Genomic DNA, 230686 nt, shown 5'->3' on the forward strand with positions numbered 1-230686 from the left:
GGCTGGCCGGCCAGCGTGGTCCGTGCCGTGCCGATCCAGCGGTCGGACTCCGCGGTGTTACCGGAGCTGCTGGGCAGGATCGAGAGGTAGGCGGCGACGGTCGGTTGCACGAACCGCACACCGGCGTCGGCGGCGAGATGGAAGCGTGCGCGGGCCCGGTCCCAGTCACCGCGGAGCCAGTAGAGGAAGCCGGACACCGCCGTGTACAGGCCGTCGGCGATGTCGACCTGACCGTCCTCGAACCGCCGCCGCACCTCGCCGAGATCGGCGTCGGCGGCATCGAACAAGCCCATCCTGGTCCGCACGCTGCCGCGGCTGGCGAGGGCGAAAGTGCGGCCGGGCGGGGTCGCCCGCGGGTCGTCCGGCACGTCTGCGAGCAGGTCCAGCACGCCGGACAGCCCGCGGGTGCGCTGGACCGCGTAGAACCGGACGGACTCCGCATGACCGGCCAGCGCCGGATCGCCGACCCCGGTGGCATCGGCCGCCGCCATGGCGGCGACTACCTCCTCGGTCGGCCCGCCGGAGCCGACCAGTCCCCAGCCGAGCAGCACCTGCCGCCGGTACTCGTCGACCGGCTCGTCGAACGGTGCGGTCCGCAGGACCCGCACGGAATCCGACCACCGTCCCTCGACGGTCGCCAGCGCAGCGAGCACCAACGTGCGCCCCACCCGGTCGCCGGCTGCGTGCACGGCCGACATCTCCGCGCGGGCCGGTCCGGTGTCCTGACCCAGCAGGCTGTCGAAGAGCGATGTCAGCCAACGGCTTTCCTGCAGCACCGGGTCGGAGGTGAGAGTGGCCGCGGCACGGTGCAGTCGGGCGGCGGTCCGATGGTCGCAGCGGTCGTGGGCGGCTGCGGCCGTGGCCGTCAGCCGGTCGGCGAGCCCGTCGTCGTGCCGGTCTGCCGCCGCGACGAGATGATCCAGGACCAGCACCGGGTCCACCACCGAGCCCGCTGCGGCCAGGTGCAACTCCCGGCGCTGCGTCAGCGGGATCGTCTGCAGCACAGCGGCTCTCACCAACGAGTGCACCACCCGCACGGAAAGGCCGATGTCGACCGTGCGGATCTCGATCAGACCGGACCCGCGCAGGTCGTCGACCGCTCCGGCCGGGTCCGTGATGCCGGCCACGGCGGCGACATCGCTGAGCCAGCTCCATCCGTCACCGAGCACGGCGCAGGCGTGGAGCATCCGGCGTGCGGGTTCCGGGAGCCGGCCGCTCCGCCGGCCGACCAGTCCGGAGAACTCCGCCGGTGCCGGGAGATCGCGGGGGCGGGACAGCGCGACCTCGTCGAACTCGGCCAGCAAGGTGGTCAGGTACAGCGGGTTGCCACGGGTGTGCCGGGTCAGCCGATCGGTGGCCTCCCGCGACAACCCGGGCCGACGTGCGATGGCGATGGCATGGACGGCATTCTCGTCGAGACCGGAGAGTCGGATGAGCACCGTGCCCGGCCGTCCGGCCACCCACCGTTGCCACGAGGGGTGCACGTCGGGCGCCAGCGGGCGGTGCGCCACCACCACCAGCAGTGGTTCGACGGTGGACCGGCGGAGCAACCACATGACGGCCTCGACGGACTGCGGGTCGGCCCACTGCAGGTCGTCGAAACGGAGCAGGGCCGGCGTGCCGGCCGTCGGGTCGAGGGCATCCCGCAGTGCCTGCGCGGCGACCAGTGGTGCGGGCGCGCCGTTCTCGCCACCGGGCACGTCGACGCCCCACTCCATGAGGGCGGCGTACGGGGTCTCGCGGTCCGATTCCAATGCCGCCGAACGGCGCACCCGAGCCCGGTCCGCGGCGAGCGAGGTCACCAGATCGAGCAGCGACGACTTGCCCATCCCGGCGCCGGCCTCGACCACCACCAGCGTCGGTGCACCGGCCAGCGCGGTCCCGACCGCGGCGCGCAGCTGCGCGACCATCGCGTCGTCCCAGATCGCCGCCATCCCGCCTCCTTCTGCGAGTGTAGAGGGCGGCGCATCGGGTCCGCGCAGGTCAGCGCGGCTGGGCCACGGCGTTCAGCGAGTGGCACCTGGGGCATTGGAACAGCAGGTCGGACACCGGCAGCACCTGGCGCACACCTCTCATCAGCACCCGGGCGCAGTGACCGCACCGGAGGTCCTCCCCGCCCGGACCGTCGATGTAGACGAAGCCCTGATCGACGGTGCCGGGGGCGCGGAACACCCGGAAGCCGACCTCGCCGGGGCGGGGCTCGATGACGTGCAGGGTGGACACGGGCGCTCCTCGGGCCGGGGTCGGTCGGACAGATCCATCCGACCGCACCGGGGGCCGTCCGCACCTGTGCGAACCGTCCAGGTCCGACCGGGGCGATGGACGGCAACGGGACTGGTCATTGCATACAGGCAGGAAGCGCGGGTCGGCTCCTACCGTCACATGCATCCACCGATCCGTCCGAAGGTCCCAGAAGGAACCCAGCCATGACCGAACTCGCCGCACCGCCCGTCCACGATCCGCGCGAACTGCTGCGCCGGGGGGTGAAGGGTCCGGTCCTGACCGTCGGGGATGCCGACTTCGCCGATGAACTCGCAACTTTCGACCCGCTGGTGGTCCACCGGCCGGACGTCGTCGTGGGCGCGACGGATGCGATCGACGTGGTGGCAGCGCTGGACTGGGCCGCTCGTCATGATCTCCGCTGGGGTGTGCTCGGCGCAGGCCACGCGGAGGTCCCCGAGCACCGCGGTGGGTTGGTGGTGACGACCCGCCGGATGGACGGGGTCGAGGTCGACCCGGTGCGCCGGATCGCCCGGGTGCAGGCCGGTGCCCGGTGGGAGCAGGTGCTCGCGGCGGCCGACCGGCACGGCCTGATGCCGGTGTGCGGGGCAGCGCCCGGGGTGGGCGTCGTCGGTCTGCTGACCGGTGGTGGGGTGGGACCGCTGGCCCGCTCCTACGGCGTTTGCAGCGACCGGGTGCGGTCCGCGGAGCTGGTGCGCCCCGGCCACGGGGTGATGCGGATCGACCCGCAGCATCGCCCCGATCTGCTCGGGGCGGTCTTCGGCGGGCGGATCGACGTCGGGATCGTGACGAGCGTGGAGATCGAACTCGTGGTGCAGGAGGGGATCTCGGGCGGCGGGATGTACTTCGCCGAGGCCGACATCCCAGCCGTCGTCGATGCCTTCCGGCGCTGGACCAAGGACGGTGTGGCCGACGGTGTGACCACATCGCTGGCCGTGCTCAGGCTCCCGGATCTGCCCGGTGTCCCGGCGCCGCTCGCCGGACGGACGGTGGCGCACCTGCGGGTCGCGGCCACCGGCGCTGCTGCAGGGTCCGACCCGCTGCCGCCTGCGGTCCGGCGCGCTGCCGCGCCGGTCCTCGGTGGTGTCGGACCGTTGCCGGCGACCCGGATCGGTTGCATCCACGCGGATCCGGAGCATCCGGTGCCACACGTGGGCGGCGGTCTGCTGCTCGACGAGTTCACCGGCGACACCGCCGCGGCGTGGCTCGACGCCGTCGGACCGGACTCCGGTGCGGCCGTGACCATTGCCGAGATCCGGCACTGGGGAGACGCTCTCGCCATCACGCCCGAGGACCGGCCGGACTGCGTGCCCGGCCGCGACTCGTCCTTCGGTGTGTGGGTGTCCGCGCCGCCGGCCGGCCCCGACCTCGAACGGCCCCGTTCGTCCGTTCGTCGGGTGCTGGACGCTGTCCGGAGCTGGGGCCGTGGAGGCGCCACCGTGAACTTCAGTGGCTCGGCGAACACCCGTGACGAGGTCGAACACGGCTGGGATTCCCGGCAGCAGTGACCCTTTCGTTCTGACCCGAGCCGCACCTGCTGCTGCAGGTGCGGCTCGTTCGTCGTTCGAGGCGACGTCCGCAGCAGTCGCTGGGGTACACGGTCCTGTGGTCGAGCGTCGGGCGGCCGGGTGCACGGGATCAGGTGCTGACCGGACCGTCGGCCTGCCGACGGCTGGACTCAGGTGGGCCGGCCGTCGGGCTGTGCCGATGGCGGCCTTGTCCTCCGGCGGCACCGACGGGGGAGGGGTCAGGCCGGTTCCGGTGGGCAGATCGCATTGAGCGCCGCGCATCCGGGGCACTCGAAGAGCAGGTGCGGAACCGGGAGCAACTCGCGGAGCCCCCTGAGCAGCACCCGCCCGCAGCTGCCGCACGGAAGGTCGAGCGGGCCCGGCCCGTCCATGAAGACGAAACCGGGACCGGTGTCCGCCGGCGGGCGGAACACGCGGTCCCGGACCCCGCCCGGCGGCGGGACAACGATGTGCATCCGATGCCTCCTGTCCGGCAGGGGATCTGCGATCAGCTGGTGGTGCCGGGCTCGGCCGCGATCGTGGTGTGGATGTGCTCCGAGCCGGCCCAGTGGGTGTCGGTCATCGCCCAGTTGAAGTCCCACTTCCCGCTGAACGAACCCGGGGCGCTGCCGCTGAACCCGCCCGAGGTGAACACCTGCGTGTTGTAGGAATCCGACCCGCTGGCGGCGCTGAACGGCAGGTAGGTGCCGTCGGGCAGTTGGTAGGTCGCGGTGATGTAGTAGTCGGAGAGCGGGTCGTCGCTGTAGCCGGTGAGTTCCTCGCAGGCACCGGGCGCCAGGGTGGCCTGCGGGCGGGCGCCCCAGTGGCCGTCACCGCCGTCGGTGGTGTGCGCGCCGACCAGGGTGATCGTCTGACCTGTGTTGTTCTGGATGGTCAGATCGACGCTCTGCGCGCCGGCGTGGTAGTTCGACGTGCAGGCCGCCTGTTCATCAGGGCCGCTCGGCTCTGCTGCTGAAGCTGTGCCGGCGACCAGCAGCAGGGTGGCGCCGGTGGCCGCCAGGGCGGCGATGCTGCGGGTGATCACGGTGCGGGTGTTCATGTCTCGACTCCTTGGTGGGCTGTTCTTTGCTCTGCGAACAATCCTCGCCCCGGGGGGCGGCGCGAACCTGCGACGGTCGGTCGAACATGCGGTGGAGCATCCGTTCCACCGATCGAGGGAGGCAGACAGGATCCGGACGGAGAACGGCCGGTTCCGGATCTACCGTCGCGGTCATGACCACGTTGCAGCACTCCGCCGGACCGGCCACGCTGCCTGCGCTCGACTTCGACGCGTTCTTCTCGGCGGTCGACGAGCGGCGCCGGCAGGAGCGGCTCGGCTGGTTCGAGTTCGCCGACGTGCTGTGGCAGCAGTCGGAGGTGCTCAACGTGAGCCTCGGTGATCATCCGTTGTGCGGCGGCGCCGTCTCCCGGCTCGGTGGTCGGGGTGAGACCTCCTGCCAGTACGCCGCTTTCCTGCTTCGCTGGCTGGGGCGTGCTCCGGAGGAGTTCCTCGTCGGAACGGTGAGGCAGGTCGGGGACACCACGCTGCCGGAGGTCGGTCCCGGTCAACGCCTCCGCTGGGACCTGGCTGCGTTGTATGCCGAGCTCAATGGAGTCCGCAGTCAGCAGGGTCTGACCTGGGCCGCGCTGGGGACGATCCTCGACTGCACCCCGGCTCGGCTGACCAACCTCCGCACCGCTCGTCAGGCCGACTTCGCCCTCGTCATGCGGGTGACGCAGTGGCTCGCGGCGCCCGCCGCCCGCTTCCTCGTCGCCGCCGACTGGTGACCGGGGCGGCTGAACGAAACCCCCGGCAGCGTCCTGTAGCCCGCGAGCTATTGCTCACTGGCTGCAGGACGTTGTGGCGCGAAACCCGGCTTGCTTCCGTGCTTCTGGCCGCGATGGCGGTCACTTCCACGGACGCAAGCGCGCAACCTCGCGCAAGGCTCAGTGCCGGGAGGCGCGGCGACGGCCGAGGAGCAGGGTGAATGCACCGGCGCCGAGCAACACGGCACCGACACCCGCCCAGGGCGCCACGTCCACGCCGGTGGCCGAGAGCTGCGGTCCGGCGGTCGAGGTCGGCGACAGCAGGGTCGTCGAGCCGGTGGGTGCGACCGCCGAGGAGCTGCTGGTCGATGGGGTGGTGACCGGCCGCCAGGTGACCGAAGAGCTGCTGGTGGTCGGTGCCGCCGTCGACGACGACGCAGGTGCGGACGTCGTGGTCTCCGAGGTGCTCGACTGTGAGGTCGAGACAGACGTGCTCGGAGCAGATGTCGAGGTGACCGGCGCGGCAGCCACGGTCAGCGACAGCACGACGATCGTCGACTGCGCCGGGTCCTGGCTGTCGTACACCCGGACCGAGAACTCGTAGGTGCCGGGCGTGGTCAGCGTGCCGGACAGCAGGCCGTCCGCGGTCAGCGTCAGACCCTCGGGGATCTCCTTGGATTCCCAGGTGAACGGTCCGACGCCGGTGGCGACCAACTGGGTGGAGTAGCTGCCGGACGCGGACGCCTCGGGGAGCGACTGGGTGGTGACCACCGGGGCCGGCTCGACAACGACGAGCGTGCCTGTGGTTTCGGTACCCGGGTAGATGCTGTCGCCGGAATAGCTGAGCAGGATCTCGTAGGTGCCGGCAGCCAGCGACGAGGCGTCGCAGTCGGCGTGTCCGGCGGAGTCCAGGGTAACACCGGTGCAGAGCGAGGCGAGGCCGGCGTAGAAGCTCGCGGTGCCGGTGGGGACGTCGTAGTTGCCGGTGATGTCAGCCGCCAGCGACACCTGCCCGGCGGGCTGCGTCCCGGCGGTGAGACCGAGCTGCGCCGCGGGCTCGTCCCAGGAGATCTGGATCTGACCGTTGCCGAGGCGCACACCGCTGTCGCCGGAGGCGTTCTCGACGGTCGGCGACGCATAGCCGGCCCCACCCGCGCCGGACTGTCCGTAGCCGCCACCGCCGCCACCGTAGTAGCCGCCACCACCACCGCCACCGGGACTGGTGCCCTCGGTGGTCGAGGAGCTGCCGCCGAAGCCTCCGGCCAGGGTCGCGTTGGCAACGAAGAATGCGTCCGTCCCATTGCCGTCCGGCGAGATCCCACCTGTGCCGGGGGCGGTCTGGCTACCACCGGTGGCAGCGACATAGCCCAGATCCGCGGGCGCGCTACCGTCGCCGCCGGAGGTGTTCGGGCCACTGCCGGACCCTCCGCGATCCGAGATCTGCTCACCGGCCTCGATCCGGGTGCCACCAGCTCCTCCGCCACCACCCGCGACCGCAATCACCGTGCCGTCGAGAGTGATCATCGACATCCCACCCCCGTTGCCGTACCTCGAGCCCGGGTAGGTGGGGCCGCCGTTGCCGTAGGTGAACGCTGCCTGCCCCTGGGAACCGGCTTGGCCGACCAAGACCCGGACAGTGGCTCCGGGAGTGACGCCGAGGTCGCCGCGGGTCATGCCGCCGGCACCGCCCGAGACACCGAAACCCGAGGAGCCGCCGGATGCCCCGTAGAGCAGGAACGAGATCCGGTCCACGCCGGCCGGCACCACGAAGTCCTGGCTCGCGCCGGTGTAGTCGAAGGTGTGGGTGCAGACCCCGTCCTCGCACATGACCGGCGAATCGGCGACCGCCGTCCCGGACGCCATGACGGATGTGGAAACGACGAGCAGCCCCGCGGCCGCGGCCGTACGGAGGAGTCGAGCAATGCCGGACACGAGCGTGCCTTTCCCGGAAGGAGCAGTGCAGGGCTCGGCCGCACGGACTGCTTCCGAGTGTCCGGAATGTACCAGTCTGCAACTGGGCGACTACCAGGGGTGGTCTATGACACGGATGGCCGTCGACGGGCGGCGCCCACCATCGCCGATCCGGCAGCCAGCAGTCCGGCACCGATGGCGAGCAGCGCGCCGATCGGTGCGCCGGTCCAGGCGAGTCCGTGGCCCGACCCCTCCGGTGCCGGGGCCGCGCCGAACGGGGAGCGGCTGGCGCTGATCACCACGAGGCCGTCACCGCGCCGCACGCCCGTCTCGCCGCGGACCTGGGTGACCGCGGCCGCGGCGAACCCGGAACCGCCCGCGCCGGACTGCGCCTCGCCGCCACCGCCGCCGCCGTAATAGCCACCGCCACCGCCCGCGCCGGCTTCGAAGAGGTGGTCACTGCCCGCGCCGCCCGCACCGGGAGTCGTACCGGTGGCCGGACCCTGGCCGGGACTTCCGTTGTGGTACAGGCAGACTCCGGCAGCGCCCGGTCCGGTCGGGGTGCCGCCGGTGGGCGGATCATCGCCCTGGAAGTGGTTGCCGGACCCATTGATCCCGGTACTGCCGGCCCCGGCACCGTCGCCGCCGACGTCCGGGATGTCGCCCACGCCGTACTGCTTGCCGTCGCTGCCACCGCCGCCGCCACCTCCGGCGGCCAGCAGCAGGGTGCCGTCCTCGGCCCCGACGAACGAACCGCCGCCGCCCCCACCGTTGAACCCGCGGGCGGAGACGCCGCCGCCTCCGCCGAAAGCGCCTGCCTTGCGGCCGCGCTGACCGATCAGCACGGTGTACTCGTCGTAGGTCTGCACCGCCAGCACCCCGGTGGTGAGCCCGCCGGCGCCGGGGAGCACCCGCGGGAACAGGTCCGAGCGATCTCCCGCCGCGCCGTACACCTCGATCCTGATCTCGCCGACACCTTCGGGTACGACGAAGGTCTCGATCTTTCCGGTGTATTCGTACGTCCAGCTGCAGACGTCCCCGGAGCAGCGCATCGGCGGGGCGGCGGGTGCGGGAGCGGCCGAGGCGGGCGCGCCGATCAGCGCCGACGACGCCGCCGCGACGACCGCGCCGATCCGAAGGAGCCCCCTGCCCGCCATCTGCGGAAAGTATCAGTCAGCGACCGAGCAGTCACTCCCCGGAACGGACGAACGCCCGGAACAGCGTGCGCTGTTCCGGGCGTCCGTGGATCAGGGGGTGATCAGCAGGCGGGCATCTCCGGGAAGTCCGCGGCCGGGACCTCGAAGTTCTTCTCGTAGAAGGCGGCCAGCCCGCCGTCGGTCTGCTGGGTGCAGAGGAAGGTGTTCAGCACGTCCACCAGGGCGGTGTTGCCCTTCTGGACGGCCCAGGAGCCGTAGCCGATCTGCAGCGGCTCGGGCAGGTCGGCCTTCTTGACCTGGTCCGGGTTGGCCTTCTGGTACTGGGCCAGGATGTAGTCCTCGAGCACCGAGCCCTGGGCGCGGCCCGTCGAGACCTCGAGCAGCGCCGCGTTCTGGTCGGGGAAGCCGCTCACCGTCGCGTTCGGGAAGGTGTCCTTGGCCAGCTGCTCGCCGGACGAGCCCTGCAGTGCGGTGATGACCTTGCCGGACTGGTTGTAGTTCTCGATCGTCGGCGCGGTGGTGTCGTCGTTCTTGACCGCCAGGACCGAGGTGTAGGGGACGTACTCGCGGCTGAAGTCGACGACCTTCTTGCGCTCGTCGGTCGCGGTCAGGCCGACGGAGACCATGTCGAACTTCTTCGACTGCAGACCCGGGATCAGGCCGTTGAAGTCGAGGTTCTGGATGTCCAGGGTCAGGCCCAGCTCGGTGGCCAGCGCGTTCAGCAGGTCCACGTCGTAGCCGGCCGGCTGACCGGCGTCGTCCAGGTACATCTCCGGCTCGAACTGCAGGTTCATGCCGACGGTGAGCGTGCCCGGGGTGAGCAGGTTCAGCGTGGAGGTGTCGACGGTGACGGCACCGGAGGATGCACTCGCCGAGCCTTCGGACGTCGCAGCGGATGTGGCCGACGATGCCGCGGAGGAGGCGGAGGTGGCCGCGGCGGTGGTGGCCGCGGTGGAGGACGAGCCGGAGCCGGAGTCGCTGCCGCAGGCGGCGAGCACCGTGACCATGGCCAGGGCGGTCCCGGCGATGATGCCGCGCTTGACGGCGCGGACGTTCAGAACTCCCACAAGGGTTCCCTTCTCGATGCTGCGCCCGGGATCGGGACGTCAGTCAGCTGGATACGGCGGTGGTCGGTCGACCGGTGGCGGCGATCAACTGCTCGATCCGTCGACGTTGACGTCCGCGAATGGCCGTGGCGATCCGCCCCTTGGGCGGGCTGGACAGGGCCTTCTCGATGAGCCGGAACACGAAATCGATGACGAACGCGGCCACCACGTAGATGCCCGCGGCCGCCGTGTAGAGCACGAACGGCTGGAAGGTGGAGCTGACCAGGTTCTGGGTGACCCGGACGACCTCCAGCAGACCGATCACGGTGAAGGTCGAGGTGTCCTTCACCATGCCGATGAACATGCTGCCGATGTTGGGCAGCGCGATCTTGCCGGCCTGCGGCAGGATCACCGAGAAGAAGATCCGGGTGGGACGCATGCCGAGGGCCTGGCCGGCCTCGCGGTGCCCCATCGGGACGGCTTCCAGTGCGGAGCGGAAGATCTCGGCGAGGAACGCGCTGTACAGCAACGACAGGGCGATCACGCCGGCCTGGTAGACGGAGAAGCTGATCCCGAACACCAGGGAAACGCCGAAGTACACCCAGATGACGCTCACCAGCGCGGGCACACCGCGGAACACGTTGATGTACAACGCTCCCAGCCAGGACCACGGGGCGCGGGCGGTGCGCAGCATCGCCAGCGCGAGGCCGAGCACCACCGAGATCAGCAGTGCGGTCAGCGAGACCTTGAGCGCTGTGAACAACCCGTCGAGGAGGGCGTCCTTGTTGTCCCAGATCAGGCCCCAGTCGTAGGTCTGGTCACCCATCACTTCACCGCCTTGATGAACTCGATCGCCCGTGGGCTGGTGCAGTTCTCGTAGAAGCCGCGGCCGCCGCTCTCGACGACGACCCCGTCCTCCATGAACACGTTGAGATCGCCGACCTCACGGGCGAAACCGATCTCGTGGGTGACCACGACCATGGTCATCCCCGACTCGGCGACCGCCTGCATGGTGCGCAGCACCTCGCCGACGAGCTCCGGGTCCAGTGCCGAGGTGGGCTCGTCGAAGAGCATCACCTTCGGGTCCAGGGCCAGCGCCCGGGCGATGGCCACCCGCTGCTGCTGGCCGCCGGAGAGCTGGCTCGGGTAGTGCCCGGCACGGATCAGCAGACCGACCCGGCGCAACTCCTCCGCGGCACGCGCCTCGGCGTCCCTGCGGGACAGTCCGCGGACGGAACGCAGTGGCAGCGCCACGTTGTCGAGCGCGGTGAGGTGCGGGAAGAGGTTGAACTGCTGGAAGACCATGCCGACGGTGCGGCGCAACTGCAGCGAGTTGCCGCGGGGTGCTGTGCTTCCGGCTCCGTACTCGTGGCCGTCGACCACCAGGGATCCGCTGGTCGGCTTCTCCAGCAGGTTGATGGTGCGCAGCACTGTCGACTTGCCCGAGCCGGACGGCCCGATCAGCACCACGTGCTCGCCCTGGTAGATGTTCAGGTCGATGCCCTTGAGCACCTCCAGGTCACCGAACGACTTCCGGATCCCGGCCAGCTTCACCACGGGATCGCCTGTCGGGCCGTTCTTCTCGAACGCCGACGGGGTGTGGTGGGCGGGACGCTCCACCGCGATTGCGCCGCCGGCCGGGGCCGCTTCCGGTGTGACCTCCGTATCCGGGGTCTCCGGCTTGGCGAAGGCGTCCACATCGGGCTGCCCGGTGGGGTGCGGCGGGGTTCCGGTCATCACTGTCGCCCTCCGGAGGTCTCGGCGTACCAGGCCAGGATGCGGTCCATCCCGGTGGTCAGTTGCTCCACGGAGCTGGCGAGGGACAGCCGCAGGTGGCTGCGAGCGGTGTCGCCGAAGGCCGTCCCGGGTGCGGTGGCCACGCCGTGGTGCACGAGATCAATGGCTGCGACGCGGGAGTCGACCCCGTCGCCGAGCGGGAGCATCAAGTAGAAGGCGCCGGACGGCACGGTGACGTCGATGCCGGCAGCGGTGAGCCGGTCGACGACCAAGTCGCGCCGGGTGCGGTAGGTCGCGACCATCTCGCCGACGACGTCCTGCGGGCCCTGCAGCGCGGCGAGCGCGGAGGCCTGCGAGGCGGCGGAGATCGAGGAGAGCAGCGGCTCCTGCAGCCGGGCGAGGGTGGGGGTGAGCCAGTCCGGCCCGGTCAGGTAGCCGACCCGGGAGCCGGTCATCGCGTAGGTCTTGGAGAAGCTCCAGACGCTGACCACGTGTTCCGGCGCGATGGCGAAGGCGTTGGTGTGCGTGCCCTCGAACAGGATCTCGTCGTACACCTCGTCGGCCAGTACGGTGATCCCGCGGTCGGCGGCGGCCTCGACCAGAGCCGCGACCAGTTCCGGCGGGAAGACCACACCGGTCGGGTTCGACGGGGTGTTCAGCACCAGGATCCGGGTGGACGGGGTGAACAACGACTCGATCTCGGCGAGGTCCGGCAGGAAGCCGTTCTCCGCGCGCAGCGGGTAGTGCACGGCGTGGCCGCCGTTGAGGATCGTCTGCATCTCGTAGTTCGGCCAGGCCGGATCGGGGACCAGCACTTCGTCGCCCGGCGTCAGGATGGCTGCGAACACCGCGGCGATCCCCTGGACGGCGCCCTGGCTGACCACGATCTGGTCGGGCGCACGCTCGAGACCGTAGAGCCGGTGCAGTCTCTCGGTGATAGCGGCGCGCAGCACGGGGGTGCCGGCGCTGTGCGTGTAGCGGTTGGCGGCGGCGCTGGTGGCGTGGCCGGCCTCGACGATGTGGGCGGGGGTCAGGAAGTCCGGCTCACCGATCTCCAGGTGCACCACGTCGGGCAGGGCGAATGCCAGGTTCACGATCTCGCGGATACCGGAGCCCGGGACGGCGGCGGCCGCCGCGCTGACGCCGGGGGTCAACAGCGCGCTCATCGGCGCACCAGGTCTTGCTCGTTCATCACATGCAGGACGGTAGGAACCCGGTGTTTCGGGCGCAGTGAGCCAAGGTTACGAACTTGCTAACTGCTAGGTGTGACGACCGATGACCTGTCGGTTGACAGCTAGATTGCCATGTGACCTTTCAGAGAAGTGAAGTCCGTGTCGGTGCGTGGTCCAGTCTCGCAGGCGGGGGGACGGCCGAGCTGCTGGCCTCCGCCGGGCCCGACTGGCTGGCCCTCGATGCGCAGCACGGCACCTGGACCGACGCCGACATCCTCTCCACCATCAGGACTGTCACGGACCTGCCGGTGTGGGTGCGGGTAGCCGACGACAGTCATGCCGGGATCGGCCGGGTGCTCGATGCCGGTGCCGCCGGGGTGATCGTGCCGATGGTGGACACCCCCGCGCAGGCCGCCGAGGCCGCGGCCGCCTGCCGGTACCCCCCGCTGGGCGGGCGCAGCTGGGGCCCGATGCACACGCTGATCGGGCGCCCGGTGCCGACCACCACCGAGGCGAACGCGGCCGTGCGCTGTGCCGTGATGATCGAAACACCGTTGGCATTGTCGAATGTCGAGGCGATCGCCGCGGTGGACGGCGTCGACATGATCTTCGTCGGGCCGTTCGACCTGTCCATCGCGCTGGGCACCGATGTCGACTCGCTAGTGGCGGACGCTGCCGATGACGCCCCGTTGCCGCGGATCGTCGCCGCCTGCCGGGCCGCCGGGATCCGGGTCGGTGTCTTCGCCGGCACCTCCGACCGCGCCGAGCAACTCGCCGAGTTGGGTTTCCAGGACATCATCGCCTTCACCGACGCCCTGCTGCTGGGTGCCGCGGTGCGCGGTGAGGTCGCGCGCTGGAACGGCGCCGGGGCTGCCGGCTCCGGCTCCTCCTACTGACTCCGGCGGAGGTCCTGCAACCCGAGGTGACGGGTTGCAGGACGTTCGGCACGACTCAACGCTGCTGGACCCCGGGCGTACGATCCGGATCATGAGATCTCTGCAGCTCGACGTGCCCGACGAGGTTTATGACCGACTCGTCGAGATGGCACGTCTGGAGGGGATCCCGGTCGAGGAGATGGCGATCCAACTCCTCGGTGGACCGGCCGACGTCGGAACCAACGCCGAGCTGTTGGCCTCCTTGCCCGACCTCGGTCTCACTCCTGCTCAGATCCTGGACGCGCTCCACGCCGAGCGGCGGTAGTCAACGAGTCAGCGCGGCCCGTTCGCCGGCCGGGTCGGTGTCCGGGTCGACGTCGACAACCACCTCGTGCACGCCGGCGTCTTCCAGAGCGGCGAGGTGCGTGGCGACATCCGTTGCGCGGCCGCTGGATCCGACGAGGCGCAGGGTGATCCGCAGGTCGTCGGGGTTGCGGCCGGCGGCGGTCGCAGCGGCGTGGACGATGTCGATCTCGGACCGCAGGTGCGGGACGTCGAGGTCGGGCAGGGCCTGCTGGGCCAGCCAGCCGTCACCGATCCGGCCCGCTCGCTTGAGCGCGACGGGGGAGTGGCCACCGACGTACAGCGGGATCGGCTGCGCCGGTGCGGGCAGGATCAGCATGTCCTCAGGCAGGGTGTAGCGGCCCTCGGAGCGGGCCTCCGGCCGACCCGTCCAGCAGGACCGGAGCAGCGAGATCCATTCCACGAAACGGGGTCCGCGGTCGTCGAACGATGCGTCGAGGGTCTCGAACTCCTCACGCAACCATCCCGCCCCGACGCCGAGCGACAGCCGGCCGGGTGCGAGCGCGTCGATGGATGCGGCCTGCTTGGCGAGCAACACCGGGTTGCGCTGCGGGAGGACCAGCACGGCGGTGCCGAGGCGCACCCGCGAGGTCACGGTCGCGGCCGCGGTCAGCGCGATCAGTGCCTCGACGTACGGGGTGTCGGTGGGCCAGCGCGCGATGCCGTCCGGCTCGAAAGGGTAGTAGGAGCGCACGGTTCCGGGCAGCGCGACGTGATCGCTCACCCACAGCGAGTCGAACCCGGCCTGCTCCAGGCTCGCCGCGACTTCGGCCACCCGGCCCTGTGCCGCCACCGCACCGGTGTGCGGCAGCTTGGCCCCGATTGCGACACTCATCCCAGCGCCAGCCAACCGCCGTCGACCGGCAGGTACGCCCCGGTGATGTAACCGGCGTGCTCGGAGGACAGGAACGCGACCGCGTCGGCGATGTCCGATGGCTGCGCCGGGCGGCCCATCGGGATGCGCGCCATCATGGTCGCGCGCTTCTCCGGATCACCGAGAGAGCCTGCGGACATGGCGGTGTCGGTCACACCCGGTGCGACGACGTTGACCGTCACGCCGTACTTCGCCCAGTCCACGGCCAGCGCCTTGCCCAGCATCAGCACCGAGCCCTTGGACGCGGCATAGGCGGCCTGCCCGGGCAGCGCGATCATCGAGTTGACCGAACCGATCAGCACGATCCGCCCACCGTCACCCTGCTCGGCGAACTGCCGGCAGGCCGCGGCGGCGACGTCGAAGCTGCCGACCACATTGACGTCGAGCACCGTGCGCACCAGGTCGGCGGGCAGGGTCTCGGCGGGGCCGGTCTTCTCGATGCCGGCGCAGGTCACCACCACGTCCAGCCGCCCGTGCTGTGCCACCACGGCACGGACCGCGGCATCGCCCGCGCCCGGCGCGGTCACGTCCATCTCCAGCGCAGTGCCGCCGATCTCCGCGGCGACCCGCTGCGCCCCCGCCAGGTCGCGGTCCGCGCACACCACCACGTCGCCACGGGCGGCCAGCGTCGCGGCCACGGCCGCGCCGATGCCCGCACCGCCACCGGTGATCAGGGAAACCCTCATGTCAGCCATCCTCCGTCGACGACGAGCACATGTCCGGTGATGTAGGAGGCCTCGGGCGAGGACAGGAACGCCACCGCGTGCGCGACCTCCTCGGTGCTGCCCAGCCGGCCCAAAGGGATGCGGCTGTCGGCCAGGCCGTCGAGGCCGTCGTCGTTGGTCAACGCCCGCATCAATGGCGTGTCCATGGTTCCGGGGGCGACCCCGTTGACCCTGATCCCGGTCGGTCCGAGCTCGCGGGCCACCGCCTGGGTCATCATCTTCACCGCCGCCTTGGACATGTCATAGGCGATCATCGGCGAGCTGGACGCGGTGAACGACGAGGTCGAGGCGATGTTGACGACATTGCCGGCACCGCGCGGCACCATCAGCGCCGCCGCGGTCCGCAGCACCTGGTAGCTGCCGCGCACGTTGATGGCGAAGGTCAGGTCGAACGAGGACAGGTCATCATCCAGCACGGAGGTGTACCGGCCGATGCCGGCGCAATTGACCACGGTGGCGAGCGGGTGGGCGGCGTCGGCGGCGCGGACCACCCGGTCCACGGCATCGGCATCGGAGACGTCGAGCGCGACGGCCTCGGCACTCCCGCCGGCCGCGACGATCGCCGCAGCGGTGGACTCCGCACCGGCCAGATCCCGGTCCGCAACGACGACCAGGTCGCCGCGTGCGGCCAGGCGCTCGCAGATCGCCCGGCCGAGTCCGCTCGCGCCGCCCGTGACGAATGCAGCCTCAGCAGGCTGTGAAGGTGGCATGTGCACATCAAACCTCAGGATCACTGCGCGTATGTAAACAACATGACCCGTTTCGACCTACAGCTGAAACATTCGGGGTCTAGCGTCCGGGTCACCGACGTACCCCAGGAGTTGCTGATGAAGTTCGGAGTGGGGCTGTACTGCCTCCAATCCACGGCGTCGACACCACGACACCCCACCGTGCCCTACCGCGCCGTCGTCAAGGACGCGCAGTACATCGAGTCGCTCGGCTACGACGGGCTGTGGCTCTCCGAGCACCACTTCTTCTACGACGGCTACTGCCCGGCGCTGCTGCCGGTGGCGTCCGCCGCGCTGGCCGCGACGACCACGCTGCGCGTCGGCACCGGGATGATGCTGCTGCCGCTGCAGGACGCCGGCCGGGTGGCGCGCCTGTCCGCCGACATCGCCGAGAGATCAGGCGGTCGGCTGGATGTCGGCGTCGGCCTCGGCTACCGCGACGTCGAGTTCGACGGCAAGGGTGTGCCGCGCAGCGAGCGGGTGGCGCGCAACAAGCTGGGCCTGGCCGAGCTGGAGCGGGTGGCCGTGCCGGCCGGCGCGACATTGTGGAGCGGGTCGGCGACGCCCAAGGGCATCGCCCGGGCCGGCGCCCGCGGGCACGGGGTGCTGCTGTCCGGGGCGAACCCGCTGTCCCTGGTCCGCGAGCTCGCCGCCGCGCACCGCGAGGGGTGGGAGGCCGCCGGTCGTCCGGGCGGGGTGCGGCCGCGGGTCGCCGCGCTGCGCAACGTCTGGCTGACCGACGACAAGGCCGAGCAGGCAGCGGCGCTGGACTGGCAGCGGGCCAGCTACGTGCTGTACGCCGGGCTGGGATGGTCGGTGGCGCAACAGGAGTCGACCGAGGCGATGGACTTCCGGGCCGATGTCGACAAGGCGGTGGCGCAGGCGGTCGCGACGACGATCTCCGGTCCGGCGCCCGCGGTGATCGAGGGGCTGCATGAGGTGGCCGAGGCCGGTGTGGACGACGTGGTGTTCCGGGTGATCATCGAGGGCGCGCCGCAGCAGGTGGTCAACCGGATGCTGGGCCGGCTGGCCGACGAGGTGCTGCCGGAGTTCGAGAACGTGGAGGCGGCATGAGGATCGGCGCGGCACTGTCCGGGACGGAGCTGGTCGCAGCCGCCGAGGCGGCCGGGATGTTCGGCATCAACGTGCGGGCGGCGGGCGTCGAGGCGTCCCGGGCCAGCGAGGTCGCGGTGACCACCACCGATGCGCGGGTGCTGGTGCGGGTGGTGCTCGGCGACGAGAACCCGGTGACGCTGGCCGAGGAGGTCGCGGTGCTGGACCACCTCTCGGCCGGCCGCGTCGTCGCCATCGTCGACACCGGTGATCTCGACGTCGCCGGTGCCGCCGAGGATCTCGCGCTGCTGCGCAAGTCGTGGTCGGGCCGGATCTTCCGGCACGAAGGTGCCCGCTGGACGGTGCCGAGCGGTGTCATCACCTCCGGCGTGCCGACCACCGTGTCGGTCACCCCGAAGCCGGCGCAGATCGACATCCCGGTGTGGCTGGACGGTCCGGTGGCCCGGTCGATCGCGATCGGTGTGCCGGTGATCGCCCGGTCCTTCGACGAGGTCGACCCGGCGGCGCAGGTGCAGCCGGCGATCGGGCAGCTGTCCGGTGACCTGACCGACGACCGCGAGCTGGTCATCGGCTGGTCGGACGCCGGCGCGACCCACCTGCTGGTGGAACCGCCCGCCGGTGCCGACGCCGACTTCTTCGCCGGGTACGTTGCTCGCTACCTGCAGCCGGAGGTGTCGATGCCGTCGTTCCCCCGAGTCATGGCCGAGGCGGACCTGCCCTCGCGCTGGACGCCGTGAGCGCGCGCCGCGAGCCCGCGAAACGGGCCGTGCCGAAAGCCGCCGCCCGGGGATCGATGGCCGGACTGGCCGGGGCGATCGAGCGGCAGGGCCCGCCGGTCCCGCTGGACGACATCGACCGTGAACTGATCCGCCGGCTGGCCGCCGACCCGCGGTCGTCGCAGCGGCAGTTGGCCCGCGAGGTCAACATGTCCGGGCCGGCCGTCGGCGAGCGCATCGCCCGGCTGGAACGGCTCGGCGTGATCCGCGGCTACACCGTCGACGTCGACTGGGCCGCACTGGGTTTCCCGGTTCTGGTGTACATCCCGATGAGCATCGCGCCGGGTGCGGACCTGACCCAGATACTGGCCGACCTGCACGAGATCCCGGAGCTCGAGGAGCTCATCGCCGTCACCGGCACCTACGACCTGATGGCCCGCTTCCGGCTGCGCGACCACGCGCACCTGCAGACCGTCCTGCTCGAACAGCTCTGGCCCATCTACGGTCTCCAGCGCATCGAGACCTTCCTCAGCCTCGGTGAGGTGCGTGGGGCGAGCGTGCTCGACCGGCTGTTGGAGCCGGACGTGCAGGAGGAGCCGGTCGACGAGGGTTGAGCCTGTGCGTGCGATCACAGGCACAGAGAGCGGGTAGCTGCTTCCAGATGTGGTGGCAGCGGCCTATGCCTGCTGTCGCAAGCAGAAGGCGTGGAGCGGAGGGGCCGGCATGGTCGGGCTTCTCGCGGTTCTGCTCGTCCCGGGCCTATCGGCTACAGCCACGGTAGCCGGCAGGCCAGTGAGCGAAACATTCTGCCGAACAACAGCTTCAATGCCCACCCTCGTGAGCCGCGAAAGCGCGGCCCAGCCCCCTGATTCCTGATCTCCTTTGCTCTACCGACCTTCGCTCTATCGACCGGCGTCCGCAGGTGCGTGCACTCTATGCCGTGTTCACCACGCATAGATGGCTCGGAGCTGGTCAGAGATGAATTCGAGAGCTACTGTGCCTGCAAAAGCAGGCATAGGAGTGTGACGTGACCGGACCTCGCCGTACCGCACCGCGCCGGGATGATGTCGTGCCCGCGCTGGCCGGGCTGGGGAGCACCATCGCGGCGAGACGGGTCCAACTGCGCTTGACCCAGCAGGATCTTGCAGACCTGGCCGGAGTGTCGCGATCCAGCATCCAGGCGCTCGAGTACGGCTCCGGCGGGCTGCGGCTCGCTGCGCTCGTCGAGGTGGCATCGGTCCTCGGGCTGCAGGTCACGCTCGAGTCGCCGTTTGTGGCGGACCGATGATCGCCGCGGCGGATCTCCGGCAGGTCGACGACGCCGTCGTCCTCATCGATGACGAGCCGGTCGGACGGCTGACCAGGACCGCCGGAGACGATGTCGAGTTCCACTACGCGGGTGAGTGGGTGGACGAGCACCGGTCCGGCCGTCGCAACTCGGTGGCCTGGACGTTGCCGGTCGATGGCACCTACCCCGTCACGTACTCCGGGGGTGCCGTACCGCCGTTCTTCGCCGGGCTGCTGCCCGAGGGCGTCCGACTGGGCGCGGTGGTCTCGGCCACCAAGACCTCGCCCGACGATCACCTGACGCTGTTACTGGCAGTCGGCGGTGATGCGATCGGGAACGTCCGTGTGGTGCCCGCCGGCTCCGAGATCATCGATCCCACAGCGATGTTCGACCCCCGGGACCACCGTGACTTCCGTCGCCTGTTCGACCGGATGGCAACATCCTCGGACGCGGATCCGTTCGCCTTGCCCGGCGTGCAGCCGAAGGTCAGCGCAGCGATGTGGTCGGTCCCGACGTCAACGGCCTCCGGTCCGGCGATCCTGAAACTGACGCCACCGTCGGGCTTCCCGCGGTTGGTCGAGAACGAGCACTTCTTCCTCCGGATGGCCGCCGGCTGCGGACTCGCCGTGCCACGGCAGGAGTTGCTGCACGACGACGCAGGGCGGAGTGCGCTGCTGGTGCGCCGCTTCGACCGTGCCAACGGCCGGCGGATCCCGCAGGAGGACGCCTGCCAGGTGGCCGGGCTCTACCCGGCGTCGAAGTACCGGATGAAGTCCGAGACCGCGGTCGAGGTGCTGGCCGAGGCCTGCGTGCGCGGTGGTGGCTCGCGATTGGCCGCGGTCCGGGAGTTCCTGCGGATGATCATCTTCTCGTGGTTGATCGGCAACGGCGACCTGCACGGCAAGAACCTGTCGATCCATGCGCCGGATGGCGTATGGATGCCGACCCCGGCGTATGACCTGGTGACGACGCAGCCCTACACCGGCTGGCGGGACCCGATGGCGATGAACCTCTACAGTCGCGCGAACCGGCTGCGCCGCAGGGACTTCATCGACGCCGGTGGCCGGTGGGGCCTGGGCGAAGCGGTGGTGACCCGGCTGATCGACCAACTGCTCGACCGGGCGGAGCCGTGGGTCGAGCGGATCGGCGAGATCGGGTTCGGGGAACGCGACACCGAGCGCCTGGTCGAGTTGATCGGCAAGCGGATCCGGGGACTGCGGGCCTGACCTACAGCCCGTCGTACCGCTGCCAGTTGGTCCGCTGCATATCGCGGCACTCGGTCGCGTTGTCGGTCTTCACGAAGCCAGACTGCCCACCACGGGATGCCTCGGAACGAAGATCAACTCAGCGCTTGTAGGGTCACGATCAGGTGAGGCGACAGGGTTGTCGCCCGGAAGGTGGGTGCTGCGATGGGTGTGCTCGATCTGTTCCGGCTGGACGGCAAGGTGGCCGTGGTGACCGGTGCGTCCTCCGGGCTCGGGGTGGCGTTCGCCGCCGCGCTGGCCGAGGCGGGTGCCGACGTGGTGCTCGCAGCCCGACGGGTGGACAAGCTCGGTGACACCGCACGGCTGGTGGAAGCCGCAGGCCGACGAGCGCTGGCGGTGCAGACCGACGTCGCGTCGCCGGAGGACTGCCGGGGGATGGCGGACGCGGCGATGGCGGAGTTCGGCCGGATCGACGTGCTGGTCAACAACGCCGGCGTCGGGACCGCGGTGCCCGCGCTGAAGGAGACTCCCGAGCAGTTCCGGTCGGTGATCGACATCAACCTCAACGGCTCCTACTGGGCGGCCCAGGCGTGCGCGCACCACATGCAGCCGGGGTCGAGCATCGTCAACGTCTCGTCGGTGCTGGCGCTGACCACCGGCGGACTGCCGCAGGCGGCCTACTCGGCGAGCAAGGCGGCGATCATGGGACTGACCCGGGATCTGGCCCAGCAGTGGGGGAGTCGGCGCGGGATCCGGGTCAACGCGGTGGCGCCGGGGTTCTTCGTCTCCGAGATGACCGACGGATACGCGCCGGGCTACCTGGACGCGATGCAGCATCGGATGTTGCTCGGCCGGATGGGTGCGGCGGAGGAACTCGCCGCCACCGTCGTCTGGCTGGCCTCCGCCGCGGGCGGCTACACCACCGGGCAAACCGTGGTCGTCGACGGCGGGGTCACCATCACCTGAGCTGCTCGCGCCGATGACCTGAGCGTGCAGAGAGGTCCTGCAACCAGTGACCTGCACCCATGGTCACGGCCCACTGGTCACTCCGCTCCTCGCCGCTGCACTCGTTCTGCGGATGCGATGCTCGCTGCCGCGACTGCTCCGAGCTCACGGGTTGCAAGACCTTAGTGGCGAAACATGCTGGGCGCCCGGGGAAGTGGCCGCCGGTACAGCCACTTCCCCGGACTGTCAGCCCGGGAGTCGGGACCCGGGTGGTCTAGGCAGGGGCGAACTCGTTGACTCGTGCCCCACGCGTTCCATTTCGGCCTCCGAATGCCCTGCGAGGCGAGATGATCCACGCAACTTCGGGCCCAGCGGTCGGGGGGTCGGGCGCCCGTCAGTAGGACTGCTGGATGATCGCGGCCACCTTCCCGACGTCGTCGTTGGCGGCGAAGACGCCCTGGATGTCGGCGAAGACGCCGTTGGTGACGATGATGGTGAAGGCGAGCTTGCGGCCGGAGGCGGCGTCCATGTAGCCGCCGAGGGCCTTGGTCGGCAGCACGATGCGGTTGTTGTAGATGTCGAACAGCCCGAGGGTGCCGGTCTTCGCGAAGACCTTGCCGGCGGCGGGGCTCTTCGCCTGCACCATCTCCAGCGAGCCGTCGACGCCGAGGATCGGCAGCGTCGCCTTCCACTCGTCCGCGTCCGGCCGCTGCGCCATGATCCGCTGCAGGTCGGCCTCGTTGTCGGCGGTGATCATGTTGCCGGTCAGACCGGAGCCGTCGATCAGCACCGCCCCGGTCGGGTCGAGCCCCTCGCCCTTCCAGATCTTGGCGGCCTCGGTCAGGCCGTCGTCGCAGTCGGTGCTCCCGGCGGAGACGGCCAGCCGGCAGATGAAGGTCTGCGCGCCCCGGTTGTAGCTGATCTTGAGGACGTACTTCGCCTCCTCGGACAGCGGCAGCGACTCGCGCTCGGCGACGACCGGCAGCGCGGTCACCGCGTCCTTCGCGGGCAGGTCGGCGACCGGGTTCTCGGCCACCGGATCGGCGGACACGGTCACGCCCGCCCGCTCCAGCGCCTCGATGAACGCGGTCCGGGCGAACCGCGCCGGGTCGTCGAACGCCCAGGTCCGGATGATCGGGTCGCTGTCCGCGGCGATGGAGCCTGTCAGCACCACCTGACCGTGCGCCGGCGAGTCGATCGTGATGTTCGTGGTGCCGCCGGCCGCGACGGTCTCCACCTGCACGTCGACCTTCCACGGCGCGACGACCGGCCGCATGACCGCCTCGGCCTTGCTGCCGACAGCGCCGGGCGTGATGGAGAAGTCGATCAGGTTGTTGTTGATGATGATCGGGGTGATCGGCCCGTTCTCCAGCGCATCCGCGTCCCAGAGCCGGTCGTCGATCAGCACATCGCCCTTGATCTGGTTGATCCCGGCGTCCTTGACCTGCTTGGCCAGGGCGTCCAGCCCGGTCAGCGGATCTTCGGTGACCAGGGTGGCACCGGGGATGTCGTTGGCGTCGTTGTGATCCAGGTTCGTGTAGTCGATGGTGCCGTCGGGCTTGGTCTGCCCGCCCATCGTCAGGTCGCCCTGCCCGACCATGATCAGGTCCCCGGTCAGCACGCCGCCGGCCACCTCGCCGGACCGGTGCACCGGCGTGGTGACGGTGGAGTCCGGGCCGAACTTCGCCCAGACCGCGCCGGAGCTGTACGTCTTCACGACGGACCCGGGCTGCAGGAACAGGCCGGCGTTGTGCGAGATCAGCTGCTCGCCGGTCTCCAGGTCCTTGACCGAGATCGCCCACTGCCCGCCGTCGTAGGCGGCGCCGTTCATCACCTCCAGCGCCGAGTCGTCGAGGCCGGGGATCTGTTGCGCAGCGGCCGATGTCGATATGGCGGCGCTGCTCGAGCTGGACGCCGATGCAGTACTCGACGAGGCGGACGAGCCGGACGAGGGAGCCGCGGAGGTGGCGCCCGCATTCGAGGCCGAGGAGGACGGGGCGGCCGCCGGGTCGCCGGTGCAGGCGACCAGCACGCCGGCGAGGGCGACAGTGACGACGGCGAGACTGGTTCTACGCACGGGAAGACCTTCCTGATCCGGACGTTCCGGACGTTCCATTGCAGCAGGGGCGGGGGCCGGGGTCGATGGACCTAGGTCCAGTCCTGAGCACGTTCACCCGGCCAGGGTCTCGTCGAGCCAGTCGAAGACCACCTGGCCGAACAGCGAGGCGGCGCCGGCCTCGTCGTGCTCGCCCGCGCCCTCGGCGTTGGTGAACAGCACGTACGTCTTCGGCGCCGTCAGCGCCTCGTAGAGCGGCTTCGCATCGCCGCCGCGGACGTCGTTCTCGGCCTCGCAGATCAACGTCGGGCAGGTGATCCTGTCCGCCAGACCCTTGATCGTGTAGTCGACCGCGCCGCGCAGGTAGTCCAGCGGGGTGTCGAAGCCGTGGGTGAGCATGCCGCGCAGCAGGGTGAACCGGATCTCCGACGACTGCGCCATCTCCGCCTCCAGCGCGGCGTTCAGCACTGCCGGATCACCGGTGTACAGCTCGTCGCGGTACTGCTCCGGCATCATGAACGCCCCGCGCGGGCCGGGGGTGTACTGCGCGGCATCGGCGATCAGCGCGGCGATCCGGTGCTCGGCGGTGGCTGCGCGCGGCGCCAGGTACCCGCCCCAGCTGCGGCCGATCAGCGCGATCTTCTCGACGTCGACCTCCGGACGCTGCACCAGCCAGTCGATCTGCGGGGTGACCACCTTCTCCCAGTCCGGCCGGAAGTACAGCTTCTGCTCGATCAGCGCCCCGCCCTGACCGGGCCCGTCGACCAGCAGCACGGCGTACCCGCGCTCCAGCGCCGCCGTGCCGCCGGAGAAGAACATCTCCTCCTTGGTACCGTCGTACCCGTCCACCATCACCAGGGTGCGGAACGGACCGTCACCGTCTGGCAGGATGAAATATCCTTCCAGGGTGGTGTTCTCGTAGGGGATCTGCACGATCTCGGTGGTCCATCTGCCGAGCGCCGCGGCCTTCTGGAAGGCGGCCCGCTGGCTCTCGTAGGACTGCACGAACCGCGGATCCATCGGCGGGGCGTACATGAAGGTGCCGGCCGTCCGGTAGTAGGTGACGGCGCGCAGGTACGCCTGGTGCGCGCTCACATCGTGGCCGGCGGCGGCGCTCTTGTCGCCGATGGCCATGATGCGATCCGCGGTGGCGGTCCACTGCTCGTACCAGCTGTCGGTGTCACCGGGCACGATCCGCCGCGCGGTGACGAAGCACTCGCTGACGTCCGCGCCGCCGTCGAAGATGGTGTCCAGCGCCCGCAGGAACTGGCCGTCGAACTCCGGGTCGGTGAACGCCAGCTCCGTCATCCCGACCGGGGCGAGCGGTGCCGGCGTCGTGGTGGCCGTGGTTGCAGCGGTCGACGAGGAGGCCGACATCGACGTGCTGGCAGCGGAACTCGCTGATGATGTCGTGGTTGCTGAGGTGGTGGGGGCGGTGGTCACCGCCGCCGCATCGGGCGTGCCGGAGGTGCAACCGGCCAGCGCGGCGGTCGCGCCGAGGCCGAGCAGTCCGGCGCCACCGAGGGTCAGGGCGCGGCGGCGGGAGAGCGGGAGTGGGGAGGTCATCGCAGAGTCCTTGTCGATCGTGTGGTGGGTAGGTGTCGGTGGCTCATCGGGACCGGCTGGGGACGCGGCGGTGCCGGACCAGCGCGCCCTGGTGCGGAACGGGAGCCAGGCGGGACAACGGATCGTCAGATTCCATCGGGCCGAGATCGACCAGCAGGCAGGCCATCCCGGCTTCCAGCACCGGAACGGCGATGCTGCGGTAGCTGGCCTCCACGCCGCGGTCCGGGTCGACGGGAAAGACGACGGTGCGGGATCCGGGCCGGTCGACGGCCGGCCGGAAGTAGTACCCGGTGATCCCTGCGGCGCCGGAGCCGAGCTGCACCGGCTCGGCGGGGTGCGGCAGCAGCGGCACCGCCGCCTGGAACGCCACCGCGGCCAGTTCGTCGAGCACCCGGCGGTCGGCGTCCGGCGTACCCGGTTGTTCCAGCGCGAGTGCGCAGCTGTCGACCACCTGCAGGTAGACGGCGCACGCCGCGGCGAGGCGGTCTTCGCCCAGCAGGGTGTCGGCGGTGGTCATCAGCCGCTGGGCGCGGGCCGAGAAGAACCGGACCCAGTCGTCCACGCTCACCCGGCCACGGTGAACACGGGACGCCCGTCGGGGCCGGTGGTCTCGACGTGACCCTGCAGCAAACAGTGGTTGAGCAGGGTCAGCTTGAGGAAGGTGCCGAACACGGGGAACTGGAAGCGGTGCAGCACGTCGACCGACGATCCCGGGGTGGCGGTCGCGACGAGCTCGTCGTACAGCGCGTCGATGCCGATCGGCCCGATCCGCTGCAGTGTGCCGTCGACAGTCTCACGGAACTCGGCCTCCCCGGCCACCATCCCGGACAGCACCGCGCGGGCGGCGTCCCCGTCCGCCGGCAGCATCGGCCGGTGCCCGGCGCAGACGGTCCGGATGATCCCGGCGTCCATCAGTGCCAGCGCATGACCGGCCATCCGCGCCGCCGACCGCGGGTCGCTGTCCGCCCAGATCGGCGCGGTGGACGTCTCGTCCGCCAGCATCAGGAAGCCGTGCTCGGGGATCAGGAACACGCAGCCGCCGGCCGAGTGCCCGCCGGACTGCAGCACCTTCACCGCGCCGCCGCCCAGGTCCCAGCCGGTCCACCCGGTGCCCGCCAGGTTCTGGTCGACGGCCGGTCCCAGGTCCTCGAGGTCGGTCATCCCGTCGATCCGCGGGAACGTCGGCGGGTAGTTGGTCATCAGCAGCCGGATGACGGCGGCCGGCAGCAGCTGCGCGATCGCCGGACCGATACCGGCGGCGCGCCCGGCGCGCAGCAGCTCGGCGGCGGTCCCCTCGGGCAGCTCGGCGCCGAGCGCCCGCAGCACCGAGGCGGCGCTGTCGTCGTCGATGTCCAGGCCCTGCAGGTAGTCGAAGTAGGGCAGACCGCGCTGGTACATCGCGGAGAAGAACGACTCCGCCTCCAATGCCGGCCGGGCGTCCCGGGGCAGGAAGTGGCGACGCCGGGCGGCGGGGATCTCGTCCAGCACGTCGTTGTTGCCGAGGTGGTCCAGGTGCCCGTGGCTGTTCACCAGCACCACCTCCTCGACCGGGCCGAGCTCGGCGGCGCACGTCAGGATCGCCGCCCGCTGCGCCTCGCCGACCCCGCTGTCCAGCAGGTACAGGGTGTCGGCGTGCCGGTACAGGGCGATGGTGGGGATGTCGGGGTCCTCCCACAGCCGGTGCGGGTGGTGGCCCTCGATCACCCGCAGGTTCGGGGCCGGTGCGTCGATGTCGCCAAGAGTCATGGCAGCACCGTGCCGGGCCGTCCTCTCACGGTCCTCACACGGCCTCGGCCGGGTAAAGGGGCCTGTACCTGAGCCATTCAAGGTCGTCCCTAAGGTGATCAGGTGCGACTCCACGACCTCGGGCCGATCTCGATCGAGACGGCGGGTGTGTCGCGCCCCTTGGCCGGCCGCCGGGTGGAGGCCGTGCTGGCGGCGCTGCTGGTGCGGCGCGGCGAGATCGTCAGCACGGACTGGCTGATCGACGCGGTGTGGGGCGAGGACCCACCGCCCCGCGCGGCGGCAGCGCTGGACACGCTGATCTGGCGGCTGCGCCGGTTCCTGGAGCCGCAGCGACCGGCAAGATCTCCGTCGACGGTGCTGCGCACCGAGGATCCCGGCTTCCGGCTGCTGCTGCACACCGACCAGGTGGACTCGGCCGTGCTGGCCGCCTACGCGGACAGGCTGGGGACCGGCGGTGACCCCGCACAACGGGTGGCGGAGTCGGCGGCCGTGCTGGACCTCTGGCGCGGCAATCCCTACGAGACCGTCGCCGACACCGGGTGGCTCGACCCGGTCCGCACCCGCCTCGCCGAGCAGCGGCTGGCCGTCCTGCAGGACCGCATCGACGCATTGCTGGAGACGGGTCAGCCGGAGCGGGCGGTCACCGAGTTGGTGCCGGTGATCGCCGAGCACCCGTTCGTCGAGCGGCTGCGGGAGCAGCGGGTGCTCGGCCTGCAGCGGGCCGGGCGACCGGCCGATGCGGTGGCCGCCTACCGCGAGTACGCGGAGCTGTTGGACGCGGAGCTGGGTGCCGCGCCGGGCGGTGATCTGCAGGCGCTGGTCGGACGGCTCGGCCGCGCGGCTCCCGTGGCCACGACAACCACTGCGGTGTATGCGGTCCCGCACCGTCGCACCTCGATGCTGGGTCGGGCCGACGACCTCGCCGCGGTGCGGCACGGGCTGCGCCGGCAGCGCCAGGTCAGCGTCGTCGGGCCGGTCGGCTGCGGGAAAACCAGATTGTCCATCGCGGTAGCGGAGGCGCTGCGGCTGGATTACGCCGACGGGGTCGTCTTCGTCGACCTGACCGATCTGACCGGTGCCGAGCCGGCGGACGCGGTGGCCGGCCGGGTGCAGGAGGCCCTGCAGATCCCGGCCGATCCGCAGGTACCGCCCGTCGCTGCCGTCGCCGCGTTCACCGCCGACCGGCAGGTGCTGGTCGTCCTCGACAACTGCGAGCAGGTCACCGCGGCCGCGGCGGAGATCACCCGGACCGTCCTGGCCGGTGACCGCGCGGCAGTGCTGGCCACCAGCCGGCAGCCGCTCGACCTGCACGGCGAGCTGGTGCACGTACTGCGTCCACTCCCGCTGCCGCACAGCGCATCTCCGGCCGACCTCGCCGGCAGCCCGGCCGCGGCGCTGCTGGTCGAGCGGCTCGCCGAGGAACGTCCGACGGCGGATCTGGAGGAGGCCGAGCGGGCGGCGGTGCTCCGGATCTGCACGGCGACGGACGGGCTGCCATTGGGCATCGAGCTGGCCGCGGCGCTGCGGCCGGTGCTCCAGCTGCACGAGATCGCCGACGCGCTGGACGGCAACCAGATGGGCCTGCGCCGGCCCGGCCGGAACCTGCGCGACGCGTCCCGTGCGGAGGCCACGCTGCGCGACTCCATCGACTGGAGCCACGGGCTGCTCACCGGCGACGAGCGGGTGGTGCACCGCCGGTTGTCCGTGCTGCCACCGGGTTTCACCCTGGAATCGGCGGCAGCGGTGTGCAGCGACGACGAGCTGACGGCCGAGGAGGTGCCGCATGCGGTCGCCGGCCTGAGCTTCCGCTCGCTGCTGGTGGCGGTCGGCCCGTACCGCCCCGGCGGTCCGTCCGTGTTCCGGCAGCTGGTGCCGATCCGGGAGCACGCCGGCGACCAGCTGCGTACGGCAGGGGAATCAGGTGCCGTCACCGACCGCCGGGATCGCTGGGTGCGCTCGCTGCTGATGGCCGGACCGCGCCCGGGTCAGTCCGGGCAGGCGGAGCACTACCTGCACATCGACGACCACCTGCGGGCCGTCACCGCCTCGCTCGGCGACCGGCTGGCCGAAACCGTCGACGACGCCGACGTTCTCGCGCTCTGCCGACTGCTGCCGTACTGGCTGGACCGGATGATCGGCGCCGATGCGGTCCGGCTGGCCACCGCCGTCCGCAAGGCCGTCGGGCCGGCGAACAGCGCGGTGGCCCGAGCGCTCGCGGTGGCGGTGCACGGCTGTGTGCTGGCGGCAAACCAGGAGGTTGCGGAGGTGAGAGCCGAACTGGTCGAAGCTGTCTCGGACCTGACAGCGTCGGCCACGGAAGACCTGCCGCGGGAGACGCGCCGACTGATCGGTGACACGCTGACCATGGTCACCGCCTGCTGCTGGGTCGGCGACGACTACGAACTCGCCGCCATGGCCGCCGATGCCGCCGCCGGGCACGGTACGGCGCTGCAGGACGACCACATCGCTGTGGTGGCAGCGGTCTTCGCGTCCTCGCTGCAGCTCTTCAGCGATCCCGGCGCGGCCCGGTCCGAGGCGACGGTGCTGGTCGAGCGGGCCGGCGAGGTGGGCAACAACCTGGCCGCGTTGATGGCTACCGTCACCCTCTCGGTCGCCGCGCTGCTGGACGGCGACGGCCCGGCCGGCCTGGGCTGGACCGACCGGACCCTGCGCCTGCACGAGACCCTCGGCGTGTGGAACATCGCCGACACCCTGGAGACCCGGGGCAACCACTACGTCAACGCGGGCATGCCGGTGGAAGCCCTCCGCTGCTACGGCGCTTCCCACCTGCAGAACTCCCGCGTCGGCCGGACCTGGCCCCGGCATCCCGGGACCGCCGAGAAGCTCGACGGTCTCCGGGACACTCTGTCCTCCAATGACTTCCAGGATGCCTGGGCCAGCGGGGAGCGGCTGGGTGCGGACAACCTGGTGGAGGGCTGGCTGTAGGGCGTGTCTCCCAACCCCGAATCTGCTGCACAACGCCCTGAAAACAGTCGGATGCGTAAACTGGTGTTTGCCAGGTCGGAAAGCCAACCAGGATTCCCAGCTCCTCGACCCCCTTGCCGACGGCCCAACAGGACGTCGCTCGCGACGATCCGGGATTGAGAGACACGCCCTAGCAGTCGCCGATCCCCTGCGCGGCCAGTTCGGTCGGCGTGGCCGGCCGGACCGATACGGTCGAGGCGTCCGCAGTGGTGCCGGTGCCGTCGCGCAGGGTCTCGAACACGGTGCCGGTCATCCGCCAGGAGCTGTTCGCCGAGGCGATCGTGTACGTCCCGGTGTACCGCCAGACCGGCACCTCCAGCGCCGAGTGGTAGGCCCACAGCGGTGGCACGGTGAACTTGACGGAGGAGGACACCTCCTGCCGGGTGCCGGACACCTGTCCGTACCGGGCGGTGATGGCCACCGTGAATGCCTCGAGCACCTCGGCTTTCGCGGTCTCGCTCACCTCCCAGCGGGAGGAGACGTCCTCGGAGGTCAGCCGTAGCACCTCCTCGGTGAGCGGGTCGCAGCTGCCGTTGATGTCGTCGGTCAGCGGCATCTCGGAAAAGCTCGCGGTGCGTGGAGCGTCCAGGACGAACGTGCAGACGTGACCGTCCCGTGCGCACAGTGCCCCGATCAACTTCTGCTGGTCGACCGGGTCCAAGTTCGCGCTCTCGACGACGGTGCCGGGCGGGTCGAGGATCTCGACGTCGGTGCCGTTCTGATTGCCGGGTGCGATCAGTTCACCGCTGACTATCCAGGACGCCACACCGACGCTCATCTCCAGCAGCAGTTCGGCGGAGCCCACCGGATCGCCACCGGACTCCTTCAGCAGGTCCCAGGAGGTCAGGACGTCGTTGTTCCTCCCGTCGTTGTCGATCTCGATCCTGATCGACTCGCCGGGACCGAGTTCGAAGGCACTGCGGGGGATCTCGAGGTTCTGCGGAACGTCGGTGCCGGGCAGCTTCTGCTGCCAGCCCTTGTACAGCAGGGTGTAGTGGCTCAGGTTGACGATGTCGAAGCCCTTGGTGGCCGCGGCCGCCGCGCGTGGTGCGGGTGCTGCGGTTGCCGCCCCCTGCGTGAGCAGCATGGTGAGCAGTACGCCGAAAGCGGTCAGCAGTCGGCAGGTCGGAGTCAGCCGCATGATGCCCCCAGGTTCGCGAGATCGTCGGTGGCAATGGTGGTCTGCCGAGGTGCGGCGGCCTGGCTCTTCTTGCCACCGGGCCGCGGGGTGTCGATGGTCATGTGCACCAGCCAGGTGGTGTTGCCGAGCAGGATCTGGAAGGTGCCGTTCGACCGCCACACCGGGTAGGTGACCTGCCACCAGCCGATCCGGCCGGGTTCCAGGGTGGTCGCGCCGGTGGCCTTCACGGAGGTGACGTCGGTCTGGGTGCCGCCGGTCGAGACCTTCGTCGAGGTGTTGATCAGGTCGAGCAGCTTGGTGTCCATGGTGACCGACACGTCCCAGCTGGTGGAGAACGTGCGGGTGGTGTTGTTGCTCAGCGTCATGGTGACCTTGTCGCAGGTCAGGTTCCGGTACGGACCGTCGACGACCACCGGTACGGTCGTCTCCTGCGGACGCCCGGCGGAGGTGAACTGGCAGCGGGACCCGTCCTCGGCGCACAGCCGGCGGGCCAGCTCGGCCCCGTCCGCCTGGCTCATCGTCGCCCCGGCCCCCGAACCGGTGGTGACCTCGGTGGTGGTGTTCGGCGGGTCCAGCACGTAGACGTCCTGGGACTGCGTGTTCACCACGAGACCGGCCGGTACTGCGCCCACCTCGCTGTATCGCACGCTCGCCTGCACGGACAGGGTGAGGTCGAAGGTGGCGCCGGTCGGTGTGTTGTCCTTATCCAGGACGGCCCACGTGGTGAGCACGTCGTTCTCCCGCGCGACACTGTCCAGTTCGAAGTGGCCCTGCTCGCCGCCCGCCAGCTGCCAGCCGGTCGGCAGCAGCTCCAGGTTCGGCGGCGGGTTGTTGCCGACGCTCTTGGCGGCGGTCAGCTGCAACGTCTTGCTGGACCAGTTGTGGATCCAGAAGCCGCGGGTCGCTGCGCTCGTGCCGGCCGCGTTCACGCTCCCGCCGGCCGGCGCCGGTTCGGGGGCGGCCGCCCGGGCGGTCATCGGCGACAGGGCGGCCAGCACCACAAGGATGCCGGTCACCGCCGTCGCTCTCCTGCGGTGTCTCATCGGGTGCCTTCCGTGCTGGAGCTCTCGGATGTCGGGGCCGGCGCTGTCGGTGCTGCTGAAGTCGGTGCTTCTGATGTCGGTGCTGCTGATGGTGTTGATGCAGTGGGACTGCTGGCGTTCAGCGAGTCGGTGATGGCCGAGAAGATCGGCGCCACCGGCGATCCGCCGGCGGGGGTCCAGCTCAGGTTGGTGAGCACGACGACGGTCGTGCCGCGGGAGGGTGAGTGGGCGGCGAAGGAGTTGAACCCGGGCATCGCGCCGCCGTAGAGGTGGAAGTCGCCCTGGGTCGCCATCCCGAACCCGTAACGGACCGAGTCCGCCGTGGTCACGCCGTCGTCGGCGATGTCCTTGTTCCACTCCAGCCGCTGCGCCTGGTCGATCAGCGGTCCGTCGACGACAGCGGTGAAGTAGTCGGCCAGCGCTGATGCGGAGGCGTAGCCGGCGCCGGCGGTCCACGCGTAGGACGGATCCAGATCGGAGCGGTCCACCGGCAGCAGCTCGCCGGCCGCGGCCGCCTCGCGCTGTTCGGTCGGCAGCACCCGGTTGTCGGCCGGGGTCTCGAAGGCGTAGCCGTCGGGGTGCGGGGAGGGCAGGTCGTCGGTGGTGCCGGACAGTCCGATGGCGTTCTCGTCGAGCTCGAGCGGGTCGAACAGCATCGTCCGGAAGGCGGTGGCGGCGTCCTGACCGGTGACCTTCTCGATCACCAGGCCGAGCAGGATGTAGTCGGTGTTGGAGTAGAGGAATCCGGCCGGCCCGGTCTGCACCGGATGGGCGAAGGAGATGTCGAGCAGCTCCTGCGGCGTCCAGACCTTGGTCGGGTCCGCGGTGGCCGTCTTACGGAAGCCAGCGTCCTGGTCGTAGGAGAACAGCCCGCTGCGGTACTCGCCGAGCTCCTGCAGGGTCAGCTCGTCGCCGCCCGGGACGCCGTCGACGTAGTCCGAGATGGGGTCCTGCAGTGAGAGCTTCCCCTGCTCCTCGAGCTTGAGCAGGATGCTCGCGGTCATGGTGGCGGTGATGTCGGCGAGCCGGAACACGTCATCGGTGGTCACCGCTTCGCCGCCGCCGACCGTCCGGGTGCCGAACGCCTCGGTCCAGTCGCCCTGCGCCTCGTCGCGCACCAGCACCACCGCTCCGGGGACGCCGTTCTTCGCCAGCGCCTCTTCGATCTGCGGCCGAAGTGTGGCGACGTAGGCGGGCTCGGTGGTCGTTGCGCCGGAGGTCGTTGCTCCTGAGGGCGCGGCGGTGTTCGAGGTCGGGGCCGCCGACGTCGATGCGTCCGGAGCCGCTGTCCCGGTGCTGGTCTCGGACTCGGTGGTCGAGGTGCAACCGGCCAGCAGCGCGGCCGCCACCAGTAGCGACAGGGGTGCCCGGGTGCGCCGGGCCAGGTCTCTGGGGTTCATGCTGCGGACGCTACGAACGCGTCCTCTCACCACCCTCACACCGCTCGTTGGCGGCGGTGGGCTCGGACGAACGCCGTCGGTAGTCCGACTTCGGGGTGCCAGGTCGGACTAGCTTTGCCGGTAGTCCGACTTAGGGGTGCCAAGTCGGACCAACGGACGGTTGTCGACCATCCGGACCCTTTCCGGTGGGTGCCGGACCTGCGACGATCCCGACATGGTCGAGGCGATATTCGGGCTGGTAGGAGTGCTCCTGGGTGGGACGCTGACCTGGCTGCAGACGGTGTACAGCACCCGGCAACAGCGGGTTGCCGAGCTCGACAAGCGCCGGCACGACGAACGCGTGCGATGGATCGAGCACAAGCGCGACGTCTTTGTCGGTCTGCAGACCACAGCACGAGCTTGGAGCAGATGTCTCACCGAGGCTTGCCTTGAGTCTCTGAACGGACGCGCCGGCGACATATCGCTCGTCGACAGCGCGCGGGAGCTCGAGGATCGCTTCCGCGCACATCGGTACGACCTCGACATCCTGTCCGGGAGGAAAGTCAGCGAGGCAGCGTTCGAAGTCGGGAAGCGGCTCGAGATGCTGAGTGAGGCCATCGGCCTGACCACCGATCGGAACACCCTCTACCCGTCGGGCCCGCGGATCAGCTCACGGGACGACTTGGAGACCCGCGTCCGTGAGATCAAGCGGCTGCGGGTCGCGATGGTCGTGGCCATGCGAGAGGAGATCAACGCCCCGATGCTCATCGCGCCCTGAGTCGCTCCTGTTCGGTCCGGCACAAAGCCGCACCGCGGACCCTTCGTGCAGCATCCGACCTGTCCGGAACGAAGCAGCAGCGTCAAGAGGTCGGCGCGCGTCGTCAGGACAGCATCGACTGCCTGACCTGCTGCGCGAGGCCGACCAGTACCGAGGGCTCGACGTCGGGGGAGCCGGAGGTTTCCGTGGTCGGGTACGGGTAGACGAGCTTCACGGAGGCCGACGCGTGGAACCACTCGACGACAAGGACGCCGGAGCCAGCCCCCTCCGAGCCGGGGTCGTTCCACATCACGGCGGGATTGCCAATGCCGTCCACCGGAGTCTGCTCCGGCCTGGTCTTGCCGAGTTGCTCCCACTCATCGATGGTTCCGAACTGCTCGGCGGAGTAGTCCGCGCGCGAGACGCCGTCGGGGGTCGCATCGAAGGTGATGAAGAGGGTGAGCAGCCGGTCCTCGCCGAAGTAGCCGCACTCGGTCGGCTGACCGGGCGGGGTCACGCCGAAGCCGACGTTCGGGAGTGCCCTCGTGACGACGGTATCCGGGAGGTAGATGCAGGCCGATGCCGTCTCGTCCAACTCGCGCTCGACCGCCGCGGCACGAGTGGCGGATCCTTCCGTGGTGCAGCCGGCGAGCAGTGCGGTGGCGACGAGCAGCAGCGCGGGTAGGAGCCGTCTCATGGCGTCACCTCTGCGGTCGGGTCAGGACTCAGCAGAAGCTAGCCGCGGGTAACGGTCTCCGTGGGAGTTCCAGCACGAGCCACTCCCTCAGCCGTCAACAGCTCCCGGATACTCCGCACGTGGGTGAACCTCGGCGCGAGACCTGTGTAGCGTCCGTGGAAGTGGCCTAAGGAGGGACCAGTTCCACGGACGCAACGCCGAAGGTCAGGAGACGAGTTCGCCGGAGTAGTGGTCCTTGTGGAGGCGGCGGAGCTCGCGCTTGAGGACCTTGCCCTGCCCGTCCACCGGTAGGGAGTCGAGGAACAGCACGGCCTTCGGCACCTTGTAGTTGACGGCGCGCTCCTTGCAGAAGTCGGTGAGCTCGCGGTCGGTCAGCACCGACCCGGGCTTGCGGACCACGAACGCGGTCACGGCTTCGGACCAGTACTCGTGCGCCAGCCCGACGACGGCGACCTGCGCGACCTCGGGGTGCGCGTAGATCACCTTCTCCACCTCCTGGGAGGAGACGTTGTAGCCGCCGGACTTGATCATGTCCTTGCGGCGGTCGGCGAAGAACAGGTTCCCGTCGGCGTCGCGGCGCATGAGATCGCCGGTGTGCAGCCAACCCTGCTCGAAGGTCTCGCGGGTGCGCTCGGGGTCCTTGTAGTAGCCGAGCATCACCGCGGGCGTCCGGCACCAGGCCTCGCCGACCTCGCCCTCGGCCACCTCGACCCCGTCCGCATCGACCAGGATCAGCTCGAGCGCGGCGACAGGCTTGCCGATCCAGGCGATGTCGCCACCGGGGATGTCCTCCAGCTCGCGGAACCAGCCGGTGCAGCCCAGCTGCGTCAGCTCGGACTGGCCCCAGTACGTCGCCCACATGAGCGCCGGCGACTTCGAGTTCCAACCGTTGATCATCGCCCGCGGCATGGTCGCGCCGTAGGTGAGCAGCCGCTGCACCGACGACAGGTCGGCGCCGAGGAACGACGCGTGCTGCACCGCGGCGAGGAAGAACGTCGGCGTCTGCACCATCGCCGTGCAGCGCTCGCGATCGATGAGATCGATGGCCAGCGCGGCGTTCACGACGCCGGGCAGGATCACCGAGGCGCCGATGCACAGCACGATGGACAGGTTCCCCAGGCCGGCGATGGTATGCAGCGGGGTGAGGTGCAGCCAGCGGTCATGCGTCCGGACGATGCCGCCGGTCAGTGAGTCGCTGTCGCACTGCGCGCCCATGCCCCAGGCCGGCGCGGTGGCGATCGCGTAGTTGCGGTGCGGGATCAGCACCGCCTTCGGGAACGCCTCGGTGCCGGAGGTGTAGATCATGAACAGCGGATCCCGCTCCTGCACCTCCGCCACCGGCTCGTCCGATCGGACCTCGGAAGCGTAGAAGTCAGCAAAGGACTCCCAGCCATCCACAGCAGGACCGGACACCACGAACGACCGCAGCGACGGCACATCGGCGCGCACCGCGTCGATCCGAGCGACCAGGCCGGCATCGGCGAGCAGCAGCACCGGCTCGGCATGCGTGATCTGGTAGGTGATCTCGGATTCGGTGAACAGGTAGTTGATGCCGGTGGTCACCGCGCCCAGCCGGGCCGCCGCCAGGTAGAGGCAGACGTAGTCGGCGGAGTTCGGGGACATCACCGCGACCACGTCGCCGCGGCCCACGCCACGGTCGCGCAGCGACCAGGCGATCCGGTTGACCCGCGCATCCAGCTCCGCGTAGGTCAGCCGGACCGCGTTCACCCCGTCCGGGGTGTAGTAGGCCAGCGCAAGGTGGTCGGGCTGGTTGCGGGCGTGCCGGCGGATCTGGTCGCCGACGGTCGAGCGTCCGGTGACGGTGTCGTAGACGCCGACGTCGAGCTCGTCGAGGTTCACGCCTCGGCCTTCTGACCGAACTTCCCGACCGAGTAGTACTCCGAGACCGGCTTGCGGCTCAGCTTCTTCGGGAAGCCCTTCGACGGCCAGCCGACCGCGATGGTCGCCGCGGTGATGTAGCCGTCGGGGATGTCGAGCAGCTCCTTGACCTCCGCCTCGTAATGGCAGAGCAGGGTGGTCAGCGCGCCGCCCAGGCCGACGTTCCGCAGGCCGAGCAGGAAGTTCTGGATCGACGGGTACACCGACCCGCCGCCGACGATGGACAGCCGGCCGGAGTCCAGGTCGGTCGGGTGCAGACCGGCCAGCTCAGCGACAGCAACCACCAGCACCGGGATCTCGTCCAGCTCGTTGGCGAAGTCGTCGGCCTTCTTCAGGTACTCCGGCACCTCGAACCCGGCCTGCCCGCCGATCGCGATGTCGGCCTTGCGGGCGTTGTCCAGGTACTCGTTCCACGGGACGAGGTACCACTCCTTGAGCTTGGCCTTCACCGCCGGGTCGGTGACCACGATGAAGTGCACGGGCTGGCGGTTGCCGCCCTGCGGGCCGAAGCGGGCGGCGTCGAAGGCCTTCTCCAGCACGGCCAGGTCGACGGGTTCCTTCTTGTAGAAACGGTTCGTCCAGGCGGTCGAGACGACGTCGTAGAACTCCACTGTTCTGCTCCCTCGATGGGTCGGACACCCGGCGCCTTCGCCGGCTGTCTGCTACGTGATCCAGATCAAATCTGATACTTGACTCGGTCACCCGCCGTGACGGCCGGATCACCGGGATCCGGACGAAAGGTCAAGCTCGGAGCCATGAACAGTCGTGCTGAGCTGGTCGCACACGCAACGGGAAGAAGTCTAGGGCGTGCGAGCCGGTGAGCACAATCACCGATCCAGAAATAAATCTGATCCTAGTTCTTGACGAACCGCAGGTCCGGGGTCGATAGTCGTCATCACCGCCGGAGGACGCCTCACCGTGGAGCGCCCCGGCAGTACCGCTCCCGGCGGTCACGACCGAGCACGGCTCTCGGTCCGGCCGGCGGGCCATCTCCCCCTGGGCCCGGCTCGCCTCGCCATGCCCGGAACCTCACAGCGCACCCGAACCAGCGCACACCACGAAGACCCCCACCACACGAAAGATGGGACAACCCGGAATGCCCGAGACAATGGTGTCCAGCACCCGGCGACGCCGACCGTCGTTCGGTCGTCGCGCGCAGCTCGCCGCGCTCACCACCAGTGCCCTGCTCGTCCTCGCCGCCTGCGGGTCGGACTCGGGCAGCGGCACCTCCAGCACCACAGCGGCCCCGACCACCGCCGCCAGCACCGCCCCCACCAGCGCCGACACCGGCAGCAGCGAGGCACCCACCAGCGGTAGCAGCGAGGCTCCGACCAGCAGCAACGGGGGCGGCGGCGAACTGGCCCCGTTCGAGGAGGCCCTCGCAGCGGCCACCGCCGCCCCGACCTACGACGGCCCGACCGAGGGCCCGAAGCCGGAGGCCGGCAAAAAGATCGCGGTCGTCACCTGTGCCGCGGTGAACACCGGCTGCGCCGCCACCGCGGACAGCGTCAAGGAGGCCGGCGACTCGGTCGGCTGGGAGACCACCATCCTCGACGGCAAGGGCAGCCCGACCGGCGCCAGCCAGGCGATGATCTCCGCGATCAACAGCGGCGCCGAGGGCATCGTGCTGGTCGCCATCGACTCGTCGACCATCCTGCAGGGCATGAACGCGGCGAAGTCCGCGGGCGTCCCGGTGGTCAGCGCGCTGTCGGACAACCAGATGGGCGACGGCGCCGGTCAGGTCTACGCCGAGATCAGCGGGCAGAGCGAGCTGGCCGGCAGCGCCATCGCCGACTACTTCATCGTGCAGAGCGGCGGCACCGCCAAGGTCGCGTCGTTCCACATCGCCTCGCTGGCCTCCACCACCAACCGCTACAACGGCTTCATCGGTGAGATCGGCAAGTGCAGCGGCTGCGAGGTCGTCTCCGACCAGACCTACGGCCTGGTCAGCCAGGCGGAGTTCACCAACCTGATCAAGGGCACGCTGACCGCGAACCCGTCCATCGAGTACATCTTCCTGGACGTCTCGCAGTACGCCTCGATCGCCGCCACCGCGCTGCAGCAGATGGGCATGGACAACGTCGGCGTCGCCGGCGTCGACTGCCTGCCCCCGGAGGTGCAGTCCATCAAGGACGGCACCGGCAGCGTCGCCTGCTCCAACGCCGCAGTCAGCCTGGCCGGCTGGCCGACCGTCAACGAGCTGACCCGCGCCTTCGCCGGTGAGCCCGCCATGGAGGAGAAGATCCCGTTCCGGCTGCTGACCAAGGACATCGTGGACGTCGAGACCGCGCCCTACATGGACGGTTTCACCCCGGCGGACGGCTACAAGCAGCTGTGGGGCGTCACCTCCTGATCGAGGGGACACCACCGGCAGCGAGCTAGGAGACAAACGATGGCGACCGACGAGGGCGTGCTGATCGACGCACGCGGACTAAGCAAGGTCTTCGACGGTGTGGAGGTGCTGGGCGACGCCGACCTGCGGGTCGAGGCCGGCCGGATCCACGCCCTCGTCGGTGCCAACGGTTCCGGCAAGTCCACGCTGATCAAGATCCTGTCCGGCTACCACACCCCGACGAGGGGCACCGTGGACATGCCGGCCGACCCCGGGACCGGGCTGCCCGCACCCATGGCCTTCGTGCACCAGGACCTGGGTCTGGTGGAGACCATGAGCGTGCAGGAGAACATCGCGCTGGCCTGTGGTTTCGCCACCGCTGGTGGCCGCATCAAGTGGCGGACGGTGCAGGCGCAGGCCCGCGACCTGCTCACCGAGTTCGGCGTCGACGTCGACCCGGAGATGCCGATCGGCGAGCTGGGCGGCACCGAGCGGCGGCTGGTCGCCATCGCCCGGTCCTCCCACTCGCTGGGCGGCCGGCGCGGGGTGCTGGTGCTCGACGAGCCCACCGCCGCGCTGCCGCCGGACGAGGTGCACCAGGTGTTCGAGCTGATGCGGGTGATCGCCCGCCGCGGCTCCGGGGTGCTGTTCGTCTGTCACAACCTGGTCGAGACCCTGGCGGTGGCTGATGATGTCACCGTGCTGCGCAACGGCCGGGTGGTCGCGCAGACGCTGGCCAAAGACACCAGTCCGGAGCTGCTCGCCCAGGCGATGTTCGGCGGGGCGGTCGATGCTGTGGGTAAGACGCGCAAGGCCGGGCACCGCACCGACGAGGTCGGGCTGCGGCTGCAGAGCATCAGCGGCAAGCGGGTCAAGGAGCTGGATCTGGCGGTGCACGTCGGCGAGGTCGTCGGCGTCACCGGCCTTGTCGGCTGCGGGAAGTCGGAGCTGGGCCGGATCATCGCCGGCGCGCAGAAGTCCACCGCCGGCACCATCGCCGTCCGCAGCAGCACCCCGCAGTCCTGGCGGTCCCCGGACCACGCCATGACCCACGGTGTCGCCTACGTGCCGCCGGACCGGCGCCGCTCCGGCGGCGTGCTGACCATGCAGGCCCGGGAGAACGTCACCCTCTCCACCGTCGACACCTTCTTCACGAAGGGCCGGATCGACAAGAAGGCGGAGACGAAATCCGTTGCGGCGCAGATGGTCGAGGTCGGCGCCGTGCCCGCCCGCCCGCAGCAGCCGTTTGCGGCGTTCAGCGGCGGCAACCAGCAGAAGCTGGTGTTCGCCCGGGTGCTGCGGCTGGCGCCGAAGGTGGTCGTGCTCGACGACCCCACCCAGGGGGTGGACGCCGAGACCATCCCCGAGTTGTACCGCTTCATCCGCTCCATGGCCGCGCAGGGCTGCGCGGTCGTGGTGATCACCGCAGACATCGACGAACTGGTCGAGGTCTGTGATCGGGTGGTCGTCCTGGAGGACGGCCGGCTCGTCGACGACATCGAAGGGAACGACGTGACGATCGAACGGATCGGCAGCGCGGTGGCCCGCGGCAGCAGCGCGGCGGTGACGGCATGACCGCCGGGCCGGAGACCCCCGCGAAAACAGCCAAGGCCGAGACCCCGGCACCCCGGAAGGTGGTGCGCCGCCGGATCGGCGTGGCCGAGAGCCTGGAGCGGCTCGGCGTCCCGGTGCTGCTGGTGGTGCTGATCATCGTGTTCGCGATCGCGCTGCCCGCCACCTTCCCGACGATGCGCAACGCCTCCGGCATCCTGTCCACCGAGGCGGTCGGCCTGATGCTGGCCTTCGGCGCGCTGGTGCCGCTGGTGTGCGGGGAGTTCGACCTGTCGATCGGGTTCGTGCTGTCGTTCAGCTCGATGCTGGTCGCGGTGCTGACGATCAACCAGGGCTGGAACGTCTGGGTCGCCTCGCTGGTGACGATCGTGGTGGCGGCGCTGCTCGGCGCGTTCAACGCGTTGCTGGTGCAGTTCTTCCGGATCTCCTCGTTCATCGCGACGCTGGCCTCCGGCACCGTGCTGAGCGGGATCACGTTGCTCATCTCGGATTCCACCATCGTCACCGGCTCGCTGCCGGACTCCTACACCGGCATCGGCTCCGGCGGCCCGGGCGGGATCGCACCCGCGGTGTTCATGGCGCTGGCCGTGGGCCTGATCCTCTACTACGTGCTCGAGCACACCCCGACCGGCCGCCGGATGGAGGCGATCGGCCAGGGCCGGGACGCCGCACGGCTGGCCGGCGTGAAGGTGAACCGTTTGGTGGTCACCAGTCTCATCGTGTCCGGCGGTGTCGCCGGGCTGTGCGGGGTGGTCAACACCGCGACGCAGGGCTCCGCCGATCCCAGCGTCGGGCCCGGGTTCCTGCTGCCGGCTCTGGCCGCCGCGTTCCTCGGTGCCACCACCATCCGGCCGGGCCGTTTCAACATCATCGGCACCCTGCTGTCGGTGTTGCTGCTGGCGGTCGGCGTCAACGGCCTGTCGCAGCTGGGCACCCCGCAGTGGGTCGGCCCGGTGTTCAACGGCGGCGTGCTGCTGCTCGCGGTCGGCGCCGCCCAACTCCGCCGCCGGTCGCTGTGACCGGGTCCACCCCAGCCGGACCGGCAACCGCGGCCCGGCCGGGAGAGGCTGTCCCGCAGCCGCTCTGGGACTTCCAGTCAACGCTCACAGCGCCGGACGGGATGACCGCGGCGCAGCTGCTCGGCGGGTACGACGACTACATCAACGGTGATGCACCGGCGGTGGCGCACGTCGATCTGCAGGTCCCGATCCGCGAGGTCAACGGCTGGCGGGTCACCGCCGACATCCACCGGCCGGTCGGCGACGGTCCGTTCCCGGTGCTGGTCTACCTGCACGGCGGCGCCTGGATCATGGGCGCCCCGGCCACCCACCGCCGGCTGGCCGCCGAGCTGGCCCAGAACGGGCTGCTGGTCGTCGTTGTCGACTACCGGCGGGCACCGAAGCACCGCTTCCCGGGCGGCGTCGAGGACACCATCGATGCGGTGGGTTGGGTGCGCGAGCACATCGCCGACTTCGGCGGCGACCCGGCGACGGTGCTGATCGGCGGCGACTCGGCCGGGGCGAACCTGGCGGCCGCGGCCATCGCCTCCGGGGTGAAAGTCCAAGCGGCGCTGCTGTTCTACGGCATCTACGACGTGCACCGCGCACTGCCGACCATCGCCGCGCTGGTCGGCGAAGGCGAGAACCAGCTGTACCTGACATCCGAGGACTACCGGTCGATCACCGACGATCCCCGGCTGCATCCCGAGCGCTACCCCGACACCTTCCCGCCCACCCTGGTGCTCACCGGCGACGGTGACCCGGCCGCGGACGAGAGCTACTCACTGGCAGCGCGTCTCGGCCATGCCGGTATCGACCATCAGCTGGTGGTGCTGGCCGACTCGCCGCACGGGATCCTGCAGCTGCCCGGCGCCCCCGGCCACGGCCAGGGCCTGGCAGCGATCCACGACTTCCTGCAGCGCCGCGGACTGACCCGCGCTGCCCCCACCGAAGACACGACTGGAGGTTCGCCGTGACGGTCCAACCCGATCCGCGCGAAGCGACCGAGGACGAGCTGCGGCTCGCCCTCGAGTCCGCCAACATCCCCACCCTGCTGATGACGGTGGCGCACCTGACCGGCGACCACTCGTGGCTCGAGGAGCCGTACCGGCCGACCCGCACCGTGGCGCTGGACGACCACGACACCGGCGGCCTCTCGCCGGAGCGGCAGGCGGAGGTGCGCGCGGCGACGCTGGAGGTGCTGCGCCGGGAGCGGGACGGCAGCCTGCCGACGCCGGAGCCGCCGACCGACCAGCAGATCGTCGAGATGCTGTCGGTGGCGATGGGCGAGACCGTGCCGGCCGAGTACGGGCCGATGCTGGCGGAGGAGTCGCGGTTCCGGCTGCGGGACGTCACCTGGACCGCTGAACCCCCGACCGCAAGGCTCGCCGACTTCAAGGTGCTGGTGGTCGGGGCGGGGGTGTCCGGGATCTGCACGGCCATCAAGCTGAAGGCGCTGGGCATCCCGTTCACCGTGGTGGAGAAGAACGACGACATCGGCGGCACGTGGCTGGAGAACGACTACCCGGGATCGGGCGTGGACACGCCGAGCCACCTGTACTCGTTCTCGTTCGAGCCGAGCCCGACGTGGTCGCGGTACTACGCGAAGCAGCCGGAGATCCTGGCCTACCTGCTGCGGATCGTGGACAAGTACGACCTGCGCAGCTCCATCGAGTTCGGGGTGGAGGTGGAGTCGGCGGAGTACGACCCGGCGTCCTCGTCCTGGCGGGTGGGGCTGAAGCGGGCGGGCGGTGCGGTGTCGGTGGAGAACCCGAACGTGCTGATCACCTCGGTGGGGCAGCTGAATCGGGCGCAGTTCCCGTCGACGCCGGGGCTGGCCGACTTCGCCGGGCCGATGTTCCACTCGGCGCAGTGGCAGCACGACGTGGACCTGGCCGGTAAGCGGGTGGCGGTGCTGGGCACCGGGGCGAGCGCGATGCAGATCGTGCCGACGCTCGCCGGGACGCCGGCGGAGCTGACCGTGTTCCAGCGCTCGCCGCAGTGGGCGGCGCCGGTGAAGAACTACCGGCGGGACATCAGCGCGGGCAAGCAGGTGCTGCTGGAGCACGTGCCGTACTACGCGACCTGGTACCGGATCCGGCTGCTGTGGATGTTCAACGACAAGCTGCACGAGTCGCTGCAGGTGGACCCGGCGTGGGAGTTCCCGGAGCGGTCGATCAACGCGGCGAACGACAAGCACCGGGCGTTCTTCACCGAGCACATCCGGCGTGAGATCGCCGGCCGCGAGGACCTGTGGGACAAGGTGCTGCCGACCTACCCGCCGTACGGCAAGCGGATCCTGATGGACAACGGCTGGTACGAGGCCATCCAGCGGGACGACGTGGAGCTGGTGACCACGGCCGTCGATCACGTGGAACCCGATGCGGTGGTGACGGCGGACGGGCAGCGGCACGAGGCGGACGTGCTGGTGCTGGCGACCGGGTTCCAGAGCAAGCGGGTGCTGTACCCGATGGACATCCGCGGGGCGAGCGGTACGTCGATCCGCGAGCTGTGGGGCGACGAGGACGCCCGGGCCTACCTGGGCATGACGGTGCCGGACTTCCCGAACCTGTTCGTGGTGTACGGGCCGAACACCAACCTCGGCCACGGCGGCAGCGTCATCTTCCACACGGAATGCCAGGTCAACTACATCACCCGGCTCCTGGTGCAGATGCTGGAGCAGGGGATCGCGTCGATCGATGTGCGGCAGGAGGTGTTCGACCGGTACAACGCCGACGTCGATGCCGCGCACGAGAAGATGATCTGGAATCACCCCGGGGTGGACACCTGGTACCGGAACTCCTCGGGCCGGGTCGTGACGAACACCCCCTGGCGGCTGGTGGACTACTGGGCGATGACCCGGCGGCCGGACCTGTCGGACTACCAGGTGACGCGGCTCGGCACGACCGTCCCCGCTGGTACCGGCGGCGGCGCGAGAGGTCCTGTTCCGGGCGCGGGCAGGCCGTAGGGTCAGGGTTTGCTATCGGTGGATCGGGGGTGAGTGGTGGCCGGCAGGGTGGAGCGGGCGCCGTCCCGCGGTGAGCTGTCCGCGCACACTGCCCGGCGCATCCTGCGGGACGTCACCGAGCGCGGGTTGCGGGTGGGGGAGTCGCTGGGCGACGAGTCCTGGCTGATCGAGCACTACGACGTGTCCCGCGGGACGCTGCGCGAGGCGCTGAAGCTGCTGTCCTTCCTCGGCGCGATCACGGTGAAATCCGGGCCGCGGGGCGGTCCGCAGCTCACCACGCCCGGGTCGGCGGTGGTGGGGTCGGCGCTGGGGATGGTGGTGCAATTCCGCGGGGCCACCCTGCACACGGTGTTCCAGGCCCGGGCCGCGATCGAGCCGGCCGTCGCCGCGCTGGCCGCGTCCTGCCGGAACGAGACCGACCTGCGGGTGCTGGACCGCCAGGTCGACCTGCTCCGCGCCGCCCAGTCCACCCACGGCCCGGTGTATGCCGGCCACTCCGAGCGCTTCAACTTGTTGCTTGCCGAGGCCTCCCACAACGAGGTCCTGGCCACCACCGTGCCGGCCATGGCGGCCATGACCGCTGCTGTGACATGGCGTTATGGTCCTGGGATGCGTCCGGAGCTGACCGAGCGGATCGGGCGGGTGGTGGCAGCGGTGCGGGACTCTGATCCTGCGGCGGCGACCGCTGAACATGCGGCGATGTTCGGCTGGCTCATCGACGAGCTCCTCGAGTCCCAGCCGGCGCGGATGCAGGCGAGGATCCTCTGGCCGGATGTGGATGAGATCCTGGCGGATCAGCGGTACGGGTGACCGCCTCGAATACCACGAACCGAGCGCGAAAGCCTAGGTACCACGTAGCATAGACGGCAGAACTGTCGACACCTTGAACGGGGGAGCCTAAGCCGTGTCCGAAAACCAGACGGTAGACATCCAACCCACTCCGAATGTGCTGCTAGCACTCACACGGACCCCGATCACGCCAATCGACGCACTGTGCGAACTTATCGACAACTCGCTTGACTCCTTCCGCAGCGCCGATGTCTCGGGTGGCGCCGCAAAGCCGCGCCATGTCATCGTGGACCTACCGGGCATTACTGAAGTAGCCCGAGGGGAGGGCCTGGTGCGAATCAGGGATACAGGACCCGGCCTGACCCTCCAGCAAGTGACTAACGCACTGAAGGCCGGCTTCTCGTCGAAGAACGCCTTCGACACACTTGGACTCTTCGGTATGGGTTTCAACATCGCGACTGGCAAGTTGGGCCGACAGACAACAATTGTCACCGCCGCGGAAGACGACGACATGGCGCTACAAGTCGAGCTGGACCTTCCTTCACTAATAGAGAATGAATCGTTCGAAGTACCGACCTCCCGGATCCATAAGCCCCATGGAATGCGTCATGGAACCATTGTCGAGATCCGAGGTTGGTGGCCCGACAAGGATCCAAACAATGCCTTTATACGTAGACTCGCCGCTACACCGCGTAAGACGATTCGAGAACAGCTTGCAAGGCGATACGCAACCCTGCTCAGAAGAACGTCGGAGAATCCCATAAGGATCACAGTTAACGATGACACGCATCCAGCATTCGAACATTGCGTGTGGGGCGAACACCGATTTGTGGAGCGAGCTGGCCGCGGCCGAATCAATGCTCGAATAGTATTCGACGAAGTTCTGGCGAGCTCGGTCAGGTGCATACAGGACGGATCTGACATGGGCGGAAACGAGGTCTGTCTGCGATGCGGCGGTCGAGACAGCCGCATGGTTGAAGAGCGCGTCAAAGGGTGGGTCGGAGTTCAGCGATTCGACGACCAGAACGAATACGGCATCGACCTGATACGAAATGGCCGGGCGATTCGAGTGCAGGAGAAGAGCGCCTTCTTCGAGAATATCGACGAGGACACGAAGAAGTCAGAACGCGAATATCCTGTAGATCAACAGTACGGCCGAATAGTGGGCGAAGTGCACTTAGATCACGTGCCAGTCGATTTCACCAAGCAAGATTTTCAGCGCACCAGTGATGAATGGCACGCTGCGATGGAGTTTCTGCGAGGCAAATCGCTACTTCCAAGCAGATGGCCCGAAGGATACGACAACACTTCCCCGGTCTCGCAGATATTCCAGGGATACCGCAAGGTCCGAAACTTTGGCACGCCAGATATGTACATGGGCGAGTACAATCCCGCTAAAGGTAAGGCCGACAGGGTCGCGAGGTCAGTGGAGCGCGAATATCTTGAATTGTTCAAAGCGAAAGTACCTGGCTACTATGATGACGAAAAATGGTGGGAACTGGTCGTCCGGGCTGGCGACAAACCAATAGACACTCTGCCCGAATGTCCCGAATGTCAATACCAGAACGCGCCGAACGCAGAGATGTGCGAGATGTGCGGGCACGTGCTCGACGGCAAGGCATGTCTAAACGCCAATTGTACAGAGACTATTCCGCGGTCGGCAATTGCATGCCCGACGTGCGGCGCATCACAGGTTCCAGAGGTTCGTGACCCTTGGAAGTGCAATATCTGTGACAGTGTGAACCCTTCTGAATCGGAAAAGTGCGAGCGGTGCGATGAGCTTCGCGGAGCACCGAACCCATCCGATCCGGAAACGCTCGCACTAACGGCGGAACGTTGGGATGACCTATCAATTGATGGTCTGAAACTACAACTAGCCGACGGAAGTACGAGCTCGCCTATCGATCTGGTGAGCTACCTGGTCCCTAGACCTATCGTTCCCAAATTTGGGCGGCCCAGGGTTCCTGTTGCTACCAGGCGACACGCGGTCAGGATAGAAATCTACTTCGATCGTACACACCCGGCGTTCGCTGATTACGGGATGCGACCGGAGGACGCCGCGGCTACGGAGCTTGCTCATTATATGTATGAACGCCACCCGGGGCTTATCGGACGCGTCGAACATTCTCCGGCCACTCTGATGGCGCAGATCCTCCAGGTCGCCTGGGGCGATGATCTTGCCGAGTCTCCAGAGACCGTGAAAGCAGAGGTCAATGCCCTATTTGCCTTGATATCGGAGAAGGCAGCAAAGTTGGGATCAGCGCCCGACTTTTATGGCGAGCTCGATGAAGGACAGCAGGGGAATCTTGCGAGTGCAATCATCGCCTCAGGAGCCGACTTGACTCAGTTCAGTTCTCTCAAGCAGTCTGGGGAATATCTTACCTACGCCGATCTCTCCACTCTTGTCGGCTTCTTCCGGTTCAGCCCGGCCGAGTGGTTCACGGAAAACGTCTGGTCCGAGGATTGGCCAGGCGAAGAACTAGGAACAGTGGTAGCTCAACGACTCAGGTCTGAGCTCACTACCAAGTATCAAAGGTGCTTGGAGGATTGCGCATCATATGTTGAGTACAGGAATCCTGAACGACTTCTGGTGACTCGAGCGAAGGCAGCAGTCGACTTCCTATCTGCCAAACTGCAGTAGCGTCTGTCCGCCGAAAGCCAGGAAACTAGTCTTGTTTTTGAACGAACTGACACTCAGTGGCGCGTCATGGCAAGCATTCGAGCGCCTGGTCGTTCGCCTGCTGCTGTCGCGCGGCTACACGCAAGTACGGCTGGCGGGATCCAGCGGCGACGGAGGCGCCGATGTGACCGCCAACTTGAATGGCAAGAGATGGCTGTTCCAGTGCAAGCGGTGGCGGAACGCCGTAGGAATCGCGACCGTCGACGAGACACTGCAGGCCATGCATACCTATGGCGCTGACGTGCCAGTAGTAGTGAGCCGAAATGGGTTCACTACTGATGTACGAGAACTGCAGCGGCGACTGGCTTTGGCCGGCACCCCGTTGCAACTGTGGGATTCAAGCAGCTTACTGAAGCTCATCAAGAGGTGCCGACCGGAGCCGATCACACAACAAGACCCCGAACGTTATGAACTGCGCGACTACCAGCGGAGGGCTGTCGAAGCGGTAATGAACGATCGGTTCCGGGGCGCGAGGAGCGCCCTGCTGGTGCTTGCGACTGGCCTCGGAAAGACGCACATTGCGGCGGAAACCCTCCGAGAGATTACCAAGGCGAATGGGCCGGTAAGAACACTTGTGCTCGCTCACCGTAACGAACTGGTCTATCAGCTGGAGAAGGCCTTCTGGCCGTCCTTGACAGCCGAACAGGCGACCGCTATCTGGAATGGAGTAGAACGTCCAGACGTCGATGTGCTCAGGGAGATAGATGTGGTTTTCGCTTGCGTGGATTCTGTAGCCGCGGCGGCGAGCCAGTCTCCTGAGATGCTTGAGGGCTTTGATCTAGTTATCGTAGACGAGTGTCACCATCTCGGTTCGGCGACTTACGATGCCGTACTCTCGGCGCTGTCGGCCGGCGACGGCGGTACATTCCTCATAGGGCTAACGGCGACTCCCTGGCGCCCAGACGGCGCGGATCTGTCCCGGTGGTTCGATTTGCCGGCAGCGAGTATCGACCTCGTCCAGGGTCTCCGACAGGGATTCTTGGCTAACGTCGACTACCGAATGTTCACGGACAACATCAGATGGGAGAGTATTGCCGCTATAGATGGAGTCTCTCTGACTCCTAAGGGTATCAACCGTACGCTCTTCATCGAGGAATGGGACGATGCTGTCATTGACCGACTCCGGGAGGCCTGGACCGAGGTAGAGAATCCGAAAGCGATTGTGTTCTGTGGAACAATTGATCACGCTATCGAGGTTGCCGCCAAGGTGAACTCTCTTGGGTTCAGCAAAGCTGTAGCGCTTCACTCAAGGATGACAGCTGGCAGGGACAGCGTAGTCCAACGGAACAGGGTTCTTTGGGACTTTGCAGAGGGGACGGTAGGAATACTGACCGCTGTAGATATCCTCAACGAAGGCGTTGATGTACCTGACGTCAACATCGTGGTCTTTCAGCGTGTAACTCATAGCCGTAGGATATTCATACAGCAGCTTGGAAGAGGGCTGAGGATCACTCCAGGGAAGGAGAAGGTGATCGTCCTTGACTTTGTTTCGGATGTTCGAAGGATTGCGGCAGGGCTAGATCTGCAATCATCACTTAACAGACCACTTGGGGGTGACCGGATCAGGTTGGGAAGTTCAGTCAGTTTCATGCGCCACGGCCAAGTAGACCAGAGTGGTAATGACTTTCTCAGAGAGTGGCTTGGTGACATCGAGGGCCTAGAGAGTGCGGGAGACGACAACCATATCTTGAGATTTCCCCCGACTAACCCACCTGTGGGTTAGATAGGGCAACTTTCTGCTATTGAGAAGATGAAAGGATGAGGCACGTGGAGCCCAAGTGGACTTCCTATATCGATGACTTGGATTCAATGCTCGAATCGCTGAGACTTGGAATTCAGCAGGACTCCGCGCCAGAGGATCTTGTGCAGGACTACCTTCGATTGAAGCGGAAGTCGGCACAGGCCTTCAAGGCACTGGTCGTTGAGAATCTACGTGACTATAGGACTGAGTGGCACACAGCTCGCTCGACGTTGGAGTACGAGATGTATCGGCTCTACGAAGGTGTGGTGCCTGACTGGGCGCTCAAGGTCCCGTACGGTTCCGAGACCCACTATCAACTATTCTGTGTGCTTGTCGAGCGGATAGGTCGTCCTGTTGCGGCAGACCATCTTCGTGTAGTGACAGCCGATGCGGTGCATGCTGAGCGGCGTGTTCGGGAGTTGCGAGAGATCGGTCTCGACATCGACACATCGAAGGTCTCTGGCCGAGACAGCTACGTACTGAAGAGTCTAAACGTAGATGTCGCATTGGCGCCACATGTCGTCGCGAATCTCGTAAAGAACAGTCCAAAGCTAGGGGCGGATAAGCTACCGCTCCTTCGAAGGGTCGAAGAGGTTGGAGGAACCACCTGACGGACGGACGAGGTCCAATCCTAGTTAAAGACGGAAGGGCTCATCTTTCGCGAGGTGGGGCCGGCTGAGGGGACTCGCTGCTTGAGCGAGGGACCCTTGCCGGCACCAATCGCAGACCGGATGCTCCTACCGATAGCACGTGCAACGGGCGGCGGAAAGGCATTTCCGACCTGTCGATATGAGGCTGTCTTACGGCCGCTGAACACCCAGTCGCTGGGGAAACCCTGGACTAGAGCCGCCATCTGCACCGTCAACCTTGGCAAGTAGTCTGCAGGATAGGAATCGTCAGGCACCTCGTTTGCAAGACCGCGACCGTCCACACCGAGGCCGAGCCAGGCAGAGCGAGCACGCGTTGGTCCCAGGTCGGGGCCCCCGTGTTTTCGAGAGCCACCAACGAGAGTAGGTCCGATGCCGTTGGCGCGGGCGGCCCAGGCATCGGCACCCGGCCACCCACGACTCGCCATCATTGGCAGGAGCACCTGGCCGACAGTGGGAGGAGTTCCGACTGGCTCCGGCCATCGGAACGTGCCCGAGAAGCGCTTCTGGAGTGCAACTAGAATGAACCGAGGGCGCAGTTGAGGAACTCCATGTTCAGATGAATTGATGACCTGCCAGTCGCATTCGTAACCCAATTCATCCAATTGCGACAGAATCTGTTGACGATACGTTGAGAAGCGGGCTGTGCTTAAGCCTCGCACGTTCTCCAACATCACAGCCTTAGGTTTGGTTTCCTGGACAAGGCGCAAGGCCTCTGGAAAGAGGTCGCGCTCATCTGCGGCCCCCAGCTGCTTGCCCGCGACTGAGAACGGAGGGCACGGTACGCCGCCGGCGAGAAGATCGATTCCTCGATAGGGCCGACCATCGAAAAGGTGAACGTCCTGTTCGATGACCTCCCAGGCCGGTCGGTTCAAGCGGAGCGTCGCACAGGCATCGGGATCGAACTCTACAGCGGCAGCATGGGCGAAGCCCGCCTGCTCAAGGCCCAGTGACTGTCCTCCGGCTCCCGCGCAGATCTCGACGACAGTCAAAGGCGGTGTGGCTATCATGATGCTGGTACTCCTCGTTCGCGAAGCAAGCGGCGGCCGCAACAGCCGGTGTGACAGGACGCGGGAGCCTCCTGAGCTACACCTACGCACACTAGACAGGTTCCGAGTCGATGACCAGCGAGACACTCGCCGCGACCGAGAAAGTTGCTGGTCCGGCCACCAACGCCCCCGACGACTCCGCCGAGGCGAAGGGGTACGTGACGTCTGCGGCACGGTCGCGCAACATGGCCGCGATCCGCCGGTCAGATACCAAGCCAGAAGTCTTAGTCCGCTCGGAACTCCACCGTAGAGGATTTCGCTACCGTAAGGACTTCCTCCTGGAGATGGGCAGTGTGCGTCCCAGACCCGACATTGTCTTCACGCGCTTGAAGGTCGCGGTCTTTATTGACGGCTGTTTCTGGCATCTTTGCCCGGATCATTCGAAGATTCCGCGGAACAACACGGACTACTGGGAGCAGAAGCTCCTGGGAAACGTCGCGCGTGACCTCAAGTACGATCACGCACTCTCGGGTGCAGGTTGGTTGGTCGTGCGCTGCTGGGAGCACGAAGCAGTGGATTCCGTCGTCGGAAAGATTGAATCCGTCCTGTTCGCAGCGGTCGGCGGAAGACGTTAAGCGGCTCTTCGCAGTTGAGGGTGTAGGTCGGGTCGCGTAGTCGCTGCCGGGGTGGCGGGACCTTGACCCACTTCCGTGGATACCTGTGGTCAGGCGATGATCGTCTCGGAGAGGAAGTCCTGGTGCCTGCTGACAAGCCTGCTGAGTTCCGTCGGACCTTGACCGACTTCCGTGGACACCTGTGCTGAGGCGATGATCGTCTCGGAGAGGAAGTCCTGATGCCTGCTGCCAAGCCTGCTGAGTTCCGTCGTCGTGCTGTGGAGTTGGCGCGCGCCCGGGAGAAGCCGATCGCGCAGATCGCGATGGATCTGGGCATCGCGGAGGCGTGTCTGCGCCGCTGGATGGCCAAGGCCGACCGCGAGGTCGGCGCCGGCCCGGCCGAGCCCGGGACCGGGCCGTTGACCGGTGACGAGCGCGCCGAGCTGGTCCGGTTGCGTCGCGAGAACCGTGTCCAGGCAACAGAAATCGAGATACTCAAGCGGGCGTCGGCGTACTTCGCCCGGGAGAACATCCTCCCAAAATGATGTTCCCGCTGGTCCAGGAACTGGACGCGGCGGGGTTCGGCGTCGCAGCGATCTGCCGGACCCTGGCAGTGTCCCGGTCGGGCTACTACCGGTGGGCCGGCGCCGGCCCTTCGGCCCGGGACCGGGACGATGCCCAGCTGGAGGACCGGGTCCGTGCCGTGTTCGCCGCCTCCCGCGGCACCTACGGCGCCCCACGGATCCACGCCGAGGTACGGATGGGCACCGACCCGGTACGGTGCGGCCGCAAACGGATCGCACGGCTGATGCGGCTGGCCGGACTGCAGGGCGTGTTCTACCCGCCACGCCGCGGCAAGAACCGGCCACTACCGGCCACCCAACAGGACCGGGTCCAACGCAAGTTCGTCGCCGACGCCCCGAACCGGCTCTGGTGCACCGGCATCACCGAACACCCCACCGATGAGGGCAAGGTGTACTGCGCGGCGGTACTGGACGTCTACTCCCGCAAGATCGTCGGCTGGGCCATCGCCGATCACATCCGCGCCGAACTCGTCGTCGACGCCCTGGACATGGCCCGTTGGAACCGGAAACCGTTGCAGGGCACCATCGTCCACTCCGACCGAGGAGCCCAGTACACCAGTTGGATCTTCGGGCACCGGCTCCGGGAAGCCGGCCTGCTCGGCTCCATGGGCCGCGTCGCTTCCTCCGTGGACAACACGATGATGGAATCGTTCTGGTCCTCCATGCAACGCGAACTCCTGGACCGACAGCACTGGCACACGCGCCAGGAACTCGGCACCGCGATCTTCGAATGGATCGAAGCCTGGTACAACCCCCGCCGCCGCCACTCCGGCATCGGCTACCACGCACCACACAGCTACGAAGCACTACACAACACCGCCGCACCCGCGACATGATCACCCCACCCGATCTGTCCACAGAACCGGGTCAAGGTCCCTTCGCTCGTAGAGTCACCCCGGGGTACCGCCACGTTCGGACGCGACGAGGCGCTCACCAGGCTGTACACCAGTGGGCTGGAGTCAACCTGATCGATCAACTGCCCCGACCGAGCATCTACGTGCCAGGTGCTCTAGCCTGGGGGAGAGACGGGGGAGGACCCTATGATCGGCTCATCCAAGCGTTCCACGCAGCGAATCTGGACGTACCCGGAAAGGCTATTGCCCAGTCTGCACCTCTGTGCCGCCGCGAACTCTTCGCTCGCGGGCCCGACATCGGCAGCGAAGGGCAGCACCAACTCGGCACCGGCGGCGCCGATTAATGGCAACGGCTACGTCCCCATGTCTGTCAAGAAGACCGATTCTACCGGAGCACATAAATGCGATCGGCGGCAATCTGCAATCTTGCGCCGAAGAGCCAATATCCGTACGAAGCATGAGAGAAACTCACGGCCCGAGAGTTGGAGGCAGATCAAGACAACATTAGTCTCGCGCGAGGATAGTTCGCCCTTCAACGCGCAGCCCCACTGCTAAACAGAATCACCAGTCGAGATATCAACCAAGGATTTTGAGAGGACCAGCTCGGTGCATATTCTAACCAGAAAGCGTGTCCAGAAGTTCTCCCGAGACTTCGGATTCGAGGGAACTGAATCAGATCAATTTGAACGATACGTAGCGGCCAACTACTTGTACCAGTACGTTGGTGATAGTGTCGACAAGATAGAGAGAACAATTCTCGGTGGTGGGGAGGATGAGGTCGTAGATATTGCCGCCGTAATTGTCAATGGCCAGATTGTTTTCGAGCCGGAGGAAGTTGACGACCTAATCTCCGACCAAGCGTCCAACTCGGCGCGAGCAATATTCATACAGGCAAAGACCAGCGAATCATACGACTCCAAGCTTATCGCCAAGTTCCTTCACGGCGTCGAGTCAATAACAAAGTATGCCATGAGGCCCGGCAGCATCGAACTGCCACCTCGACTTGTGGATGTCGCAACACTGATTGATAGGATCGCTGAAAGCGGAGACAAGTTTCAGGAGGCACGGATTCCTTGTGACTTGTACTATGTCACCACAAGCTCAAATGATGGTCAGGCGGCTCAATCAGAGTTGCAGGTCAAGCAGGCACTGAGCCGGATACGCGACATCGCAGCCTATTCGGAACAGCTTAGTCTCCGAACGCATGGGCATGACGAACTTTCTATCAAGCAGAAGGAGCGATATGGACCTCAGAACGTCCAGTTCAGCTTCGAGAAGCGGCAGACCATTCCAGCTGTTGGCTCTGTCGCGGAAGCGTACATCGGGCTGGTGGCCGCGAAGGAGCTATTGAAACTGCTTGTTGACGAGGCCGGCGAGATTCGGGCCGGGATATTCGAGGATAATGTGCGCTTGGATCTGGGACCACATAATGCAGTCAATCAGCGCGTGGCATCGACCCTGCATTCTGATGATCGCGGTCTCTTTCCGTTCTTGAATAACGGACTCACGCTGATAGCAACCGAACTACGCGGGTCTGGAGACAGGTTCTTTATCTCCGGGTATCAAGTCGTCAATGGCGGCCAGACCAGTCATCAATTGGTGAGGTGGTCTAAGTCCGATCAAGTTCAGGTGGACCCTACACTCCTATCCGAACTCTGGATCCCAATCAAGCTTGTTAGCTCGGGTGACTCCGATATCAAGACTCGGATTGCAATCGCTACAAATCTTCAAACAGCTATTGACCCAACCGACATCCAAAGTAGCTCACAGACCGCAAAGAACGTTGAAGAGTTCTTCGAGCGTTCCGGAATCGAAGGACTTCGCTACGAACGTCAGGGTCGCGGTACAGGTATTGAGTTCACACGCACGCGTGTCGTCACCACCTCTGAACTAGATCGAGCGGTCGCTGCGACCTTATTTGGAGAGTCTGCTCGAGCCATCGGATCCCCGAAGGAACTCGAATCCGAAGGCGCCTTCATCTGGGGTGAGTTCTCAGAGGAAGCTTACTACTATGCTGCCTGGATTCTGTATCGCATCGACCGCTATTTCGCTCGAACGCCAGAGTCGGCGACATTGAAGGCTGCGAAATACCATATTGCCATGATGGTGTCGGCAATTGTCAACCCAAGACTCGGGTCTGCGTTCAAGGTGGCCGACACGAAGGCTACAACCGAAATACTAATGCGAAAGAGAGGCCTAGAATTCCAGATTGCGGTCGGAGCCAACTCTGAAACTGTTGAAGCTGCGATTCTCCGAGCTGTCAAGATTGCTCTGGCATTCTACTCGGCGGCACTTGCTGAACGGCGGAGCCTACGAAAGGACGATGTCCGTAGTAGGCGGAACCAGGAGGAACTTCTGAAACTCGCAACAAGCACGTAATCATCCGCCTTTCGGAAGCTGCTCGGTGGTGCAGGAGGCCAGCTCCTCGAGCTGGCCTCCTGCTCGAGGAGCCTTCTGCTGTCGAGGCGGGCTAGGGTCTCTAGGAGCACCCCGCTGCGACGCCGGACTAAACAGGCTCGCGATAGGCGGAGATGCTGCTGTTGTCCGCCAAGGATATGAGCCGCGGGTGTGAACGGAGCGACATGCACGCTCCGTGAGGAGCGGTACCGGTTGGTCTGTTCGGTCGTCGAGGCGGGCGAGGGAGTCTTCGGCTGGGCGTGTTTGAAGACGTTGGCGAAGCACCCACTTGATCGAAGAGCCTGTGCGGTGCTGGCCGGGACGTTCGCGTACCGCCAGTACAGCCTCCCACCCAGGATCGGGCCTTCGACGCCGACCAGGTCGAGGATGCCCAGGCAGGATCTGCCTGCGGTTGCCCTGTGAGATGGGCGGTAGCTCCCGCGGCACCCACTCCACGTGGGTCGCCATCTGAGTGCAACGCGCATCCGTCAGCGGGTCCGGCTTAGCCAGTCACCGTGTGCCCTCTCATCTACCCTCGGCCGCAGAGTCGGGTCTGTCGGAAGGGGGTGAACAAGACGGCCGAGACCCCACGCCAGGACCTCTTCCGCTACCTCACCGCGAGCGAGTCCGCGGAGTACGTCGCGATCATGGAGCTGTTCAGCGCAACCCTGCTGGTGGACCTCTCACCAGCTGAGGTCGCCCAGGCAGTCTCCGACACCGGTACCGATCTGACGGTCCAGATCGCCGAGGCCCGGTGCCGGCAGCTGGTGGAGTGGGGCAATCTGACGCCGGCGCCGAGGGACGCGCGGGTGAACACGGTCGCGGACTTCTGGCGGGCCCGGTCGCGGTTCCAGATCTCCAAGCTGGGCGGTCGCACGCATCGCGCGGTGATGGAGGTCCTGCAGGCGGCGGAGGGTGCGCGGGAGGTCGCGCGTGAGCTGCTCGGGCAGATCGTCAATTCCCTCGACCGCATCGCCCAGGCCCTGGACCAGCCGGAACAGGCGCATCCGGACGCTGTCGCGGGCATGGTCACGTCCGTCTTCAACGATCATCAACTGTTCTCCGACAGCGCCCGCGACTTCTACGCCTACCTCTCCGGCGTGCTCAGCCGCTTCGACCTGGTCGATGAGGAGTACACGCAGTTCAAGCGGCTGCTGCTGGACTACGTCGACCTGATCAACGCCGACGTGAACCGGCACGCGCCGGCCATCGCCGCCCGCCTCACCGACCTGCAAGCACGGCTCGACGACCTCCTCAACATCCTCAACAAGGTCCGTGGTCTCGACATCGAAGCCGTCGACCGAGGACGCGGGCGCAGCCGCAGCGACTGGGAGGAGCTGGCGATCTGGTACGGCGCGGACGGGTCGGGCTCGGGCGCCGACCAGCTGCGCGCTGCGGCCGGCGTCGCGCTCGGCCAGCTGATCAGCAACGCCAAGCGGATGCTCGACACCTCCGGCGTCGGCTACTCCCGCCGCGCCGACCTGCTCCGCCTCGCCCGCTGGTTCGACACCGCGGAGACCGACGACGCGCACCGGCTGTTCGCCGCCGCCTTCATCGCCTACCCGGCCCGCCACCTCGCCCTCGGCCCCGAGGAGCCGGATCCGCGCATCGGGCCGACCACCTCCTTCTGGACCGCCCCGGCCGTCGACGTCCCCGTCTCCCTGCGCGAACGCGCTGACCGGGCCATCCGCGGGCGCTCCTCCCGCGTCCCCGACCCGGCCGCCGACCGCCGCGCCCTGGCCCAACAGGCAGAACGGGAAGCCGAGGAGCGCCGGTCCGCCGCCGTCGAGCTGTCCGCCGCCGGGCGGCTGCACGGATCACGGCTGTCACCGGCCGCCCGCGACCTGCTGCTCGACCGTCTCTCCTGGATGTGGAGCCAACACCTCGACGAGGCGGTCGACGACGAACTCGGCCTGGTCATCCGGGCCCGCGAAGGCGCCGACACCGTCGTGCACAGCGAGGACGGCGACGTCACCGTCGAAGGATTCGCCCTCACCGCCGCCGCGCTCGCCCCCACCCAGGAGAATCCCGCCGCCACCCGGGAGAATGCTGTCTCGTGATCGCCCCCGCCGTCAGCACCCTGACCCAGGATGCGGTCGGCCGGCGCCAGGCCGCCCGGTACCTGCTGGCGGAACCGATCCTCACCGCCACCCGCCGCCCGGACCAGCTCGCCCTCGTCCGCCGGCACGCCACCGCCCTGCGCTCCATGTTCTCCCAGCAACTCGGCTACACCCTCGTCGTCGAATCCGGCTTCGCCCGGCTGGTCAAGGCACCGCCCGGCAGCGAAGCGCCGCTGCGCCCAGGCACCCGGGAGAGCGACGGCACGGCGTTCGGCCCGGCCGGCTACGCGATCCTCGCGCTGGTCTGCGCCGGATTGCTCGCCCCCGGCATCGGCGACCAGATCCTCATCTCGGGGCTCGTCGCCCAGGTCCGCGCCGACGCCGCCGAACAGGGCATCACCGTCTCCGACAACCTCGCCGACCGCCGCCAGCTGGTGATGGCCATCGGCCTGCTGATCAGCTGGGGCGTGCTCACCGAGACCGACGGCAGCGTCACCGGCTGGGGCGAGCGCCGCGAGGAGGAGGCGCTGCTATCCATCCACCGGCCGCTGCTCGCCCTCGTCGTCCCGCACGCCCTGCCCCGCACCGACGACCCGGCCGACATCTGGAATCAGCCCGCCGATGACCAGCCGCGCCGCCGGCTACGCCGCCGCCTCGTCGAGAACCCGGCCGTCTTCCGCAGCGAGCTGCCGGAGGACGAACGCGACGTGCTGTCCCGCGAACGCACCGAGCTCGCCCGGCAGCTCGCGGAGAACTTCGGCCTCACCCTCGAGGTGCGCGCCGAGGGGGCGCTGGCCTACGACCCGGCCGGCGAGCTCAGCGACATCGACTTCCCGGGCACCGGCAGCGCCAAGCAGGCAGCGCTGCTGCTGCTCGACGAGCTGATCATCCGGCTCGAGCCAGGCCCGGACTCGATGGTCAACGATCGACCGGGGCTGCTCGCACCCTGGTCGACCGTCGATGCCGTGCTGTCCGAGCTCGCCGTCCGGCATGCAAAGACCTGGCGCTTCGCGTATGCCGGCGATCCGGAGCTGCTGCGCCGCGACGTCGTCGGGGTACTGGTGTCGTTGCGGTTGGCGTCGTCGGAGGAGACCGGGCTGGTGGTCTTCCCGTTCGCCGCCCGGTTCCGGCCCCGGGTCATCCGCCGATGACCGACCGCCGGCACTTCCCCGACCGCTGGCGCCTGCACCGCGCCGGCATGGTCAACGTCTGGCACTACCTGGACAACGAGTTCGACATCAGCGGCGGCCGGATGGTGCTGCGCGGCACCAACGGCTCCGGCAAGTCCCGGGCGCTGGAACTGCTGCTGCCGTTCCTGCTCGACGGCGACCGGCGGCGGATGGACGCGACCGGCGCCGCCAAGGTCAACCTCGACGAGCTGATGCGCACCGGCGCCGGCGAGCAGGCCAACCGCATCGGCTACCTCTGGCTCGAACTTGCCCGCCCCGGCGGGTATCTCACCATCGGCGCGCTGCTGCGCCGCGGTCAGTCCGCGCAGCGCACGCAGGTCTGGTACTTCACCACCCCGAAGCGGGTCGGTCACGAGCTGACCCTGCTCGCCGACGACCGGTCCGTGCTCAGCCGTGACCAGCTCGGCGAGCTGATCGGCGTCGAACGGATCACCGACGTCGCCGAGGCGCACCGCGACCGCATCCGCTCCGAGGTGTTCGGGCTGCGCGGGGATGCCGGCCGCGACCGCTTCGCCGGGCTGCTGCAGCTGCTCTATACGCTGCGCGCGCCGGACGTCGGTAACAGGATCGACGAAGGTCGTCTGCCGCAACTGATCTCGGACTCGCTGCCGCCGCTGCGTGAGCAGGCGTTGGCCGCCGCCGGCGAGCAGCTCGACGGGTTGACCTCCACCCGGGAGGCGCAGCTGCGCACCGAGGAGACCTCCCGGCACGTCGACCGGATGCTCTCCGTTTACCGCCGGTACGCCGCCGGGGTGCTGCTGGACTCGGCCGATACTGCTGCTGCCGCGGTTGATGCCGTGGTCGCTGCGCAGCGGGAGGCGGAGGGGCTGGCGATCCGGTTCGAGGCGCTGCAGGAGGAGCACGTAGGCCGGCAGACCGAGCGGCAGGACCTGCACGACCAGCAGACCGAGCTGGAGAGCGCGATCGACGGGATGCGCCAACGGGAGATCTTCAAGCAGGCCGACGACCTCGCAGCGCGGGACAGAGCCGTTGCTGCGCAACGGGACAGCACAGCGACCCGGCTTTCGGCTGCGGCGTCCGCGCGCAAGCACCATTCTGGTCAGGTGGCCTTTGCGGACAGCCGCGCGCGGGAGCTGGAGCAGGTGGCCGGGGAGCTGTCCGGCGCGATCATCGCTGCCCGCGGCGCGCTGGGCGATGCCGGACTGCCGGCCGGTGGGCTGCCGCAGTCGCAGCAGTGCCTGCTGACTGCCGTTGCCACCACCCGGATCCCGATGCGTACCGAGGTGGACGGCGACCCGCAGCAGGTGGACCGGCCGCTGCCGCTGCAGGTGCGGCTGCAGCCCGACGACCGGGCCGAGCTGGTCGCCGCGGCTCGTACCGCTGGATCCGCGGCGGAGGAGCGCCGCGAGCATGCCGACCGACGCCGGCTGGAGGCCACCAAGCTGGAACGTGAGCTGCGCCAGGTGCAGCGGCTCGAGCAGGACGCCGAACAGGAAGCGGTGCACCGGGACCGGGACCTGGCCGACGCCGAGACCGCCGCCGAAACGCGGGACAACGCGGCCGTCGCACTGGCCGGTGACTGGCGGCGGTGGGTGGCCGATCCGGTGACTCTCGATCTGCTGGGTCCGGTCGACTGGCCCGGTTCTGCGGTCGGTCCGTTGCTGCTGGATGCAGAGGCACTGCTCGACCCGTCGGTTGTGGTAGAGCCGTTGGATCGGGAGGCTGCCGAGCAGGCCCAGCCTGCCCGGGATGCTCTGGTCGCCCGGCGTCGGGAGCTCGACGATGCCGATACTGCCGATGACCTGGCTCGCGAGGCTCTGCTGGCCGAGGCTGCGGATCTGCGTGCGGCGCGGGACCCGGCGCCGCCGCGGCCGCCATGGCGGTCGGGGGAGCCGGTCGGGGTGCCGCTGTGGCGGGCGGTCGACTTCGCTTCCTCGCTCGGTGCTTCGGAGCGGGCCGGGTTGGAGGCGGCGCTGCTGGACTCCGGTCTGCTGACCGCGGTGCTGGACGCCGACCGGCTGTTGGCCGCGAGTGGTGAGGTGTTGCTCGTCGCTTCGGGTGCTGTTGTGGCGCAGCCGGTGTCGTCGGTGCTGGTCGCCGATCCGGACTCCGGTGTTGCATCTTCGGTGGTGGAGGCGGTGCTGGCCCGGATCGGGCTGGACGATGCGGACGCTGCGGCATCGGTCGGTGTGGACGGCGGGTGGCGACTTGGTCCTCTGCACGGCCGGCACCAAGTGCCGGAGGCGCGGCACATCGGTGCGCAGGCGCGGGCGCGGCGTCGGGAGGCGCGGCTGGCGGAGATCGCTGCCGAGATCGAGGTGTTGGACGTTGCTCTCGCCGAACGGTCGCAGGAGCGGGTGGGGATCGACGAGCGGGTGGTGGCCCTGGCCGCGCATGTCCGCGCCGCGCCGACCAGTGCCGCGCTGAGTGCCGCCCGGACGGCGGCGCAGCTGGCCGCGGAGCGGGCGGAGTCCAGCCGCCGGCGTGCTGCGGAGGCGGCTGACCGGGCTGTGGACCGGCGCCGGCAGTGGGCCACCGCATCCACTGTGCACGTCGAAGCGTGCGCGCACTTTGGGCTGCCGGTCGGCATCGACGAGCTGGCCGTGGTGATCTCGTCGAGTCGCGTTGCTGCGGAACGCTGCTCGCAGCTGATCGCCGCGGCTGCGCGGCTGGACCGCGCGGTGGCGCATCACACCGAGGCCGTCGCCGCCGAGCTCGCCGCCCGGACCGAGCGCGACACCCTGGAGGAGGACGCCACCCGCGCCTGGAACGAGTGGATGCGCGAGGCCAGCCAGGTCGCCGCGCAGCACGAGGCGCTGGACTTCACCGTCGAGCAGGCGCGGATCGAGCTGGAGCGCAGCCGGCGCAGCCTGTCGGACGTGGTGCAGCAGATCCAGCGGGCGGACAAGCTGCTCGCCGCGCTCGGCCCGGACGTCGGTCGGGCCGAGTCCGCCCGAGACCAGGCGATCGCCTCCGTCTCGGTGCAGCAGGCGGCGATGATCGTTGCTGCGGAACAGCTGTCGAGTCGTTTGGAGATCCCCGGTTTGCTGCGAGCCGTGACCTCGGACCCGGTTGTGCCGGTGGCGCGGCCGGAGCTGACCGATGCGGTACTGACCGGTGTGCAGGGCCTGCGCGCCGCGGTCCGGCGGCCGGCGCAGGCGGCGGGGGAGAACGCGATCAATGCCGCCTTCCAGGTCTTCGACCGGGAACTGGCAGGACGGCTCGACGTGTCACTGCGGATCGACAACGGCGTGCACGTCGTGGAAGTCGGTGGCGCTGGCGACGACCGGTCACTCGCGGCGGCATCGGCGTACCTGGTGCGCCGGGTCGAGGACGGCCGCACCGCGCTCGACGAGCACGAGCGGACCGTGTTCACCACGTTCATCCTGGGCGGGATGGGCGAGGAGCTGCGCCGGCAGCTGAACCAGGCGCGGTCGCTGATCACGGCGATGAACACGTCGCTGAAAGGGATCCGGACCAGCAACGGCATCGGTGTGAAGATCAACTGGCGGCTGGAGGACGACGGCACCGGCCTCGACCGGGTGCTGGCGTTGATCGCCACCGCTGACGCCGTCCGCACGCCCGCGCAGAATGCCGAGCTGATCGACCTGCTGCGGCGCCGGGTGGAGGAGTTCTACGCCGCCGACCCGAGTTCCGGGTACGCCGAGCACCTGGCAGCGGCGCTGGACTACCGGCGCTGGCATGAGGTGGAGCTGATCATCCGCGGGCCGGCCGAAGGCCAGGAGCGGCGGATCTCCCGGCGCGCCAAGCTGTCCGAGGGCGAGACCCGGTTCGTCAGCTACATCGCGCTGTTCGCCGCCGCCGACTCCTACCTCGCCGGGCTCGGCGGGACGGAGATGTCGCTGCGGCTGGTGCTGCTCGACGACGCGTTCGCGAAGGTCGACCAGCGCACCATCGCCGAGTTCTTCGGCCTGCTGGTCGATCTCGACCTCGACTTCGTGATGTCCGGCCACGACCTCTGGGGCTGCTTCCCGCAGGTGCCCTCCCTCGACGTGTACGAGGTGCGGCGGCGCGACGGCAGCTCCGCCGTCACGACGCGGGTGCACTGGGACGGCCGCAACCGCACCTATCTGCACAGCGCCTGATGACGCTGCCATCCTCGCTGCGGGAGCACCTGCTCGGGATCGCGCCGCTGTGGGTGCGGCTGCGGGAGCGGTTGGAGCGCAACGGTCTTGCCATCGCCGGTTACGTCGTGGTGCCGCTCGATGCTGCTGCTGCGGACCGACTGTCCGGCGTGCTCGGACGTCTGGTTGTCGCCGGACGGGTGCGGGTGTCGCTGGTCGAGCTCGATGCGGCGCTGCGGGGGAGTAGTGCCGGTCGCGGGCTGGCCGCTGTGGTCGCCGAGCTGACCGGCGGCCCGCTACGCGACCGGGTGGCCGAGCGCGCCGATCGGCTGGCGGATGCCCGTGATCTGTGGGCCGCGGTCGATGACGAGCTGGTCGCGGCAGGTCTGGCGTCTGACTCGTGGGCGGGGGAGTGGGTGCAGTGGCTGCGGTCCAGCGGGGTGCTAGCGCGGCGGGGCGTCGACGGTGCTGTCACGGTGAGGGTGGCGGTGAAGGTTCTGTCGGAGCTGCTGAATGTTCCGGGGCCACGCTCGCTGCCCGAGCTGGCGGTGGCAGCGACCGGGACCGCACACGGGCTCGACGACGGCCGGCCGGTGTCGCTGCTGGTGCTGCGCGCTGCGGCGCTGTTCTTGGGTGTGCCGGCGCCGGGGTCCGCCTACGACCGGCGGGTGCTGTGGCACCGGCTCGGCGTCTCCACCGATGCCGTGTCCGGGACGGTGCTGTGCTGGGGCCTGCGCCCGCCCGGCGCCGACCGCTGGTCCGCGATGATGCGCGATCGCTCCGACCTCGGCCTGGTCACCCACCTCATCTCGCTGGAACTGGCGGCACATGATGTTCCGTTGGCCGCGGACGGTGAGGTGGTGTTCGCGTGCGAGAACCCGCAGGTGCTGCAGGCCGCCGCCGTTGCCCGGGTCGCGCGACCGCTGATCTGCACCTCCGGCAACCCCTCCGCCGCCGGCCTCACCCTGCTCCAGCGGGTGTCCGTCCGCTACCACGGCGACTTCGACTGGCCCGGCGTCGCCATCGCCCGCCGCATCCTCGCCGCCGGCGCCACCCCCTGGCGCTTCGGCGCTGCCGACTACCTCGCCGCGGTGGCCGCCGTGCCGGTGGGCGTGCGGCTGCCGCTTGAGGGGGTCGCGCAGCCGACGCCGTGGGATGAGGAGCTGGGCGTGCAGATGGCGGCGACGGATGTCGCGGTGCACGAGGAAGCGTTGCTGCCGGTGTTGCTGGAGGATCTAATGTGAGTCGCGCAGAGTCGATGGCTGGTCGAGATCCACGTCGTAAGGGCACCCCGATGTCGCCGGTACTGAGGTGCGATGTGGTGATAGGTTCGCCAGGTTGCGGGCCCGAGCGGAGCCGCGGCGACGCTGGGGACGGCCGTTGGTCGCTACAGTGCGGCCGCCACTCCGCTAGGTCGTCGAAATAGGCAAGACTGTCGAAGTAGGCAAGACTTCGGATCGGGCGGGCGGCCAGCAGCGCCGCATTCGGCCCCAGGATCTGACGGGTTGTGAAACCAGCCCGTCCGCCTCGCAAGCAAAGCTCGCAGCACACGGTTCGGCCGAAAGATGCATCGAACCAACCCCCGACCACCCGCCGCGACCTTCGCGGCGACATGCGCTCGTCCCCATGACTCTTGACTCCGACGAAGCGCAAATCGTGCATACTTCTCGGATGGCGATGGCAAGGAGCCCTTTTCCCGGGCATGTCAAGGTGATTCTCTTGGTCTCTGTACTCCTCACCCTTGGGGCATGCACAACCTCAACATCGATAGAGTCCGATCAGGCGAACAACTCGACGATGTCGTCCCAGGTGGGCGCCAGCGTGCTTACTGAGACCCAGCGATCCGTCGAAGCTCCGTCAACGACACGGTCAGCGAATCCGGCAACGACCCTGCCACCAACGCCTGTGCGGCAGAGTTCCTGCCCAGGTGGACTCGATCTGGCGGCATTCGTCGCGTCCATCGGCGCCACCAACATCCTCAGAGTGCCGGTTGGCGCCGACCGATGCCTCATCAAAGCGACCACTGCCGATCTGGGTTCTGTCACAATCACGACCCACGAGTCCGAGCTCGGAACCGCCGAAAGCGCGTGCAAATCTGAAAGTATGGGGGCATCCATCGAGTGTCAACTAGATCCACAACTGCCACTCCCGAGCTATGTATCCTTCAGTACCTTTGGCGTCTTTAGGGCTGAATCCTTCATTCAAAATGGATTCACGTGGTATCAGGTCACGGTCATAAGGGATGACCCAACCTCCGCGCCACTACCCGGAAGTCCTGCGACGACCGTGCCGACGGTCTCAGGTACTACTGACCCTACCGTCGTCTACGGGTTCCTGATGTTCGATCTAGTGCGACAGATCTCGACAGCTATGAGTGACATGAATGCAGATGTTGCTTATCCTGGATCTCCGACATCTTCTTCTTCGGAAGTTCCAACTCCTGCAACGTCATCGCAATCAGAAACCTCCGCAGCGCTAGCATCTGGTACATCAACAATCGCCAGTGCGCAGGATTCTGGCCAGGTCACGGACGACCTACGAGATCGTTCGATCTCATCGGGTTCCTTGATCGAAGGGAGCCTATACCTGATTGATTCGAAGCATGTGTTGTTTCGCGTAGGGTCAGACATTATCTGCGGAGATACCATGGGAGACAATCAAGACGACACCGTTTACGGCAGCACTGGTATACAATGTCAAGTGGGCAGTCCACTGTACCCGGTACGCAAGATACCCTGCGAGAACGGTGATTCCGGCCAACGGATTGCGGTGTATACAGTTGGTTTTCCCCAGCTCGTCTGCTACGGCGACCCCTTCTACTCTCTGCAGCAGACGATTCTCGAACTACCAGCCGGCCGCGTACTTTCCTACAACGGGGTAAGCTGTATGGCTACTGTAACTGGCGTGAAATGCGAGTCCTACTTAGGTCCGGGATTTTTCCTGTCAAACTACGAAATGACAATCTATGGAACTTCCGGCTCGGACGAACCCGGTCCGACGGCCAGTCGAACGACAATGGCAGCGGCACCAGACGTCGACGTCGACCGCGATCCCCAGATTGATGAACCTGCAAGCTCGGCCAACCTCGCAGACTCGCAAGCCTATCCGGATGGAAAATTCCAAAGCCCTTCCGGGAACATTGGCTGCTTCATCGGCAACATTGGCGACAGTACATCTGACATTGCCGGGGCATACTGTGTGATCCTCGACAAAGAGTATGGCAGTCCCGACCCTGAATTGGTGGATGATTGTCCAGACACATGGACTTATCGCGATGACAGTCTCCATCTCTCGTCGAAGAGCTCTTCTTCCGAAGAAGGCTTGGCACAAGTTGCGTGCCATTCGAAGCCGCCGACTTTCGATGAGCGACCGGCTCTCCCTTACGGGGAGGCGATAGCCTATGGTGACGTGACTTGCGTATCGACTCAGTCAGGAGTTCGATGTGAGCTGGACGACGGAAGTCATGGATTTATCCTGTCTCGGCGTGAGTTCACCATCTGGAATTGATACGCATGGCGGCCCCATTTCAACCTGTCGAACTGCGGCTCGCGAGCCTCGCCACGTGGGCGGCTGCGTGAGGCAGGAGCGGTCGCACGCTTCGTGGGACCACCTGAGGGTCCGGCAGGACTCCTCGCCAAAGCTGCTGGCAGAGTTGAGAGGCGTGGCGCAGTCGACGCCGTGGGATGAGGAGCTCGCCGTCGAGATGGTGGCGACGGATGTCGCGGTGCACGAGGAGGCGTTGTTGCCGGTGTTGCTGGGAGATCTCAGAGCGCCTTAGTGCGCAGATTTAGTGCGCAAGCGCTTCAGGATTTCCGCAGGTCTGAGCGCCGCGAGCGTCGATCCGGTGTCGGGATGACACAAGTCCATCTAACGGCGTGTTAGTGACGGATCTCGGGGGCCAGGAGTTGGTCACGACGCGTCGGGAACGGCCGCCGTCCGCCGCGGGAGGATGCCGACAGACCAGGATGTCCGGCCATCTCTCTCCGCGGCCGTGGTTGATAGCCTCCGCCGATGGACGACGACTTCGTCATCGATGCCTGCACGATCTGCGACCGGGTCGAGCAGCTGGTCGAGGTGGCGGTGTTCCCGGACTGGATGATCGACGTAATGATCGACGTCCTGGACCATCGCGGAGTCGAGATCATCAACCCCTACGACGAGCGTTACGTCGAACTCTGCTTGGGCTGCGCGAACGGGCTCGAGGAGCATCTGGAAAAGCCGTTCGCGGAGATCGCCGGCCCGCTGATCGAAGGGCACTCGACGTCGCTCGATCCGGCGGCGCAGGAGCTCACCGCCCGCTGGATCCTCAAGGCGGAGATGATGAAGATCCTGGCCGACGAGTGGGAGTCCCCTGATCGGATGCTGGAGACCGCAGAGTCGGTGCTGCGCAGGCTGAAGGCGGGAAAGGCGCCGGTGCAGGACTTCTCGGTGCGGATCGGCGGATTTGACGTGACATCACCGGTCGAGGGAACCGCTGCTGTCGATCACCTTCTTCCGAAGGGCGTTCGGACGCCGCCGGAGCGTTCGGTGGCCTGCGACCTGTCGGCCGGACTGCTCTGGGAATTGGTGATCCTGCCGCTGCGGATGCGCGGTCTGGACGGCTTCCGCGCGGCGGTCGCCGACAACCGGGACTTGATCTCGATCTGGCCGGCGCAGTCCACTGCCGTGTCCTGGCCCGGCGCTTTGATCTCCGGAGCCGAGGTGCTGGCGCTGCACGAGGCGTGGACCAGGGAGCGGACCGGCGGCGCCTGATTTCGCGCGGGTGAAGTCTTCGCCTCTGGCTCGCGAGGTCAGAGGTCCTTCCCGAGCGGTCACGAGCGACTCCCCTCGTGGCCAGGAAGCTCGTTGAAGTGCGAAATGTGGTTCATCATCCACATGGGATGATGTGCATGTTCGTCCACATCCGCTAATGTGGATGAACGTCCACAGGGAGGTTTGCAATGAGGGTGGCCACCGCGGCGGATCTCGCTGTCCTGGTGCGCGAGGCCCGAACGGCCGCGGGCTGGACCCAGGCCGAGCTCGCGCAGCGGTGCCGGGTCTCCCGGGAATGGGTGATCCGGCTCGAGAAAGGGGTCAGGCGGATCGAGCTGGGACTCGTCCTCGACGTGCTGGCGGTGCTCGGGATCAAACTGAACGCCGAGAAGGATGATCGGAGCGACAGCGACGGCCTGCTCGACCAGGTCCTTCGCAGCCACACGTCAGAGCTCGCCGGGAAGCGGGACGTGACATGACGGACCTGCACGTCCACATGGACGGGGTCCCGGTCGGGGTGCTGACCCAGTCGGACCGGGGAGCGCTGTCGTTCACGTACCTCCCGGAGTACCCCGAAGATGCCACGCCCCTGTCACTGTCGATGCCGATCCGGGCCCGACACCATCGCGGCCGCGTTGTGCACGCCTACTTCAGTGGTCTGCTGCCGGACCGGCAGGAGACGCTGGAACGGTGGGGGCGCGAGTACGGAGTGTCCCCGAACAATCCGTTCGCGCTGCTCGCGCACACCGGGCGGGATGTCGCGGGGGCACTCCAGATCCTCCCGGTCGGCGAGGTGCCCGACGACGGTAGGAGCGGACCAAAGGACTTCGCCGTGATCTCCGATGCCGAGGTCGGTGCCATGGTGCACAGTCTCGCGACCCACCCGACCTCATGGGATGCCGGGCGGGCGAGCGGGCGATGGAGCCTCGCCGGCGCGCAGGCGAAGCTGGCGCTCTTCCGGACGGCCGACGGTGCCTGGGCCATCCCCTCCGGTCCGACCCCGACGACCCACATCCTCAAGCCGGCCATCAGTGGACTCGACGACCACGAACTGAACGAGGCGTTGAGTCTGCGGGCGGCGGCTGCCTGCGGGCTTCCAGTCGCACATGCGTCGGTCGAGGAGATGCCCACGGCCGGATCAGTTTTCGTCACGCAACGGTACGACCGCCTCTTCGACGGCAGGTCGTGGGTCAGGCTGCACCAGGAGGACTTCTGCCAGGCCCTCGGAGTGGAGCCGTCGAAGAAGTACCAGGACGACGGCGGTCCGGGAGTCGGGGACATCGCCCGCATCTTCGACCTGATCACCCAGCCGGCGCGCTCCGCGGAGACGTCCAGGACCATGTTCCGGGCACTGGTCTTCAACGTGACCATCGGGAACACCGATGCCCACGCCAAGAACTACTCGATCCTGCTGCGCGACAAAGACATCCGGCTCGCGCCCCTCTACGACCTGGCGAGCATCTGGGCCTATCGGTCCCGGGAGGAGCCGGGCACGCGCTCGGCGATGAAGATCGGCGAACACACCTTGCTGAGCCAGATCACGGGTAAGGACTGGGTCGTGGTCGGGCGGCGACTGCGGATCCCGGAATCCGAAAGTCTGCAGATCATCGACGAGGTCCGCAGTCGAGTGGCGCAGGGGTACGTCGACGCCCTGGCCGGCATGCCGCCCTCCCTCCGGGAGCGCGCCGGGAACCTCGTCGATCGCATCGTTGCCGGCATCGAACACTGACCGGTTCGCTGTGTCCCTCGGCCCCGAACGACGGCCCTGTTCCCATGACTGGCTACCGGTCCCATCACTGGCAACGGTGGTCCCATGGTGCTGGCACAAGCGCGACTGATCGGGTCCACCAAGGTGGCGGACGGCGGCTGAGCATCCAGTCCTCCTTGTCGTTCTGAGAGCTGCCAGCTCGGGTCAGCACCAAGGGGTACGAGCACGGTCGGTCCGGCGGTTGAGGATGTGGTTCTCGCGCTCGTCCCCAGGGGCCAACAATGCTCGTTGTGGCCACCAGAACTCGAAGGGGAGGTGCTCTTGTCGTGACCTGCAGATAGGTTCAAGAGATCGTGGGGCTACGGAATGATCAGCGAGGAGACCGAAATGATGACTGTCGCGGGCCAGGATCTATCGATTGAGGAATGTGTGGCGCGCCTCCACAAGTACGCCATCGAGAACCATCGCGCTGTCGAGGAGTATGACGATCTTGTCGGCGGCCCCCTTCGTTCGATCTCCCCAGAGCAGGTGCGCGCAACCCGGCGGATGAGCTCCAGAATCAGTCAAGCAGAGGTCGACTGGTTCGTAGACAGAGCTGCCGAGACCGGTACCCCATGGATTGAGGGTGCTGACTCCGACCTGGTTGACGCGGATCCGGCAGTGCACGGTGGTCTCTACGATCACGCCTTGGATCTCTTCGACTGGTTCGCAGGTACGGGCAAGATGAAGATCGGGACCGCCAAGGTGAGCAAGGTTCTGTACTTGAAGTACCCGGCATTGTTCCCGATCCTGGACTCTCGACTGTCGCGGCTCTACCGTGCCGAAGCTGAACGAAGCGCCGATCGATACCGTGATCAGGGGAGGGACTATCGACGGATGTATTGGTCCGCGATCCGAGACGATGTCATCGCAAACCGAGCAACAGGAGCGCTCGACGATGCCCGTCAGCGGCTCAGGACGGCGGCGGACTCGGGAGATGCCCACAGCGACAGGATTCTCAGGTTGACACGCCTCAGCGACCTTCGACTGCTCGATGTCCTCGCCTGGACCGAAGGACACTGACGCACAGGGTGCCGCAAGTCGCGTGAGCATCGAGCATGATGTTGTCTCCAACCCCATGGCGCGCTGGGCGCAGGCGGACGACGAAGCGAGGCCGGTCGCCAAACTCGATCGTCGCCGCGTTGTCGGGGATGCATGCGAGTCTCCGTCGATGATGCAGACCGAGAATGTGAACGGAGCCGGTGCGCGCCGAGCTCGCATCAGCAGCGGGATCGTCGAGTTGGACAGCCTGACCGGCGGTGGGCTACGGCCTGGCTCCGTCTGGATGGTTGTCGGTCCGCACGGCTGCGAAAGGTCCATGTTCGCCGCGCAGCTCGCCATCGATGCCGCGCGCCAACACGTCGCCCACGGAACTGGTGATGCTTCGCGGCCGCGTCGACGACACCGCTGGTCGGATCGCGCAGATGAAGGGCACCAATTACAGTTGCAAGTGCAGATCGAACACTCTGCATCTGGAAGGGGTTGACGATGGCTGCAACGTTGCAACGTGAGGCACTGACCACGACGAGAGCGGAGCGGGATCAGGCCGCGACTCTCGTCGCCGATCCGAGATCAGCCGGTCATCAGCCGTTCGGACTTCCGGATGGTCAACCCATGCCGTCCGAGTTGAGCGATCTGCTCCGGAAGATCCTGGTAGCAATCGCCGCCGGTCGGACGATCTCCGTCGGTCCGTTGCAGGACGAACTGACGACCAGCGCGGCGGCCCAGATGCTCGGCATCTCCAGACCGACCCTGATGAAGTTGATCAGGTCGAACACGATCCCGGCCCACAAAGTCGGCACGCACACCCGTATCCGTATGGCCGATGCTCTCGCGTATCGACGGGATCAGCTCCAGGCACAGGAGTACGCCTTCGCGGAGCTTCGCGCGATGGAGGACGAGCTCGGCCTGACCTGACCTCCCGTTTGATCGGCCTCCGTCGACCGTGTGGGCCGAGCGGACGCACCGAGCTGGTCAATCGGCCAGTGTGCCGTGCACGATCCGCCAGCTCTGGACCATGACGAAGCGTGTTCCGTTGTCGAGCAGATGACCGATGACCTGCACCTCGTCCCCGACTCCTGCCAGGAACGGCAGCCGGGCGAAAGAGTGTGGGAACGTGTTGATGTCGATGGTGCGGGAGTGATCACGGATGACCGCCGCGCACCACCGCTCTCCTCGCGAATTCTGTCGCATCTGAACGCGATCGACCTGTCCCCTCACGACGACGTACAGGTTGTGGGCCAGATCAGGTTCGTCGAGCAGTTGGGGAACGGACATGGGCAGTGGCGGTGCTGCCATCGGACCTCCTGTGATCGTCGGGACCCCATCAGGAAACATCGGGGGACCGACAGTGCTCGGTACGTGCACGCCCACACCGGCCACCGCACGTACGACACCACCCCGCACCGGCGCGAACCGGAGCGGGGTGGCAGGCAGGACCCCGAGGTCAGACGTGGGCCCGTGGTCGCAGTGGATCAGGCGATCAGGGGGTGTAGTTGTCGCAGCTGTAGGTCGTGTAGGACTTGAAGATCGTGTCCACGAAGGCGTTCTGGGCGTCGGAGTAGTAATCCTGGGCCGGCGACCCGAACTTGTTCTGCACGTTCCAGGGGAACTCCTCCACATGGTCCGGCGTGTTCCAGCTGTCGGCGTAGACCTGCTTGAGTTGGGCCTCGAGGCCGTAGCGGTACATGATCGCGTGGGTGAACTCGTGGATCACCTGATCGAAGGTGCGGACGGAGTCATCACCCTCGGAGCGCAGGCCGGCGGCGAAGGCGTCGTTGCGGGTCTTGATGCCGGTCTTGCAGATCATCTGCTCGTCGATCCAGAGGTAGTCCATGCTGGTCCCGCCGCGCAGGTCGTCGCCCTTCGGGATGCCGTTCTCGACCGTGCCCGGCCACATGGTGCCGATCGGGGACAGGCCACTGAGGTCGGCCCACGGCTCACCGTTGGTCATGTAGACCGTGTAGCCGTCCATCTTGTTCGCCGGGAAGGCGTCGGTGAAGCGGCTGGTCATGTCGGCGTAGATCACCGAGACGTTGTCCATCGCGGACTGACTGACGCCCTCGGAGGCGACGATGGTGATCTTCGGCGCGTCCAGCACCATGCACTTCGACCAGCCCTGCGGCAGGCAGCTCTCGGCCGGCGCCGGCGGGGTGGTCTCCGGGGTACCGGTGAAGTCGAAGGAGAAGCTGTCGGTCAGGAACGGTGCGTTGTGCACCGATGAGTCGCCGTACACCCGCCAGCGCTTGATCTCCTTGCCGTCGGCCAGCAGGCTCGCATCGAACGAGCCGGAGCCGGCGCCGTTGATCGCGCTCACCGACACGGTGTTCGTGCCCTTGACCAGCTTGTCGGTCAGGTCCAGCTCGACCGGCGGCTGGTTGTTCCGCAGGATGCCCTGCTTGCCCACCTCGGTGCCGTTGACGTTGACGGTGACCTCGTCGTCGACGATCACCATCTTCAGCGTCAAGGTGTCGGCAATCGGTGTGGCTGCGGGGATCTCGGGCACCTCGGACGGTGACTGCGCCTCGGCGACCTCGGCCGGCTCGGTGGTCGCACCGGCCCCGCCGCCGGATTGCGTCGCCGAGGCGGTCGGGCTGTCGGACGTGGGCGCGGTGGTGGCCGCCGAGGTCGAGGACGTCGCCCCGGAGGCCGACGTCGCTGCGGAGGCCGACGTCGCTGCGGAAGCGGACGTGCCCGCGGAGGCGGACGCGGTCGACGCCGCGGCGGAGGTCGAAGCGGTAGCGGCAGGCGCGGCGGACTCGGCGGAACACGCGGTGACGGCGAGCATCGCGACCATGACGGCCGCGGCAGGTACGAGCTTTCGTCTCATGTGGTTGTCCTCGGTGAGGGACCCGGAGTGGATCCGACTGGGCAGTGACAATAGGGCCGGAAATGCAACGAAATGCAACTGCTGGACGTCTCGGAATGGCAACGATCTGGCGGATCTTGGAATTCTTCCGAGCGGCACGAAAAGGCAGCGAAAAGGCGGCCGTCATCCACTCCTCGGCGCAGGTGCGCAGGAGCTGATCACAAGGTGCAATTGGATGCGGATGGTCGCGACCCCGACGCGAGCCTCCGTTGCCGGATATCGATCCGGCGCGAGCGGTTTCCCCCTATGCCGCGCGACCACCTCGCTGGTGATGGGGTCCGGGCCGACCTGCGACGTGCGCCGGCGGGAGGGTGATGGCCGCGCCGTTGGCTGGACGCGGAGTAGTCGACCGGGCGCAGTCCCTGCAAGGCGTACGGGTGGCACCACAGCTGTCCGATACCACTCGCCTGCCCTCCTTCAGGTGAACTCAGCACGTTCTGAGCAGCAGGAACCTAACACGAGGTCAGCGCCTGCGGGTGTCCGATCTGTGCGTCATCCGTAGAGGAAATCTGGTCCGGACGAAGGATTTTGATGCCGATGTGGGCCGTTCGAGTGGGCACTGTGACACGACGGAGCGGTGACCAGCAGGACCACGGCAAAGTCCCGCTTGGAAACAGTGTTGTAGCTTCTGCAAATCCCCCGACCGGGCGCCGAGAATGAACCGCTTCAATGCGAGCGACACTACTTCATGATCGGCAAGAACCTCCACGGAAAGTGTTCGCTCGGGCGCACGACGTCATTCCCCGCGAAGGCTGCTCGACCGATCATGATCATTTCCGACGGCCGCCCCACGGTGGGGCGCGGCGCTCCGATCCAGGTACGCCCGCGCCTTCCCGGTCAGCCGGGTGATCCCGTACTCCCCGAGCACGGCTCGCCGCCCGTCCTCGTCGAGCTCGGCGCCGAGCTCCAGCAGGTCCATCAGCGCCCGGACCTCGGAGCGCGGGATGTCGGTGAGGTCGCGGGGGCCGCGGTCGCGGACGAGGACAGGTTCGGTCTCGGGGAGATAGAGGGTGATCTCCTCGGGGGTGGAGCGGTCGTCGATGCGGGCGAGGGTGCCGTCGCGCAGGGCGTGCTTCACGACGTCGGCGAGCACTCGCTTGATCGCGGCGCCGGTCCGGTTCTGGCCGGCAGCCTTCGCATACAGCCGGTACAGCCGCCCCGCCAGGATCGGGCCCTCGACGCCGACGATGTCCAGGATCCCGGGCAGGATCTGCTTGCGGTTGCCCTGGGACACCGGCGGCAGCTCCCGCGGCACCCACTCCACGTACGTCCCCAGCGGGGTGTGCACGGCATCGGCCGGCACCTCCACCACCTCGTCCTCGTCATCCTCGACGGCACCCGGTAGATCGAGATCCGTTGTGGGGGCGAGGGAATCGACGATCACCGTGCGCAGCGTGGTGCGCGGCGGCGGCTCGACGCCGGCATCGGGATGGATGCCGAGCAGCGCCAGGCGGTCGAAGATCGGCTCCATGGTGGCGTCGGGATCGCGGTAGTACGACGAGGCCCGCACCCGCTCGAACGACCACCCGGACCGCTCCAGCACCTGCACCCGGCTCTGCTCCTGCCGCCACGCCTCCGCGCCGCGCCAGCGGTCCGCGTCCGACTCGATCGCCAGCCGGCCGTCCGGGCCGTTCACCACCAGGTCGATCTTGTGCCGCCCCACCTGCCGCTGCACGTCGACGTCCACGAACCCGGCGCTGCGCACGTGCTCCAGCACCTTGCGCTCCAGCTCCGACTCGCACCGCTCCCGCAGCCCCTCACCGATCGCCCGCGGCGCGGCCGGCTCGGAGCAGTAGGCGATCAACTGCGCCCGGAAGTCGCCGCGCGGCAGGTCCTCCGGCGTCACCGAGGTGACCACCCACAGCTGGCTGCGCGCCCGCGACGCGGCGACGTTGATCCGGCGCAGGTCCCGTGCGCTGGTCATCGCGCCGATCCGGCCGGACGGGTCCACCACGGTGGACAGCACCATCACGTCCCGCTCGTCGCCCTGGAAGTTCGCCGGCTCCCCGCAGCGGATCCGACGTGCCTGCAGCGTCTCGAGATCCAGTCGGTCGTAGAGCATGTCGTTGATCAGCTTCGACTGCGCCGTGCCCAGCAGCGACACCACACCGAAGGTCATGCCCTCGTAGGCCGGGTCCGCGCACAGCTCGGCGATCAGGTCAGCCACCACCGTCGCCTCGTCCGCATTCACGTCGCCGACCCGGCGGCCGCCGTCGACGGTGATCACGCCCAGCGGCGTCCAGCCCGGGTGCGGCGCCTTGTCGCGCAGCGGAATGACCCGGCCGTCGTAGGCGACAGTGTTGGAGTAGCCGATGATCTCGGGCAGGCAGCGGAAGTGCTCGGTCAGCATCACCACGTCCGGGAACTTCTGCGCCGCCAGGTCGTAGAGGCTGTTGTCCGGGTCGAAGAGCGTGCGGTACTTCGGGATCCCGGTCAGGTAGTCGTCCATCAGGTCGAACACCCGCTGCCGGTCCAGGCCGACGTTCTCCGGGCTGGTCTGCTTGTCGTCGCCGACCACGATCGCCGCCTTCGCCAGCGACAGCAGCGGCAGCGCGGAGAAGTTGATCTGCGAGGCCTCGTCGATCACGATCACGTCGAACGGCGGCTCTACCGTCGGCCGGAAGCTGGTCAGCGCCCGCGCCGTCGGCATGATCCACACCGGCACCGCGGTCTTCGACTCGTCCAGCGCCTGCCGCATCTCCTCCAGCCAGCGCGCGGCGAACCGGCCACCGGTCTTGCCGAACCGGTTCACCGCCTTCAGGTACGCCGAGAGTGCCTGCCGCTCCGGCGTTCCGATCGCATCGACCAGCCGCCGCCAGGCCCGTTCACCGACCAACTCGACCACCGTGCGGCCGCGCTCACCGGTCAGGTCGTCGATCCGGTGCTGCAGCGCGCCGGGGGAGGGCAGCGCAGTGACCGAGGCGACCCAGCAGTCCAGTCGGCGCCAGCGCCAGGTGTCCTCGAACTCCTCCGCCTTCCCGCCGCGTGCCGGATCCTGCAGGATCTCCGACGTCCACAGCGGCGCTGCCGCCTTCAACCGCTCCCGCAGCAGCCGCAGTTGCAGCGCTGCGGGGGCGATGTCGACGAGAGTGTCGACGGCCTGGACGTTCTCGCTCCAGGCGACACGGTCGCGGTCGGTCAGTGCGTCGGCGAGGTGCCGCCACAGCGGGGAGGCGTCGGCGACATCGGAGCGCAGGTACTCACCGACAGCGTCCAGTCGGGCATCGATCGAATCGAGATCCAGGACACCCGCGGCGGTCTCGGCCGTGACGGCTACGTCGGTCAGTGAAGCCGCAGTCGGTGCCGGCAGCCCGGCGGCGACGGCCCTTTCGGCCAGGGCCGCGAGCCGGGGCGATGCGCCGAGCACCCCGCCCAGCTCGTCCAGCGCGAATCGGACGTCCTCCTCCGGCGTCTGCGACAGCGCCGCAGCGCCGAGCGGTTGGGCCTGGTTCGCCCACCGCGTGTACAGGTCGCGGCGGTGGTCCTGCAGCTGCAGCTGCGCGATGCACAGCGCCACCTCGTCGGCGGTGGCCGGTTGATGACCGTCGACATCGCACTGCGCGACAGCACGTTTCGCGTCGCGGGCGAACATGCCGAGCTTGCCGCCGCCGGCCATCTTCTGCCGCGCATCCTCCAGATCGGCGACGGTCACCCCGGCCGCGACCGACACCCGGTGGGTGATCAGCCCGGACCGCAGCGCCATCGCCTCGGTGCGCAGCCGGCCCAGGTCGTGGTGCAGCCGCTCCCACTCCTGCCGCTGCAGCGGGTCATCCAGCCGCCGGTGCACCTGGTCGATCCACTGGCCGTTCAGCGCGGTGCGCCACTCGGCCTCGCTGCGCAGGTCCGCCGCCAGTGCGATCAGCGTGCCGGTGCCGGCCTGGCGTACCCGGTCCACATCAGCCAGCGACGCGCCCTCGACCGCGGCTGCCACCGTCGCGCGGCGATCCAGCAGTTCGGCGAACTCGGCGGCGTCCGGCAACTGGTCCAGGGCCGGCAGGGTGTAGCCGGCCTGGTCGGCGCGGGCGGACCCGACCTCGGCCGCCAACGTGCAGAACTCGCCGAACTCCGCTGCTGTCAACGGAAGTGGGGCATCGACGGCGAGCACGTCGGGGATGTGCACCAGCCGGGTCTCGTGGTCGGCGACCCACGCCGCCGCCGCGCCGGGCGTCAACGTGCCGTCGAGGGTCTTCACCTCGGCGGCCCGGGCATCCAGCAATTGGGTGTCCAACGCGGTGAGTTCTCGCTCCAGTTCGTCGAGACGTGTGTCCAGCTGCAGGATCCGCTGGTCGGCGTCCACCCGGTCGACCCGGCCGACACCGGCCTGGATCTGCTGGATGGAGGTCTCCAGCCGGCGGCGGCCCACCTCGTCGGCGCCGAGCACGGAGACGGTGAGGTCGCGGATGTCTTCCGGCACCTTCTCGGCCAGGACCTGCAGCGCCTGCTCCTTCTCGGCCACCACCAGTACCCGCCGGCCGTAGGCGACGTAGTGGGAGATGAGATTGGCGATCGTGTGCGACTTCCCGGTGCCGGGCGGGCCCTGCACGGTGACGCCGGGGTGCCGCTGCACCAGCCGGATGATGCGCCGCTGCTCCTCGTTGGTGGCCAGCGGCAGCAGCAGCCGCTCGTCCGCCTCGTGGGTGGTGACCGTCTCGATCTCGGAGGTCATCACAGCCCGCAGCGGGGCCGGGATGGCGTCCGGGTGCGCGGTGTACAGGTCGCGCATCGCGTCGAGGAAGGCCTGCGCGTTCGGCGGCCGGCGGCGGGCGTGCAGCACCCAGCTGGTGTCGGCGACGGCGCTGGCCGACCGGCGCGGGGCGGTGGCGGCGACCACGCCCTCGTCGTCGACGGCGCGCACCAGGTCCTGCACCAGCTCGGCGAGAGTCGTTGCGTCCCAGGGATCCGGGTTCTCCGCAGTGACCGAGTGCCGGACCGCGTTGTAGCCGGTGGCGTCGTGCTGCGGCAGCCCGTGCAGGTACCGGCTCTCCACCGACGGTGCGCCGGTCGGCCGGACCACGATCTGCTGGTCGTCGGTCTGCAGGTCGATCTCCACCGGCACGGTGATCAGCGGGTGGTCGACGATCCCGCCCGCCACCGACCAGCGCAGCCGGCCGAAACCCCAGACCAGCTCGACGGATTCGCGATCGGTGGTGAGCCGGTCCCGCTGCTCGAACAGGTCGCGGTGCAGCTTCTTCACCTTGCGCACCGACCGGTAGTCGGCCGCCCACGGCTGCCACACCGTCTCGATCCACTGCCGCGCCGGCTCGAGGTCGCGCTCCCAGGCCGCCGCGTTCTCCGCGCGGGCGGTGGCCTGCTCCTCCGGTGTCAGCGCATCCGGCGGGACGAAGGTCGGCGGGCTGACCAGCTCCGGTGGCTCGTCCGCCTCCAGCCGGCCGCCCTCCACCAGCAGATCGATCAGGTCGGCCGGAACGATCGGCTCGGCGGGCAGGTCCAGGAAGTCGACCCGCAGCCACACGTCCTCGCTGGGCCGGACCCTGACCGCCGGGTGCTTCGGCACATTCGCCGACAGCAGTCGGTACATGCCGGTCTCCGCGATGTCCCGGACGGCCGGGTTGCGCTGCGCGTCGTACGCGGCCAGGAACTCGATCAGGTTCAGGACCTGCGCGTTCACCGTGGGGGTGGCCGGCTCAGGGGGTACCGACACGCCTGCGCCACCTCCCTGCTCGCTCCCGGAGTCCCCGATCATGCCAGGTCCGGGTGTCACGCTTCAGGGCGCGTCGATGGTGGCGATCGGGGTGCCGGTGGCGGTTGCGGTGGGTTCGAAGAAGAACATCTTGCTGTTGTGGACCAGCCACACCCCGTGGTCGGTCATGGTTGGGACGGAGGCCGGAAGCATTCGGAGTCCGGCCGAGTTCGTGGACAGGTCGAAGACGGTGAACGCCCGGTCACCGTCCTGCCACAGCCCGAGCCTGAACTGGTCCGTCACGAAGGCTGCCGAACCGTCAGCGGTGCCCGATCTGCCGAGCTCGCCCAGCCAGGCCGCGGGGATGTCAGCCACCACGTCGAAGTTCTCGTCCAGCACCTCGAACCCGTCCTCGGCCAGAGCGAAGACGGTGCCGTCGGGAAAGAGGGCCTCGGTGCTCCGCGGTGGGTCCGCCGGGTCGATCCGCTCGGTGGTGCCGGTGTCGACGTCGACGAGCAGTCGGAGCGGTGGGGCGCTGCGGCAGAGGATGCTCAACTGCTCGACGTACGGTGAGCTGGAGCAGTTGTTGTTGCAGTTGAAGATGTCCTCACAGATCAGACCGACCTCGGATGTGGTCAGGTCGGGGTTGATGCGGCGAAGTGTGACGCCCTTGTCCTCGGCGGATCTCTCGACCAATGCTGCATACACACCCGTCCCGGAGGCCACCAGATAGTCCCCGCTCGCGAACATGGATTCGCCGTCGATCGATTCCGGACCGATCAGTTCGGCGCCGGACGGGTCGAGGCCGAACACCTGCGAGCCGTCCGGGGTGTCCACCAGGTACCCCCAGACCCGGCCGTCGGCCGTCCGCACCAGGGACTCGACGCGGCCCTGTGGAGCCAGGATGTGGGTCTGCAGCAATTCCCCGGTTCGTGCATCCAGGACCAGGACGCCGGGCGGCACGCTGCACTGGTCGGCCGGATCGCAGAAGTCGCGGTCGATCTCCACCGGCACGAACATCCGGTCGCCGACCACCACCGGTGGACCGTCGTCGTTGATGTGGATGGCCTGCTCCAGGGTCGGAAACCCGGGCAGATCGTCGTCGTCGTGCACGGCGATCACCGCCGTGATCGCCAGGCCGCTGCCGATATGCGCCATCCAGTCCGCGGTCCGGACCGGTCCGGACGTCGCTCCTGGCGGCTCCGTCGTCCGCGTTGGTTCCGAGGCCTGTCCGGATGCCGACGCGGTGGTGGTGACCCGGTCGGTTGCTGTGGGCGAGGTAGTGGTGGAGGCGGTGCTGGTCGGGACCGGCACCGCGAAGCTGGTCACCGCCCGGACTCCGCTGCCGGCGACGGCACCCGCGCAACCACTCAAGACCAGCGCCGCCACAGCGGCAGTCACCATCGATCGAGTCCGTGCCACCGCGCACCCCCGGTCCGGAAAGTCCGTTTCGCCGGAGTCTAGGGATGCTTGCTCGCCCTGGAAAGGGCAGGTCAGGACGCGTCGATGGTCGCGATCGTCCGGCGGCCCGCGGACGCCCGCGGCTCCACCAGCAGGATCCCGGTCGGCGACACCCACCACACCCCGGTCGTGCCCAGCACCGGGACGGCGCCGGCGGGCGCCGGCAGTCCGGCGGAGTTCCTGCTCACGGTGACGGCCATCGTGGCGTCGCTCCGGCCGTCCCAGTTCCCGAGCTCACCGGAGTCGGTGGCGAAGGCGACCGCGTGCATGGCCGTGTCCCATCCGGTGATCTGCCCCCGGTGCGGCGCCGCCACCGTCCGGCCCGGCTGGAATTCACGCGACCAGAGCTGGAAACCGGTGGCACCGGCCACGACATGGTCGCCGTCGATCGTCGTGATGGCGACCTTCGCCGGTCCGGCCGGCGGCTCGACGATCTTGGTGGTCAGCGCGCGCGTGGCCGGATCGACGGTCATCCATCGCACCCGGTTGATCTGGCAGAGGATCTGGACCTTGTCGAAGCTCCAGGTGCTGGTGCAGTCCTGACCGCAGTAGACCCGTTGGTCGCAGAGTTCGATCACCGGCGTCGTCGTGCCGCGGCCGTCGTGCCTCAGGAGCGTGACGTAGTCGTCGTGCGGGGCGCGGTAGACGTCGACGACGAAGACGTCGTTGTACGCCGTCGCGAGGTAGTTCGTCACCACCATCGACCGGTTGCGCGTCTCGACGGTCCGCGCCGACATGGCGACGCCGCCCCAATCGGTGAGCCCGAACAGCTGGGTGCTGCCGTCGGTGCCCTGCAACAGGCCCCAGACGGTGCCGTTGTAGGTGCGGACGAGATCGACGATCCGGCCGGACTCGGCGAGCACGAATCGATCCACCGGCTGCCCGGTGAAGGAGTCGAGGAGGAAGACCGCGGGGCGCTCCGGGCATCCCCCGCACTCGGGTGTCAACGACGCCGGTACGAAGAGGAAGTGACCGCTCGTCAGTGCCAGCTTCGGGTTGATCGAGACGGCGCCCCACAACTGTGGCCCGCGCCCGAATCCGGGGTCGCCCTCGTGCACCGCGATCGCTCCGGTGATCGCCATGCCGCCGGGGATCTGGTCGATCCACCTCGTCGGGTCCGGCAGGCCGTCAGCGGGTGCGGCACCCGCGGCGGGGTCCGGGGATGCGGACGCCGCCGATGATGATCCGCCGGCGGTCGTGATGGAGGACGCGGGAGCTGGACCGACAGAGGTGCTCTCGGCTGCCACGGCCCTGTCCTCGGCGACCGTCGGTGCGCAACCGGTCAGCGCCAGCAAGGTGGCGACAACTGCGCAGACCCGGCGGAATCTCTTGCGGGAGTGTGGCCCGGCCGAGGTCCGGGCGCGAGGCGACCCTGGTGCGTGGAAGTGCGAAGGCAATGGGTCCCCCGGCGACATGGTCCCGCCGATCGGGATCCCGGCCGGAGGGTATGTCTCTTGATCGACACGGCGGGCGGGGCCGACTAGATGTGACACGGCCGTGGCCGGCGGTTCCCCCGGACGTTGGTCAGGACCCGGGTGCCCTTGTCACGCAGTGTCGATGGTCGCGATCGGGGTGCGGGTGGTGGTCGCCGTCGGCTCCAGCAAGAACATGCCCCATCGGGAGACCCACCAGACGCCGGTGGAGGTGAGGACAGGCTCGGCCCACTGCCGGAGGTTCAGCCCCGCGGAGTTGTTCTTCACGATCATGGTGGTGAACTCCGGGGCCGTGCGGTCCCACAGCCCGAGCTGGGAGCCGTCGGTGGTGTAGGCCGCAGCTCCGGCCACCGCGTCGAACCCGTCGGTGTCGCCGACCCGCACCGCCGCCACGTCACCGATGACGGTGAAGTCACGGTCGAGCAGGTCGTAGGCATCCTTCTTCGGGCTCATCATCGTGCCGTCAGGGAAGGACCCTCTGATGATGCCGGGGGTCGTGTCCTCGGGGTAGGTGGTGCTGACATCCTTGGTCTCGACGTCGACGGTCCACAGCCCCATTCCGGTGTACTGGCAGAGGATCTCGACCGCGACCTGATCGTCGATCGGCATGTTGGTGCAGTTGGTGGCGCACCTCGACAGATCGTCGCAGAGCTCGACGACCGGAGTGGTCGCCAGGTCCTGGTCGAACGCCAGGAGGTCGACGTGCCCGGTGAAGGAGTCCCCGACGGCGTGCGCCAGGAACACGTCCGCGCCGCGTGAGGCGAGGTAGTTGTACGAATACGAATCCGACGTCGCCTCGACCCCGTCGATCGGGACGGTGTCCACCAGCTCGCCGGTCGGCTCCAGCACCGCGATGCTCATGCCGTCGGCCGTCCCCCAGAGCAGGGCCCACACCCGGCCGTCCTCGGCCCTGATCACGTCGATGATCCCGCCGGAGTCCGCCAGCACGTGGGTCTCCACCAGTTCGCCGGTGCCCGCGTCCAGCACGAACATCCCCGGCGGGGAATCGCATCCCGAGCAGGCGTCGGAGGAGAGGTCGGCCGGGACGAACAGCCGGTTCCCGCTGACGACGGTGTCTGTCGGCTTGATCTCGAAGGTGTCGGGCAGCATCGGGAATGCCTCGAGCCCGTCGTCGTCCTCGTGCACCGCGACCACCGCGGTGATCGCCATCCCACCCTCGACGCTCCCGATCCAGCCGGAGACGTCGGGTGCGATCGGGGTCGCGGGCTCGCCCGCCGTGCTGCCGCTCCCGCTCACGTTCGACCGGGCCGGCGAGCCGGCCACCGACGAGGAACATCCGGCGAGGGTCAGCAAGGCCGCGCACACTGCGACCGTCATGCGGAACTTCTTCACGCCCACACCCCTGGTCCGATCTGTCCGGTTCAGTCCAGGGTAAGGGCATCGCAGAGGTCTGTTCAGCCGACAGTGGTGAAGAGACTCCCGTCCGTGCGATTCACGACGCCGCAATGGCCGCCTGCGGAACACGAGACCCGGAAATAGTTCGCGTAGTCGCTGAGCGTGCCCATGTCGACCGGCGCCGGACTCCACGTAGCGCCGTTGAAGGTGAGCACACGGCCGCGGATGTCCGTGGACACACAGAAGTTCGCGGATGCGCAGGAGAGATCTGCGGAAGAGCCACGTTCCGGTATGAGTCGCACAGGATCGGTCCACACTCCGTCCTCGAGGTAGGCCACGAAGCTATGGCCGTTCCAGTCGCTGTAATCCAGTCCGGTGGCCACGCAGGTGTCTCCGGCGACGCATGCGACCCGAGTCAGCCCGCTGCCGACCGACACGGTCGTGGGATCGGACCATGCAGTCCCGTCCCAGGTCAGAGCAGTCCCCGAGCGTGGTCGGCCGTCAGGAATGGTGATGTCAACAACTGCGACGCAGAAGTCCGGGCGTGAGCAGGACACATCGGTCACTTCGTAGTCGGAGGTCGGACCGCCGGCCGGGAACTCCCCATGGCTGGTCCAACTCGTCCCGTCGTAGGTCGACCAGCGGTTGCCGGTGCCGATCGACATGCAGAAGGTCGTATTCGCACAGGTCAAGAGATGGGGGCGGTCCGCGGGGTTCATGCTGGATGTCTCTGTCCAGTCGCTACCGTCGAATATCCATGTGTGGATGCCGACCGCAATGCAATCCGACATCGTTGAACAGCTGATCAGACCTGGACCGGGCGCAGGCACTTGATCGTCATCGACGATCGGAAATACATCCCCGTTCTCGTTGACGCTGCCCCCGGACACCAGGACCATGCAGCCGTCGTCGGCGCAAGAGAACGCGCCCGGCTCCGGGTGGCGGGCCTCGACCCGCTCGCCCAGAACGCCATCGGTCCACAACGCAGTGTTATCGCCGAACGACATCATGCATTGCGCAGGTCCGAAACACGAGGCAGCGCCAAAGTAGTTCAGGGCGGGAATCGGCGCCCATTCCGAACCGTCGAACCGGAAGTCGAAGTTGAGCGATCCTCCGACCAGGCAGCCCGTGGATGACCAGCAGGAAAGGCCACTGATCGAATACCGACTCTGGCTGTCGACGATGGCCACTTCCGACCACGTCGCCCCGTCGAAGGTGCTGTACCCATCGCCATAGTCAACCCCGGTCAACATGCAGAACGTCGGCGACGTGCATACCAGGTCTGCATTGGAGAAATCGGCAAATCCGGTGGCGATCGGCGCCGACCAGACCACGCCGTTCCAGAGCTGCATTCCGCTCTCGGTGCCGAGCATGGCCATGCACCAGGTGGTCGTCGGGCATTCGAGGTCGACGAGGCCGTCGGAAAGTATTGATCCTGCAGATGACCAAGTGAGGCCGTCGTACTTGTAGTACGTCCCATCCGCGGCGGCCATGCACATGGTGGAACTCGCGCAGTCGAGTTCGCGGACAAAGCGGCCGGCACTGACCAACTGGGTCGGGGACGACCACGACGCTCCGTTCCACACGGCTACGGATGATCCGCCGGTGATGGCAGCGCAGAAGCTCGACGATACGCAGGTGATGTCGGATCGTTCGACAACCGGAAGTTGGGCCTTCCATGTGGTGCCGTCGAACTGCTGCACACGGGTTCGGTCAGAGCCGAGGCAGAAGTTTTCGGAGGGACACGACAAGGTCCACAGCGAGTCGGACGTTCCGCCGGCGGTGATCGGGGTGTTCCAGTTCGGTGCAGGGGCGAGATCGGTGTCCAACACGAATCCGGTGCCATCCGCGACGAGGTCGATCGGCCCGGTGCTGTTGTTCGTCAGTGTGATCCGTCGTCCCTCGCCCGTCGGCAGGAGCACCGAATTGGTGATGCCCTGTCCCGCAGTGAAGTTGACGACCGTGGCCCGCTTCGCCGGGGAGCCGGCCGGTGCGACCGCCAGACTGCCGGAGCGGCTGGGGGCGACAACGGTCAGCGCCGCGAGCACCGTCGACACGCCGGTCGCAGGGACACCGAACCGACCGGTCAGTGACACCGTGATGGCGCCGCCCGCCCTCACGCGCGCCTTGCTGGCACCCTGCCCGGTCCGGGTGTCCAGCAGCCGTGCAGGATCGATGGATGCGTAGCCGCCGGCGACCTCCGGCGCTCCTGATCGGAACCAGCCCGTCGTGTCGGCAACAAGGTCGATGGGTCCTCCACTTCGGTTGGTCAGCACGACCCGGCCGCCCTCACCCATCGGCATCAGGGCGGTGGCGGTGATGCTCTGGCGTGCGGCGAAGTTGATGACGACGGCGGTTCTCCCGGGCGCGCCCTTCGGCGCGACGGCCAAGGTTCCGCTGGCGCCCGGTCCGACAACGGTGAGCGCCGAGACGACGGTTCCGACGCCGTTCGACGGAATCCCCGATCTGCGGGTGAAGGCCACTTCGATGGAGGCTCCCGCAGCCAGCCGGGCCTTCGGGGCGCCGTTCCCGGTGCGGGTGTCCAACTGACGGACCGGATCGACGGCGACGTAGGCCCCGGGGACCAGGAACTGGTTGCCGGCGTGGTACCAGCCGGTCACGTCGGCAACCAGGTCGATGTAGCCGGCGCTGACGTTGGTCAGGACGACCTGTCCCTCGAAACCGATCGGGAGCAGGGTCGTCCCGGTGATGCTCTTCCCGGCGGCGAAGTTGATGACCACGGCCTTCTTGTCGATGTCGCCATCTGGCGCGACTGACAGGGTGCCGGTGTTCCCCGGGCCGACGACGGTCAGCGCCGCTGCCACCGCCCGCACATCGGTGCCGGGGATCCCACCGCGCCCGGTGAAGGCGACGGTGATCGAGGCGCCAGGGCGGATCCTCGCCTTCGGTGCACCGTTGCCGGTACGGGTGTCGAGAAGGCGCACAGGGTCCACGGGCGAGAAGGTGCCTGTGACTGGATCGGCAGCCGCACTGCCCGCTTGCTCTGCGGCTGTCGTCGGCGGCGCGGCGACCAGCGGAACTGCGGCGGCGGCGGCGGCGGCGACCGGAGTCAGCCCTGCTGCCAGCAGCAGTGCTGCCAACAGGACACGTCCGGCACGGAAGGACGGGATGCGACGGTGCGAATTCATGGAGCCCCCAGCTACGCGGTCACGGCGACCCCGGGACCCGGCCGGAGCGTATGACACCAAGCTCGGGTAAAGAAACGGGCGAACCGAACATCACACGGGAGTGGTCAGCGCCCGACCGTCATTGTGATCAGCGAGCCGTCGAGCTCGTTGATCACACCGCATCGCCCGGATGACGAGCAGGACACAGGGAAGTAGTTGCCGTCCGGGTCCGTGGTGCCGATGGGCAAAGGAGCACTCCACGCGGCGCCGTTGAAGATGCGCAGCCGCCCGCCAGCATCCGAGGAGATGCAGAACTGTGAAGAAGCACATCCGAGATCACCCGCGGGCAATGCGTTCGGGGCGATGCGCACGGGCGTGGTCCACGCGCCATTCCGCAGGTAGGCGGCGATGCCGGGGCCGGGTCCGGCATCCGATGCCTCGGACCCAGTGGCTATGCAGGTGCCGTCGGGCACGCATGCAACGCTGTGCAGGGCTCCGTTGGTCGACACGAGGACGGGTTCTGACCACGACGTGCCGTCCCACACGGTCGCGGCGCCGAGACCGGCAGTCGGACCGGCGTCGGTGTCGACGGTGATGGAGATGACGGCGACGCAGAATTGCGGTGAGGTACAGGAGACATCGCTGACGTAGCGCCGGATCCCGGCATCCCCTGTCGGCAGCGTCCCCTGAGCCGTCCAGTCGGTGCCGTCGTAGGTGATCCAGGAGTGGGAGCTGCTCACGCCGACACAGAACTCGGTGCCGACGCAGGAGAGCGCGTCCGGCTTACCCGAAGGGATTCGATCGGCTGACTGAGTCCAGCTCGTTCCGTCGAAGTTCCACCATCGGTAGCCGGTGGCGATGCAGTCAGCAGTGTCGGCGCAAGCGAGAAGGGTGGCGCCACCGGAGGTGTCTTGTGGATCCATCAGGAGTGGGAATAGTTCACCGTCCTCGTTCACGGACGTGTCGTATTCGAGCAGGGCCATGCAACCGTCGTCTGCGCAGGACACCGATTCCAACCGGGGTCCGGTGACCGGGAGATCCGGGCCGAGGACCTCGCCGTCCCAGAGCCGTGAGTAACGGCCATAAGTGACCATGCACTCGAAGGGGCCGAAGCACGAGATCGCACGGGCTGCGCTTCGGCCGAGGTTGGGGATACGGTCCCAGGTCGTTCCGTCGAAGACGTAGTCGTAGTTGGGCGCTCCGTCCAATAGGCAACCTGTGGTCGACCAACAGTTGAGGCTGCCGTAGAACGGATAGATGTCATCGGTCTCCACCGGGGCGGGAACCGACCAGCGTGCACCGTCGAAAGTGCTGTAGTAACCGGGATATTCGGCGCCGGTGATCACACAGAACTGTGGGGAGAGGCATTGCAGCTCGGAGGTCAGGTAGCGGCCGAACCCGGGTGACGACGCTGCTGACCAGCTCGAGCCGTTCCAGGTGCGCATTTTCCCGTCCCGTTGGACCAGCAGACACCACGTGGAGGTCGGGCATTCCAGGTCGGCACCCTCGGCCGCGACGCTCGGCGTGGACAACGGGCCGGCGGGTGACCAGGTCAGCCCGTTGTAGCGGAACGACCGGCCGCTCGCGGCTGCCATGCAGAACGACGCCGAGGCGCAGGCCAGCTGCTCCACGATTGCGGATCCGGTGACGAGCCGGGTCGGCAGCGACCAGGTGGTGCCGGTCCATACGGCGACCGAGGAGGTTCCGGTGATGGCGGCACAGAAGGTCTTCGCCAGGCAGGTGATCTCCGAGCGCTGCACAGCCGGAAGCTGTGCGCGCCAGCGCGTGCCGTCGAACTGCTGGACCCGGACGCGATCCGATCCGAGACAGAAGTCCGCGGAGGGGCAGGACAGGAAGTCCAACCAGTCCCTGGTGCCGCCGAGCTGGACAGGTGCGTCGATCGTCGGCGCAGGGCTCAGGTCGACGTCCAGCAGGTAGCCGGAGACGTCGGCGACCAGGTCGATCGGGCCGGGGCTGTTGTTGGTCAGGACGATGCGGCGGCCCGCGCCGGTCGGCAGCAGCACGGTGGAGGAGATGCTCCGGCCGAGCGCGAAGTTGATCACCGTGGCCTTGCCCGCCCGGTCACCGTCGGGGGCGACGGCAAGGCTCCCGGACCGGGCCGGGTTCACCACGGTCAGCGCGGCGGTCACCGTCGACACCCCGGTGGCCGGAACCTTGCCCCGGCCGGTCAGGGTCGCGGTGACCGTACCGCCGGCCGGAACTCGCGCGGCGGCGGCGCCGTTGCCGGTCCGGGTGTCCAGCAGCCGTACCGGATCGACGGTGGTCCAGCTGCCCGTGGTGGTCGGGGTGCCGGAGCGGAACCATCCGCTGCTGTCGGCAACAAGGTGCACGGTGCCGGTGCTGCGGTTGGTCAGCACCACCTTGCCACCGGTGCCCACCGGGAGCATCGCTGTTCCCGAAATGTTCAGTCCCGCCGCGAAATTGACCACCACAGCAGCGGATCCGGGCGCACCTTTCGGGGCGATGGCCACAGTACCGGGCCTGGTCGCGCCGATGACCGTGACGGAGGAGACGACGGTGGCCACCCCGGTGGCCGGGATGCCGTTGCGGCCGGCGACGGTCACCTCCACCGAAGCGCCCGGCGCGAGTCGTTTCGCCGGTGCGCCGATCGCCAACCGGGTGTCGAGCTGACGTGCAGGGGCGATCGGCTGGTAGCTGCCGGCCGTGCCAGCACCGGTGGACCAGTACCCGGTGGCGTCGGCGACCAGATGGATCGTGCCGGCGCTGTGGTTGGTCAGCACCACCCGGCCGTCGGTACCGATCGGCAGCAGACTCGTCCCGGAGATGCTGCGGCCCGGACTGAAGTTGATCACGACCGCGCGGGCCGCTGCCGCCCCGGCCGGCGCGACCGACAGGGTGCCGCCGCCGGTCGGGTCGACCACGGTCAGGGCCGCGGCCACCGCAGCCACACCGGCCGCCGGGATGTCACCGCGACCGGCGATCATCACGGTGATCGATGCGCCGGGCTCCAGCCGGGCCCTGGCCGCGCCGTTCCCTGTGCGGGTGTCCAGCAGCCGGGTAGGCGTGATCGGGGTGAATGTACCGGCGCCCTGCGGCGCCGCTGCCGACATGCTTGCCGGTGCCGCTACGTCCTGGGTCGTCGACGCGACGGCTACGGTCGCTGCGACCGGGGACAGACCCGCGACACCGAGGACGGCCACCAGCACCACACGGAAAGCATTGCGGCGGAACGACATGGTGCGACGCTGCGATGTCATGGAGCCCCCAGCTCGGTGCCCCGGTTCGTCCGGAACATGATCGGAGACTACGACACAAAGCATGGGTAAAGAACCCTGCGGTCAGAACATCACGCTGAGGTGGCAGGGTATCGACAATCAGTAGGGCCATACCGATGTGGTGATGGTGTCGTCGTTGCCGTTGATCACCGCGCAGGCCTGGCCGGAGGTCGAGCAGTGGACCGCGTGTGCACCGGGTCCGTTCTGGACGCCGAGAAAGGTCGGCGTGCCCCAGTCACTGCCGTCGAAGATCGTCACTCCTGCCCGCTCGTCGACTGCGGTGCAGAAGTTGGTCGCAGCGCAGGAGATGTCCCGGATCCGGCCGATCCGGCTGTCGAGGACCGTTGGCAATGTCCACACCCCGTCGACGAGATACGTGGCGAAGCTCCGGTTGGTCGGCGCTCCGGTGGTCGCACTCACGACAGTGCCGGTGGCGACGCAGAACTCACCGCGCGGTCGGGCGCTCACGCAGGACACCGCTTCGAGTCCACCCAGATCGCTCACGACCAGTGCCGGGGACACCGCCGTTCCCTTCGAGATCAAAGTGACCGTGCCAACGGTCCCGGCCGCGGATCGTCTTGTGCCGGCCGCGAGGCAGTTGTCGTCGTAGAGCCCGCACGACATGTCCGTGATCACGCCCGCGCTGCGGGCCTGGAAGGTGTCCGGTCCCCGCCACAGATCGAACCAGCCGGTGTCGTAGTTGGCGTACTTCGCTGCCGACACAGCGAGACAGTGTGCGGAGTTCCAGCAGTCGATCTGGTCGTAGGTGAGACCGCCCGGGAGCTCTTCGGGATCGGTCCAGCGTTCACCGTCGAACTGGGACCAGACACCGTCGCCGATGGCGATGCAGGAGGGGCCGCACCCCACCGATCTCGCCGGGATGTTGTCGAACCGGGTCGCGACGCCGTTGTCGTACTCGACCGCGCCGCCGCCCTGCGCGACGACGGTGCACACGTGATGGATCCGCTGGTCGGGTCCGACGGGAAGATCGCAGGACACGTCGGTGAGGCCGGTGATCATGTCGCCCAACGGGTCCGGTGCGTTCCAGCCGTAAGGGAGGCCGCCACGACCATTGAGCAGGGTGTAGCCGTAGGCGTCGACGACCAGGTCGATGGGGCCTGCACTGCGGTTGGTCAGCACCACACCGCTGCCCGCGCCGATCGGGAGCAGCGCGGAACCGGAAAAGCTCTGTCCGGCGGTGAACTGGAGGATCGTCACCGGATCGAGCGGGCCGTCCCGCGGGTCCCGGTCCGGGGCGAGGTGTGGAGTGACGACCAGGGTGCCGCCGGCGGCCGGCGCGACCACCGACACCCCCGCGGTCACGGTGGCGACGCCGGCGGGCGGGATGCCGCCGCGGCCCGGCAGGTATGCCAGCACCGACGCCCGCGCCGGGATGCGCAGCTTCGGGATGCCGTTGCCCGTCCTGGTGTCGAGCAGGCGCGCCGGGTCGATCGGCTCGTAGGTGCCGCGCCCTCCCGCCCGGCCGGCCAGGAACCAGCCCGTGGCGTCGGCGACCAGGTCGAGGGTGCCGTTGCTGGTGTTCGTGAGCAGCACCCGGCCCCCGGGACTGAGAGGCAGATTCGCCGTGGTGGTGATGCTCCGGCCGGCGGTGAAGTTGAGGACCACCGCCCTCCTGCCGGGTGCGTCGGCCGCCGCCAGCGACAGGGTGCCGGTACCGGTGGGGGCGACGACGCTGACCGCTGCGGTGACGGCAGCGACGCCGGTCCGGGGAATCGTCCCGCGGCCGGCCAGGGTCACCGCGACGGTCCCGCCCGGTGCGACCCGGGTGCGCGGGGCGCCGTTGCCGGCCCGGGTGTCCAGCAGGCGGACCGGCTCGATCCTGCCGAACGCGCCGGCCACCTCCTGGGGATTGTTCCCCAGGTAGTAGCCGGTGACGTCGAGGACCAGGTCGATGGTGCCCGGACTGTTGTTCGTGAGGACCGTCTGCCCGTTGCTGACCGGCAGCACCGTGCTGCTGGAACTACTACGACCGGCGGCGAAATTAACGATGACGGCACGCTTCGTCGGCGCGGTGGGCATGGCCACGGCGAGGGTGCCGGAGGTCGTCGGGTTGACCACGCTGACCGCTGCCGTGACCGCTTTGACGTACCGCCCCGGGATGTCGTAGTACCCGGAGAACGGCACGGTGACCGAGGCTCCGGGCCGGAGCCGTGCTTTCGGCAGGACAGCGCCGGTGCGGGTGTCCGCGAATCGCATCGGGCCGAAGGGCACAAAGGCACTGTGGGCCCCGGACTCCGCCGCTGAGGCACTGGCCGGTAGCGGCACCGGCTCGGCGACGGCCGGAGTGATCGGCGCGAGCCCGGCAGCAACCATGAGAGATGTTGCGAACAGCCGGAAACCCTTGGTACGGAACGACGGAGCGCGACGGTGCGATGTCATGGAGCCCCCCGCTCAGGAGTCCCGGCACCCGGGACCTGACTGGAGCGTACAACCCAAAGGCCAGGTCAAGAGCCGGACGAACAGAACATCACACGGGCGGGTTCACCGCACCTGGACCGTCGTGGTGATGGTGCCGTCGTTGCCGTTGATCGTGGCGCAGTTGCCGACTCCGGCGCAGGAGATCGCCTTCGCGCCGGGGTCGCCGGCCAGGCCGGTCTTCACCGGTGCGCTCCACGCCGCGCCGTTGAAGGTCAGCACCTGGCCCTGGTTGTCGGTCGCCGCGCAGAAGGCCTGTGTGACACACGAGATGTCACGCATCGCCTTCACGCTGCTGCCGAGGGCGGCCGGTGCGGTCCACTGCCCGCCCTCCAGGTAGCTGGCGAATCCCGGTTCGTTGGACGTCGACGCACCGAAAGTGCCGACCGCGGCGCAGAAGTCGGCGCCGGGGCAGGAGATCGACGCCAGCCCGCCCTGGTCGGTGACCAGCGTCGGGGACGACCATGCCGAGCCGTTCCACACGATCGCGTCGCCGCGGACGACCCCGCCGCCCGAGGTGCGCTCGGTCACCGCGACGCAGCGGCTGTCGGAGGTGCAGGACAGCCCGGTGACGACACCGGACGGGATCTGGAAGGTCTGCGACGGCGTCCAGCCGGTCCCGTTGAACACGGCATAGCCGTTGTCGGAGACCGCGAGGCAGAAGGTGGCGGTCGGGCAGGACATCGCGTTGAAGAAGGTGGCGCCGCCGATGTTCTTCGGCGCGGCCCAGCTGGTGCCGTTGAACTTCGACCAGACCCCGTACCCGACTGCGATGCAGTTGGTCGTGGTGACACAGCTGACCGCGGTGGTCGGGAAGTTCGGCACCTGGGTGGCGGTGGTGCCGACGTACTTCACCGCGCCGTCGTCGCGCGAGACCGCCAGGCACATGGTGCCGACGCACGAGATGTCGCTCAGGCCTTCGAGTCCGCGCTCGACGCGCAGCGGATCCGCGACGGTGCCGCCGGCCAGGAACGCCACCTCGCCGATCGATCCGAGCGCGCAGGAGGTCGGGCCGAAGCACTCGACGGTGGTGCCTCCGTCCTCCAGCCGGTTCGCGAACGTCGACCAGGCGGTGCCGTTCCAGCCGTAGTAGTTGGTGGTGCCGTTGGCGACGCAGAAGTTGGTGGCGGAGCAGGAGATGTCGGGCGCGAGGTAGTTGCCGCCAACCGATCCGACACTGACCGGCGACGACCACGTGGTCCCGTCGAAGAAACTTGCCTTGCTGCGCTGGTTGTAGCCGATCAACGCGCAGAACTCGTCGGTGACACAGGAGATCGCGTCGGTCCGCAGCCCGGTGCCGGCCGCGGTGGGTGCACTCCAGGTACCGCTGTCGTAGGTGACGTAGCGGTCACCGGCGTCGATCGCCACGCAGAAGTTGACGGTGGCGCAGGAGATGTCGGACATCGGGGTCGCGGCGTTCGCCTGGTTGTCGATGCGCACGCCGCTGCCCCAACTCGTGCCGGTGTACTTGTACGCATAACCGGCCGGGTCGACGGCGGTGCAGAAAGTCGACGACACGCAGGAGATGGCGGAGGTGCCGGCCAGCGTTGGCGCCGGGCTGAGCGTGGTGCGGGTCCAGCTGGTGCCGTTCCAGATCGCCGCACGGCCGGAGCCGACGGCGGCGCAGAAGTTGGTGGCAGTGCAGTCGATGTCGTCGTATCCGACGCCAGCAGCTGGGTGTGCCAGGTGCCGTCGTAGCGCAGGGTGCGGACGCCGTCGGTGGCCATGCAGAACGCGGTGGAGGTGCACGAGACCGAGCGCAGGTCGCCGAGCGGGTGGTAGACCGGGTCCGGCGTGTCCCAGGTGGGCGTGGCGGTGAGGTCGATGTCCAGGTCGTAGCCGGTGACGTCGGCGACCAGGTCGATCGGGCCGGTGCTGTTGTTGGTCAGCACCACGCCGCCGCCGGCGCCAACCGGCAGCAGCGCTGTGCTGGAGATGCCCTGCGCCGCAGCGAAGTTGATGACCACGGCGCGCTTGGTCGGGTTGCCGTTCGGGGCGACGGACAGGGTGCCGCCGGCCGCGGGCGACACGACGGTCAGCGCCGCGGCGACGGTCGAGACCCCGGTCGCAGGGATACCGCCGCGACCGGTGAAGGTGACGTTGATCGAGGCGCGGGCGGGGAGCCGGACCTGGGCGGTGCCGTTGCCGGTACGGGTGTCGAGCAGGCGCACCGGGTCGATCGGGCCGTAGGTGCCGTTGCCGGTCGGGGCACCGGCACGGTAGTACCCGGTGGTATCGGCCACGACGTCGATGGTGCCGCCACTGTTGTTGGTGAACAGCACCTTTCCGTCGGTACCGACCGGCAGCAGGGCGGTGCTGGAGATGCTCCTGCCGGCGGTGAAGTTGATGACGACCGCCCGCTTGCCGGGCGCCCCGTTGGGTGCGACGGACAGTGTGCCGGGCTTGACCGGGCCGACCACGGTCAGCGCCGCGGCCACGGTGGAGACGTTCGACGCCGGGATGTTGCCGCGGCCGGTGAGCGTGACGGCGATGGTGGCGCCGGGCGCGAGCTTGGTCTTCGGGGTGCCGTTGCCCGTGCGGGTGTCGATCAGCCGGACCGGGTCGATCGGGCCGAAAGCGCCTGCGGTGGTGGGGGTGCCGGAGCGGTAGTAGCCGGTGGTGTCGGCGACTAGGTCGATGGTGCCCCCGCTGTTGTTGGTGAAGACGACCTTGCCGCCGGTGCCGATCGGCAGGAACGCCGTACTGGAGATGCCCTGCTTCGGGCCGAAGTTGATGATCACCGCGCGCTTCGTCGGCTTGCCGTTCGGTGCGATCGACAGGGTGCCGCTGCCGGACGGCGTCACCACGGTGACCGCGGCGACCACGGTCGAGACGTTGGTGGTCGGGATGCCTCCGCGGCCGGTGAAGGTGACGGTGATGGACGCGCCGGGGGCGAGCCGGGCCTTCGGCGCGCCGTTGCCGGTGCGGGTGTCGAGCAGCCGGACCGGGTCGATCGGCCCGAACGCGCCCGCCTGGGTGGGCGCTGCCTGGACGGTCGGTGTCTGCGTGGCAGGGGCCTGCGGTGCGGGAGCCGCGCTCGCGACCGCGCCGATGAGCGACCCCAACCCGATGGCCAACACCGCCGAGGTGAGCAGCGAGCCCCACCGGACGGATCGTGCGCGACGGTGCACAGACATGCGGTCCCCTGATCGACAGAACCCGGTGACGCCGGGTCGACGTCGCGGGAGCCTATACCGGACAAACGGGACGGAGCGGGCCTCGATCGGGTGCTTCCGGTCCTCGCTGCGTGGTCAGTTGGTGGTGGTGAGGGAGCCGTCGCTGCCGTTGGTCGCGGCGCAGGACCCGATGGCCCAGCAGGAGATCGCGTTCGTCGTGGCGTCGGCGCTGCCGACCTTCACCGGCGTGCTCCAGGTGGCACCGTTGAACGTACTGACCTGGCCGAGGTCGTCGGTGACGCCGCAGAAGGTCCGGGAGGCGCAGGAGACGCCGGCGACGCCCAGCGTCGAACTGGGCAGGGCGATGGCCGCACTCCACACCGTGTCCTCGAAATAGGCCGCGTAGCCTGTGTTGTCGTCATCCTCTTGGCCGACCGCGACGCAGAATCCGGCGTCCGGGCAAGAGATGGCGATGACCCCGCCTGCCGCGCTCAGCTCGACCGGTGCCGACCAGGAGGTGCCGTTCCAGGTGACGACCCCGCCGCCGTCCGGGAAGGCGTCGATGGTGGCGTAGCAGCGGGTTGCAGACACGCACTCCACGGACGTGATGTCTCCGGCTGTCGCACCGATGGTGCCCGCGTCGGTCCAGCCGGTGCCGCGGTCGACCGCCGTGTTGCCCTGCCGGTTGATCGCCATGCAGAAGCTGGTCGACGTGCAGGAGACATCCGTCGGGTAGTGCACCATCGGCAGGATCTGGTCGTCGGTCCAGTTGAGGCCGTCGAACACCCGCGACCCAGAGGTCAGGTTGCCGCCGACGCCCACGCAGTAGGTGGCGGTCAGGCAGTCGACACCGACCACCGAACCGTCCTGCAGCTGCGTGACCGTTCCGCCGGAGTACTTCACCGCGCCGCCGTCTTCGGCGACGACCAAGCAGTCCGCGGCGGCGCAGGAGACGTCGACGATGCCGTCGCTGGTCACCAGCTGGTGCCCGTCGCCCACCTGACCGTCGGACCAGAAGGTGACCTGGAGTGCGGCCTGCACGATGCAGCCGGGGTGGCTGAAGCAGTCCACCGAGAAGCCGGCCAAGCTGGTCCCCGCATCGGAGGCAGTCCAGCTCTCGCCGTCCCAGATTTGCGGGGTGGCGTACCCGACCGCCATGCAGCGGACGCTGTCGAAGCACGACACGTCCTGCACCACGAGATCCTCGTCGGCAGTGCCCAGTCGTGTCGGGGTCGACCAGGTGGTGCCGTTGAACTCGGTGGCCTGGCTGCCGTCGAGGCCGGCGATGCCGACCACGACGCAGAAGTCCACGGAGGTGCAGTCGACGGCGCGGGTGATGCTCGCGGTCCACACCTGGGCGGGTGCGCTCCAGCCGGTGCTGGTGCGTTTCATGTAGCGGCCGTTGGTGTCAACGGCCATGCAGTAGACGGCGCTCGCGCACGAGATGTCCTGCAGCGTCGTGGTGGTCGCTCCGATGGTCGAAGCCGTCCAGGTGCCGCCGCTGTACCGATAGGCGGTGCGGCCGGTGCTGATCGCGACGCAGGTCGACGCGGCGCAGGAGACTTGATCGACCGTCGTCTCCCCGGCCTTGATGGCGGCGGGAGTGGTCCACGTGGTGCCGTTCCAGCGGGAGAACCGACCGTCCTTGACGCCGATGCAGAAGGTCGTCGACGAGCAGCTGATCTCGCTGAAGCCCCTGCCGAGCTGGGTGGTCCAGACGTCGCCGTTGAAGCGGAAGCTGCGTGCACCGTCGGAGGCCATACAGAAAGACACGTTGACGCAGGAGACGGTGGTCAGCTCGCCCACCGGCTTGTAGACCGGGGTCGGGGTGCCCCAGGTCGGGGTCGCCGTGGTGTCGATGTCGAGGGTGGAGCCGGTGACGTCGGCGACGATGTCGATGGTGCCGCCGCTGACGTTGGTGAAGACGGTCCGGCCGCCGGCACCGATGGGCAGCAGCGAAGTGGTCGAGATGCCTTGCTTCGCCGCGAAGTTGATGATCACGGCCCGCTTGCCGGTGGCGCCGCCGGGAGCGACCGCCAGGGTGCCGCCGGCGGTCGGCGAGACGACGGTGACCGCGGCGGTGACGGCGGTGATGCCGGTGCCGGGCAGGTTGCCCCGACCCGGCAGGGAGACGGTGATCGACTGCCCGGCGGCGAGCCGCGCTTTCGGTGCGCCGTTGCCGGTGCGGGTGTCGAGCAGCCGGATCGGGTCGACCGGCCCGAAGGTGCCGGATCGGGCCGCGGTGCCGGCGCGGTAGTAGCCGGTGGTGTCGGCGACCAGGTCGATGGTGCCCGCGCTGTTGTTGGTGAACACCACCTGACCGCCGGAGCCGATCGGCAGCATCGCGGTGCTCGAGATGCCATGTTTGGCAGCGAAGTTGATGACGACGGCGCGCTTGGTCGTGTTGCCGGCCGGAGCCACGGACAGCGTTCCGCCCGCCGATGGGTTGACCACGGTGAGCGCCGCGACGGCCGTGGAGACGCCGCTGGTCGGGATGCCGCCGCGGCCGGTGAACTTCACGGTGATCGATGTGCCGGGGGCGATGCGCGCCTTGGGTGCGCCGTTGCCGGTGCGGGTGTCGATCAGCCGGACCGGCGCGATGAGGCCGTAGGTGCCGGCCAGGGTCGGGGTGCCCGAGCGGTAGTAGCCGGTGACGTCGGCGACCAGGTCGATGGTGCCGCCGGAGACGTTGGTGAACACGACCTGCCCTGCTGAGCTCAGCGGGAGGAAGGCGGTGTTCGAGATGCCTTGTTTGGCAGCGAAATTGATGACCACGGCGCGCTGGGTGGGCGCGTTTGCCGGGGCGATCGCCAGCGTCCCGCCGGTCGAGGGGGAGACGACGGTGAGGCTCGCGACGACCGTGGAGACCCCGGTGGTCGGGAGTCCGCCGCGGTTCAGGAACCCGACGGTGATGGATGCTCCTGGCTGCAGCCGTGCCTTCGGTGCGCCGTTGCCGGTGCGCGTGTCCAGCAGCCGGACCGGGTCCACCGATCCGAACGCCCCCGCGACACCCGGTGCAGCCTGCACCTGCGGCGTGGCAGCGGCAGTCACCGGGATCGCGAGGAGTCCGACGGCGGCGAGGACCGCTGTCAGGTAGACAAGGACAGCGTTGCGACGGTGCAGCGACATGGAGCCCCCAGCTCGGCGCCGCCCGGCCGACCCCGGCAGCATCGGCGGAGCCTACATCGGGCCATCCGAGGAAAAACAGGACTCGTGGTGTCGCACCCCTACCGGCCGCCGCGTCGGGTGGGCGTGATGGACCCGTCGCCCATGTTGATCATCGAGCACCGCTGATCGGAGCTGCATGACACGTCACTGTTCCCCGTTCCGGCCACGGCAGACAACCGCCAGAGGGCACCATCGAAGGAATACACCCCTCCATTGCCGTCGGTACCGGCACAGAACGTCGCACTCGTGCACGAGACGCGTTCGAGGCCGGCTCCGTCGGGTGTCACCATCGCGGGCGTCGTCCAGTCCGTGCCATCGAAGTAAGCCACGAATCCCGAAAGCGTTCGTGGGGTATCCCGAAGACTTCCCACAGCAGCGCAGAATGTCTGGGTCGCGCAGGAGACTTCCCAGATGCCTCCGGACGGTGAGATCGTCGTGGCGGTGCTCCACACCTGCCCGTCGAAGACGAGAACCTCCCCGACACTGTTGAGTTGGTCAATCGCTCGAGAAGTCGTTGCCATGCACCAGTGTTCGGAGACGCACGAGACCGACGTGATCCCGCCCGCCGGGTCGATGACCTCCGGCGCGCTCCAGGTCTCGCCGTCGAACATGGTGAATCCGGTGTCGGTGATCGCCACGCAGAAGGTAGGGCCGGTACAGGACACGGAGAAGGCAGTTCCGAGGCCCGAGATCCGCACCTTCTCGGACCACTCCGCACCGTCGAAGATCCAGGCGCCCGAATTCCCCACGGCAACGCAGCGGTCCACCTCGAAGCAGTCGACGGCTGCAGCAGGCCCGGCCTCAACGGGGATCTCTGTGCTCCGGCCACCCACGACGCGGATGGTCGCCGAATCAGTCGTACTCACCATGCACAGTGCGTCGGTGCAGGACACGGTGCGCAGGCCGTTGTCGAAGTCGGCCTCGAACACTGCCGGCTCCTGGAAGACCCAGTCCTCCCACATGGTCACCCCGCGGAGTGTCCCGATGGCGCATCGGTCGGGCCGCCGACAGTCGACTGCATACCCCTGACCAGTTCCTGTGCCCCTCCACGTATCGCCGTCAAAGAGATACCCGTCGGGATATCCCGATGCCATGCAGCGACCCGCGGTCGGGCACGAGAGGTCGGTGATCTGCTGCCCGTTCGGATCCCCGAGTTGGTCGGAGAATCGCCAGGTCGCCCCGTCGTACCGGATCACCCGTCCTCGCGAGCTGATCGCGGTGCAGAGCGATGCAGAGGAACACGAGATGACATTCAGGTTGGCGGCAACGCGGGTGGCGACCGGTGCGGACCAACTCCTTCCGTCCCAGATGAGGTACTTGCCCGTACTGGTGACGGCGGCACACCGGTTGACGGAGGAGCAGGACACATCGGTCACTTGATCGGAATAGTCAGAGCTCACGTACATCTCGGCGCCCGCGGACCACCTGTCGGTGGAGTAGCGGTAAGCGTTGCCGGTGTCGGAGATGGCCATGCAGAAGGAGACGCCGACGCAGTCCACCGCACCGATGATCTCGGCGGGTCTCGATGGGGGCACGATCTGCTGGAGATCCGCCCAACTCGTGCCGGTCCAGGACATGGAGGTCCGGTTGCCGAAAGCGAGACACGCACTGCGGGACTCGCATGTCACTGCAATCTGCTCGCGACCCGGGAGCACCGGCGTCCAGGAACCGCCTGCAAAGGTGAAAGTGCGTCCGCCATCGGCGACCATGCAGAATTCGTCGTCGACGCAGGAGATGCTGTGTGGGGTACCCATGGGCTGGTAGATCGATTGTGGTGTCTGCCAGGTCGGCGTGGCAGACAGGTTCCTGTCGAGGTGGAAGCCGATGTCGTCGATGACCAGATGAATCGATGAGTTGCTGTTGTTGGTCAGTGTCAGCCGTCCACCGGAACCGACCGGAAGCAATGCAACTCCGGAGATGCTCTGGTCGGCCGCGAAGTTCAGCACCGTGGCCGACTCGGCCGGGCGCCCTGCCGGGGCGATGGAGAGAGTGCCCGAGGCGAGTGGAACGACGACGCTGACCGCAGCGATGATCCGTGACACGCCGATACCCGGTACTCCAGCGGGACCGGCCAATCCGACAGTGATCGAGCCGCCAGGGGCAATCCGGCCCTGCGAACCGCCGATGGCGGTACGGGTGTCCAGGACCCTGGAAGGGTCCACCGAGCCGTATGCGCCGGACCGGGACGGTGGTCCCGAGGTGAAATAGCCGGTCACGTCGGTCACCAGGTCGATCGTCCCTGCGCTGACGTTCGTGAACACCACCCTTCCCCCCACGCCCAGCGGAAGGAAGATTCCCGTGGAGATGCTCTCGCCGGTCCGGAAGTTCAGCACCACTGCTCCATGGTGGGCGCTTCCGGCAGGCGCTACGGCGAGGGTTCCGGATGTGCCCGGCGAGACGACGGTGACTGCTCCGGCGATCGCTGACACGCCGCTTCGCGGGACACCCCCGCGGCCGGTCATGGTGACTGTGATCGAGCGGCCGGGAGCGAGTCGAGCCCGGGGAGTTCCGACCGCCACCCTGGAGTCGAGGAGGCGGACCGGTTCGACGACCCCGAACGCGCCGTTGGTAGCAGGGGTTCCGGAGCGGTAGAACCCCGTCGCGTCCACCACCAGGTGGACGGATCCGCGACTGTTGTTCGTCAGGACGAATGTGTCGTGAATGCCGATCGGCAGGACTGCCGTACTGGAGATGCTGTGCGGCGGCCGGAAGTTGGCGATGACTGCTCCGCGCCTGCTCGCACCTAACGGAGAGACAGCGAGAGTTCCGGCCGAGGTCGGTCCGACCACCGTCACCGAAGCCGCGATGGCCGCCGTGTTCCCTGGAGGGAATCCTTCGTTCTCCGGCAACTCGACTTCGACGGAGGCACCGGCGGCCACCTCGGCGACCGGAGCGCCGACACCGGTCCGCGTGTCCAGGATCCGGACCTGATCGATAGCTCCGAACAGTCCGCCATCCGTCGGCTGACCTGCGGCGGCCATCTCCTTGGTGACAGATGCTGCCTTGACCGGAGTGGTGGCCGCGGACCTCGGCGCGGAAGTGAGCGTTGGAATGACCACAGCGACGAGGAGGATGCCGAGGCCGGAACCGACCGCTCTGCGGGTGGAGAACACAACGCCCCCGATCCACTCGCTCCGTGGCAGAGGAGCGACGTTGGCGGAGCCTACTGCTGGAGATCTCGGGACCTACAGGTCGAATCGGGTGGTCTCGTTGGGCCTCAAGTGTTCAGAGCGCCTCGCCGACCACCCTGCCGACCACCCGGGTCTTGCCCTCGGACTTGATCTCCACGTCGACCATGGCGAGAGTGCGGGTGCGGGTCCGCAGCTCGGACCGGACGGTGGCGAGGCTGCCGCCGGGGACCGGGCGCGGGTAGAAGGCGTGGATCGAAGTGGCGGCGAACCGCGGGTCCAAGCCCTGCAGCAGGTGGCCGGCGCTCATCGCGATCGCGCAGAAGCCGACGCCTCCGTGCAGGTTGAACATCGGGTTCTGGATGGCCGGGACCACCTCGAACCGCAGCTCGGCCGACTGCTCGTCGCGAACGGTGTCCTGGAGGATCAGCTGGCCTGGTAGATCGACGCCCTCAGGTGCGCGGGCAGGCAGTGGTTGGGCAGTGCGGTCGAAGTGCATGGAGCGTCCGCGCATGTGACAGGCCGCGACCTGGGTGCCCTCGGCGTCCTTGATCGTGCAGCTGGCCAGGTAGCCGTGCGAGCTCTTGTCGGCGACGCGGGCCTCGGCGACAAGGTCCGACGTGCTGTGCCGGAACGCGTCGAACACCTCCATGGTGATCTCGGTGCTGGTGGTCCACCCGCCGGGCGGTTGGGAGGCGACCATCGCGTAGCCGAGGGTGTCGTCGATCAGCACGCCGAGGGATCCGGGGCTGCGGATGCCGTCCGGACCGAGCATCCAGTCGCCGGCGGACATGTGCCCGACCACGCCGACCCTCCCCGGCTGCACGTCGTGCACCCTGAACAGCCGCTCGGCGCCCAGCTCGCGGTACGGGAACTCCTGGCCGCCGCTCTGCTTGTCACTCATCCCTGCAGGTAATCACGGAGCGATCTTGTGGCGGTCGCGGGGGCCCGTTTCGCTCACTGCCGGCGTTCGGTCGCTGACCAGCTGTGATTGTCGGCCGCGAGAGCGGTTGGGGTCTTTGGATTCTGAACATCCAGTGGCTCTGAGGGGCAGTGGATGTTCAGAATCCGAAGGCTGGACACCTCGCTGACCTGGCTGTACAACTGTCGCAGGGGAGCAGTACCGGGGTGATTTCACGTACTGGGGGAATCTGATGGCGCGATGGCGCTTGTCCGTGGTGTCCACATGTCTGTCGGTGTGCGTGGTCGCGGGGGTGGTGGTCGGGTGCTCGCCCTCGGGCGATGTGCTGGAGACCACCGAGGCTCCGCTGACGCCGCGGGGGACGGTGTTTGCGCCGTCATCCGAGTCCGGTCCCGGCTCGGTCCCGGCATCTTCTGTGTCGTCATGGGTCTCTGAGACGTCCAGCTCTGCTGTGTCGTCGGAGACGAAGCCGTCCGGAGTGACTCTCGCCCCGACTTCAGCTGCGCCGACCAGCACCTCGACCGCGACGACCGGCTCGCGCGCTGCAGCGCCGCCGAGTCCGGCCGCTTCTGTGCCGCTGCCGGAGGTGGCCAGTACCAAGGCTGATGCGGGCCCGGGGAGCACTGCCGCGACCATCCCGACCGAAGGGCTCGATCCACAAGAGGCCGCGGATCGGCAAGCGGTGGCCGAGGCGTGGATCCGGTTCTGGGACGTCATCGAGGTCGTGCAAAATCGCCCTGCAGCGGAGCGGGAATCTCTGCTGAGGTCCGTGACTGGCGAGCCTCTCTACAGCAAGCTGTCGGCCTCAGTTGCAGAGAAGGAGGCTGCTGGCGAGGCGTCGTACGGAACAGTCGCGCACCGCATCTATTGGGGTCCTCCAATCGAGGGTAGGGATGTGGCGAACATCGGCGATTGCACAGACACGAGCAAGTATGGCGCCCGAAGCATTGAGGATGACAAGATTCTCACCCGCGGTCTTGAGAGGGACGACGCTCGCGGGGTTCTCCGCCGCCAGGCCTCGGGACAGTGGATCGTGACCGAGATCCGTTTCATGCCGGAAAACACATGCTGAAGCACCTACTCGTCGGCGTTCTGATGCTCACAGTCGGCGTCATGGTCTCCCCAGACGGCGATATCGGAGTCGAGGCGTCTGGGGGCGGAGCGTCTCTCGACTTCTCGGTGTCGGTCCCTGGCAGGGATGCGAGCGACTCCCAAGGATCCGGATCGAGCACTGGTGGGAGTGGCGGCAGCGGAGGCGGTGGTGATGACGACCCGTGCCATTACGTCGACATCTCTCCGCCCGCTGGTGACTCCCGCTGGGGCGGGCACTCCGCAGCCGAAGGATCCGTCGTCGAGATCCGCTGCCCCTTCTCGACTGCGGGCGGTGCGTTCACACCCGACGGGCTGGACTGGTCGAGCCAGTTCGTCTTCGTCCCAGCCGGCGCGGCCCCGGCCCCACCACCACCACCGTCCGCTACCGAGTTGGCGTCGCGGGCGATCGGGCAGATGGTCGCGCCGACCCCGCAACTGCACCTCGGGCCGGACCCGGACACCATCGCCGTGCAGATCCCGGTCTGGCTGTGGATCACCGACCCCGGCGAGCTGCAGGTCACCGTCGCCGCCGGCGGGCTGTCTGTCACAGCGACCGGACGTATCACCTCGACCACTTGGGACACCCACGAGCCCGTCGATCCGGCCGACCCCGCCACGTTGATGCCACCGGTCACCTGCGACGGCCTCGGCGCCCCGCCGCCGGACCCACTGCCGGAGCTGGATGTCCAGCCCGCCTGTGGTTACACCTACGCCTGGAAGTCCACCGAAGAGCGCACCGACGGCACCGGCCGCTGGCCGCTCACGGTGACGGCGAACTGGACCGTCAACTGGGTCGCGACCAACGGCGAGACGGGCACCGAGGTCCTCAGTTCCTCCACGACGGAACAGATCCTGGTCCGCGAGTACCGCACCCTCCTGGTGCCACCGGGCTGAGACGAGACCCGTTCGGATTCTGAACATCCAGTGGCTCTGAGGGGCAGCGGATGTTCAGAATCCGAATGGGTCAACCGATCTCGAGACGGCAAGGTCCTGCAACCCTTGAGCTATACCTCACTGGGTGCAGGACGTCCGGCGCGAACCGCTTGCTCGACCTCGCCCCGCCACCGCCGCAACTCGCGCGGGGGAGTGTTGACGCAGAGGACGCCGAGCAGGCGGTCGGCGAGGTAGTAGCCGGCGACGAAGGGACCACTCCCGACAGCACCGTCCAACACGCGCATCTCGTCGTGGCCGCGGAGGTAGCCGAACACCTGCAGCCGCAGGTCGTACTGATCGGACCAGACGTAGGGGACGGTCGAGAAGGGCGTCGGGTCGCGCTCGTCGAGCACGGCCAGCAGGTTGCGGGCGGCGGCGGTGGCCTGGAGGCCGGCGTGGGTGCGGTGTTCGATCCGCATCTCCACTCCGTAGGCCGGGTTGAACCAGCGGGCGACGTCGCCCGCGGCAAACACGAATTCGCCGGCACGGCAGAACTCATCGCACAGGACTCCGTCCCCGACCGGAACACCGGAACCGGAGAGCCAGTCGGTGTTGGGGATCGAGCCGATGCACACCAGCACGTCGTCGCACGGCAGTTCCCGGCCCCCAACCACCACGGACGACTCGTCGAACCGATCGACCGGCACACCGCAGAGCACCTCGACGCCGGCCGCCGCATGCACCGATCCGAGCCAGACTCCGACCTCCGAACCGAGTGCCGCGCACATCGGCGAGGGGAGTGGGTCTATCAGCGTCACGGAGCAGCCAAGACCGACAGCTACCGCGGCGACCTCGGCGCCGAGGAACCCGGCGCCGACGACGACCAGTCGGCATCCCGGCGTCAGCCGCGACCGTAGCCGCCGGGCATCGTCCACTCCCCGGAGCACGTGACCGCCCCACGGCAGCGTCCGCGGGCGGACGCCGGTGCAGACGATCAGGCCGTCGTAACCCAGGACCGATCCGTCGACGAGCTCGACGCCCGCAGATCCCAGCCCGACCGCACCCACGCCCAGTCGCAGATCCAGATCAAGGGCCGCGAGATCAGCCGACGGTCGCAGGGTTACCCGCGACGGATCCCACGCCCCGGAGAGGACCTGCTTGGACAACGGCGGGCGGTCGTAGGGCGCATGCGGTTCGTCGCCGACCAGCACGACCTCGCCGGAGAACCCCTCCCGGCGCAGGGTCTCGACCGCGGCCAGACCGGCGGCCGACGCGCCGACCACGACGATCCGCTGCACCGGGCGCTCACCCGCCGACCAGCCGCAGCGCGGCCGCCGGGCAGAGCGAGACCGCCTCGCGGACCTCGTCCAGCAGCTCGTCGGGCGGATGTTCGTCGAGCACGATCGCGATGCCGTCGTCGTCGCGTTGATCGAAGACGTCCGGCGCCGCCATCACGCACAATCCCGATGCGACGCAACGCGGCTCGTCGAGTTCGACCCGCGCGGTCACATCGACCCCATCGACGTGACGGCAGAGAGGAACAGTGATCGCCGCCCGGGTGGGACGGGAGACGCAAGGATCTGAGCGGGCGGCTCCTCCGACTGCACGGAGCCCGACCGCGTGGTCAGACGGAGCCCGTCGCGAAAATGGTGGGCACAAGAATGGTCGCACTCCGTCCAACCCGCCCTGAACCGATGACTTGAGACTCGGAGTGCGGCAGTTCGCCAGGCCGGAGGAACGCCGGCGCGCGGACGCATCGGGGCATCGTCCGAGCTCGGCAGAGAAGAATAGAATCCGGCCGGTCCCCACGATGGACGGCAACGACCACTGCACGTCATGGAGCAACCAGTGAGTCGAAACCCTGCACCAAGGGCGGGTTGTCCGTCAGATCCAACGGCCCGGGAGTCCGCACCCCGGCCCCCAGCACCGCCAACACCTCGGCCGCCGGCCGGTCCAGGGAGTAGACGGCGAGGAAGCGCGGAGGCCCGTCGCCGACCAGCCGGTACCGCTGGACCCCGAGGATCCCGGACACCGAGGCCAGGATCTCCGGCAGGTGCACGTCGTCGTACCAGGCGTTGAAGTCGTCGACGGAGGTGCCGGCGGCGGGGGAGGTCTGGACCAGCAGGACGGACATGGTCAGGCGTGGGTCGGGAAGGCGAGTTCGAGCCCGCGGGACGGCGCAACTGACGGATCCGGCCAGCGGCTGGTGACCACCTTGAGCCGGGTGAAGAACCGGACACCCTCGGCGCCGTGGGCGTGGGTGTCGCCGAACAGGGAGGACTTCCAGCCGCCGAACGAGTAGGCGGCGATCGGCACCGGGACCGGCACGTTGATGCCGATCATCCCGACCTGCACCTCCTCCTCGAACCGGCGAGCAGCCCCGCCGTCGGTGGTGAACAGTGCGACGCCGTTGCCATAAGGGCTGCTGTTCACCAGATCGACGGCCTGCTCGTAGGTCTCGACCCGCACCACCGACAGCACCGGCCCGAAGATCTCGTCGGTGTAGATGCTCATCTCCGGCGTCACCTGGTCGAACACGGTCGGCCCGAGGAAGAAGCCGTCACCCGGCACCGACACGTCCCGGCCGTCGACCACCAGCTTCGCACCGGCCTCGACCCCGGCCGTGATGTAGGAGGCGACCTTGTCGCGGTGCTCCCGGGTGATCAGCGGGCCCATGTCGCAGCCGGACCGGCCGTCGCCGACCCTCAGCCCGGCCAGCCGGTCCTGCAGCTTGCCGATCACCGTGTCGACGATCGGCCCCACCGCGACCAGAACGCTGACCGCCATGCATCTCTCGCCGGCGGAGCCGAAGGCGGCGTTCACCGCGGAGTCGGCGACCAGGTCGAGGTCGGCGTCCGGCAGCACCACCATGTGGTTCTTCGCACCGCCCAACGCTTGCACCCGCTTGCCGGCGGCAGAGGCCCGCTCGTACACGTAGCGGGCGATCGGGGTGGAGCCGACGAAGCTGATCGAGGCGACGTCCGGAGAGTCGAGAAGTGCATCCACGGCGACCTTGTCGCCCTGCAGCACATTGAAGACACCGTCCGGCAGCCCGGCCTCGCGCCACTGCTGCGCCATCCAGAGCGAGGCGCCCGGATCCTTCTCGCTCGGCTTGAGCACCACCGCATTGCCGGTGGCGATCGCGATCGGGAAGAACCACATCGGGACCATCGCCGGGAAGTTGAACGGGCTGATGATGCCCACCACGCCCAGCGGCTGTCGCTTCGAGTGCACGTCGATACCCGTCGACGCCTGCTCGGAGAACTCGCCCTTCTGCAGATGACCGATGCCGCAGGCGAACTCGACCACCTCCAGTCCGCGACTGACCTCGCCGAGCGCGTCGTCGAGGGTCTTGCCGTGTTCGGCAGTGATGATCGCGGCCAGCTCCTCCTTGCGCGCGTCCACCAGCTCGCGGAACCGGAAGAGCACCTTCGACCGGGTGGCCAGTGACGCCCGACGCCACCCGGCGGCCGCACGAACGGCGGCCGCGATCACCACCTCCGCGTCCGACCGGCCGGCGAGCAGGACACGGCCGCTCACCTCGCCGGTCGCCGGGTCGGTGACCGCGGCGGATCGCGCCGAGGTCCCGCTCCAGGCGGCGCCGTCGCACCAGTGACCGATGGTCCGCACGTCCATGCCGGGGATGCTCGCAGCCGTGTCCGGACGGCGGCAATGTGCAAGGTGTCAGGATCCGGACCCCGCTCACTACAACCTGTCAGGCCGCTCACGAAGCAAACATCAGCTCACACCGCCGTATACGCTGGTCACGACACCGATCAGCAACTGAGCAGGCAGGAGAGCGTCGGGTGGTGAATGCGCGCTCACGCACGGCCGGGTCGGCACCTGCCCGCGCGGAGTCCGCGAGCACCCGTCGCGACGAGATCCTCGAGGCTGCTTCGGCTCTCTTCGCCGGCTCCGGCTTCTCGGCCACCTCGCTCAAGGATGTGGCCGATGCCTGCGGGATCCTGCCGGGCAGCCTGTACCACCACTTCGAGTCCAAGGAAGCGATCGTCGTCGAGCTGCTCGACCGGTTCCACGACGACCAGGAGCGGATCGGGACCACTGCCCTCGGCCGCCTCGCGAAGGGCGAGGACCGTTCGACGCAGGACCAGCTGCGGCTCTTGGCGGTCGAGGCCGCGGCGAACTCGGTGCGGCACCGGGCGGCGATGACCCTGCTCTTCCACGACCCGCCGCAGCGGTCCGGCGAGCGCCTGCAGCAGACGCTGCGGCGGCCGGACGGCGCCCTGGAGGACGCCTACCGCGCGGTGTTGGAGCAGGCCCGCGCGGACGGGCTGCTCCGCCCGGAGATCGAACCGGAACTGCTCGCCGACCAGCTGCGCGAGGCCATGCTGCACACCAGCCTGACCGTGTTCTACGGCGACACCCCGCCCTCCGCTGTGGCCGACACGGTCATCCACGTCCTGCTGCACGGCATCGCCCGGGGCCCCGTCGCCGACGCCGACCTGGACGGGTCCGCGGCGATGGAGGTGGCCGTCGCAGCGGTCCGGTCCTGGGACGAGGCCGACGCCGAACCTGTTGCGGACGACCGGGTCTCGGCGCTGCTCCGGGTGGCGCGGACCGAGTTCGCGCGCCGCGGGTACGAGGGGACGACCGTCCGGCACATCGCCGCCGCGGCCGGGATCGGCACCGGCACGGTCTTCCGGCTGACCGGCTCGAAGGAGGCCATGCTCGACTGGATCATGGCGGCCTTCCAGACGCGGATCACCGAGGGGTACGAGAAGGTGCTGGCCACCGACGCGCCGGCCGCCGCCAAGCTGGACGCGCTCGCCTGGTTCAACCTGCACGTGCGGAACCGGTTCGACGAGGAGTTCAGCATCCAGCGGTCCTGGCTGCGGCTGCGGCCGCCGCACCACACCGAGCACGGCAAATCGCTGCGGGAACGAGCCGACGCGGTGGGCCGGATGATCGGCGCCGCGGTGGCCTCCGGCGAGCTGCGCGGGCACGGCCCGGTGGAGGTGTTCGCGCGCTGCGTCTGGGACCTGCTGTGGCTCCCGCCGGACATGTACGACCGCTACGGACCGGACCGTAGTCAACGCCACTACCGCGGCACGGTGCTCCGCGGAGCCCTCGTCCACCCGGCCTGACCAGCGGTTCCACCGCAACGGACACGGCGGGACGAACTTCTTGCGTGCTCCGGATCACACTGCTACTGTGAGCAAAGATTTGGTTCAGAAGGTGCCCGGCCACGCCGCTGACGGACACGGATCGGCCAGATCCAGCCAGATCCACCAGTACTCCGAGTGCCCCGATCCCTTCCCCGTCCGCCCGTGGTGGACCCCACCGAGCACGCCAGGGACCGGGCCGGCAACACAGGTGCCGTCGCGATCCGACGGCAGCACGACCCGTCCTGTCCCCGCGACAGCGCCGGGAATCCCGCAGGTCCCGCAACGCGGCGGGCCGGATCGTCCGCCGCCTCTTCGTCGAAGGACTTTCGAGTGGACTCACATCTCCCGGCGCCGAGCGTCGGCACATCCGAGAAGCAGGGCTGGACAGCGCGGATGGTCCTCACGACCATCTTCCTGGCCATGGTGCTCGAGGCGGTCGCCCTCGGCGCGGCCACCGTCGCGATCGCCCTGCCCAGCATCCTCAAGGTCTTCCCGACCACCCAGGGCGGCTGGCTGCTGTCCGCCTACTTCCTGGCCGGCGCGGTCGCCGCGCCACTGCTCGGCAAGTGCGCCGACCTGTACGGCAAGAAGAAGGTTCTCGTCATCACCATGGCGATCTCGGGAGCCGGCGCCGTCCTCTGCGCGATCGCGCCGACCTTCCTGGTGCTGCTGATCGGCCGCGCCCTGCAGGGCGTCGTGCTGGCCACGCTCGCCCTCACCTACTCGCTGCTGCGGGACATCTTCCCGCCCAAGCCCGCCGCCTTCGCGGCCAGCGCCACGGTCACCGGCATGGGCATCTTCGGCCTGGCCACCCCGCTTGCCGTCGGCTGGCTGCTGGCGAGTTTCGGCTTCCGGGGCCTGTTCTGGTTCGACGCGATCTGGACGATCGGCCTGTGCGTGCTGATCGCCTTCGTCTCGCCGGAGTCGGCGCTGCGCCGCAAGTCCCGGCCGGACGTGCTGGGCGCCGTGCTGCTGAGTATCGGGGTACTGGCCGTCCTGCTCTACGTCAGCCTCGGCCGCACCGTCGGATGGGCGTCGGGCACCGGACTCGCCCTGCTGCTCGGCGGGCTCGTCGTGCTCGCGGTGTTCTTCACCCACGCCCGGCGGGCGGCCGACCCGATCGTCAACCTGTCGCTGTTCACCCGGCGTCCGGTGGTGCTGGTGACCGTGTTCGGCGCGGTCGGCTATGCGCTCTCCGCGACCATCGGCCAGGTCATCCCGCTGCTGGCGATGACACCCCGGGAAGCCGGCGTCACCTACGGCCTCGGGCTGACCACGGTGGAGTACGCCGCGATCGAGACACCCAGGGCCCTGGCCTCTGTCGTCGTCGGCCTGCTGCTCGGCATGCTGGTCGCCCGCGGCCGCTCACCCCGGGTGTTCATGGTGCTGGGCATGGCCTGCTGGCCGCTCGCCGCGCTGTCGTTGACCTTCTTCAACACCACCGAGGTCGCGCTGATCGGCGGCGCCATCCTGGCCGGTCTCGGCGGCGGCATGGTCAACGCCTCGCTGCCGAACGTCGTCATGCAGGCGACACCGGCCGCGGACCAGGGCTCGGTGGCCGGTACGGTGCAGCTGTGCCAGACCGGGCTCGGCGCGGTCGCGCCGATCCTGATGTTCACCGTCATGGCGCCGTACGCGAATGTCACCGCGACCGGCGGCGTCATCTACGGCGAGACCGGCTTCCAGGTCTACCTTCTCGGGACCGTGGTGGTCGCCGCGATCCTGCTGGTGCTGGTCGCGACGGTGCTCCGGCCGAAGCCGACCGACATCGTGCACAACAAGGTCGCCCCGGAGCCGGTCGGGGCGATGGCCTCCGCGGTGCCCGCCGAAGCGGTGCTGCCGGTGCAGGCCGCTCCGGTGATCGACCGGCCGTTGGCCGGCGAGGCCTCCGGACGCTGACGGTTCGCGCGGTGGCGGGACCCCTGACCGGGTCCCCCCACCGCTGTGTGGGAAAGGATGCGGCAGTGCCAACAGCGGTGGTACGGATCAGGGTGGGCGAGGTCGACCGGGAGCTGTGGTCGGCCGGCCTCGCGCAGCTGCGGGAGATCGGTCTCGACGTCCTCCCACCGCCCGACGACGGCCGGACTCCCGACGAGATCGCCTTTCTCGAAGAAGATCTCGGAACTGATCGGACCGCCGGTGACTACCAGGAGTGGTGCCGGGCGGTGTTCGACCGGCCGGTGGAGATCGGGATCGTGACCTATGTCAGCCGCGGGACCGATGACGATGCGCTTGCGGTGCTGGACAGATTCGGTGTGCAGGGCCAGGTCCTGCGGGAACACAACGGCGAGGACGAGATCGTCCTCGTCACGCTGCACCGGCACGACGGTCGGCGGGTGCCGGAGAGCCGGCTGCACACCGCCCTGGAAGCCGCGCTGAACGCCGAGGTCCGGATCCGCACGGCGTGAGCGCGGGCACGACCGGCACATCGCCGACATGCCCGGCAGGCACAGCGATCCGGCGGAGCACCGGATTGATCACCTCAGACCAGGAACCCACGCAGCAGCGAGTTGCGCAGGAACTGGTGCGTTCGGGTCACCCCTGCCCGGGCGTAGTCCTGGTACGGGGTCCACAGGATGTAGCGGATCTGCGCGGCGTAGGACCCGGGGTCGCCGAGCGACCGCAGCTCGCCGGCCCGCACGCCTCCGGCGATCAGGTCTTCGAGAAGAACCAAACGACTGCGGGTCTCGGCGTGGTAGTCGGCGAGTGGCATGATCACCGGCTCGCGGTCGAAGGAGCCGAACTTCACGATGTCGGACTCCAGCCGGAAGCGGCGCTTGGCCTTGACGAAGATCAACGCCAACGCGTCCAGCTTGGCGGCGACCGAGTCGTCGGTGCCGAGCACGCTGCGCACCGCCCGGTCGAGCTGCCCGCCGTAGTCCAGCAGGATCTCGGCCAGCACCTCCTCCTTGGAGCTGATCCGCCGGTACAGCGTGCCCATCCGGACACCCGCGGCCTCGGCGATGTCCCGCACCGTCGTGGCCTGGTACCCACGCCGGGCGAACTCGCCGCGGGCGGCGATGACGATGTCGTCCCGTCCGGAGGTGCCACCGGACACCGGCGGCGACTGCCAACCGGCCGTCCCCTCCTGCGCCGCCCGCATCGCCACGGAGGCGTTCAGCGAGCGGTCATCGGGGGCTTCGATCGCCACCCCCTGCAGCAGCATCGAGCAGAGCCGGTCCGCCGCCTCGTCGGCGTCGTGCGGGGTGTCGAAGACGTTGAGGGCGGCGTTGAGCGTCAGCTGCTGCAGTGCGAACCGCAGCAGACCCACGTCCTGCCGCGGCGTGTCCGGCGTCGGCACCAGGTCGTCGACCGCTCGCTTCCACAGCTTCTGCAGTGCCGGCGCGTTGAGATGCACTGCGGAGCGGAACTTCTCGGTGGCGACGGTGGGGGCCGCGTAGGAGTACAGCCGGAGCGCGGCGCCACTGCGCAGGGACAGTGCGGTGATCTGCCGGGCCACCTCCCGCAGCTGGTCCTCCGGGGTGTCGGTGCCGAGCCGACCGCTGACCTCGCCGATCAGTCGGGTGAGGTCCTGGTCGAGTCCGGCGAGGATCCCGACTGCGATCTCTTCCTTGGACTCGAAGTGGTGGTAGAGGCTGCCGGGCAGCAGACCGACCGCGCTCGCGATGTCGCTCATGGTGGTGGCCGAGTAGCCGGACTGCTCGAACAGCTGCGCGGCGACCTGCCGGATCTCCTCGGTCCGGCTGTTCGCCGCGGGCGCGTCCACGCCCCCGTTCGCTGCCCTCATCGGAGCAGTATCCACGCCCGTTCTGTCGATCGAAGTGATCGCGGAGCGGAGACCCCGGCCCGAAACCAGGAGTGAGAGCAATTATTTGGTTCGCAGCGCTTCCTTTCTGCCCGTTGACCGGGCAATACTGGAGATCGAGGACAACGGCGTCGAGTGGAAGGAGCAGTGATGGCGACACCGGCACGCACTGCGACCCCGCCCGCGGCGCCCCGTCCACGGACCGTGCCGGGCCGGTTGACCGTCGCCGGCGTGCTGGCGCTGCCGGCCGCGGCCGCGGGTCGGCCGATGGTGCTCGCCGGGCGGGCGGGTCTCTCTGCGCCCGTCCGCTGGCTGCACGTCAGCGAGCTCACCGACGTCGAGGGCTTGTTCCACGGCGGGGAGCTGGTGCTGACCACCGGGCTGGCGCTGCCGGACGATCCGGGGCAGTGCCGGGCGTACGTGGATGCGCTCGCGAAGCAGCGGGTGGTCGGGCTCGTGCTCGAACTCGGCCGCCGGCTCTCCCGGGCACCGGACGCACTCGTCGCCGCGTGCGCGCGGGCGGTGCTGCCGCTGATCGTCATCCGGCGCGAGGTGCCGTTCGTCGATCTGGTGGAGGCGGCCCAGCGGGTGCTGCTGGACGAGCGCACGGCCGTCGAGCAGGCTGTCGCCGACGCCCGGGAACGGTTCACCGCACTCTGCCTGGCCGAGGCGTCCGTCGACGAGATCGTCTCCGCTGCTGCGGCTCTCACCGGCGGACAGGTGGTGTTCGCCGATCCGCGCCGCCGGGTGCTGGCGCTGGATGCGGACAACGGGCCGGTGGAGCTGCTGCTCGCCCGGTGGCGCCGGCGATCGGGTTCCGCCCCGGTGGACGATCGGACGACGGTCGACCCGCACACCGGCACCGTGGCGACCCCGGTGGTGGTGCGCGGCCGGATACGCGGACAACTGCTGCTGTTCGCGGCGAGCCCGGGGCCGGCCGATGAGGAGATCCTGGAGCAGGCCGCCGCGGCGCTGACCCTCCGACTGCTCGCCGGCCGCGACGACGGTCCGGTGACCACCGCCCGGACCGCGGTGCTGGCGGACCTGCTGTCCGGTGATGTGCGTGCCACCTCGGTCGCCGTGGCCCGGGCCGCCGCCCTCGGGGTGGAACTGCGGGACCGCCGGTTCGTGCCGGTGCTGGTCGACGGGATCGGTGCCGACCCCACCGACCGCATCCACCAAGCGGCGCAGCGCTCCGGGCTCGACGTGCTGGTCGGGCCGCAGTCGGCGGCCCGGTGGGTGGTGCTGGTACTGCTCCGGCGGGACCAGGACGAGTCCGGGATCGATGTCCTGGCCGCAACTCTCCACGGGAGACGCAATGCCCGGGAGCTGGTGATCGCGGCGGGTACGGCCACCGCCGACCTCGGTGACCTGCCCGCCGCCCTCGCCGAGGCCACCGACGTCGCGGACGCGGTCCGGCTCGGTCCACCGGGCCCGCCGCGGTGCCACCGGGTCGATGACCTCCGACTGCGCGGGGTGCTGACGCTGCTGCGTGACGAGCCACGGCTGCGCGCCTTCGCCGCCCGCAGCCTCGGCCCGCTGCTGCAACGGGACGCCCGGGACGGCGGTGACCTGGTCGCCACCCTCGCCGGCTACCTGGACGTCCGTGGCAACAAGGCGAGAGCGGCTCGCCTGCTGGGTATCTCGCGGCCGACGCTGTACGAGCGGCTGGCCCGGATCACCCGACTGCTCCGCGTCGACGTCGAGGATCCGGAGACCATGACCTCGTTGCACGCCGCGATCATGCTCGCCGGTCGCTGACCGGCTCCCTGACACGGCCGTCCCCGCCGGGACGGCGCCCCACCCTACGAGAGGCAGCACAGCATGTCCCAGATCGAGATCAACGGCGGCATCGTCGAGTACGAACTGCTCGGACCGCCGGACGGCGGTCGGACGTTGACCATCACCCCCGGCGGCCGGTTCAGCAAGGACTACCGCGGCGTCCGGCCGTTCGCGCAGGCGCTCGCCGAGGCCGGCCACCGGGTGCTGATCTGGGACCGGCCGAACACCGGCGCCTCCGACATCCAGCTGTACGGCGAGTCCGAGTCCCACATGCGCGCAGCCACTCTCGCCGGCATGGTCCGCGCCCTCGACCTCGGGCCGGTGGTGGTGATGGGTGGATCCGGCGGCGCGCGCGACTCCATCGTCTTCACCATCACCTACCCCGAGCTGGTGGAGCAGCTGATCGTCTGGTCGATCGTCGGCGGCGCGTTCAGCTCGATGAGCCTGGCCGGCGTTTATGTGATGAACGAGATCCGCACCGTCCGCCGCAAGGGCATCGACGGCATCCTGGCGCAGACCGGACCGGCCGGAAGTTGGTCCGACCTGGTCGCCGCCAACCCGCGGAACAAGCAGCGGCTGGTGGACCTGGGCGCCGAGGAGTTCGAGAAGGTGATGTGGCGCTGGTTCGAGGCCTATGTCCCCAAGGCCAACGAGGCCATCCCCGGCGTGCCGGACCACCTCATGCGATCCATCACCGTGCCCACGCTGATCGTGCGCGGAGGCGAGAACGACATCGACCACCCCAAGCGGACGTCGTTCGAGGTGCACGCGCTGATCCGCCGATCGAGGCTGATCGACCCGCCGTGGCCGGAGGACGCCTGGGAGCGGGGACAGGCCGCCCGGGACGCCGGCACCGGCGGCATCTTCGACCCGTGGATGGACGCGGTGCCGACCTTCCTCGACTTCATCGCCGAGTACTCCGTGCGGGTGCCGGCTTGACCTCGACCGCCGCCCACCCGGTCGCCGAGGCGATCGGGACCGACCGGCCGGCCCGGGGTATCCTGGCCGTGCTGGTGGTCATCTCGGTGGTGTCGGCGCTGCAGAGTTCCGTGGTGGTGCCGCTGATCTCGCACATCCCCGAGGTGTTCTCGGTCAGTGCGGCGACGGCCTCGTGGATCGTCACCGCGACCACCCTGGGCGCCTCGGTGGCAGCGCCGATCATCTCGCGGATGGCCGACCTCTACGGCAAGCGACTGATCGTCGTCTGCACCCTGCTGGTCACCGCGCTGGGCTCGCTGCTGGTCGCGGTGAGCGACGTCTTCGCGATCGCGGTGACCGGCCGCGCGCTGCAGGGCACCGCGATGGCGCTGATACCGGTGTCCATGTCCATCGTGAAGGAGGTGCTGCCCGGCCCGAAGATCGGCAGCGGGATCGCTTTACTGGGTGGCACTCTCGGTCTCGGCACCGCGCTCGGACTGCCGGTGGCCGGCCTGCTGTACCGGTGGTGGGGCTGGCACGCGCTGTTCTGGGTGACGGTGGTGATCGCACCGCTGCTGGCCCTGGCCGCCCAGCTGGTCCTGCCCGGCCGGAGCGTGCAGCAGCGCACCGGGTTCGACGTGCTGGGCAGTGTGCTGTTCACCGTCGCCCTGGTGCCGTTCCTGCTCGCCTTGTCCCAGGGCAACGACTGGGGCTGGGCCGGTCCGGCGGTCCTCGGGCTGTTCGGTGCCGCCGTGGTCGCCGGCGGATTGTGGCTGTGGTGGGAGCGCCGGGCACCGGATCCGTTGGTGGACATCGACATCGCTGCCGGCCGAACCGTGATGCTGACGAACCTCTCGTCCCTACTGCTGGCCGGCGGCATGTTCGCCAACATGTACCTGGCCTCCCAGCAGCTGGCGAACCCGGCCTCGGTGCCGGGCGGTCTCGGACTGCCATCGGAGACCGTCGGACTGCTGATGATCGCGCCGGCCATGATGATCATCGTGCTGTCACCGGTGATCGGGCCGGCGTTGCACCGGTTCGGCGGCCGGACCGTGCTGGTGGCGGCCGCGCTGGCGATGGCGGCGGCCTACCTGGCGCGGATCTGGCTGTCCGGATCACCCACCGCGGTGGTCGTCGGTGCGGTCCTGGTCGGCATCGGCATCTCCTTCGGTCTGTCGGCCCAGCCGATGATCGTCATGGCGGCCGTGCCGGCCGACCGGACGGCGTCGGCGAACGGGCTGAACCAGCTGTTCCGCACTGTCGGCACCTCCGCCTCGGTGGCCGCGGTCGCCGTGCTGACCTCGGCGACCTCGCTGACCACGACCACCGGCGAGTACGCCACCGGCTCCACTTTCCGGCTCGCCTTCATCGGGCTGGCCGCATTGATGGCGCTGGGCGCGTTGCTGGCCTTCCTGGTTCCCGGAACCGCTGGTCGGACTGGTGTTGCGGAATCGTCAGCGGAGCAATAGTTTGGTCCGTAGCAGCTCGCCGCCGTCCCTCCCGGACCCGCCGTCCGTCACGAATCGAGCCCAGTCATGAGCACAACAGTCCCCGCGTCGCCCCGGGTGGACGCCAGTGTCCACATCTTCTTCCGGTCCGACGCCGAACTCCGGCAGTACCTCGGCGAGCCGTGGGCCAGCCGCGGATTCCCGACGCCGGACACCTCCTTCACCGCGCCGCTGGGCGGCCGGTACACCCCGGGATCACGGCCGGACCCGGCGTCGCACCCCGGGTCCGATCCGGAGCAGGTCGGCGGGATCGTCTTCGAACAGCAGGGTTTCGACCTCGCCGTGCTCCACCCGATGACCGTCGGGGTGCTGCCGGACTGGCACCTGGAGTCGGCGATCCTGGAGGCGACGAACCGGATGCTGGTGGAGCGCTGGCTGGACTCCGGCAGCTACGCCGATCGCTTCTTCGGCACCATCCGGGTCAACCCGAACGACATCGACGCCGCGGTGAAGGAGATCCGGCGCTGGACCGGCCACCCGCGGATCGTGCAGATCGGCCTGCCGATGCAGACGCAGGCCCCCTACGGCCGGCCGCACTACCGGCCGCTGTGGCGGGCGGCGGTCGATGCCGGGCTGCCGGTGGCGATCCACTGGGAGATGGGCCAGGGCATCACCCACCCGCCGACGCCGAACGGCACCGCCCGCACCTATCAGCAGCTCGTCGGGTTCCAGCCGCTCACCTTCGTGTTCCACCTGATGAACATGATCGCGGAGGGCGTGTTCGAGGAGTTCCCGGACCTGAAGGTGGTCTTCGCCGACGGCGCCGCCGACATGCTCACCCCGATGATCTGGCGGATGGACACCTTCGGCCGGCCGCACCTCGAGCAGACGCCGTGGTCACCGCGGATGCCGAGCGACTACCTCGCCGGTCACGTGTACTTCGTCAACGGGATGCTCGACGGGCCCGGCGATGTCGACTACGCCTCCGAGTGGCTCCGGATGACCGGCAAGGAGGACATGCTGATGTTCGGATCCAGTTACCCGGACTGGCAGTTCGCCACCACCGAGGCGCTGCCGTCCGGCTGGACCGGCGAGCAGCGCGCGAAGGTGCTGGGCGCCAACGCCGCTGATCTCTACCGCCTGCCCGTGCCCTCGCCCGTCGGCTGAGCCGCCGCCCGCCGCAGCCGCCCCCAGAATCCAGGAGCCTGACATGACCCAGACCGACACCCGCGACGTCACCGCCGGGGCGATGACCCCGGTGCGTGTCGTCGACTGCGACGTGCACCCCTATGCCCGCAAGGGAGTGCTGCACCAGTACCTCGACCCGAAGTTCGTCCGCGAGCAGCGACTGCGCGCCGACGGCGCGAACAACGGGATCTTCTACGATGCACCCGATTTCAACTTCGCGCAGGCGATGCGGGTGGATGCGTTCCCCGGCGACGGCGAGTTCGCCTGCTCCGACCCGGACATGGCGTTCCGCCAGCTGGTGCTGGACTCCGGGTCGGACGTGGTGATCCTCGGGCCGACCTCGGGCGGTGCCGGCGACACCGACGAAGAGGTGACCGCGATGGCAGCGGCCACCAACCTGTGGCAGGACGAGCACTGGCTGGACCGCGAGAACAACTGGCACGGCCGGTTCTTCGGTTCGATCTGCGCCAACATCACCGAGCCGGCGCAGGCCGCCCGGGAGATCGAGAAGTGGGCCGGGCACCCGAAGTTCAAGCAGATCCTGATCCACGCCGAGCCGCGGCCGGCCTGGGGCCACCCGATGTACGACCCGGTGTGGGCGGCGGCGGTGAAACACGACATCCCGGTGTCCTGCCACCTCGGCCGCGGCAAGCACAACCTGCTGCCGATGAGCCCGGTCGGTTTCCTGTCCTACAACCACGACTTCATGGTCACGTACTCGATGCTTGCCGCGAACCAGATCATGAGCCTGATCTTCGACGGGGTGTTCGAGCGGTTCCCGACGCTGAAGATCGTGCTGATCGAGCACGCCTTCAGCTGGATCCTGCCGCTGATGTGGCGGATGGACGCGATCCACGCGGCCCGCGGCAACGAGACCGGGCTGTCCAAGGAGCCCTCGCAGTACGTCAAGGACAACATCTGGCTGACCACCCAGCCGCTGGACTACCCGGAGGACAAGCTCGAGCTGACCCACGCGTTGGAGTGGATGGAGGCGGACAAGATCCTGCTCTTCTCCTCCGACTACCCGCACTGGACATTCGACGAACCCCGTTGGCTGGCCAAACATCTCCCCGAGCCGATGCGGGACGCCGTGATGTTCCGCAACGGCATCGACCTGTTCAAGCTGCCGTCCGAACTGCCGGCGCTGGCCGGGCAGGTCCGGGCCTACTGATGGCGCCCGAGACCGGCGCGGCGCCGGGTCCGCCCACCCTGGCCCGCGGCCGCGAGCACGTCGTCGCGCGGGTGGAGGACATCCCGCCGGGGGAGCACAAGGTGGTGCCGATCGGCCGGTACGGCGTGGGCGTCTACAACGTCCGCGGCACCTTCTACGCCATCGCCAACTACTGCCCGCACGAGGGTGGCCCGCTCTGCGTCGGCCGGACCAAGGGGCAGACCGTCGCCGACCCGGAGAAGCCGGGCGGTGCGCGCGAGGTGCGGCCCGGCGAGTTCGTCTACTGTCCCTGGCACCAATGGGGTTTCGAGCTGGCCACCGGCACCACCACGGTCAAGCCGGAGTGGAGCATCCGCACCTACCCGGTGCGCGTCCACGACGGCCAGGTCCTGGTGACGGCATGAGCACCCTGGCCTCCCGCGCGCTGCCGGTGCGCACCGGGGCGGTCGGGGTCGAGCCCCGGCTGCTGACCGTCGACGAGCGGGAGTCGGTCGACGACTACCTCGCCGGCGGTGGCTACCGGCCGCTGCGCAACCCGGAACGCCTGCTGGAGCAGGTGGCCGCCGCCGGGGTGCGCGGACGCGGCGGTGCCGCCTTCCCGATCGCCCGCAAGATGGTCACGGTGCGCAGCGGCTCCAGCGCCCCGGTGCTGGTCGCGAACGGCGAGGAGGGCGAGCCGGCGTCGGTGAAGGACAAGTGGCTGCTGCGGTTCCGGCCACACCTGGTGTTGGACGGGCTCCGGCTGGCCGCCGCGATGACGGGTGCGCAGCAGGCCTACATGTACGTCTCCGACCCGGTCTCCGCGGACAGTGTCGAACAGGCGCTGACCGAGTTCCCGGCCGAGGGCTGGAACGAGATCGACATCGCCGTGCACCGCGTCGCCCCGACCTACGTCGCCGGCGAGGAGACGGCCGCGGTGCGGTCGATCGGCGGCGGACCGGCGCTGCCCCAGGACAAGCCGCCGCGGCCGTTCGAGGTCGGCGTGCACGGCCGGCCGACCCAGATCAGCAATGTCGAAACCCTGGCGCATCTGCCGGTGGTCCAACGGCTCGGTGCCGACGGCTACCGGGCGGCCGGGACCGCCGACTCGTCCGGGACCTTCCTGATGACCCTCACCGGGGTGGAGCACCCACAGCTGCTGGAGGTGCCGTTCGGTATCAGCTTGCGCGAGATCCTCGTCGCTGTCGGTCATTCCGGCGATCTCCGGGGTGCCCTGATGGGTGGCTACTTCGCCGGGCTGCTGTCCGGCCGGGTGCTCGACCTGCCGCTGGATCACGGCACGATCGCCGGGGCCGGCAGCGGCCTGGGCTGCGGGGCGGTCGCGGTGCTCGACGCCGGCACCTGCCCGGTCGGCGTGGCCGCCGGGGTACTGAGCTACTTCGCCCGGGAGAACGCCGGCCAGTGCGGGTCGTGCTTCAACGGCACCGCCGCGATGGCGGCTGTGCTCGACGCGCTGTGCACGGGCGAGGCCACCGGCGCGGATGTGCAGCGGCTGCAGCGCTGGTCGACGGTGCTGCGCGGCCGCGGTGCCTGCGGCACCCTCGACGGCGCCACGAACATCGCCGCCACCGTGCTGCGCGAGTTCCCGGCCGAGATCGAGGAGCACTTGGAGAGTCGTTGCAGCAGTTGCCCTCCGCCAGCCGTGCGTCGCCGGCCCCCTTACGCCGTGCTCACCGAAGGAGGTGCCTGATGCGGATCAAACTGGACCGGACGGTGTGTGACGGGTTCGGGACGTGCGTCGTGCACGCGCCGGACGTGTTCAGCCTCGACGACTGGGGCTACCCGTCGCTGGCCGCCGGCAACGACATCGCCGCGGCCGACGAGGCCGGCGTGCGCCGCGCCCTGCTCGACTGTCCGGCCCATGCCATCGTCGACCTCGGTGACCCGGTGCCGATGCCGGCCGGCGGTGAGCCGGGTATGGCGCGCAATCTCGGACCGGATGCGCCCTGGACCAAAGCGGCGAACGGTGCCGCTGCGTTGCCCCGGCTGGGGTCGGTGCTGGTCAGGGACCCGACGGCGGATACCGACGATGACTCGTGAAGTCTTGCAGGGTGGGGTGACCGGGGCTACAGTGTGAGCAAATCTTAGGTTTGCAGAAGCACAACTCCCCGCCGCAGCAACCCCGCCGCAGTACCCGGTCCGGTCCCGCCGACAGGACCGGGACCGGGATCATCCGCCCACCGCCAGGAAAGAGGATCAACGATGACCTTGACCGAGAACCTGCCCGCCGCCGCGATCGAGGCGGCACTGGCCCACGGGCCGAACGGGACCGAGGTGAACTCCCGGGTCCCGTTCCACATGACCGACTGGCTGCACGTGCCGACGGAGCGGTACTACTCGCGGGAGTTCTTCGAGCTGGAGAAGCAGAAGCTGTGGACCCACGTGTGGCAGATGGCCGCCCGCGAGGAGGAGATCCCGCAGGCCGGCGACTTCGTCGAGTACGAGATCGTCGGGCAGTCGCTGCTGATCGTCCGGCAGACCGACGGCAGCGTGAAGGCACTGCACAACGCGTGCCGGCACCGCGCCACCGAGCTCGGCAAGGGTTGCGGGCGGTTCCCCGGCAACCAGATCGTCTGCCCGTTCCACGGCTGGCGGTGGCGGACCGACGGCTCGATCAGCCACGTGTTCGGCCGGGAGGGCTTCGACGCGGCGACCGTCAACCCGGACGACATCCGGCTGCGTGAGGCGAAGTGCGAGACCTGGGGCGGTCACGTCTGGGTCAACCTGGACCTGTCTGCGCCGCCGCTGCGCGAGGCGCTGTTCCCCGCGGCCGACATCCTGGAGCGCAACGGTGTGCAGCGGATGAAGGCGAAGTGGTGGAAGGAAGCCATCATCAACTGCAACTGGAAGCTGGCCCAGGAGGCCTTCTTCGAGGGCTGGCACGTCAAGCAGACGCACCCGCAGCTGTACACCTACGTGGACGAGCCGGACAGCGAGACCAACCTGCAGAACACCGAGTACACGCCGTTCGTCAACGGCCACGGGCGTTTCCAGAGCGGCGACGCCCGCGAGGGCTACGGTGGCAAGCCGGACTTCCTGCAGGCTGCCCGGCTGAACTGGCAGGGCCAGGACGCGATGACGCTGGAGCGGGACATCACCGTCTTCGAGTCGGTGGCCGGCGGCATGGACACCCGGGACCCGGCCTACACGAAGAAGGCGATCGACGCCCTGTTCGACTTCTGGAAGGGCGCCGGCGTCCCGGCCCCGGACCGCACGCCCGAGGTGTTGCGGATGTGGGGCGGTGACATCCACCTGTTCCCGAACTACCTGATGCTGCCGATGTACGCGAACTCGCTGGCCTACCGGGTGCGGCCGTACAACGACGACCCGGACTGGTGCCGCTTCGAGGTGTGGTCGCTGACCACCTATCCCGAGGGTCACGACAACGGCCGGCTGGAGATCGCCGGCACCTTCGACAAGGACGACGCCGATCACTGGGGCCTCATCCCCCGGCAGGACTTCGCCAACCTGGAGCGGATGCAGCGCGGGATCAAGAACCAGAGCCTGACCCACACCACGCTGTCCGAGCTGTGGGAGGTCACCATCTCCAACATGCACCAGGAGCTGGACCGCCGGCTGGCCGTCGAGTACTGAGCCGTGTTCACCGAGAACAACATCCAGGACGTCGAGATCACCGACGGCGCACCGTATGTGCGTGCGTTGGTGGACAAGCTGATCGACCTGGACCGGAACCGGATCAACAAGTCGGACGAACTGGTGATGCGCAAGGCGGTCTTCGGGCTGCTGGAGATCGTCGCCGAGCTCGAACGCCGGCTGGTCGCACTGGAGGACCCGATCGCCCGGTCGGAGTGGCAGGGTCGGCTCGAGACCGTCTCCACGGCACCGACTCCCGACCAGGTACGGCTCGGCGAGTGAGCCGTACGCGCGGAAGGGGAGCGTCATGCCGAAGGTGAGGGTGCTGCCGGCCGGGGTCGACCTGGAAGTGCGCGAGGGCGAAGCGGTCGCCGAGGCCGCCTGGCGGCAGGGGTACGTCTGGCCGACGCAGTGCTGGGGCCAGGCGGACTGCATGAGCTGCTTCACCCGGATCGTCGACGGGGAGCTGTGCGCCGTGCCCGCGGAGGAGCTGGAGCTGGACGCGGTGCGGCTGAAGATGGCCGGCCGGATGCGGAACGACCCGCTGATCCGGCTGGCGTGCCAGTTGCGTTGCCGGGGCGAGGGTCTCGTCCTGGAGAAGAAGGGTTTCCGCCCGGCGGAGGAACGCGACCACAACATGGCCGGGGAACCGGTCGAATCAGGAAGAGCGTGAGATGACATCGTTGCAGGACGCCCCACCCGACAGCACCACCGCCGAATCGGTGACGAAAGAACAGTTGAGCCGGCTGTTCTCGTCCATGGCGCGGGAAGAGGCGGTGGACGTCCGCATCCGGAACGGGATCAAGCGCGGTGAGTTCGCGACGGTGATCTGGCCGTCCCGCGGGCAGGAGGCCATCTCCGCCGCCATCGGTCTGGCCCTTCGCCCGGACGACCGGCTGGTCACCACCTACCGCGGGCTGCACGACCACGTCGCCAAGGGGGTACCGCTGCCGGAGATCATCGGCGAGGTGCTGGGCACCTCCACCGGCGCCTCCCGCGGCAAGGGCGGCACCATGCACATCGCCGACCCGGACCACGGCGTGATGATGACGACCGGCATCGTCGGCTCCGGCGTCCCGGTGGCGGTCGGGCTGGCGCTGGCGGCGGTCAAGGACGGGGTCGACCGGGTGGCCGTGGTGACCTTCGGCGACGGCGCCACCAACACCGGGTCCTTCCACGAGGGCGTGAATCTCGCCGCGGTGTGGAAGCTCCCGGTGATCTTCGTCTGCCAGAACAACCTCTATGCCGAGATGACCCCGGTCGAGGAGACCATGGCGATCGAACACGTCGCCCAGCGGGCGCTCGGCCTGGGGCTGCCCGGGGTGACCGTGGACGGCAACGACCCGGTCGCGACCTACCAGGTGATCCGCGACGCGGTCGCCCTCGCCCGGGCCGGTGGGGGACCCACCCTGATCGAGGCGGTCACCTTCCGGTTCGAGGGGCACTACGCCGGGGACGGCGGCAAGTACATCCCGGCCGAGCAGTACGCCGAGGCCAAGCTGCACGACCCGATGGTCACTTTCCCGCGCTTCCTGCTCGAGAACGGCTTCACCGCAGCGGAACTCGACGAGATCCGGCAGCAGGCCGCCGACGAGGTCGAGGCCGCCGTCAAGGTGGTCGTCGCAGCCCCACCTGCGGATCTCGAGGAGATCCGCACCGATGTCTACGCCGACGGATTGGTGGTCACCCATGACTGAGACCCAGACCCTCTCCATCCGGGAAGCGATCAACCAGGGCCTGGACGAGGCCCTGCGCCTCGACCCGAAGGTGTTCCTGCTCGGCGAGGACCTCGCCGATCCGGCGGCCGGCGTCAACGCGGTGACCCGCGGCCTGGCCACCGCGCATGGCATGGATCGCGTGATGAACACGCCGATCTCGGAGGCGGCCATCGTCGGCGCCGCGGTCGGAGCGGCCATCGAGGGCTACCGTCCGGTCGCCGAGATCATGATCATGGACTTCATCGGTATCGCGATGGACCAGATCGTCAACCACGCCGCGAAGCTCCGCTACATGTCCGGCGGGCGGACGTCCTGCCCGCTGACCGTGCGCACCGCGGTGTTCGCCGGCACCGGCTCCGGCGGCACCCACTCGCAGTCACTGGAGGCATGGTTCATGCACGTGCCCGGGCTGAAGGTGGTCTACCCGAGCAACCCGGCGGACGCGAAAGGCCTGCTGCTGTCCTCGATCTTCGACCCGGACCCGGTGCTGTTCATGGAGGCGTCCCGGCTGTACGGGGTGAAGGGCGACGTGCCGGTCGGCGACGGGTACCGGGTGCCGATCGGCAAGGCGGCGATCGCCCGGCCGGGCACCGACCTGTCCATCATCACCTACGGGCTGGCCACCTCCGCGTCGTTGTCCGCGGCCGAAGCGCTGGCAGCGGAGGGGATCTCGGCGGAGGTGATCGACCTGCGCACCTTGCTGCCGCTGGACATCGACACCGTGGTGGAGTCGGTCGGGCGGACCCGGCGCGCGGTCATCGCACACAACGCGACCACGGTGGCCGGGCCGGGCGCCGAGATCGCGGCGCAGGTGTCGGCCAAGCTGTTCGGTGCGCTGGACGGACCGGTGGAGCGGGTGGGTGCGCGGTTCACGCCGATCCCGGCCCGGGCATCGGAGGCCGCGGTCACGTTGAACGTGGCGGACATCCTGAGCGCCGCCCGTCGCACGCTGGGGGTCGTCGGTGTCTGACCGCGTCGCGCTGTCCATCCCCAAGGTCTCCATGGGCACCGAGGAGGCCACCTTCGTCGACTGGATCGTCGGCGACGGTGATCCGGTGAGCGTGGGCGACCCGATCTACAGCGTGGAGACCGAGAAGGTCGAGACCGAGGTGGAGGCGGCGGCGTCCGGGGTGCTCCGGCACGGCGACGTCGAGGCCGACGAGACCTACCCGGTGGGCACCGAGGTCGGCTGGATCGAGACGTCATGACCGTCAGCTGGGACCACACCGTCGACGTGGTGGCGATCGGCAGCGGGGGCGGCGGCCTGCTCGCCGGGATCGCCGCGCGGGAGGCCGGTGGCCAGGCGCTGGTGATCGAGAAGCGTGATCTGCTCGGTGGTTCCACCGCCATGTCCGGCGGTGTGGTGTGGCTGCCGAACAACCCGCTGATGCAGCGGGACGGCATCGCGGACTCCGACGAACTGGGCATGGAGTACTTCGGGGCGACCGTCGGCGACGTCGGTGCGGCGTCGTCCGACGAGCGGCGCCGGGCGTTCCTGACCGAGGGCCAGGCGATGATCCGGATGCTGATGCGCAAGGGCGCCCGCCTGGTCCGCTGCCCCGGGTACAGCGACTACTACTCGAACAATCTCGGCGGCAACGCGGCCGGGCGCTCGATGGAGCCGGCTGCCTTCGACGGGTCGGAGCTGGGGGAGTGGCTGCCGCTGATCCAGTCCGGGCTCGCCAAGGGCGTCGGGATGAACGTGATGACCAACGAGCTGCGAGATCTGCAGTACTTCAACAGATCTCTGAAGTCCTTGCGGATCGCCGCCCGGGTGCAGCTGCGCACCTGGCGGGCGCAGCTGCTGCGCAGGCCGGTGCTGACCAACGGCACCGCACTGGTGGCGCGGCTGGTGCAGGCCGCGGTGGCGAGCGGTGTCGAGCTGTGGACCGGCGCTGCCTTCGACGACTTCGTGGTCGAGGACGGCCGCGTCGTCGGGGTGCGGGTGATCCGGGACGGCCGGGTGCTGCTGGTGCAGGCGCGGCGCGGGGTGGTCGTCGCCGCAGGCGGTTTCGCCCGGAACGCGGAGATGCGCGAGGAGTTCGGCGGAACCCAACGGACGGACCCGGCCTGGTCGTCGTCGAACCCCGGGGACACCGGTGATGCGCTGCGGGCGGCGATCAAGCTGGGCGCCGAGACCGATCTGATGGACGAGGCGTGGTGGCTGCCGGGGCCGTCGCCCGCCTTCGGGATGAGCACGCTGACCGCCGCGCGGAACCGGCCGAACACCATCATGGTCGACGCGGCCGGCCGGCGGTTCGTCAACGAGAGCAACTCCTACGTCGAGGTCGGCAAGGCGATGTTCGCCCGGAACCGGACGTCGACCGCCGTGCCGGCCTGGCTGGTGTTCGACGAGCACTACCGGCGGCGGTACGCGCACCGGCGCAGCCTGCTGGTCGGACGGCTGCCGAAGGAATGGCTGTCCTCCGGGCTGCTCGTGCAGGCGTCGTCGCTGGAGGAGCTCGCGTCGAAGTGTGGGATCGATCCGGCGGGGCTGGCGGATCAGGTGGCGCGCTGGAACCGGCACGCCGAGCAGGGGCGGGATCCGGAGTTCGGCCGCGGGACCTCCGCCTACAACGACTGTCTCGGTGATCCCGGGCCGGGCGTGCCGAACCCGGCGGTCGGGCCGATCGACAAGCCGCCCTACTACGCCTTCCAGCTGTTCCCGGGTGACGTGGGGACCTGTGGTGGCGTACTGACCGATGCCCAGGCGCGGGTGCTCGGCGCGGACGGGCCCATCCCCGGGCTGTATGCGACCGGCAACGGGACGGCGACCGTGATGGGTCGGCACTACCTCGGCGCCGGCGCGAGCATCGCCTACTCCATGATCTTCGGCTACATCGGGGCGCGGCACGCGATGGCGCAGGTGCCGGCGGTGGTGGCCTGAGGCCGGCCGTGTGAGACCCCGGCTGCCCGGTGGTGGACTGCCGCTGCCGGGCAGCCGGACACCCTTGTGTTGTCGCTCGTCGGGGGTCGCGCCAATGCGAGCACGCTCGGTCGCTGTTGCGTCTCGGATCGGCTGCGGAGGGTGCAGGCGCTCCGGGACGTGTGGACCGATCGCCGAGGCGAGGTGGAGGATGACTGTTCCCGCTGTCGGATTTGAGGCCTTCGGTGGACCGGATGTGCTGCAGCCCTTGATGTTCGACCGTCCTTCGCCCGGATCTGGCGAGGCACGCGTCCGTGTCCACGCCTCGGCGGTCAACCCGACGGACACGTTGCTGCGGTCCGGGCTGACCCGGGTGGCCGCGCCGCCGACTGCTGGTGGGCCGATCGTGCCAGGGTGGGATCTCGCGGGTGTGGTGGACGCGGTCGGTCCCGGATCGCGGTGGCAGGTCGGGGACCGGGTGGCCGGGATCGTCATCCCCGGTCTGGTGCCCGGGCGCGGTGGCTACGCGCGAGAGGTGGTGGTCGCCGACGACCACGTGGTGCAGGTGCCGGACGAGGTGCCGCTGCTCGCCGCCGCGACACTGCCGCTCAACGGACTGACCGCCTGGCAGGCCCTCGACATGATCGGACCCGTTGCGACGCTGGGGGTGTCAGGCGCCGTCGGCGCGGTGGGCGGGTTCGTGGTCGCACTCGCGGTGTCGCGGGGTGTGGTGGTGGTCGCCGACGCGGCGGAATCTGATGCGGACTTCGTGCGGGACTCCGGCGCGGTGGTGGTGCCGCGCGGGCCGGGGCTCGCGGACCGGTTCCTGGTTGCCGTCGGCCCGGTGGACGCCGTCGTCGACGCGGCGCTGATCGGACCGTCATTGGCAGGTGCCGTCCGGGACGACGGCGCTGTCGCCGCCCTGCGCCCGGTCGACTTCCCGCTGCCACGCGGCATCCGCCGCTGCGACGTGCGGGTGCCGGACGCCATGCGCCGGCCGGTGCTGGAGGAGCTGATGTCGCTGGTCGCGGTCGGTGCGCTGCCGCTCCGGGTGGCCCGAACCTGTTCTCCGGATGAGGTTGTCGAGGCGCACCGTCAGTTGGAGGCCGGTGGGGTGCGCGGGCGGATCGTCATCGACTGGGAGTCCTGATCGGCCGCGGATTCTGAACATCCAGGGCCTCTCAGGGCCACTGGATGTTCAGAATCTGAGCGGGCCAACGCCTCTCGAGACGGCTAGGGCGTGTCTCTCAATCCCGGATCGTCGCGAGCGACGTCCTGTCGGGCCGGCGGCAAGGCGGTCGAGGAGCTGGGAATCCTGGTTGGCTTTCCGACGAGACCAACGACGTCGACGGTCCGACAGGGCGGTGCGCAGCAGATTCGGGGTTGGGAGACACGCCCTCAGTCCTGCAACCGGTGAGGTACAGCTCACCGGTTGCAGGACCTCAGTGTTGGTGGATCAGCTGGTGGTCGGCGCGGTGCTGGTCGACGGCGCAGAAGGATCAGCCGGCGCGGACGGGGCCCCCGACGGCGGGGTCGGGGCACCGGAGGGCGGGGTGGGGGCGGTGCCGTCGGTCGGCGGGGTGGGCAGCTCGCCGCCCCCGCGTGGGCCGTGACCAGGGCCGCCACCGAAACCACCCCATCCGCCGAAGCCGGGCCCGCGACCGCCGGGGCCGCCCTCGCCCCGCTCGGGCGCGACGGAGATCGAGGTGGCGAGCAGCGAGGTGCGGTCGGTGTCGACGGTGCCCTCGGCGACGATCTTCGTGTCGACGGCGATGTCCGCGGTCAGGCCCTCGCCGTAGGTGGTGTCGGCCGTGGTGTGGATGGTCCGGCTGAAGCCCTGCCGATCGGTGATGACGATCGTCCCGTCGGTTACCGAGGTGACGGTGCCGAACAGGTGCGGGGTGCGCTCCGGCTTGTCGTCCGGCGAGGTGGTGGTCCCGTCGGAGGTACCGGTGGTCGGTGCACCCGACGTGGTCGTGCCGGAGCCGGAGGTCGTGGTGGTGTCGTCGGCCGCGGCGTAGGCGACGCCGCCGACGAGGAGGGCGCCGGCCGCGACGGCCGAGATGACCAGCCCGCGGGCGGTCCGCCGCGGCGGGGTCTCCGGGGTGGTCGGTGCGGGTGAAGGGGACGAGGAGTGCTCGGTCACGGGGTCACAGCCTTTCGGAACGTGGCCCGGTGGGAGCACCGGACCTGTCACCACCCTGGGCGCCGGTCCTGAAGCCGACCTGAATCCACCCGACCAGGGCGAATTCCTTCAGCCCATCCTCAGGAAACACACGCACACTCAACGGGTGAGCGCACCCTCCGCCATCCGCATCCTGCTCGTCGAGGACGACGAGACCCTGCGCACGGTCGTCGCGGATGCCCTCCGCGATGCCGGCTACCTGGTGGCCGCGGTCGGGGATGGCGACGCCGCGCTCGACCTGGCCGCGCAGCACCGCCCTGACCTGGCCGTTCTCGACGTGATGCTGCCCGGGCGGTCGGGGTTCCAGCTCGCTGCGGCGCTGCACGAGGGGTCCGACCTGCCGGTGGTGTTCGTGACCGCGCGGGATGCCGTCGACGATCGGCTGACCGGGTTCGACCTGGGCGCCGACGACTATCTGGTCAAGCCCTTCGAGATCGCCGAGCTGCTGGCCCGGCTGCGGGCGGTGCTGCGCCGCACCGGACGGCTGAGCTCGCCGGTGGTGCAGGTCGCGGACCTGGTGATCGACGAAGACTCCGGGATCGTGCTGCGGGACGGCCGGCCGCTCGATCTCACCGCCACCGAACTCCGATTGCTCAGCTACCTGGCTCGGCATCGCGGCCGGGTGCTGTCCAAGACGCAGATCCTCACCCAGGTGTGGGGGTACGACGCGTACGACCCGAACCTGGTCGAGGCGTTCGTCTCGGCGCTGCGGCGCAAGACCGAGCTCCACGGCGAGCGGCTGATCCACACCGTGCGCGGCATCGGCTACCGGCTCAGCGCCCCGCTGGCGGAGGCGTCGTGAGGAGCCCGCTGGTGGACAAGCCGGTCACGACGGTGTCGCTGCGGTTCCGGGTGGTCGTCTCGGTGGTCGCAGTGCTCGCGGCGGTGCTGGTGGCGCTGGGCCTGGTGGTGAGCAGCCTGCTGGGCAAGGCGCTGCGCACCGACCTGGAGCAGCGGCTCGAGGACCGGGCCGGCTATGCCGTGGTGCTGCAGGAGCGGGGGATCACCGGGCAGACGCTGGCCGACGCGCTGACCGGGGGCGGGGTGTTCAGCACTTTCACCGCGGACGGCCGGCAGTACGTCGGCGACGAGGAGAACAACACGATCGGCCGGCCCCGTCCGGGTGGCCCGTTCGGCGCCGGTCAGCGACCGACGTTGCCGCAGCCGTCCGCCGAGCCGACGGTGTCCTTCGCCGAGGCGGACGGCATGCTGACCGCCACCGTCGAACTGCGCGACGGCACCCTCGCGCTGCAGATCGGGGAGAACGAGATCCAGCGCACGCTGTCGGTGCTCCGGACCATCGAGATCATCGCCGGTGCCATCGCTCTCGCGCTGGCTGCGGGGTTGCTGACGCTGGTCGTCGGGTTGGCGCTGCGGCCCCTGCGGACGATGACCGACCTGGCCCGGCGGATCGGTGCCGGTGACCGCGGCCGGCGGCTGCGGCCCACCCGGCCCAACACCGAACTCGGCCGTACCGCAGCGGCTTTCGACGACATGCTGGACAGCCTGGAGTCGGCCGAACGGTCGGCGCAGCAGGCGGAGGACCGGATGCGGCACTTCCTCGCCGACGCCTCGCACGACCTGCGTACCCCGCTGGCCGGAGTGATCGCCGGCGCCGACAGCCTGCTGCGGGCCGACCAGGACACCCTGGACCGGGCCGAGCGGGAGGAGCGGCTGGTGCTGATCGTCCGGCAGGCGCGCCGGGCCGCCCGGCTGGTCGACGACCTGCTGGTGATGGCGCGGTTGGACGGCGCGGTCGAGAACGCCACCACCACTGTCGATCTCGCGGAGCTGGCGCGGAACGAGGTGGACGCACTGGAGCTGCGCCGGCCGGACCTGCCGCCGCCGCACCTGGTCGCGGCGCCGACGCCGGTGCAAGCCGATCCCGACGAGCTGCGCCGGGCGATCACCAACCTGCTGGACAATGCCGCCGCCGTCACCCCACCCGGTGGTCGGGTGCGGGTGTCGGTGGGCCACGACGGCCGGCAGGCCGTGGCCGTCATCGATGACGACGGGCCGGGCGTCGCGGAGGGCGACCGGGAGCGGATCTTCGACCGGTTCGTCCGGCTCACCGAATCCCGGTCGACACCGGGATCCGGCCTGGGACTACCGATCTCACGCGCCATCGCGCGGCGGGGCGGTGGGGACCTGGTCTGTGTGGCGCGGCCGGACGGGCGGCCGGGTGCACGGTTCGAGTTCCGACTGCCGGTGGCGCCGGTGCGGGAGCTGGTCGGGGCCTGATCGCCCGCAGTTCCGGCCGGGCCGCACGGTGGGGATCAGGTCGAGCACCCGGTGGTGCACGCCCTCGTCGGTGAACGAGACCGGCGTGCGGTGCTCGTCGGCGACGATCCGCTGCCGAGGAACATCGGGACGTTGCCGTGGTTCGGCAGCGGACGGACGTCGGTCACGCGCCTCCGGCGCGGTGCAGCATGTGCGCGCGCTCGCCGTTCTGGTCGAAGAGCATCAGCACCTCGACCGGGCCGCCGTGGGCGCCGAAGGCGTGCGGCTCCATGGTCGAGAACTCCGCCGCCTCACCGGGTTGCACCAGGATCGTGCGGTCGCCGAGCTGCAACCGGGCGGTGCCGGACAGCACGGTGAACCAGTCGCGGCCGGGGTGCACGCGGAGCTGGTCGCGGGGGATCGGCGGGCGCTCCTCGAAGCGCATCTTGACCACGCTGACCCCGCCCGGTGCGCGGTCGTTGTTCAGCTGCCAGGTGGTAGTGCCGCGGTCCTCGTCGACGGTCGGGCGGATCACCACGTCGTCGTCGCCGCCCTGCTCGACCAGTGCGTCGAGGGTGGTGCCGAGTGCCTTCGCGATCGGCACCAGCTGATCGAGCGCGATCCGCCGGTGACCGGTCTCGATCCGGCTCAGTGTCGACGGGCTCAGGAAACACCTGGCCGCCAGGGCGTCGAGCGACCAGCCGCGCGCCGCACGCAGGCCTTTGATGCGAGCACGGATCACCGCATCGAGATCTTCCTCTTGCTTCATGCGCAAGACTGTATGTCAGATCCGCACGGCCCGGGTAGCGTGGGGGTATGCCCGAGACACGTCACCACCAGCACCAGCACAGCCACCACCAGCACGGTCAGCAGGCGCCGGAGCACAACGAGGAGCTCGCCGAGCTGCTGGACCTGGACGCCGAGGTGCTCGGCCCGTTCCTCGACCAGGAGACCGCACGCATCGCCGAGCGGGTGTCGTCGCCGGCTCGCATTCTGGATCTCGGGGCCGGCACCGGTACCGGGACCCTGGCGTTGGCCCGACGATTCCCGGGCGCCGAGATCATTGCGGTGGACACTGATCCCGGGATGGTGGCTCGGCTGCAGGAGAAGCTGAACCAGCATGGCCTGGCCGACCGGATCACTGCTCTGCAGGTCGATCTCGACACCGACTGGCCGTCGACCGGACCGCTGGACGTGGTGTGGGCGGCGCAGTCGATGCACCACATGGCCGACCCCGCGGCGGTGCTGGCTCGCGCACTCGAGTCCTTGCGTCCGGGCGGGGTGCTGGCCGTCCTGGAGCTCGACGGTCCGCCGCGCTTCCTCCCCGAGGACCTCGGCATCGGGCGGCCGGGGCTCGAGCGACGGATGCGGGAGGTCGTCGCCGCCCGGCACCACCACCAGCTGCCGCACCTCGGGGACAACTGGACGCCGATCATCGAGGCGGCAGGTTTCACCGATGTGGTGCTGCGCGAGGTGCAGGTCGCTCTCGACCCGCCGCACCCGGAGATCATCGGCCGCTACGCATTCGGCACCCTCTCTCGGATGCGCGGGTCGGTCGGCGAGCACCTGGATCCCGACGACCGGGCGACGCTGGATGCGTTGGTCGGCGACGGTCCGGACGGGTTGGTGCGCCGGCAGGACCTGGAGGTGCGGTCGCTGCGCAGCAACTGGGTGGCCACCCGACCCTGACCGTTCACCCGGAACAGGGATGCCGTTTCGTCCGGAATGGGCGATGATGCCGGGGGCGCCTTCCAGGCGTTACGGCCGGTCAGGGGCGGGCCGTGCGGATCCAAGGAGGCTCTCGCGTGCCGTTCGACAGCGATCACCGCAACGCCACCTTCACCCGACGCCGGGCCCTGCAACTCGGCGGGCTGCTCGGACTGACCGGGGTCGCGGCGGCGTGCGGCACCGATGACGCCGGAGGCCCGGCCACGTCGGCACCTCCGACCACGCCGACCCCGACGTCGTCCAGCGTTGCTTCGGTGCCCTCCAGCAGTTCGGAGTCCGCACTCCCGTCGGTGACCACCTCGTCGTCGACGTCGGCACCGGCCGGAGCGTTCGTCCTCGACGACGCGGCGATGGCCGATCTCGACGCGATCTTCACCGAGCAGTTCACGAAGAGCGGGATCGCCGGGATGGCGGCGAAGGTGTGGGTCGGCGGGAAGACCTGGGAGAAGGTCAGTGGCGTCAAGGATCTGGAGTCCGGCGCGGCTTTCGTCCCGACGGAGACCGTGCGGATCGCCAGCATCACCAAGTCGTTCTGCGCGACCGCCGTGCTGCAGCTGGTCGACGCCGGATCGGTGAAGCTCGACGACGTGCTCGAGACGTACGTCCCGGGGATCGCCAACGGCGAGGAGATCACCGTCGAACTGTTGCTGGGGATGCGCTCCGGCATCTTCGACTTCACCTCCGACGACAAGTTTCTCGCCGATTTCGATGCCGATCCGACAATGGCGTGGAGCAATGCCGACACCGTCGCGGTGATCAAGAAGCACGACCCGCTGTTCGCGCCGGGCGAGAAGGTGTCGTACTGCGACTCCAACTACGTGCTGCTCGGGATGATCGTCGAGAAGGTCACCGGGAGGCCCGCGGGCGAGGTGATCAACGAGTCGCTGGTCGCGGAACTGGACCTGCCGAAGACCGTCTACCCGGCCGACAGTTCGCTGCCCGAACCGCATCCCACCGGCTACGTGCCGACCGGACCCGCCGCGACCGACCCGCAGGCCACCTTCGACAACAAGAAGTACCCGCCTGTTGTCGTCAACGACGTGAACCCGGCGGTGCCGGCGACCGCCGGTGCGATGGTCTCCACCCTCGACGACCTCGCGGTGTGGGGTCGTGAGCTCGCCGAGGGTTCACTGCTGAAGCCGGAGACCCAGGCACTACGGCTGCAGGGCAACCGTTTCGACGGGGTGCCGATCAACCTCGGCTACGGCCTCGGGTGCGAGGTGCTCAACGACTTCATCGGCCACAACGGTGCTGTGCTCGGCTTCTCGTCCGTCGTCATGCGCTACCCCGCGATGGACTTCACCGTCGCGGCGGTCGGGAACGAGTCCACCAACTTCTCCACCCCGACGTCCACCTTCGTCTACGCCGTGATCCAGAAGCTCTTCCCGGACCAGTGGAAGTGATCAGCTGAGGGTGCCCCGCGCGACGCTGTCGCCGGAGTGGGTGGGGTCGCCGTCGGCGGGCTCGTCGGAGATGTCGACGACCTTGTACTCGGCCATGTCGACGCCGCCGGGGACGGCGAAGGTGCCGGTGCCGTTGTGCAGGACGCCGAGGGAGAACATCCGTCCGTCGGCGCCGAGCAGCCAGACCTCGTAGTTGCCGTTGATGGACGGCAGCGACGCCTCGATCTGGAGTTCCTCGGTGCCCGGCCCACCGAGCAGCTCGGCGCGACCGAGCCCGCCGCCGCCGGCGACCGGACCGAGTTCGGCGGTGGCGCGGATGGTGGGCGTCGGGGCGTCGGACTCCCGGGTGAGCGCGAAGGTCGCGCCGACGCCGACCGCGAGGCCGACGATCGCAGCAGCCACCGGCAGCGCAGCCCGGCGCCACCACGGCCGGGCCGGCTCGGTCACCGGCTCCGGGGTCGGCTCCGGGTCGGGGACAGCGGCGCCGAGACGGAGCTCGGAGGAGATGGCGTCCCACACCCGGGACGGCGGGTGCGCGGGGGAGGAGGCGAGGTCCTGGGTCAGCCGCTCGGCGGTCCGCCGCAGGTGAGCGACCTCGTCCAGGCAGTCCGGGCAGCCGGTGATGTGCTGCTGGGCGGCGGTGGCGACGTTCTCCCCGATCGCGTAGAGCGCGAGGTCGTCGGGATCAGGATGTGGCACCGTCCACCTCCCACTCCTGACGCAGCCGGGCCAGGCCCCGCCTGATGTGACTCTTGACCGTGCCGACCGGCCACCCCGTGACGTCGGCGATCTCGACGTGGGTGAGTCCGTCGTAGAACGCCAACCTGAGGACGTGCTGTTGAACGGCGGGCAGCCGTTCGAACGACTCGTCCATCGCGAGCCGGTCGACGAGGTGTTCGGCCGCACGGTTGTTCTCGATCGGACCAGATGTAGAGGCTACGGCCTGCACGTCACGCAGATGCCGCGACCGTTCGGCGAATCCGTCGGCGATCTGGTGGCGGGTGATCCCGAGCAGCCAGGACACGAGCGATCCGCGATCCGGGTCGAACGTGCCGCGACCCCGCCACGCCTTGACGAACACCTGCTGGACCAGGTCCTCGGCGTCGTGGTGGTCGTGCAGCGCGAGAACCCCGATCCGGTGGATCATTCCGCCGAAGGCCCCGTACATCTCGCGCAGCGCGTCGGGGTCGCCGCGGACGAACCTCTGCTCCATCACCGGGTCTCGGACTCGGCCGGGACCCGCGGGCGATGCGGTGTCCCCGGCCATCCGGTCAGCCTAATCAGCGCGCGTTCTTTCGCTACCGGACGGGGATCGCGGTGATCGCGATGTTGTCGAGGTAACTGCCGGCGCCGTCGGCGAAGGCGCCGCCGCAGGTGATCAGCACCAGTCGTCCCTCGCCGCTGCGGTCGAAGATCCGGTCCAGCGGCACCTCCGTTTTCGGCCACGACTCGCGGGCGACGACCTGGAACGTGCGGCCGGTGCCGTCGGCGTCGGTCACCTGGAACAGGTCCCCGGGTTCCATCGCGCCCAGTTGGGCGAAGGCGCCGGGACCCTGGTCGGCGGAGTCGACGTGCCCGGTGAGGACCGCCGACCCCGTGCTGCTGCCGGGCAGCGGCCCGAAGCGGTACCAGCCGACCGTCGCGACGTCCGCCGGCACCTCCATCTCCCCGTCGTCCCGGACCCCGACCGGGACCACCTCCGCCTCGATGCCGAGCCGGGGAAGCGCGAGGCGGACCGGCCGGGTCGGTGCCGGTGCAGTTGCCGGCGCACTGCTGGGAGCGGACGTGGGCGGTGGGGGCGATGTGGTCGGCGTCCGGGTGGGGCTGGTGGTCGGCTCTGTGGCCGACGGCGCCGCCGGCGGACTCGTGGTCGCCGGCCGCCGGGTCGCTGATGTGCTCGACCCGCCGGAGCCGTCCCGGCCCGTCGCGGCGGAGCGGGTGCTGCTCACTCCTCCCGCCGTCCCGTTGCCGGACGGACCGGCCAGCGCCTGGGCCGCGGCGGCTCCTGCGTCCTGCACGGTCATCCCGGCCGGCTCGGGGCGGGTGAACGCGTAGAGCAGGGCCGCCGCGACGATCAGGCACACCCCCGACGCCAGGCCGAGGACGGCCCGGCGTCGGGAGGTGTGGGTTCCGGCGGTCAACGGTCAGCGGCTCCGGACCAGCCGACGGCCGCTCACCACGATCAGTCCGGCGCCCGTGGTCAGCGCCAGCACCAGCAACACGGTGGGCAGTGCCGACTCCATCGGGCCGGAACCGGCAGGAACACCGGACGGTGCGGACCCGAGACCGCTGATCGTGAAGGACACCAGGCCGAGGTCGCCGGCGTCGGCGGATCCGACTGCGTGCACGAAGGTCGCGGTGCCCTCGGCGAGGGTCAGATCGGCCGGGCCGATCGCGACGGTGTCGGTGCCGGCGAGCACGACGTCGGCGGAGATGGTGCCGGCCGGGACCTCGAGGGCGCCCTCGTTCGGGTTGGTGACGTCGGCGAGTACGACCTCACCACCGGCCCGGATGTCGACGGCCGGGGCGGCCGCGGTGTGCCGGACGACGAGTCGCGCCTGGCCTGCGGGCACGGCGGCGACATCGTTGACGAACGGGGTGAGCGCGGGTTCGCCGGCCGCCGAGAGGTGGGCGACCAGGCTGACGTTCCCGCCGTCCGGGATCGTCGCAGTGCCGGACAGCACCGGCGACGACGCGTCAGCGGCATCCGCTGCGGTGAGGGCGATCTCGTGGTCGCCGGCCGGCAGATCGATCGGGCCCTGCACGGTGAGCGGGTCGAAGTCGTCGATGGCAAGGGTGCCGTCGACGTACACGTCGACCGGGGTGTCCGGAATGCCGTGCACCACGTAGACGGCACCGGTTCCGGCGGCGGAAGCCGTTGTGGCGCCGAGCATTCCGGCGGCGGCGACCAGGGTCGCGGTGGTCAGTGCTGCGGCGAGACGTCTCATGGGTCCTCCTCGATGGCGATGCTGCTGACACCGGGTACTACCGGCGTTCTGCGGCAAGGGGATGCAGAGCGACCGGGGGATGTGCCGGTTCGTCCCGCGGCGGCACTGTTGCCCGTCCGCGCCACCGGCCGTCGTCCCGCCGACGGACCTCCGGACTTCAAACCCCGGCGGACCGGTGAATGCGGCGGCATGGTCCTCGCTGCGTTGGATACTGCGCGGGGTGCCGGGTACCGCGCGTATGAAGTGGTGGACACGCGCCTCGCCTGTCCCAAAGGCGGCATCTTTGTACGCGCCTGCGAAGTTGATCATCGCGGGAACGGGGGCGGGGGGAGGTGCGTCGCAGGTATCAACCGCGGCCAGGAGCACTCCTGGGTCCGGTCATCAGGATCCAGCAGACGAGAGAGAACTCCAGTGCAGCCCACCCAGCAGCAGCCGCCGTTCCAGGCCAACCCGCAGCACCAGCAGCCCGCGCCCGGTCAGCATCCCCAGCAGGGGTACCCGCAGCAGCCGGGCCAGTTCCCGTACCCGCAGCCAGGTCAGCCGCAGCCGGGTCAGGCCGGGCAGTGGCAGCCGCAGCCGGCCGCATCCTCCCAGCTGCCGATGATCGCCGGCGTGGCCGGAGTGGTGCTGCTCGCCCTCGGCATGGCGATCCCGTTCGACTCCTCGGCCGCCTGGGCCACCCAGTTGGCGTGGTCGATCTTCGCGATCGTCGCCGCCCTGCTCGCCGTTGCCGGATCGATGTTCCGCGGCAGCAACCCGCGCACGCCGTGGATGGTCACCGCCGCCGGCGGCGTCGCGGTCGTCGCGCACTGGGTCTTCGTGGTGCTGCCGGGGATCTCGACGAACCAGGGCCTGGTGATGACCCTCGGCGCCGCCGCGGTCGCGGCCGGCGTCTGGTTCTCGCCGCTGCGCCCGCGATGAGCACCGCGTCCTTCCGGCGCGCGGTCCCTGCCCTCCGGCTCGACGACGCCCGGCTGCTCTTCGCCGGCCTCGCCGCCATGCTGCTCTCGCTCGGGCTGCCCTGGCGCAACAGCGGGCTGGACTCCGGCTTCGGCTGGGCCTGGAACCCCGGCTACTGCAGCATCAGCTGGGACGGCTACAGCTACTGCACCACCTGGGATCTCGTGCCCGACGTGCAGTACTCGGCGACCGGACCGGTGCCCGGGTTCCAGCTGCCGGTGCGCATCCTGGTGATCGGCGCGGTGCTGATCCTGCTGACCGCGTGGCGCCGGCGCAGTCCGGTGCTGGTCCGTGTCGGCCTGTTGGTCGCCGCCTTCGCGCCCTTGCTCGGCGGGGTCACCGTGACCTCCGGCCGGATGTTGTTCCTGCTCGCCGGAGTGGCCGTGGGCATCGCCCTGCACCGGTCCGGTCTGTTGCGAGTGGCCCTCACGCGCGGGCCGGTCCGCACGTAGCGTGCGGGCCATGTACATCCCGCACTTCAACGCCGTGCACGACGAGGACGCGATCCGCGGCTTCGTCGGCGACGTCGGGTCAGCCGAGCTGATCACCGTCGGACCCGACGGCTTCCCGCTCGCCACGCTGCTGCCGGTGCTCTGGCACGGCGACACGGTCATCGCGCACATGGCGAAGGCCAACCCGCAGTGGCGCACCATCGGCACCGACACCCCGGCACTGATGGTCGTCGCCGGACCGCAGGCGTACGTCTCGCCGAGCTGGTACGCGACCAAGGCCGAGCACGGACGGGTGGTGCCGACCTGGAACTACTCCGCGGTGCACCTCACGGGCACGGCGACCCTGCACACCGAGCCGGAGTGGCTGCGGCACGCCGTGACCGCGCTGACCGATCGCCACGAGGAACGCCGGGAAGCGCCGTGGTCGGTGGACGACACCCCGGCGGGATTCGTCGACAAGCAGCTGCGCGCGATCGTCGGCATCGAGCTGACCGTGGTGCGGGTCGAGGCCAAGGACAAGCTCAGCCAGAACCGCTCCGACGACGACCGGATCGGTGTGCTGCAGGGACTTTCGGAATCCGACGACCCACGGGACGTAAAGGTGGCGGAGCGGATGGCCCGGGTGGCGCACCCGGGGTGACGGTACGGCCGTCGGCCACCAGCATGTGTCAGTACATCGCTGACACATCTGCCGACCGCCTCCCGCATTCGATGTGTCAGTACATCGCCGACACTTCTGCCCGACCGCCTCCGGCATCGATGTGTCACTACATCGCTGACACCTCTCGGCGCCGTGGGACGGTGGGCTTTCCACAGTTCAACCGGCTTGGGCGACCGCTGGAGTCGGGGCGGGCGACCCTTCAACGGCGCATGCGGCGGAAGTCCGCGCCGCGGGCCACCGGGCGGTGGTCGTGCGGATCGGGACCGGGTGTAGAACGGGACGCATGCGAGCCATCGAGTACACGGAGACGGGCGGACCCGAGGTCCTGAAGCTGGTGGACACCCAGATCCCCGAGCCGGCGCCCGGTCAGGTGCGGGTGAAGGTCAGCCTCTCCGGGGTCAACCCCACCGACTGGAAGGCGCGGGCCGCCACCCCGGTGCCGGAGGGTATCCAGGTCCCGCACCAGGACGGGGCCGGGATCATCGACGCGGTCGGGCAGGGCGTCGACGCCGGACGGGTCGGCGAACGGGTGTGGATCTGGGAGGCCGCATTCCAGCGGCGCTGGGGGACCGCCGCCGAATTCACGGTCGTACCGGCCGCGCAGGCCGTCCCGCTGGGCGATGCAAGCTTCGAACTCGGTGCGGCCCTGGGCATCCCGTTCCTCACCGCGCACCGTTGCCTGACCCTCGGCGAGAACGTGCCGGAGCGGCTCGGGCCGGGCACCCTGCAGGACCGGGTGGTTCTCGTGCAGGGCGGTGCCGGTGCGGTCGGCAACGCCGCGATCCAGCTGGCCCGCTGGGCGGACGCGACGGTGATCGCGACGGTCAGCAGTCCGGCCAAGGCGGAGCTCGCGGCCGCCGCCGGTGCCGACCACGTGATCGACTACCGGAACGAGGACGTGGTGGCCGGTCTGCGGAAGATCGCGCCGCGCGGGGCGGACGTGGTGGTCGAGGTCGCGCTGGCCCAGAACGCTGCCACCGACGCGGATCTGCTCGCGTCGCACGGGACGGTGGCCAGCTACGGCGCCGACCCGGACGAGACCTTCGCGTTGCCGGTCCGGGCGCAGATGACCCTCAACTCGCAATGGCACTTCGTGCTCGTCTACACGATGCCGGCGCGCCCCAAGGAGCTCGCGGTGGCCGACGTGAGTGCTGCGGTGGCGGCAGGTGCGGTGCGGGTCGGTGAGCAGGCGGGTCTGCCGCTGCACGTACTGCCGCTGGCGTCCACCGCGGAGGCTCAGCTGGCCGTCCAGAACTCCACCGTGGGCAAGGTTCTCGTCGACGTCACCGCCTGATCGCGCCGGGGAGCCGATTCTCTTGCCGAACGGCCGGAACCTGTCGGTTCGGCGGTCGACCTGACGTCCGTACCGCCAGATCCGTTGCGTTCAGCCACGTCGGACGTGGCGGAGTGCACCGGATTGCTTCGGAATACGGATCGCTCCACCTACCGCCTGCGCCCCCAGGAACAGGGCCCGCGCAGATCCGTTGTCATGGGCCACCTTCGACGCGGCTGAGTGCAACGGATCGACCTCGACCCGGTCGGACGGTCGCCGTTGTCCGATCGCCGGGAGGCCGAGTGGACGGCCCTGGCGAGGCCCGGGCTCAGAGCCCGTCGGGGCCGGCGTCACCGGAGGGCATCCGCGCGGTGCGGTTCTGCTGAACGGTGTTCTCGATGGCGTCGAGCAGGGCGCGCAGGTCGTCCGGGGAGGTGTAGTCGGCGGGCAGGTCCTCCCGGGTGACCACCGACAGCACCTGGTTCTGCAGGCTCAGCAGCACCGCGTGCTCGCGGTCCAGCCGGTCGACCGGGGTCTGCGTGGTGTTCTGCTGCTGGATGAGGTCCAGTGTCTGCCGGATCTCGGCGATGTCGGGAAGGTCCTGTGCCATCGGGCGAGGTTACACCCGGTGATCCGGCCCTCATCGGCAGCGGTGCACCCTGCGCCACGCTGCCCCCGGCGGGCCGGCGGACGCCTCCGTCCGGCACGATCGCCGGCCGATGACCATCGGACCCCTGTGGTCGCCATGGGCACGTTCGCCCGCGCGGCGAGCGCCTCCGTCCGGCACGATCGCCGGCCGATGGCCATCGGACCCGGGGACCCGTGAGGTCGCCATGGGCAGGTACGCCCGGCCGGCGGTCTGCGACGACCGACCCGGAACCCCGCGCCGGAACGTCCCAGCGGACCGCGGGACGCCCCGGCGATCACAGGGCAACCCGAGGATCAGCCGCCGACCGGCTTCGCGGTGCCGGCGTTGCCGACCATGAAGCCGTAGTCGCCCGGCGAACAGCGGGTGTAGCCCTCGCGGGCCAGCACCAGGAAGTTCGACTCGAACGGCGCGACCAGGGTCTCCAGGGTCTCGAAGGTGTAGGGATCGACGACCTTCGCCAGCTCGGTGCCGCCCGGCACGACGGTGCCCAACTGGTCCGGCCCGTAGGACGAGAGCATCGCCCCGCCGGCGGTCGGCCGGAGGGTCACCAGCTCGTCCATCACCCAGCGATCGGTGGACAGCTCCTCGACCTCGCCCGGCAGGATCCCGATGCTGCGCATCACGTTCCGCGTCCCGGCCACCGCCTTGTCCAGGTACTCGTCGGTGAACTGACCGCCGCCGCCGAGCTCGCTGGTGAAGGACGGGATGCCGTGCCGCATCGCCCACTCGCTCGACGATCCGGGGAACGGGTCGTGCGCATACAGCAGCTTCGTGCCGAAAGCCAGTGACAGCTCGCGGGAGTCGGTCAGCATGTACGCGTAGTCGACCGTGGAGTAGAGGCCGCTCGAGTGGTAGTCGATGAAGTAGTCTCCCTGCAGGATGATCTCGGACAGCACCGCTGCCAGCTGCTCGGTCACCGAACCGGCCCGCAGTCCCGGGAAGATGCGATTGAGGTTCAGGCCGTCGTTCGGGGTGTGCCGGGTCATCGCGTCATAGGAGTAGGGATTGCAGACCGGGACACCGATCACGGTACCGCTCATGGTCTCCGGGTCCAGCGAGCCGAGGATCCGGCGGACACCCTCGACACCCATCGCCTCGTCACCGTGGATGCCGCCGAACAACACCAGAGTGGGACCCGGTGCGCTGCCGGTGATCCGGTGCACCGTCAGTTCGAGACTGTGCCCGTTGCCGAGCCGGGTGACCGGGACGGTCTCGACGACGTGTCCGGGAAGCGCTGTGGTCATGGAACTCTCCTCGCTCTCACGCATCCTGCCGATGCGGACCGGTGACCGGCCCGACAACGGCGGGACGCTACGATGGCGACCCGGCGGTCGCCGGGTCTGCGCCGGCGGTGCCGACGCGGGGGTGGGTGGAAGGACCTGGTGAACCGTGATGGCAGACGATCCCGGGAAGCAACGGGTGGTGGTGGCCACGCCGCTGTCCGACGAGCTCTCCATGTACCTGGTGGGCGCGCTGCCGGAGTTCGACGTCGTGCACCGGCCGGATCTGCTGCCGCCGCAGCGGCACGGAGGGGACCATGCCGGCGACCCGGCGTGGAGCCGGACAGCAGACCAGGAAATGGCTTTCGAGCAGCTGCTCGACTCGGCGACGGCCTTGTTCGGCGTCCCCGGCGAGAAGCCGGCACAGCTGCGCCGCACCGTCCGATCCAATCCGGGTCTGCGCTGGGTGCACACCATGCCGGCCGGCGGCGGCAGCCAGGTCCGCGCCGCCGGGCTCACCCGCGAGGAGCTGGACCGGGTCGCCTTCAGCACCTCGGCCGGGGTGCACGCCGAACCGCTGGCCGAGTTCGCCCTGCTCGGCGCGCTCGCCGCCGCGAAAACCCTGCCACGGCTGCAGGAACAGCAGCGACAACACGACTGGGCGCCCCGCTGGACGATGGCGCTGCTGGCGCAGCAGACCGTCGTGGTGGTGGGACTCGGCCACATCGGCCGCACCACGGCAGCGAAGTTCTCCGCGCTCGGCTGCACGGTCATCGGGGTGCACCGCCGGCAGGTGGAGGCGGCGGTCGACCGGATCGTCCCGGTGGATGCGCTGCGTGACATCGTCGCCACCGCTGATGTTCTGGTGATGACATTGCCCGGTACCGACAGCACGGAGGGCCTGTTGGACCGGTCGGTCCTGGAGGCTGCCCGGCCCGGTCTGTGTGTGATCAACATCGGCCGCGGCAGCACTGTCGACGAAGATGCGCTGGTGGAGGCCCTGCGGTCCGGACGGGTCGGGTCCGCCGCCCTGGACGTCTTCGCCCGGGAACCGCTGCCGGCCGACAGTCCGCTCTGGGACATGCCGCAGGTGCTGATCAGCCCGCACACCGCGTCCCTGCACCCGCAGCAGGACCGGCTGATCACGGAGCTCTTCGTCCGGAACGCACGCCGGTTCCTGGCCGGGGACGAGCTGTTGAACCGGGTGAACACCGTCGAGTTCTACTGAGCAGCAACGTATCCGGGACGCGAGCACTGCGGGATTCGTCATGACGACGACACCTCCCGCACCGGCCCGGTGGTGCCGCGGACGACCAACTGCGGGTGCACGACGACCGAGTGCGGACCGCCGCCGACCCCCGACAGGGCGTCCACGAGCAGGTCGGCGGCCGCCACCCCCATGTCGAAATAGGGCACCCGGATCGTGGTGAGCGGTGGCGACAGCCGGTCGACCAGTGGGATGTCGTGGTAGCCGATGACGCTGACGTCCTCCGGGCAGCGGAGCCCGGCGGCGGCCAGCGCCCGCAGGCAGCCCAGCGCCATCATGTCGTTGCCGCAGAGGATCGCGGTGGGACGGGCAGGCCCGGCGAGAACTGCTGAGGCGGCAGCGAACCCGTCCGGCTCCTGGAACCCGGGGCAGACGACGACGTGCTGCTGCGGGACGTCCAGCCCGAGCGCCGCGGAACGGTCGCGGAAGGCCAGCAGCTTCTCGTAGCCGATCGAGGTCATCAGCGGCTGCCCGATGTAGGCGATCCGCCGGTGCCCGAGGTCGACCAGATGCTGGAGCGCCTGCTGCACCCCGACGGCCTCGTCGGCGGAGGCCGACGGCGCGGCACTGCCGCTGAACTTCCGGGAGAGCAGGACGACCGGGATCTCCTGCCCGTGCAGCACCGCCGGCATGGTGTCAGCCCGGCGGGCGGTGACCAGAATCAGACCGGAGATGCGCCAGGACAGGAACGTGGCGATGCGGGCCGACTCGGCGCCGGCGTCGTCGACCGTGTCGGCGAACAGCGTGGTGTAGCCGTGCTGGGTGAGCACCTGTTCCACGCCCTGCACCAGCGGCGGCATCGCCGGGTTGGCCATGTTCGGGATCAGCACGCCCACCGCCCGGGAGCGGCTGGTGCGCAGGGTGCGCGCGGCCTCGTCCGGCAGGTAGCCCAGTCGCTGGGCGACATCCTTGACCCGGGAACGGGTCTGCTCGTTGACCGGGCGTTTCGACGTCGGGCTGAGTGACCGGCTGGCGGTCGCTACGTCGACCCCGGCCTCCCGCGCCACATCGCGCAGCGTCGGCTTGCCCGTCTGGCTGGTCATGCCGACCCCTCCCCGTTCCTGCCGCGGACGAACCGGCCGCGTGCGGGGCCGATGATGTCACCGCACCGGGCGACGACGGTTCCGCCGAGCAGGGTGGCCAACAGCCGGCCGCGCAACGTCCGGCCGTGGAAGGGGCTCCAGCCGACGAGCGAGTGCAGCCGGCTCTCGTCGACAGTCCAGGACGCGGACGGGTCGGCCAGCACCAGATCGGCGTCGGCGCCGACGGTGATCCTGCCCTTGTGATGCAGGCCCAGGATCCGGGCCGGGGTGGTCGCGGTGAGCGCCACCAGCCGCTGCGCGGACAGCCGTCCAGTCAGGTGCGCGTCGTAGGCGAGCGGCAGTGACGTCTCCAGCGCGGGGTAGCCGCCCGGCACCGCCCAGGCATCCTCGATGCCGGCGGCCTTCTCGACCCGGGTGTGCGGCGCATGGTCGGTGGCGATCGCATCGACGGTGCCGTCCTGCAGCGCGGCGAACCAGCGATCCCTGGAATCACCGGTGAACACCGTCGGCATCACCATCATGCCGAGTCGGTCCAGGTCGGCGCCCTCGTCCAGTGCCGGCACGCAGCTCTCGGCGGTCAGGAACGGTGCCGACGGCTTCGCCGCGGCGAACAGGTCCAGTGCGCGGTCGCCGTAGGCACTGAGATGCGCCAGGTGCAGCGGTGTCCCGGTGGCGACCGCGATGTCCAGCACCCGGTCCAGGGCGCCGAGATTGCCCGGGCCGCGGCCGACCTCGAGCACCGCGCGAGGATCGCGGCGCCCGGCGCCGATCAGCTGCTCCCGGTGGGCATCGGACGCTGCCTGATCCCCGACGTGGATGACGGTGGCCCAGCCGATCTCGGCGGAGACCTCCAGCACGCCGGCCACGGCGTCGACGTCCGGCGAGAACAGCTCGTCGAACCCGGGCGAGGTGGCCATGTAGATCTTGACGCCGACGGCGCCGAGCGCTGCCATCCCGCGCAGCTCCATCGGATCGCGGCCGCCGGCCCAGAGCGCGTGGTCGACGAAGGCGCGGCCCTGCCAGCCGGCGAGCTTGTGGGCGAACCGGGCCGCGGTGGTGACCTGCGGTGCGGTGCTGGGCATGTCGCACACAAGGGTGGTGCCGCCGGCCGCCGCCGCGGCGGTGCCGGTCTCCACCGTCTCCTTGTGCGTCTGGCCCGGGTCCCGCAGGTGCACGTGCAGGTCGATCGCCCCGGGCAGCAGGTCCAGCCCGGGTACCTCGACGATCCGGCCGGCGTCGAGGGTGCCGGCCGCGCCCATCGCCGCGATCCGTCCGTCGACGATCACGACATCCACCACCGCAGGGACGGTCTCGGCGGACAGGACGCGGGCACCCCGGAGTGTCCAGGGATCTCGGGCGGGGCTCTCCGGGAGCCCGGCGATAGGATCGGCCGATGTCATCGGCATCCCCCGGCGAAACCCGACCCGACGATGCGATCCCGCCCGGTGCCGCGGGCGCCGCGGCCGGTGCGGTGCTGGTCACCGGCGCGGCCTCGGGCATCGGTGCGGCCACCGCGATCCGGCTCGCCGGCGCCGGCCGCCGGGTGCTGCTGCTCGACCGCGATGCCGACGGCCTGGCCCGCACGGTGCAGGCCTGCGGTGACACGGCCGTCGGCCGAGCGGTCGACCTGACCCGGCCAGACGAGGTGCAGACCGTGGTCCGGGAGCTGGCAGCGGTCCACGACATCGGTGCGGTCGTCACGGTGGCCGGCGGTGTCCGGGGCGGCGACGTCATCACGACGGACGACGAGACCTGGCAGTGGAACCTGGATGTCAACGCGGCGTCGGTGTTCCACGTGTGCCGGGCGGTGCTGCCGCTGCTCGTCGCCCGGGGTAGCGGCGCGGTGGTCACCTTCGGGTCGCTGACCGCGCTGCGGCCGATGCCCGGTCGGGCGGCCTACGCGGCGGCCAAGGGCGCGGTCATTGCATTCACCCAGCAGCTCGCGCTGGAGTACGGCCCGGCCGGGATCAGCGTGAACTGCATCTGCCCCGGGGCGGTGCGAACGCCGCTGCTGGCCGCCCGGTTCGAGGTGGAGCCCGAGGCGGAAACTGCTCTGGAGCAACGCATCCCGCTGCGCCGGCTGGGCCGGCCGGAGGAGGTGGCGGAGGTGGTCGAGCTGCTGGTGTCCCGCCGGGCGCCGTACCTCACCGGGCAGACCCTGGTGATCGACGGCGGTCAGGCGCTGGGCTGACACCGGCGGGGTCACAGCGGCACCTCCGCGGGCACCGGCGCCAGCAGTTGCAGGATCTCGGCCGCGTCGACGGAGCGGGGCAGGTGCGGGATCCCGGAACTGCGCAGTGCGCGGGCGGCGACCTCGTCGAAGCGGTCCGGGTCGAACCCGGCCGCGGCGAGCGTCGACGGCGCCCCGGCTGCCAGCCGCAGGTCGTCGAGCGCCTCGGTCACCGATTCCGCGGACGCAGCCGTGCCGAGCGCGGCCGCGACCTCCGACCAGTCGGCCCGGTCGCCCCATCCGGCGGTCACCCGCGGACCGAGGATCACGTTCGGCAGGTCGTGGGTGCGCCGGTCCAGCTGCCCGGCCGGTGACGAGATCGCGTGCGCCAGACCGAGTCCGCAGGAACTGAAGGCGCCGGCGATGAACCCGGCCGCCACAAGGTCGTCGACCGGGTCGTCGTGCCGGAGCAGCCGCAGCCCGCCGGCAGCCAGCGCCCGGTCCCAGGTCGATGCCGCCGCCGACAGCAGCACCTCCACGCCGTTGACCGAGAGGTCGGCCCGCAGCAAGGCCCGGACTTCCGCCGGTACCCGCTCGAGCAGTGATCGGTCCAGGTGCACCTGCGCGGCGCCGTAGCGGGGATCGGCGGTGCTGTGCCGCTGCCAGGCGTCGTCGTAGACGCTGGTGAACGGCGCGAAGGCGCGCCACGGCTCGGACCCGCACGGCACCAGCACGCAGGCCACTCCCAGCCCGGCGGCGGCCTGCTTGGCCACGTCCAGGGTCGAGCCGTTGCCGAAGGCGACGACCCGCTGCGCGGTGGGCCGCAGCAGCAGACCGGCGACCGCGCGATCCGTCGGCAGATCCTCGACGATCACCGGTCCATCTCCGCCGGCACCGGAGGCGCCGAGCAGGGCGGCGGAGGCGGCGTCCAGGACGACGAGGTCGGAGACCCGGAGCGCCACCGGTCCCTCGTGCACCTCGCCGGTGAACCCGACCCCGTGCGGGCGGCGGCCGCTCACAGCACCACCACCGCAGGATCGGAGGTGGTCAGCGGCTCGCAGCCCGACTCGGTGACCAGGACGGCGTCCTCCAGCCGGGTGCCGCCGACGCCGGGCACGTACACCCCCGGCTCGATCATCACGACCATGCCGGCCTCGAGGACCGAGTCGTCGTAGGGCGAGAGCAGCGGTGCCTCGTGCTGGTCGAGACCGATGCCGTGGCCGAGGGAGTGGCGGAACCAGCGGTCCAGCCCACCGTGCCCGGCAAGGGTGCGCCGGGCCACCGCGTCGACCTGCCGGCAGGCCACGCCGGGACGCACCGCGGCCATCGCGGTGTGCTGGGCGTCGGTGACCGCTGCGTGCAGGCGCAGGTACTCGGCGGACGGCGGGCCGAGGTGGAAGGCCCGGGTGATGTCGGCCCGGTACCCGCGCACCACCGGGGAGAAGTCGAACAGCACCGGCTCACCGTCGGCGATCAACTTGGGCGAGGCCTGCCCGTGCGGCAGCGCCGACCGCTCGCCGGACGACACCAGGATCGGCGCCGCGCTGCGCTCGGCGCCGAGAGCGCGCTGTGCTCTTTCGATCTCGCCGGCGATGGAGTTCTCCGTCCGGCCGGGGACCAGCCAGTCCGGGATCATCGTCAGCAGCTTCTCGGCGATGCCCGCGGCGTCCCGCAGCGCCGTCAGCTCGTCGGCGTCCTTCACCCATCGCAGGCGCTCGACCAGCCCCGGGCAGTCAACGGTGCGGCCGGCGCACGGTCCGCCGGTGAGTACCTGGTACTGCTGGGCGGTCAGGTTGGCGGTGTCCAGGCCGACCTGCCCGGGGAGCCCGGCCAGGATCTCCGACACGGTGCGCCACAGCGCGGGCGGCGCGCAGTCGCCGTTCACCGGGAGGTCCGGGACCTCCGCCTCCGCCTGCCGGCCGTACCGGAAATCGACGACCAGCACAGGATTGTCGCCGAGCAGGAGCACGCCCGCGGTGCCGGTGAAGCCGGTCAGGTAGCGGATGTGGGTCAGCTTCGAGACGACCAGGAGATCGGCGCCGGCATCATGGACGGCTTGCAGGGCACGCGCCCGCCGGGTCAGGAATTCCACGAGACACCTCCCGACGAGTAGCCGCCGTCGACGACCAGCGGGGCGCCGGTGATCGTGGCGGCGCGCGGGGAGCAGACGAACGCGATGGTGTCGGCGATCTCCTCCGGCCGGGACAGCCGGCCGATCGGCTGCAACCGGGCATGTGCGGCTTCGGCGGCCGCCGGATCCTCCGCGTGCTGATATCCCTGGCGCACCAACGGGGTCAGCGTCGCGCCGGGGGTCACCGGCACCACCCGGATGCCGTCGCCGGCGAACTCGATGGCCAGGGTGCGGGCCAGACCGATGACGCCGGCCTTGGACGCCGCGTAGGCGGCGCGGCCGGGCAGGCCCATCAGCGCCGTGGTCGACGCGACGGTGACCACCACCCCGCCGCCCTGCCGCTGCAACTCCGGCAGCACCTCCCGGCACCAGTAGAACGTCCCGGACAGGTTGACCGCGATGGTGTCGGACCACAGTTCGTCACCGGTCCCGGCCAGCGGGACGACATCACCGACCCCGGCGCAGGTCACCAGCGCGCCGAGCGGACCGCCACCGGCGATGATCCCGGCCGCGGTGGCGGCGACGGCAGCGGGATCCCGGATGTCGCAGCCGAAGGCCCGGGCGCCGGGGAGCTCGGCGGTCAGACCGTCCAGGGCATCGGTGGAGCGGTCGACGAGGGCGAGGTCCCAGCCGTCCTTCGCCAGCGCCCGTGCGGTCGCGGCGCCGATACCGCCTGCGGCGCCGGTGATCACGGCGACCTTCGGTGCGCTCATCGGGCCGCGCCGCCGCCCAGGCCGGCGACGATGGTGGTGCGGGCCCGGCTGACCAGGACGACGACCAGCAGGGTGCTGAGCGCGATCAGGATGGTGGACAACGCGGCGACGGTGGGGTCCTGGTACTGCTGCATGTACTGGTACATCCAGACCGGCAGGGTGTCCTGGTTCGGCGCGACGACGAAGACGGTGGCGTCGACCTCGTCGAAGCTGATCATGAAGCAGAGCGCGAACGCGGCGCCCAGCGAGGTGCGCAGCTGCGGCAGGGTGGCCAGCACGAACGCCCGCACCGGCCCGGCGCCCAGGTCGCGGGCGGCCTGTTCGTAGACCCGTGGGATCCGGACCAGCGCACCGCCGATGATGTTGATGGCGAACGGGATCAGCAGGATCACGTGCAGCCCGACGAGCGGGAACATCTGCCCGTAGCCGCCGGCCTTGAGGATCAGGATGAACGCGCCGAGGCCGATCGCCACCTTAGGCACGATCAGCGGCGCCATCAGCAGTGCGTCGACGAGACCGCGCCCGGGGTAACGGAAACGGGTCAGCGAGACCGCCGCCGCGGTGCCGACGGCGAGCGCGATCGCGGCGGCCAGGGCGGCGATCCACAGGCTGGCCAGGGCGGCGGGCAGCAGGCCGTCCTGCTCGAAGAGCCGGCGGTACCAGCGGAGTCCGAAACCGGGCGGCGGCCAGGCGCCGTACGAGGAGTCGTTGAAGGAGTTGATCACCACGAAGACCAGCGGGGCGGCGAGGAACACCAGCCCGAGGGTGAGCACGGTGATGGTGAAGGGACGGTTACGGGTCATGCCATCGCCCGCCGGCGCCGGGTGAGCACGTTGACCAGCGCCACCATCACCAGGGCGACCAGCAGCAGCACGAAGGACTGCACGGCCGCCATCGGCCAGTCGACGGCACCGACATTGGTGTAGACCAGACCGCTCAGCACCTGGACCCGTCCGCCGCCGAGCAGGGCCGGGGTGGCGAACGCGCTGATGGTCAGTGCGAAGCAGAGCTGCAGGGTGAGCACCACGCCGTGCGAGGTGAGCGGCAGGATCACCCGGCGGAAGGTGTACCAGCGGGACGCGCCGAGATCCTCTGCGGCCTCGAGGACGTCGCGGTGCACGTGCTGGATCACGCCCATCAGCGGGAAGATCGCGAACGGCAGCATGACGTGCACCATCGCGATCACCACCGCCTGGTACTCGTACATGATCCGCAGCGGGCGGTCGACGAGGTCCAGCGAGAGCAGCAGCCGGTTGATCACGCCGCCGTCGCCGAGCAGCACGTTCCAGCCGTAGGCGCGCACGACGACGCTGGTGAACAGCGGGGCGAAGATCAGCGTGATGGCGATCGACCGGCCCCACCGGCTCGTCATCCGGCCGAGGGCCAACGCCATCGGATAGGCGATCACCACCGTGATGACAGCGCACACCACCCCCAGCACCACCGTGTCCAGCAGGACCTGCCAGCTGTACGCGTCCGCGCCGAACCGTCGGATGTTGTCGAAGGTGACGCCGGTGCCGATGGTGCCGTTCGCGTACGGTCGCAGCGCGAGATCGCCGAGCTGGACCAGGCTCCCGATGAAGATGACGGCCATCAGCAGCACCGCCGGCGCGACCAGCAGCCAGCGGGCGAACGGCGCCTCGGCGGTGCGCCGCCGGGTCGGCCGGCCGGGCGGCGGGTCGGCCGCCGGTGGTGCGCCCGGCGGTGCGGTGATGGTGTCGCTCATGTCAGCCCGATCAGATGTTGGCCTTGATGTCCGCGTCCCAGCGCGCCCGCCAGTCCGCGTTGTTCGCCGCGACCAGGCCCCAGTCGATGGAGATGAGCTTGTCCACGTTCTCCGGCAGGAAGCCGGGCAGGTCCTTGAGGTCGGCCGGCAGCTCGACGGTGCTGTTCGCCGGGGTCTGCACCGCGGTCTCCGCCCACATCTGGTCCCACTGCGGGGACAGCATCTCGTTGAGGATGTCCAGGCAGATCTCCTGCTGGTTGTCGGAGTTGCCGGCCAGCGTCTGCAGGTAGACCGGCACCGCGATGGCACCCTCGGTCGGCACCACGTAGTCGACCGGCGCCCCGTCGGCCTTGAACTGCAGCCCGGTGCCGTTCCAGCAGCTGGTCAGGTCGGAGGTGCCGTTGCTCATCACCTGCTGCCACTCGGGGTTGGCGGTGACGATGGTCCGCACGTTCGGTGCGTTCTCCCGCCAGATGTCCCATCCCGCATCCATGTTCGACAGGTCACCGCCGTTCACCTTCGCCGCCATGAAGACCACGTACCACCAGTAGTCCCAGAGGCTCAGCCGGCCGGCGAACTGCTCGTCCTCCCACAGCGCGGTCCAGCTGGTCGGCGGGGTGCTGACGGCATCGGTGTTGTAGAGCAGGCCGATCTGGTCGGCGCCGACGCCGATGCCGTTCATGTTGGGCCGGCGGAAGGTGTCGCTGATGTCCGCGGCGTTGCTCAGCGCGGCGTAGTCCAGCTTGTTCCAGGTGCCGTCCAGGTCGCCCTGTGCGGAGATCTGCGAGTTGAAGAATCCCATGTTCACCAGCGGTGTCGCGGTGGGGTCGGCCTGCTTCGCGGCCAGGATCTTCGGGTAGCCGTTGGCGTTGCTGTCCTCGTAGATCTCGATCTCGACGTTGCTGTGCCGGCTCATGTAGTCCTGCGCGAACGCCTTCGGCATGTCGGCTAACCGGTTGCCGAGGAAGGCGAAGATGGTGATCTTCTCCTTCGTCCCGCCGCCACTGCTGCTCCCGGCGGTGGCGCTGCCGGTCGCGCTGCCGGCGCTGCTGCCGGGGGAGGCCGGGGTGCTACCGGCGGTGCTGCCGGCCGCGGTCGTGGTGGTGCCGGTGGAGATGTCACCTCCGCAGGCGGCGAGCAGGGGTGCGGAGGCGAGCGCGGCCGCGCCGGTCAGGAATGCACGACGATTGATGGTGGACATACCGTTTCCTTCGGTTTCTCGTCTGCTGGCTGTGGGAACGGCGGCACTGCCGGGTGTCTCGGATGTCGCTGGTGTCTCGGTGGCGCTGGGGGTGCCGGACGGAGCGGTGCGGGCCGGATCAGGAGGCGAGGACGACGGCGTCGTCCGGGTGCCAGCCGGCGGTGACCTGGTCGCCGATCGCCAGCCGCCGGGCCGACGGGGGGCGGACGGCCCGGAGCACCCGGGCGCCCTCGGTGAGCAGTTCGTAGCGGATGTTGGTGCCGAGATACGTCGCGCCGGTGACGGTGGCAGGCAGGCCGGGACCGGCGGCGCCCGAGTCGATCTCGCCGGTCGGGGTCAGCACGACGTCCTCCGGCCGGACCATCAGGGCGGTGCCGGACCGGCTGCCGCTCGCCGCCACCCGGACCCCGTCGACCATCGCGGCGCCGGCGTCGACCTGAGCGGTGATGATGTTCGCGTCGCCGACGAAGTTCGCCACGAACAGGTTGTCGGGGGACCGGTACAGCTGCTCCGCGGTGCCCACCTGGCAGAGCTTCCCGTCCTGCATGACCCCGAGCCGGTCGGAGAGCACCATCGCCTCGGACTGGTCGTGGGTGACGAACAGGAACGTGGTGTCGGAGGTGCGCTGCAGGTCCTTGAGCACCTCGTGCATCTGCTGGCGGAGCTTGAGATCCAGTGCGGCCAGCGGCTCGTCGAGCAGCAGCACGGCCGGGCGATTGACCAGGGCGCGGGCGATCGCGACCCGCTGCTGCTGGCCGCCGGAGAGCTGGGCGGGCTTGCGGTCGTCGAAACCGTGCAGCTCGACCATCTCCAGCGCCTCGCCGACGATCCGCTTCCGTTCGGCGGTCCCGGTCTTCGCGATGCGGAGCCCGAAGGCGACGTTCTCGGTCACCGTCAGGTGCGGGAACAGGCCGAGGTGCTGGAAGACCATGTTGGTCGGCCGGCGGTTGGCCGGCCGGGTGCCCATGTCCTGGCCGGCGATGACGACGGTCCCGGCCGACTGCTTCTCGAACCCGCCGACGATCCGCAGCAGGGTGCTCTTCCCGCAGCCGCTCGGGCCGAGGAGCGAGAAGAACTCGCCCGGGCGGAGGTCGAGGGTCACGTCGTCGACCGCCGGGACGGACGCGCCGGGGTAGGTCTTGCTGACGTGGTCGATCGACGCGATGGCGGTGTCGGTCACGACGGTCACGGCGACTCCCTCCGGCAGAACTTTCAGGCATGGGGTGCGGTGCGATCTCGAGTTGCCAATCGATTGGCGCGATGGCGGCGACTCTGCCGCAACTTCAGCCGACGGTCAAGATGCTGCACCCTGATCGCTGCAGGTCAATCGGGTGGAACCTGGCGGTAACATCGTGGCAATCGTTTGACGGTTCAACCCGGATTTGGTCCTTACGGTCGCAGGGACGGGCCCGCGCCGGCCTCTGCAGCCGAGTGGAGTCAGGACCGCAACAGATCACCGATGGGCCCGGAGCGCCACTGCGCCAGCAGGTCGGTGGGATCGCGTAGCACCACCGAGGCCCCGGCCTCCAGCAGTTCGGACTCCGAGATCCCGCCGGAGAGCACGCCGACCGCAGTGACCCCGACCTTCGCCGCCGCGCGCGAGTCCCAGGTCGCATCGCCGACCATCACCGCCCGGTCGGGATCCACCCCGGCACGGTCGAGGGCCACCTCGACGACGTCCGGCGCGGGTTTGGCGGTGTCGACGTCATCGGCACTGGTGATGTGTGTGATCCAGCGATCCGCGTCCAGCACCTCGAGGAGGTGTTGCAGCTCTTCCTCCGGGGCCGAGGTGGCGAGCACGACCTGCAGGTCCGCGCCGGCCAGGTCCGTCAGCAGCGCGCGGGCATCGCGGAACGGCCGCAAGCGTGGTGCGAGGCGGGCATAGCGCCTGCTGTGCGCCTCCTTCGCGGCGTCCCCGTCCGACTCCACCGCATCGCCCAGCAGTGCGTCGAGCAGCTTCGCCGAGTCCATGCCGATGGCGCGATGGATCCGCCAGGTGTCGACGTCGTGCCCGATCTCCTCCATGGCCTCGGACCAGGCCTGGACGTGCAGGTAGGTGGAGTCGACCAGGGTGCCGTCGATGTCGAGCAGTACCGCGGGGCGTTCCGGCATGGGTCCTCCCGGAGATGTGTCGTCGGTCGGGGCGCCGGTACCCATCCGGCGGGATCCCACCCATGACCGGCGGCCCGCGCGGGAGGCGCTGTCGGGGAACGGATGTCACGCGACAGGAGTAGTGGTGCGGAGACCCGGGTACTACCCGTGAGCCGCAGCGATGCCGCCGCGGCCCGTCCCGCGTCACTCGCGGGACAGCGGTGAGGAGAGGTAGCAATGCAGAGCAGGCAGCAACCGGTCGGAACCGAGTCCTCGGTGGTCGAGGCGGATCGGGCACCACAGCACGTCAACCCGTACACCCCGGACAGCGGGTTCCCGCCGGTCCTCGACGAGTCGCTCGAGATGGATCTCTCCGAGCCGCTGCGGGCCGGCTGAATCCGGGAACCCCAGGGCCCCGGTTGTCTGTCGGACAGCCGCAGGCGTCGGCCGACGACGAGGTACGCCGTCCATCCGGTCCGTCCGGGATGTCGACATCGGCGGGGGGCCGATCGGTGCCGTTGCCCCGCGGATGCCGCGGTCGGGCGGCACGGATGGCACCGGGAAGTCGACATCGGCGGGAGGCTGCCGATCGGTGCCGTTGCCCCGCGGATCCCGCGGTCGGACGACACGGATGGCACCGGGTGTGGCCGCCGGCGGGGGGTTGCCGATTGGTGCCGTTGCGCAGCGGATCCCGCGGTCGGACGGCACGGATCGCACCGGGATGTGGACGTCCGCTCCGCGGGTGTGGCCCCGGGCCAGGACGAAAGCCGCTTCGGATTCTGAACATCCGCTGCGCCGAGCGGGCCTCGGATGTTCAGAATCCGAAGAGGTCACCGGGTCCCGGACGAGCAGGTCAGACGAGCACACCTTCGGGGGAGGGTTTGCCGGCGGCGCGGCGGTGCATCAGGGTCGAGGCGCCGAGTGCGACGAGAGCGCCTGCCACCGCCCAGATCCCGATGACCAGCAGGTTGCCGCCGACGCCCTCGGCGCCGAAGTACACGATCTTGCGGACCGCTGCCGTGCCGGCGCCGTTGGGGATCGCACCGCCGATCACCCGCCAGAAGGTGGGCAGCAGTTCCAGTGCATACGCACCGCCGGCACTGGGATTGCCCAGGATGACGAACACCAGCACTGTCAGCCCGATCCCGAGCACGCCGAGCAGCACCTGGAAGGCCATGGTCACCGCGGCAGCGGCGAAGACGATCAGCGCACCCAGCCACCAGAGCGCCATGGTGTGCCCGGTCAACGCACCCAGCACCGGGCCGACGACGATCGCCCCGCCGAGCCCGGACAGGATCGCGTACGGTACCACCGAGGCGAGCCGGATCACCGCACGCCGCGGGTTCGCCGGTCGTGCACCCTTCGCCACGCCCAACAGGGACGCCACCAGGTAGCCGCCGACCGTCCAGCCGATGACCAGGTAGAAGCCGGTGAGGCCGCGGTTGTCGCCGGGCTGCGTCGGCAGCACGTCGTCGACGGTGACGGTGCGGCTCTGCGCGGCCTCGGCCTGGGTGATCACCGACTGGATCGCCGTGGCCTTGGAGGCACCGCCCGCGGAGGCGACCAGCAGCGTGTCCTGGGTGCCGGAGCCGCTGACCACGAGCACCGCGTTCGTCGACCCATCGGTCAACGCTGCCCGGGCAACCGCCTCGTCGGTGGTCGCGGTGGCGGTCAGCGGAGTGCCGGGCAGGGCGCTCAGCTGCTCGGCGACCTGCGCGGGACCGACCACGGTGACACCGATCTCGTGCGGCGTGGGTTCGTGGAACGCACCCACGTAGGACAGCACGAAGCCGAGCTGCAGCAGCAGGACGCCGATCACCAGCGACACCGTGCGCAGCGAGACGGCGTCCTTGAGTTCGGTCCAGAAGCCGGGCCCGGGTCCGGCCGGTTCCTCGGGGCTCTCGTGCCGCCCGCGCGCCGACTCCGTCATGTCCGGTCCTCCTGCGATGGTCCTGCTCGTCCGCCACTGGTCTGTTCCCGGTGACCAACTATTGATACGCTGGCGTATCCGATACGTCAATGTATCGAAACGGTGGTGACTCGCAGGTCACAGCAAGGAGGAGCGATGTCGGCATCGGCACGTCCGCCCTCCGCGCGCCGGCTGCGGACGCGGGAGCGGCTGATCGACGCCGCGGCGATGGTCTTCGCCCGGCGCGGGATCGGCCGGGCGAGCATCGAGGAGATCTGCGAGGCAGCAGGTTTCACCCGCGGCGCCTTCTACTCGAACTTCGCCGACCTGGACGAGCTGTTCCTCGCGCTCTACACCCAGCGCGCCTCCCGGGCGGCGGAGCAGATCGCCGGAGCGCTGCGGGAACAGCGGGAGTCGACGATCCCGGCACTGGTCGACCGGGTGCTGGACGCGCTCACCGTCGACCGCGACTGGCTGCTGGTCCGCACCGAGTACTTCCTGCACGCCGCCAGGGATCCCGTCGCCGCGGCCGTGCTCGCCGCCCACCGGGAGGCGATGGTGGAGACCTTGGCGCCGGCACTGGCCGAGGTGGTGGACCGGGAGGCGCTGCCCGCCGAACTGCGGTCGCCACGGGAGTTGGCCCGCGCGGTGGTGGCCGTGCACGACGGGACGACGACCGAACTGCTGCTCGACGACGATCCCGGGGCGCATCGCGCCTGGCTGCGAGAACTGTTGCTGTTGCTGCTCGATCGCTGACCCGGCCCGTCGGCGGGACGAGGCTGTGGATGGCCGCGGGGAAGGGTCATCGCCCGGCGGGCCGTTTCCACGGCTCTCGGGCGGCGACCCGGGCGCCCAGCTCGGTGCGCACTCCTGCGGAGTACGCGCTCAGGTGGTGGAGCCCATCCGGTAGTGGGCGAGCACTGTGGCGGCCGGCAGGGCCTGGTTGGCCGACGCGGCGCTACCGTAGTAGATCGCCACCGCGGAGAGCGACCCGACGAGTGTGTAGGGGTTCGCGCCGCCGAGCACCTGGGCGGTGCCGACCGCGGGGTCCGTGCTCGACCTCCCCTGGATGCACTGCACCCGCCACTTGCCGGTCCCGTAGGCCACGGCAGCCGCGGCGCTGGTCTGGTAGCTGACCGCGGCCACGCCGTCCACGTAGAGGGTGAGCACCGCCGGATAGGGCGACCCGGCCGGCGGTGCAGGATTCGGCTGGACCGTGGCGACCAGGTGGTGCCAGGCGCCGTCCCGGATCGCTGTCGGGCTGGTGAGGGTGGTGTAGACGGCGCCGCCGCGGGTGGCAACGGCGACGTTGGCGGCCGGGGTGCCGGCGGACAGTCCGGGCGTGTTGACGGCGAAGGCTGGCAGCCCGGCGGGTGTGAGGTAGAGGGTGCGGTCGGCGGCGGAGGTGGTGGTCTCCTGCGACGGTGCGTAGCCGAGCACCAGCCCCCCGTTCAGACTGTTGGTGCTCACCCAGGCCTCCAGGGTCAACGCCACCGGAGCGGGGGCGTTCCACACCGCCGCCCCCGAGACCTGGTTGTTGGTCCCGCTGGTGGCCGGCGGCCGCATGCAGGTGCCGCCGAAGTTGAACGTCGTGCCGTAGGAGGGGGTCGGGTGGATGCCCGGCGGACCGGCGACCTGGAAGTTCGCGGCCGCCGGTTGCAGCAGGCCGAGCAACCCGTTGCACAGCAGCGTCAGCAGTTGGCCACCGTTGAGGGTGCAGTTCGGGGGTGCCGCGATCGCATAGTCGTGGCTGTTCCCGGAGATGTCGCCGACCCCGGTGGTGGTGGCGGTGTTCGCCGGCGCGGCGTCGGACATCGGCAGGTAGAGCGCCGGCGCATCGGCCAGCACGGCCTGTTGGTAGGTCGCGAAGGCGAAGGTGTTGCCGTTGTTCCGGGTGGTGGAGGTGAACACGGCACCGGTACCCGACCAGAGCAGCATCGGCACCAACGCCAGGGCGACCGTGAGCACCGCCGGCCAGGCGGCCCGCCGCAGCACGGACCGCCGGGCCGGGAGCTCAGCGTGGCGCGACATGCCGTCCGCCCTTGGACAGCTCCGGGTCGGACCGCCAGACCACCAGCGCCAGCAGCACACTGGCCCAGAACACTCCCAGCGGCACCCAGTGCCGCTGCTGCGCCCAGACCATCGGCAGACCGATCCACGGGACGAGAATGCGCCCGGTACCGATGATGTCGGCGCGGGTGATCTCCAGCGGGTCGGCCACCGAGTTGGCGTCGCCCTTCGTGGTGATCCGTCCGTCGACATCGGCGGAGATCCGGTGGGTGGTGACGGCCCCGGCCAGATCGGGGTTGTGGAAGGTGACGACCTGGCCCTTGCTGTAGTCGTCGCGTGCTTGCACGATCACCACGTCACCGACCTCGATCTTCGGTGCCATCGAACCGGACCGCACCACGAAGGTGCTCCAGCCCGGCAGCAGGCCGACCAGGGTGACCAGCAGGGTCGCGCCGATCAGGAAGCACAGGTACAGCCGGGCAAGCTGGGACAGGGCGAACCGGAACCACCACGACGGCGGGAAGCGCAGTGTGCCATCGGGTGTCGGCTCGTCGATCGGGCGGCGCTGGGTGGGCAGGACCACCCGTGGTGCCGGCCGGTCGTCGGCCGGGCGCCGTGGTCGGGCGGGTGCCGGTTGCAGCAGGTCCAGGCCCACCTCCGTCCCACGGACCCTGGAGAGCCGGTGGTGCACCGGATGACTGGACATCATCCGGTGCACTCCTGGTCGTGGGGTCCTGGCTCGGGCCGGGGTGGGTCCGGCTCACGCCGGTGGTGGGCCGGGCACATGCGGATGGCGGTGGCCGGCCGGGGGATCAGCTGCCGGCGGTCTGCGTCCATACGAAGTCGGCGCCGGTGGTGCCACCCTGGATGGTGTTGCCGGTACCGGCGTCCAGGGTCCACTGGATGAGGAACAGGCCGTACTCACCCGCGGCGTTGCCCGCGGTGGTCCAGGTGGTGGCGACCGGGGTGGTGGTGACCGCGTTGAGGTGCGTGTCCGGCACGACGGTGCTGACGGTGCCCGGGGTGGTGGCGGTGGCGCCGGCCGGGGCGGACGCGGGAACCGCTGCGGCGATCCAGTTGTCGCACGCGGTGTGGGCCGCGGCGTCGCCGGTGGCGGCACTGGCGCCGTACTTGACGTTCAGTGTCAGCACGTTGGAGATGTTCGGGGTGCCGGTCACCACGTTGGCCACGTTGAACCGGACCGCGGACGCGAAGTTGCCGGTCGCCTTCACCGCGATGCACTTGGCGCCGGTCGCGCCGGGCACCAGCACGTTGGTCTTCTGCGGGACGCCGTTGAGCGAGGTGCCGGCCGTGCTGAAGACGGCGGCCGTGGTGCCCTGGAAGGTGCCGGTGTCCCCGTCGTTGGTGAGCGTCAGAGCGCCTGCGGCCCAGGTGTTCCCGGTGTTGTCGGTGGTGGCCGTGAAGGCCGCCGTCGAGCCCTGCCAGACCAGGACGCCGAGAACGAGCAGGGCGACGGGCACGATCGCGGCGCGGATCCAGGAGCGCGAACGGAAGCCGGAGCGGTGGCGGTCGGACATGAGGGCGGGATCTCCAGGTGGGGGACGGGACTCGGGTCGGAGCCGGGCTGTCGGTGCTGTCTCCCAAGGGTGCCGCCGAACACCTTTCCCGGCCAGAGCGCAAGCCGCCGGACGCGCCGAAGTTGCTACCGTGCGTCACTTCTCGCCGGAACGGTCGCCGACCGGGTTCGGCCGTGTCCGTTCCACCGGCGTGCCGCGCCGTCACCGGGTGTGACCGTGAACGGCCGGTCTGCCACACCCCGGAACACCATGCGGTCCGATCGTGGGCACCCGGGTGAAACGTTGCGGTGAACCAGTCCGTCGATCCACCTGTTCCGGACAACCGCGACATCGGTGCTGCAACCCGCCAAGGTCAACGCAGCGTGACCAACCGGCCGAGCGAGTACCGCGCCACCGGCGCATATCCGAGGACGACCGGGGCGGGGCCGTCGATCGTCGCGGACGTACCGCAACCGGTGTCGTCCGGATGGATCTCGTGGTCGAGTCGGAGCACGATCCCGAACGGGGCGCGGACGGTCCAGGACCACGTCATCGACTCCGGATCGACGGCGTCGACGGTGAAGTCGACGGACAGTCCGGGCAGCGGACCGTGCACCGTGCCGGTCACCCCGGGAGCGATGGTGTCGGCAGAAGCTCGGACCCGGCGGATCTGCGGCGCCCATTCGCTCCAGCGCTGTGGGCGCAGGTACCGGTCCCAGGCCTCGGCCGGGTCGACCGGCCCGCGGGCCCGGACGGTCAGCTCCACGTGCGCGCCCCGATCGCTGCGGGCAAGCGTCGATGTTCCGCCGTCGACGCGCTGTCGGATCTCATTCCCCGCCGGTTCCGCTGGGCTGCCGGCGACAAACGCCGCCCCTGCGGCCTGCATGTCAGCAGTGGATGTTCCGATCGTTGCGGCCTCAGCACTGGAGCCGCGGAGAAGCCGGCGGACCCTGTGGGTGGGTGGTCACGCCCCCGGATCCCCCCGACAGTCGGGAGCCACACTGGACTCGGCGGGAGCGTGGGTGGGTCGTCACGACCTGGACCGACCGGCGACCCGATATCCACGATCAGGGGGGGGAGGATCGGGGGCCAGGCCGCCGTCGGGGGCGATGTGCTCGAAGATCTGCTCGACCAGACCGAGGATGTGCGGGTCGTCGACCGCGTAGATGTGGTGTCGGCCGGAGTGGTGCACGGTGACCACCCCCGCACCGCGGAGCTTGGCCAGGTGCTGGCTGGCGGTGGCGACGGTGACGCCGGCCAGGCGGGCCAGGGTGCCCACGTCCTGGGGGCCGCGGGCGGCCAGCCAGACCAGGTGCAGCCGGACCGGCGTCGCGAGGAGGGCGAAGGTCTCGGCGGCCGAGCGCAACTGGGGTCCGGTCAGCGTGACGGCAGCGGCATCCGCAGAGGCCACCGAAGGATCGGTCGGCACATCCGTCGGACCGGCGATCCGGGGATCGGCGGCGGGGCCGGACGGGTTCGCGGCGGCCGACGACCCGCCCGCACCGGCGGCGACGCTGCGTTCGGTCGGGCTCACCCCGCCATTCTCCCCGACGACGTCCCGGAGTTCGCCGCTCCGAACTTCTTCAAACATTTGCGCAATCGATTGAATGATGGCAGGGTCGTCCACGTCGAAGGGGAGTAGCACCGCCCGGGGTCACCCGGGTGCGGACGGTCGACACACCGGCGCCACGGCGCCCGGCCGTCCACCGGCGTCAGCGCCGGCGAGCGAGACCTTCGGCCGGCAACGAGAATCCGCCGGCCGTCGCGTCCTCCCGGACCCCGGCCCCGTCACGAGGGAAGCACCATGACCTCGCCGTCCATCGGTCGTGCGCACGCAGCGCGGCTGACCCGCTCGCTCGGCATCTGCGCCGTGCTCATCGCCCCCGCCGTGACCCTGCGGGTGGGTGGCATCGAGACCTCGCCGCTGGTCCAGCTGCTGGTGTACGGCGCGGCCGTGGTCGCCGCATCCTTCCTGCTGGCCTGGGCCGCGGAGGCGGCGCAGAAGGACATCTCCGGCGGTCTGGCGATCGCCGTGCTCGCGTTGATCGCGGTGCTGCCCGAGTACGCCGTCGACCTCTTCTACGCCTACCGCGCCGGAAGCGACCCGGAGTACGTGCAGTACGCGGCCGCGAACATGACCGGATCGAACCGGCTGCTGCTCGGCCTGGGCTGGCCGGTGGTGGTGCTGGTCGCGCTGGCCGCGGCGAAGCGGCTGCACAAGGGATCGACCCGGGCCCTGCACCTGGAGCCGGGCAACCGGCTCGAGCTCGGCTTCCTGATGGTGGCCGGCGTCGTCGCCTTCCTGATGCCGATCACCGGGCAGATCCACATCGGCTTCGGCCTCGCCGTGCTCGCCTGGTTCGGCTACTACCTCTACCGACTCACCCGCGGGGAGGTCGAGGAGCCGCACCTGGTCGGCACCTCGGCCGCGCTCGGCGCGCTGTCCCGCATCCGGCGGCGGATCGTGCTGCCCGGCCTGTTCGTGGTGGCGGCTGCGGTGATCCTGCTCTGCGCCGAGCCGTTCGCCACCAGCCTGGTGGACACCGGCACCCAGCTCGGCGTCGACCGGTTCCTGCTGGTGCAGTGGCTGGCGCCGCTCTCCTCCGAGGCGCCGGAGTTCATCATCGCGATCATCTTCGCCAGCCGCGGGAACGGCGCGGCGGCGATCGCCACCCTGATCTCCTCGAAGGTGAACCAGTGGACGCTGCTGGTCGGCTCGCTGCCGATCGCGCACCTGCTGGGTGGCGGCGGGTCCTCGCTGGTGCTCGACTCCCGGCAGGTCGAGGAGATGCTCCTGACCTCGGTGCAGACGATGATGGGCGTCGCGTTGATCCTGGCGCTGCGGTTCACCCGGGCGTCGGCCTGGACGTTGCTGGGACTGTTCGCCGTGCAGTTCGCCGTCACCGGCACCACCGGCCGGCTGATCCTCTCCGGCGTGTATGCGCTGATCGCCGTCGCCGCGTTGGTGCACCACCGGCGGCACGTGGTTCCGACCTTCCTCGCCCCGTTCCGGCCGCTGCCGGCCGATGCGCCGGAGGAGCGGGTCCCCCAGGTCGCAGCACGCTGAGTCCTGCTGTCCGGAAGCTGTTCGGGTGTCCGGATTCTGGGTCCGGGCCTGACTTCGGGGTGACCGACGCCGCACATGGTCGCGGCCGGCCGGGGAACCTCTCGGGCATGGCGATGTCGAACCCCGCCGGCCCGATCGGGGCCGGAGTGCCCGCGGAGGCGGGCCGGCGACCGTGAGCGGAACCATGACCCGGCCGCCCCGCGGCTCGGTGCTGACGAGCGTGCTGGACTCCGCCATGGACCGGTTGGTGGTGCCGGGGTACAGCCGGCTCGGACCGATGGTCCGCCGACGCTGGTGGCCGGCGGACCCGGAGCCGTTCGACGGCACCCCGCACATCGTGGTGACCGGTGGGTCGTCCGGACTCGGTCGGGCGACGGCCGCCGGGCTCTCGGCCCTGGGTGCGGTGGTGCACCTGGTCGGCCGGTCGGCGGAGCGGCTCGAGTCCTCCGCGGCCACGATCCGGCAGGCGGTGCCGGGCAGCGAGCTGGAACTGCACGTCTGCGACATCGGTGACCTCGACGCCGTCGCCGAGCTGGCGGGTGAGCTGCCGGAGACGGTGCACGGGCTGGTGCACAGCGCCGGGCTGGTGCCTCCGGAGCGTGCGCTGTCGCCGCAGGGGCACGAGCTCGCCTACGCCACGCACGTTCTCGGCCCGTTCGCGCTGACCGTGGCACTGCGGCAGAGGCTCTCCGGCGGGCGGGTGATCTGGGTGTCGTCCGGCGGCATGTACTCCGCCGGACTGGGCTTCGACCTGGAGTCGTCGTCGGGGAAGTACAGCGGGGTGCGCGCGTACGCCCGGACCAAGCGGATGCAGGTGGTGATCGCGCAGCAGTTGGCGGAGCGGTTCGGCCGGGATCCGGTGGTGCACAGCATGCATCCCGGCTGGGCCTCCACTCCCGGGCTGTCCGACTCGCTGCCCGGCTTCGACCGGATCACCCGGCCGATCCTGCGTACCGCCGAGCAGGGGGCGGACACCATCGTGTGGCTGGCGGCCGCCGAGGAGGCGGGGCGCAGCACCGGGCTGTTCTGGTGCGACCGCCGGCCGCGGCCCACGCACTACCTGCCCTGGCAACGGGACGACCCGGCCGCGGTGGAGCACCTCTGGTCCAGCGTCGGCGCCGCGACCGGTCTCGACCTGCGCTGAGCCCAGGGGGCCGCACCGACCGCGGGCCGTAGGGCCGCCGTCCGGTCCACATCCCGAGCGGATCGATCACGCCGTCACCCGCGCTTCCCGACCTGCGCTGAGCCACCGGCCGCGACGGGCGGGCGGCACGGTCGCGGCGTACCGTCGACGGGGTGGAGCGGCGACGGAGCGGCGGCCTGCTGGTGCTGGTCACCCTGCTGCTCGCGCTCGTCGTCGCCCGGCTCGCCGCCCCGGACGTGACCGGCTCCCCGGTGGCGGCGCCTTTCCCCGATCCGCCGGTCGTCGGGCAGTGCCTGCTGCAGGACGCCCGGGCGGGCACTGTCGAACTGCCGCCGGAGGCCTACGGCGACTGCGGCACAGCACATTTCGGTGAGGTGTTGCGGGTGTACGAGGACGGCGCGCAGGTGCCGCGGGTGGCGTTCGGCGCCTCGTCCCGACCGGACGACGAGGCCTGCGACCCGGCGCTGCGCGGGTACGTCGCGATCGGTCAGTTGTCGCCGGGCAATGACCGCGGGAACTACCGGACCTCCGGCTACGAACCGTGGTGGCCGCTGCTGCCCGGCGACTTCGCGCTGATCGGCCCGGACACCCTGGCCCGCAACGCCGGTCAGCACTGGATGGCGTGTGTGGTGCTGCCGCGGGCCGGCGGCCCGTACGCCGGCACCGTGGCGGGCGTCTACGACGGCGGGACCATGCCGGCCGCGTACGGCACCTGCCCGTCGGACTCGGTGATCGGGGTGCGCACGGTGCCGTGCGACGGCCCGCACCGCTTCGAGCTCTTCGCCACCACCGGCCTGACCTACCACCTCGACGACGCGGAACAGTTGCACCGCTCGTGCGCCGCGTTCGTCGGGACGGCCTCCGGTGCAACGGTTCCGACCGCCGACGGGCGCCTCACCGTCTCTGTCGGCGTGGTCGTCTACGACAAGGCCGGCTACCGCCACCCGGGGCGTCCGGAGGACGTCGGCGAGTCCCCGGGCCAGGCCTACTGCGGCGTCGCCGCCGAGCAGGGAGCCGAGCTCACCGGCACCCTGGTCGGCCTGGGCGACGCCCCGCTGCCGGTGCGCTGACCGCCTGCAGGCCTCAGCGCTGCAGGATCTCGTGCACCGTCGCCGCGGCGCCCTTGCCGTCGAGGTCGGCGACGACCTGCCGGTAGGTCGCGACGAAGTCCGGGTGCGCGGCCAGGTCGAGCGCCGCGAACGGGGCGGCGCGGAGGGCGTCGAGCGGGTCGTCGCTGCGCAGCAGATCGACGTCCGCCTCGCTCAGATGCGGTTCGCTGACCTGGAACTCGCGCCCGAGATCGTCGACGCCACGCAGGTACTTGCGGAACCCGGCGATGACCAGCGCCTCCCGGGTGGTGTCGCCGCCGGACTCCAGCAGCAGCGCCAGGGTCTTGCGGTGGAAGGTCGGCAGCTTCGACGCCCCGTCGCCGGCGATCCGCTCCAACTGGTCGCCGATCGAGGGATTGGCGAACCGGACGATCGCGGACTCGGCGTAGTCCTCCGGGACCAGGCCGGGCGGTGCCTGCACGGTCGGGATGACGTCGCGGCGCAGGAACTGCCGGATGAGCTCGACGGTGTCCGGCTCGGCCATCGCGCGGTCGACGAGCCGGTGCCCGGCCAGCAGGCTGGGGTAGACGAGGAGCATGTGCGAGGCGTTGAGCATGCGGCCCTTGACCGCCTCGAAGGCGGCGACGTCGTCGCGCAGTTCGGCGCCGACCTGGTCGAGATCCGGTCGCCCGGCGGGGAACCGGTCCTCCATCACCCACTGGGTGAACGGTTCGGTGGTCACCGGGACCGCGTCGTCGATGCCGGTGCGGTCGCGGACGGACTGCGCGACGGCGGCCGGGATCGTCGGCGCGATCCGGTCCACCATGCTGTTCGGGAAGGCGACCCGGGCGTCGACCCAGGCGCCGAGGTCCGGGTCGACGGCGGTGGCGAACCCGACCAGCGCCTTCCGCGTGGTGTCGCCGTTGCTGCGCAGGTTGTCGCAGGACACCACGGTGAACGGCGCCGTACCTGCGTCCCGCCGTCGGCGCAGTGCCTCGGTCAGGTATCCGAAGACGGTGACCGGAGCCTCCGGCGACCCGAGATCGTGCTGCACGTCGGGGTTCTGCAGGTCGAACTCGCCGGTCACCTCGTCGATGTTGTAGCCGCCCTCGGTGACCGTCAGCGAGACGATCCGGATGGCCGGGGACGCCAGCAGGTCCAGGACCCTGCCCGGATCGCCGGGTGCGTGCAGGTAGTCGATCATCGCGCCGATGACCCGGGTCTGCGGCTCGCCGTCGGCGGCCTGCACGGTGACGGTGTACAGGTGGTCCTGGGCGGCGAACGCGGCCGCCTTCGCCTGGCCGGAGGCGGAGTTCGTCAGGCCGATCCCGATGATGCCCCAGTCGGACTGGCCGGGCCGGTGCAGGCAGTCGTCGACGTAGATCGCCTCGTGCACCCGGAAGAAGTTGCCGACGCCGATGTGCGCGATGCCGGGGGTGACGGCCGCACGGTCGTAGCCGAATCCTCTTACGTCCGGCCGGGTGTCGCCGAGATCGGTGATGGCGACCAGGTCCTGCGTCATGTGCTCCGGGCTCCTTCGTCGTGGTGCTGCCTGCTGCTCGGTCCCGACCGCTCGCCGGCTGACTCGAGGGTCGGGGGACCATTCCACCACCGCCGCGGTCGTGCGGTGCCGACGACCCACCCGGAACGACCCGCCCGGAGCGACCCGTCCGGAGCGACCCGTCCGGAAGGACCCACCCGGAACGACAACGACGGACCACCCCGGGCAAGGGAGGTCCGTCGTCGTCTCACGGGTGAACGGGTGGGACCGGAGCCGTGCGCAACGGTCCCGGCCGGATCACTCGAGGTTGGTGTGGCGCGCGCGCATGAGCTCCGGCGACTCCTGCCGCAGGCCGCGCACCCGGTTGGTGATGAGGTCGACCATCACGAACATGGCGATCTCGTAGCCGCTGCCCATCGGCAGCACGGCGGCCGAACCGCCGTCGTTCGCCATGGTCTGGGCGTTGATGACGACGACCCGGTCGGCCAGGTCGGCCGGCGACTCGTCGGGCTGGGCGGTCAGGTAGAGGATCTTCGCCCCGGCCTTCTTCGCCACCCCGGCCAGCGCCTGCACGGTGGAGATGTTGCCCGGCCCGCAGGACAGGATGACCAGATCGCCCGGTCCCGCTGCGGGGCAGGTCATCTCGCCGATGTAGTGGGCGTCCATGCCGGCGTGGAAGAGCCGCATGACCAGCCCGCGCATGACCAGACCCTCACGGCCGCCGGCGTAGGCGGCGATGACCTTGGCTTCCGCGATGTCCTGTGCGATCGCATCCAGGGTCGCGGTGTCGACACTGTTGACGGCGACGGCGATCTCGTCGATCGCTCCGGCGCGGTCGTCGGTGGTGGGTTGCACCATGGGTGGTTCCTTCGGGTCTGTCGATGGGGTGAGGTGCCAGTGGTTCGGCGGTGGTTCGGTGCGGCTGCGGGTCAGTGCAGGATGTAGCCGCCGTCGATGACCACCACGGAGCCGGTCATGAAGGCGGAGGCCTCGGAGGCCATGTAGATGAGCGTGGGGGCGATCTCGTCCGGCAGGGCGTAGCGCTGCATCGGGGCGTCGTCGATCCAGCGCACCTTGAAGTGCGGCTCGTCGACCGGGGCCATCTCGGTCTTCACGTAGCCCGGGGCGAGGGCGTTGACCCGGATGTTGAACGGCGCCCACTCGGCGGCCAGCGACTTGGTGAGCTGGTGCACCGCGGCCTTGGACGCGTTGTAGGCCGGCTGCCACTGCGGCCGGTTCACGATGATCGAACTGATCGAGCCGATGTTGATGATGTTGCCGCCGCCGGCCTCCTTCATGTGCGCGCCGACGACCTGGGTGAGCCGCCAGAGCGACCGCAGGTTCACGTCGAAGACCTGGTCCCACTCGGCGTCCGGCACGTCGAGAGCCGGCTTGTGGATGGAGATCCCGGCGTTGTTCAGCAGGATGTCGACGCCACCCAGCCGCTCGACCGCACCGGCGAGTGCGGCGGCGGGACCTTCGGGGGCGGTGATGTCGACCTCGAACGCCTGCACCGACAGGCCCTCGCCGGTGAGGGTGGCGACCGCGGCGGCGTTGCGCTCGGCGTCGCGGGAGACGAAGACGACGTCGGCGCCGGCCTCGGCCAGCCCGCGGACGAACGCCAGTCCCAGCCCGCGGTTGCCGCCGGTGACCAGCGCCCGCTTGCCGGCGAGGGAGAAGGTGTCGAGAACGCTCATGACTGTGGCTCTTTCCTGATCGGTACGTCGTCGGACTGCGAACTGTTGGTCTGCGGAGTGGTATTCGGGACGGTGCGGTGCGAGGTCGGGCGGTGACCGGCGGGGGTCACCGGGCCCCTCCGTATCTTCGCTGGGTCAGGCCGTTCAGCAAGGCGGCGAGGATCAGTACGACGCCCAGGGCCAGCAGCTGGAATTGGGTGCCGGCGTTGCCGGTGAAGGCCAGGATGATCCCGGCGTTCAGCCAGACGATCAGCACGGTGGCCAGCACGACGCCGGCGATCCGGCCGATGCCGCCGGTGATGGCGACACCGCCGAGCACGGCGATGGTGATGGCGGGCAGTGCCATGCCGCTGCCGGAGGTGCCGGCATCCGGCCGGGCGGAGGCGAACTGGGCGGTGACGTACACCGCGACCAGCCCGGAGAGCACGCCGGAGATGATGTAGGCGCGCATCCGGGTGCCCGCCACGTTGACCCCGGCGTGCCGGGCGGCGACGTCGTTGGTGCCGATCGCGTAGAGCCGGCGGCCGTAGGTGCCGCGGGCGAGCACCAGCCAGAGCACAACGAGCACCGGCAGCAGGAAGGTGAACACGCCGAGCGGCACGTCCGGCACGTAGTCGCCGATGACCGGGATCGAGGTGGAGGAGGTCAGCGAGTAGAGGTCCTGGATCTCCGGGCTGTTGATCGGCTTCTGGCCGTTGATCACCAGCGCGATGGACTTGTACGCGTAGTAGGTGGCGAGGGTGGCGATCAGCGCCGGGAAGCCGATCCGGGCGACCAGCAGGCCGTTGACCGCGCCGAGCACGCCGCCGGCGATCATCGCGTAGATCACCGAGATCCACAGCGGCCAGCCCCACTGCCCGTAGGCGAAGCCGAACAGCATGCCGACCAGCGAGACGATCGCACCGACGGAGAGGTCGATACCGCCGCGCCCGGAGACGATGACCACCAGCTGTGCCAGGCCGAGCAGGGCGAGCGGTACCGCGTCGATGAGAGCGGCGGACAGGTAGTCGGTGTCGTAGTCGGCGGTGAGGTAACCGTTGGCGCCCATGGTCATCAGCACGCCGACGACCAGCACGATGAGCACGACCAGCAGCACGATGCGCTGGGTCAGCACGGCCTGCAGCAGGCGGTCGGCGACGGACCTCCCGGCGGGTGCGGTGGCCGGAGCGCTCGGGCCGGACGCCGCCGGCTTCGTCTCGGTGCTCATGTCGCTCCCTTGGTGCTGCGGTTCTTGCTGCGCTGCCGGATGAGGTCGGTGCCGACCGCGATCACGATGAACAGGCCGACGAACAGGTCGGACAGCTGCGAGGGCCAACCCAGTTGCGTCACACCGGATTTCACCGTCTGCACCAGCAGCGCGCCGAGCAGGGTGCCCAGCACGGAGCCACGGCCGCCCATGATCGAGGTGCCACCGATGACCACCGCGGCGATCACCGCGAGTTCCTGGCCGGTGCCGACGGACTGGTCCAGGCTGGAGGTGCCCTTGGCGATGGTGAACACCGAGGCGAGGCCGATCAGCAGCCCGGTGACGACGTAGGCCAGCAGTACCCGCCGCTGCACCCGGACGCCGGCCAGCCGGGCGGCGACCGGGTCGCCGCCGATGGCGAAGAAATGCCGGCCGCCGCGGGTGTGTCGCAGGTACCACCAGGCGACGGCGGTGAGCAGCACGGTGATCACGAAGCTGTGCGGCAACCCGAAGGTGCGGCCGTCGACGCCGCGGCCGAACCAGGTGAGCGTGTCGGGCATCCCGCTGATCGGGGCGGAGTCGAAGATCTGCAGGCCGAGGAACTGGAAGAGGTTCGCCGTGCCGAAGGTGATGATGATGGCGTGCACTCGCCCGTAGGCGATGAGCAGGCCGTTGACCACACCGAGCAGCGCCCCGGTCACCAGTGCGACGAGCACGCACATGATCAGCGAGAGACCAGCGTCCCGCATGAGTTTCGCCGTCACCACCGAACAGACCATGATGGCGCCGCCGACCGAGACGTCGATGCCGGCGGTGATGATGACGAACGTCATCCCGATGCCGATCAGCGCGACCGGGGCGACCTCGACCAGCAGTGGGCCGAGGGACCCGGCGGTGAGGAAAGCGGGGGTGGCGAACCCGAGGATCGCCCACAGCACGACCAGCACGCCGACCAGGACGAACTCGGGCGGGGTGATCGGGTTGGGCAGGACCCGGCGCCGGGCCCGGACCGGTGGCGCCAGCGGATCGGCGCCCGGATCGATGGTGGTGCTCATGCCGCTCCCTGCTCGCTGTGGTCGCCGGCCGCCGCGGACAGCACGTCGACCTGGGTGGCCCCCGGACCGAACTCCCGCACCACGGTCCCGGCCCGCACCACGAGCAGCCGGTCGGCGATGCGCAGTGCCTCCGGCAGGTCCGAGGTGACCACGAGCACTGCGGTGCCCTGGTCGGCGAGATCGGTGATGATGCGGTGGATCTCCTCCTTGGCGCCGACGTCGACGCCCTGGGTCGGCTCGGCCAGCAGCAGCAGCGTGGGCCGCTCCAGCAGCTGCCGGGCGAGCATCACCTTCTGCGCGTTGCCGCCGGACAGCGAGCCGACCGGGCGGGTCTCGTCGGGGGCCTTCACCGCGAGCCGGCGCATCAGGTCCTTGGCCGAGGCCCGTTCCTTCGCCCGGTCGACGAACATCCGCCACCGGGAGAGTCGGCCGAGGTGGCCGATCGAGATGTTGAAGGCGATGGACTGGAAGGAGAACATTCCCTCGACCTTGCGGTTCGCCGGCAGCATGGCGATGCCGTCGCGGGCCGCCTCCTGCGGGCTGCGCGGTGCGATCGTCCGGCCGGCCAGCACGATCTCGCCGGCGGTGGTGCGCTCCAGACCGTCGATGCACTCGGCGATCTCGCCCGCACCGGAGCCGATCAGGCCGTACAGGCAGACGATCTCGCCGTGGCCCACGGTCAGGTCGACGTCGTGGAAGTGGCGGTCGCGGGCCAGGCCACGGAGCTCGAGGACGGGTGACCCGGCGGGGACCTCACGCACGGGGTGGTCGTCGGAGAGGGCGTCGCCGACCATCAGTTCGGCGATGCGGCGGACCGACAGCTCGCCGATCGGGTAGGAGCCGACGGTCTGCCCGTCGCGCATGACGGTGACCTCGTCGGCGATCTCGACGAGTTCGTCGAGACGGTGAGAGATGTAGATGACGGCGACACCGTCCGCGGTGAGGCGGCGGATGACACCGAACAGCACCTGGATCTCGGCGTCGGTGAGGATCGCGGACGGCTCGTCCAGGATCAGGATGCCGCACTTGCCGGAAATGGCCTTGGCGATGGAGATCTGCTGCTGAGTGGCGACGGAGAGCCGGCCGACGGGCACGGTGGCGAGGTCGGGGGACAGGCCCAGGGTGCCGAGCAGCTCGACGACCTTCGCGTTCTGCGCGGCCCAATCGACGCGGCCACCGGAGAGCAGCTCGCGGCCGAGGAAGATGTTCTCGGCGACGCTGAGCTCGGCGAAGAGCTGCGGCTCCTGGTAGACGGTGTTGATCCCGAGGTCGATCGCGTCGACGGTGGTGGCGATGGTGACAGGCTCGCCCTCCCAGAGGATCTCGCCGGTGTCGGCGGCCTCCGCGCCGGCGATGATCTTGATCAGCGTCGACTTGCCGGCGCCGTTCTCACCGACCAGGGCGTGCACGCGGCCGGGGCGGACGTGGAAGTCGGCGTTGCGGATCGCGCGGACGCCGCCGTACCGCTTGGAGATGCCGGTCAGCGAGAGCCGGGTGTCGGTCGACATGGTGCTCCGTTTCTCGGGGTGCTGTTCTGCTCGGTGCTGCGCTCGGTGCTGCTCGTTGCGGCGCTGCGGCAGCGGGATGCGTGGGAGCGCCGGTGCGCGGGTGACGCCGGGACCGCGCTGCTCGCAGCCGTTCCCGGGTACGACGACAGAGCGCGGTCCGGCCGACCGGGGTCGACCGGACCGCGCAACTGTCAGATGTTCACTTCAGGTGGTGCCTGTTGCCGGTGGCGCGGGTACTGCGCCGCGAGCGGGGATCAGTAGTTGTACTGGTCCACGTTCTCGGTGGTGAAGACCGTCGGGTCACCGAGCAGCAGCATCTTGCTGGCGGCGTCCCACTTCACGGCCGGCAGCGTCTCGCTGACGTCGTTGGTGGCGGCGAGCTCCTTGCCCTGGGCCAGCTGCTGGCCGGCCCACACGGTCAGGTAGCCGAGCTGCTCGACGTCCCACAGGATCGAACCCGAGGAGGAGCCGTCCTCCAGGTAGGGCTTCATGGACAGCGGGGTGCCGACGCCGACGGTGAAGATCTGGCCGATCTTGCCCGCGTCCTTGACGGCCTGGGCGACGCCGACGGCCGAGGTGGTGCACTGGCCGATGAGGCCGGTCAGATCCGGGTTGGCGTTCATCAGGTCGATCGACATCTGGGTGCCCTTGGCCTGGTCCTCACCCGAGTACACGACGTCGACGAGCTCGGCGTCCGGGTAGTTCGCGGTGACGTAGGCCTTCTCTGCGTCGATCCAGGAGTTCAGGTTCTCCGCGGTCTCGCCGCAGGACACGATCGCCCACTTGCCCTTGCCGCCCATGGCGTCCAGCAGGGTCTTGGCGGTGGTGTCGCCGATCCCCTGCGCGGTGGCCTGGTTGACGAAGACCTCGCGCACGGAGTTCGGGGCGTCGGTGTCGGCGGTCATCACCTTGATGCCGGCGTCCTGGGCCTCCTTCATCAGCGGGGCCATGGAGTCGGGATCGTTCGGGGCGACGACCAGCACGTCGACCTTCTGCTGGATGAACGAGCGGACGATCTGCGACTGCGCGGCGGCGTCAGCCTGGGTCGGGCCCTGGTACAGCCACTCCACGTCACCGAGGGCCTCGACGGCCTTCTCGGCACCGGTGTTCATCGCCTCGAAGTAGGGCGAGCCCTGCAGCTTCGGCACGAAGGCGATCTTGATCTTGTCGCCGGTGCCGCCACCCGCGCTCTCGGTGCCCGAGCCGGCCGGCTCGGACCCGGCGGTGGTGGCCGCCGCCGTGGTGCCGGCGGCGCCGGCATCCGTGGAGTCGTTCTTCTTGGTGCAGGCTCCGGCAACCAGGGCGACGGTGAGCGCCAGGGTCGCCACGGCGGCGGAGCGCCGGGAAATCCTCATCGACTTCTCCTCTTGGAGTGGAACGGGTGGAACGGGGACAGGAGCGTCCGCCGCGGTGCAGGCGCATCGCCGGAGGGGACCGGAGAACACCGCACCGAGGTCGGACCAGTTGTCGCACAGTGGATCCGGTCAGCAGCCGACGCGGGAGGACCGAGGTCGGCCACCCTGCCGAGCGTTGCATATTTCGAACCATCGTCCGAAAAACGAAACGAACGGTAGGGCAGGCGCTGGGCGCTGTCAACAGCGGAGGATCGTCTACTGTGACCGCAGTCGCGCTCAGGACCGGCGGAGAAAGGGGTGACGATGCCCGTGGCCACCGATCGGGGTCGGGTCCCCGCCGTCGTGCGTGCCGCCGCTGTGCTGCAAGCGGTCTCCACCGCGGGTCGCCCGGTGGGCCTGGCCGAGCTCACCCTGGCCGTCGGTGCGCCGAAGAGCAGCGTGATGGGGGTGTGCCACGCGCTCACCGAGGAGCGGCTGCTGACCCGTGGGGCCGACGGCTCGTACATCCTCGGACCGCGGGTGCTCGAGTTCGGTTCGGCCGCCCGCGCCCAGCACCAGTCACTGCGCAGCATCGGGTTCAGCTATCCGATCGACGAGCCGTTCTTCCGGGCGGAGATCAAGGCGCTGCGCGAGGAGACGTCGCGGATCGGGGCCACCGCGGACATCCGCTCGGCGGAGCTCGACACCGCGCGCCAGGTCTCCGATGTCGCCCGGTTCATCGCCGACGGCGTCGATCTGGTGCTGGTCGAGCCGGTCACCTCCGACGGGCTGCAGGAGGTGTTCGCGACCGCGCGGGCGGCCCGGATCCCGGTGGTCGCAGTGGGTTCCGCGACCATCGGTGCCGATGCCGTCGCCGCCACCGACAACACCAAGGCCGGTGCGCTGGCCGGCGCAGCACTGGTCCGGGTGCTCGGCGCGGAAGGGCGGATCGCCATCGTCGGTGGTACCCCGATCACCGCCAACGCCGACCGGGTGGCCGGCTTCCTGAGCGTCATCTCGGCGAACCCGGGACTGCGGGTGGTGGTCACCCGGTACGCCGGCCTGGACGAGATCTCCGGTGAGCGTGCCGCTCTCGAGCTGCTGGAGGAGGGTGCCGAGTTCGACGGCATGTTCGCCAGCAACGACCAGATCGCCCTCGGCGCGGCCGGCGTGCTCGCCGCGGCAGGGCGCGCCGTGCCGATCGTCTCGGTCGACGGCGGGCGGATGGCGATCGACCAGATCCTGGCCGGCGGCCCGCTGGCGGCCACGGCAGCACAGGACCCGGGTGGGCTGGTGCGCGCCGGGCTGGAGCTCGGCGCCGCGCTCTACGGCGGGCTCGGTGTCGGACGGCGCTCGGTCTACCTGCCGCCGCGGCTGATCGACACGCTGAACGTGGGTGACTACCAGCCATGGGGCTAGACGCATCCGCGGCGCCGACGGCCACCTCCGCAGCGCCGACGGCCACCTCCACGGCGTCGGCGACGGCCGCCACGGCTGCTGCCGCATCCGTGACCGCGTCCACCGTCTCGACCGCTTCCCCCGCCGGACGGTCCGCGGCGCCGCGTACCCCGGCGGTGCACCGGGCGGTGACGGTGCTGGACGCCGTGTGGTCGGACCGCGCCCGTACTCCCGCCGCACTTGCCGGGACGCTGGGCCTGGCGAAGTCCTCGGTGGCCGATCTGCTCGGGACCCTGGAATCAGAAGGACTTCTCGCCCGGGCGGCGGAGGGCCGACTGCAGCTGGGCGGCAGGTGGGCGGCCTTCGCCGACCCGCGGGGTCGGGTGGACCGGCTGCTGCGCAGCTGCTCGCGCTTCCACGACCTGGACGGTCACACCCTCTCCGTCTCCGGGCTGGTCGGCACCCGGTCACTGTGCCTGGACGTCCGGCCCGGTCAGCTGCCGCTGCCACTGACACCGCGACCCGGGCAGTACACGGCGGCCGCCGGCTCCGCCGCCGCCGTGTCCCTGCTGTCCGCGCTCCCGGAGGCCGAAGCTGCGCGTGTGGTCGCGGATTTCGCTGCGTTCGAGGGCACCGGCGCGAGCGACCGGGAGGCCATCCTGGCACTGCGCCAGGAACGCAGACGCGGTACCGCACTGCAGTTGAAGGTGGGCCGGTCGTTCCAGGTCGCCTGCGCCGACGCCGAGGGCCGGCTGGCGCTGACCGCCCACCTGCCGGACCGGCTCGACGACCCGGCCGAACTGCGGCGGATCTCCCGCGCAGTGCTGGCCGTGGTGGCCGACCTGCCGGACTCCGGCACCTGAACCGCATTGCCCGGGCCTGCACGACCTGAACCGCATCACCTGCACTCTGCACCGAACTGCAGCTCCACCCCGAAAAGTACTCAGGAGGAACAGATGTCGACAGCAACAGCCGTCCCCGACACCATGCGCGCCGCAGTGCTGCTGGCCGCCGGTGAGGTCGAGATGCAGCAGCTTCCGGTCCCGACGCCGGCGCCCGACGAGGTGCTGATCCGCGTCGGGTCGGTCGGGGTCTGCGGATCCGACGTGCACTACTACAAGCACGGCCGGATCGGCCCGTTCGTCGTCGACTCGCCGCTGATCCTCGGGCACGAGTGCGGCGGCACCATCGTGGCGGTCGGTGCCGACGTCGACGCCGCGCGGATCGGGCAACGCGTGGCGATCGAGCCGCAGCGGCCCTGCCGGGTCTGTGCGCAGTGCAGTGCCGGCCGCTACAACCTGTGCCCGGACATGAAGTTCTACGCCACCCCGCCGATCGACGGTTCCTTCTGCAAGTACGTCACCATCCAGGCCCCGTTCGCACATCCGGTGCCGGACAACCTGTCCGACGACGAGGTGGCACTGCTGGAGCCGCTGTCGGTCGGCATCGCGGCGAACCGCAAGGGCAATGTGATCCCCGGGTCCAAGGTGCTGATCGCCGGCGGCGGCCCGATCGGTGTCATCGCCCTGCAGACCGCGCTGGCCTTCGGTGCCGCAGAGGTGGTGGTCAGCGATCCGGTCGCCGAGAGGCGTGACCTGGCACTGACCTTCGGCGCGACCGGGGTGCTGGACGCGATCACCGAGCCGCCGGCCGAGGGCTACTTCGACGCCTTCCTGGACTGCTGCGGAATCCCGTCGGCGGTGGTGTCCGGGCTGGGCGCCCTGCGCGGGGCCGGCGCCGCAGTGCTGGTCGGCACCGGTTCGGACGAGATGAAGCTGCCGATCCCGACCATCCAGAACGGCGAGCTGATTGTCACCGGCATCTTCCGCTACACCGACACCTGGCCCGCCGCCATCCATCTCGTGGCCAGCGGCAAGGTCGATCTCAAGCGCCTGGTGACCGGGCACTTCACCCTCGAGGAATCCGCCGCGGCGCTCGAGTCCACCACCACGCCGGGTGCGTTGAAGTCCGTCGTGCGTCCCTGAATCGTCGCGCCCGCGGCCTTTCGTGGGCCGCGGGCGGGGTCGCGGCATTCCTGACGAGTGCGATGCCGGTGGACTTCTGCCGTCAGGCCTCGGAGCTTCAGCGACGGTAGTCCACGGGCCGGCGACATGATCGAGTGACGTCGGGGGTGCTCTCCGGGCTCTGCAGCACTGTGCCCGGACCGGGCTTCCGGTGGTCGGTGGCGGCGAGGGCGCCGACCTCAGTCCTTGGCGAGGCGGCTGCGGGCGGTGGACCCGTTCGGCGGGATGCGGGCCGCGGTCTTGCCGATCCGGCGGGTGGACCAGGCGTCGCCGATCCCGCCCACCGCGCCGCCGAGCAGCGGGATGCGCCGGGCGACGAAGGACGCCAGCCGCTTCCCGCCGGCGGCGGCGATGAGCTCGGCCGTCACCGCGCGCGAGATCGCCTCGCCCAACACCGGATCCGTGCCGACCGAGGCCAGGGTGACGGCGTCGACCGGACGCTTCAGCTTCTTGGACAACGCCTTGAGGTTGTCGTCGGAGAGCAGGCAGAGCAGCGCCGCGTCCCGGGTCCCCGGCTGGTCCAGCGCGTAGCCGCGCAGGTGCAGGATGCCGGCGGCGAGATGGCACTGCAGCAGTGCGATCCCGGCGATGTTCGCCGGGATGCCGATGGCCACGGAGACCAGGCCGCCGACGTTGGTGAGGAAGCCCTCGGCCGCGGCCAGCCGGACGTGCATGGTGGTCAGCGACTCGATCGCCTTGCCGGCCTCGCCGCCGGCGGCCTTGAGCTTGGCGTCCGCGCTCTTCGCCGCGCCGGGGATGCCGGGCACGCCGTCGATCGCCCGCTCCAGCAGCACCCGGACGGTGCGGCCGGTGACCGACGGCGCCACCCGCTTCGCGACCTCGCTGCCGACGGTTCCGGCGATGCCCATGCTGTGCTCCTGCTCCCGGTCAGCTGACCTGTACGAGTGTGGTGTCGATCAGGTACCCGTCCCGGACCTCGATCAGACCCATGGTGCCGTGCGGTTGCCGGCGCTTGTCGGTCGGCGAGCCGGGGTTGAAGAGATGGACGCCGTCCGGGTCCGGTTGGTCCAGCGGGATGTGCGAGTGGCCGAAGATCACCAGCGCGGTGGCGGGGAAGCGGCGGTGCATGCGGGCCGACCGGCCCTGCTTCTGCCCGCTGTCGTGGATCATCGCGACCGGGAGCCCGGCCAGCTCGCCCTCCCATGACTCCGTCGCGCCCCACGCCCGGACGTCGTCGCCGTCGTTGTTCCCGGCCACCGCGGTCACCGGCGCGAATGCGGCCAGCTCGTCGAGCACCGACGGCAGGCAGACATCGCCCGCGTGCAGGATCAGGTCGACGTCGGTCAGCTGCTCGGCGACCCGGGGCGGGCAGGCCTTCCAGAACCGGGGTGCGTGGGTGTCGGAGAGCACGGCGATCCTCACCGCGCCATTCTTCCCCCGGTTCCGGGTCCCTGTCGGTCCTGCCCGACCCTGGTGCGGCTTGGCGCCGACAGGCTGCGTCTCGTCCCGCTTCGGCGCCGGCTCGGACCCGGCCCGGCACCCGTGCCTGTGTGCGGCGGGGGTCCGCGGGGAACCGTGAGTCGACGGACGGCCGCGCGCCCCGTGGGCGATGCGGCCCTGGAAGGAGTGGGTCATGAGCGAGAACGACAGCCCGGCCGGGGCGGAGCAGAAGGCCGCGAAGACCGAGGACTACGTGGGTGTACCGGTCAGCGACGCCGAGCTGGGCGAGGTGTGGACCACCGACGGTGCTGTGGAGGGCGGATCCGCGTCCGGTGCTCCGGTCGATGATGGTGCTGCCGCAGGAGAAGTCGCTGCAGGTGGTGATGGTGCCGGGGATCCGGGTGAGCCGGTCGACCCGCAGGAGTCGTCGACTGCCGAGATCGTGACCGACACCGCGCCGGCGCCGGCGGAGACCCCGACCGCCGAGGGTGAGGTCGACCCGGACACCCCGACCCAGGAGGGCGAGGAGGGCACCGCCGCCGACACCGCCGAGGAGACCGGCGGGCCGACCGACGATCCGGAGCCGTCCGAGCCGACGGGCTGATCCCGCGCGAGCGACCGCGCAGTCTCCTGGATCCGGAGGTGATGGCCGCCGGCCGTCCGAGGAGATCGGCCGGGCCGTCCGAACCCACAGGCTGATTCCGCGACGACGACCGCCCAATCTCATGAATCCGGAGGTGACGGCCGCCGGCCGCGTAGAGGAGATCGGCCGGGCCGACCGACCCCACAGGCTGATTCCGCGACGACCGCGGATCCGGGTTGCCTCCTGGATCCGGACGAGGTGGCCACCGGCCTCGCGGACCAGCGACCCTCCCGGTAGGGCGGTCCATGCACCGTCATCAACGTCATCTCAGCGGAAGAGGCCTCATCCGGGCAGGTCAGCGAGCCATCGATCGCAGCCGCCCAACACTCACCGACGAACCCGGTAGGATGTTGGAGACACGTCAACAATCGGCTGAGGAGATGTCGTGGGTAAGTCGCTGGAGCTGGGCATCGACACGTTCGGCGACGTCACGCTGGACGCCGACGGCGAGCGGGTGCCGCAGCCGCAGGTGATCCGGAACCTGGTCGAGCAGGCGGTGCTGGCCGATCAGGTCGGTCTGGATTTCATCGGCGTCGGCGAGCACCACCGCAAGGACTTCGCCGTGTCCGCGCCCGACGTCGTGCTCGCGACCATCGCCGGCCGCACCGAGCGGATTCGGCTCGGGTCCGCGGTCACCGTGCTCTCCAGTGACGACCCGGTCCGGGTGTTCCAGCGCTTCGCCACCCTGGATGCGCTGTCCAACGGTCGGGCCGAGGTGATCCTCGGACGCGGCTCCTTCACCGAGTCGTTCCCGCTGTTCGGCTTCGAGCTCTCCGACTACAACACGCTCTTCGAGGAGAAGGTCGCGCTGTTCGCCGAGCTGCGGTCGGAGGGAGCGGTCACCTGGGAGGGCACCACCCGGTCCGCGCTCAAGGACCAGCACATCTTCCCGACCACCGAGTCCGGCGCGCTGCGCACCTGGCTGGGTGTCGGCGGCAGTCCGGAGTCCGTGGTCCGGACCGCGCACTACGGTTTCGGCCTGCTGCTCGCGGTGATCGGCGGCGAGCCCGAGCGGTTCCGCCCGTACGTCGACCTCTTCCACCGCGCGCTTGGCGAGTTCGGCACCGGCCCGCAGCCGATCGGCATGCACTCGCCCGGTCACATCTCGGACACCGACGAGCAGGCCAAGGACGAACTTTGGCCGCACTACTTCGACATGATGTCGCGGCTCGGCCGCGAGCGGGGCTGGGCGCCGCCGACCCGGGCGCGCTTCGAGGCGGAGGCCGGTCCGGAGGGTGCGCTGCACGTCGGGTCACCGGAGACCGTCGCGACCAAGATCGCCCGCAACGCCAAGGCTCTCGAGCTCGACCGCTTCGATCTCAAGTACTCCAACGGCACCCTGCCCCACCCGCAGTTGCTCCGCTCCATCGAGCTCTACGGCACGAAGGTCGCCCCGCGCGTCAGGGAACTGCTGGCCTGAACATGGCGGCCCGGGGGCCGCGGGTCGCTCGTCTTGTAGGGATCGCGCGTCCTGCGCTGAACATGGCGGCTGGCGCCGCGGGGTCGCTGGTCCCCGAAGAGATCGCGCGCCCTGCGCTGAACATGGCGAGCTGGCGCTCGCGGGTCGCTCGTCTTGTAGGGGATCGCGCGTCCTGCGCTTCTCGCCTCGTTCGTGCCTCTCTCCGGCTGCGATGCTCGGCCGCACGATCCCGACGAGCGACCATCTTCTTCGTTGTTGGGCGCGAATTCCAACGTGTCTCGGGTACTGGTCCTGGATTGGGGACCGTTTCCATCGGCTGGCAATGGTTTCGGTCCCGGATCTTGGGTGTCGTGGCTGGATGCGGCCGGTCGGTGATTCCAGGCGGGACCGCGGTGGTTATCCCTCGGTGGCGCGGAATCTCGGCCTTGACTTTCTGATACCTGTGGATCGGGGATCATTTCCGTCGGCAGGCGATGGTTTCGGTCCCGGATGTGGCATGTCGACCGGCTTGCACGGTCTGGACACTGCCGACAAGTCGCCGTTCATAGCGCCCGAGCACGAAACGAACGGTCGTCGGTCTGGACATGGCGAGCTGGCGCTCGCGGGTCGCTCGTCTTTGAGGGGATCGCGCGTCCTGCGCTTCTCGCACTCTGCTCGTACCTCGCGCCGTGCTGCGATGCTCGACCGCACGATCCCGACGAGCGACCGGACGTTGTCGCCCCGGCCGCCATGTCACAGCAGAAGTTCGAGGAGGGTGCGGACGCCGAAGCCGGTGGCACCGTCGACGGAGGCGTTGCCCTTCCAGCCCGGACCGGCGATGTCGCCGTGGACCCACGGGATGTGTTCCGGGACAAAGGCTCCGAGGAACAGGGCGGCGGTGATGGCGCGGCCGCTGTCGTGCATCGGGTGGTTCCGCATGCCGCTCGGGGTCTGCATCTGCGCGGCGTAACGCCGGGCGTAGGGCAGCGGCCACCAGGCCTCGCCGGCGGCGGTGCCGGCGGCCAACAGGCGCTCGGTCGCCACCTCGTCCCGGCCGATCGCGCCGGCGATCTCGTCACCCAGCCCGACCACCACCTGGTAGGTGAGGGTGGCGAGGTCGACGATCAGGTCGGGCTCGTCACGGGCGGCGAGCGCCAGTGCATCGGCGAGGATCAGCCGGCCCTCGAAATCGGTGTCCATGATCTGGATCTCGACACCGTTGGCGGCCCGCACCACGTCACCCGGTCGCACCGCTCCAGGGCCGGGGAGGTTCTCGGCGAACGGCAGCCAGGCATCCACCGCGATCTCCGGCGCCAGCCGCGGCAGCACCGCCATGGTAGCGAGAATCGCTCCAGCAGCGGCCTTGTCGTAGCGCATCCCCATCATGCCGGCCGGCGGCTTGAGCGACAGCCCGCCGGAGTCGAAGGTGATGCCCTTGCCGACGAGCGCCACCTTCCCGCCGGTCGCCCGTTCCGGACGGTAAGTCAGGTGCACCAGTCGCGGTCCGTTGACCGAGCCCTGTCCCACCGCCAGGATGGCGCCGCAACCGAGTGCGGCCAGTCCGTCGGGTTCGACGATCTCGATGCCCAGTCCGGCGAGATCAGCGATCCGGGAGCAGATGTCGGCGGCGGAGGCCGGATCGACGATGTTGGCCGGGGCATCGGTGAACGACTTCGCCAGTGCGGTCGCCTGCGCGGAGACGATCCCGCCGGCGCCCGCTGCCGGTACCCGGAGCACCACTCCGGCCGGGAGTCCGGTCACCGCTCCGTCGACCCAGGCGTGCTCCAGGTCGGGGTCGCCCAGCGGTTCCAGGACCACGTCGGATCCGGTGGGTGCGCCGCGCAGCGCGAGAGCGGCGGCATCACGGACGTTCTCGGCATCGACCACGTCGCCGAGCCCGACCCGGAGCACCGAGGCGTCGGCCGGGTCGACCGACAGCTGACCGTGTGCGCCGGTGAACGACAGCCAACCGCCGGCCCTGCCGCTGCCCGGAGTCGAACCATCGACGGGCACCCCGGGGTCGGCAGAAGTCCCGCCGTCGACTGTCATCCCACGGACACCTCGGAGGCGCAGCGCCCCGGCGGTACCTGCGTCCGCACCCTCCGCGAGGACGACGACATCGGGGTTGCCGCCGACGGCATGCCTGATGGACAGGTCGATCTCGGCCAGCCGGTCGCGGGCGGTGCCTGTCACAGCAGGGTGGCCGCGTGGTCCGGCACGTACCGGAACTCGTCGCGCGGGGGTCGTTCGTAGTCGCCCACCGGTGGGCGTTCGGGGATCTCGATGGCCGGCGGGTCGATCCGCTCATAGGGGATCGTGGAGAGCAGGTGCGAGATGACGTTGAGCCGCGAGCGCTTCTTGTCCTCGCTCTCCACCGTCATCCACGGTGCCTCGGGAATGTCGGTGTGCACGAACATCTCGTCCTTGGCCTTCGAGTAGTCGACCCAACGGGTGATCGACTGCAGGTCCATGTCCGACAGCTTCCAGCGCCGCATCGGGTCCTCCAGTCGGGACCGGAACCGCGCCTCCTGCTCCACGTCCGACACCGAGAACCAGTACTTGCGCAGCAGGATGCCCTCCTCCACCAGCAGTCGCTCGAAGATCGGCGCCTGGTGCAGGAAGCGGCGGTACTCGTCGGTCGTGCAGAAGCCCATCACCCGCTCGACACCGGCGCGGTTGTACCAGGACCGGTCGAACAGCACGATCTCGCCGGCGGCCGGCAGGTGCTGCACGTACCGCTGGAAGTACCACTGCGTCTTCTCCCGCTCGGTCGGCGCGGGCAGCGCGGAGATGCGACACCACCGCGGGTTCAGGTACTCGGTGATCCGCTTGATCGCGGAACCCTTCCCGGCGGCATCGCGGCCCTCGAAGATCACCACCACCCGGGCGCCGGTGCGCTGGACCCACTGCTGCATGACGACGAGCTCGGCCTGCAGTCGGCGGAGTTCCTTCTCGTAGACCTTGCCGGGGATCTTCCGGGTGTCGGTCCCACCGTCGCCGGCCTGCGCTGTGGGACCTGCCGGATCCGCTGCCATGTCAGGTCCTCTCGTCCGCGCCACCGACCCGGCCGATCACGAACCCGCCGGTCACGAGCAGCCTAATGTGACCACCGATATCGTCGCCGGGTGGCCGGACCCCCGTTCGAGGTGACCCTGTTCGAAGTGACGCTGGACTGCCCGGACCCGCGGGAGCTCGCGGAGTTCTACCGGTCCGTCACCGGCTGGCCGTACGCACCGGGCCATCAGGACGACGATCCGGACGGCGACGACTGGCTGGTGCTGCTGCCGCCCGGCGGCGGGACCCGGCTGGCGTTCCAGCGGTCCGACGGCGCGGTGCCACCCTGGCCCGGCATCGGCCGCGCCCATCTGGACCTGGCGGTGCCGGATCTGGAAGCCGCGCACGTCCATCTGGTGACCTGCGGGGCCCGGGCGTTGACCGGGACGCCCGCGGAGGAGGGCCGGCCGGACGACCTCTTCCGGGTCTACGCCGATCCGGTCGGCCATCCCTTCTGCCTGACGCAGGTCTGACGGGCTGGGTGATCGGTGCCGTCCGGCCGCGGGATTCGCGGTGGATCGGCGCGGCTCGGTGAGGCGGCGGGTGTCGAGTCGGGTCGGTCGCCCTGCGCGTTCCTGACCCGGGTGTGACGTGACGGACCCGGTGCCGCGGGCCGGACGATTGGTGCCGTCCGGCCGCGGAAATCGCGGTGCAACGGCGCGGATGAGGCGGCAGGTGGCGGCCGGGGCGCCGCGCCGGGTCGGTCATCCTTCGCGTCGAGGCCTGGAACGACGTGACCGGCCCGGACCTGCGGGCCGGACGATCGGTGCCGTCCGGCCGCGGGAATCGCGGTGAAAGGGCGCGGATCGGCGCCGCGGGTGGCCGTTCAGGCCGGGACGGCTCGTGTCGAACACATGTTCCCTTTCCGACGCCAACTGTGCGACGATCGACAGGTGACCGCGCCCGCCGCCATCCTGCACGCCGACCTCGACGCGTTCTACGCGTCGGTCGAGCAGCGGGACGACCCCGCGCTGCGCGGGCGCCCGGTGATCGTCGGCGCCGGGGTGGTGATGGCGTGCAGTTACGAGGCGAAGCGGTGCGGGGTGCGCACCGCGATGGGCGGCCGGCAGGCCCGCGCGCTGTGCCCGGACGCGGTGGTGGTGCCGCCACGGATGCACGCCTACACCGCTGCCAGCAAGGCGGTGTTCGACATCTTCGACAACACCACCCCGCTGGTGGAGGGCATCTCGATCGACGAGGCGTTCCTGGACGTGAGCGGTCTGAGGCGCATCTCCGGGCCGCCGCTGGACATCGCGACCAGGCTGCGCCGCGCGGTCGCCGACGAGGTGGGACTGCCGATCACCGTGGGCATCGCCCGTACCAAGTTCCTCGCGAAGATCGCCAGCGCGGTGGCGAAACCCGATGGGCTGCTGGAGGTCCCGGCCGGCACCGAGATCGACTTCCTGCACCCGCTGCCGGTGGAACGGCTCTGGGGCGTCGGCAAGGTGACGTCGGTGAAGCTGCACGCCCGCGGTGTGCGCACCGTCGCCGACCTGGCAGCGGTGGGCGAGGCCGGGCTGGTCTCGATGCTCGGACCGGGCGCCGGCCGGCACCTCGCGGCGCTCGCCGCGAACCGGGACCCGCGCTCGGTGCAGACCGGGAAGCGGCGCGGCTCGATCGGCTCGCAGCACGCGATGGGCCGCGGGCGGTGGACGATCCCGCAGCTCGACGCGGACCTGACCGCGATCGTCGACCGGGTGTCCCGACGGATGCGCAAGGCGCACCGGATCGGCCGGACAGTGGTGCTGCGGATGCGGTTCGACGACTTCGGCCGGGCCACCCGCTCGCGCACCCTGCCGATGGCCACGGCGCAGACGCAGGTGCTGCTGGACGCGGTGCGGAGACTGCTGGCCGAGGCGACACCGCTGATCCGGGAACGCGGGATCACCATGATCGGGATGTCGGTGTCCGGCCTGACCGCCGACGACGCCGTGCAGCTGGCGCTGCCGTTCGACCGGCACGACCGGGATGCGCTGGACGTCGCGGTGGACGGGGTGCGGGTGCGGTTCGGCAACGCGGCGCTGTCCCGGGCCCGGCTGATGGGCCGGTCGGCGGACGACTTCTCGATCCCGATGCTGCCCGACTGAGTGCCGAGGCGGCGTCGTCACCGGTGGTACGGAGCGTGCCTGCCGCCACTCGCTACGGTGACACGCCCGTGGCACCGCTCACCTGAACGAGGGTTGGTGATCATCACCCAGTGCCGAACGGGGCTCCGGTCTTGATCCCGGACGGTGCCGGGACCTACCGTCCTCGCACCGGTGAGATTCCCGTCCCGGTGCCCGTGACCGCGTGTTCGAGAGCAGGAAGGGACGTCCGTCGTGTCCGTGCCGGATCTGCTGCCCGAAGGTCTGGGTTTCCGGCGGCTGCTCTCCTCCAGCGACACCGAGTGGACGCTGCTGGCGCACGACCCGGAGTCCGGCGACGACGTGGTGGTGCACACCGCGCTCGTCCCGCCCGCCGCCCGCGAGGCCGTCCCGGGGATGGACCACCAGGCGCGCCGGCTGGCCGCCCTCCGGCACCCGGGGCTGGAGCTCGTCCACCGGCTGCTGCGCAGCGGCCCGCGGGTGCAGATCGTCTCCGAGTACCTGGATGCCCCGTCGCTGCGGGCCGACCTGGCTCGCGCGCTGCCGAGTGCGGTGCAACGAATCGCGCTGCTGCGCCAGATCGCCGACGCCCTTGCGACCGCGCACCGGTGCGGGGTGGTGCACGGCTCGCTCGGCCCGGACACGGTCCGGGTGCACGCCCGCCGCGGAGCGGTGCTGGTCGACCTCGGGCTGCACCGCCTCCGTCCGACGATCCCGGCGCAACGCGGCACGGCCCCGGCCCCGGAAGGGGTCGACGCGGACCTGATGGCGTTCGGCGAGCTCGTCTGGTGGACGATGCTGCGCCGCACCTCGGCCGACGTCCCGGCCGCCGACGATCCGCACCCGGCCGCCTGGCCGGAACTCCCCGACGAGGTCACCCTCGGCCTGTGGCGTGCGGTCGACCCGGATCCGCGGGTGCGGCCGACCGCCGCGGAGCTGGTGGACCTGGTCGCATCGGTGCGTCCTGCGGTGTGGGGTGGCCCGGTCAGCGGTCAGAGCGCCGGACGCCGGTCCCGTCGCACCTCCTGACGCATCCGGACGGCCGCTGACACCGACCGCACACGGGCATCCCCTACTCTCATCGGCGGAACCGGACACGGAACCGCCGGACGAACAGCGGCCGGGCGCAGGCCCGCAGCTGATCCGCCCTGATCACAACGGTGTGCCGGACCGGCTTCGCGCAGCGCACGGAGGACACACCGCGTGGGATTTCTCGAAGCGATCATCCTCGGGCTCGTCCAGGGCCTGACGGAGTTCCTGCCCATCTCCTCCAGTGCGCACCTGCGGATCGTCGGCGAGTTCCTGCCGTCCGCGGAGGACCCGGGCGCCGCCTTCACAGCGATCACCCAGATCGGCACCGAGCTGGCGGTGGTCGTCTTCTTCCGGCGGACCATCGCGCGGATCATCGGTCGCTGGTTCGGATCGCTGACCGGCCGGGTGCCGCGCAACGATCCGGACGCCCGGATGGGCTGGCTGGTGATCATCGGCAGCATCCCGATCGGCATCCTCGGCATCCTGCTGCAGGACACCATCCGCACCGCGTTCCGGTCGCTCTGGCTGGTCGCGTTGATGCTGATCGTCTTCGGCCTGCTGCTCTGGGCCGCCGACCACTTCGGCAAGCGCGACCGCGAACTCGTCGACATCACCCCGAAGCACGGCGTCCTGCTCGGGTTCGCGCAGGCACTCGCGCTGATCCCCGGCGTCTCCCGGTCCGGCGCCACCACCAGCGCCGGCCTCGCCCTGGGCTACACCCGCTCCGCCGCCGCCGAGTACGCCTTCCTGCTCGCCGTGCCGGCGGTGTTCGCCAGCGGCTTCTACGAGCTGTACTCGAGCTGGGGCGAGCCCGGCGCCTACACGCTGTCCGAGACCGCGGTCGCCACCGTCGTCGCCTTCTTCGTCGGCTGGGCGGTCATCGCCTTCCTGATGAACTACATCAAGACGAAGAGCTTCCTGCCGTTCGTGATCTACCGGCTGGTGCTCGGCGTCGTCCTGATGATCCTGCTCGCCGCCGGCGTGCTGACCGCCTGATCGAGCACCGCTCAGGGGCAGTGCAGGTACTGGGCGCGCGGCGGCGGGTCGGCGTAGCTGCAGGCGTCCGGAACGACGTGCTGGGCGAGCAGAGCCCAGCCGACGCAGCACAGCAGCACCAGCAGGGACATCGCGATGACGAAGCGCGTGGTGAGGGTGCGGCGCATTTCAGGCCATCGCGAATCGCTCGGAGTGGACCTGGGACCGCGGCACGCCCAGCTGGTCGAGAGCGGCCTCGGCGCCGTCCATCATCGCGTTGGACCCGCAGAGGAAGTACTGCAACCGGTGCCGGTCGGCGGGCAGCACGTCGTCGAGGAGCGTCGCATCGATCCGGCCCTTGCGGCCGGTCCAGGACCCGTCGGGTGCCGAGAGTGTCTGCACCACCGTGAGTTCCATCCGCTGCGCGAGCTCCTCGAGCTCGTCGCGGCCGATCATCTGGTGCTCGTAGCGGTTGCCGACGACGGCCCAGCAGGGCCGGCGGTCGCCGCGGTCGGCCAGGGTGGACAGCATCGAGAGCAGCGGGGTGATCCCGACGCCGCCGCCGATGAAGACGAAGCCCGGTCCCTCGTGCCGCTGCATGGTGAAGTGCCCCCACGGCCCGTCCAGGTAGACGGTCTCGCCCGGGGTGAACCAGTGCACCCGCTGGGTGAAGTTCGCCTCTGTCTTGATCGTGAATTCGAGATACTCGTGCTGCTCGGCCGAGGACGAGATGGAGAACGGGTGGTACTCGATCGAGAACGGTGACCGGCCCACGTTGATCCAGGCGAACTGACCGGGCTCGAACCGGAAACCCTTGTTGTGCTTGCCGTTCGAGTGCAGCGGACGCATCCGGATGGTGTGCCCGGGCCCGGGCTGCTCGCGCACGGAGACGACCTCCCAGCGCCGCCGCCAGCGGAGCACCGGCTTGATCACCCGCACCCACGCACCGATCCCGACGAAGGCCGCGGAGTAGGCGATCCACAGACCGCGCTCCCAGGGCTGGTCGACGTAGTAGCCGATCATCAGCACGTGGACCAGGGCGGCTATCACGATCCCGGTCGCCAGCGCCGCGTGCAGCACCTGCCAGGCCTGGTAGGACAGCCGGATCCGGCGCCGCCACACGGATGTCGCGATCAGCACCAGCAGCAGCACCACCGACAGCACGGCGAACTTGGCGCGCCACGGGGCGTGCACGACGTCGAGCAGCGACAGGAACCGGGAGTCCCAGACGAACAGCACGATCGGGTGGGCCAGCACGCAGAGGGTGATGATCCAGGTCATCTGCCGGTGCACCTGCAGCACGACGTCGATGCCGAAGGTGGTGGTGGCGCGGACGAACCGGGCGGCCAGCACGAACTGCAGACCCATCAGCGACAGCCCGACGAAGCCGAGCGCCACCGACAGGTTGACCCAGAACCCGCGTCCCGGATCCAGGTTCACCAGACTCAGCGGCAGTGGTGCGATCGCCAGCAGCACGTAGACGAGGGACCAGACGACGGCTCGCACGGGATGACGCACGGGCTCACGCTCCGGGTGGCCAGGAGCCGGCGGGCGGCCCGGACGGATGGACGCAGGGAACGGCTCTCCTGGCCCGGCTCAATCTAGGCCATCCGGTCGGCCGGCCGGGGCATGTGGTCCGCCGGACGTGTCACCCGACCCACCGTTGCACCAGCGAGATCACCCCGAAGATCAGCACCACGCCGGGCACCAGGGCCAGCACGGCGAGCAGTTCGACCCGGTCGAGCACCCGTGACGCCCGCGCGCCGGCGACGTCGGTCAGCCGGCCGAGACCGGCGGCGGCGACCACCACGCCGACCAGCACGAGACCGCCGAGCACCGCGACCCCGCCGCTCTCCGGCAGCCAGCCGGGCAGCGCGAGACACGCGCCGACGGCCGCGGCCACCGGCACGGCGATCATCGGTGCCACGTGCGCGGCCCGGCTGAACATGCGGGACCGCAGGGCGAACACCAGGCCGCCGAGCGCGCCCAGGGCCGGCGAGAACCAGCCCGCCGCAGCGGTTCCGCCCATCAGCAGCAGGACGGAGAGGCCGCCGGTGACCGTCGCGCCGGCCACCGCGCCGGTGGCCAGCGAGGTCCCGCGGGCGACCGCCTCGGCGACCCGGGCGCGGGGCAACCTGACCCCTCGTTCGTCGGCGACTATCAGGTCGACCAGCCCGGCCCCACCCAACGCCAGCTGGCCGGCGACGCCGCTGATCAGCACGGCCAGCACCAGACCGAGGGCGGCGGTGCGCTCGGCCGGCATGCCGAACCGCTCACAGAGCAGCGCCAGGGATCCGGCGACGACGATCACCGCACCGGCCACCATCGCCCCCAGCGACCGTCGGGCCACCGCGGCCAGCAGCCCGCCGACGGCCGCGGCCAGCAACGGGACCAGCGGAAACCCGTCCCAGTTCAGTGACGGGGTGATCAGTGAGGCCGGGACCGCGGTGCCCTCGCCGAACCCCGGCCGTCCGGCGGCGATCCCGTAGACCACGCCGACGGCGGCGAGCGGGGAGATCAGCACCGCGGCCAGGCCACCGCTCCCCGGCAGCAGGGCGCCGGCCAGCAGCGCGGCGACCGCGCCGACCGCGGGCGCCAGCCAGCCGACGGTGCCGGTGGAGGCGGCGCCCAGCAGCACGGTGGCGAGCAGCACCGGGAGCAGCAGCCAGCCCACCGCGGTGCGGCGCGCGGTGCCGGACCAGGGCGGCGTCTGCTCGCCGACGATCTCGGCGACGGCGCGTTCGACGTCGTCGACGAACGGCGGTGGCGGCGCGGCGTCCGCTTCGGTGAGGTGCAGGACGGTGCCGTCGAGGACGCCGAGCTCGTCCAGCGAGCGCTCGGGGGACAGCGCCCCGATCGCCGGGGTGACCAGGCGCCAGCGGACCGGGGTCGCGGCGGCGGGGACCGACAGCAGTCGCAGCACCGTGGGCATCTGACCGCCCAGCGGGGCGTCGGCCGGCAGCGACACATCGAGCTGGGCGTGCTCGCCGACCACGGTCACCCGGGTGAACCGTGTTCCCACCGGCCACCTCCTGGTCCCTGATCGGCCGATCCCGCCCCTCCCGGACAGGCCCGCCGTAGTGTAGGCGGGGCCTTTCGGGTGGTGCGGGGGATCGCCGGGAATCCCTGGTGAAGGCATCGGTGTCGGGGTGCCGTGGTACGCGTACAGGACGGAGGAGTGGGATGTCGCAGCGGGTGATCCACCGGCCGGCGCGGACGCGGACCGAGCAGTACCGCCCCGCCCCGGTGCAGCTGATCCCGCCGCCGACCCCGCCGGAGACCGGCGGCAGCATCCAGGGCGCGATGCAGATCCTGATGCCGGTGATGGGCGGCGCCGGCTCGCTGATCATGATCGTGTCGAACAGGAACCCGGTGATGTTGATCGCCGGCGGCATCATGCTCGGGGCCACCATCCTCGGCGCGCTGGCGATGTTCGTCGGCCAGCGCACCGGCGCCGCGCGCAAGGCGGCCGATCTGCGCCGGCGCTACCTCGACCACCTGGACCGGGTGCGTGGCGACCTGTCGGACTCGACGGCGCGGCAGCGGGATGCGGCGCTGCTGCACCACCCCGATCCGGACCTGCTGCCCGAGATCGCCAGGGATCCGGCCCGGATCTGGGAACGCCGCCCGGGTGACCCGGACTTCCTGGTGGTGCGGGTGGGCACCGGTCCGGCCCCGCTGTGGTCCCGTGTGGCCGCGACACCGGTGCGGGATCCGTTGGCGGAACCGGACATCGTCACCGCCGCCGCCGTGCACCGGATCGTGGAACGGGACCGGATGGTCGGCGGGATGCCGATCGGACTGCCGATCTCGGGCCGGGTCAGCGTGGTCGGGGCGCCGGCCGAGGTCCGCCGGGTGATGACCGCGGCCCTGGCCCAGCTGGTCACCCTGCACGGCCCGGAGGAGGTGCGGCTGCTGGCCTGCGTCCCGCGGTCGGGCAGCCGCTGGCTGGACCGGCTGAAATGGCTGCCGCACGCACTGTCCACCGAGGAGGTGGACGGGGTGGCCCCGGCGCGGCTGGCAGCCGCGCGGCCCGAGGAACTGATGGCGACGATCGGACCCGAGATCGCCCGCCGGGTCGGTGAAGCCACCCGGACGCTGCGGTCCCGGCAGGGTGATCCGTCCCGCTTCGGTCCGGCCCTGGTGCTGCTGGTCGACGGGCTGGCCGGTACCGCCGCCGACCCGCTGTCCGGCATCCCCGCCGATCTCGACCCGGCCGGGATCGGCGTGCACGTGCTGACTCTCGTCCCGTCCCCGCACCTGGAACCGCGCCTGGTCGACGTCCGGCTGACCGTCGGCGACGGCGGGGTGCAGGTGCAGGACCTGCGCCCGCCGGACGACCACGACGACGTGCAGGCGGCGCGGGTGCGTGCGGTCGGCGCCGCCGCGGGGGTGCCCGACGAGATCGCCGACGGGGTGCTGGACGGGCTGGTCCGGGAGCTGACCGCGGTCCGGCTGGTGGAGGAGCGCGGGCCGGACGAGCCGCTCGCCGGCACCCTCTCGCTGGGCGATCTGGTGGGTGTGCAGGATCCCGGCGACTTCGACGTCGCGGCGACCTGGCGGCCCCGGTCGTTGCCCGACTTCCTTCGTGTGCCTTTTGGTCTCGGACCGTCGGGGGAGCGGGTGCACCTGGACATCAAGGAGCCGGCGCTCGGCGGGATGGGGCCGCACGGCCTGTGTGTCGGCGCCACCGGGTCGGGCAAGTCCGAGGTGCTGCGCACCGTGGTGCTGTCGCTGGCGATGAGTCACCCGCCGGAGCGGTTGGCGATGGTGCTCGTGGACTACAAGGGCGGCGCCACCTTCGCCGGCCTGGAGGACCTGCCGCATTGCGCGGCGATGATCTCCAACCTGTCCGACGACACCGGGCTGGTCGACCGGCTGCACGACGCGTTGTTCGGTGAGATGAAGCGCCGCCAGCAGGTGCTGGCCGCGGCCGGCAACCTGCCGAACGTCACCGAGTACAACCGGCGACGGGATGCGGGCGAGCCGATGGAGCCACTGCCGAACCTGTTCGTGGTGATCGACGAGTTCGGCGAGTTGCTCACCGCCAAACCGGATTTCATCGAACTGTTCCTGGCCATCGGCCGGATCGGCCGGTCGATCGGCGTGCACCTGCTCCTGGCCTCGCAGCGGCTGGAGGAGGGCCGGCTGCGCGGGCTAGAGTCGTTCCTGTCGTACCGACTGGGCCTGCGCACCTTCAACGTCAACGAGTCCCGGTCGGTGCTCGGGGTGCCGGACGCCTACGAACTGCCGCCCATCCCGGGATCGGGCTACCTGAAGGTCGACACCACGGTGTTCCAGCGGTTCAAGGCCGCCTACGTCTCCGGGGTCTACACGCCGCCGGTGACCGGCGAGACCGAGATCGACATTGCGCCGGTGGCAGCACCTTTCCCGCTGTTCAACGACACGGCGGCGTACCTGGCGGCGGTCGGCGCCGAGCAGGAGGCCGCCCGGCCGGCGGCCCCGGTCGTCGCGGAGGACGTGCTGGCGCCGAGCGTGCTGGACGTCGCCGTCCGCCGGCTCGCGGAGGCCGGGAACCGGGTCGCGCAGATCTGGCTGCCGCCGCTGCCGTCCCGGCTGCCGTTGGACGAGGTGGCCGGCCCGGTGGTCCCGGATCCGGTGCTGGGCCTGCGGTTCGGCGCGTCGCTGCCGGGCGTCGGCCGGTTCGGCGGTCTGCGGATCCCGATCGGCCTGCTGGACCGGCCGGCGGACCAGCGGCAGGAGCCGTACGTGCTGGACCTCGGTGCCTCCGGTGGTCATCTGGCGATCCTCGGTGCGCCGCAGAGCGGCAAGTCGGTGCTGCTGCGGTCCATGGTCATCTCCGCGGCACTGACCCACCAACCCGGCGAGATCTCCTTCTACTGCGTCGATCTGGGTGGCGGTTCGTTGCGGGTGCTGGAGGGTCTGCCGCACGTCGCGGGGGTGGCGCCGCGGATGGACGCCGACAGGGTGCGCCGCACCATCGCCGAGGTCGCGACCGCGCTGGCCGAGCGCGAGCAGCTGTTCTCCCGCTGGGGGATCGACTCGGTGGAGGAGATGCGGGACCGGTTCCGGGCCGGGCGGCTGCACGAGCTCGACGTCGCCGACATCGTGCTGGTCGTGGACAACTACCCGGTGCTGCGCTCCGACTTCGAGGACCTCGCCGACCTGCTGCTCGACCTGGCCACCCGCGGGCCCGGGTACGGCATCCACCTGGTGCTGACCTCCGGCCGCTGGGCGGACATCCGGATGCAGCTGCAGGCGGCACTGGGCAGCAAGGTCGAGCTGCGGGTCAACGATCCCGGCGACTCCACCGTCTCCCGCAAGGCCGCGGCCAACCTGCGCGCCGACACCCCCGGCCGCGCGCTGGTCGCCGACGCCCTGCAGGTGCAGGTGTGCCTGCCGGAGCTGGCGGGTGGTGTCGGAGCGGATCCCGGCGCCGTGTCGGATCTCTCGGCGACAGCGGAGGTCTCGCGGGCCGTGCCGGGCGGGGACGGATCGGGTGCTGCCGGCGCGGTCGGCGGTACCTCGGCATCGGCCACCGAGCAGCTTGTCGCGGACATCGCGGCGGCGTGGCCGGGCGCGCCGGTGCCGGCCATCCGGATGCTGCCCACCCTGGTCGACCAGGCCGAGCTGCGGGTCCGGGCCGGTGAGCGGGCCGGCGTCGTCATCGGTGTCGACGAGACCGAGCTGAAACCGGTGGAGCTGGACACCGACGGCGCCGACCGGCACATCCTGTTGCTGGGCGATGCGGAGAGCGGCAAGACGTCGTTCCTGCGGCTGCTGGTCTCCGACCTGATCGCGCGCCGCACCGACGACGAGGTGGTGTTCGCGGTGTTCGACATCCGCCGCACCCTGCTGGACGTGGTGCCGGAGGACTACCTCGGCGCCTATGCCGGCACCGCTGCGGCGGCGGCGGGCATGGCGGGCGGTGTGGCCGGGGAACTGCGCAAGCGGCTGCCCCCGGACGACGTGACCGCGGCCCAGCTGCGATCCCGGTCGTGGTGGAAGGGTCCGGAGATCTACGTACTGGTGGACGACTACGACCTGCTGGCCTCCGGCGGACCGGGACCGCTGGCGCCGTTCCTCGAGTTCCTGCCGCAGGCGCGGGACATCGGCTTCCACATGGTGCTGTGCCGTCGGTCCGGTGGTGCCGGCCGGGCGCTGTACGAGCCGGTGCTGCAACGGCTGCGGGAGGTCGGCGCCACCGGCCTGCTGCTCTCCGGTGACCGACAGGAGGGCGCGATCTTCCCCGGCGTCCACCTCTCCGTGCAGCCCACCGGCCGCGGCACGCTGGTGCGCCGGGGCCGCAAGCCTCAGTTGCTCCAGCTCGGCTACCTCCCCGAACCCTCCTGAGACACGCGTTGCGTCCGTGGAAGTGGCTGCAATAGCGACCAGATGCACGGACGCACACAAGGTCTCGCGCGACAGCGTCCTGCATCCAGTGAGGTATAGCTCACCGGTTGCAGGACGCTACTGCCTGGCCGCTCGGCCCGTGCGCGCGCACCAGGGTGGTGCGGCGGGTCAGTTCCAGCCGCGGGCGGCGGCGTAGGCGGGGACCGCGGCGGTGAGGACGTCGCGGATGCGGGCGGCCTCGGCGGCGGCGCGCACCTGCGCGGGGTCGAACGGGTCGGCCGAGACGAGCGCATAGGCCTCGGCCTGCGCGGCGGCCTCGACCTCGGCCAGCGGCGGCGTGGAGGCGAGGGTGACGTCCAGGTCGGCCAACAGGTCCACCGCCTCGTCGGAGGCCCAGCCGGCGGCCTCGACCGCATCCTCGCCGTACTGTGCGGTCGCCGCGTAGGAGATCGCGCTGATCGCCCGCATCGCGTAGTAGGCCGGGCTGTTGCTGTCGTCGGCGTCCGCCTCGTCGGCCTCGTTCACCTCGGCGTCCACCTGCTCGGCCGCCGCCGCATCGACCGCACCGACGCCCGCACCGTCGCCGGCGCCCAGACCGGCCCAGAGCCGCTGCAGCCAGTCGTCGACCGCGGCGGCGGTGGCCGGCGAGGCCCAGCCACGGACCAGCGGCTGCAGGTGCGTCGCGCAGGCCAGGGCGTAGGCGGCCAGCCGCGGCCGGTCCAGCGCACTCAGATCGAGGTCGGGGGTGGGCGTCTCGGTCATGAGGGCCACCAGAACATGCGGTGCGGTGTCTTCGCAAGCTCGCCGGTGGTGACGCCGGGGAACGTCGGACCGCCGGTCTGCCCGCCGCTGCCCGTGATCAGCGGCGCACAGGTCGACTCGCAGACGTTGCGGGAGGTGCCACCGGCGGTCGGTGACCACTCCGGTGATCCGTCGAGGTGCGACAGGATGGTCTGCTCGGCGTGCCCGACCCCGTCGACGTACTGCTCGCCGTCCCGCAGCTGACCCTCCCAGGTGCGCGGCATGGTCGGCGCCTCGGTGGCGATCAGCGTCCGCACCTCGCCGGTCTCGGTGTGCCGGACCTGGACGACCGCGGTAGTGCCGTTGCGGACCAGCCAGGGACGCTCCCGCTGCGACTGCAGGTCGGCCGCGCGGGTCTGCAGCCCGGCGGCCACGTCCTGACACTTGAGACCACTGGGATCGACCTCGCGGAGCGGGTTGTCGACGTAGCGGTGCGGATCCGGCGCGGGTTGCAGGCCCATCGGGTCGGGCGTGGTGAACCGCGCCGTCTCCGGGTCGTAGTAGCGGTACCGGTTGTAGTTCAGCCCCGACTCCGGATCGGCGTACTGGCCGGCGAAACGGATCGGGCAGTTCGGCCGGTCCGGGTCGGTCGTGGGGTCCGGGACGAGCGGACTGCCCCACAGGGTGGCCTGCGGTGCCCGCCAGCGGATCGAGCGGCCGTCCTCGGCGACCAGTTCGGTGGGGGTCCCCACCGGATCGGTCACCACGGCGTCGAACTCGTCGGACCCGCCGCGGGCGATGTGCTGCGCGACCGGTACCAGGCCGTCGTCCGCGTAGTCCCACCCGGTGACTGTCACCGTGCCGTCGGCAGCTGTGCTGATCTGCTCGACCAGCGTCGGACCGTCCCAGACGAACTCGGTGCGGGCGCCGTCGGTGCCGTCGACCCCGCGCTGCTGCTTGGACAGCCGGCGGCCGAACATGTCGTAGGTGTAGGTCCAGGTGCTGCCGTCCGTGGGCCGCACCCCGACCAGCCGGTCCTCGGCGTCGTAGTCGAAGTGGGTGACGGCGGGCTTGGCGGACAGCCGGGTGGTGCTCCGGCTGACCAGCCGGCCGTCGGCGTCGTAGGCGTAGCGATGCCGCCCGGAGCGCACGACACGCGTGCCGTCGTACTCGCGGGTGCCGCCCGCGTCCATCAGTCCGTCCGGGACGGGCATCGCTCCCGCGGACATCGAAAAGGCGAGATCGGTGATGTTGCCGGCACCGTCGTACCGGTAACCCTCGGTCCAGCCCGCGGCGTCCACCCGCTGCACCCGGCCGGCCGGGTCGAGCAGGTAGTCCCGGGCCACCCCGGTGATCCGGTCGTGGACACCGGTCGGCGTGCCGTCGGCGCGGTAGCGGAACTCCCGCGCGGTGAGCATCTCCGGGCCGCCGGAGGCATCGCCGTGCCGGCCGGCTGCCTGCGCGGTCCGCCGCCCGGCGATGTCGTAGCTGCTGTCGAGCACCGCGCCGGCGTCGAACTCCCGCCGGGTCTCACGTCCGGCATCGTCGATCCCGAATCGGATCTCGCGGCCGGCGGTGCCGAGGGCCACGGTGCGCCCGGTGGCGTCCCGCACCCGGGTGCTGGTGCGGCCGGAGGGCAGGGTGGTACCGGTGCGGCGACCCGCGGCGTCGAATGTCGAGGCGACCGTGCGGCCGTTCACCGTCTCCGCGATCACCCGGCCTGCCGGGTCCCGGGTCAGTGCGACGGTGACGGACCCGGAATCGGCCCCGATCAGGCTGCCCCGTCGGTCGTAGCGGTAGTGCACGGTGCCGGCGGAGGTGGAGCGGGAGACCAGGTCGCCGGCGAGATCGTAGGCGAAACCGGTGGTCTCGCCACGGGCGTCGGTGAGTGCCGTGGGCCGGCCGACGGCGTCGTGGGTGTAGCCGACCGTGCGTCCGTCGAAGTCGGTCTCGGCCACCACCTGACCGGCGGCGTCGTAGACGTACCGCCAGCGCCGACCGGCCGGGTCGGTGACGGTGGTCAGTCGCAACTCGGTGTCGTAGGCGAACAGGTACCGGGCACCGGACGGATCGGTCCGGCTGACCGGCAGGTCGAAGATCCCGTTCTCGTACTCGGTCCGGCCCTGCGCCGGGTCGGTCCGGGACAGCAGGTTGCCCTCCGGATCCCATGCCCAGACCCATTGCGCGCCATCGGGTCCGGTCCGGCGTAGCGGCCGACCTTCCACAGACCACTCGGTGACGGTGCGGGCGCCGGCCGGGTCGACCAGCAGCACCTGCCGGCCGAAGGCGTCGTAGGCGTAGCTGCTGGTGCGGCCGAGGGCATCGGTGACCGCCACGATGCGCCCTGCCGCGTCGGTGTCGATCTCCACCCGGTCGCCGAGCGCGTTGATCGCCGCGGACACCGCGCCGGTGGGCGCGTACTCGGAGATCGACGTCGCCCCGGCCGGTGTGGTCTCGCTGATCAGCGAGCCGTTCTTGTCGAAAGCGCTGAGGTGGTGCTGACCCTCGGCATCGGTGGTCCGGACCGGACGGCCGTGTGCGTCACGTTCGATCCGCACCGTCGACCCGTCCGGGTGCACCACCTCGAGCATGCGGCCGAGGTCGTCGAGCACGAACTGGGTGGTGCGGCCCTCGGCGTCGGTCCGCATCAGCAGTCGGTCGAAGCTGTCCCGCAGGTAGGAGGTGATGCGGTGCAGCGGGTCGACGACACGGGTGATCTGCCCGTCCTCGTTGAACTCGTAGACGCTGACCGCGCCGGTGGAATCGGTGACGGTGGTGCGGCCGAGCCCGTACGAGAACGCGTACGACAGCACCCGGCCGCGGCCCGCGGTGCGGATGCAGCGGGACTGCTCGTCGTAGAGGTACTCGTACCAGATGCCGTTGCGGTCGTCCCAGCGGACGATGCGGGCCTGGTCGTCGTAGTGCAGCCGGAGCGGCAGGCCGGAGGAGTTGACGATCGAGGCGAGCCCGCGCAGGCCGTGGCCGTAGCTCAGCACCCGGGTCATGCCGTCCGGTGCGGCCGGATCGGCGAGCGACAGCCCGGTGAACCGGCCCCGGTCCGATTCGATCAGCAGCTGGTACCCACCGGTGTGCGAGATCCGCTGCAGCACACCGGTGTCGCCGTAGCCGAAGACGATGCGGTTGTCGTGGGCATCCCTGATGTGCTCGATCCGGCCGTCGCCCGCGTCGTCGAGGTCGGCCAGCCGGCGGGTGACCAGCTCGATCGGGTCGGTGAGGTCCCAGCCGTCACGTAGCCGGGTCAGCGCCCAGCGCCGGATCCCCCAGCGCGCGATCCGGCTCTCACCCTCGGTCAGCGTGAGCGCGTCCTCGAAGAGCAGCGCACCGCCGTCCTCGGTGAGGAAGAGCAGATCGTCGCCGGCGCCGCGGACCAGGCGCTGGTCCAGCGTGGACGCCCAGGAGGGGCCGAAACCGCCGCCCCAGCGGTACGAACTGAGGTGGGTGCGGCGCAGGACCAGCGGCAGTACCCCGGGGAGGGTGAGATCGGTGTGCGACAGTAGCATGTCGCCGGACACGACATCGATCGGATCGCCGCAGGCGGTGCGGTCGCCCAGCGGGGTCCGCGTCGTGGGGGATCCGGCACCGGTGTCGCCGGCCCGCCCGCCGCGACCGCCGCGACCGCCGCGGGCACCCAACGCGCCGAGTCCGACCACCATGGCCAGGTCCGCGGGTGAGGCCTCGCCGGTGGCGACCTGGTAGGAGGTGACGGCGATGTCGGCGCCCATGGCGATCTTCGCGGCACGCACCCCGGGTATCAGTCCCAGTGCGTCCAGCCCGATCTGGGTCCAGGAGCCCTCACCGGTGGCCAGTTTGACGGCCACGTCGATACCGATGGCCGCGGCGCCGGTGACCAGGGCGATGGGTCCCATGATCGGCGCGAGCCCGGGGATCAGGGCCAGCACGCCGGCGATGCCGGAGATGGTCTTGAGGACGGAGGAGATGGCGGTGAGCACGTCGGCGTGCTCGGCGATCCAGTCGCCGACGTTCGAGCACAGCGAGTCGAACCAACCCGGCGGATCCTCGAAACGCATCCCCTTCGCCTCGTTGATCTTCGAGACGCAGGTGTCCACCGCGCTGCGGTGCTTGCTCTGGATGCCGTTGGCGGCGTCGATGGTGCCTTGCAGTGCCGCCTGCTTCGCGCTGAGATCCGCGGTGGCACCGGAGGTCTGCGGTTGGTAGGTGTCCGTCGGCATGGTCTCGCCGGGCTTGAGCAGCTTCTCCGCCTCGGCCTGCGCGGTGGCGTGCTGGGAATCCGCGGTCTGCGCGTGCGAGACGGCGGTCTGTGCGCCGGAGACCGCATCGCTCTGCTCGTCCCGGTCCGCCGCCAGGCTCGACAGCTGCGACTGCAGGGACTCCAGCGTGTCGGCGTAGGTGGTGAGTGCGGAGGCGACCATCGACCACGCCTCGCTGGTGGTCTCCAGGTTCGGCGGGAGGTCGTCGGACATCTGCGAGCGGTAGGTGTCGGCCTCGTCGCCGACGAACTCGCTGGAGTCCAGGCCGCGGATGTCCGAGGCCGCGGTCGACGTGTCGGTGGAGAACCCGCTCCACTTCGTTGCCGAGGAACGGATTTCACCCGGCGAACCACCGAGGACGAACGGATCTCCCAACCTGCTCACCGCTTTCGCACCGGGCACCGGTGAAGGTGCCACCCCGACCGTGCGCTCGTCGGCGCACGACATGCTCGGGGGCGGACCGGTGCACGCACCGACCCGCCCCCTGGTACCGCTGTCCTGCCGACGTCGGTCCCACCCCTGGAACCCTGATGACGTCGGAGGTCTCGTCGGCCGTCCGCGACGGCCGTGTGCCGCACCCGCGCTCTCGCGACCGGGGCGGCGGCCCGATCAGTGCGCGGACAGCGCGCCGCGCACCTGACCGCGCATGTCCTTGACGGACGAGGTGTTCTTGCCCAGCGCCGAGTTCACGGCGGTGAGGATCTCCTGGACGGTGGTGGCGGCGGAGTCCCACTTGGACTGGATCCCCGCGTACACCTCCATCTCGTCGCCGTCCCACGACGACTTCACGCTGGTCACGAAGCCGCCGAGGTCGCTCAGCGACGACTCGAGGCCCGAGATGACCGACGCCAGGTCGCCGGCGGCGGCCTCCGCGGTCGCCTCGTTGTACGAGAACACTCCTGCACCCATGCCTGTACTTCCTTCCGCTACGGATCTGCGACGCAGCCGGGAGCCGATCGGTTCCCGGCACGCCGGAGAAGTTTCTGGAGATCGTTCGCCCAGGTCACCGGGCGTCCGGTACTGCTGACCGTGTGCGCCCCCCGGCGCGCCGGGTCACCAGTTGAACTTGGCCGACTCCCACGAGGCGCCGCTCATGGTGGCGTTCATCTCGTCGGTCTGCTGCTGCTCGTACTGGTCGTACAGGCCGCCGGCGTTCTTGACGTTGCCCTTGATGGACGCCAGTGCGGAGTTCAGGTCCTTCATCGCCGCGTTCCAGGCGGCGGTCAGCGCCTCCCAGGACGTGTACGAGGTGCCCTGCCACTCCGAGGGCAGGTCCTCGATGGCCGAGATGAACGCCTGTGCCTGCGCATTCATCGACGACTCGGCCGTCTCCAGGTTCGATGCGTGCTTGTTGACCGAATCCTCGCGTACCGCGAACTTCGGACCCATGTCCCTCACCCCGATCTCGGTTGCGGTGGTCGGCCCCGACGGCCGGCTCCGGGCAGACACTAACCCCGCGAGGGTGTTCCGCGTCGGGAGTTGTCCACAACGGTGCAGAACTCCCCGTTCGGCCCAGCGTTCGTCGCCCGCACGGGGGATGAAAGTCCTTGTGGAGGCGTGTTTGTCCACATCTGTCCGGATCGCCGGTTGTGCATGGGTCGGATGTGCTACGAGAGGCGTTGCTGTGCAGTGACTGTGCGGCGCGCCAGTGCGTGCTCAGCCGGCGGCGGACGCGATACGGAGCGCGGTCACCAGGTCACGCCGCGCGAGGTTGTCGAGGCGTCCGCCGGACAGCGCCGCCGAACGGCGGAGGTGATGGGTCGGGACCGGGGCCCGGAACGCACGTGCGGTCGAGGCGCGCCCACCGACCAGTACCACCGACAGCCCGACCGGCCGGTCCCGCCCCGGGGTGCGGGCGATCCGGTCCCGGAGCACCTCGATCGATCGCGCCGCGTCGTCGTCGGCCCGGGCGGTGAGCACCAGATGGTCGGCGACGCGCAGGATGCCGTGCAGGACGGGTGCGCCGACCCCGGCCGGGCCGTCGACGACGACCAGGTCGGCCCGGTGCGGCAGGGCCTGCAGCGTGTGTTCGAGCTGCTGGGGAGCCACGGGTGCGCTACCGGGCGGGAGTGCGAGCACCGGGATCGCGGTGTCCGGGGTCAGTGCCGTCCGCAGGACGGCGCGCGGCAGCGGGGCGCCGCGAGGGTGGGCCAGCAGCCGGTCCCACCGGCCGGGCGAACCGGTCCCGGCGAGCAGCTCGCCGACGGACCGGGATCCCGCCGGGGCCGGTCCGCCGGCGTCCAGCAGCACCACGCGACGCCGGGTCCAGCCCGACCATGCGAGCCCGATCAGCGCCGCCACCGTGCTGCGTCCGGACCCCTGTCCGGCGCCGAGGACCGCAACGGTGCGCAGCGGTCCGGGCCGTGGTCGGCGGAGATCGTCGACAGCGGCGGTGAAGTCGTCCACGTGCAGGGCCAGCGCCGGGTCGATCGCGGCGCGGGTCACCGCGGCCCATTTGGTCTGCACGTGCTCCACCGCCTCTCGTCGCCGTTCGCTGGTTGCGTCCCATCCTGCCCTGCGTCGGTGCGGTCGTGGGTGCCCCGGGGGAGTTGTCCACACAGTTCCGTCGACCTGCCCCGCGGGAGCGGCGGCGGGGGTAGCGTCCCCACGGGTCGGGTGGCGCTGTCGGGGTGCCGCCGGAAGGGAGACGTGACGATGACCGACTATGCGAAGTACCCGTACGCGACGCTGCAGAGCCTCGGGTCCAATCTCACCGGGATCAGTGAGACGGTGTCCTCGTCGTCGAAGGGCTCCTACGACGTGTCCGGGCTCAGCGGCGACCAGGGCGACATCAGCAACGCCCTCGGCGATTTCCGCGACGAGTGGGAGGCCAGCGTCGACAAGCTCGGCGAGAGCATCGGCGGCTACGGCGAACTCACCACCCAGATCGGCGACATGTCGCAGGGTCTGGACCAGGCGCTGGCCGACGCGATGAACCCGGGTGCGACGTCGGCGTGAGGATCGGAGAACTGCCGGCCGAGCACGTCGAGCTCGACCCGGCCGCGCCCCGGCCGCCGTTCCCGTTGTGGATGCGGCTGCCGGCCGAGTGGTCGCTACTGGACACGAATCCCGCGACCTGGCAGCGCAGCGCGGAGGAGTTGGTGCGTACCTCGTTCGGCGGCGGGAAGCTGCCGGCGGCCGAACGTCGCGGGGTGCTGTCGGTGCTGGAGGACCTGGTCGCCGACTGCCAGCGCGCGGGCAGCGCGCTCAACCTGGTGACCGTCGGGCGGCTGAAGGCCGGCACCGCGTTCAGTGCGGGGATCCATGTCGCCTTCGCCGGTGACGAGCGGCCGGCCACCCTCGGCCGGGTGCAGGACGTGCTGAGCCGGTCGGGCACCACCACCGAGATCGGCACCGCGAGCGGGCCGGCGTTGCTGCACCGGGACCGCAGCACCATGGTGGTACCCGGCACCGCGACCATCGCCGCGCTCACCAACCTGCAGATCTTCCTCCCCTTCGCCGGGACCACGTGGACCGCCGTGCTGTCGACCTCGTCGGCGTTCGACGAACTGACGCCCCGGCTGGAAGCCCTCGTCCGCGAGATGGCGGCCGGGATCCGGCGCACCGCAACGGATGCGGACGGCTCGGATGGTGTCGCCGTGGACGGTGTCGAGCCGGCTGGTGACGGCTCGGGCGAGGCCGGGTCGGACCTTGCCGGCGCGGTTCCGGACGCCGGCGGGCCGGGAGAGCCGATGGTGGAGCGGGCGATCGGGGCCCCGGTGGCCGAGCGGCCGGGAGCGGCGTCGTGACCAGCACCCGGGCCCGGATCATCCTGCAGGCGCACGCCACCCGTACCGCGACCGCGTTGGCCCTGCTGCTGCACGGCCGGGACCGCGGTCCGCGGGACCTGCGCAAGCCGCTGGGGGCTGTCATCGGCAGCGTGATCATCGCGGTGGTCATCGTGATCGCCGTGGCCGTCGGGACCAGGGTCGGAGCGATGCTCGACGCCCGATAGGGCTCGGCGCGACCGGGCGCTGGTGGGCTCGGCGCGACCGGGGCTCGATACCGTTCGGGCAGCTGTGTCAGGGCCCCCGACAGCTGGGCCAGGCTCGTCGTCAATGGTGCACCGGCGCGGCCCGCTGTTGTTGACGCCCAACGGTTGTCCGACGTCCGGGCGCGGCTCCGGATCGGGGACCTTTTCCGTCGGGGAGCGATGGTTCCGGTCCCCGATTCCTTCGGCGCGGCAGCGCACCGTTCGATGCCGATGCCGATGCCGATGCCGATGCCGATGCCGATGGCGATGGCGATGGCGATGCCGATGCCGATGCCGATGGCGATGCCGATGCCGATGGGCGGCGTGGCGAGGTTCGCTGTTGTTGGCACCCAACGGTTGCCCCGCCACTGGGCGCTCCGGATCGGTGTCGGATCGGGGACTTTTTCCGTCGCTGGGCGATGGTTTCGGTCCCCGATTCCTTCGGCGCGGCAGCGCACCGTTCGATGCTGATGGCGGTGTGGCGAGGTTCGCTGTTGTTGGTACCCAACGATCGTCGGACGGCCGATGCGCGGCTCCGGATCGGGGACCTTTTCCGTCGCTGGGCGATGGTTACGGTCCCCGATCCGTGCGGCGGCAGCGCCCCGTCCGATGCCGATGGGCGGTGTGGCGAAGTCCGCTGTTGGTGACGCCTAACGGTGGTCCGACTTCCGGGTGCGCGGCTCAGGATCGGGGACCTTCTCGGTCGCGGGGCGATGGTTGCGGTCCTCGATTCCTACGGTGCCAGCCGCCGAAGGGCTCGTCGCCGATGGGGCAGCGGGGCGGGTCCGCTGTTGTCGCCGCCGCGGCTGCACAATGTCCGCGGGTGGTTCCTGAATGGGGACCCTTTCCGTCGCAGGGCGATGGTTCCGGTCCCTGATGTCCCAGGCCGACAGTGATCGCGGTGCGGGCCGGCGAGCACCGACCATGCGCCACGGCGTCACGCTGCGGCGTGCGTAGGAGAGAACCAATGGAGATCTCCGCTAGACATGTGACCATATGGTCACCTATCTTGAATGCGTGACCGACGACGGCCTGGTGTTCAAGGCGCTCGCCGATCCCACCCGCCGTCTCCTGTTGGACCGGCTCTTCGAGCGCGACGGCCGCACGCTCGGAGACCTCGAGTCCGGGACGGAGATGACCCGGTTCGGGGTGGCCAAGCACCTGCGTCTGCTGGAGGACGCCGGTCTGGTGGTCACCCGGCGGTCCGGGCGGGAGAAGCTGCACTACCTCAACCCCGTGCCGATCCGGCAGATCCACGACCGCTGGCTCGACAAGTTCACCAGCGGAACAGCTTCCGCGCTCCTCGATCTCAAAGCCCACCTGGAGGAACCGTCATGACCAGCAGCACCACAACCTCAGGCTCGCCCGGCAGCGGCACCGACGCCGCGACCACCCAGGTCTACAAGATCTACATCAAGGCCTCCGCGGAGGCGATCTGGACCGCCCTCACCGATCGCAACTGGACCGCACGATGGGGTTTCGGCGGCTACGTCGACATGGACCTCCGGCCGGGCGGACATTACGAGGTGCGGGCCTCCAAGGAGTTCCGGGCGGGTGCGCTCGCCCGTGGCAACGACCTGCCGGAGATCATCATCGAGGGCGAGGTGCTCGAGGTGGATGCGCCGCATCGGCTGGTGCACTCGTTCCACATGCTGATGGATCCCGGGACGGCCGGCGAGGCATTCACCACCGTCACCTATGAGATCGTCGAACGACCGGGCGGGATGTGCTCGCTGACGATGGTCCACGAACTGGCCGGCGCACCGCAGCTGGCCCTGATCGTCGGTGGGGCGTACGAGGAGTACGGCGCCGGTGGTGGTCACGCCTGGACGTTGAGCGATCTGAAGTCGTTGCTGGAGACCGGTTCTCGCATGTCCGACTGAATCCGTCGCCGCCTCCGCTCCGACGAGGACCGACCGTGTTCCACGTGGAACACGGCCGGTCAGGGGTCGATCTCGTCGATCGGGGTTTGGGGCTCCGCGACCCGGCACCCGCCGACCGCCGCCTCGCCGAGCCGCGCCGTTCCGCCGCGATTTCCGCGGCCGGACGGCACCGATCACTCGGGCCGCACGACCGGTCCCGTCACGTCGCTCCCGGGGGTTCAGGCGCGAAGGGTGAGCGACCCGACCGACCCGGGTCCCGGGACGACCCGCACCCGTCGGGGCCGGTGAGAGGAGACGAGGGAGAAGGGCGGCGGCACCGAGGTCCGGTGCGGCGAAGGACGGAGGTGGAACGGGCCGGCCGGCGCAGCTGTCAGGCAGCGACCTTGGACTGGAAGTCGAGCAGGATCGCGCCGTCGAGGCGGTAGGTCCAGCTGACCGTGCAGCCCATGCCGTCGGCGGTGCCGAAGCCGTCGAGGGTGCGGGTGCGGGCCATCCGGTCCAGCACCGAGGACGGGAAGCCGAGCTGGTCCAGGAACGACTGCAGGGCCGTCGGGTAGAGCTGGATGTCGACCTCGCGCAGCTGGATCTCGACGGTGTCGGAGTCGCCGGAGATGATCTGCCGCTCGGTGAAGTACTCGTAGGCAGCGGCCTGCAGCCCGTACATCGACGGCAGGTCGTCGACCAGCCGCAGCTCCGGGGCACGCTGCGCGGGCAGCATGGTGCGGGCGTCGTCGACGGCGTTCAGATCGCGTACACCCCGGGAGTAGCCGGCAACGGCGCCGATCAGCAGGCAGGGGAGTGCGATCACGATGGCCAGGAGCAGCGTCATCCGTGGTCGTCCTTCTCGTCCGGCGGACTGCCCCCCGATCGGCAATCGCGCATCACTTCGTGTTCGGTATCCAGGTTATGAGCCTGCGACCTGCGGGAACAGGGGTGACGCTCTTCCACGCGGCAAGTGCCCCCCGGTGGGTGAGCGGGGTCTGCGAGTGATCACCGAGGGTGTCCGCGTGCCCCACCGACGTGCCTGCTCTGCGCTGACGAGGGACACCCGTGCCTACCGGAGGGACCTACGCACGGTCACCGGATCCCCCGGCTCGATCACGCCGCGCTACATCGGTAGCAGTAGCGAGATCAGGATCAGCACCGGGACGGCCGCGACGGTGGTGATCAGGCCGGCGTCCCGGGCCTGCACGGCGCCCCGCTCGTAGTGGGCGGCGAAGTTGTAGATGTTCTGCGCGGTCGGCAGGGCGGCGGTGACGGTGACGGCGCGGACGGTCACCGGGTCGAGCTTGAACACCAGTGCGGCCAGGGCCCAGGCCAGCACCGGCATGACCAGGGACTTCAGCACGGAGGCCACGATCGTCGGCACCCGCTCGGGTCCCGGTCGCAGCGGACGCCCGCCGTGCAGGCTCATGCCGAAGGCCATCAGCACCAGCGGGATGGCTGCGCCGCCGAGGATGTCCAGCGGTGCCGTGACGACCTCCGGCAGGGTGATGCCGGTGGCGGCGACCACCACACCGAGCAGCGAGGCGATGATCAGCGGGTTCCGGATCGGCTGGGTCAGCAGCTGGCGGCGCGACACCCGGCCGGACGTGGAGATGTCCAGCGTCCCGAGGATCACCGGGGAGAGCAGCAGCAGCTGCAGCAGCAGCGTCGGGGCCACCCATTGCGGGTCGCCGAGCACGTAGACCGCCACCGGCAGGCCGATGTTGTTGGAGTTCACGTACGACGACGCCGAGGCGCCGATCACCGTCTCCGGGAGCTTCTGCTGGAACCAGATCCGTGAGGCGACGACGTACAGGACGGCCGCGAGCACGGCGCTGAGCAGGTTGACCAGCAGGAACGAGGAGAACAGCAACCGGATGTCGGCGCGGCCGAGCACCATGAACAGCAGCGCCGGGACGGCGATGTAGAACGCCACCCGGTTGAGGGCCGGCCCGACCTGAGGGCCCAGCAGCCCGGTCCGCCGGGTCACGTACCCGACGCCGATGACCACCGCGATGATCGCGAAACCGGTGATCACACCGGACACCGCACCACTTCCTGACCGCTGCCCGCCGGTTGCCCGGACCCTGTTGCCCCGGAAGAGTGTGCGCCCGCTCGTGGCGGTCGCAGCCGCACAACGGGCCCTCGTAGCCTTTCCGGATGCAGATCACAGCGGCCGAGGCCAGGGTGCTGGCGGCCATCGACGAGCAGTGGATCGTGGATGCGCTGGTCGCCGAGGTGCGAGTGCCCAGCGTGACCGGTACTGCGGCGGAGTCCGAGCTGCAGCACCGGCAGGCCGCCGAGCTGGCCGCTCTGGGGATGGACGTGGACCTGTGGTCGATCGACGTGGAGCAGACCCGCCGGCACCCGGACTTCCCCGGTGACGAGACCGACCGCACCGAGGCCTACGGGGTGGTGGCCACCACCGGCCAGGGTGAGCCTGCGCTGGTGCTGCAGCACCACGTCGACGTGGTGCCGATCGGTGATCCGGGGAAGTGGGAGCACGCGCCGTTCGACGCCCGGATCGGGGGGACCACGGGGGGCGACGTGCTGCACGGTCGCGGGGCCTGCGACATGAAGGCCGGAGCGGTCGCGAACATGGCTGCGGTGCGGGCGCTGCTGACCTCCGGGGTGCGGCTCGAGCGACCGCTGGCCGTGCACTCGGTGATCAGTGAGGAGGACGGCGGGCTCGGTGCCTTCGCCACCCTGATCCGCGGACACCGGGGTGCCGCCGCGGTGATCAGCGAGCCGACCTCCGGCCGGCTGGTCACCGCGAACGCCGGCGCACTGACCTTCGAACTGCGGTGTCCGGGGCGCGCCGCGCACGGCAGCACCCGACTGGAGGGAGTCAACGCCTTCGACGCGTTCCTGCCGGTGCACCGGGCGCTCGCGCAGTTGGAGGCGGCCAGGAACACTGCGCCCGACCCGCGGTTCGCCGACAACCCGCTGCCCTACCCGATCTCGATCGGGCGGGTGCGGACCGGTGACTGGGCCAGCAGTGTGCCCGACCTGCTGATCGCGGAGGGCCGCTACGGGGTCCGGATCGGCGAGGACCCGGCGGACGCGCGACGCGAGTTCGAGCAGGCGATCGCCGCGGTGTGCGCCGCCGACCCCTGGCTGGCCGATCACCCGGTCGTGATCAGCTGGCCGGGTGGGCAGTTCGCCAGCGGTGCGATCGACGACGACCACGAGTTCGTCCGGGCCGTCGCCGATGCCGCGGCGGACGTCTCCGGCGGCGTCCGCCCGCCCACCGCCGCCGCGCCCTACGGCAGCGACCTCCGCCTCTACACCGGCCTCGGCGGCATCCCCACCCTGCACTGGGGCCCGGGTGACGCCCGCTTCGCCCACGCCCCACGCGAGCAGGTGCAGCTGGACGAGGTCTTCATGGTCGCAAGAGGTCTCGCCCTACTGGCGGTGCGAAGTTGTTCTCACCCCACGAGCTGAAGCTTGCCATGTCCGGTCGCTCGTCGGGATCGTGCGGTCGAGCATCGCAGCACGGCGCGAGGTACGAGCAGAGTGCGAGAAGCGCAGAACCGCGGGATCCCTTCAAAGACGAACGACCCGCGGCCGCCAGGCCGCCATGTTCAGAGTGCAAGAAGCGCAGAACCGCGGGATCCCTTCAAAGACGAACGACCCGCGGCCGCCAGGCCGCCATGTTCAGAGTGCGGGAAGCGCAGGACGCGGGATCCCTGACAGGACGAGCGACCCGCGAGCGCCAGCTCGCCATGTCCAGCCAGGCCGCCATGTCCCGTTCAGATCACCCCTTGTTCGCGAACTCCTCGGCGGTCGCGCCGCCGGGGAAGCGGCGGACGAAGTCGACGACGCCGACCCAGGTCGGGCGGAGTGCGATGCGCGCCATGACGAGTCCGGGCTTGTCGATGTCCGCTCGCACGGCCTCGGCCGCCTCGTCGCCGGAGTACCGGCGGTGCGCGGCGATGTAGTCGGGCTCGACGCCGTCGGTGGTCGTGACGACCGCGTCGCCCCGCAGCTGCAACATCTCCGGCGGCTGACCGGCGGTGTCGATGGTGATCGCGATCGCCCGGCTGCGGCGGATCCCCTCGATCTTCGCGGCGCCACCGAAGGTGCTGAAGACGACCTCGCCGTCGCGGAAGAGGAACAGCACCGGGAACAGTCGCGGGGTGCCGTCGGGTGCCACGTAGGCGACCCGGGCCAACTCCGTCGAGTGCAGCAGGCGCTGCGCGACATCGGTGTCCAGCAAACCGGTGTCACCCTGCGGCAGGGTCATCGGGTCGAGCAGCCCGGCCAGCCGGTCGAAGGTCTGGTCCCAGCCCTGCCGTGCGGTGTCCTCGCCGGACAGCGGTCCGGGGGCCAGCAGCACGAAGGTCATTTCGGTGCCGTCTGCGGACGGCGCGAAGGTCACGGTCACCCGGGAGGAGGTGGGTGCCTCGTCGGCGCCGGACGGGTCCTGCCAGTCGAAGACGATCCGTGCCGGCGGCTCGAGAACCAGGTACCGGCCCGCGGTGGGGAAGCGGGTGCCGTCCGGACCGACGAGAGCGCCGGACCAGCCGCCGCCCACCCGCACGTCGATCTGCGCGGTCTCCGGATCGAGCTCGTAGCCGCGCGGTCCCATCCAGCGGGCGAGCTGGTCCGGTTCGGTCCAGGCCGCGTACACCCCGGCGGGCGGGACCGGGAAGTGCCGGACCAGGGTGATGGTGCGGTCGGCGGTGTCGGGTTCGAGCAGGGTCATGACGATGGTCCTTCCTGCTGGTGCGATGTGGTTCTCGGTGTGGGTTCTCCGGAGGCGTCCGGGCCGGCCTGGCCGAAGTGCTCGCCGAGCCGGTCGAAGCTCTCCGACCAGTGCCGGCGGTACTGCTCGAGCCAGTCGTCGGCGGCGAGCAGCGGAGCGGCCTCCAATCGGCACGGGCGCCACTGGGCGGACCGTCCCCGGCTGATCAGCCCGGCGTGCTCCAGCACCTTCAGATGTTTGGAGACGGCGGGCAGGCTCATCCGGAACGGTGCCGCCAACTCGGTCACGGTCGCCTCGCCCGACGCGAGCCGGGCGAGGATCGCCCGCCGGGTGGGGTCGGCGAGTGCGGCGAAGGTGACGCTGAGTCGGTCGGACACGATCCTCTTTCATATTGAACCGTTCGGTTAATTAACCGAACGGTGAAATGCTAGCGATGGTGGGCGACCGTCGCAAGGGTGCGGTGGCGATCTTCACCGTCGGCGTCGCGATCCCTGCCCGAGGCGCGGCGATCGCCGTCGACTGCTCTTCGATCCCCACTCGCTGCTCGTCGATCCCATCTGTCGCTGCGCGCCCCGTCATCAGATGCCGTTGATCTCCGTGGAGATCGCGGCGTGGTCGGCGTCCCGGGTGATGCCGGGCTCGGCGGGAGACGGGCGTGCTGATGTACTACCGGTGGTGCTCGCCGGGTAACGGTGCGCAGTGATGAACCGCTGGACGTGGCGAGCGTGGGTCCCCACCCACCGGAAGTGAGGCGCAGGCATGAGCACCCCCGAGGTCACCCCCGTCGGACCCGGCCCCGGCACCGACGAGCCGGACCAGGAACCGACGATCTTCGTGCTCTTCGGGGCGACCGGCGATCTCGCGCACCGGATGGTGCTGCCGGCCTACTACGAGCTCTACCGGCGCGGCCTGATGCCGGCGCACTGGGTGCTGATCGGCAACGGTCGCGGGGACGTGTCGCACGAGGACTTCCAGGGCGACGTGCGCGGAGCGGTCGAGGGCACCGGGGTGCAGCTCGACGAGCAGGAGTGGTCGGCCTTCGCCGGCCGGTTGCGTTTCGCGGGAGGCGGTTTCGACGACACCGACCCGGGCAGCCTGCTCGACGTCATCGACACCGTCCGCCACCAGGTCGGCGACAATGCCCGCTACATCCACTATCTCGCGGTGCCGCCGGTGGCATTCGGTCCGCTGACCGACGGGCTCAAGGCGCACGACCTGCTCACCCGGGCCAGGGTCGTCTACGAGAAGCCCTACGGCACATCACCGCAGAGCTTCCAGGAGCTCGACGACCGGGTGCACGCCGCGATGGACGAGAGCCAGGTCTACCGGATCGATCATTTCCTCGGCAAGGAGGCGACGCAGGACCTGCACGTGCTGCGGTTCGCCAACACCCTGGTGGCGTCCATCTGGAACAACCGGCACGTGGCGCAGGTGCAGATCGACGTCCCGGAGACCCTCGACGTCGCCGACCGCGCCGCCTTCTACGACGCGACCGGGGCGTTCCGCGACATGGTGGCCACGCACCTGTTCCAGGTCGCGGCCGAGATCGCCATGGAGCCACCGGTCTCGTTCTCCGCGGCGGACCTGCAGGATGCGCGTGAGTCGGTCATCGCGGCATTCCGGCCGCTCCGGTCCGAGGACGTGGTGTTCGGTCAGGTCGAGGGCTACCTGGACCTGCCGGAGGTGCGGGAGGGGTCGACCACCGAGACCTATGCCGCCGCCCGGCTGTGGGTCGACACCGACCGCTGGCGCGACGTCCCGTTCGTGCTGCGCAGCGGCAAGCAGCTGGCGAAGTCGGAGCAACGGGTCACGTTGATCCTCAAGGAGCCGGACGGGCCGCTGGACGGGGTCCCGCTGCACGCCGGCGAGCTGAGCTTCTCCCTCGCCGGCGACGGGGAGATCGAGCTGTCGCTCGTGCTGAAGAAGCCCGGGCCCGGGCTGGACACCGTCCGCCAGACCATGCGGCTGTCGCTGGACGACGTGCCCGACTCGGACCCGCTGCCGCCCTATGTCGCACTGCTGCACGACGTGACCTTGGGCGACCGCAGCCTCTTCACCACCGGTGCCGGGCTCGAGCAGGCGTGGCGGGCCGCGGCGCCGATCATCGATGCCCCGCCGACGCCGATCCGCTACGCCGTCGGCAGCGACGGTCCGGCCGAAGGTGATGCGCTCACCGACGGGATCGGTTGGGTGGCAGCGCAGTTCGACAGCTGAGCTGCCCCCGGGCCGGGTGGTCCGGCGCCAGGCAACCTGCGGCCGGGCCGTTGCATGCCGGCGATGCAGGCGGTGAGCCCGCACCGGGCGGGCGGTGCCTGTCGGATCGTCGACGGGGATCCGACGTCCGGTGCACTGCTGGTCGGCGCCGCCGAGGCCTATCCTCGGCAGGATGGACCGGCGGCGCATCGGGGTGACCGTGGTGGCACTCGTGCTGCTCGCCGCGCTGGTGGTCCCCGGGGTGCTCGGCCGTCGGGTGCAGGGCACGGCGACTCTCGCACCGCCCGCGCCGCGGCCGGCCGCCGGTCAGTGCCTGCTCGACCTGTCGCCGAGCGGCCGGCAGCCGTACCCGTCGGCGCGGGTGGGACCGTGCGACGGCGGCCAGATCGGCGAGATCGTCGGTGTGCACGACATCTCGGTCGACCCGCTGCCGTGCTGGGCCGATCTCACCGGCTATCTCGGACTGCCGGCCAGCGTGTACCGGGTCGACGGGTGGGTGGTGCGGCTGGCCGCCGGGACCGTGGTGTTCGGGCCGGATCCCGGCCAGCGCGCCGCGGGGCAGCGCTGGGTCGGCTGCGCGGTCCGCCCGCCGGCGTCGACGTCGCAGACGCTGCGCTACTCCGGGTCGGTGCGGAACGCCTTCGCCGGCGGGCGGCCGCCGTCGCCGTTCGCACTCTGCGCCGCCTCGGCCGAGGACCTGCTGGAGTCGGGCACCATCAGCTGCGCCGTCCCGCACGGGTTGGAGACGCTCGGCAACCGGTCGACCGCCGACGAGGCCGTCACCCAGGCGGTGCTGGACGCGGACTGCCTGGCACTGGCCCGGATCCTCACCGTCGCAGACGACCCGACCCGTGGCGGGCAGCTCGAGATCAGAGCGCTGGCCTACGGTTTCGGCGGCGCCGATCGCCCGGAGCAGGGTCTGACGCACAGCCGCAACTCGCTGGCCACCTGCGTGGTGACCCCGGCCGATCCGGGACGGCGGCTCGGCGGCACGGTGCTGGGCCTCGGGGGCTCGGCCGTGCCCTGGGTGGAATGAGCGGCGGACTCAGGACCCCTGCCGCTCGATCCGCTCCACCTCGCGTTCGGCCTTCTGCACGGCTGCGCCGGCCCGGGCCAGCAGCTTCCGGTGGTCGGTCATCTCGGACTTCAGCGTCGCCAGACGCTTCTCCAGCACGGTGATCTCGAGCTGGGCGTCATCCAGGGCGGAAGTGGCGGTCTGCTCCGCGGCCCGCGCCTTCTCCAGCGTCTCGGTCGCGGATGCCAAGCGTGCCTTGTGCCTGCCGACCCGGTCGGCCTCCTGTGCCGCGGCCACCCGCTCCCGTTCGCGTGCGGCGACGCCGCGCCGCCGGTGGTCCTCGGCGGCGCGATCCGCCTTGCGCTGCTTGCGGTCCCGGTCCTGCTGCACCGACGGGCCCGGTGTGTCGGCACCGCCCCGGATCAGGGTGAGCTGCGGGGAGATGTCGGGGCCGAAGCCGTCCCAGCTGCCGGGGCGCTGCAGGGTGCCGGTGCGCAGGCCGGTGGCGAGCTGGTCGTCGCCGAGCGCGCCGTTCAGCGTGGTGCCGATCTCGTCGCGGACCGCCGGCGTGGCGTCGGGCCAGTCGGCCGCCTCCACCGCCAGGCCGATGAGCTCTGCGACCAACTCGCGGCGGCGGGCACCCAGCTCGCGCAGCAGCGGCCCGTCGGCGGAGCGTTGCGCACTGCGCAGCTCCTGACCGAGCTGCAGGAGATCGTCGATCGCATCAGGAGCCGTGCGGGCCAACAGGTTCAGTGCATGTGCAGGGCGAGTCGGCTTGCGCAGCGCGGCGATCGCGGTGGCCGCCTCCCGATCTTTCGACGTCCGGGCATCTTTCGCCAATTCGGTACGTAACGGCAGGAATCGGTCGAGCGGTGCCGCATACAGCTGCTGCACCGCTTCGGCAACCCGGTCGTCCGTCACACCGAACATTCTGCCGCGCGGCGCCTCCGCTGGGTACGGTGCGACCCATGGCCGTGGGACCGGGGCGTCGCACGGGGTGGACCGTGCCGCTGGTGCTGCTGGGTGTCGTGCTCGCAGCGTGCACCTCGGGGGCCACCCCGGCCGCTGTGCAACCGCCGGCCGCCGGCACCCCATCGCCGTCGGCGCCGTCCCCGACACCCGGGTCCAGCAGCCCGGGCAGCGCGTCGGAGGTGACCCCCGTCCCCACCCCGACCCCGTCCGGCCGGGGTGGAGTCGAGGTGCGCACCCTGGTGTCCGGCCTCGACATCCCGTGGGACGTCACGTTCACCCCCGACGGGACGATGTTGTTCGACGAACGCGGGGGAGGGTTCTCGGCGCTGCGCCCGGACGGCGAACTGGTGCGGATCGAGGCGGACCTGTCCGACCTCTGGGTGGCGGGCGAGACCGGGCTGATGGGCATGGTCGTCGATCCGAGCTTCGCGTCGAACCGGACCGTCTACACCTGCATGGGACACCTCGGCGGGGTGCGGGACGTCCGGGTGGTCGCGTGGACCCTCGATGCCGGCTACACCCGGGCGGTGCGGGTGCCGGATCCGGTGGTCACCGGGATCGACATCACCACCGGACGGCACGGCGGCTGCCGACTGCGGTTCGACCAACGGGGCACGTTGGTGATCGGCACCGGCGACGCGGCGGTCGGCAGTCACCCGCAGGACCTCGGCGCCCTCAACGGCAAGATCCTGCGGGTCACCACCTCCGGGGCGCCGGCGCCGGACAACCCGTTCCTCGAGTCGGACGACCCGGCCACCCGCCTGGTCTTCAGCTACGGCCACCGGAACGTGCAGGGACTCGCGCTGCGGCCGGGAACCGGGCAGGTCTGGACGGTGGAGCACGGCGCCGGTGTCGAGGACGAGATCAACGCCCCGGTCTCCGGCGGCAACTTCGGGTACGACCCGGTCCCGGTCGACGGGCCCGGCTACGACGAATCGGTACCGATGACCGACCCGGCCCTGGGTCAGGTGCAGGAGGCGGTCGCGACCAGCGGCGCCACGACGGCGGGTTGGTCCGGTGCGACGTGGATCGACGGACCGCAGTGGGGTGAGCTCGACGGCGCGCTGGCCGTCGCGGCACTGGGCGGCGAGTCGCTGCAGGTCTTCCGGATCGACCGCGCCGGGGCGGTCCGCGGGACCTCGACCATCGCCGAGCTGTCCGGCACCCATGGCCGGCTGCGCACCGTGCAGAGCGGCCCGGACGGGGCGCTGTACGTCACGACCTCCAACGGGGGCGGACGGGACGAGATCCTCCGGGTCGCACCGGCGGCCTGATCCGGCCCCGCCGTTCGCCGACCTGTCGGGCACTCTTCTCGGGACCGGCCACCACCTCAGGGTGACGAGGCGCGGATCGTGGATCAGGAAGTCGACCCGGTCGGCGCAACGAAACCCGCCCGGCGCAACGCTGCGGCGTCGATGCGGTCGGGTGGGTGCGGCCGACGGCCTTGTCGCTGTGTGATCGGTGTGAACCATCAGCTCCGAAGTGGACCTGGGGGTGTCCGATAGGCCATTCTTGGTCCGAATCGTGCGCCGTGGGTCCTCCGGCGCTCCTGCCCGGGTCCGGGAGTCGACAGCCGCAGCTGACAGCCGCTACACAGTTGAGACCTCAGCTAGACACATCAGTGTCCGTCTCGTAATCTGACCGAGACCTTCAGTTGGATCGCCGGTCGGGGATCGGGAGGTCACCGCCGAGTCGACGCCGTCGGGGAGTCGAGCCGGGAACCCAAGGTTCCACTGGGGTGAATCCCCTGAGCTACGCGCCTTCGCGGAGGTCGGGGGTAGGGCCACTTCCTGGCCCGAATCCGTCAGCTAACCCGGTAGGCGGCAAGGAAGAAGGGTTTCGCCGTCTTGGCGACACATGCATCGACGCCGGAACTTCGGCGCCGCCCGCGAGGTCTGCGGGCACTTGCTCTGGGCGTGGCCGCGACAACGCTGTTCGGGCTGATCGGCGCGCTGCCGGCCGCCGCGGACCCGGTCGGCACCGACGAGCCGGGCACCGCCTCCGAGGCGAAGACGGCCTGGGAGGAGTCGCAGCGCCAGGCCGAGATCTCCGCCGAGGCGCTCAACGGCGCGAAGCAGGCCAAGGCCGACGCGGACGCCGCCTCGAAGAAGGCCGCCGCCGCCCAGGTCGCCGCCGAGAAGGCCGCCGGCACCGCGAAGACCACCGCCGAGAAGGCCGCCGCAACCGCCAAGAGCTACCAGTCGGATCTCGACCAGTTCGCCAGCGCCACCTTCCGCGGCGCGCGGACCGGGACGATGAGCCTGCTGCTCACCGCCGACTCCGCCGAGGACTTCCTCGACCAGGCCACCGCCGTCGAGCGGGTCGCCGCCGACACCCACGCCACGATGGACACCGCGCTGCAGGCGAAGGCCGACGCCGCGACCGAGTCCACCAAGGCCGCGTCCGCCGCGGTGACCGCGACCCAGGCCGCGACCGAGGCGGCCACCGCCGCCGAGGCCGCCACCAAGGCCGAGACCGAGGCCGCCGCCAAGAAGACCGCCATGGACACTGCGGTCTCCGACGCCAAGGCCCTCTACGACAAGCTGTCGGAGGAGGAGCGGCTGGCCGCGGAGCGTGCCGCCGAGCAGGCCCGTCGGGAGTCCGAGGCCCGGGCCGCCGCGCTTGCCGCGCAGCAGGCCGCCGCCGAGGAGGCCGCCGCCCGCGAAGCCGCCGCTGCTGCCGCCGCCGCGCCGTCCACCAGCGCCGCGGCCGAGGCCGACACCCTGGTGGCGCCGGCCTCCGAGGCGCCTGTCTCCGAGGCGGCCCCGCCCGCCGAAGAACCGGCGCCCACCACCGAGGCGGCCGCCCCGCCGGCCGTGTCCGGTGGCGACCAGCTCGGCCAGATCGCCGCGCAGGCGGCGCTGACCAAGGTCGGCGCCGGCTACTGCTACGCCTGTGACGGCCCGGACGCCTTCGACTGCTCGGGTCTGACCACCTGGGCGTGGGGCCAGGCCGGCATCGGGATCCCGCGGGCCAGCTACCTGCAGGCCGAGCTGCCGTCGGTGCCGCTGGACCAGCTGCAGCCCGGTGACCTGGTCACCTACTACAGCCCGGTGAGCCACGTCGCGATCTACGTCGGCGACGGCATGGTCGTCAGCGCCGCCACCTACAGCGTCGGTGTCGTGCTGGTGCCGGTCGACGGTGCGGGCCCGAACCCGACCGGACACCGCGTCCCGCGCTGATCCTCACTGCTTCTCGAAGAGCCCGCCCCTGATCCGGGGCGGGCTCTTCGGCGTTGTGGGCATGTGTTCCGCCGCCGGGGGGCCGGCGCCGGCTGATCCGGCGGGCCGACTGTGCGGCTGGCGGGCCGGGTCGGGGACCGTTTCACCTCGCCCACCGGTGGAAAGGTGGGCCCGCGATTCCTGCGGGCACGTCGGCGTGGGCCCCCGGGGATGTACCAGCGGGAGAGTCGCCTGATGTCGCGCACCTGCTCCGCCCGAGTGGCCCCGGGCTCGGGATCAGGGACCGTTTCCACCGCCCACCGATGGAAACGGTCCCGGATTCTCCCGGGACTGGATGCCGGCCCCCGGGTCAGGGACCAGCGGGAACCGGCCGGATCTCGGACCGGATCGACGGCGGAGCGGAGGGAGCGACATCCGGCGGCCGGCACCCGACCGGTGACGGCGCGCGGACGACCTGGCGGATCCGCCGGTGCCCGCACACACGAAAGTCCGGGGCGTTCCAGCGGGAACGCCCCGGACGAGCCGACCGGACAGGGCCGGCAGGACCGACGAAGGTCAGCGGGTGACGAGGACCACGATCAGCGCGGCGCAGGCGACGAGCGCGCAGATGATGACCGGCCAGGCCCAGCCCGGCATCCCGTTCCGTACCGGCTCCTCCTCCTCGACGAACCGACGGAACATCTGGGTGTCGGCGATGGATCCCTCGTCACGGGGGTGTTCAGGGCTGGTCATGGCTCCCATGAAACACCAAGGAGCGGAAATCCTCGCCGTCCGCGCGGGTGGATGTGAACAGTCCGACCCGACGCAACCTCAGGCGTAGATCTCGTCCAGACGCTGCTGCCAGGCCGCGCTGACGGCCTCGGCGGTCGGGCCGTCGGCATCGGCGTCCGGGAAGCGGTGGACGGTGACGGCGACCGGGGCGCCGAAGAAGTTGCGGCCGAAGATGCGGATGAGCGCGTCGTCGGTGCGCAGGCCGATGAAGGCGTGGTTCCGGTGGTCGACCTCGACATCGACGACCACGCCGACCGCCGGCAGCGCGAGTTGGATCCGGTCGCCCTGCTGCACCCCGTCCCCGATCCCCAGGGCGAGCAGCAGGGTGCGCAGTCCTTCCGGGTTCTGCGAGGAGGCGGGAGCCGTCGCCTCCGAGTAGCTGACGGTGCGGCCGGCGAAGTGCTGGACGTACTGGCGGAGCGTGTGCAGGTAGAAGTCGGTGTGCTGGTCGGCGCCGTCGTACTGGGTGTCCCAGTCCTCGGTGATCACCCCGCTGTGCACGTAGCGGACGGTCGCGCCGCCCGGGCGGGCGGAGATCTCGTGCTCGAGCTGGTTGAACCAACCGTCCTCGCCGTCGACCCGGGTGACGAAGTGGTGCGGCGGGTCCCAGACGGTGACCACGCCGCCGAACGCAGCGGCACCACCCACCCGCGGCTCGAACTCCATCGGCCACAGCCAGCCGCCGACGTTCGTGGTCACGGCGTCGAACACCTGCTCAGGGGTGCCCTCCACGTCGAAGGTGCGGGCGATGTCGAAACGCTTGCCGGTCATGGGGTGCTCCTCGGGGTCCGTGCGGTGGGCAGTGCGGTGGGTGGTGTGGGGGAATCGCGGTGGGTGGTTCCGGGGGAACGCAGCCGGTGATGTGGGGGGATCGCTGCGGGTGGTGCGGGAGACGTCAGGTCGGTGGTGCGGACGTGCGGACGGCCTTCGGACCGGAAACAGCTGCACCGTCACCGGTCTCGCGCAGGGTCGGGTGCATGGCGAGCACCAGGCGGTGCCCGCGCGCGCCGGGTGCCTGCGGGCGGTGGTAGCGGTCGACCAGCTCGTCGACCGACGCCGCGAGTTCGCGGGCGAAGGCGGCGCGGTCGGCGGCGGAGGCGAAGTCGATCCGGGTGTCGCCGGCGAAGGTGGCCAGCGGTTGCCCGGCGGCCCGCGCGCCGGCCACCAGGGTGCCGACCTCCCGCACCAACCGGGCGGACAGCGCCAGCAACCACCCGGCGGAGTACTCGTCTCGGGAGCGCGCCGGGTCGGGCGCGACCGGCAGGAGCGCGGCGGGGGAGATCACGAACGACGCGGCCACCGCCTTCAGTACCCGCTCGGTCATGTTGCCCTTGCGGCGCTCCTCGACCAGCTCGATCAGCCCGACCCGTTCGAGGGCGTGCAGGTGGTAGTTCACCTTCTGCCGGGACAGCCCCACCGACGCGGCGAGGGTGCTGGCGGACCCCGGACTGACCAGGGCCGCCAGCAGCCCGGCCCGGACCGGATCCAGGACGACCTCCGCCGCCGCCGGATCCTCGATGACCGCCACCTCGTCCATGGCGATCACCCTCGCACCGAAAGGAAATGTTGTCAAGACAGTTGTATCTGTCGGTCGGTGTTCGCCTCGTGGGTGATGCGCCTCATGGCGGTCCGGGCGGGCGAAACAGCAGGGCAACCGTGTGGCAGAGACCGATGCACCACAGGGTGTCGGGGACAATCAGCGGGCACCGGACACCGCCACCCGGGGCATCGTCACCAGGGGTGACGGAACGGTGGAGGTGACGGATGACAGGCGCGCCACGGGCACGCATCGCGATGCTCGTCGCGGCCCTGCTCGCCGGCCTCCTCCAGTTCGTCACGCCGGTCCAGGTCCTGGCCGCGCCCGCACCGGCCACCCCGACCGCGACCACCCAGGCCCCGAGCACCAGCACCCCCACCACGCAGACCGCGGGCGGAGGTGTCGCCGGCGGCTACGTCCCGATCACCCCGGCCCGGATCCTGGACACCCGGATCGGTACCGGAGCCCGACAGGGCGTGGTGGGCAACGGATCGCTCCCCGTCCGGGTCCGCGGCTGGGTGCCGTCGAGCGGCGTCGCCGCCGTGCTGATCCAGATCACCGCCGTCGCGCCGACCACGTCCGGTTTCCTCACCGCCTACCCGGACGGCACGACGCGGCCGGGTGTCGCCCAGCTCAACTACACCGCGGGCAGCAGCGGTACCGCCACCGCGCTGGTCACCCTGGGCGGCGACGGCCGCTTCCGGATCGCCAACCTGCCCACCGCCGTCGCCGGGCACGCCCACCTGGTCGTCGACCTGCTCGGCTGGACCCGCAGCGGCACCGCGGTCGCCGGTGGGTTCACCGCCCTGGCCACCGGCACCCGGCTGGCCGACACCCGCACCGGTCTGGGTCTGCGACGCGGCACGGTCACCGGATCGACGCCGCTGCCGGTGCCGGTGTACGGCCGGGCCGGGGTGCCGGCGGGGGTGAGCGCAGTGCTGGTCACCGTGACGGCAGTGGCCCCGGTCGGCGGCGGCTACCTGCGACTGGGCGGCACCGGATCCGCTCCGGCCACGGTGCTGAACTTCTCGTCGGGGCGGAGCACCACCGCCTTCGCCGTGGTGCCGGTGTCCGCCGACGGCCGGATCGCGATCACCCCGGGCGTCCCCGGCCGCACCCACGTCGTCATCGATGTCGCCGGGTACGTCGCGGGCGGCAGGGCGTCCGCCGCCGGGACGCTGCAGACCGGACCGGCCGCGCGGCTGCTGGACACCCGGACGAACCGTTCCGTCGGGCCCGGGAAGGCCGTGGCGGTCCGGGTGCTGGGCCGCGGCGGGGTGCCGGCCGAAGGCGCCACCGCCGTCGCGCTCGCCGTCTCCGTCGTCGGCCCCACCGCCGCCGGCTACCTGACCGTCGGCCCGACCGCGGGCGGCCGGGCGGCCACCGTGCTCAACTACCCCGCCGGGCAGACCCTCACCACCACTGTGCTGGTCCCGGTCGGAGCGGACGGCACCGTCACCGTGACCGGTGTCAGCACCGGGCAGCAGCACGTGGTCATCGATCTCGCCGGCTGGTACCTCCCCGGCGGTGTCGCGGCCACGGTCGCCGTCACCGCCTGCACCCCCTCGGTGTCCTCCCGCCTCACCGCGCCGGACGGGTCGGCGATCCCGGGCGCCGCGCCCGGCGCGACGGTCCGGTACGCGGTGGCGATGCGGAACGACCCGACCGGCTCCTGCCTGTCCACCCCCGGGGACCCGACGGTGTCCGGCACCGTGCGCCTGGTCCCGTCCGGCCCCGGGGTGCTGCCGTCGGCGTGCACGACCGCGGGTGGCGCGTGCGTCACCGAGGTGCAGGCCTGGATCGAGATCCACACGGCCGCCGGCTGGCGGGCGCTGCCGACCGAGCAGACGGTGAACACCACCGCCGCCGCGGTACTGGCCACCCGCTGTCCCGGCGGGGCCGCCGCCGGGTGCGCCTCTTCCGCCCTGCGGTCCGGGGTGGTGGAGGCGACCCTGCCGACGGCGGTCCCGTGCGCCGCAGACTCCGGGTCATGCACCGCCTCCGGGACCACCCTGGCCTTCCGCTACCACCCGCGGCTGACCGGGTCGCAGCTCGCCCGGATCGCCGCGTGCGCCGCCGGTTCCGCCTGCGATGCCGCGAGAGTCGCCGTCCGGGTGGACTTCTCGGATCCCGGCCACGGATCGGTGGTCACCGTCGCTGACCTGCCGGCCGGGAGCGACGGCACCGCCCGGTCGGTCGCCGTCCGGGTGGACACCCCGGCCGGCACCGGAACCACTCTTCGCCCGGACGATCTCGCCCCCGGTACCTCGGTCCGGGTCGCTTCTGCGGCGAGCTACACCGTGCCGGCCGCCGCCTCGACGCAGTTCGCCGCGACCCTGACCACGTCCTGGACGGGGGGCCGGACCGTCGGACGGCTGCTCACCCCGATCACCGCCCGGGCCGACACCGCCCCGATGACGCTCGCCGTCGACACCGCCGCGATCACCTCGGGCGTGTCCACCACGGTGGTCATGAGCTCGGTGGCGCTGGGTGTGCGGACCGGCGCGGTGGAGATCCGCGATGCCTCGAACGTCCGGCTCGGGTTCCTGCGGGACGACGGACGTTCGCCGGATCTCGTTGCCGGGGACGGCGTTTCGACCGGATCGGTGGCGGTGCGGTCGACCGCGTCGAGCGTCGGGATCCGTGCCGTCGGCACCATCGACGGCGCCCCGGCGCAGAGTCGGACGGTCACCCTGCAGGTCACCCCGGCAGGTCTGCCGGTGGATGCGGCGACAAGCCCGCCGGATGCGGTGATCACCGTCGCCGGTGAGCAGGTGCGGTCCGACACCTTGCTGGTCCGGCTCGACGAGCACATCGACCCGGCGGTGATCAGTTCCGCCGCCGACCGGGTCGGTGGCGAGGTACTCGGCCGGGTCGGTGACTCCTGGCAGGTCGGGTTCCCGGCCGTCGCGGCCGCCGGGACCCTGGAGCTGCTGGCCGGCCGGATCGAGGCGCTGCCGGGGGTCGCCGCGGTCGAGACCGACCCCGTAGGTGAGGGTTCCGCGCTCACCCCGAACGACCCGGCCTACGCCGAGCAGTGGTCGATGCCGGCCACCCGGACCGACGAGCTCTGGGCCACAGGGCAGGGCGCGCCGGTGGTGGTGGCGGTCGCCGACACCGGGATCGACCAGGACCACCCGGATCTGGTGGGCCGGATCCTGCCCGGGATCAACGTGCTCGACGGCGGTACGAACACCGCGGCCGGCCCGGAGGACGACCACGGCACGCACGTCGCCGGGATCATCGCCGCCGCCGGCAACAACGGGCGCGCGGTGGCCGGGGTCGACTGGTCCGCCCGGATCATGCCGATAGTGCTCTGCGAGGGCCGGGCCTGCGGGACGGCAGCCCAACTGGCGCAGGCGATCCGGTACGCAGCGGCGCACGGCGCCCGGGTGCTGAACCTGTCACTCGGCGGCTACCCGCGGTCCGAGGTGGTGGCCGAGGCGCTGCAGGAAGCGGCGGCGGCGTCGATGCTGGTGGTCACCGCGGCGGGGAACTGCGGCGGCGCGACCTACTACTTCAACGGCTGCTCGACCCGGAACGAGGTCGACTACCCGGCCGGCTTCACCGGATCCGAGACCTTCGGCGGCACCACGTACGTGAACAACCTGCTGACGGTCGGGTCGACCGACCGGTCCGGCACCCGCTCTGAGTTCTCCAACCACGGTTCCTACGTGGACATCTCGGCTCCCGGGACCGACATCGTCTCCACCTGGCCGGGCGGTGGCCGGGCCAGCGAGAGCGGCACCTCGATGTCGGCTCCGATGGTCGCCGGCGCCGCGGCGGCCGTGCTCGCCAAGCAACCCACCGCCTCGGACGCGCAGGTACGTTCGCGGCTGATCGCCGCGGCCGGAGGGTCACCCGGCGACGGCATGGGATCCGGCGTCCTGGACACCTTCGAGACGGTGGTCCGCGGCGGCTTCGAGACCGGTGACCTGACCGCGTGGACCCGGACCGGGACCACCCAGGTGCTGGACGGGATCGGCCCGGTGACCGCACCGGACGGGTCGCGGCGGATCGGCCTGCTCTCCACCACCGGCGGCCCCGCCGCCTCCTTGTCGCTGACCCTGCCGATGGTGGCCTCGGCGAAGGACCGTACGGTGCGGCTGCGCTACGACCTGCTCGGCGCATCCGGCGCGGACACCCGGCTGGTGATCACCACCCGCAGCGCCGGCGGTGTCGTCCGGTCGACCGTCGCGGTCCGGTTGGCCACCGCGACGCTGCCGACCTTCCCGGCCACCGGCACCGCGCTCGGCCCGGGAGCCGTGCAGACCGGGTGGCGAACAGCGGTTCTCACGATCCCGGGGGCCGACACCGCGACGGTCGTCCGCGTCGAACTGCAGAGCTCGGTCGCTGCAGCGGCCGCGGTGGACCGCCTGGAGCTGCGCTGACCGTCCCGGGTCAGAGCTGGGTGAGGGTGACAACCGCGGCGACGCCGTTGAACGTCATGTGCGCGACGATCGCGCTGCCCAACCGCCCGGTGTGCATGGTCAGCAGCGCACACACGCCGCCCATCAGCAGCAGGCTCGTGCCGAGCGGCAGCACCGAGTAGGGGTCGGTCAGCTCCGGCAGGTGCAGCACCACGAACAGCACCGACGACAGTCCGACGGTGATCCACCGGCAGCGCGCCTGGCGGGCCGGATCGGTGAGCTGCGCGGGGGTGAGCCGGCGCTGCAGGCTCGACATCGACGACCGGATCAGCAGTCCGCGGAAGAACAGTTCCTCCACCACCGGCGCGATCAGCGTGGCGCCGACGACCAGGTTGAGCACCAGCGCGACGTCGCCGATGCCGGAGGTCACCGACTCGAGGTTGCCGCGGCCGACGCCGCCCTGTAGCGCGCTGATCGCCAGGGTGAGGATGACCGACACGACGCGCATGCCGAGCCCGACCCCGAGGCCGATGGCGAGGTCGACGGGCTTGATCACCAGACCGAGATCCCTGCGCAAATTTCCGGTCCCGTGCCGCCGGGACGCCCACCAGGCCGCTCCGGTCAGGCCGAGCCAGATCGGCAGGAACCCGGCGACGAGCAGCGAGACCTCCCGCGGGATGCCCTCGAACACGCCGAACGGCCAGGACAGCGCGGCGCTGAGCACCAGCACCAGGCCGAATCCGGCCAGGACGTCGACCAGCGACCACCGGCCGTCGCCCCGGCCATGTGTCGGTCCGTCGGGTCGGCGGCCCGGCGTGGTGTCGGCGGGTGCGGCCAGGATGGCCGGCAGCGGTTGGGTGATGGGCTCGGCCCAGGCGGTTGCGTCGTGAGGCGGGGCGGCGGCACCGGGCGGGGCCGGCGAGGCGGTCGGGGCGGGCGGCGCCCAGGGATCCGGGGGACCGTCGGTGCGCACCATGTCAGATCCCCCGGTAGTCGATCCGCGCCATCCGCGGGCCGAACCGCGGGTTGGTGGCGCCGCTGCACTCGATCAGCCGGACCACCCGGTGCCGGTGGCCGCGCCACGGCTCCAGCAGCTCCAGCATGCCGTCGTCGTCCACCCGACGGCCGATCAGCGCGGACCCGACGAAGTGGGCGAGGTGGTAGTCCCCGACGCTGACCGTGTCCGGATCGCCGTGCGCCTTCTGCATGACCTCCGCGGCGGTCCACGGCCCGATCCCGGGGACGGCGGTCAGCACGGCCGCGACCTCCGGGCCGCCGCGGCCGCGGGTCAGCGTGCGCTCCAGGGCGTCGGCCACCCGGGCGGCGCGCATGGCGGTGGCCGCCCGCTTCGGGTCGACGCCGGCCCGGTGGAACTCCCAGGACGGCACCCCCCGCCAGTGTGCAGGCGTGGGGAACAGCCGCATGCCGTCCGGCGCGGGCCCGGGCGGGATCGCACCGAATCGCCGGATCAACTGCCGATAGGACAGCCAGGCGTCCACGCCCAGCACCTTCTGCTCCAGGATCGCCGGGGCCAGGGATTCCCAGACCAGGCCGGTGCGCGGGATGCGCAGGCCGGGCAGCCGGTGCCGGGTCCGGGTGAGCAACAGGTGCGAGGACACGTCGAGTTCCGACCAGTCGTCCCCCTCTCCCAGCAGCTCCGGGACCTGGTCCAGGAACCAGCCGGCCCCCGGGCCCCAGGCCGTCGCCTGCACCTCCGCGGCGTCGGTGCTGCCACCGCGGACCCGCAGGTGCAGGGTGGCCGGACCGGCCGGCGTGGTGCTGACCCGCCAGGCCTCGTCGTGCCCGAGGCGCAACGCCGGGTCGCCCGCGCCGCGACGCAGCGGCCCCAGGGTGGAGTGCAGGTCCACCGGTCGGCCGGGTCGCCAGATGGAGGCGAGCGGCGTCGTGGTGGGCGCGGTCATCCCTCCAGGGTGCCGTACCGGACCGACGGTCCCGGTGAGCGGTGGCGGTCGGGACCCGCAGAGGTGCAAGGTCTGGACTGTTGCTTCAGGGTTTCGACCCGCAGAATGGGTGCATGCGCTCGATCTGGAAGGGCTCCCTGGTCTTCGGACTGGTCAACGTGCCGGTCGCCGTCTACTCGGCGACCGAGGACCGCGACATCAAGTTCCACCAGGTGCACGCGACCGACGGAGGACGGATCCGGTACCAGCGGACCTGCGAGGCCTGCGGCGAGGTGGTGGCGTTCGGCGACATCGCGAAGTCGTTCGAGTCCGACGACGGCCGTACCGCGCGGATCACCGACGAGGACCTCAAGAGCCTGCCGGTGAGCACCGAACGGGAGATCGACCTGTTGTCGTTCGTGCCGTCCGAGCAGATCGACCCGGTGCTCTACGAGAACAGCTACGTGCTGGAGCCGGCGGGCAAGTCGACCAAGGCGTACGTGCTGCTGCGCGAGACGCTGGCCGACACCGACCGGGTCGCCATCGTGAACTTCGCGCTGCGGCAGAAGACCCGGCTGGCGGCGCTGCGGGTGCGCGATGACGTGCTGGTGCTGCAGGCGCTGCGCTGGCCGGACGAGGTCCGGCAGATCTCCTTCGAGTCGCTGGACAAGCCGGCCGACCTGTCCGCGGCGGAGAAGCAGATGGCCGCGCTGCTGGTCGACTCCTACGCCGACGACTTCCATCCGGAGCAGCACGAGGACCGCTACCGGATCGAGCTCGAGCAGATGATCGAGGCGAAACTCGAAGGGGAGCAGGCGTTCCCGGACAAGCCGGCGGAGGACGACGACGACGCCGAGGTGCTGGACCTGCTGGCCGCGCTGCAGCGGTCGGTGAAGCGGCACAAGGGCGAGGCGGACGAGACGGCGGCCGCGGCGGAACCGGCCGCGAAGCCGAAGCGGGCCACCGCCGCCGCCAAGAAGGCGGTCGGCGGCGAGGGTGATGCGGTGGCCAAGCCGGCCGCGAAACCCAGGGCGCGGCGCACCAAGTCGGCCTGATCCGGGTCCGGGTCAGGCGGGCAGTCCGGCGATCCATTCGGCCACCAGCTCGGCGACCAGGCCGTCGGCAGTGGGGGAGTGGCCGCCGTTGACCCATGTCACGGTGACCCGCGCCGGGATCGCCGCGACATGGTGCTCGAACTCGTCGGGTGTGCCGAAAGGATCGGCGCGTCCGGACACGAACAGCACCGGCACGGTGATGTCCGGGAAGTGCGCGATCCGCAGGTTCTCCGGCTTGCCCGGCGGGTGCAGCGGGTAGCTGAGCAGCACCAGGCCGGCCGCCGGCACACCTTCGGCCACCGCCATCGAGCACATCCGGCCGCCGTAGGAGCGGCCGCCGAGCAGCAGTCGGTCGCCGGGCACGCCGAGTTCAGCAGCGAACGCGCCGGCCTGCTCGCGCAGGAACGACACCGCGACCGGTGGTCGGTCCGGCATCTTCTTCCCGGCGGTGCGGTACGGGAAGTCGAGACGCCGGCACGGCAGCGGGGACAGCTTCTGCTCGAGGGTCACCAGGGTCCGGTTGTCCCGGCCCGCACCGGCGCCGGGGGTGAGGATCAGTCCGGCGGGTCCCTCGGTGCGGGCGGTGAATTGGCGACGTGGTGCGGGCTGGTCGTCGGGGCCCGGAGCGGGAGCGGCGGCGGAGGTCGATGCGGGGGTGGAAGCGGCGCGGGCGGGCACCGGGTCACGGTAACCCGGTGCCCGCCCGTGGCGGTGCGTGGACCCGGTTGCGGGCCCGGTGATCTCAGGGAAAGCGGCGTCCGATCCTGTGACGCCACTCGGCGAGCACGGACCGGTGCTGTGCCTGACATCAGCTGCAGCGCTTGACGTCAGGCGACGATGGTGTCCAGCGTGACCTCGATGTTGCCGCGGGTGGCGTTCGAGTACGGGCAGACCTGGTGGGCCTGCTCGACCAGCTGCTCGGCGGCCGCCTGGTCCAGCCCGGACAGCTCGACGTGCAGCGCGACCGCGAGCTGGAACCCGCCCTGACCGTTCGGGCCGATCGCGACGTCTGCGGTGATCGCCGTGTCGGAGATGCTGACCTTGCCGGCCCGGGCGACGGCCTTCAGTGCGCTGTGGAAACAGGCCGCGTAGCCGGCGGCGAAGAGCTGCTCCGGATTGGTGTGACCGCCGGCGCCGCCCATCTCGACCGGGACGGCCAGGTCGAGGTCGAGAATGCCGTCGGAGCTGCGGGAGTGGCCGTTGCGGCCGTCACCGGTGGCGGTGGCGGAGGCGGTGTAGAGGGCTTCCATGAGAGATCTCCTGATCTGTCGGTGCATCGGGGCCGGCTGGTGCGGCCTCTCCGTGGCGTGGGGGTGCTGCAGCCGGTTCAGACCTCGGCGCCGCGCAGCTGGTCGGTGAGCGCGTGCAGTTCGCCGATCAACCGGCCGACGTCCGCCGGTCCGAACTGCGTGCAGCCGGCGACCTGGGCCGGAACGTGCAGCAACTGCTGCTCGAGTGCCCGGCCCTGTTCGGTGAGGTGCACCTGGACGGTGCGACCGTCGGATCCCTCCCGGCGGCGGACCACGAGCCCGGCGTCGGTGAGGCGGCGGAGCAGCGGCGAGAGCGTGCCGGAATCCAGATCCAGCCGGTCGCCGAGCTCACGCACCGTCGCCGTCGGCCGCCCGATCCGTCCCGCCTCCCACAGCGTCAGCATCGTGACGTACTGCGGGTAGGTCAGCCCGAACGGCTCCAGCAGCGGCCGGTACACCGCAGTGAAGGCGTGCGCCGCCCGGTAGACGGCGACACACA

The 230686-nt window shown here is 70.0% G+C and carries 195 protein-coding genes and 1 riboswitch (2 of these 196 running past the window's edge); of the genes, 96 read left to right on the forward strand and 99 right to left on the reverse strand.

Going from position 1 to position 230686, the window contains the following annotated elements; translation table 11 throughout:
• Positions 1-1934, reverse strand: the 5' portion of a protein-coding gene (locus tag GIS00_RS14195; protein WP_154769054.1) for a LuxR C-terminal-related transcriptional regulator. It extends 748 nt beyond the left edge of the window; 1934 of the gene's 2682 nt are visible here — the first part of the coding sequence; it begins with the start codon at positions 1932-1934; its stop codon lies beyond the left edge, outside the window.
• Between the two features lie 49 nt (positions 1935-1983).
• On the reverse strand, positions 1984-2223 hold the full coding sequence (locus GIS00_RS26930; RefSeq protein ID WP_196073279.1) for a Com family DNA-binding transcriptional regulator: 240 nt from the start codon (positions 2221-2223) through the stop codon (positions 1984-1986).
• Between the two features lie 203 nt (positions 2224-2426).
• Between GIS00_RS26930 and GIS00_RS14205 the strand changes: the two genes are divergently transcribed.
• The gene (locus GIS00_RS14205) at positions 2427-3749 is read left to right on the forward strand and encodes an FAD-binding oxidoreductase (protein ID WP_196073280.1); all 1323 of its coding nucleotides are present in this window, start codon (positions 2427-2429) and stop codon (positions 3747-3749) included.
• Positions 3750-3988: 239 nt separating this feature from the next.
• Here GIS00_RS14205 and GIS00_RS14210 read toward each other — a convergent pair whose 3' ends face one another.
• Positions 3989-4225 (reverse strand): hypothetical protein, encoded by a 237-nt coding sequence (locus tag GIS00_RS14210; protein ID WP_154769057.1) that lies wholly within the window; start codon positions 4223-4225, stop codon positions 3989-3991.
• A gap of 32 nt (positions 4226-4257) precedes the next feature.
• A complete protein-coding gene (locus tag GIS00_RS14215; protein WP_154769058.1) occupies positions 4258-4809 on the reverse strand; it encodes a hypothetical protein in 552 nt (183 codons plus the stop codon).
• 173 nt (positions 4810-4982) lie between these two features.
• On the opposite strand from GIS00_RS14215, the gene GIS00_RS14220 reads away from it, so the two are divergent.
• Positions 4983-5537 (forward strand): hypothetical protein, encoded by a 555-nt coding sequence (locus tag GIS00_RS14220; RefSeq protein ID WP_154769059.1) that lies wholly within the window; start codon positions 4983-4985, stop codon positions 5535-5537.
• 159 nt (positions 5538-5696) lie between these two features.
• On the opposite strand, the gene GIS00_RS14225 is transcribed toward GIS00_RS14220, so the two are convergent.
• From GIS00_RS14225 to GIS00_RS14250, 6 genes are all read right to left on the reverse strand, one after another.
• Positions 5697-7379: an Ig-like domain-containing protein gene (locus GIS00_RS14225; RefSeq protein WP_154769060.1), complete on the reverse strand. Its 1683-nt coding sequence runs from the start codon at positions 7377-7379 to the stop codon at positions 5697-5699.
• A 173-nt stretch (positions 7380-7552) separates the two neighbouring features.
• Positions 7553-8584 carry a glycine-rich protein gene (locus tag GIS00_RS14230; RefSeq protein ID WP_284700280.1) on the reverse strand — a complete coding sequence of 344 codons (1032 nt, stop codon included), beginning with the start codon at positions 8582-8584 and terminating at the stop codon, positions 7553-7555.
• A gap of 101 nt (positions 8585-8685) precedes the next feature.
• Positions 8686-9651 (reverse strand): transporter substrate-binding domain-containing protein, encoded by a 966-nt coding sequence (locus tag GIS00_RS14235; RefSeq protein ID WP_154769061.1) that lies wholly within the window; start codon positions 9649-9651, stop codon positions 8686-8688.
• A 43-nt stretch (positions 9652-9694) separates the two neighbouring features.
• Positions 9695-10456: an amino acid ABC transporter permease gene (locus GIS00_RS14240; RefSeq protein ID WP_154769062.1), complete on the reverse strand. Its 762-nt coding sequence runs from the start codon at positions 10454-10456 to the stop codon at positions 9695-9697.
• Entirely contained in the window at positions 10456-11187 is a 732-nt protein-coding gene (locus GIS00_RS14245) for an amino acid ABC transporter ATP-binding protein (RefSeq protein ID WP_322097990.1), read from the reverse strand. The genes GIS00_RS14240 and GIS00_RS14245 overlap by 1 nt, the downstream gene beginning before the upstream one ends.
• A gap of 179 nt (positions 11188-11366) precedes the next feature.
• Positions 11367-12533 carry a pyridoxal phosphate-dependent aminotransferase gene (locus tag GIS00_RS14250; protein WP_154769064.1) on the reverse strand — a complete coding sequence of 389 codons (1167 nt, stop codon included), beginning with the start codon at positions 12531-12533 and terminating at the stop codon, positions 11367-11369.
• A 140-nt stretch (positions 12534-12673) separates the two neighbouring features.
• Between GIS00_RS14250 and GIS00_RS14255 the strand changes: the two genes are divergently transcribed.
• The gene (locus GIS00_RS14255) at positions 12674-13435 is read left to right on the forward strand and encodes an HpcH/HpaI aldolase family protein (protein WP_154769065.1); all 762 of its coding nucleotides are present in this window, start codon (positions 12674-12676) and stop codon (positions 13433-13435) included.
• Positions 13436-13526: 91 nt separating this feature from the next.
• Positions 13527-13739 (forward strand): antitoxin, encoded by a 213-nt coding sequence (locus tag GIS00_RS14260; RefSeq protein WP_154769066.1) that lies wholly within the window; start codon positions 13527-13529, stop codon positions 13737-13739.
• On the opposite strand, the gene GIS00_RS14265 is transcribed toward GIS00_RS14260, so the two are convergent.
• From GIS00_RS14265 to GIS00_RS14275, 3 genes are read right to left on the reverse strand one after another with little or no spacing between them, the layout of a single operon-like run.
• Positions 13740-14612 (reverse strand): TIGR03619 family F420-dependent LLM class oxidoreductase, encoded by an 873-nt coding sequence (locus tag GIS00_RS14265; RefSeq protein ID WP_154769067.1) that lies wholly within the window; start codon positions 14610-14612, stop codon positions 13740-13742. It lies immediately after the preceding gene.
• The gene (locus GIS00_RS14270) at positions 14609-15337 is read right to left on the reverse strand and encodes an SDR family NAD(P)-dependent oxidoreductase (protein WP_196073281.1); all 729 of its coding nucleotides are present in this window, start codon (positions 15335-15337) and stop codon (positions 14609-14611) included. Before GIS00_RS14270 ends, GIS00_RS14265 begins: the two co-directional genes overlap by 4 nt.
• Positions 15334-16086: an SDR family NAD(P)-dependent oxidoreductase gene (locus GIS00_RS14275; RefSeq protein WP_154769069.1), complete on the reverse strand. Its 753-nt coding sequence runs from the start codon at positions 16084-16086 to the stop codon at positions 15334-15336. The genes GIS00_RS14270 and GIS00_RS14275 overlap by 4 nt, the downstream gene beginning before the upstream one ends.
• Before the next feature lie 117 nt (positions 16087-16203).
• On the opposite strand from GIS00_RS14275, the gene GIS00_RS14280 reads away from it, so the two are divergent.
• The 6 genes from GIS00_RS14280 to GIS00_RS14305 all read left to right on the forward strand — a co-directional run bounded on the left by GIS00_RS14280 (position 16204) and on the right by GIS00_RS14305 (position 21353).
• Complete coding sequence (locus GIS00_RS14280) at positions 16204-17178, forward strand: LLM class flavin-dependent oxidoreductase (RefSeq protein WP_196073282.1); 975 nt, start codon at positions 16204-16206, stop codon at positions 17176-17178.
• Positions 17175-17915, forward strand: a complete 741-nt coding sequence (locus tag GIS00_RS14285) for an LLM class oxidoreductase (protein ID WP_154769071.1) — start codon at positions 17175-17177, stop codon at positions 17913-17915. The genes GIS00_RS14280 and GIS00_RS14285 overlap by 4 nt, the downstream gene beginning before the upstream one ends.
• Complete coding sequence (locus tag GIS00_RS14290; RefSeq protein ID WP_154769072.1) at positions 17912-18508, forward strand: Lrp/AsnC family transcriptional regulator; 597 nt, start codon at positions 17912-17914, stop codon at positions 18506-18508. Before GIS00_RS14285 ends, GIS00_RS14290 begins: the two co-directional genes overlap by 4 nt.
• Positions 18509-18921: 413 nt before the next feature.
• The gene (locus GIS00_RS14295; protein WP_322097962.1) at positions 18922-19182 is read left to right on the forward strand and encodes a helix-turn-helix domain-containing protein; all 261 of its coding nucleotides are present in this window, start codon (positions 18922-18924) and stop codon (positions 19180-19182) included.
• Positions 19179-20408 (forward strand): type II toxin-antitoxin system HipA family toxin, encoded by a 1230-nt coding sequence (locus GIS00_RS14300; RefSeq protein ID WP_154769073.1) that lies wholly within the window; start codon positions 19179-19181, stop codon positions 20406-20408. The genes GIS00_RS14295 and GIS00_RS14300 overlap by 4 nt, the downstream gene beginning before the upstream one ends.
• A gap of 183 nt (positions 20409-20591) precedes the next feature.
• Positions 20592-21353 (forward strand): SDR family NAD(P)-dependent oxidoreductase, encoded by a 762-nt coding sequence (locus tag GIS00_RS14305; protein WP_154769074.1) that lies wholly within the window; start codon positions 20592-20594, stop codon positions 21351-21353.
• Between the two features lie 373 nt (positions 21354-21726).
• On the opposite strand, the gene dacB is transcribed toward GIS00_RS14305, so the two are convergent.
• The 4 genes from dacB to GIS00_RS14325 form a co-directional block, all read right to left on the reverse strand.
• Positions 21727-23409, reverse strand: a complete 1683-nt coding sequence (dacB, locus tag GIS00_RS14310; RefSeq protein WP_322097963.1) for a D-alanyl-D-alanine carboxypeptidase/D-alanyl-D-alanine endopeptidase — start codon at positions 23407-23409, stop codon at positions 21727-21729.
• Between the two features lie 93 nt (positions 23410-23502).
• Positions 23503-24954, reverse strand: coding sequence for an alpha/beta hydrolase family protein (locus tag GIS00_RS14315; protein WP_154769076.1), 1452 nt, complete (start codon positions 24952-24954; stop codon positions 23503-23505).
• A 43-nt stretch (positions 24955-24997) separates the two neighbouring features.
• The gene (locus GIS00_RS14320; RefSeq protein ID WP_154769077.1) at positions 24998-25522 is read right to left on the reverse strand and encodes a hypothetical protein; all 525 of its coding nucleotides are present in this window, start codon (positions 25520-25522) and stop codon (positions 24998-25000) included.
• Positions 25519-26700: an MBL fold metallo-hydrolase gene (locus GIS00_RS14325; protein WP_154769078.1), complete on the reverse strand. Its 1182-nt coding sequence runs from the start codon at positions 26698-26700 to the stop codon at positions 25519-25521. The genes GIS00_RS14320 and GIS00_RS14325 overlap by 4 nt, the downstream gene beginning before the upstream one ends.
• A 102-nt stretch (positions 26701-26802) precedes the next feature.
• Between GIS00_RS14325 and GIS00_RS14330 the strand changes: the two genes are divergently transcribed.
• Positions 26803-29646, forward strand: coding sequence for an AfsR/SARP family transcriptional regulator (locus GIS00_RS14330; RefSeq protein ID WP_154769079.1), 2844 nt, complete (start codon positions 26803-26805; stop codon positions 29644-29646).
• A 169-nt stretch (positions 29647-29815) separates the two neighbouring features.
• Here the strand turns inward: GIS00_RS14330 and GIS00_RS14335 are convergent, their stop codons facing one another.
• From GIS00_RS14335 to GIS00_RS14345, 3 genes are read right to left on the reverse strand one after another with little or no spacing between them, the layout of a single operon-like run.
• The gene (locus GIS00_RS14335) at positions 29816-30826 is read right to left on the reverse strand and encodes a hypothetical protein (RefSeq protein WP_154769080.1); all 1011 of its coding nucleotides are present in this window, start codon (positions 30824-30826) and stop codon (positions 29816-29818) included.
• Entirely contained in the window at positions 30817-31842 is a 1026-nt protein-coding gene (locus tag GIS00_RS14340; RefSeq protein WP_154769081.1) for a hypothetical protein, read from the reverse strand. Before GIS00_RS14340 ends, GIS00_RS14335 begins: the two co-directional genes overlap by 10 nt.
• Before the next feature lie 23 nt (positions 31843-31865).
• Positions 31866-33269: a serine hydrolase domain-containing protein gene (locus tag GIS00_RS14345; protein WP_154769082.1), complete on the reverse strand. Its 1404-nt coding sequence runs from the start codon at positions 33267-33269 to the stop codon at positions 31866-31868.
• 214 nt (positions 33270-33483) lie between these two features.
• Here GIS00_RS14345 and GIS00_RS14350 point away from each other — a divergent pair, with 214 nt between their 5' ends.
• A complete protein-coding gene (locus tag GIS00_RS14350) occupies positions 33484-34026 on the forward strand; it encodes a hypothetical protein (RefSeq protein WP_154769083.1) in 543 nt (180 codons plus the stop codon).
• A 103-nt stretch (positions 34027-34129) separates the two neighbouring features.
• On the opposite strand, the gene GIS00_RS14355 is transcribed toward GIS00_RS14350, so the two are convergent.
• The 3 genes from GIS00_RS14355 to GIS00_RS14365 all read right to left on the reverse strand — a co-directional run bounded on the left by GIS00_RS14355 (position 34130) and on the right by GIS00_RS14365 (position 37212).
• Positions 34130-34702 carry a hypothetical protein gene (locus tag GIS00_RS14355; RefSeq protein ID WP_154769084.1) on the reverse strand — a complete coding sequence of 191 codons (573 nt, stop codon included), beginning with the start codon at positions 34700-34702 and terminating at the stop codon, positions 34130-34132.
• Positions 34703-34906: 204 nt separating this feature from the next.
• Entirely contained in the window at positions 34907-36562 is a 1656-nt protein-coding gene (locus tag GIS00_RS14360; RefSeq protein WP_322097964.1) for a class I adenylate-forming enzyme family protein, read from the reverse strand.
• A complete protein-coding gene (locus GIS00_RS14365) occupies positions 36559-37212 on the reverse strand; it encodes a nitroreductase family protein (RefSeq protein ID WP_322097965.1) in 654 nt (217 codons plus the stop codon). The genes GIS00_RS14360 and GIS00_RS14365 overlap by 4 nt, the downstream gene beginning before the upstream one ends.
• Positions 37213-37682: 470 nt before the next feature.
• On the opposite strand from GIS00_RS14365, the gene GIS00_RS14370 reads away from it, so the two are divergent.
• From GIS00_RS14370 to GIS00_RS14410, 9 genes are all read left to right on the forward strand, one after another.
• The gene (locus GIS00_RS14370) at positions 37683-38954 is read left to right on the forward strand and encodes a sugar ABC transporter substrate-binding protein (RefSeq protein ID WP_154769086.1); all 1272 of its coding nucleotides are present in this window, start codon (positions 37683-37685) and stop codon (positions 38952-38954) included.
• 39 nt (positions 38955-38993) lie between these two features.
• Positions 38994-40508 carry a sugar ABC transporter ATP-binding protein gene (locus GIS00_RS14375; RefSeq protein ID WP_154769087.1) on the forward strand — a complete coding sequence of 505 codons (1515 nt, stop codon included), beginning with the start codon at positions 38994-38996 and terminating at the stop codon, positions 40506-40508.
• Complete coding sequence (locus GIS00_RS14380; protein ID WP_154769088.1) at positions 40505-41524, forward strand: ABC transporter permease; 1020 nt, start codon at positions 40505-40507, stop codon at positions 41522-41524. The genes GIS00_RS14375 and GIS00_RS14380 overlap by 4 nt, the downstream gene beginning before the upstream one ends.
• Before the next feature lie 101 nt (positions 41525-41625).
• A complete protein-coding gene (locus tag GIS00_RS14385) occupies positions 41626-42480 on the forward strand; it encodes an alpha/beta hydrolase (RefSeq protein WP_154769089.1) in 855 nt (284 codons plus the stop codon).
• Positions 42477-44471: a flavin-containing monooxygenase gene (locus tag GIS00_RS14390; RefSeq protein WP_322097966.1), complete on the forward strand. Its 1995-nt coding sequence runs from the start codon at positions 42477-42479 to the stop codon at positions 44469-44471. The genes GIS00_RS14385 and GIS00_RS14390 overlap by 4 nt, the downstream gene beginning before the upstream one ends.
• Before the next feature lie 36 nt (positions 44472-44507).
• Positions 44508-45281, forward strand: a complete 774-nt coding sequence (locus GIS00_RS14395) for a FadR/GntR family transcriptional regulator (protein ID WP_154769090.1) — start codon at positions 44508-44510, stop codon at positions 45279-45281.
• A gap of 94 nt (positions 45282-45375) precedes the next feature.
• A complete protein-coding gene (locus GIS00_RS14400; protein ID WP_154769091.1) occupies positions 45376-47901 on the forward strand; it encodes an ATP-binding protein in 2526 nt (841 codons plus the stop codon).
• Positions 47902-47938: 37 nt separating this feature from the next.
• Positions 47939-49663 (forward strand): DEAD/DEAH box helicase family protein, encoded by a 1725-nt coding sequence (locus tag GIS00_RS14405; RefSeq protein ID WP_230313636.1) that lies wholly within the window; start codon positions 47939-47941, stop codon positions 49661-49663.
• A gap of 44 nt (positions 49664-49707) precedes the next feature.
• Positions 49708-50292, forward strand: coding sequence for a hypothetical protein (locus tag GIS00_RS14410; protein ID WP_154769093.1), 585 nt, complete (start codon positions 49708-49710; stop codon positions 50290-50292).
• Positions 50293-50312: 20 nt separating this feature from the next.
• On the opposite strand, the gene GIS00_RS29355 is transcribed toward GIS00_RS14410, so the two are convergent.
• Positions 50313-51338, reverse strand: a complete 1026-nt coding sequence (locus tag GIS00_RS29355; protein WP_154769094.1) for a DNA cytosine methyltransferase — start codon at positions 51336-51338, stop codon at positions 50313-50315.
• A 110-nt stretch (positions 51339-51448) separates the two neighbouring features.
• Here GIS00_RS29355 and GIS00_RS14420 point away from each other — a divergent pair, with 110 nt between their 5' ends.
• The 16 genes from GIS00_RS14420 (at position 51449) to GIS00_RS14490 (ending at position 71478) form a co-directional block, all read left to right on the forward strand.
• Positions 51449-51952, forward strand: a complete 504-nt coding sequence (locus GIS00_RS14420; RefSeq protein WP_154769095.1) for a very short patch repair endonuclease — start codon at positions 51449-51451, stop codon at positions 51950-51952.
• 218 nt (positions 51953-52170) lie between these two features.
• Positions 52171-52476 (forward strand): transposase, encoded by a 306-nt coding sequence (locus tag GIS00_RS14425; RefSeq protein WP_154769096.1) that lies wholly within the window; start codon positions 52171-52173, stop codon positions 52474-52476.
• The gene (locus GIS00_RS14430) at positions 52473-53351 is read left to right on the forward strand and encodes an IS3 family transposase (protein ID WP_154769097.1); all 879 of its coding nucleotides are present in this window, start codon (positions 52473-52475) and stop codon (positions 53349-53351) included. The genes GIS00_RS14425 and GIS00_RS14430 overlap by 4 nt, the downstream gene beginning before the upstream one ends.
• Positions 53352-53975: 624 nt before the next feature.
• On the forward strand, positions 53976-55748 hold the full coding sequence (locus GIS00_RS14435) for an AIPR family protein (RefSeq protein WP_154769098.1): 1773 nt from the start codon (positions 53976-53978) through the stop codon (positions 55746-55748).
• Between the two features lie 584 nt (positions 55749-56332).
• Positions 56333-57826, forward strand: a complete 1494-nt coding sequence (locus GIS00_RS14440; protein WP_154769099.1) for a TIGR02677 family protein — start codon at positions 56333-56335, stop codon at positions 57824-57826.
• Entirely contained in the window at positions 57823-58977 is a 1155-nt protein-coding gene (locus GIS00_RS14445) for a TIGR02678 family protein (protein ID WP_322097967.1), read from the forward strand. Before GIS00_RS14440 ends, GIS00_RS14445 begins: the two co-directional genes overlap by 4 nt.
• Positions 58974-63083, forward strand: a complete 4110-nt coding sequence (locus GIS00_RS14450) for a TIGR02680 family protein (RefSeq protein WP_154769100.1) — start codon at positions 58974-58976, stop codon at positions 63081-63083. Before GIS00_RS14445 ends, GIS00_RS14450 begins: the two co-directional genes overlap by 4 nt.
• Positions 63083-64306 (forward strand): TIGR02679 family protein, encoded by a 1224-nt coding sequence (locus GIS00_RS14455; RefSeq protein ID WP_154769101.1) that lies wholly within the window; start codon positions 63083-63085, stop codon positions 64304-64306. The genes GIS00_RS14450 and GIS00_RS14455 overlap by 1 nt, the downstream gene beginning before the upstream one ends.
• Positions 64307-65432: 1126 nt before the next feature.
• Complete coding sequence (locus GIS00_RS26935) at positions 65433-66569, forward strand: hypothetical protein (protein WP_196073283.1); 1137 nt, start codon at positions 65433-65435, stop codon at positions 66567-66569.
• The gene (locus GIS00_RS28430; protein WP_255455057.1) at positions 66526-66840 is read left to right on the forward strand and encodes a DUF2399 domain-containing protein; all 315 of its coding nucleotides are present in this window, start codon (positions 66526-66528) and stop codon (positions 66838-66840) included. Before GIS00_RS26935 ends, GIS00_RS28430 begins: the two co-directional genes overlap by 44 nt.
• A 233-nt stretch (positions 66841-67073) precedes the next feature.
• The gene (locus tag GIS00_RS14465; protein ID WP_154769103.1) at positions 67074-67814 is read left to right on the forward strand and encodes a hypothetical protein; all 741 of its coding nucleotides are present in this window, start codon (positions 67074-67076) and stop codon (positions 67812-67814) included.
• Between the two features lie 194 nt (positions 67815-68008).
• Positions 68009-68293: a helix-turn-helix domain-containing protein gene (locus tag GIS00_RS14470; RefSeq protein ID WP_322097968.1), complete on the forward strand. Its 285-nt coding sequence runs from the start codon at positions 68009-68011 to the stop codon at positions 68291-68293.
• Positions 68290-69543, forward strand: coding sequence for a type II toxin-antitoxin system HipA family toxin (locus GIS00_RS14475; RefSeq protein ID WP_154769105.1), 1254 nt, complete (start codon positions 68290-68292; stop codon positions 69541-69543). The genes GIS00_RS14470 and GIS00_RS14475 overlap by 4 nt, the downstream gene beginning before the upstream one ends.
• Before the next feature lie 366 nt (positions 69544-69909).
• Entirely contained in the window at positions 69910-70584 is a 675-nt protein-coding gene (locus GIS00_RS14480; RefSeq protein ID WP_230313546.1) for a DUF6308 family protein, read from the forward strand.
• Positions 70585-70606: 22 nt separating this feature from the next.
• Positions 70607-71047: a P-loop NTPase family protein gene (locus GIS00_RS14485; RefSeq protein ID WP_154769107.1), complete on the forward strand. Its 441-nt coding sequence runs from the start codon at positions 70607-70609 to the stop codon at positions 71045-71047.
• 128 nt (positions 71048-71175) lie between these two features.
• The gene (locus tag GIS00_RS14490) at positions 71176-71478 is read left to right on the forward strand and encodes a helix-turn-helix domain-containing protein (protein WP_230313547.1); all 303 of its coding nucleotides are present in this window, start codon (positions 71176-71178) and stop codon (positions 71476-71478) included.
• A gap of 57 nt (positions 71479-71535) precedes the next feature.
• On the opposite strand, the gene GIS00_RS14495 is transcribed toward GIS00_RS14490, so the two are convergent.
• From GIS00_RS14495 to GIS00_RS14555, 13 genes are all read right to left on the reverse strand, one after another.
• Positions 71536-71859, reverse strand: coding sequence for an OB-fold nucleic acid binding domain-containing protein (locus tag GIS00_RS14495; RefSeq protein WP_154769109.1), 324 nt, complete (start codon positions 71857-71859; stop codon positions 71536-71538).
• A 184-nt stretch (positions 71860-72043) separates the two neighbouring features.
• On the reverse strand, positions 72044-73390 hold the full coding sequence (locus GIS00_RS14500) for a hypothetical protein (protein ID WP_154769110.1): 1347 nt from the start codon (positions 73388-73390) through the stop codon (positions 72044-72046).
• Positions 73391-74165: 775 nt separating this feature from the next.
• Positions 74166-79091, reverse strand: coding sequence for an AAA domain-containing protein (locus GIS00_RS14505; RefSeq protein WP_196073285.1), 4926 nt, complete (start codon positions 79089-79091; stop codon positions 74166-74168).
• A gap of 63 nt (positions 79092-79154) precedes the next feature.
• Positions 79155-80399 carry a hypothetical protein gene (locus tag GIS00_RS14510; RefSeq protein ID WP_154769112.1) on the reverse strand — a complete coding sequence of 415 codons (1245 nt, stop codon included), beginning with the start codon at positions 80397-80399 and terminating at the stop codon, positions 79155-79157.
• A gap of 164 nt (positions 80400-80563) precedes the next feature.
• Positions 80564-81778: a hypothetical protein gene (locus GIS00_RS14515; protein ID WP_154769113.1), complete on the reverse strand. Its 1215-nt coding sequence runs from the start codon at positions 81776-81778 to the stop codon at positions 80564-80566.
• 297 nt (positions 81779-82075) lie between these two features.
• Entirely contained in the window at positions 82076-83302 is a 1227-nt protein-coding gene (locus GIS00_RS14520; RefSeq protein ID WP_154769114.1) for a hypothetical protein, read from the reverse strand.
• Between the two features lie 77 nt (positions 83303-83379).
• Positions 83380-86421: a hypothetical protein gene (locus GIS00_RS14525; protein WP_154769115.1), complete on the reverse strand. Its 3042-nt coding sequence runs from the start codon at positions 86419-86421 to the stop codon at positions 83380-83382.
• Between the two features lie 152 nt (positions 86422-86573).
• Positions 86574-89687 (reverse strand): hypothetical protein, encoded by a 3114-nt coding sequence (locus GIS00_RS14530; protein WP_154769116.1) that lies wholly within the window; start codon positions 89685-89687, stop codon positions 86574-86576.
• Positions 89688-89804: 117 nt separating this feature from the next.
• Positions 89805-91922, reverse strand: a complete 2118-nt coding sequence (locus tag GIS00_RS14535; protein ID WP_154769117.1) for a hypothetical protein — start codon at positions 91920-91922, stop codon at positions 89805-89807.
• A gap of 1460 nt (positions 91923-93382) precedes the next feature.
• Positions 93383-95278: a hypothetical protein gene (locus GIS00_RS14540; RefSeq protein WP_154769118.1), complete on the reverse strand. Its 1896-nt coding sequence runs from the start codon at positions 95276-95278 to the stop codon at positions 93383-93385.
• 114 nt (positions 95279-95392) lie between these two features.
• A complete protein-coding gene (locus GIS00_RS26945) occupies positions 95393-98386 on the reverse strand; it encodes a hypothetical protein (RefSeq protein ID WP_196073286.1) in 2994 nt (997 codons plus the stop codon).
• Between the two features lie 98 nt (positions 98387-98484).
• Positions 98485-101538 (reverse strand): hypothetical protein, encoded by a 3054-nt coding sequence (locus GIS00_RS14550; RefSeq protein WP_154769119.1) that lies wholly within the window; start codon positions 101536-101538, stop codon positions 98485-98487.
• Between the two features lie 112 nt (positions 101539-101650).
• Positions 101651-102457, reverse strand: coding sequence for a PaaI family thioesterase (locus GIS00_RS14555; RefSeq protein WP_154769120.1), 807 nt, complete (start codon positions 102455-102457; stop codon positions 101651-101653).
• Between the two features lie 604 nt (positions 102458-103061).
• On the opposite strand from GIS00_RS14555, the gene GIS00_RS14560 reads away from it, so the two are divergent.
• Positions 103062-103547, forward strand: a complete 486-nt coding sequence (locus GIS00_RS14560; RefSeq protein WP_154769121.1) for a hypothetical protein — start codon at positions 103062-103064, stop codon at positions 103545-103547.
• A gap of 410 nt (positions 103548-103957) precedes the next feature.
• Positions 103958-104461 (forward strand): hypothetical protein, encoded by a 504-nt coding sequence (locus tag GIS00_RS14565; RefSeq protein WP_154769122.1) that lies wholly within the window; start codon positions 103958-103960, stop codon positions 104459-104461.
• 110 nt (positions 104462-104571) lie between these two features.
• On the opposite strand, the gene GIS00_RS14570 is transcribed toward GIS00_RS14565, so the two are convergent.
• From GIS00_RS14570 to GIS00_RS14585, 4 genes are all read right to left on the reverse strand, one after another.
• Complete coding sequence (locus GIS00_RS14570; RefSeq protein ID WP_322097969.1) at positions 104572-105738, reverse strand: NAD(P)/FAD-dependent oxidoreductase; 1167 nt, start codon at positions 105736-105738, stop codon at positions 104572-104574.
• A 7-nt stretch (positions 105739-105745) separates the two neighbouring features.
• Entirely contained in the window at positions 105746-105892 is a 147-nt protein-coding gene (locus GIS00_RS29360; protein ID WP_230313548.1) for a ferredoxin, read from the reverse strand.
• Between the two features lie 382 nt (positions 105893-106274).
• Positions 106275-106574: a hypothetical protein gene (locus GIS00_RS14580; RefSeq protein WP_154769123.1), complete on the reverse strand. Its 300-nt coding sequence runs from the start codon at positions 106572-106574 to the stop codon at positions 106275-106277.
• Between the two features lie 2 nt (positions 106575-106576).
• On the reverse strand, positions 106577-108076 hold the full coding sequence (locus GIS00_RS14585) for a CoA-acylating methylmalonate-semialdehyde dehydrogenase (protein WP_154769124.1): 1500 nt from the start codon (positions 108074-108076) through the stop codon (positions 106577-106579).
• 170 nt (positions 108077-108246) lie between these two features.
• On the opposite strand from GIS00_RS14585, the gene GIS00_RS29000 reads away from it, so the two are divergent.
• The 3 genes from GIS00_RS29000 (at position 108247) to GIS00_RS14600 (ending at position 111974) form a co-directional block, all read left to right on the forward strand.
• Positions 108247-109545 (forward strand): TetR/AcrR family transcriptional regulator, encoded by a 1299-nt coding sequence (locus GIS00_RS29000; RefSeq protein ID WP_322097970.1) that lies wholly within the window; start codon positions 108247-108249, stop codon positions 109543-109545.
• Between the two features lie 351 nt (positions 109546-109896).
• Positions 109897-111465, forward strand: coding sequence for an MFS transporter (locus GIS00_RS14595; protein WP_154769126.1), 1569 nt, complete (start codon positions 109897-109899; stop codon positions 111463-111465).
• 65 nt (positions 111466-111530) lie between these two features.
• Positions 111531-111974 (forward strand): hypothetical protein, encoded by a 444-nt coding sequence (locus GIS00_RS14600; protein WP_230313549.1) that lies wholly within the window; start codon positions 111531-111533, stop codon positions 111972-111974.
• Positions 111975-112048: 74 nt separating this feature from the next.
• Here GIS00_RS14600 and GIS00_RS14605 read toward each other — a convergent pair whose 3' ends face one another.
• On the reverse strand, positions 112049-113314 hold the full coding sequence (locus GIS00_RS14605) for a TetR/AcrR family transcriptional regulator (protein WP_154769127.1): 1266 nt from the start codon (positions 113312-113314) through the stop codon (positions 112049-112051).
• A 168-nt stretch (positions 113315-113482) separates the two neighbouring features.
• On the opposite strand from GIS00_RS14605, the gene GIS00_RS14610 reads away from it, so the two are divergent.
• The 16 genes from GIS00_RS14610 (at position 113483) to GIS00_RS14685 (ending at position 129167) form a co-directional block, all read left to right on the forward strand.
• A complete protein-coding gene (locus GIS00_RS14610) occupies positions 113483-115093 on the forward strand; it encodes a PucR family transcriptional regulator (protein WP_154769128.1) in 1611 nt (536 codons plus the stop codon).
• Positions 115094-115156: 63 nt separating this feature from the next.
• A complete protein-coding gene (locus tag GIS00_RS14615; RefSeq protein WP_154769129.1) occupies positions 115157-116053 on the forward strand; it encodes an alpha/beta fold hydrolase in 897 nt (298 codons plus the stop codon).
• Positions 116050-117501 (forward strand): MFS transporter, encoded by a 1452-nt coding sequence (locus GIS00_RS14620; RefSeq protein ID WP_196073287.1) that lies wholly within the window; start codon positions 116050-116052, stop codon positions 117499-117501. The genes GIS00_RS14615 and GIS00_RS14620 overlap by 4 nt, the downstream gene beginning before the upstream one ends.
• Before the next feature lie 66 nt (positions 117502-117567).
• Positions 117568-118647, forward strand: coding sequence for an amidohydrolase family protein (locus GIS00_RS14625; protein WP_154769131.1), 1080 nt, complete (start codon positions 117568-117570; stop codon positions 118645-118647).
• A 43-nt stretch (positions 118648-118690) separates the two neighbouring features.
• Entirely contained in the window at positions 118691-119839 is a 1149-nt protein-coding gene (locus tag GIS00_RS14630) for an amidohydrolase family protein (RefSeq protein WP_154769132.1), read from the forward strand.
• Positions 119839-120243, forward strand: coding sequence for a Rieske (2Fe-2S) protein (locus tag GIS00_RS14635; RefSeq protein WP_154769133.1), 405 nt, complete (start codon positions 119839-119841; stop codon positions 120241-120243). The genes GIS00_RS14630 and GIS00_RS14635 overlap by 1 nt, the downstream gene beginning before the upstream one ends.
• Complete coding sequence (locus GIS00_RS14640) at positions 120240-121529, forward strand: NADH-ubiquinone oxidoreductase-F iron-sulfur binding region domain-containing protein (RefSeq protein ID WP_154769134.1); 1290 nt, start codon at positions 120240-120242, stop codon at positions 121527-121529. The genes GIS00_RS14635 and GIS00_RS14640 overlap by 4 nt, the downstream gene beginning before the upstream one ends.
• The gene (locus GIS00_RS14645; protein WP_154769135.1) at positions 121529-121879 is read left to right on the forward strand and encodes a ferredoxin; all 351 of its coding nucleotides are present in this window, start codon (positions 121529-121531) and stop codon (positions 121877-121879) included. Before GIS00_RS14640 ends, GIS00_RS14645 begins: the two co-directional genes overlap by 1 nt.
• A gap of 162 nt (positions 121880-122041) precedes the next feature.
• Entirely contained in the window at positions 122042-123433 is a 1392-nt protein-coding gene (locus GIS00_RS14650) for an aromatic ring-hydroxylating oxygenase subunit alpha (RefSeq protein WP_154769136.1), read from the forward strand.
• A gap of 3 nt (positions 123434-123436) precedes the next feature.
• A complete protein-coding gene (locus GIS00_RS14655; RefSeq protein ID WP_154769137.1) occupies positions 123437-123715 on the forward strand; it encodes a hypothetical protein in 279 nt (92 codons plus the stop codon).
• Between the two features lie 25 nt (positions 123716-123740).
• The gene (locus GIS00_RS14660) at positions 123741-124106 is read left to right on the forward strand and encodes a 2Fe-2S iron-sulfur cluster-binding protein (RefSeq protein ID WP_154769138.1); all 366 of its coding nucleotides are present in this window, start codon (positions 123741-123743) and stop codon (positions 124104-124106) included.
• Position 124107: 1 nt separating this feature from the next.
• Positions 124108-125130, forward strand: a complete 1023-nt coding sequence (locus tag GIS00_RS14665) for a thiamine pyrophosphate-dependent dehydrogenase E1 component subunit alpha (protein ID WP_154769139.1) — start codon at positions 124108-124110, stop codon at positions 125128-125130.
• Entirely contained in the window at positions 125123-126121 is a 999-nt protein-coding gene (locus GIS00_RS14670) for an alpha-ketoacid dehydrogenase subunit beta (protein ID WP_154769140.1), read from the forward strand. Before GIS00_RS14665 ends, GIS00_RS14670 begins: the two co-directional genes overlap by 8 nt.
• Positions 126114-126359 (forward strand): biotin/lipoyl-containing protein, encoded by a 246-nt coding sequence (locus tag GIS00_RS14675; protein ID WP_322097971.1) that lies wholly within the window; start codon positions 126114-126116, stop codon positions 126357-126359. Before GIS00_RS14670 ends, GIS00_RS14675 begins: the two co-directional genes overlap by 8 nt.
• Positions 126356-128038: an FAD-binding protein gene (locus GIS00_RS14680; RefSeq protein ID WP_154769141.1), complete on the forward strand. Its 1683-nt coding sequence runs from the start codon at positions 126356-126358 to the stop codon at positions 128036-128038. The genes GIS00_RS14675 and GIS00_RS14680 overlap by 4 nt, the downstream gene beginning before the upstream one ends.
• 190 nt (positions 128039-128228) lie before the next feature.
• Positions 128229-129167 (forward strand): NADP-dependent oxidoreductase, encoded by a 939-nt coding sequence (locus tag GIS00_RS14685; RefSeq protein ID WP_154769142.1) that lies wholly within the window; start codon positions 128229-128231, stop codon positions 129165-129167.
• Positions 129168-129473: 306 nt separating this feature from the next.
• On the opposite strand, the gene GIS00_RS14690 is transcribed toward GIS00_RS14685, so the two are convergent.
• A complete protein-coding gene (locus GIS00_RS14690; RefSeq protein WP_154769143.1) occupies positions 129474-130163 on the reverse strand; it encodes a hypothetical protein in 690 nt (229 codons plus the stop codon).
• Positions 130164-130308: 145 nt separating this feature from the next.
• Between GIS00_RS14690 and GIS00_RS14695 the strand changes: the two genes are divergently transcribed.
• Positions 130309-131004, forward strand: a complete 696-nt coding sequence (locus tag GIS00_RS14695; RefSeq protein WP_322097972.1) for a response regulator transcription factor — start codon at positions 130309-130311, stop codon at positions 131002-131004.
• Complete coding sequence (locus GIS00_RS27680) at positions 131001-132443, forward strand: HAMP domain-containing sensor histidine kinase (protein ID WP_154769145.1); 1443 nt, start codon at positions 131001-131003, stop codon at positions 132441-132443. The genes GIS00_RS14695 and GIS00_RS27680 overlap by 4 nt, the downstream gene beginning before the upstream one ends.
• A gap of 163 nt (positions 132444-132606) precedes the next feature.
• Here the strand turns inward: GIS00_RS27680 and GIS00_RS14705 are convergent, their stop codons facing one another.
• Entirely contained in the window at positions 132607-133191 is a 585-nt protein-coding gene (locus GIS00_RS14705; protein ID WP_154769146.1) for a helix-turn-helix transcriptional regulator, read from the reverse strand.
• A gap of 47 nt (positions 133192-133238) precedes the next feature.
• Between GIS00_RS14705 and GIS00_RS14710 the strand changes: the two genes are divergently transcribed.
• Together GIS00_RS14710 and GIS00_RS14715 are read left to right on the forward strand one after the other, a co-directional pair.
• Complete coding sequence (locus tag GIS00_RS14710; RefSeq protein WP_154769147.1) at positions 133239-134111, forward strand: class I SAM-dependent methyltransferase; 873 nt, start codon at positions 133239-133241, stop codon at positions 134109-134111.
• 116 nt (positions 134112-134227) lie between these two features.
• Positions 134228-135553: a serine hydrolase domain-containing protein gene (locus GIS00_RS14715; protein ID WP_154769148.1), complete on the forward strand. Its 1326-nt coding sequence runs from the start codon at positions 134228-134230 to the stop codon at positions 135551-135553.
• Here GIS00_RS14715 and GIS00_RS14720 read toward each other — a convergent pair whose 3' ends face one another.
• From GIS00_RS14720 to GIS00_RS14735, 4 genes are all read right to left on the reverse strand, one after another.
• Entirely contained in the window at positions 135554-136252 is a 699-nt protein-coding gene (locus GIS00_RS14720; protein WP_154769149.1) for an anti-sigma factor domain-containing protein, read from the reverse strand. It lies immediately after the preceding gene.
• The gene (locus GIS00_RS14725; protein ID WP_154769150.1) at positions 136239-136766 is read right to left on the reverse strand and encodes an RNA polymerase sigma factor; all 528 of its coding nucleotides are present in this window, start codon (positions 136764-136766) and stop codon (positions 136239-136241) included. Before GIS00_RS14725 ends, GIS00_RS14720 begins: the two co-directional genes overlap by 14 nt.
• A gap of 85 nt (positions 136767-136851) precedes the next feature.
• A complete protein-coding gene (locus GIS00_RS14730) occupies positions 136852-137694 on the reverse strand; it encodes a class F sortase (protein ID WP_154769151.1) in 843 nt (280 codons plus the stop codon).
• Positions 137695-137697: 3 nt separating this feature from the next.
• On the reverse strand, positions 137698-138501 hold the full coding sequence (locus tag GIS00_RS14735; RefSeq protein WP_154769152.1) for a DUF4397 domain-containing protein: 804 nt from the start codon (positions 138499-138501) through the stop codon (positions 137698-137700).
• Between the two features lie 411 nt (positions 138502-138912).
• Here GIS00_RS14735 and GIS00_RS14740 point away from each other — a divergent pair, with 411 nt between their 5' ends.
• From GIS00_RS14740 to GIS00_RS14755, 4 genes are all read left to right on the forward strand, one after another.
• The gene (locus GIS00_RS14740) at positions 138913-139422 is read left to right on the forward strand and encodes a hypothetical protein (RefSeq protein WP_154769153.1); all 510 of its coding nucleotides are present in this window, start codon (positions 138913-138915) and stop codon (positions 139420-139422) included.
• The gene (locus GIS00_RS14745) at positions 139419-139913 is read left to right on the forward strand and encodes a hypothetical protein (protein WP_154769154.1); all 495 of its coding nucleotides are present in this window, start codon (positions 139419-139421) and stop codon (positions 139911-139913) included. The genes GIS00_RS14740 and GIS00_RS14745 overlap by 4 nt, the downstream gene beginning before the upstream one ends.
• A gap of 10 nt (positions 139914-139923) precedes the next feature.
• Positions 139924-140553: an FMN-binding negative transcriptional regulator gene (locus GIS00_RS14750; RefSeq protein ID WP_154769155.1), complete on the forward strand. Its 630-nt coding sequence runs from the start codon at positions 139924-139926 to the stop codon at positions 140551-140553.
• Positions 140554-140857: 304 nt separating this feature from the next.
• Positions 140858-141868: an NADPH:quinone reductase gene (locus GIS00_RS14755; protein ID WP_154769156.1), complete on the forward strand. Its 1011-nt coding sequence runs from the start codon at positions 140858-140860 to the stop codon at positions 141866-141868.
• Positions 141869-142175: 307 nt separating this feature from the next.
• On the opposite strand, the gene GIS00_RS14760 is transcribed toward GIS00_RS14755, so the two are convergent.
• Both GIS00_RS14760 and GIS00_RS14765 read right to left on the reverse strand, forming a co-directional pair.
• Positions 142176-142457 (reverse strand): hypothetical protein, encoded by a 282-nt coding sequence (locus GIS00_RS14760; RefSeq protein WP_154769157.1) that lies wholly within the window; start codon positions 142455-142457, stop codon positions 142176-142178.
• 332 nt (positions 142458-142789) lie between these two features.
• The gene (locus GIS00_RS14765) at positions 142790-143740 is read right to left on the reverse strand and encodes a succinylglutamate desuccinylase/aspartoacylase family protein (protein ID WP_196073288.1); all 951 of its coding nucleotides are present in this window, start codon (positions 143738-143740) and stop codon (positions 142790-142792) included.
• Positions 143741-143888: 148 nt separating this feature from the next.
• Between GIS00_RS14765 and GIS00_RS14770 the strand changes: the two genes are divergently transcribed.
• Positions 143889-144944, forward strand: a complete 1056-nt coding sequence (locus tag GIS00_RS14770) for a D-2-hydroxyacid dehydrogenase (RefSeq protein ID WP_154769159.1) — start codon at positions 143889-143891, stop codon at positions 144942-144944.
• A 38-nt stretch (positions 144945-144982) separates the two neighbouring features.
• Here the strand turns inward: GIS00_RS14770 and GIS00_RS14775 are convergent, their stop codons facing one another.
• Positions 144983-146026, reverse strand: coding sequence for a LacI family DNA-binding transcriptional regulator (locus tag GIS00_RS14775; protein ID WP_154769160.1), 1044 nt, complete (start codon positions 146024-146026; stop codon positions 144983-144985).
• The gene (locus GIS00_RS14780) at positions 146023-147324 is read right to left on the reverse strand and encodes a dihydroorotase (RefSeq protein WP_196073289.1); all 1302 of its coding nucleotides are present in this window, start codon (positions 147322-147324) and stop codon (positions 146023-146025) included. Before GIS00_RS14780 ends, GIS00_RS14775 begins: the two co-directional genes overlap by 4 nt.
• A gap of 95 nt (positions 147325-147419) precedes the next feature.
• On the opposite strand from GIS00_RS14780, the gene GIS00_RS14785 reads away from it, so the two are divergent.
• Complete coding sequence (locus GIS00_RS14785; protein ID WP_154769162.1) at positions 147420-148217, forward strand: SDR family NAD(P)-dependent oxidoreductase; 798 nt, start codon at positions 147420-147422, stop codon at positions 148215-148217.
• An 11-nt stretch (positions 148218-148228) separates the two neighbouring features.
• Here the strand turns inward: GIS00_RS14785 and GIS00_RS14790 are convergent, their stop codons facing one another.
• The 8 genes from GIS00_RS14790 to GIS00_RS14830 all read right to left on the reverse strand — a co-directional run bounded on the left by GIS00_RS14790 (position 148229) and on the right by GIS00_RS14830 (position 156079).
• On the reverse strand, positions 148229-149215 hold the full coding sequence (locus GIS00_RS14790; protein ID WP_154769163.1) for a dehydroquinate synthase/iron-containing alcohol dehydrogenase family protein: 987 nt from the start codon (positions 149213-149215) through the stop codon (positions 148229-148231).
• Complete coding sequence (locus tag GIS00_RS26950) at positions 149212-150288, reverse strand: M24 family metallopeptidase (protein ID WP_196073290.1); 1077 nt, start codon at positions 150286-150288, stop codon at positions 149212-149214. The genes GIS00_RS14790 and GIS00_RS26950 overlap by 4 nt, the downstream gene beginning before the upstream one ends.
• Positions 150276-151040, reverse strand: a complete 765-nt coding sequence (locus tag GIS00_RS14805; protein WP_154769164.1) for an SDR family NAD(P)-dependent oxidoreductase — start codon at positions 151038-151040, stop codon at positions 150276-150278. The genes GIS00_RS26950 and GIS00_RS14805 overlap by 13 nt, the downstream gene beginning before the upstream one ends.
• Complete coding sequence (locus GIS00_RS14810; RefSeq protein WP_154769165.1) at positions 151037-151843, reverse strand: ABC transporter permease; 807 nt, start codon at positions 151841-151843, stop codon at positions 151037-151039. Before GIS00_RS14810 ends, GIS00_RS14805 begins: the two co-directional genes overlap by 4 nt.
• Positions 151840-152766 carry an ABC transporter permease gene (locus GIS00_RS14815; protein ID WP_154769166.1) on the reverse strand — a complete coding sequence of 309 codons (927 nt, stop codon included), beginning with the start codon at positions 152764-152766 and terminating at the stop codon, positions 151840-151842. The genes GIS00_RS14810 and GIS00_RS14815 overlap by 4 nt, the downstream gene beginning before the upstream one ends.
• A 10-nt stretch (positions 152767-152776) precedes the next feature.
• On the reverse strand, positions 152777-153967 hold the full coding sequence (locus GIS00_RS14820) for an ABC transporter substrate-binding protein (protein WP_154769167.1): 1191 nt from the start codon (positions 153965-153967) through the stop codon (positions 152777-152779).
• 118 nt (positions 153968-154085) lie between these two features.
• A complete protein-coding gene (locus GIS00_RS14825) occupies positions 154086-155156 on the reverse strand; it encodes an ABC transporter ATP-binding protein (protein ID WP_154769168.1) in 1071 nt (356 codons plus the stop codon).
• Between the two features lie 248 nt (positions 155157-155404).
• The gene (locus GIS00_RS14830) at positions 155405-156079 is read right to left on the reverse strand and encodes an HAD family hydrolase (RefSeq protein WP_154769169.1); all 675 of its coding nucleotides are present in this window, start codon (positions 156077-156079) and stop codon (positions 155405-155407) included.
• 216 nt (positions 156080-156295) lie between these two features.
• On the opposite strand from GIS00_RS14830, the gene GIS00_RS14835 reads away from it, so the two are divergent.
• Positions 156296-156454, forward strand: a complete 159-nt coding sequence (locus tag GIS00_RS14835) for a hypothetical protein (protein WP_154769170.1) — start codon at positions 156296-156298, stop codon at positions 156452-156454.
• Between the two features lie 457 nt (positions 156455-156911).
• Here the strand turns inward: GIS00_RS14835 and GIS00_RS14840 are convergent, their stop codons facing one another.
• On the reverse strand, positions 156912-157988 hold the full coding sequence (locus GIS00_RS14840; protein ID WP_154769171.1) for a YhgE/Pip domain-containing protein: 1077 nt from the start codon (positions 157986-157988) through the stop codon (positions 156912-156914).
• 135 nt (positions 157989-158123) lie between these two features.
• On the opposite strand from GIS00_RS14840, the gene GIS00_RS14845 reads away from it, so the two are divergent.
• A complete protein-coding gene (locus GIS00_RS14845) occupies positions 158124-158723 on the forward strand; it encodes a TetR/AcrR family transcriptional regulator (RefSeq protein WP_154769172.1) in 600 nt (199 codons plus the stop codon).
• 129 nt (positions 158724-158852) lie between these two features.
• Here GIS00_RS14845 and GIS00_RS14850 read toward each other — a convergent pair whose 3' ends face one another.
• The 5 genes from GIS00_RS14850 to GIS00_RS14870 form a co-directional block, all read right to left on the reverse strand.
• On the reverse strand, positions 158853-159998 hold the full coding sequence (locus GIS00_RS14850) for a LamG-like jellyroll fold domain-containing protein (protein ID WP_154769173.1): 1146 nt from the start codon (positions 159996-159998) through the stop codon (positions 158853-158855).
• Positions 159982-160686 (reverse strand): signal peptidase I, encoded by a 705-nt coding sequence (locus GIS00_RS14855; protein WP_154769174.1) that lies wholly within the window; start codon positions 160684-160686, stop codon positions 159982-159984. The genes GIS00_RS14850 and GIS00_RS14855 overlap by 17 nt, the downstream gene beginning before the upstream one ends.
• 103 nt (positions 160687-160789) lie before the next feature.
• On the reverse strand, positions 160790-161515 hold the full coding sequence (locus GIS00_RS14860) for a hypothetical protein (RefSeq protein ID WP_154769175.1): 726 nt from the start codon (positions 161513-161515) through the stop codon (positions 160790-160792).
• Between the two features lie 352 nt (positions 161516-161867).
• Positions 161868-162260 (reverse strand): SRPBCC family protein, encoded by a 393-nt coding sequence (locus GIS00_RS14865; protein WP_322097973.1) that lies wholly within the window; start codon positions 162258-162260, stop codon positions 161868-161870.
• Positions 162261-162524: 264 nt separating this feature from the next.
• Positions 162525-163028: an ArsR/SmtB family transcription factor gene (locus GIS00_RS14870; protein WP_322097974.1), complete on the reverse strand. Its 504-nt coding sequence runs from the start codon at positions 163026-163028 to the stop codon at positions 162525-162527.
• Positions 163029-163298: 270 nt separating this feature from the next.
• Here GIS00_RS14870 and GIS00_RS14875 point away from each other — a divergent pair, with 270 nt between their 5' ends.
• The 3 genes from GIS00_RS14875 to GIS00_RS14885 all read left to right on the forward strand — a co-directional run bounded on the left by GIS00_RS14875 (position 163299) and on the right by GIS00_RS14885 (position 166775).
• Entirely contained in the window at positions 163299-164561 is a 1263-nt protein-coding gene (locus GIS00_RS14875; RefSeq protein WP_154769178.1) for a sodium:proton exchanger, read from the forward strand.
• A 184-nt stretch (positions 164562-164745) separates the two neighbouring features.
• Complete coding sequence (locus GIS00_RS14880; RefSeq protein ID WP_154769179.1) at positions 164746-165705, forward strand: SDR family NAD(P)-dependent oxidoreductase; 960 nt, start codon at positions 164746-164748, stop codon at positions 165703-165705.
• Between the two features lie 152 nt (positions 165706-165857).
• The gene (locus GIS00_RS14885) at positions 165858-166775 is read left to right on the forward strand and encodes a hypothetical protein (protein WP_154769180.1); all 918 of its coding nucleotides are present in this window, start codon (positions 165858-165860) and stop codon (positions 166773-166775) included.
• Between the two features lie 13 nt (positions 166776-166788).
• On the opposite strand, the gene GIS00_RS14890 is transcribed toward GIS00_RS14885, so the two are convergent.
• The 7 genes from GIS00_RS14890 to GIS00_RS14920 all read right to left on the reverse strand — a co-directional run bounded on the left by GIS00_RS14890 (position 166789) and on the right by GIS00_RS14920 (position 175056).
• Positions 166789-168276 carry a mannitol dehydrogenase family protein gene (locus GIS00_RS14890; RefSeq protein ID WP_230313550.1) on the reverse strand — a complete coding sequence of 496 codons (1488 nt, stop codon included), beginning with the start codon at positions 168274-168276 and terminating at the stop codon, positions 166789-166791.
• 276 nt (positions 168277-168552) lie between these two features.
• The gene (locus GIS00_RS14895) at positions 168553-169113 is read right to left on the reverse strand and encodes a phosphoheptose isomerase family protein (protein ID WP_154769181.1); all 561 of its coding nucleotides are present in this window, start codon (positions 169111-169113) and stop codon (positions 168553-168555) included.
• Between the two features lie 71 nt (positions 169114-169184).
• Positions 169185-169952 carry an SDR family NAD(P)-dependent oxidoreductase gene (locus GIS00_RS14900; RefSeq protein ID WP_154769182.1) on the reverse strand — a complete coding sequence of 256 codons (768 nt, stop codon included), beginning with the start codon at positions 169950-169952 and terminating at the stop codon, positions 169185-169187.
• 106 nt (positions 169953-170058) lie between these two features.
• A complete protein-coding gene (locus GIS00_RS14905; RefSeq protein WP_154769183.1) occupies positions 170059-171159 on the reverse strand; it encodes an ABC transporter permease in 1101 nt (366 codons plus the stop codon).
• Positions 171156-172193, reverse strand: a complete 1038-nt coding sequence (locus tag GIS00_RS14910; protein WP_154769184.1) for an ABC transporter permease — start codon at positions 172191-172193, stop codon at positions 171156-171158. The genes GIS00_RS14905 and GIS00_RS14910 overlap by 4 nt, the downstream gene beginning before the upstream one ends.
• Complete coding sequence (locus GIS00_RS14915) at positions 172190-173701, reverse strand: sugar ABC transporter ATP-binding protein (RefSeq protein ID WP_154769185.1); 1512 nt, start codon at positions 173699-173701, stop codon at positions 172190-172192. The genes GIS00_RS14910 and GIS00_RS14915 overlap by 4 nt, the downstream gene beginning before the upstream one ends.
• Positions 173702-173955: 254 nt before the next feature.
• Entirely contained in the window at positions 173956-175056 is a 1101-nt protein-coding gene (locus GIS00_RS14920; protein ID WP_154769186.1) for an autoinducer 2 ABC transporter substrate-binding protein, read from the reverse strand.
• Between the two features lie 303 nt (positions 175057-175359).
• Between GIS00_RS14920 and GIS00_RS14925 the strand changes: the two genes are divergently transcribed.
• The 3 genes from GIS00_RS14925 (at position 175360) to GIS00_RS14935 (ending at position 178418) form a co-directional block, all read left to right on the forward strand.
• Positions 175360-176454, forward strand: a complete 1095-nt coding sequence (locus GIS00_RS14925) for a substrate-binding domain-containing protein (RefSeq protein ID WP_230313654.1) — start codon at positions 175360-175362, stop codon at positions 176452-176454.
• On the forward strand, positions 176445-177296 hold the full coding sequence (locus GIS00_RS14930; RefSeq protein WP_154769188.1) for a helix-turn-helix domain-containing protein: 852 nt from the start codon (positions 176445-176447) through the stop codon (positions 177294-177296). Before GIS00_RS14925 ends, GIS00_RS14930 begins: the two co-directional genes overlap by 10 nt.
• Positions 177297-177389: 93 nt before the next feature.
• Positions 177390-178418, forward strand: coding sequence for an NAD(P)-dependent alcohol dehydrogenase (locus GIS00_RS14935; RefSeq protein ID WP_154769189.1), 1029 nt, complete (start codon positions 177390-177392; stop codon positions 178416-178418).
• 218 nt (positions 178419-178636) lie between these two features.
• On the opposite strand, the gene GIS00_RS14940 is transcribed toward GIS00_RS14935, so the two are convergent.
• Both GIS00_RS14940 and GIS00_RS14945 read right to left on the reverse strand, forming a co-directional pair.
• Positions 178637-179326 (reverse strand): hypothetical protein, encoded by a 690-nt coding sequence (locus GIS00_RS14940; RefSeq protein ID WP_154769190.1) that lies wholly within the window; start codon positions 179324-179326, stop codon positions 178637-178639.
• Positions 179327-179345: 19 nt separating this feature from the next.
• Positions 179346-179840 (reverse strand): metallophosphoesterase family protein, encoded by a 495-nt coding sequence (locus GIS00_RS14945; RefSeq protein ID WP_322097975.1) that lies wholly within the window; start codon positions 179838-179840, stop codon positions 179346-179348.
• A 211-nt stretch (positions 179841-180051) separates the two neighbouring features.
• On the opposite strand from GIS00_RS14945, the gene GIS00_RS14950 reads away from it, so the two are divergent.
• Complete coding sequence (locus tag GIS00_RS14950) at positions 180052-180462, forward strand: hypothetical protein (RefSeq protein ID WP_154769192.1); 411 nt, start codon at positions 180052-180054, stop codon at positions 180460-180462.
• Between the two features lie 424 nt (positions 180463-180886).
• Positions 180887-181921: an LLM class flavin-dependent oxidoreductase gene (locus GIS00_RS14955; RefSeq protein WP_322097976.1), complete on the forward strand. Its 1035-nt coding sequence runs from the start codon at positions 180887-180889 to the stop codon at positions 181919-181921.
• A 732-nt stretch (positions 181922-182653) separates the two neighbouring features.
• Here the strand turns inward: GIS00_RS14955 and GIS00_RS14960 are convergent.
• Complete coding sequence (locus GIS00_RS14960) at positions 182654-184093, reverse strand: M17 family metallopeptidase (protein WP_154769193.1); 1440 nt, start codon at positions 184091-184093, stop codon at positions 182654-182656.
• The gene (ppk2, locus tag GIS00_RS14965; RefSeq protein ID WP_154769194.1) at positions 184090-184935 is read right to left on the reverse strand and encodes a polyphosphate kinase 2; all 846 of its coding nucleotides are present in this window, start codon (positions 184933-184935) and stop codon (positions 184090-184092) included. Before ppk2 ends, GIS00_RS14960 begins: the two co-directional genes overlap by 4 nt.
• A 90-nt stretch (positions 184936-185025) precedes the next feature.
• Between ppk2 and GIS00_RS14970 the strand changes: the two genes are divergently transcribed.
• From GIS00_RS14970 to GIS00_RS14985, 4 genes are all read left to right on the forward strand, one after another.
• Entirely contained in the window at positions 185026-185427 is a 402-nt protein-coding gene (locus GIS00_RS14970; RefSeq protein ID WP_322097977.1) for a VOC family protein, read from the forward strand.
• Positions 185428-185808: 381 nt separating this feature from the next.
• Positions 185809-187041 (forward strand): DNA polymerase IV, encoded by a 1233-nt coding sequence (gene dinB / locus GIS00_RS14975; protein WP_154769195.1) that lies wholly within the window; start codon positions 185809-185811, stop codon positions 187039-187041.
• Between the two features lie 231 nt (positions 187042-187272).
• A complete protein-coding gene (locus GIS00_RS14980) occupies positions 187273-188067 on the forward strand; it encodes a protein kinase family protein (RefSeq protein ID WP_154769196.1) in 795 nt (264 codons plus the stop codon).
• A gap of 174 nt (positions 188068-188241) precedes the next feature.
• Entirely contained in the window at positions 188242-189066 is an 825-nt protein-coding gene (locus tag GIS00_RS14985) for an undecaprenyl-diphosphate phosphatase (RefSeq protein ID WP_322097979.1), read from the forward strand.
• Between the two features lie 11 nt (positions 189067-189077).
• Here the strand turns inward: GIS00_RS14985 and GIS00_RS14990 are convergent, their stop codons facing one another.
• The 3 genes from GIS00_RS14990 to eccD form a co-directional block, all read right to left on the reverse strand.
• Positions 189078-189233, reverse strand: a complete 156-nt coding sequence (locus GIS00_RS14990; protein WP_154769197.1) for a hypothetical protein — start codon at positions 189231-189233, stop codon at positions 189078-189080.
• 1 nt (position 189234) lies between these two features.
• Positions 189235-190563: a ferredoxin reductase family protein gene (locus GIS00_RS14995; protein WP_154769198.1), complete on the reverse strand. Its 1329-nt coding sequence runs from the start codon at positions 190561-190563 to the stop codon at positions 189235-189237.
• A gap of 130 nt (positions 190564-190693) precedes the next feature.
• Positions 190694-192067: a type VII secretion integral membrane protein EccD gene (gene eccD, locus GIS00_RS15000; RefSeq protein WP_196073291.1), complete on the reverse strand. Its 1374-nt coding sequence runs from the start codon at positions 192065-192067 to the stop codon at positions 190694-190696.
• A 161-nt stretch (positions 192068-192228) separates the two neighbouring features.
• Between eccD and eccCa the strand changes: the two genes are divergently transcribed.
• On the forward strand, positions 192229-196380 hold the full coding sequence (eccCa, locus tag GIS00_RS15005) for a type VII secretion protein EccCa (protein WP_154769200.1): 4152 nt from the start codon (positions 192229-192231) through the stop codon (positions 196378-196380).
• 168 nt (positions 196381-196548) lie between these two features.
• Here eccCa and GIS00_RS15010 read toward each other — a convergent pair whose 3' ends face one another.
• The 5 genes from GIS00_RS15010 to GIS00_RS15030 all read right to left on the reverse strand — a co-directional run bounded on the left by GIS00_RS15010 (position 196549) and on the right by GIS00_RS15030 (position 203846).
• On the reverse strand, positions 196549-197142 hold the full coding sequence (locus tag GIS00_RS15010) for a hypothetical protein (RefSeq protein ID WP_154769201.1): 594 nt from the start codon (positions 197140-197142) through the stop codon (positions 196549-196551).
• Positions 197139-201755, reverse strand: a complete 4617-nt coding sequence (locus tag GIS00_RS15015) for a DUF6531 domain-containing protein (protein WP_154769202.1) — start codon at positions 201753-201755, stop codon at positions 197139-197141. The genes GIS00_RS15010 and GIS00_RS15015 overlap by 4 nt, the downstream gene beginning before the upstream one ends.
• 225 nt (positions 201756-201980) lie before the next feature.
• Positions 201981-202280 (reverse strand): WXG100 family type VII secretion target, encoded by a 300-nt coding sequence (locus GIS00_RS15020; RefSeq protein ID WP_154769203.1) that lies wholly within the window; start codon positions 202278-202280, stop codon positions 201981-201983.
• A gap of 144 nt (positions 202281-202424) precedes the next feature.
• Positions 202425-202760 carry a WXG100 family type VII secretion target gene (locus GIS00_RS15025; protein WP_154769204.1) on the reverse strand — a complete coding sequence of 112 codons (336 nt, stop codon included), beginning with the start codon at positions 202758-202760 and terminating at the stop codon, positions 202425-202427.
• A gap of 267 nt (positions 202761-203027) precedes the next feature.
• The gene (locus tag GIS00_RS15030) at positions 203028-203846 is read right to left on the reverse strand and encodes a hypothetical protein (protein ID WP_154769205.1); all 819 of its coding nucleotides are present in this window, start codon (positions 203844-203846) and stop codon (positions 203028-203030) included.
• A gap of 180 nt (positions 203847-204026) precedes the next feature.
• On the opposite strand from GIS00_RS15030, the gene GIS00_RS15035 reads away from it, so the two are divergent.
• The 6 genes from GIS00_RS15035 (at position 204027) to GIS00_RS15060 (ending at position 207227) form a co-directional block, all read left to right on the forward strand.
• Positions 204027-204329 carry a hypothetical protein gene (locus GIS00_RS15035; protein ID WP_154769206.1) on the forward strand — a complete coding sequence of 101 codons (303 nt, stop codon included), beginning with the start codon at positions 204027-204029 and terminating at the stop codon, positions 204327-204329.
• The gene (locus GIS00_RS15040; RefSeq protein ID WP_154769207.1) at positions 204326-205120 is read left to right on the forward strand and encodes a hypothetical protein; all 795 of its coding nucleotides are present in this window, start codon (positions 204326-204328) and stop codon (positions 205118-205120) included. The genes GIS00_RS15035 and GIS00_RS15040 overlap by 4 nt, the downstream gene beginning before the upstream one ends.
• Entirely contained in the window at positions 205117-205326 is a 210-nt protein-coding gene (locus tag GIS00_RS15045) for a hypothetical protein (protein WP_154769208.1), read from the forward strand. The genes GIS00_RS15040 and GIS00_RS15045 overlap by 4 nt, the downstream gene beginning before the upstream one ends.
• A gap of 198 nt (positions 205327-205524) precedes the next feature.
• Positions 205525-205815, forward strand: a complete 291-nt coding sequence (locus GIS00_RS15050; RefSeq protein ID WP_154769209.1) for a hypothetical protein — start codon at positions 205525-205527, stop codon at positions 205813-205815.
• Between the two features lie 525 nt (positions 205816-206340).
• Positions 206341-206682 carry an ArsR/SmtB family transcription factor gene (locus tag GIS00_RS15055; RefSeq protein WP_154769210.1) on the forward strand — a complete coding sequence of 114 codons (342 nt, stop codon included), beginning with the start codon at positions 206341-206343 and terminating at the stop codon, positions 206680-206682.
• Positions 206679-207227, forward strand: a complete 549-nt coding sequence (locus GIS00_RS15060; RefSeq protein ID WP_154769211.1) for an SRPBCC domain-containing protein — start codon at positions 206679-206681, stop codon at positions 207225-207227. Before GIS00_RS15055 ends, GIS00_RS15060 begins: the two co-directional genes overlap by 4 nt.
• Before the next feature lie 370 nt (positions 207228-207597).
• Here the strand turns inward: GIS00_RS15060 and GIS00_RS15065 are convergent, their stop codons facing one another.
• A complete protein-coding gene (locus GIS00_RS15065) occupies positions 207598-208056 on the reverse strand; it encodes a hypothetical protein (protein WP_154769212.1) in 459 nt (152 codons plus the stop codon).
• Positions 208057-208335: 279 nt separating this feature from the next.
• On the reverse strand, positions 208336-209259 hold the full coding sequence (locus GIS00_RS29005) for an AEC family transporter (RefSeq protein WP_322097981.1): 924 nt from the start codon (positions 209257-209259) through the stop codon (positions 208336-208338).
• 113 nt (positions 209260-209372) lie between these two features.
• Between GIS00_RS29005 and GIS00_RS15075 the strand changes: the two genes are divergently transcribed.
• On the forward strand, positions 209373-210656 hold the full coding sequence (locus GIS00_RS15075) for a M20/M25/M40 family metallo-hydrolase (protein WP_154769213.1): 1284 nt from the start codon (positions 209373-209375) through the stop codon (positions 210654-210656).
• A gap of 313 nt (positions 210657-210969) precedes the next feature.
• On the opposite strand, the gene GIS00_RS15080 is transcribed toward GIS00_RS15075, so the two are convergent.
• From GIS00_RS15080 to GIS00_RS15090, 3 genes are all read right to left on the reverse strand, one after another.
• Positions 210970-211920 (reverse strand): SRPBCC domain-containing protein, encoded by a 951-nt coding sequence (locus GIS00_RS15080; protein WP_154769214.1) that lies wholly within the window; start codon positions 211918-211920, stop codon positions 210970-210972.
• Positions 211917-212300 carry an ArsR/SmtB family transcription factor gene (locus tag GIS00_RS15085; RefSeq protein WP_407666871.1) on the reverse strand — a complete coding sequence of 128 codons (384 nt, stop codon included), beginning with the start codon at positions 212298-212300 and terminating at the stop codon, positions 211917-211919. The genes GIS00_RS15080 and GIS00_RS15085 overlap by 4 nt, the downstream gene beginning before the upstream one ends.
• A gap of 198 nt (positions 212301-212498) precedes the next feature.
• Positions 212499-212657 carry a hypothetical protein gene (locus GIS00_RS15090; protein ID WP_154769215.1) on the reverse strand — a complete coding sequence of 53 codons (159 nt, stop codon included), beginning with the start codon at positions 212655-212657 and terminating at the stop codon, positions 212499-212501.
• Between the two features lie 22 nt (positions 212658-212679).
• Between GIS00_RS15090 and GIS00_RS15095 the strand changes: the two genes are divergently transcribed.
• The gene (locus tag GIS00_RS15095) at positions 212680-214134 is read left to right on the forward strand and encodes a glucose-6-phosphate dehydrogenase (protein WP_154769216.1); all 1455 of its coding nucleotides are present in this window, start codon (positions 212680-212682) and stop codon (positions 214132-214134) included.
• Between the two features lie 172 nt (positions 214135-214306).
• On the forward strand, positions 214307-215170 hold the full coding sequence (locus GIS00_RS15100; protein ID WP_154769217.1) for a hypothetical protein: 864 nt from the start codon (positions 214307-214309) through the stop codon (positions 215168-215170).
• Between the two features lie 9 nt (positions 215171-215179).
• Here GIS00_RS15100 and GIS00_RS15105 read toward each other — a convergent pair whose 3' ends face one another.
• Entirely contained in the window at positions 215180-216070 is an 891-nt protein-coding gene (locus GIS00_RS15105; RefSeq protein ID WP_154769218.1) for a hypothetical protein, read from the reverse strand.
• A 47-nt stretch (positions 216071-216117) separates the two neighbouring features.
• On the opposite strand from GIS00_RS15105, the gene GIS00_RS15110 reads away from it, so the two are divergent.
• Positions 216118-217395, forward strand: a complete 1278-nt coding sequence (locus GIS00_RS15110; protein WP_154769219.1) for a PQQ-dependent sugar dehydrogenase — start codon at positions 216118-216120, stop codon at positions 217393-217395.
• Positions 217396-217796: 401 nt separating this feature from the next.
• Positions 217797-217959: riboswitch (cyclic di-AMP (ydaO/yuaA leader) on the forward strand.
• Positions 217960-218037: 78 nt separating this feature from the next.
• Positions 218038-219303 carry a C40 family peptidase gene (locus tag GIS00_RS29010; protein ID WP_154769220.1) on the forward strand — a complete coding sequence of 422 codons (1266 nt, stop codon included), beginning with the start codon at positions 218038-218040 and terminating at the stop codon, positions 219301-219303.
• Between the two features lie 555 nt (positions 219304-219858).
• Here the strand turns inward: GIS00_RS29010 and GIS00_RS15120 are convergent.
• The 3 genes from GIS00_RS15120 to GIS00_RS15130 all read right to left on the reverse strand — a co-directional run bounded on the left by GIS00_RS15120 (position 219859) and on the right by GIS00_RS15130 (position 221611).
• On the reverse strand, positions 219859-220035 hold the full coding sequence (locus GIS00_RS15120) for a hypothetical protein (RefSeq protein ID WP_154769221.1): 177 nt from the start codon (positions 220033-220035) through the stop codon (positions 219859-219861).
• Between the two features lie 78 nt (positions 220036-220113).
• The gene (locus GIS00_RS15125; RefSeq protein WP_154769222.1) at positions 220114-220845 is read right to left on the reverse strand and encodes an SRPBCC family protein; all 732 of its coding nucleotides are present in this window, start codon (positions 220843-220845) and stop codon (positions 220114-220116) included.
• A gap of 124 nt (positions 220846-220969) precedes the next feature.
• On the reverse strand, positions 220970-221611 hold the full coding sequence (locus GIS00_RS15130; protein WP_154769223.1) for an ArsR/SmtB family transcription factor: 642 nt from the start codon (positions 221609-221611) through the stop codon (positions 220970-220972).
• A gap of 227 nt (positions 221612-221838) precedes the next feature.
• Here GIS00_RS15130 and GIS00_RS28655 point away from each other — a divergent pair, with 227 nt between their 5' ends.
• Complete coding sequence (locus GIS00_RS28655) at positions 221839-226002, forward strand: S8 family serine peptidase (RefSeq protein ID WP_154769224.1); 4164 nt, start codon at positions 221839-221841, stop codon at positions 226000-226002.
• Positions 226003-226012: 10 nt separating this feature from the next.
• On the opposite strand, the gene GIS00_RS15140 is transcribed toward GIS00_RS28655, so the two are convergent.
• Both GIS00_RS15140 and GIS00_RS15145 read right to left on the reverse strand, forming a co-directional pair.
• Entirely contained in the window at positions 226013-226957 is a 945-nt protein-coding gene (locus GIS00_RS15140; protein ID WP_154769225.1) for a CPBP family intramembrane glutamic endopeptidase, read from the reverse strand.
• A 1-nt stretch (position 226958) separates the two neighbouring features.
• Positions 226959-227903, reverse strand: coding sequence for a DNA-3-methyladenine glycosylase family protein (locus GIS00_RS15145; RefSeq protein WP_154769226.1), 945 nt, complete (start codon positions 227901-227903; stop codon positions 226959-226961).
• 113 nt (positions 227904-228016) lie between these two features.
• On the opposite strand from GIS00_RS15145, the gene ku reads away from it, so the two are divergent.
• Complete coding sequence (gene ku / locus GIS00_RS15150) at positions 228017-228937, forward strand: non-homologous end joining protein Ku (RefSeq protein WP_154769227.1); 921 nt, start codon at positions 228017-228019, stop codon at positions 228935-228937.
• Positions 228938-228949: 12 nt separating this feature from the next.
• Here ku and GIS00_RS15155 read toward each other — a convergent pair whose 3' ends face one another.
• The 3 genes from GIS00_RS15155 to GIS00_RS15165 form a co-directional block, all read right to left on the reverse strand.
• Positions 228950-229495: an alpha/beta hydrolase family protein gene (locus GIS00_RS15155; RefSeq protein WP_154769337.1), complete on the reverse strand. Its 546-nt coding sequence runs from the start codon at positions 229493-229495 to the stop codon at positions 228950-228952.
• A gap of 269 nt (positions 229496-229764) precedes the next feature.
• Positions 229765-230187 carry an organic hydroperoxide resistance protein gene (locus GIS00_RS15160; RefSeq protein WP_154769228.1) on the reverse strand — a complete coding sequence of 141 codons (423 nt, stop codon included), beginning with the start codon at positions 230185-230187 and terminating at the stop codon, positions 229765-229767.
• A gap of 77 nt (positions 230188-230264) precedes the next feature.
• On the reverse strand, positions 230265-230686 hold the 3' portion of the coding sequence (locus GIS00_RS15165; protein ID WP_154769338.1) for a MarR family winged helix-turn-helix transcriptional regulator. The gene runs 22 nt beyond the window's last position; 422 of the gene's 444 nt are visible here — the last part of the coding sequence; the start codon falls outside the window, past its right edge — the gene reads right to left on this strand; the stop codon is at positions 230265-230267.

Origin of the sequence: Nakamurella alba (genome assembly GCF_009707545.1) — a bacterium.
GTDB lineage: Bacteria > Actinomycetota > Actinomycetes > Mycobacteriales > Nakamurellaceae > Nakamurella > Nakamurella alba.

Bases quoted from the DNA above. Each gene is read 5' to 3' on its own strand.
- GIS00_RS14205 (WP_196073280.1), top strand. From the start codon at position 2,427: ATGACCGAACTCGCCGCACCGCCCGTCCACGATCCGCGCGAACTGCTG.
- GIS00_RS14210 (WP_154769057.1), bottom strand. From the start codon at position 4,225: ATGCACATCGTTGTCCCGCCGCCGGGCGGGGTCCGGGACCGCGTGTTC.
- GIS00_RS14215 (WP_154769058.1), bottom strand. From the start codon at position 4,809: ATGAACACCCGCACCGTGATCACCCGCAGCATCGCCGCCCTGGCGGCC.
- GIS00_RS14220 (WP_154769059.1), top strand. From the start codon at position 4,983: ATGACCACGTTGCAGCACTCCGCCGGACCGGCCACGCTGCCTGCGCTC.
- GIS00_RS14225 (WP_154769060.1), bottom strand. From the start codon at position 7,379: ATGGCGTCCGGGACGGCGGTCGCCGATTCGCCGGTCATGTGCGAGGAC.
- GIS00_RS14230 (WP_284700280.1), bottom strand. From the start codon at position 8,584: ATGGCGGGCAGGGGGCTCCTTCGGATCGGCGCGGTCGTCGCGGCGGCG.
- GIS00_RS14240 (WP_154769062.1), bottom strand. From the start codon at position 10,456: ATGGGTGACCAGACCTACGACTGGGGCCTGATCTGGGACAACAAGGAC.
- GIS00_RS14250 (WP_154769064.1), bottom strand. From the start codon at position 12,533: ATGAGCGCGCTGTTGACCCCCGGCGTCAGCGCGGCGGCCGCCGCCGTC.
- GIS00_RS14260 (WP_154769066.1), top strand. From the start codon at position 13,527: ATGAGATCTCTGCAGCTCGACGTGCCCGACGAGGTTTATGACCGACTC.
- GIS00_RS14265 (WP_154769067.1), bottom strand. From the start codon at position 14,612: ATGAGTGTCGCAATCGGGGCCAAGCTGCCGCACACCGGTGCGGTGGCG.
- GIS00_RS14270 (WP_196073281.1), bottom strand. From the start codon at position 15,337: ATGAGGGTTTCCCTGATCACCGGTGGCGGTGCGGGCATCGGCGCGGCC.
- GIS00_RS14275 (WP_154769069.1), bottom strand. From the start codon at position 16,086: ATGCCACCTTCACAGCCTGCTGAGGCTGCATTCGTCACGGGCGGCGCG.
- GIS00_RS14280 (WP_196073282.1), top strand. From the start codon at position 16,204: ATGAAGTTCGGAGTGGGGCTGTACTGCCTCCAATCCACGGCGTCGACA.
- GIS00_RS14285 (WP_154769071.1), top strand. From the start codon at position 17,175: ATGAGGATCGGCGCGGCACTGTCCGGGACGGAGCTGGTCGCAGCCGCC.
- GIS00_RS14300 (WP_154769073.1), top strand. From the start codon at position 19,179: ATGATCGCCGCGGCGGATCTCCGGCAGGTCGACGACGCCGTCGTCCTC.
- GIS00_RS14305 (WP_154769074.1), top strand. From the start codon at position 20,592: ATGGGTGTGCTCGATCTGTTCCGGCTGGACGGCAAGGTGGCCGTGGTG.
- GIS00_RS14315 (WP_154769076.1), bottom strand. From the start codon at position 24,954: ATGACCTCCCCACTCCCGCTCTCCCGCCGCCGCGCCCTGACCCTCGGT.
- GIS00_RS14325 (WP_154769078.1), bottom strand. From the start codon at position 26,700: ATGACTCTTGGCGACATCGACGCACCGGCCCCGAACCTGCGGGTGATC.
- GIS00_RS14335 (WP_154769080.1), bottom strand. From the start codon at position 30,826: ATGCGGCTGACTCCGACCTGCCGACTGCTGACCGCTTTCGGCGTACTG.
- GIS00_RS14345 (WP_154769082.1), bottom strand. From the start codon at position 33,269: ATGAACCCCAGAGACCTGGCCCGGCGCACCCGGGCACCCCTGTCGCTA.
- GIS00_RS14350 (WP_154769083.1), top strand. From the start codon at position 33,484: ATGGTCGAGGCGATATTCGGGCTGGTAGGAGTGCTCCTGGGTGGGACG.
- GIS00_RS14355 (WP_154769084.1), bottom strand. From the start codon at position 34,702: ATGAGACGGCTCCTACCCGCGCTGCTGCTCGTCGCCACCGCACTGCTC.
- GIS00_RS14370 (WP_154769086.1), top strand. From the start codon at position 37,683: ATGGGACAACCCGGAATGCCCGAGACAATGGTGTCCAGCACCCGGCGA.
- GIS00_RS14375 (WP_154769087.1), top strand. From the start codon at position 38,994: ATGGCGACCGACGAGGGCGTGCTGATCGACGCACGCGGACTAAGCAAG.
- GIS00_RS14380 (WP_154769088.1), top strand. From the start codon at position 40,505: ATGACCGCCGGGCCGGAGACCCCCGCGAAAACAGCCAAGGCCGAGACC.
- GIS00_RS14385 (WP_154769089.1), top strand. From the start codon at position 41,626: ATGACCGCGGCGCAGCTGCTCGGCGGGTACGACGACTACATCAACGGT.
- GIS00_RS29355 (WP_154769094.1), bottom strand. From the start codon at position 51,338: ATGATAGCCACACCGCCTTTGACTGTCGTCGAGATCTGCGCGGGAGCC.
- GIS00_RS14420 (WP_154769095.1), top strand. From the start codon at position 51,449: ATGACCAGCGAGACACTCGCCGCGACCGAGAAAGTTGCTGGTCCGGCC.
- GIS00_RS14425 (WP_154769096.1), top strand. From the start codon at position 52,171: ATGCCTGCTGCCAAGCCTGCTGAGTTCCGTCGTCGTGCTGTGGAGTTG.
- GIS00_RS14430 (WP_154769097.1), top strand. From the start codon at position 52,473: ATGATGTTCCCGCTGGTCCAGGAACTGGACGCGGCGGGGTTCGGCGTC.
- GIS00_RS14450 (WP_154769100.1), top strand. From the start codon at position 58,974: ATGACCGACCGCCGGCACTTCCCCGACCGCTGGCGCCTGCACCGCGCC.
- GIS00_RS14455 (WP_154769101.1), top strand. From the start codon at position 63,083: ATGACGCTGCCATCCTCGCTGCGGGAGCACCTGCTCGGGATCGCGCCG.
- GIS00_RS26935 (WP_196073283.1), top strand. From the start codon at position 65,433: ATGAGTGACATGAATGCAGATGTTGCTTATCCTGGATCTCCGACATCT.
- GIS00_RS28430 (WP_255455057.1), top strand. From the start codon at position 66,526: ATGGATTTATCCTGTCTCGGCGTGAGTTCACCATCTGGAATTGATACG.
- GIS00_RS14465 (WP_154769103.1), top strand. From the start codon at position 67,074: ATGGACGACGACTTCGTCATCGATGCCTGCACGATCTGCGACCGGGTC.
- GIS00_RS14475 (WP_154769105.1), top strand. From the start codon at position 68,290: ATGACGGACCTGCACGTCCACATGGACGGGGTCCCGGTCGGGGTGCTG.
- GIS00_RS14480 (WP_230313546.1), top strand. From the start codon at position 69,910: ATGATGACTGTCGCGGGCCAGGATCTATCGATTGAGGAATGTGTGGCG.
- GIS00_RS14490 (WP_230313547.1), top strand. From the start codon at position 71,176: ATGCCGTCCGAGTTGAGCGATCTGCTCCGGAAGATCCTGGTAGCAATC.
- GIS00_RS14495 (WP_154769109.1), bottom strand. From the start codon at position 71,859: ATGGCAGCACCGCCACTGCCCATGTCCGTTCCCCAACTGCTCGACGAA.
- GIS00_RS14500 (WP_154769110.1), bottom strand. From the start codon at position 73,390: ATGAGACGAAAGCTCGTACCTGCCGCGGCCGTCATGGTCGCGATGCTC.
- GIS00_RS14520 (WP_154769114.1), bottom strand. From the start codon at position 83,302: ATGACGGTCGCAGTGTGCGCGGCCTTGCTGACCCTCGCCGGATGTTCC.
- GIS00_RS14530 (WP_154769116.1), bottom strand. From the start codon at position 89,687: ATGACATCGCAGCGTCGCACCATGTCGTTCCGCCGCAATGCTTTCCGT.
- GIS00_RS14535 (WP_154769117.1), bottom strand. From the start codon at position 91,922: ATGCGATTCGCGGACACCCGCACCGGCGCTGTCCTGCCGAAAGCACGG.
- GIS00_RS14540 (WP_154769118.1), bottom strand. From the start codon at position 95,278: ATGTCTGTGCACCGTCGCGCACGATCCGTCCGGTGGGGCTCGCTGCTC.
- GIS00_RS26945 (WP_196073286.1), bottom strand. From the start codon at position 98,386: ATGTCGCTGCACCGTCGCAACGCTGTCCTTGTCTACCTGACAGCGGTC.
- GIS00_RS14555 (WP_154769120.1), bottom strand. From the start codon at position 102,457: ATGAGTGACAAGCAGAGCGGCGGCCAGGAGTTCCCGTACCGCGAGCTG.
- GIS00_RS29360 (WP_230313548.1), bottom strand. From the start codon at position 105,892: ATGGCGGCGCCGGACGTCTTCGATCAACGCGACGACGACGGCATCGCG.
- GIS00_RS14580 (WP_154769123.1), bottom strand. From the start codon at position 106,574: ATGTCCGTCCTGCTGGTCCAGACCTCCCCCGCCGCCGGCACCTCCGTC.
- GIS00_RS14585 (WP_154769124.1), bottom strand. From the start codon at position 108,076: ATGGACGTGCGGACCATCGGTCACTGGTGCGACGGCGCCGCCTGGAGC.
- GIS00_RS14605 (WP_154769127.1), bottom strand. From the start codon at position 113,314: ATGAGGGCAGCGAACGGGGGCGTGGACGCGCCCGCGGCGAACAGCCGG.
- GIS00_RS14610 (WP_154769128.1), top strand. From the start codon at position 113,483: ATGGCGACACCGGCACGCACTGCGACCCCGCCCGCGGCGCCCCGTCCA.
- GIS00_RS14615 (WP_154769129.1), top strand. From the start codon at position 115,157: ATGTCCCAGATCGAGATCAACGGCGGCATCGTCGAGTACGAACTGCTC.
- GIS00_RS14625 (WP_154769131.1), top strand. From the start codon at position 117,568: ATGAGCACAACAGTCCCCGCGTCGCCCCGGGTGGACGCCAGTGTCCAC.
- GIS00_RS14630 (WP_154769132.1), top strand. From the start codon at position 118,691: ATGACCCAGACCGACACCCGCGACGTCACCGCCGGGGCGATGACCCCG.
- GIS00_RS14635 (WP_154769133.1), top strand. From the start codon at position 119,839: ATGGCGCCCGAGACCGGCGCGGCGCCGGGTCCGCCCACCCTGGCCCGC.
- GIS00_RS14640 (WP_154769134.1), top strand. From the start codon at position 120,240: ATGAGCACCCTGGCCTCCCGCGCGCTGCCGGTGCGCACCGGGGCGGTC.
- GIS00_RS14645 (WP_154769135.1), top strand. From the start codon at position 121,529: ATGCGGATCAAACTGGACCGGACGGTGTGTGACGGGTTCGGGACGTGC.
- GIS00_RS14650 (WP_154769136.1), top strand. From the start codon at position 122,042: ATGACCTTGACCGAGAACCTGCCCGCCGCCGCGATCGAGGCGGCACTG.
- GIS00_RS14660 (WP_154769138.1), top strand. From the start codon at position 123,741: ATGCCGAAGGTGAGGGTGCTGCCGGCCGGGGTCGACCTGGAAGTGCGC.
- GIS00_RS14665 (WP_154769139.1), top strand. From the start codon at position 124,108: ATGACATCGTTGCAGGACGCCCCACCCGACAGCACCACCGCCGAATCG.
- GIS00_RS14670 (WP_154769140.1), top strand. From the start codon at position 125,123: ATGACTGAGACCCAGACCCTCTCCATCCGGGAAGCGATCAACCAGGGC.
- GIS00_RS14680 (WP_154769141.1), top strand. From the start codon at position 126,356: ATGACCGTCAGCTGGGACCACACCGTCGACGTGGTGGCGATCGGCAGC.
- GIS00_RS14685 (WP_154769142.1), top strand. From the start codon at position 128,229: ATGACTGTTCCCGCTGTCGGATTTGAGGCCTTCGGTGGACCGGATGTG.
- GIS00_RS14705 (WP_154769146.1), bottom strand. From the start codon at position 133,191: ATGAAGCAAGAGGAAGATCTCGATGCGGTGATCCGTGCTCGCATCAAA.
- GIS00_RS14710 (WP_154769147.1), top strand. From the start codon at position 133,239: ATGCCCGAGACACGTCACCACCAGCACCAGCACAGCCACCACCAGCAC.
- GIS00_RS14725 (WP_154769150.1), bottom strand. From the start codon at position 136,766: ATGGAGCAGAGGTTCGTCCGCGGCGACCCCGACGCGCTGCGCGAGATG.
- GIS00_RS14735 (WP_154769152.1), bottom strand. From the start codon at position 138,501: ATGAGACGTCTCGCCGCAGCACTGACCACCGCGACCCTGGTCGCCGCC.
- GIS00_RS14745 (WP_154769154.1), top strand. From the start codon at position 139,419: ATGAGCACCGCGTCCTTCCGGCGCGCGGTCCCTGCCCTCCGGCTCGAC.
- GIS00_RS14750 (WP_154769155.1), top strand. From the start codon at position 139,924: ATGTACATCCCGCACTTCAACGCCGTGCACGACGAGGACGCGATCCGC.
- GIS00_RS14755 (WP_154769156.1), top strand. From the start codon at position 140,858: ATGCGAGCCATCGAGTACACGGAGACGGGCGGACCCGAGGTCCTGAAG.
- GIS00_RS14760 (WP_154769157.1), bottom strand. From the start codon at position 142,457: ATGGCACAGGACCTTCCCGACATCGCCGAGATCCGGCAGACACTGGAC.
- GIS00_RS14765 (WP_196073288.1), bottom strand. From the start codon at position 143,740: ATGACCACAGCGCTTCCCGGACACGTCGTCGAGACCGTCCCGGTCACC.
- GIS00_RS14770 (WP_154769159.1), top strand. From the start codon at position 143,889: ATGGCAGACGATCCCGGGAAGCAACGGGTGGTGGTGGCCACGCCGCTG.
- GIS00_RS14775 (WP_154769160.1), bottom strand. From the start codon at position 146,026: ATGACCAGCCAGACGGGCAAGCCGACGCTGCGCGATGTGGCGCGGGAG.
- GIS00_RS14785 (WP_154769162.1), top strand. From the start codon at position 147,420: ATGTCATCGGCATCCCCCGGCGAAACCCGACCCGACGATGCGATCCCG.
- GIS00_RS14805 (WP_154769164.1), bottom strand. From the start codon at position 151,040: ATGAGCGCACCGAAGGTCGCCGTGATCACCGGCGCCGCAGGCGGTATC.
- GIS00_RS14810 (WP_154769165.1), bottom strand. From the start codon at position 151,843: ATGACCCGTAACCGTCCCTTCACCATCACCGTGCTCACCCTCGGGCTG.
- GIS00_RS14815 (WP_154769166.1), bottom strand. From the start codon at position 152,766: ATGAGCGACACCATCACCGCACCGCCGGGCGCACCACCGGCGGCCGAC.
- GIS00_RS14820 (WP_154769167.1), bottom strand. From the start codon at position 153,967: ATGTCCACCATCAATCGTCGTGCATTCCTGACCGGCGCGGCCGCGCTC.
- GIS00_RS14830 (WP_154769169.1), bottom strand. From the start codon at position 156,079: ATGCCGGAACGCCCCGCGGTACTGCTCGACATCGACGGCACCCTGGTC.
- GIS00_RS14835 (WP_154769170.1), top strand. From the start codon at position 156,296: ATGCAGAGCAGGCAGCAACCGGTCGGAACCGAGTCCTCGGTGGTCGAG.
- GIS00_RS14840 (WP_154769171.1), bottom strand. From the start codon at position 157,988: ATGACGGAGTCGGCGCGCGGGCGGCACGAGAGCCCCGAGGAACCGGCC.
- GIS00_RS14845 (WP_154769172.1), top strand. From the start codon at position 158,124: ATGTCGGCATCGGCACGTCCGCCCTCCGCGCGCCGGCTGCGGACGCGG.
- GIS00_RS14850 (WP_154769173.1), bottom strand. From the start codon at position 159,998: ATGTCGCGCCACGCTGAGCTCCCGGCCCGGCGGTCCGTGCTGCGGCGG.
- GIS00_RS14855 (WP_154769174.1), bottom strand. From the start codon at position 160,686: ATGATGTCCAGTCATCCGGTGCACCACCGGCTCTCCAGGGTCCGTGGG.
- GIS00_RS14860 (WP_154769175.1), bottom strand. From the start codon at position 161,515: ATGTCCGACCGCCACCGCTCCGGCTTCCGTTCGCGCTCCTGGATCCGC.
- GIS00_RS14875 (WP_154769178.1), top strand. From the start codon at position 163,299: ATGACCTCGCCGTCCATCGGTCGTGCGCACGCAGCGCGGCTGACCCGC.
- GIS00_RS14880 (WP_154769179.1), top strand. From the start codon at position 164,746: ATGACCCGGCCGCCCCGCGGCTCGGTGCTGACGAGCGTGCTGGACTCC.
- GIS00_RS14890 (WP_230313550.1), bottom strand. From the start codon at position 168,276: ATGACGCAGGACCTGGTCGCCATCACCGATCTCGGCGACACCCGGCCG.
- GIS00_RS14895 (WP_154769181.1), bottom strand. From the start codon at position 169,113: ATGGTGCAACCCACCACCGACGACCGCGCCGGAGCGATCGACGAGATC.
- GIS00_RS14900 (WP_154769182.1), bottom strand. From the start codon at position 169,952: ATGAGCGTTCTCGACACCTTCTCCCTCGCCGGCAAGCGGGCGCTGGTC.
- GIS00_RS14905 (WP_154769183.1), bottom strand. From the start codon at position 171,159: ATGAGCACCGAGACGAAGCCGGCGGCGTCCGGCCCGAGCGCTCCGGCC.
- GIS00_RS14910 (WP_154769184.1), bottom strand. From the start codon at position 172,193: ATGAGCACCACCATCGATCCGGGCGCCGATCCGCTGGCGCCACCGGTC.
- GIS00_RS14915 (WP_154769185.1), bottom strand. From the start codon at position 173,701: ATGTCGACCGACACCCGGCTCTCGCTGACCGGCATCTCCAAGCGGTAC.
- GIS00_RS14920 (WP_154769186.1), bottom strand. From the start codon at position 175,056: ATGAGGATTTCCCGGCGCTCCGCCGCCGTGGCGACCCTGGCGCTCACC.
- GIS00_RS14925 (WP_230313654.1), top strand. From the start codon at position 175,360: ATGCCCGTGGCCACCGATCGGGGTCGGGTCCCCGCCGTCGTGCGTGCC.
- GIS00_RS14930 (WP_154769188.1), top strand. From the start codon at position 176,445: ATGGGGCTAGACGCATCCGCGGCGCCGACGGCCACCTCCGCAGCGCCG.
- GIS00_RS14935 (WP_154769189.1), top strand. From the start codon at position 177,390: ATGTCGACAGCAACAGCCGTCCCCGACACCATGCGCGCCGCAGTGCTG.
- GIS00_RS14940 (WP_154769190.1), bottom strand. From the start codon at position 179,326: ATGGGCATCGCCGGAACCGTCGGCAGCGAGGTCGCGAAGCGGGTGGCG.
- GIS00_RS14950 (WP_154769192.1), top strand. From the start codon at position 180,052: ATGAGCGAGAACGACAGCCCGGCCGGGGCGGAGCAGAAGGCCGCGAAG.
- ppk2 (WP_154769194.1), bottom strand. From the start codon at position 184,935: ATGGCAGCGGATCCGGCAGGTCCCACAGCGCAGGCCGGCGACGGTGGG.
- dinB (WP_154769195.1), top strand. From the start codon at position 185,809: ATGTTCCCTTTCCGACGCCAACTGTGCGACGATCGACAGGTGACCGCG.
- GIS00_RS14990 (WP_154769197.1), bottom strand. From the start codon at position 189,233: ATGCGCCGCACCCTCACCACGCGCTTCGTCATCGCGATGTCCCTGCTG.
- eccCa (WP_154769200.1), top strand. From the start codon at position 192,229: ATGTCGCAGCGGGTGATCCACCGGCCGGCGCGGACGCGGACCGAGCAG.
- GIS00_RS15010 (WP_154769201.1), bottom strand. From the start codon at position 197,142: ATGACCGAGACGCCCACCCCCGACCTCGATCTGAGTGCGCTGGACCGG.
- GIS00_RS15020 (WP_154769203.1), bottom strand. From the start codon at position 202,280: ATGGGTGCAGGAGTGTTCTCGTACAACGAGGCGACCGCGGAGGCCGCC.
- GIS00_RS15025 (WP_154769204.1), bottom strand. From the start codon at position 202,760: ATGGGTCCGAAGTTCGCGGTACGCGAGGATTCGGTCAACAAGCACGCA.
- GIS00_RS15035 (WP_154769206.1), top strand. From the start codon at position 204,027: ATGACCGACTATGCGAAGTACCCGTACGCGACGCTGCAGAGCCTCGGG.
- GIS00_RS15050 (WP_154769209.1), top strand. From the start codon at position 205,525: ATGGTTCCGGTCCCCGATTCCTTCGGCGCGGCAGCGCACCGTTCGATG.
- GIS00_RS15055 (WP_154769210.1), top strand. From the start codon at position 206,341: ATGGTCACCTATCTTGAATGCGTGACCGACGACGGCCTGGTGTTCAAG.
- GIS00_RS15060 (WP_154769211.1), top strand. From the start codon at position 206,679: ATGACCAGCAGCACCACAACCTCAGGCTCGCCCGGCAGCGGCACCGAC.
- GIS00_RS15065 (WP_154769212.1), bottom strand. From the start codon at position 208,056: ATGACGCTGCTCCTGGCCATCGTGATCGCACTCCCCTGCCTGCTGATC.
- GIS00_RS15075 (WP_154769213.1), top strand. From the start codon at position 209,373: ATGCAGATCACAGCGGCCGAGGCCAGGGTGCTGGCGGCCATCGACGAG.
- GIS00_RS15080 (WP_154769214.1), bottom strand. From the start codon at position 211,920: ATGACCCTGCTCGAACCCGACACCGCCGACCGCACCATCACCCTGGTC.
- GIS00_RS15095 (WP_154769216.1), top strand. From the start codon at position 212,680: ATGAGCACCCCCGAGGTCACCCCCGTCGGACCCGGCCCCGGCACCGAC.
- GIS00_RS15100 (WP_154769217.1), top strand. From the start codon at position 214,307: ATGGACCGGCGGCGCATCGGGGTGACCGTGGTGGCACTCGTGCTGCTC.
- GIS00_RS15110 (WP_154769219.1), top strand. From the start codon at position 216,118: ATGGCCGTGGGACCGGGGCGTCGCACGGGGTGGACCGTGCCGCTGGTG.
- GIS00_RS15120 (WP_154769221.1), bottom strand. From the start codon at position 220,035: ATGACCAGCCCTGAACACCCCCGTGACGAGGGATCCATCGCCGACACC.
- GIS00_RS15125 (WP_154769222.1), bottom strand. From the start codon at position 220,845: ATGACCGGCAAGCGTTTCGACATCGCCCGCACCTTCGACGTGGAGGGC.
- GIS00_RS15130 (WP_154769223.1), bottom strand. From the start codon at position 221,611: ATGGACGAGGTGGCGGTCATCGAGGATCCGGCGGCGGCGGAGGTCGTC.
- GIS00_RS28655 (WP_154769224.1), top strand. From the start codon at position 221,839: ATGACAGGCGCGCCACGGGCACGCATCGCGATGCTCGTCGCGGCCCTG.
- GIS00_RS15140 (WP_154769225.1), bottom strand. From the start codon at position 226,957: ATGGTGCGCACCGACGGTCCCCCGGATCCCTGGGCGCCGCCCGCCCCG.
- GIS00_RS15145 (WP_154769226.1), bottom strand. From the start codon at position 227,903: ATGACCGCGCCCACCACGACGCCGCTCGCCTCCATCTGGCGACCCGGC.
- ku (WP_154769227.1), top strand. From the start codon at position 228,017: ATGCGCTCGATCTGGAAGGGCTCCCTGGTCTTCGGACTGGTCAACGTG.
- GIS00_RS15160 (WP_154769228.1), bottom strand. From the start codon at position 230,187: ATGGAAGCCCTCTACACCGCCTCCGCCACCGCCACCGGTGACGGCCGC.